General features: G+C 65.9%; 194 protein-coding genes, 2 tRNA genes and 3 pseudogenes (2 of these 199 only partly in view). 108 read left to right on the forward strand and 91 right to left on the reverse strand.

Annotated elements, in window-relative coordinates:
* The 7 genes from ABQY64_RS02200 to ABQY64_RS02230 all read left to right on the forward strand — a co-directional run.
* Nucleotides 1-1,718: the 3' portion of a 1,4-alpha-glucan branching enzyme gene (locus tag ABQY64_RS02200; RefSeq protein WP_115510283.1), read on the forward strand. It extends 514 nt beyond the left edge of the window; 1,718 of the gene's 2,232 nt are visible here — the last part of the coding sequence; the start codon falls outside the window, past its left edge; the stop codon is at nt 1,716-1,718.
* 2 nt (nt 1,719-1,720) lie between these two features.
* A complete protein-coding gene (gene treZ / locus ABQY64_RS02205; RefSeq protein ID WP_115510284.1) occupies nt 1,721-3,478 on the forward strand; it encodes a malto-oligosyltrehalose trehalohydrolase in 1,758 nt (585 codons plus the stop codon).
* Nucleotides 3,475-5,424 carry a 4-alpha-glucanotransferase gene (locus ABQY64_RS02210; protein WP_349779806.1) on the forward strand — a complete coding sequence of 650 codons (1,950 nt, stop codon included), beginning with the start codon at nt 3,475-3,477 and terminating at the stop codon, nt 5,422-5,424. The genes treZ and ABQY64_RS02210 overlap by 4 nt, the downstream gene beginning before the upstream one ends.
* The gene (gene treY / locus ABQY64_RS02215) at nt 5,421-8,024 is read left to right on the forward strand and encodes a malto-oligosyltrehalose synthase (RefSeq protein WP_349779805.1); all 2,604 of its coding nucleotides are present in this window, start codon (nt 5,421-5,423) and stop codon (nt 8,022-8,024) included. The genes ABQY64_RS02210 and treY overlap by 4 nt, the downstream gene beginning before the upstream one ends.
* Nucleotides 8,025-8,037: 13 nt before the next feature.
* Nucleotides 8,038-8,211: a DUF2934 domain-containing protein gene (locus tag ABQY64_RS02220; protein WP_005993048.1), complete on the forward strand. Its 174-nt coding sequence runs from the start codon at nt 8,038-8,040 to the stop codon at nt 8,209-8,211.
* 124 nt (nt 8,212-8,335) lie between these two features.
* Nucleotides 8,336-10,498 (forward strand): glycogen debranching protein GlgX, encoded by a 2,163-nt coding sequence (gene glgX, locus ABQY64_RS02225; protein ID WP_054592630.1) that lies wholly within the window; start codon nt 8,336-8,338, stop codon nt 10,496-10,498.
* Nucleotides 10,499-10,514: 16 nt separating this feature from the next.
* On the forward strand, nt 10,515-11,147 hold the full coding sequence (locus ABQY64_RS02230) for an NAD(P)H-binding protein (RefSeq protein WP_039531437.1): 633 nt from the start codon (nt 10,515-10,517) through the stop codon (nt 11,145-11,147).
* Nucleotides 11,148-11,320: 173 nt separating this feature from the next.
* On the opposite strand, the gene ABQY64_RS02235 is transcribed toward ABQY64_RS02230, so the two are convergent.
* A complete protein-coding gene (locus ABQY64_RS02235; protein ID WP_039531434.1) occupies nt 11,321-12,097 on the reverse strand; it encodes an SDR family NAD(P)-dependent oxidoreductase in 777 nt (258 codons plus the stop codon).
* Nucleotides 12,098-12,573: 476 nt separating this feature from the next.
* Between ABQY64_RS02235 and ABQY64_RS02240 the strand changes: the two genes are divergently transcribed.
* The 3 genes from ABQY64_RS02240 (at nt 12,574) to ABQY64_RS02250 (ending at nt 15,548) form a co-directional block, all read left to right on the forward strand.
* Entirely contained in the window at nt 12,574-13,983 is a 1,410-nt protein-coding gene (locus ABQY64_RS02240; protein WP_039517162.1) for an FAD/NAD(P)-binding protein, read from the forward strand.
* Between the two features lie 554 nt (nt 13,984-14,537).
* The gene (locus tag ABQY64_RS02245) at nt 14,538-14,969 is read left to right on the forward strand and encodes a VirK family protein (RefSeq protein ID WP_349779804.1); all 432 of its coding nucleotides are present in this window, start codon (nt 14,538-14,540) and stop codon (nt 14,967-14,969) included.
* 141 nt (nt 14,970-15,110) lie between these two features.
* A complete protein-coding gene (locus tag ABQY64_RS02250; protein WP_349779803.1) occupies nt 15,111-15,548 on the forward strand; it encodes a VirK family protein in 438 nt (145 codons plus the stop codon).
* A 312-nt stretch (nt 15,549-15,860) separates the two neighbouring features.
* Here ABQY64_RS02250 and ABQY64_RS02255 read toward each other — a convergent pair whose 3' ends face one another.
* Nucleotides 15,861-17,336, reverse strand: a complete 1,476-nt coding sequence (locus tag ABQY64_RS02255) for a TolC family protein (RefSeq protein WP_349779802.1) — start codon at nt 17,334-17,336, stop codon at nt 15,861-15,863.
* An 88-nt stretch (nt 17,337-17,424) separates the two neighbouring features.
* Between ABQY64_RS02255 and ABQY64_RS02260 the strand changes: the two genes are divergently transcribed.
* The 3 genes from ABQY64_RS02260 (at nt 17,425) to ABQY64_RS02270 (ending at nt 22,351) form a co-directional block, all read left to right on the forward strand.
* A complete protein-coding gene (locus ABQY64_RS02260) occupies nt 17,425-18,042 on the forward strand; it encodes a TetR/AcrR family transcriptional regulator (RefSeq protein WP_039517156.1) in 618 nt (205 codons plus the stop codon).
* Between the two features lie 77 nt (nt 18,043-18,119).
* Nucleotides 18,120-19,265: an efflux RND transporter periplasmic adaptor subunit gene (locus tag ABQY64_RS02265; protein WP_349779801.1), complete on the forward strand. Its 1,146-nt coding sequence runs from the start codon at nt 18,120-18,122 to the stop codon at nt 19,263-19,265.
* Nucleotides 19,262-22,351 carry an efflux RND transporter permease subunit gene (locus ABQY64_RS02270; RefSeq protein WP_349779800.1) on the forward strand — a complete coding sequence of 1,030 codons (3,090 nt, stop codon included), beginning with the start codon at nt 19,262-19,264 and terminating at the stop codon, nt 22,349-22,351. Before ABQY64_RS02265 ends, ABQY64_RS02270 begins: the two co-directional genes overlap by 4 nt.
* A gap of 195 nt (nt 22,352-22,546) precedes the next feature.
* Here ABQY64_RS02270 and ABQY64_RS02275 read toward each other — a convergent pair whose 3' ends face one another.
* Nucleotides 22,547-23,302 carry an SDR family oxidoreductase gene (locus ABQY64_RS02275; RefSeq protein WP_245229722.1) on the reverse strand — a complete coding sequence of 252 codons (756 nt, stop codon included), beginning with the start codon at nt 23,300-23,302 and terminating at the stop codon, nt 22,547-22,549.
* 129 nt (nt 23,303-23,431) lie between these two features.
* On the opposite strand from ABQY64_RS02275, the gene ABQY64_RS02280 reads away from it, so the two are divergent.
* Entirely contained in the window at nt 23,432-23,836 is a 405-nt protein-coding gene (locus tag ABQY64_RS02280; RefSeq protein WP_102254980.1) for a helix-turn-helix domain-containing protein, read from the forward strand.
* A 359-nt stretch (nt 23,837-24,195) separates the two neighbouring features.
* Entirely contained in the window at nt 24,196-24,528 is a 333-nt protein-coding gene (locus ABQY64_RS02285; protein ID WP_016901652.1) for a DUF6172 family protein, read from the forward strand.
* Nucleotides 24,529-24,587: 59 nt separating this feature from the next.
* On the opposite strand, the gene ABQY64_RS02290 is transcribed toward ABQY64_RS02285, so the two are convergent.
* From ABQY64_RS02290 to ABQY64_RS02320, 7 genes are all read right to left on the reverse strand, one after another.
* Nucleotides 24,588-25,880: a DEAD/DEAH box helicase gene (locus tag ABQY64_RS02290; RefSeq protein WP_349779799.1), complete on the reverse strand. Its 1,293-nt coding sequence runs from the start codon at nt 25,878-25,880 to the stop codon at nt 24,588-24,590.
* A gap of 97 nt (nt 25,881-25,977) precedes the next feature.
* The gene (locus tag ABQY64_RS02295) at nt 25,978-26,592 is read right to left on the reverse strand and encodes an SMI1/KNR4 family protein (protein ID WP_349779798.1); all 615 of its coding nucleotides are present in this window, start codon (nt 26,590-26,592) and stop codon (nt 25,978-25,980) included.
* 249 nt (nt 26,593-26,841) lie between these two features.
* Entirely contained in the window at nt 26,842-28,290 is a 1,449-nt protein-coding gene (locus ABQY64_RS02300) for a dihydrolipoamide acetyltransferase family protein (protein WP_349779797.1), read from the reverse strand.
* Nucleotides 28,287-28,670, reverse strand: a complete 384-nt coding sequence (locus ABQY64_RS02305; RefSeq protein ID WP_016901649.1) for an SH3 domain-containing protein — start codon at nt 28,668-28,670, stop codon at nt 28,287-28,289. The genes ABQY64_RS02300 and ABQY64_RS02305 overlap by 4 nt, the downstream gene beginning before the upstream one ends.
* A 1-nt stretch (nt 28,671) precedes the next feature.
* Nucleotides 28,672-29,745, reverse strand: a complete 1,074-nt coding sequence (locus tag ABQY64_RS02310) for an alpha-ketoacid dehydrogenase subunit beta (protein WP_039515775.1) — start codon at nt 29,743-29,745, stop codon at nt 28,672-28,674.
* Nucleotides 29,738-30,826 (reverse strand): pyruvate dehydrogenase (acetyl-transferring) E1 component subunit alpha, encoded by a 1,089-nt coding sequence (gene pdhA / locus ABQY64_RS02315; RefSeq protein WP_349779796.1) that lies wholly within the window; start codon nt 30,824-30,826, stop codon nt 29,738-29,740. The genes ABQY64_RS02310 and pdhA overlap by 8 nt, the downstream gene beginning before the upstream one ends.
* 177 nt (nt 30,827-31,003) lie before the next feature.
* Entirely contained in the window at nt 31,004-34,585 is a 3,582-nt protein-coding gene (locus ABQY64_RS02320) for a lamin tail domain-containing protein (RefSeq protein ID WP_349779795.1), read from the reverse strand.
* A gap of 392 nt (nt 34,586-34,977) precedes the next feature.
* Here ABQY64_RS02320 and ABQY64_RS02325 point away from each other — a divergent pair, with 392 nt between their 5' ends.
* The 3 genes from ABQY64_RS02325 to ABQY64_RS02335 all read left to right on the forward strand — a co-directional run bounded on the left by ABQY64_RS02325 (nt 34,978) and on the right by ABQY64_RS02335 (nt 38,155).
* The gene (locus ABQY64_RS02325) at nt 34,978-35,880 is read left to right on the forward strand and encodes a tryptophan 2,3-dioxygenase (protein ID WP_039531404.1); all 903 of its coding nucleotides are present in this window, start codon (nt 34,978-34,980) and stop codon (nt 35,878-35,880) included.
* A gap of 155 nt (nt 35,881-36,035) precedes the next feature.
* A complete protein-coding gene (locus ABQY64_RS02330) occupies nt 36,036-37,553 on the forward strand; it encodes a peptide MFS transporter (RefSeq protein WP_039517133.1) in 1,518 nt (505 codons plus the stop codon).
* A gap of 11 nt (nt 37,554-37,564) precedes the next feature.
* Nucleotides 37,565-38,155 (forward strand): thioredoxin family protein, encoded by a 591-nt coding sequence (locus tag ABQY64_RS02335; RefSeq protein ID WP_016901644.1) that lies wholly within the window; start codon nt 37,565-37,567, stop codon nt 38,153-38,155.
* A 52-nt stretch (nt 38,156-38,207) separates the two neighbouring features.
* Here the strand turns inward: ABQY64_RS02335 and ABQY64_RS02340 are convergent, their stop codons facing one another.
* Nucleotides 38,208-38,696, reverse strand: coding sequence for a MarR family winged helix-turn-helix transcriptional regulator (locus ABQY64_RS02340; protein ID WP_349779794.1), 489 nt, complete (start codon nt 38,694-38,696; stop codon nt 38,208-38,210).
* A gap of 122 nt (nt 38,697-38,818) precedes the next feature.
* On the opposite strand from ABQY64_RS02340, the gene hppD reads away from it, so the two are divergent.
* Entirely contained in the window at nt 38,819-39,934 is a 1,116-nt protein-coding gene (gene hppD / locus ABQY64_RS02345; protein ID WP_349779793.1) for a 4-hydroxyphenylpyruvate dioxygenase, read from the forward strand.
* Nucleotides 39,935-40,301: 367 nt separating this feature from the next.
* Entirely contained in the window at nt 40,302-41,615 is a 1,314-nt protein-coding gene (hmgA, locus tag ABQY64_RS02350; protein WP_349779792.1) for a homogentisate 1,2-dioxygenase, read from the forward strand.
* A gap of 84 nt (nt 41,616-41,699) precedes the next feature.
* Here the strand turns inward: hmgA and ABQY64_RS02355 are convergent.
* Together ABQY64_RS02355 and ABQY64_RS02360 are read right to left on the reverse strand one after the other, a co-directional pair.
* Nucleotides 41,700-41,969 (reverse strand): annotated as a pseudogene (locus tag ABQY64_RS02355) (hypothetical protein); the annotation flags it as partial.
* A gap of 74 nt (nt 41,970-42,043) precedes the next feature.
* Nucleotides 42,044-42,248, reverse strand: a pseudogene (locus tag ABQY64_RS02360) (hypothetical protein); the annotation flags it as partial.
* A 166-nt stretch (nt 42,249-42,414) separates the two neighbouring features.
* Here ABQY64_RS02360 and ABQY64_RS02365 point away from each other — a divergent pair.
* Nucleotides 42,415-43,032 (forward strand): lectin, encoded by a 618-nt coding sequence (locus ABQY64_RS02365; RefSeq protein ID WP_245105473.1) that lies wholly within the window; start codon nt 42,415-42,417, stop codon nt 43,030-43,032.
* 155 nt (nt 43,033-43,187) lie between these two features.
* On the opposite strand, the gene ABQY64_RS02370 is transcribed toward ABQY64_RS02365, so the two are convergent.
* The 6 genes from ABQY64_RS02370 to ABQY64_RS02395 are packed head-to-tail and all read right to left on the reverse strand — an operon-like array spanning nt 43,188 to nt 49,137.
* Nucleotides 43,188-43,613 carry a Na+/H+ antiporter subunit G gene (locus tag ABQY64_RS02370; protein ID WP_016901328.1) on the reverse strand — a complete coding sequence of 142 codons (426 nt, stop codon included), beginning with the start codon at nt 43,611-43,613 and terminating at the stop codon, nt 43,188-43,190.
* Nucleotides 43,610-43,894 carry a K+/H+ antiporter subunit F gene (locus ABQY64_RS02375; protein WP_016901330.1) on the reverse strand — a complete coding sequence of 95 codons (285 nt, stop codon included), beginning with the start codon at nt 43,892-43,894 and terminating at the stop codon, nt 43,610-43,612. Before ABQY64_RS02375 ends, ABQY64_RS02370 begins: the two co-directional genes overlap by 4 nt.
* Nucleotides 43,891-44,397, reverse strand: a complete 507-nt coding sequence (locus tag ABQY64_RS02380) for a Na+/H+ antiporter subunit E (RefSeq protein WP_016901331.1) — start codon at nt 44,395-44,397, stop codon at nt 43,891-43,893. The genes ABQY64_RS02375 and ABQY64_RS02380 overlap by 4 nt, the downstream gene beginning before the upstream one ends.
* Nucleotides 44,394-45,938 (reverse strand): monovalent cation/H+ antiporter subunit D, encoded by a 1,545-nt coding sequence (locus ABQY64_RS02385; RefSeq protein WP_102255521.1) that lies wholly within the window; start codon nt 45,936-45,938, stop codon nt 44,394-44,396. Before ABQY64_RS02385 ends, ABQY64_RS02380 begins: the two co-directional genes overlap by 4 nt.
* Nucleotides 45,935-46,309, reverse strand: coding sequence for a Na+/H+ antiporter subunit C (locus tag ABQY64_RS02390; RefSeq protein WP_349779790.1), 375 nt, complete (start codon nt 46,307-46,309; stop codon nt 45,935-45,937). The genes ABQY64_RS02385 and ABQY64_RS02390 overlap by 4 nt, the downstream gene beginning before the upstream one ends.
* Entirely contained in the window at nt 46,309-49,137 is a 2,829-nt protein-coding gene (locus ABQY64_RS02395) for a monovalent cation/H+ antiporter subunit A (protein ID WP_039531378.1), read from the reverse strand. The genes ABQY64_RS02390 and ABQY64_RS02395 overlap by 1 nt, the downstream gene beginning before the upstream one ends.
* A gap of 167 nt (nt 49,138-49,304) precedes the next feature.
* Between ABQY64_RS02395 and ABQY64_RS02400 the strand changes: the two genes are divergently transcribed.
* Nucleotides 49,305-50,207: an NAD-dependent epimerase/dehydratase family protein gene (locus ABQY64_RS02400; RefSeq protein ID WP_349779789.1), complete on the forward strand. Its 903-nt coding sequence runs from the start codon at nt 49,305-49,307 to the stop codon at nt 50,205-50,207.
* Between the two features lie 147 nt (nt 50,208-50,354).
* On the opposite strand, the gene ABQY64_RS02405 is transcribed toward ABQY64_RS02400, so the two are convergent.
* The 7 genes from ABQY64_RS02405 to ABQY64_RS02435 form a co-directional block, all read right to left on the reverse strand.
* Nucleotides 50,355-50,840 (reverse strand): DUF962 domain-containing protein, encoded by a 486-nt coding sequence (locus tag ABQY64_RS02405; protein WP_104554502.1) that lies wholly within the window; start codon nt 50,838-50,840, stop codon nt 50,355-50,357.
* Nucleotides 50,841-50,939: 99 nt separating this feature from the next.
* Nucleotides 50,940-52,535, reverse strand: coding sequence for a M4 family metallopeptidase (locus ABQY64_RS02410; RefSeq protein ID WP_349779788.1), 1,596 nt, complete (start codon nt 52,533-52,535; stop codon nt 50,940-50,942).
* Between the two features lie 427 nt (nt 52,536-52,962).
* Nucleotides 52,963-54,687, reverse strand: coding sequence for a peptidoglycan-binding protein (locus ABQY64_RS02415; protein ID WP_349779787.1), 1,725 nt, complete (start codon nt 54,685-54,687; stop codon nt 52,963-52,965).
* Nucleotides 54,688-54,796: 109 nt separating this feature from the next.
* Nucleotides 54,797-55,192, reverse strand: coding sequence for a hypothetical protein (locus tag ABQY64_RS02420; RefSeq protein ID WP_016901348.1), 396 nt, complete (start codon nt 55,190-55,192; stop codon nt 54,797-54,799).
* 250 nt (nt 55,193-55,442) lie between these two features.
* Nucleotides 55,443-55,949, reverse strand: a complete 507-nt coding sequence (locus ABQY64_RS02425; RefSeq protein ID WP_104596187.1) for a hypothetical protein — start codon at nt 55,947-55,949, stop codon at nt 55,443-55,445.
* Between the two features lie 290 nt (nt 55,950-56,239).
* Complete coding sequence (locus tag ABQY64_RS02430) at nt 56,240-56,932, reverse strand: hypothetical protein (protein WP_349779786.1); 693 nt, start codon at nt 56,930-56,932, stop codon at nt 56,240-56,242.
* Nucleotides 56,933-57,050: 118 nt separating this feature from the next.
* The gene (locus ABQY64_RS02435) at nt 57,051-57,977 is read right to left on the reverse strand and encodes a phosphoribosylaminoimidazolesuccinocarboxamide synthase (protein ID WP_046345459.1); all 927 of its coding nucleotides are present in this window, start codon (nt 57,975-57,977) and stop codon (nt 57,051-57,053) included.
* A 207-nt stretch (nt 57,978-58,184) separates the two neighbouring features.
* Here ABQY64_RS02435 and ABQY64_RS02440 point away from each other — a divergent pair, with 207 nt between their 5' ends.
* Nucleotides 58,185-58,514, forward strand: a complete 330-nt coding sequence (locus ABQY64_RS02440) for a DnaJ family molecular chaperone (protein WP_016901358.1) — start codon at nt 58,185-58,187, stop codon at nt 58,512-58,514.
* A 126-nt stretch (nt 58,515-58,640) separates the two neighbouring features.
* On the opposite strand, the gene ABQY64_RS02445 is transcribed toward ABQY64_RS02440, so the two are convergent.
* Nucleotides 58,641-59,480: an outer membrane beta-barrel protein gene (locus tag ABQY64_RS02445; protein WP_349779785.1), complete on the reverse strand. Its 840-nt coding sequence runs from the start codon at nt 59,478-59,480 to the stop codon at nt 58,641-58,643.
* A 123-nt stretch (nt 59,481-59,603) separates the two neighbouring features.
* Between ABQY64_RS02445 and rpe the strand changes: the two genes are divergently transcribed.
* The 6 genes from rpe (at nt 59,604) to ABQY64_RS02475 (ending at nt 65,548) form a co-directional block, all read left to right on the forward strand.
* Nucleotides 59,604-60,275: a ribulose-phosphate 3-epimerase gene (gene rpe / locus ABQY64_RS02450; RefSeq protein WP_349779784.1), complete on the forward strand. Its 672-nt coding sequence runs from the start codon at nt 59,604-59,606 to the stop codon at nt 60,273-60,275.
* The gene (locus ABQY64_RS02455; protein ID WP_349779783.1) at nt 60,272-60,763 is read left to right on the forward strand and encodes a GNAT family N-acetyltransferase; all 492 of its coding nucleotides are present in this window, start codon (nt 60,272-60,274) and stop codon (nt 60,761-60,763) included. Before rpe ends, ABQY64_RS02455 begins: the two co-directional genes overlap by 4 nt.
* Nucleotides 60,764-60,996: 233 nt before the next feature.
* Nucleotides 60,997-61,926: a lipid kinase YegS gene (gene yegS, locus ABQY64_RS02460; RefSeq protein WP_065050377.1), complete on the forward strand. Its 930-nt coding sequence runs from the start codon at nt 60,997-60,999 to the stop codon at nt 61,924-61,926.
* 257 nt (nt 61,927-62,183) lie between these two features.
* Nucleotides 62,184-63,659, forward strand: coding sequence for an anthranilate synthase component I (gene trpE / locus ABQY64_RS02465; protein WP_167704897.1), 1,476 nt, complete (start codon nt 62,184-62,186; stop codon nt 63,657-63,659).
* Nucleotides 63,659-64,726, forward strand: coding sequence for a low specificity L-threonine aldolase (locus ABQY64_RS02470; RefSeq protein ID WP_167704896.1), 1,068 nt, complete (start codon nt 63,659-63,661; stop codon nt 64,724-64,726). Before trpE ends, ABQY64_RS02470 begins: the two co-directional genes overlap by 1 nt.
* A gap of 27 nt (nt 64,727-64,753) precedes the next feature.
* Nucleotides 64,754-65,548 (forward strand): SIMPL domain-containing protein, encoded by a 795-nt coding sequence (locus ABQY64_RS02475; protein WP_167704895.1) that lies wholly within the window; start codon nt 64,754-64,756, stop codon nt 65,546-65,548.
* 132 nt (nt 65,549-65,680) lie between these two features.
* Here the strand turns inward: ABQY64_RS02475 and ABQY64_RS02480 are convergent, their stop codons facing one another.
* From ABQY64_RS02480 to ABQY64_RS02490, 3 genes are all read right to left on the reverse strand, one after another.
* Entirely contained in the window at nt 65,681-66,589 is a 909-nt protein-coding gene (locus ABQY64_RS02480; protein WP_349779782.1) for a LysR family transcriptional regulator, read from the reverse strand.
* 205 nt (nt 66,590-66,794) lie between these two features.
* The gene (locus ABQY64_RS02485; RefSeq protein WP_349779781.1) at nt 66,795-67,679 is read right to left on the reverse strand and encodes a LysR family transcriptional regulator; all 885 of its coding nucleotides are present in this window, start codon (nt 67,677-67,679) and stop codon (nt 66,795-66,797) included.
* 144 nt (nt 67,680-67,823) lie between these two features.
* Nucleotides 67,824-68,138, reverse strand: a complete 315-nt coding sequence (locus ABQY64_RS02490) for a hypothetical protein (protein WP_349779780.1) — start codon at nt 68,136-68,138, stop codon at nt 67,824-67,826.
* On the opposite strand from ABQY64_RS02490, the gene ABQY64_RS02495 reads away from it, so the two are divergent.
* From ABQY64_RS02495 to ABQY64_RS02505, 3 genes are all read left to right on the forward strand, one after another.
* A complete protein-coding gene (locus tag ABQY64_RS02495; protein WP_104596133.1) occupies nt 68,125-68,694 on the forward strand; it encodes a flavodoxin family protein in 570 nt (189 codons plus the stop codon). The genes ABQY64_RS02490 and ABQY64_RS02495 overlap by 14 nt on opposite strands.
* A gap of 31 nt (nt 68,695-68,725) precedes the next feature.
* Nucleotides 68,726-69,025, forward strand: a complete 300-nt coding sequence (locus ABQY64_RS02500; protein WP_349779779.1) for a superoxide dismutase — start codon at nt 68,726-68,728, stop codon at nt 69,023-69,025.
* Nucleotides 69,026-69,174: 149 nt separating this feature from the next.
* A complete protein-coding gene (locus ABQY64_RS02505; protein WP_349779778.1) occupies nt 69,175-69,333 on the forward strand; it encodes a hypothetical protein in 159 nt (52 codons plus the stop codon).
* A 173-nt stretch (nt 69,334-69,506) separates the two neighbouring features.
* Here the strand turns inward: ABQY64_RS02505 and ABQY64_RS02510 are convergent, their stop codons facing one another.
* Both ABQY64_RS02510 and ABQY64_RS02515 read right to left on the reverse strand, forming a co-directional pair.
* Nucleotides 69,507-70,247 (reverse strand): SDR family oxidoreductase, encoded by a 741-nt coding sequence (locus ABQY64_RS02510; RefSeq protein ID WP_349779777.1) that lies wholly within the window; start codon nt 70,245-70,247, stop codon nt 69,507-69,509.
* 380 nt (nt 70,248-70,627) lie between these two features.
* A complete protein-coding gene (locus ABQY64_RS02515; RefSeq protein WP_039518295.1) occupies nt 70,628-71,515 on the reverse strand; it encodes a LysR family transcriptional regulator in 888 nt (295 codons plus the stop codon).
* A 170-nt stretch (nt 71,516-71,685) separates the two neighbouring features.
* Here ABQY64_RS02515 and ABQY64_RS02520 point away from each other — a divergent pair, with 170 nt between their 5' ends.
* From ABQY64_RS02520 to ABQY64_RS02535, 4 genes and pseudogenes are all read left to right on the forward strand, one after another.
* Complete coding sequence (locus ABQY64_RS02520; RefSeq protein WP_349779776.1) at nt 71,686-72,597, forward strand: NADP-dependent oxidoreductase; 912 nt, start codon at nt 71,686-71,688, stop codon at nt 72,595-72,597.
* A 107-nt stretch (nt 72,598-72,704) separates the two neighbouring features.
* Nucleotides 72,705-72,890, forward strand: a pseudogene (locus ABQY64_RS02525) (glutathione S-transferase); the annotation flags it as partial.
* Between the two features lie 287 nt (nt 72,891-73,177).
* Nucleotides 73,178-75,391, forward strand: a complete 2,214-nt coding sequence (gene paoC, locus ABQY64_RS02530; protein ID WP_349779775.1) for an aldehyde oxidoreductase molybdenum-binding subunit PaoC — start codon at nt 73,178-73,180, stop codon at nt 75,389-75,391.
* Nucleotides 75,392-75,764: 373 nt separating this feature from the next.
* Nucleotides 75,765-78,572 (forward strand): HrpF/NolX family T3SS translocon protein, encoded by a 2,808-nt coding sequence (locus tag ABQY64_RS02535; protein ID WP_349779774.1) that lies wholly within the window; start codon nt 75,765-75,767, stop codon nt 78,570-78,572.
* 778 nt (nt 78,573-79,350) lie between these two features.
* Here the strand turns inward: ABQY64_RS02535 and ABQY64_RS02540 are convergent.
* On the reverse strand, nt 79,351-79,806 hold the full coding sequence (locus ABQY64_RS02540) for a hypothetical protein (RefSeq protein ID WP_349779773.1): 456 nt from the start codon (nt 79,804-79,806) through the stop codon (nt 79,351-79,353).
* A gap of 985 nt (nt 79,807-80,791) precedes the next feature.
* On the opposite strand from ABQY64_RS02540, the gene hap3 reads away from it, so the two are divergent.
* The gene (gene hap3 / locus ABQY64_RS02545) at nt 80,792-81,238 is read left to right on the forward strand and encodes an Hpa3 family type III secretion system protein (RefSeq protein WP_349779772.1); all 447 of its coding nucleotides are present in this window, start codon (nt 80,792-80,794) and stop codon (nt 81,236-81,238) included.
* Entirely contained in the window at nt 81,235-83,253 is a 2,019-nt protein-coding gene (gene xopF1 / locus ABQY64_RS02550) for a type III secretion system effector XopF1 (RefSeq protein WP_349779771.1), read from the forward strand. Before hap3 ends, xopF1 begins: the two co-directional genes overlap by 4 nt.
* A gap of 421 nt (nt 83,254-83,674) precedes the next feature.
* Here xopF1 and ABQY64_RS02555 read toward each other — a convergent pair whose 3' ends face one another.
* The 12 genes from ABQY64_RS02555 to sctU form a co-directional block, all read right to left on the reverse strand.
* Nucleotides 83,675-84,790, reverse strand: a complete 1,116-nt coding sequence (locus ABQY64_RS02555) for a pectate lyase (RefSeq protein ID WP_349779770.1) — start codon at nt 84,788-84,790, stop codon at nt 83,675-83,677.
* A 170-nt stretch (nt 84,791-84,960) separates the two neighbouring features.
* A complete protein-coding gene (locus ABQY64_RS02560) occupies nt 84,961-85,443 on the reverse strand; it encodes a CesT family type III secretion system chaperone (RefSeq protein ID WP_349779769.1) in 483 nt (160 codons plus the stop codon).
* Between the two features lie 56 nt (nt 85,444-85,499).
* Nucleotides 85,500-85,781: an HrpE family protein gene (gene hrpE, locus ABQY64_RS02565; protein ID WP_080715814.1), complete on the reverse strand. Its 282-nt coding sequence runs from the start codon at nt 85,779-85,781 to the stop codon at nt 85,500-85,502.
* A gap of 83 nt (nt 85,782-85,864) precedes the next feature.
* Entirely contained in the window at nt 85,865-86,107 is a 243-nt protein-coding gene (gene hrpD6 / locus ABQY64_RS02570; RefSeq protein WP_016901411.1) for an HrpD6 family protein, read from the reverse strand.
* A gap of 10 nt (nt 86,108-86,117) precedes the next feature.
* Nucleotides 86,118-87,065 carry an HrpD5 family protein gene (gene hrpD5 / locus ABQY64_RS02575; RefSeq protein WP_349779818.1) on the reverse strand — a complete coding sequence of 316 codons (948 nt, stop codon included), beginning with the start codon at nt 87,063-87,065 and terminating at the stop codon, nt 86,118-86,120.
* Complete coding sequence (locus tag ABQY64_RS02580; RefSeq protein WP_349779768.1) at nt 87,062-87,877, reverse strand: 4-hydroxyphenylacetate catabolism regulator HpaA; 816 nt, start codon at nt 87,875-87,877, stop codon at nt 87,062-87,064. Before ABQY64_RS02580 ends, hrpD5 begins: the two co-directional genes overlap by 4 nt.
* Nucleotides 87,874-88,134 (reverse strand): type III secretion system export apparatus subunit SctS, encoded by a 261-nt coding sequence (sctS, locus tag ABQY64_RS02585; RefSeq protein WP_016901415.1) that lies wholly within the window; start codon nt 88,132-88,134, stop codon nt 87,874-87,876. Before sctS ends, ABQY64_RS02580 begins: the two co-directional genes overlap by 4 nt.
* 4 nt (nt 88,135-88,138) lie before the next feature.
* A complete protein-coding gene (sctR, locus tag ABQY64_RS02590; RefSeq protein ID WP_349779767.1) occupies nt 88,139-88,783 on the reverse strand; it encodes a type III secretion system export apparatus subunit SctR in 645 nt (214 codons plus the stop codon).
* On the reverse strand, nt 88,770-89,723 hold the full coding sequence (gene sctQ / locus ABQY64_RS02595; protein ID WP_349779817.1) for a type III secretion system cytoplasmic ring protein SctQ: 954 nt from the start codon (nt 89,721-89,723) through the stop codon (nt 88,770-88,772). The genes sctR and sctQ overlap by 14 nt, the downstream gene beginning before the upstream one ends.
* 90 nt (nt 89,724-89,813) lie before the next feature.
* Nucleotides 89,814-90,449, reverse strand: coding sequence for a type III secretion system protein SctP (gene sctP, locus ABQY64_RS02600; RefSeq protein ID WP_349779766.1), 636 nt, complete (start codon nt 90,447-90,449; stop codon nt 89,814-89,816).
* Nucleotides 90,449-92,371, reverse strand: coding sequence for an FHIPEP family type III secretion protein (locus ABQY64_RS02605; RefSeq protein WP_211921900.1), 1,923 nt, complete (start codon nt 92,369-92,371; stop codon nt 90,449-90,451). The genes sctP and ABQY64_RS02605 overlap by 1 nt, the downstream gene beginning before the upstream one ends.
* Nucleotides 92,372-92,379: 8 nt before the next feature.
* Nucleotides 92,380-93,453, reverse strand: coding sequence for a type III secretion system export apparatus subunit SctU (sctU, locus tag ABQY64_RS02610; protein ID WP_104561173.1), 1,074 nt, complete (start codon nt 93,451-93,453; stop codon nt 92,380-92,382).
* A 212-nt stretch (nt 93,454-93,665) separates the two neighbouring features.
* Between sctU and ABQY64_RS02615 the strand changes: the two genes are divergently transcribed.
* The 9 genes from ABQY64_RS02615 to sctC all read left to right on the forward strand — a co-directional run bounded on the left by ABQY64_RS02615 (nt 93,666) and on the right by sctC (nt 101,299).
* Nucleotides 93,666-94,121 (forward strand): HrpB1 family type III secretion system apparatus protein, encoded by a 456-nt coding sequence (locus tag ABQY64_RS02615; protein ID WP_104623508.1) that lies wholly within the window; start codon nt 93,666-93,668, stop codon nt 94,119-94,121.
* A 31-nt stretch (nt 94,122-94,152) separates the two neighbouring features.
* Nucleotides 94,153-94,545 carry a type III secretion protein HrpB2 gene (locus tag ABQY64_RS02620; protein WP_047127965.1) on the forward strand — a complete coding sequence of 131 codons (393 nt, stop codon included), beginning with the start codon at nt 94,153-94,155 and terminating at the stop codon, nt 94,543-94,545.
* A gap of 1 nt (nt 94,546) precedes the next feature.
* Entirely contained in the window at nt 94,547-95,311 is a 765-nt protein-coding gene (gene sctJ, locus ABQY64_RS02625; RefSeq protein ID WP_104596156.1) for a type III secretion system inner membrane ring lipoprotein SctJ, read from the forward strand.
* A gap of 24 nt (nt 95,312-95,335) precedes the next feature.
* Nucleotides 95,336-95,965, forward strand: coding sequence for a type III secretion protein HrpB4 (locus ABQY64_RS02630; RefSeq protein WP_349779816.1), 630 nt, complete (start codon nt 95,336-95,338; stop codon nt 95,963-95,965).
* Nucleotides 95,950-96,651, forward strand: coding sequence for a type III secretion system stator protein SctL (gene sctL, locus ABQY64_RS02635; protein ID WP_349779765.1), 702 nt, complete (start codon nt 95,950-95,952; stop codon nt 96,649-96,651). Before ABQY64_RS02630 ends, sctL begins: the two co-directional genes overlap by 16 nt.
* Nucleotides 96,641-97,969: a type III secretion system ATPase SctN gene (sctN, locus tag ABQY64_RS02640; RefSeq protein ID WP_104596160.1), complete on the forward strand. Its 1,329-nt coding sequence runs from the start codon at nt 96,641-96,643 to the stop codon at nt 97,967-97,969. Before sctL ends, sctN begins: the two co-directional genes overlap by 11 nt.
* Nucleotides 97,962-98,471 (forward strand): type III secretion protein HrpB7, encoded by a 510-nt coding sequence (locus ABQY64_RS02645; protein WP_104596162.1) that lies wholly within the window; start codon nt 97,962-97,964, stop codon nt 98,469-98,471. Before sctN ends, ABQY64_RS02645 begins: the two co-directional genes overlap by 8 nt.
* Nucleotides 98,468-99,298 carry a type III secretion system export apparatus subunit SctT gene (gene sctT / locus ABQY64_RS02650; protein WP_349779764.1) on the forward strand — a complete coding sequence of 277 codons (831 nt, stop codon included), beginning with the start codon at nt 98,468-98,470 and terminating at the stop codon, nt 99,296-99,298. The genes ABQY64_RS02645 and sctT overlap by 4 nt, the downstream gene beginning before the upstream one ends.
* A gap of 174 nt (nt 99,299-99,472) precedes the next feature.
* Nucleotides 99,473-101,299 carry a type III secretion system outer membrane ring subunit SctC gene (gene sctC, locus ABQY64_RS02655; protein WP_104596164.1) on the forward strand — a complete coding sequence of 609 codons (1,827 nt, stop codon included), beginning with the start codon at nt 99,473-99,475 and terminating at the stop codon, nt 101,297-101,299.
* 76 nt (nt 101,300-101,375) lie between these two features.
* Here the strand turns inward: sctC and xopA are convergent, their stop codons facing one another.
* Nucleotides 101,376-101,771 (reverse strand): XopA/Hpa1 family type III secretion system protein, encoded by a 396-nt coding sequence (xopA, locus tag ABQY64_RS02660; RefSeq protein WP_039517013.1) that lies wholly within the window; start codon nt 101,769-101,771, stop codon nt 101,376-101,378.
* Between the two features lie 374 nt (nt 101,772-102,145).
* On the opposite strand from xopA, the gene ABQY64_RS02665 reads away from it, so the two are divergent.
* Entirely contained in the window at nt 102,146-102,718 is a 573-nt protein-coding gene (locus tag ABQY64_RS02665; protein WP_258078038.1) for a lytic transglycosylase domain-containing protein, read from the forward strand.
* Nucleotides 102,719-102,843: 125 nt separating this feature from the next.
* Here ABQY64_RS02665 and ABQY64_RS02670 read toward each other — a convergent pair whose 3' ends face one another.
* Entirely contained in the window at nt 102,844-104,409 is a 1,566-nt protein-coding gene (locus tag ABQY64_RS02670; RefSeq protein ID WP_349779815.1) for a hypothetical protein, read from the reverse strand.
* Nucleotides 104,410-105,239: 830 nt separating this feature from the next.
* Nucleotides 105,240-106,064, reverse strand: a complete 825-nt coding sequence (locus ABQY64_RS02675) for a DUF1460 domain-containing protein (RefSeq protein ID WP_349779763.1) — start codon at nt 106,062-106,064, stop codon at nt 105,240-105,242.
* Between the two features lie 347 nt (nt 106,065-106,411).
* Between ABQY64_RS02675 and ABQY64_RS02680 the strand changes: the two genes are divergently transcribed.
* Nucleotides 106,412-108,697 carry a glycoside hydrolase family 3 N-terminal domain-containing protein gene (locus tag ABQY64_RS02680; RefSeq protein ID WP_349779762.1) on the forward strand — a complete coding sequence of 762 codons (2,286 nt, stop codon included), beginning with the start codon at nt 106,412-106,414 and terminating at the stop codon, nt 108,695-108,697.
* A gap of 178 nt (nt 108,698-108,875) precedes the next feature.
* On the opposite strand, the gene ABQY64_RS02685 is transcribed toward ABQY64_RS02680, so the two are convergent.
* The 3 genes from ABQY64_RS02685 to ABQY64_RS02695 all read right to left on the reverse strand — a co-directional run bounded on the left by ABQY64_RS02685 (nt 108,876) and on the right by ABQY64_RS02695 (nt 112,830).
* On the reverse strand, nt 108,876-111,143 hold the full coding sequence (locus ABQY64_RS02685; protein WP_349779761.1) for a methyl-accepting chemotaxis protein: 2,268 nt from the start codon (nt 111,141-111,143) through the stop codon (nt 108,876-108,878).
* Between the two features lie 300 nt (nt 111,144-111,443).
* Nucleotides 111,444-112,190: an NADPH-dependent F420 reductase gene (locus ABQY64_RS02690; RefSeq protein WP_047127973.1), complete on the reverse strand. Its 747-nt coding sequence runs from the start codon at nt 112,188-112,190 to the stop codon at nt 111,444-111,446.
* Nucleotides 112,191-112,245: 55 nt separating this feature from the next.
* Nucleotides 112,246-112,830, reverse strand: a complete 585-nt coding sequence (locus ABQY64_RS02695; protein ID WP_102583262.1) for a TetR/AcrR family transcriptional regulator — start codon at nt 112,828-112,830, stop codon at nt 112,246-112,248.
* A 192-nt stretch (nt 112,831-113,022) separates the two neighbouring features.
* Between ABQY64_RS02695 and ABQY64_RS02700 the strand changes: the two genes are divergently transcribed.
* Nucleotides 113,023-114,351, forward strand: coding sequence for an NtaA/DmoA family FMN-dependent monooxygenase (locus ABQY64_RS02700; RefSeq protein WP_349779760.1), 1,329 nt, complete (start codon nt 113,023-113,025; stop codon nt 114,349-114,351).
* 35 nt (nt 114,352-114,386) lie between these two features.
* Complete coding sequence (locus ABQY64_RS02705; RefSeq protein ID WP_349779759.1) at nt 114,387-115,127, forward strand: NAD(P)-binding domain-containing protein; 741 nt, start codon at nt 114,387-114,389, stop codon at nt 115,125-115,127.
* 264 nt (nt 115,128-115,391) lie between these two features.
* Here the strand turns inward: ABQY64_RS02705 and ABQY64_RS02710 are convergent, their stop codons facing one another.
* The gene (locus tag ABQY64_RS02710; protein ID WP_184631471.1) at nt 115,392-116,141 is read right to left on the reverse strand and encodes an SDR family oxidoreductase; all 750 of its coding nucleotides are present in this window, start codon (nt 116,139-116,141) and stop codon (nt 115,392-115,394) included.
* A gap of 112 nt (nt 116,142-116,253) precedes the next feature.
* On the opposite strand from ABQY64_RS02710, the gene ABQY64_RS02715 reads away from it, so the two are divergent.
* Entirely contained in the window at nt 116,254-116,832 is a 579-nt protein-coding gene (locus tag ABQY64_RS02715) for a TetR/AcrR family transcriptional regulator (RefSeq protein ID WP_039522468.1), read from the forward strand.
* A gap of 52 nt (nt 116,833-116,884) precedes the next feature.
* Here the strand turns inward: ABQY64_RS02715 and ABQY64_RS02720 are convergent, their stop codons facing one another.
* Nucleotides 116,885-117,802 carry a LysR family transcriptional regulator gene (locus ABQY64_RS02720; protein WP_349779758.1) on the reverse strand — a complete coding sequence of 306 codons (918 nt, stop codon included), beginning with the start codon at nt 117,800-117,802 and terminating at the stop codon, nt 116,885-116,887.
* A gap of 154 nt (nt 117,803-117,956) precedes the next feature.
* On the opposite strand from ABQY64_RS02720, the gene dctA reads away from it, so the two are divergent.
* The gene (gene dctA / locus ABQY64_RS02725) at nt 117,957-119,273 is read left to right on the forward strand and encodes a C4-dicarboxylate transporter DctA (RefSeq protein ID WP_349779757.1); all 1,317 of its coding nucleotides are present in this window, start codon (nt 117,957-117,959) and stop codon (nt 119,271-119,273) included.
* Between the two features lie 28 nt (nt 119,274-119,301).
* On the forward strand, nt 119,302-120,465 hold the full coding sequence (locus ABQY64_RS02730) for a mandelate racemase/muconate lactonizing enzyme family protein (protein WP_184631475.1): 1,164 nt from the start codon (nt 119,302-119,304) through the stop codon (nt 120,463-120,465).
* Between the two features lie 96 nt (nt 120,466-120,561).
* Here ABQY64_RS02730 and ABQY64_RS02735 read toward each other — a convergent pair whose 3' ends face one another.
* Nucleotides 120,562-122,142 (reverse strand): thioredoxin family protein, encoded by a 1,581-nt coding sequence (locus ABQY64_RS02735; RefSeq protein ID WP_349779756.1) that lies wholly within the window; start codon nt 122,140-122,142, stop codon nt 120,562-120,564.
* Between the two features lie 454 nt (nt 122,143-122,596).
* Here ABQY64_RS02735 and ABQY64_RS02740 point away from each other — a divergent pair, with 454 nt between their 5' ends.
* From ABQY64_RS02740 to ABQY64_RS02760, 5 genes are all read left to right on the forward strand, one after another.
* Nucleotides 122,597-123,175 (forward strand): aminodeoxychorismate/anthranilate synthase component II, encoded by a 579-nt coding sequence (locus ABQY64_RS02740; RefSeq protein WP_039518635.1) that lies wholly within the window; start codon nt 122,597-122,599, stop codon nt 123,173-123,175.
* 175 nt (nt 123,176-123,350) lie between these two features.
* Entirely contained in the window at nt 123,351-123,983 is a 633-nt protein-coding gene (locus ABQY64_RS02745; RefSeq protein WP_349779755.1) for a flavin reductase family protein, read from the forward strand.
* Between the two features lie 116 nt (nt 123,984-124,099).
* Complete coding sequence (gene trpD / locus ABQY64_RS02750; RefSeq protein WP_047127982.1) at nt 124,100-125,137, forward strand: anthranilate phosphoribosyltransferase; 1,038 nt, start codon at nt 124,100-124,102, stop codon at nt 125,135-125,137.
* Nucleotides 125,138-125,191: 54 nt separating this feature from the next.
* Complete coding sequence (gene trpC, locus ABQY64_RS02755; protein WP_026064303.1) at nt 125,192-126,064, forward strand: indole-3-glycerol phosphate synthase TrpC; 873 nt, start codon at nt 125,192-125,194, stop codon at nt 126,062-126,064.
* Entirely contained in the window at nt 126,057-126,773 is a 717-nt protein-coding gene (locus ABQY64_RS02760; RefSeq protein WP_349779754.1) for a haloacid dehalogenase-like hydrolase, read from the forward strand. Before trpC ends, ABQY64_RS02760 begins: the two co-directional genes overlap by 8 nt.
* A gap of 288 nt (nt 126,774-127,061) precedes the next feature.
* On the opposite strand, the gene crp is transcribed toward ABQY64_RS02760, so the two are convergent.
* On the reverse strand, nt 127,062-127,754 hold the full coding sequence (gene crp, locus ABQY64_RS02765) for a cAMP-activated global transcriptional regulator CRP (RefSeq protein WP_024938194.1): 693 nt from the start codon (nt 127,752-127,754) through the stop codon (nt 127,062-127,064).
* 137 nt (nt 127,755-127,891) lie between these two features.
* On the opposite strand from crp, the gene speD reads away from it, so the two are divergent.
* Nucleotides 127,892-128,686, forward strand: coding sequence for an adenosylmethionine decarboxylase (gene speD, locus ABQY64_RS02770; RefSeq protein ID WP_005990692.1), 795 nt, complete (start codon nt 127,892-127,894; stop codon nt 128,684-128,686).
* A 164-nt stretch (nt 128,687-128,850) separates the two neighbouring features.
* Nucleotides 128,851-129,165, forward strand: a complete 315-nt coding sequence (locus ABQY64_RS02775; protein ID WP_003483069.1) for a multidrug efflux SMR transporter — start codon at nt 128,851-128,853, stop codon at nt 129,163-129,165.
* Nucleotides 129,166-129,527: 362 nt separating this feature from the next.
* Here ABQY64_RS02775 and coq7 read toward each other — a convergent pair whose 3' ends face one another.
* Complete coding sequence (coq7, locus tag ABQY64_RS02780; protein WP_349779753.1) at nt 129,528-130,181, reverse strand: 2-polyprenyl-3-methyl-6-methoxy-1,4-benzoquinone monooxygenase; 654 nt, start codon at nt 130,179-130,181, stop codon at nt 129,528-129,530.
* Nucleotides 130,182-130,362: 181 nt separating this feature from the next.
* Between coq7 and rplM the strand changes: the two genes are divergently transcribed.
* Nucleotides 130,363-130,791 carry a 50S ribosomal protein L13 gene (gene rplM, locus ABQY64_RS02785; protein ID WP_016902424.1) on the forward strand — a complete coding sequence of 143 codons (429 nt, stop codon included), beginning with the start codon at nt 130,363-130,365 and terminating at the stop codon, nt 130,789-130,791.
* A 2-nt stretch (nt 130,792-130,793) separates the two neighbouring features.
* Complete coding sequence (gene rpsI, locus ABQY64_RS02790; RefSeq protein ID WP_016902423.1) at nt 130,794-131,186, forward strand: 30S ribosomal protein S9; 393 nt, start codon at nt 130,794-130,796, stop codon at nt 131,184-131,186.
* 460 nt (nt 131,187-131,646) lie between these two features.
* Here the strand turns inward: rpsI and ABQY64_RS02795 are convergent.
* A tRNA-Gln gene (locus ABQY64_RS02795) sits at nt 131,647-131,720 on the reverse strand.
* A 52-nt stretch (nt 131,721-131,772) separates the two neighbouring features.
* Nucleotides 131,773-131,849 (reverse strand) — tRNA-Met (locus ABQY64_RS02800).
* Nucleotides 131,850-131,967: 118 nt separating this feature from the next.
* On the opposite strand from ABQY64_RS02800, the gene ABQY64_RS02805 reads away from it, so the two are divergent.
* The 3 genes from ABQY64_RS02805 (at nt 131,968) to bfr (ending at nt 133,697) form a co-directional block, all read left to right on the forward strand.
* Entirely contained in the window at nt 131,968-132,585 is a 618-nt protein-coding gene (locus ABQY64_RS02805; RefSeq protein WP_024938192.1) for an RNA pyrophosphohydrolase, read from the forward strand.
* Nucleotides 132,586-132,665: 80 nt separating this feature from the next.
* Complete coding sequence (locus ABQY64_RS02810) at nt 132,666-132,875, forward strand: bacterioferritin-associated ferredoxin (protein ID WP_024938191.1); 210 nt, start codon at nt 132,666-132,668, stop codon at nt 132,873-132,875.
* A 351-nt stretch (nt 132,876-133,226) separates the two neighbouring features.
* Nucleotides 133,227-133,697: a bacterioferritin gene (bfr, locus tag ABQY64_RS02815; RefSeq protein WP_005990707.1), complete on the forward strand. Its 471-nt coding sequence runs from the start codon at nt 133,227-133,229 to the stop codon at nt 133,695-133,697.
* A 340-nt stretch (nt 133,698-134,037) separates the two neighbouring features.
* On the opposite strand, the gene ABQY64_RS02820 is transcribed toward bfr, so the two are convergent.
* From ABQY64_RS02820 to ABQY64_RS02830, 3 genes are read right to left on the reverse strand one after another with little or no spacing between them, the layout of a single operon-like run.
* Complete coding sequence (locus ABQY64_RS02820; protein ID WP_349779814.1) at nt 134,038-136,305, reverse strand: ATP-binding protein; 2,268 nt, start codon at nt 136,303-136,305, stop codon at nt 134,038-134,040.
* Nucleotides 136,306-136,344: 39 nt separating this feature from the next.
* The gene (locus ABQY64_RS02825; RefSeq protein ID WP_349779752.1) at nt 136,345-138,303 is read right to left on the reverse strand and encodes an EAL domain-containing protein; all 1,959 of its coding nucleotides are present in this window, start codon (nt 138,301-138,303) and stop codon (nt 136,345-136,347) included.
* 38 nt (nt 138,304-138,341) lie between these two features.
* Nucleotides 138,342-138,968 carry a DUF4126 domain-containing protein gene (locus ABQY64_RS02830; protein WP_349779751.1) on the reverse strand — a complete coding sequence of 209 codons (627 nt, stop codon included), beginning with the start codon at nt 138,966-138,968 and terminating at the stop codon, nt 138,342-138,344.
* A gap of 143 nt (nt 138,969-139,111) precedes the next feature.
* Here ABQY64_RS02830 and ABQY64_RS02835 point away from each other — a divergent pair, with 143 nt between their 5' ends.
* From ABQY64_RS02835 to ABQY64_RS02860, 6 genes are all read left to right on the forward strand, one after another.
* A complete protein-coding gene (locus ABQY64_RS02835) occupies nt 139,112-139,849 on the forward strand; it encodes a DUF6776 family protein (protein WP_349779750.1) in 738 nt (245 codons plus the stop codon).
* A gap of 3 nt (nt 139,850-139,852) precedes the next feature.
* A complete protein-coding gene (locus tag ABQY64_RS02840; protein WP_349779749.1) occupies nt 139,853-140,302 on the forward strand; it encodes a polymer-forming cytoskeletal protein in 450 nt (149 codons plus the stop codon).
* Nucleotides 140,303-140,384: 82 nt separating this feature from the next.
* Nucleotides 140,385-140,771 (forward strand): iron-sulfur cluster insertion protein ErpA, encoded by a 387-nt coding sequence (gene erpA / locus ABQY64_RS02845; RefSeq protein WP_349779748.1) that lies wholly within the window; start codon nt 140,385-140,387, stop codon nt 140,769-140,771.
* 636 nt (nt 140,772-141,407) lie between these two features.
* Nucleotides 141,408-142,670 carry a lipase family protein gene (locus ABQY64_RS02850; RefSeq protein ID WP_349779747.1) on the forward strand — a complete coding sequence of 421 codons (1,263 nt, stop codon included), beginning with the start codon at nt 141,408-141,410 and terminating at the stop codon, nt 142,668-142,670.
* Nucleotides 142,671-142,985: 315 nt separating this feature from the next.
* The gene (gene nudC, locus ABQY64_RS02855; RefSeq protein ID WP_104625913.1) at nt 142,986-143,876 is read left to right on the forward strand and encodes an NAD(+) diphosphatase; all 891 of its coding nucleotides are present in this window, start codon (nt 142,986-142,988) and stop codon (nt 143,874-143,876) included.
* Nucleotides 143,877-143,955: 79 nt separating this feature from the next.
* A complete protein-coding gene (locus ABQY64_RS02860) occupies nt 143,956-144,849 on the forward strand; it encodes a hypothetical protein (protein WP_349779746.1) in 894 nt (297 codons plus the stop codon).
* Between the two features lie 41 nt (nt 144,850-144,890).
* Here ABQY64_RS02860 and ABQY64_RS02865 read toward each other — a convergent pair whose 3' ends face one another.
* The 4 genes from ABQY64_RS02865 to ABQY64_RS02880 all read right to left on the reverse strand — a co-directional run bounded on the left by ABQY64_RS02865 (nt 144,891) and on the right by ABQY64_RS02880 (nt 148,778).
* The gene (locus ABQY64_RS02865) at nt 144,891-145,301 is read right to left on the reverse strand and encodes a DUF2752 domain-containing protein (RefSeq protein WP_104561485.1); all 411 of its coding nucleotides are present in this window, start codon (nt 145,299-145,301) and stop codon (nt 144,891-144,893) included.
* The gene (locus ABQY64_RS02870) at nt 145,301-145,645 is read right to left on the reverse strand and encodes a CD225/dispanin family protein (RefSeq protein WP_016902410.1); all 345 of its coding nucleotides are present in this window, start codon (nt 145,643-145,645) and stop codon (nt 145,301-145,303) included. Before ABQY64_RS02870 ends, ABQY64_RS02865 begins: the two co-directional genes overlap by 1 nt.
* Before the next feature lie 240 nt (nt 145,646-145,885).
* Nucleotides 145,886-147,808 carry an MFS transporter gene (locus ABQY64_RS02875; RefSeq protein ID WP_166767814.1) on the reverse strand — a complete coding sequence of 641 codons (1,923 nt, stop codon included), beginning with the start codon at nt 147,806-147,808 and terminating at the stop codon, nt 145,886-145,888.
* Between the two features lie 67 nt (nt 147,809-147,875).
* On the reverse strand, nt 147,876-148,778 hold the full coding sequence (locus ABQY64_RS02880) for a LysR family transcriptional regulator (RefSeq protein ID WP_047127989.1): 903 nt from the start codon (nt 148,776-148,778) through the stop codon (nt 147,876-147,878).
* 97 nt (nt 148,779-148,875) lie between these two features.
* Between ABQY64_RS02880 and ABQY64_RS02885 the strand changes: the two genes are divergently transcribed.
* Nucleotides 148,876-150,066, forward strand: a complete 1,191-nt coding sequence (locus ABQY64_RS02885; RefSeq protein WP_053045991.1) for an MFS transporter — start codon at nt 148,876-148,878, stop codon at nt 150,064-150,066.
* Nucleotides 150,067-150,197: 131 nt separating this feature from the next.
* Here ABQY64_RS02885 and yccS read toward each other — a convergent pair whose 3' ends face one another.
* From yccS to ABQY64_RS02905, 4 genes are all read right to left on the reverse strand, one after another.
* Nucleotides 150,198-152,411 carry a YccS family putative transporter gene (yccS, locus tag ABQY64_RS02890; RefSeq protein ID WP_349779745.1) on the reverse strand — a complete coding sequence of 738 codons (2,214 nt, stop codon included), beginning with the start codon at nt 152,409-152,411 and terminating at the stop codon, nt 150,198-150,200.
* A 116-nt stretch (nt 152,412-152,527) separates the two neighbouring features.
* The gene (gene purD, locus ABQY64_RS02895; protein ID WP_167704864.1) at nt 152,528-153,823 is read right to left on the reverse strand and encodes a phosphoribosylamine--glycine ligase; all 1,296 of its coding nucleotides are present in this window, start codon (nt 153,821-153,823) and stop codon (nt 152,528-152,530) included.
* Nucleotides 153,824-153,943: 120 nt separating this feature from the next.
* Nucleotides 153,944-155,527 (reverse strand): bifunctional phosphoribosylaminoimidazolecarboxamide formyltransferase/IMP cyclohydrolase, encoded by a 1,584-nt coding sequence (gene purH, locus ABQY64_RS02900; RefSeq protein ID WP_016904525.1) that lies wholly within the window; start codon nt 155,525-155,527, stop codon nt 153,944-153,946.
* Nucleotides 155,517-155,960 carry a hypothetical protein gene (locus tag ABQY64_RS02905; RefSeq protein ID WP_374151335.1) on the reverse strand — a complete coding sequence of 148 codons (444 nt, stop codon included), beginning with the start codon at nt 155,958-155,960 and terminating at the stop codon, nt 155,517-155,519. The genes purH and ABQY64_RS02905 overlap by 11 nt, the downstream gene beginning before the upstream one ends.
* Before the next feature lie 279 nt (nt 155,961-156,239).
* On the opposite strand from ABQY64_RS02905, the gene ABQY64_RS02910 reads away from it, so the two are divergent.
* Both ABQY64_RS02910 and ABQY64_RS02915 read left to right on the forward strand, forming a co-directional pair.
* Nucleotides 156,240-156,554 carry a hypothetical protein gene (locus ABQY64_RS02910; RefSeq protein WP_349779744.1) on the forward strand — a complete coding sequence of 105 codons (315 nt, stop codon included), beginning with the start codon at nt 156,240-156,242 and terminating at the stop codon, nt 156,552-156,554.
* Between the two features lie 321 nt (nt 156,555-156,875).
* On the forward strand, nt 156,876-160,997 hold the full coding sequence (locus tag ABQY64_RS02915; RefSeq protein WP_374151355.1) for a beta strand repeat-containing protein: 4,122 nt from the start codon (nt 156,876-156,878) through the stop codon (nt 160,995-160,997).
* 324 nt (nt 160,998-161,321) lie between these two features.
* On the opposite strand, the gene fis is transcribed toward ABQY64_RS02915, so the two are convergent.
* From fis to ABQY64_RS02930, 3 genes are all read right to left on the reverse strand, one after another.
* Entirely contained in the window at nt 161,322-161,594 is a 273-nt protein-coding gene (fis, locus tag ABQY64_RS02920) for a DNA-binding transcriptional regulator Fis (RefSeq protein ID WP_002804983.1), read from the reverse strand.
* Between the two features lie 116 nt (nt 161,595-161,710).
* Entirely contained in the window at nt 161,711-162,826 is a 1,116-nt protein-coding gene (locus ABQY64_RS02925; protein ID WP_349779742.1) for a DUF3426 domain-containing protein, read from the reverse strand.
* Nucleotides 162,827-163,195: 369 nt separating this feature from the next.
* The gene (locus tag ABQY64_RS02930) at nt 163,196-163,573 is read right to left on the reverse strand and encodes a helix-turn-helix domain-containing protein (protein ID WP_016903361.1); all 378 of its coding nucleotides are present in this window, start codon (nt 163,571-163,573) and stop codon (nt 163,196-163,198) included.
* Between the two features lie 147 nt (nt 163,574-163,720).
* Between ABQY64_RS02930 and ABQY64_RS02935 the strand changes: the two genes are divergently transcribed.
* Nucleotides 163,721-164,224: a hypothetical protein gene (locus tag ABQY64_RS02935; RefSeq protein ID WP_047126175.1), complete on the forward strand. Its 504-nt coding sequence runs from the start codon at nt 163,721-163,723 to the stop codon at nt 164,222-164,224.
* A 12-nt stretch (nt 164,225-164,236) separates the two neighbouring features.
* Here ABQY64_RS02935 and prmA read toward each other — a convergent pair whose 3' ends face one another.
* Nucleotides 164,237-165,157: a 50S ribosomal protein L11 methyltransferase gene (gene prmA, locus ABQY64_RS02940; RefSeq protein ID WP_039509979.1), complete on the reverse strand. Its 921-nt coding sequence runs from the start codon at nt 165,155-165,157 to the stop codon at nt 164,237-164,239.
* Nucleotides 165,158-165,524: 367 nt separating this feature from the next.
* Between prmA and ABQY64_RS02945 the strand changes: the two genes are divergently transcribed.
* Both ABQY64_RS02945 and ABQY64_RS02950 read left to right on the forward strand, forming a co-directional pair.
* Nucleotides 165,525-166,451, forward strand: coding sequence for a hypothetical protein (locus ABQY64_RS02945; protein ID WP_349779741.1), 927 nt, complete (start codon nt 165,525-165,527; stop codon nt 166,449-166,451).
* Nucleotides 166,448-166,813, forward strand: coding sequence for a hypothetical protein (locus tag ABQY64_RS02950; protein WP_349779740.1), 366 nt, complete (start codon nt 166,448-166,450; stop codon nt 166,811-166,813). Before ABQY64_RS02945 ends, ABQY64_RS02950 begins: the two co-directional genes overlap by 4 nt.
* A 187-nt stretch (nt 166,814-167,000) precedes the next feature.
* Here ABQY64_RS02950 and accC read toward each other — a convergent pair whose 3' ends face one another.
* From accC to aroQ, 4 genes are all read right to left on the reverse strand, one after another.
* Complete coding sequence (gene accC, locus ABQY64_RS02955) at nt 167,001-168,368, reverse strand: acetyl-CoA carboxylase biotin carboxylase subunit (RefSeq protein ID WP_016903366.1); 1,368 nt, start codon at nt 168,366-168,368, stop codon at nt 167,001-167,003.
* Nucleotides 168,358-168,735, reverse strand: coding sequence for a four helix bundle protein (locus tag ABQY64_RS02960; RefSeq protein WP_374151336.1), 378 nt, complete (start codon nt 168,733-168,735; stop codon nt 168,358-168,360). Before ABQY64_RS02960 ends, accC begins: the two co-directional genes overlap by 11 nt.
* A 77-nt stretch (nt 168,736-168,812) precedes the next feature.
* The gene (gene accB, locus ABQY64_RS02965) at nt 168,813-169,298 is read right to left on the reverse strand and encodes an acetyl-CoA carboxylase biotin carboxyl carrier protein (protein WP_016903367.1); all 486 of its coding nucleotides are present in this window, start codon (nt 169,296-169,298) and stop codon (nt 168,813-168,815) included.
* Nucleotides 169,299-169,395: 97 nt separating this feature from the next.
* A complete protein-coding gene (gene aroQ, locus ABQY64_RS02970; protein WP_024940552.1) occupies nt 169,396-169,842 on the reverse strand; it encodes a type II 3-dehydroquinate dehydratase in 447 nt (148 codons plus the stop codon).
* A 689-nt stretch (nt 169,843-170,531) separates the two neighbouring features.
* Between aroQ and ABQY64_RS02975 the strand changes: the two genes are divergently transcribed.
* Nucleotides 170,532-170,801, forward strand: a complete 270-nt coding sequence (locus tag ABQY64_RS02975; RefSeq protein ID WP_225880030.1) for a hypothetical protein — start codon at nt 170,532-170,534, stop codon at nt 170,799-170,801.
* A gap of 283 nt (nt 170,802-171,084) precedes the next feature.
* On the opposite strand, the gene ABQY64_RS02980 is transcribed toward ABQY64_RS02975, so the two are convergent.
* The 3 genes from ABQY64_RS02980 to ABQY64_RS02990 all read right to left on the reverse strand — a co-directional run bounded on the left by ABQY64_RS02980 (nt 171,085) and on the right by ABQY64_RS02990 (nt 175,789).
* Nucleotides 171,085-173,409 (reverse strand): protein-disulfide reductase DsbD, encoded by a 2,325-nt coding sequence (locus ABQY64_RS02980; RefSeq protein WP_349779738.1) that lies wholly within the window; start codon nt 173,407-173,409, stop codon nt 171,085-171,087.
* A gap of 5 nt (nt 173,410-173,414) precedes the next feature.
* A complete protein-coding gene (cutA, locus tag ABQY64_RS02985; protein ID WP_024940554.1) occupies nt 173,415-173,747 on the reverse strand; it encodes a divalent-cation tolerance protein CutA in 333 nt (110 codons plus the stop codon).
* A gap of 230 nt (nt 173,748-173,977) precedes the next feature.
* Nucleotides 173,978-175,789 (reverse strand): endonuclease, encoded by a 1,812-nt coding sequence (locus tag ABQY64_RS02990; protein WP_349779737.1) that lies wholly within the window; start codon nt 175,787-175,789, stop codon nt 173,978-173,980.
* Between the two features lie 431 nt (nt 175,790-176,220).
* Between ABQY64_RS02990 and ABQY64_RS02995 the strand changes: the two genes are divergently transcribed.
* The 5 genes from ABQY64_RS02995 (at nt 176,221) to ABQY64_RS03015 (ending at nt 183,346) form a co-directional block, all read left to right on the forward strand.
* The gene (locus ABQY64_RS02995) at nt 176,221-176,508 is read left to right on the forward strand and encodes a co-chaperone GroES (RefSeq protein ID WP_003483210.1); all 288 of its coding nucleotides are present in this window, start codon (nt 176,221-176,223) and stop codon (nt 176,506-176,508) included.
* Nucleotides 176,509-176,644: 136 nt separating this feature from the next.
* Nucleotides 176,645-178,285: a chaperonin GroEL gene (groL, locus tag ABQY64_RS03000; protein WP_011035771.1), complete on the forward strand. Its 1,641-nt coding sequence runs from the start codon at nt 176,645-176,647 to the stop codon at nt 178,283-178,285.
* A 634-nt stretch (nt 178,286-178,919) separates the two neighbouring features.
* Nucleotides 178,920-181,811 carry a TonB-dependent receptor domain-containing protein gene (locus tag ABQY64_RS03005; RefSeq protein ID WP_349779736.1) on the forward strand — a complete coding sequence of 964 codons (2,892 nt, stop codon included), beginning with the start codon at nt 178,920-178,922 and terminating at the stop codon, nt 181,809-181,811.
* Nucleotides 181,812-182,035: 224 nt separating this feature from the next.
* Complete coding sequence (locus ABQY64_RS03010; protein ID WP_126750501.1) at nt 182,036-182,245, forward strand: hypothetical protein; 210 nt, start codon at nt 182,036-182,038, stop codon at nt 182,243-182,245.
* Between the two features lie 27 nt (nt 182,246-182,272).
* Nucleotides 182,273-183,346 (forward strand): 3-deoxy-7-phosphoheptulonate synthase, encoded by a 1,074-nt coding sequence (locus ABQY64_RS03015; protein WP_046345560.1) that lies wholly within the window; start codon nt 182,273-182,275, stop codon nt 183,344-183,346.
* A gap of 437 nt (nt 183,347-183,783) precedes the next feature.
* On the opposite strand, the gene ABQY64_RS03020 is transcribed toward ABQY64_RS03015, so the two are convergent.
* Complete coding sequence (locus ABQY64_RS03020) at nt 183,784-185,298, reverse strand: acetyl-CoA hydrolase/transferase family protein (protein ID WP_039523179.1); 1,515 nt, start codon at nt 185,296-185,298, stop codon at nt 183,784-183,786.
* A gap of 388 nt (nt 185,299-185,686) precedes the next feature.
* Between ABQY64_RS03020 and ABQY64_RS03025 the strand changes: the two genes are divergently transcribed.
* The 9 genes from ABQY64_RS03025 (at nt 185,687) to glnE (ending at nt 201,257) form a co-directional block, all read left to right on the forward strand.
* Nucleotides 185,687-187,864 carry a hypothetical protein gene (locus ABQY64_RS03025; RefSeq protein ID WP_349779735.1) on the forward strand — a complete coding sequence of 726 codons (2,178 nt, stop codon included), beginning with the start codon at nt 185,687-185,689 and terminating at the stop codon, nt 187,862-187,864.
* Nucleotides 187,865-188,068: 204 nt separating this feature from the next.
* Nucleotides 188,069-190,483: a hypothetical protein gene (locus tag ABQY64_RS03030; protein WP_349779734.1), complete on the forward strand. Its 2,415-nt coding sequence runs from the start codon at nt 188,069-188,071 to the stop codon at nt 190,481-190,483.
* Between the two features lie 419 nt (nt 190,484-190,902).
* Nucleotides 190,903-191,412, forward strand: a complete 510-nt coding sequence (locus ABQY64_RS03035; RefSeq protein WP_016902856.1) for a sigma-70 family RNA polymerase sigma factor — start codon at nt 190,903-190,905, stop codon at nt 191,410-191,412.
* A 9-nt stretch (nt 191,413-191,421) separates the two neighbouring features.
* The gene (locus ABQY64_RS03040; RefSeq protein WP_104570996.1) at nt 191,422-192,471 is read left to right on the forward strand and encodes a FecR domain-containing protein; all 1,050 of its coding nucleotides are present in this window, start codon (nt 191,422-191,424) and stop codon (nt 192,469-192,471) included.
* Nucleotides 192,472-192,589: 118 nt separating this feature from the next.
* Nucleotides 192,590-195,121 carry a TonB-dependent siderophore receptor gene (locus tag ABQY64_RS03045; protein WP_349779733.1) on the forward strand — a complete coding sequence of 844 codons (2,532 nt, stop codon included), beginning with the start codon at nt 192,590-192,592 and terminating at the stop codon, nt 195,119-195,121.
* A gap of 64 nt (nt 195,122-195,185) precedes the next feature.
* The gene (locus ABQY64_RS03050) at nt 195,186-196,784 is read left to right on the forward strand and encodes a PepSY-associated TM helix domain-containing protein (protein WP_349779732.1); all 1,599 of its coding nucleotides are present in this window, start codon (nt 195,186-195,188) and stop codon (nt 196,782-196,784) included.
* Nucleotides 196,781-197,104 (forward strand): hypothetical protein, encoded by a 324-nt coding sequence (locus tag ABQY64_RS03055; protein ID WP_039523191.1) that lies wholly within the window; start codon nt 196,781-196,783, stop codon nt 197,102-197,104. The genes ABQY64_RS03050 and ABQY64_RS03055 overlap by 4 nt, the downstream gene beginning before the upstream one ends.
* Nucleotides 197,092-197,442, forward strand: coding sequence for a DUF3325 domain-containing protein (locus tag ABQY64_RS03060; protein ID WP_039523193.1), 351 nt, complete (start codon nt 197,092-197,094; stop codon nt 197,440-197,442). Before ABQY64_RS03055 ends, ABQY64_RS03060 begins: the two co-directional genes overlap by 13 nt.
* Before the next feature lie 983 nt (nt 197,443-198,425).
* Nucleotides 198,426-201,257, forward strand: coding sequence for a bifunctional [glutamate--ammonia ligase]-adenylyl-L-tyrosine phosphorylase/[glutamate--ammonia-ligase] adenylyltransferase (gene glnE, locus ABQY64_RS03065; RefSeq protein ID WP_349779731.1), 2,832 nt, complete (start codon nt 198,426-198,428; stop codon nt 201,255-201,257).
* Nucleotides 201,258-201,388: 131 nt separating this feature from the next.
* On the opposite strand, the gene ABQY64_RS03070 is transcribed toward glnE, so the two are convergent.
* The 4 genes from ABQY64_RS03070 to ABQY64_RS03085 form a co-directional block, all read right to left on the reverse strand.
* On the reverse strand, nt 201,389-201,946 hold the full coding sequence (locus ABQY64_RS03070; RefSeq protein ID WP_039510249.1) for a VUT family protein: 558 nt from the start codon (nt 201,944-201,946) through the stop codon (nt 201,389-201,391).
* Between the two features lie 503 nt (nt 201,947-202,449).
* Nucleotides 202,450-202,953 (reverse strand): hypothetical protein, encoded by a 504-nt coding sequence (locus ABQY64_RS03075; RefSeq protein WP_349779730.1) that lies wholly within the window; start codon nt 202,951-202,953, stop codon nt 202,450-202,452.
* Nucleotides 202,950-203,813, reverse strand: a complete 864-nt coding sequence (locus ABQY64_RS03080) for a DUF2145 domain-containing protein (protein WP_349779729.1) — start codon at nt 203,811-203,813, stop codon at nt 202,950-202,952. The genes ABQY64_RS03075 and ABQY64_RS03080 overlap by 4 nt, the downstream gene beginning before the upstream one ends.
* A 49-nt stretch (nt 203,814-203,862) precedes the next feature.
* A complete protein-coding gene (locus tag ABQY64_RS03085) occupies nt 203,863-204,810 on the reverse strand; it encodes an ELM1/GtrOC1 family putative glycosyltransferase (RefSeq protein WP_349779728.1) in 948 nt (315 codons plus the stop codon).
* A 136-nt stretch (nt 204,811-204,946) separates the two neighbouring features.
* Here ABQY64_RS03085 and ABQY64_RS03090 point away from each other — a divergent pair, with 136 nt between their 5' ends.
* Together ABQY64_RS03090 and ABQY64_RS03095 are read left to right on the forward strand one after the other, a co-directional pair.
* On the forward strand, nt 204,947-205,537 hold the full coding sequence (locus ABQY64_RS03090; protein ID WP_039523198.1) for a malonic semialdehyde reductase: 591 nt from the start codon (nt 204,947-204,949) through the stop codon (nt 205,535-205,537).
* Nucleotides 205,538-205,768: 231 nt separating this feature from the next.
* Nucleotides 205,769-206,500 carry a YceI family protein gene (locus ABQY64_RS03095; protein ID WP_016902868.1) on the forward strand — a complete coding sequence of 244 codons (732 nt, stop codon included), beginning with the start codon at nt 205,769-205,771 and terminating at the stop codon, nt 206,498-206,500.
* A gap of 169 nt (nt 206,501-206,669) precedes the next feature.
* On the opposite strand, the gene ABQY64_RS03100 is transcribed toward ABQY64_RS03095, so the two are convergent.
* On the reverse strand, nt 206,670-207,458 hold the full coding sequence (locus ABQY64_RS03100; RefSeq protein ID WP_024937873.1) for a siderophore-interacting protein: 789 nt from the start codon (nt 207,456-207,458) through the stop codon (nt 206,670-206,672).
* 353 nt (nt 207,459-207,811) lie between these two features.
* The gene (locus ABQY64_RS03105; RefSeq protein ID WP_349779813.1) at nt 207,812-208,354 is read right to left on the reverse strand and encodes a PadR family transcriptional regulator; all 543 of its coding nucleotides are present in this window, start codon (nt 208,352-208,354) and stop codon (nt 207,812-207,814) included.
* 193 nt (nt 208,355-208,547) lie between these two features.
* On the opposite strand from ABQY64_RS03105, the gene mdcA reads away from it, so the two are divergent.
* The 9 genes from mdcA to ABQY64_RS03150 all read left to right on the forward strand — a co-directional run bounded on the left by mdcA (nt 208,548) and on the right by ABQY64_RS03150 (nt 217,517).
* On the forward strand, nt 208,548-210,194 hold the full coding sequence (gene mdcA, locus ABQY64_RS03110) for a malonate decarboxylase subunit alpha (RefSeq protein WP_024937871.1): 1,647 nt from the start codon (nt 208,548-208,550) through the stop codon (nt 210,192-210,194).
* A gap of 9 nt (nt 210,195-210,203) precedes the next feature.
* Entirely contained in the window at nt 210,204-210,521 is a 318-nt protein-coding gene (gene mdcC, locus ABQY64_RS03115; RefSeq protein ID WP_016902872.1) for a malonate decarboxylase acyl carrier protein, read from the forward strand.
* 241 nt (nt 210,522-210,762) lie between these two features.
* A complete protein-coding gene (locus ABQY64_RS03120; protein ID WP_349779812.1) occupies nt 210,763-211,665 on the forward strand; it encodes a biotin-independent malonate decarboxylase subunit beta in 903 nt (300 codons plus the stop codon).
* Nucleotides 211,656-212,360 carry a biotin-independent malonate decarboxylase subunit gamma gene (mdcE, locus tag ABQY64_RS03125; RefSeq protein WP_039523205.1) on the forward strand — a complete coding sequence of 235 codons (705 nt, stop codon included), beginning with the start codon at nt 211,656-211,658 and terminating at the stop codon, nt 212,358-212,360. The genes ABQY64_RS03120 and mdcE overlap by 10 nt, the downstream gene beginning before the upstream one ends.
* A gap of 2 nt (nt 212,361-212,362) precedes the next feature.
* Nucleotides 212,363-213,004 carry a malonate decarboxylase holo-[acyl-carrier-protein] synthase gene (gene mdcG, locus ABQY64_RS03130; protein ID WP_349779727.1) on the forward strand — a complete coding sequence of 214 codons (642 nt, stop codon included), beginning with the start codon at nt 212,363-212,365 and terminating at the stop codon, nt 213,002-213,004.
* Between the two features lie 362 nt (nt 213,005-213,366).
* Entirely contained in the window at nt 213,367-214,179 is an 813-nt protein-coding gene (gene mdcB / locus ABQY64_RS03135) for a triphosphoribosyl-dephospho-CoA synthase MdcB (protein WP_349779811.1), read from the forward strand.
* Between the two features lie 178 nt (nt 214,180-214,357).
* A complete protein-coding gene (gene mdcH / locus ABQY64_RS03140; protein WP_349779726.1) occupies nt 214,358-215,278 on the forward strand; it encodes a malonate decarboxylase subunit epsilon in 921 nt (306 codons plus the stop codon).
* Between the two features lie 84 nt (nt 215,279-215,362).
* Entirely contained in the window at nt 215,363-216,718 is a 1,356-nt protein-coding gene (locus ABQY64_RS03145) for an SLC13 family permease (protein ID WP_039523211.1), read from the forward strand.
* A gap of 79 nt (nt 216,719-216,797) precedes the next feature.
* Nucleotides 216,798-217,517, forward strand: a complete 720-nt coding sequence (locus tag ABQY64_RS03150; protein ID WP_104601133.1) for a GntR family transcriptional regulator — start codon at nt 216,798-216,800, stop codon at nt 217,515-217,517.
* 157 nt (nt 217,518-217,674) lie between these two features.
* Here ABQY64_RS03150 and ABQY64_RS03155 read toward each other — a convergent pair whose 3' ends face one another.
* From ABQY64_RS03155 to ABQY64_RS03170, 4 genes are all read right to left on the reverse strand, one after another.
* Entirely contained in the window at nt 217,675-218,298 is a 624-nt protein-coding gene (locus ABQY64_RS03155; protein ID WP_104601132.1) for an HAD hydrolase-like protein, read from the reverse strand.
* Nucleotides 218,299-218,539: 241 nt separating this feature from the next.
* Entirely contained in the window at nt 218,540-218,959 is a 420-nt protein-coding gene (locus tag ABQY64_RS03160) for an STAS domain-containing protein (protein WP_005923815.1), read from the reverse strand.
* Nucleotides 218,956-219,387, reverse strand: coding sequence for an ATP-binding protein (locus ABQY64_RS03165; protein ID WP_005923812.1), 432 nt, complete (start codon nt 219,385-219,387; stop codon nt 218,956-218,958). Before ABQY64_RS03165 ends, ABQY64_RS03160 begins: the two co-directional genes overlap by 4 nt.
* On the reverse strand, nt 219,387-221,336 hold the full coding sequence (locus ABQY64_RS03170; RefSeq protein ID WP_202397483.1) for a SpoIIE family protein phosphatase: 1,950 nt from the start codon (nt 221,334-221,336) through the stop codon (nt 219,387-219,389). The genes ABQY64_RS03165 and ABQY64_RS03170 overlap by 1 nt, the downstream gene beginning before the upstream one ends.
* Before the next feature lie 297 nt (nt 221,337-221,633).
* Here ABQY64_RS03170 and ABQY64_RS03175 point away from each other — a divergent pair, with 297 nt between their 5' ends.
* The 4 genes from ABQY64_RS03175 to aceE all read left to right on the forward strand — a co-directional run.
* Nucleotides 221,634-222,233, forward strand: coding sequence for a hypothetical protein (locus ABQY64_RS03175; protein WP_065048411.1), 600 nt, complete (start codon nt 221,634-221,636; stop codon nt 222,231-222,233).
* Nucleotides 222,230-223,552, forward strand: a complete 1,323-nt coding sequence (locus ABQY64_RS03180; RefSeq protein WP_349779725.1) for an XVIPCD domain-containing protein — start codon at nt 222,230-222,232, stop codon at nt 223,550-223,552. The genes ABQY64_RS03175 and ABQY64_RS03180 overlap by 4 nt, the downstream gene beginning before the upstream one ends.
* A 962-nt stretch (nt 223,553-224,514) precedes the next feature.
* A complete protein-coding gene (locus tag ABQY64_RS03185; RefSeq protein ID WP_104571011.1) occupies nt 224,515-225,516 on the forward strand; it encodes an arabinogalactan endo-1,4-beta-galactosidase in 1,002 nt (333 codons plus the stop codon).
* Nucleotides 225,517-225,921: 405 nt separating this feature from the next.
* Nucleotides 225,922-227,871 carry the 5' portion of a pyruvate dehydrogenase (acetyl-transferring), homodimeric type gene (gene aceE, locus ABQY64_RS03190; protein ID WP_039523227.1) on the forward strand. Its footprint extends 738 nt past the window's final position, so only the first 1,950 of its 2,688 coding nucleotides appear in the window; the start codon lies at nt 225,922-225,924; its stop codon lies beyond the right edge, outside the window.

Consider the following 227,871-nt stretch of genomic DNA (forward strand, 5'->3'; position numbering starts at 1 on the left):
TCAATGGCTGGGACGTGCGCCGGCACCCGATGCGCCCGCGCATCGGCGGGTTCTGGGAGCTGTTCCTGCCGCGTGTGGAAGCCGGCACGCGTTACAAGTACGCCGTCACCGCTGCCGATGGCCGCGTGCTGCTCAAGGCTGACCCGGTGGCGCGCCAGAGCGAATTGCCGCCAGCCACCGCCTCGGTTGTGCCAGGCGCGGCAGCGTTTGCCTGGACCGACGCCGCCTGGATGGCGGCGCGCGATGCCAGTGCCGCGCCGGCGCCGCTGTCGATCTATGAGGTGCATGCCGCGTCCTGGCGGCGCGATGGGCACAACCAGCCGCTGGACTGGCCAGGGCTGGCCGCACAACTGATCCCCTATGTGCAGCAGCTCGGCTTTACTCATATCGAGTTGCTGCCGATCACCGAGCATCCGTTCGGCGGCTCTTGGGGCTATCAACCGCTGGGGCTGTATGCACCGACCGCGCGCCACGGCAGCCCGGATGGTTTTGCCCAGTTCGTCGATGCCTGTCATCGCGCCGGCATCGGCGTGATCCTGGACTGGGTCAGCGCACACTTTCCCGATGATGCACACGGCCTGGCGCAGTTCGACGGCGCCGCGGTGTACGAGCATGCCGACCCGCGCGAAGGCATGCATCGCGACTGGAACACGCTGATCTACAACTACGGCCGGCCCGAAGTGACCGCCTACCTGCTCGGCAGCGCGCTGGAGTGGATCGACCACTACCACCTCGACGGCCTGCGCGTGGATGCAGTGGCCTCGATGCTGTATCGCGACTATGGCCGTGCCGAAGGCGAGTGGGTGCCCAACGCGCATGGCGGCCGCGAGAATCTGGAAGCGGTCGCCTTCCTGCGCCAGCTCAACAGCGAGATCGCCACGCGCTTTCCCGGTGTGCTGAGCATCGCCGAAGAGTCCACCGCCTGGCCGGGCGTGACCGCGCCGATCAGCGAGGGCGGACTGGGCTTCACCCACAAATGGAACATGGGCTGGATGCACGACACGCTGAGCTATATGCAGCGCGATCCGGCCGAGCGCGCGCAGCACCACAGCCAGCTCACCTTCGGCCTGGTGTACGCGTTCTCCGAGCGTTTCGTGCTGCCGATCTCGCACGACGAAGTGGTGCATGGCACTGGTGGCCTGCTCGGCCAAATGCCCGGCGATGACTGGCGGCGCTTTGCCAACCTGCGCGCCTACCTGGCGCTGATGTGGGCGCATCCGGGCGACAAGCTGCTGTTCATGGGCGCCGAATTCGGCCAGTGGAACGACTGGAATCACGATCAATCGCTGGACTGGCATCTGCTCGACGGCGCGCCGCATCGCGGCGTGCAGCAACTGGTCGGCGATCTCAACGCCACCTTGCGTCGCGTGCCGGCGTTGTACCGCGGCACGCATCGTGCCGACGGTTTCGACTGGAGCGTGGCCGACGATGCGCGCAATAGCGTACTGGCGTTCATCCGCCACGATCCCGATGGCGGCGCACCCTTGCTGGCGGTGAGCAACCTCACCCCGCAACCGCACCACGACTATCGCGTTGGCGTGCCGCGTGCCGGCGGCTGGCGCGAAATCCTCAACACCGACAGTGCCCATTACGGTGGCAGCAACCTCGGCAATAGCGGTCGCCTGGCGACCGAGCCGATGGGCATGCACGGGCACGCACAACGCCTGCGCCTGACCCTACCGCCGCTGGCCACGATCTATCTGCAAGCGGAGAAATAAGAATGAACGAGCGCAACGACACCACGCCGGCATGGGGTGCATGGCCAGCGGGTGAGGGACAGGTGCGCTTCGCGCTCTGGGCACCGGACGCCAAAAGCGTGGAAGTGGTCTTCGACGACGGCGCACGCGTCGCGTTGCAGGCCGCGCAGGATGGCTTCTTCAGCGCGGTGATCGAATGCGCGGCGGATGCGCGCTATCGCTACAGCGTCGATGGCGGCGAACCGGTGCCGGATCCGGCCTCGCGCTGGCAGCCCGAGGGCGTGCACGGCCCCAGCGCCGTGCAGCACAGCGATGGCTACGCCTGGCAGAACACCCAGTGGCAGGGACGGCCGTGGGACGAGGCGGTGATCTACGAACTGCATGTCGGCACCTGCGGCGGCTATGCCGGTGTGCAGGCGCAACTGCCGCAGCTGGCGGCGATGGGCATCACCGCGATCGAGCTGATGCCGCTGAGCGCATTTCCGGGCGCGCACAACTGGGGCTATGACGGCGTGCTGCCGTACGCGCCGGTGGAAGCCTATGGCACGCCGGACCAATTGAAGGCGCTGATCGACGCCGCGCACGGACACGGCCTGATGGTGTTGCTGGACGTGGTCTACAACCACTTCGGCCCGGACGGCAATTATCTGCACAGCTATGCCGCCCCGTTCTTCAACGAGGACAAGCCCACCCCGTGGGGCGCGGCGATCGATTTCCGCAAGCCGCAGGTGCAGCGTTACTTTCTCGACAATGCGCTGATGTGGCTGCACGAATACGGCTTCGACGGCCTGCGCCTGGATGCGGTGCATGCGATCACCCCGAACGCCTTCCTGGATACCTTGCGGCAGACCGTGCAGGCCAGCCTGCCGGCCGGCCGCCACGTGCATCTGGTGCTGGAAAACGAGGCCAACCAGGCGTCGCAGCTGCAACGCGGCTACACCGCGCAGTGGGACGACGATTTCCACAACGCCCTGCACGTGCTGCTGACCGGCGAAGAGGAAGGCTATTACGCCGCCTTCGCCGACAAGCCCACCGAACACCTCGCGCGCGTGCTCGGCGAAGGTTTCGCCTACCAGGGCGAGCCGGACCCGCGCGGGCATGTGCGCGGCGAGCCCAGCGGGGCGCTGCCGCCGCACAAGTTCGTGGTCTTTGCGCAGAATCACGACCAGATCGGCAACCGTGCGCGCGGCGAGCGGCTGAGCGTGCTGGTATCGCCGCAACGCCTGCGTGCTGCGCTGGCACTGACCACGCTGACGCCGATGATTCCGTTGTTCTTCATGGGCGAGCCGTGGGGCGCCACGCAGCCGTTCCTGTTCTTCACCGACTTCGGCCCGCCGCTGGACGATGCGGTGCGCGAAGGGCGCCGTCGCGAATTCGCGCATTTCGCCGCATTCGCCGACGAAGCGCAGCGCGCCACCATTCCCGATCCGAACAGCCACGACACCTTCGCCGCCTCGCGCTCGCCGATCGAAGACGCCGCGCAGGGCGAAGGCGTGCAGTGGACAGCCTGGTTCAAGGCGCTGCTGGGCGTGCGTCGCCAGTGGCTGGTACCGGGGCTTGCACAGGCGCGCGCGGTGGGCGCCAGCGTGCTGGCCGACGGTGCAGTGACCGCCAGCTGGGAGCTGCCCGACGGGCTGTGGCATATCGCCTTCAACGTCGGCGCCTCGGCGGTGCCGATGCCGCCGCTGCGCGGCCGCGTGGCGCATGTCGAAAACGTCGCTGCCGACGCGCAGCAGTTGCCGGTCGATGGCTTCATCGCCTGGCACGAGGCGCGCGCATGAGTACCCGTGATCTGAGCAGAAGCGATTTGCATGCGCTGGTCGGCGCGGCCGGGGTGATGGTGGACTGGGTGGATGCAAGCGACCAACCACGCCAGGTGTCCGACCAATCGCTGCATGCGGTGCTCACCGCGCTGGAACTGCCTGCCGGCACCGCTGCGCAGCGCGCAGACAGCCTGCGTCGCTGCAAGGCGCACGCCACCGAGCCGGCGCCGCTGCTGACCGTGCAGGTGGCCGGGTTGCTGCCGGTGTCGGTCGCCGCCAATGCCAGCGGCCGTTGGCTGGACGACAGCGGCGCCAGCGAGCCGGCGCATGCCGATGCGCAGGGGCAGGTGCGTGCGCCGCAGCGTTTCGGCTACTGGACGCTGCAGATCGGCAGCCTGACCCAGCAGGTCGCGGTCGCCCCGCAACGCTGCTTCAGCGTGGCCGATGCCTGCGGCCTGCCGGCGCCGCGTGCCTGGGGCATGGCGCTGCAGGTGTATTCGGCACGCAGCATCGACGACGCCGGCATCGGCGACGCATCCGGCACGGTGGAATGGGTGCGGCATGCCGCACTGGCCGGTGCCGATGCCCTGGCCCTGAGCCCGGTGCATGCCGCGCGCCCGGTCACCGGCGGCTACAGCCCGTATTCGCCCAGCGACCGGCGTTTTCTCGATCCCCTGCATGCCGCACCGGTGCGCATATTGGGCGAGCTCGCACTGGAGGCGATCAACGAGGTGCCCGGCCTGCGCGAGCGCTTCGATACGCTGCACCACAGCGCTTTGATCGACTGGCCGGCCTCGGCGCAGGCCAAGTGGCAGCTGCTGCGCCATCTCTACACCCGCGTGCCCGCCGATCACCCCGATCTGGCTGCCTTCCGTAGCGAGGGCGGTGAGGCGCTGGAGGGCTTTGCACGGTTTGCCGCGCAGGATTTCGGCGACGGCGATCCGCAGCTGCACGTGTTCACGCAATGGCTGGCGGCGCGCAGCTGGTCCGATGCGCAACGCGAAGCGCACGAGCGCGGCATGAAGATCGGTTTGATCGCCGATCTGGCCGTGGGCTTCGATCCCAATGGCGCCGAAGCCGCAGCGGCCGCCGCCACCGTGCTGCGCGGCCTGGTGCTGGGCGCGCCGCCGGACGCCTTCAATGCCGACGGCCAGCACTGGGGCATCGGTGCGTATTCGCCCACCGCATTGCGGCGTAGCGGCTATGCGCCGTATATCGCGCTGCTGCGCGCAGTGCTGCGCGACCGTGGCGGCATCCGCATCGACCATATCCTGGGGTTGATGCGGCTGTGGGTGGTGCCGGAAGGCGCCAGCTCCAACGAAGGCGCGTATCTGGCCTATCCGCTGCACGATCTGCTCAACCTGCTCGCGCTGGAATCGTGGCGGCACCGGGCGATCGTGATCGGCGAAGACCTCGGCGTGGTGCCGCCGGGCATCCGCGAGGAACTGTCACGGCGCGGGGTGATGGGCATCGATGTGCTGATGTTCACCCGCGACGACGATGGCGCCTTCGTCTCGCCGGCGCTGTGGCGGCCGGATGCGGTGGCCACCACCACCACGCACGATCTGCCCACCCTGACCGGCTGGCGCGAAGGCCGCGATATCGACTGGCGACGCAAGCTGGAGCTGATCCAGCCCGCGCAGGCCAGCGATGACGCCACCGCGCGCAGCAAGGATCTGGCACGCCTGGATGCGGCGGTCGAACATGCCGGCCTCAGCGCGGCAGACGACCCGCTGCTGGGCGCGCTGCGCTTCACCGCCACCAGCGTGTCGCCCCTGGCCTTGCTGCCGGTGGAGGACGCGCTGGCGCTGCAAGAACAACCCAATCTGCCGGGCACCGTCGAGGTCCATCCCAACTGGCGTCGACGCCTGCCCGATCCCTTGCCGCATGCGCACCTGAGTACGGCGCTGCAGGGCTTTGCCGAGGCGCGTCGCGTCGCGGCTGTTTCGGAACCGCATCCATGATCGAACTTCGCGCCACCGCCCGCCTGCAGCTGCATGTCGGCTTCACCCTGCACGATGCGCTCGCGCAGGTGCCGTATTACGCCGGCCTCGGCATCAGCCATCTGTACCTGTCGCCGATCGGCACTGCGGTGCCGGGCTCGACCCACGGCTACGACAATATCGACCCGACCGTGGTCAATCCCGAACTCGGCGGCGAAGACGCGCTGATCGCCCTGTCGCAGGCCGCGCGCGAGCACGGCATGGGCCTGATCGCCGACATCGTGCCCAACCACATGGCCACGCATGCGGACAACGCATGGTGGTGGGATGTGCTGCGCAACGGCCGCAGCGCCAAGCATGCCGACTGGTTCGACATCGACTGGCGCGCGCCCGGGCGCGACGGCAAGTTGTGGCTGGCGGTGCTGGACCGCCCGTATGCCACCGCACTGGCCGAAGGCCTGATCACGCTGGTGGTCGAGGACGACGGCAGCGCCGCACTGGCGCATTACGACCAGCGTTACCCGATCCGCCCGCAGACGCTGGAAGTGCCGGAAAGGGCCGCCCGCGCGCAATGGCTGCGCGACTACAACGACGGCGCCAAGCGCGGCGATGGCCGTCTGCACAAGCTGATCGAGCGCCAGCCGTACCGCCTGAACTGGTGGCGCGTGGGTAACGACATGCTCAACTACCGTCGTTTCTTCGATATCACCTCGTTGGTGGCACTGCGCGTGGAGCTGCCGGCGGTGTTCGACGCGGTGCATGCGCTGCCGCTGCGGCTGGTGGCCGAAGGCCATCTGGATGGCTTGCGCATCGACCATGTGGACGGGCTCACCGACCCCACCGGCTATGTGCGCAAGCTGCGCAGCCGGCTGGATGCGGCCGGCCGCACGCGTGGCCTCAAGCCGGGCACGCTGGGGTTGTATCTGGAAAAGATCCTGGCGCCCGGCGAAGCCTTGCCGGCCGACTGGCCCTGCGATGGCACCACCGGCTACGACTTCATGGACCAGGTCGGCGGCGTGCTGCATGACCCGGCCGGCTTCAAGCCATTGGCGCGTGCCTGGCAAAAGGTGAGCGGGCGCAGTGGCGACTTCGCACAGGAAGAGCGCAGCGCACGCGACGAGATCCTGCGCGGCCCGTTGCAGACCGAATTCAATCGCGCCGTCGGTGCGTTGTCGGCACTGGCGCGACTGGACCCGCCCACGCGCGAGTTCAGCCCGCAGATGCTGGCGCGCGGCCTGTGCGTGTTGCTGCGCTGGTTCCCGGTGTACCGCACCTACGCCGGTGCCAAGGGCGTGACCGGCAGCGAAGCCGAGCGCCTGCGCGCCACCGCCGCGCGTGCGCGCGAGGGCATGCCGGAGTCGATCGTTGCGGCCGTCGACGCGATCGAGCGCTGGCTGCTCGACGATGCCGGCGCCGATCGCGCGCAGGTCGCCTTGCGGCGCATCCTGCGTCGTCGCGTGGAGCAGTTGTCCGCACCGCTCAATGCCAAGTCGGTGGAAGACACCGCGTTCTACCGGCATGGCGTGCTGCTGTCGCGCAACGAGGTCGGCAGCCATCCGACCCACTTCGCCAACGACGCGACCGAGTTCCACGCGCAGAATCTCGAACGCGCCAGGCATTTCCCGCGTGCGTTGCTGGCCACCGCCACGCACGACCACAAGCGCGGCGAAGACCTGCGCATGCGGCTGGCGGTGCTTTCCGAGCAACCGCGCTGGTGGATCGAGCAGAGCAGCCAGTTCGATGCCCTGACCGAGACGCTGGACTCGCCGGCCTTGGCCGGTGGCGACCAGCAGATGCTCTGGCAGACCCTGGTGGCCGCCTGGCCGATCGGACTGGGCGCCGACCAGACCGAGCCACTGGCCGAGTACGCCGAGCGCATTGCGCAGTGGCTGCTCAAGGCGGTGCGCGAAGCCAAGCTGCACACCAGCTGGACCGATGGCTCGCCGGCCTACGAACAGGCCGTGCAGGCCACCGTGGAGCAGGTGCTGTGCAGCCGCGCCGGGTTGCCGCTGCGGCGGGCGCTGCTGCGCGCCAGCAACCACATCGCCGCCGCCGGTGCGCGCAACGCGCTGGTGCAGACCACGTTGCGTCTGACCGTGCCGGGCGTGCCCGACCTGTACCAGGGCACCGAAGGCTGGGATCTGTCGTTGGTGGACCCGGACAACCGCCGCCCGGTCGACTACGCGCAGCGCCAGCAGTGGCTGCAGCAGGCGCGCGACTGGAACACGCTGCTGCGCAGCTGGCGCGATGGCGCAGTCAAGGCACGTCTCACCGCACTGCTGTTGCAGCTGCGTGCCGACCATCCGTCGCTGTTTGCGAAGGGCGATTATCAGCCCTTGACCGTGGCGGTCAGCGGCGATGCGCAGGTGCTGGCGTTCCGCCGCCAGTACCGCGGCCAGTCGCTGGTGGTGGCAGTCACGCGGCTGGGTGCCGGCAACCAGGGCGATGGCGATCTGCCGCTGCTGGTGCCGCCGGCCAACTGGGGTCAGGCGTCGTTGGCATTGCCGCACGCCACGTATCGTAATGTGCTCGATGGCAGCACGCTGCAGCCGCAAGGCGGCCGCGTGGCGATATCCACGCTGTTTGCACGTGCGCCAGTGGCAGTGTTGTTGACCCCCTAAGAGAACGTAAGCAATGAACGACACGGAACGGCAAGCGCGGCTTCGCCAGTTGGCACAGGAGATCTGGGAGGCCGAAGGCCGCCCGGACGGCCACGCAGATCGGCATTGGGCCATGGCCGAGCGGCTGGTGGATGCCGAAGAGCGCGCCGCCGAACAGGCCGGCCCGCCGGTGACTGCACGCCAGTAACGGTGCCTCTGTCACCTTGCATGGTTCACCCTGCAGGCTGTGCCGTGCCAGGGTGAGCGTGCCCGGGCACACAGGCACCCGCATTCGCTCAGCGTTTTGAGTTCACCGTTCTCAGGAGTTACCGATGGCCACCCGCAAGTTCACTCAGCGCTCGCGCATTCGCGAAGGCCGTCCCAATCCGCTCGGCGCCACCTGGGATGGCCTGGGGGTCAACTTCGCGCTGTACTCGCGCAACGCCACCCGGGTGGAACTGTGCCTGTTCGACGAGCGTGGCCGCGAGCAGGAGCGCCTGGCGCTGCCCGAATACACCGACGAGGTCTGGCACGGCTATCTGCCCGACGCACGCCCCGGCCAGCTGTACGGCTACCGCGTGCACGGACCTTATGCGCCCGAGGCCGGGCACCGCTTCAACCACAATAAGCTGTTGCTGGACCCGTATGCCAAGCAGATCGTCGGCGAGCTCAAATGGGCGCCGCATCTGTTCGGCTATACCATCGGGCACCGCGACAAGGATCTGAGCTTCGACCGTCGCGACAGCGCCGCGTTCATGCCCAAATCCGCGGTGATCGACCCGGCTTTCACCTGGGGCCAGGACCGCCCGCCGCAGACGCCGTGGAACCGCACGGTGATCTACGAAGCGCACGTGCGCGGGCTGAGCATGCTGCATCCGGCAGTGCCGCCGGAAAACCGCGGCACCTTCTCGGCCCTCAAGACCGACGAGCTGATCGACCACATCAGCTCGCTCGGCGTCACCGCGGTGGAACTGCTCCCGGTCCACGCCTTCGTCGACGACCAGTACCTGCTGGAAAAAGGTCTGCGCAATTACTGGGGCTACAACACGCTGGGGTTCTTCGCACCGCAGGCGCGCTACATGTCCACGCGCACCGTGGCCGAGTTCAAGCAGATGGTGGCGCGCCTGCATCACGCCGGGCTGGAAGTGCTGCTGGACGTGGTCTACAACCACACCGCCGAAGGCAACGAGCTGGGGCCGACGCTGTCGTTCAAGGGCATCGACAATGCCAGCTACTACCGCCTGGCCGACGATCGCCGCTTCTACATCAACGACACCGGCACCGGCAACACCTTCGACCTGACCAACGTCGGCGCGTTGCGCATGGTGATGGACTCGCTGCGCTACTGGGTGCAGGAAATGCACGTCGATGGCTTCCGCTTCGACCTGGCCAGCATCCTCGGCCGCGAGCGCTATGGCTTCGATCCGTCGGGCAGCTTTCTCGATGCGGTGCGCCAGGATCCGGTACTGAGCCAGACCAAGCTGATCGCCGAGCCGTGGGATATCGGCCCGGGCGGTTACCAGGTCGGCAACTTCCCGCCGGGCTGGGTGGAATGGAACGACAAGTTCCGCGACAACGTGCGCGCGTTCTGGCGTGGCGACGGTGGTCAGCTAGCCGAACTGGCCACGCGCCTGACCGGCTCGGCCGATCTGTTCAACCATAGTGGCCGCCGCCCCACCGCGTCGGTCAACTTCGTCACCGCGCATGACGGCTTCACCCTGCGCGATCTGGTCAGCTACGAAGGCAAGCACAACTTTGCCAACGGCGAAGAGGGCAGGGACGGCAGCGACCACAATATCTCGGCCAATTACGGTGTCGAAGGCGACACCAACGACCCGGGCATCAAGCAGCTGCGCCGCCAACAGATGCGCAACCTGCTGGCCACGTTGTTGCTGTCGCAGGGCACGCCGATGCTGCTGGCCGGTGACGAGTTCGGCCACAGCCAGAACGGCAACAACAACGCGTATTGCCAGGACAACGAACTGACCTGGATCGACTGGACTGCTGCCACCAAGGCCGCCGCCGCCGATCAGGCTGCGTTCGTGCGTCGCCTGATCCGCATCCGCCAGCGTTACCCGCTGCTGCATCGCGCCCGCTTCTTCGACGGCAAGTTCGACGAAGCGCTGGGCCTGAAGGATCTCACCTGGCTGGCACCGGACGGTCACGAGATGGACGAAGCCGGCTGGCACGACCCGGAAGCACGCGCGCTGATGCTGCGCCTGGATGGCCGCTCGCCGACCACCGGTTTGCGCGAGATCGCCGCCAACGTGACCTTGCTGATGCTGATCAATGCCGCCTCCACCAGCGTGTCGTTCACGCTGCCGGCGATGCACGACGAACATTGGCGCGTACTGGTCGACACCGCACGCCATGGCGGCCGCGTGGTGGCCGGCGGCAGCGAATGGAAGGCGCCGGCGCACTCGCTGACCTTGCTGGCAGTGGAGCGCGATCGTATCGCCAGCAGCGCACGTATCGTCTCCGAGGGCGCACGCTGATGGCAGGGGCGGTTTGATGGATGTGCTGCTGGCAGGGGCCACCGGGCTGGTCGGTGGACATGTTTTGCAACAACTGCTGGCCGATGCGCGCTGTACCGGCGTAGTGGCGATCACGCGCCGGCCGCTGTCGCAGATCCATCCCAAACTGCGCAACCAGGTCATCGATTTCGAGCGCCTGGAGCACTGGACCGCACCGCGCATGGAAGCGGCCATCTGCGCCCTGGGCAGCACGATGAAACAGGCCGGCTCGCGCGAGGCGTTCTATCGCATCGACCACGACTATCCGATGGCGCTGGCACGCGCCGCCTGCGCGCAGGGCACCTCGGTGTTCGTGCTGAATTCGGCGGCCGGTGCCGATGCGCAGTCGCGCATCTTCTACAACCGCGTCAAGGGCGAACTGGAACGCGACCTGCGCGCGGTCGGCTTCCCCTCGCTCACCTTCGTGCGCCCGGGCCTGATCGGCGGCGAACGCGAGCAGCGGCGTACCGGCGAACACATCGGCAGCCTCGTGCTGGGTGCGCTCGGCCCGCTGCTACCACGCCGCTTCCGCATCAATCCAGCCGAACGCATCGCCGCCGCCATGGTGAGTGCCGCGCTAGCGCCGGCGCGTGGGGAGCACAGCGTCGAGGCTGCGGAGTTGGTTGGCTAACGCTGCCTCGTCGCCTCGTCGCGAGGCAGCCGGACAGCGGCAAGAAGCCGCCGTATCGTAGGAGCGTGCCTGCGCGCGACGAGGCATTACCGGTAAAGCCTCGTCGCGCGCGGGCACGCTCCTACAGGTTCGCGCACAGCGGATTGGCATCTCCGCCAGCACAAGTACCGTGCTCACACCCCCAACGACTGCCCGCCATCCACCGCCAGTACCTGCCCGGTGATCCAGCGCGCCTGTGGCGATGCAAGGAACAACGCCGCATCGGCGATATGCTGCACGTGACCGAATCCCCCGAACGGGATGCTGTCGCGGATGCGTGCATACAGCTCCGGTTCTTCATCGCGACGCCGCGCCCATAGCCCGTCGGGGAATTCGATCGAGCCCGGTGCGATCGCGTTGACGCGGATGCGCTCGCGGGCGAGTTCGGCGGCCAGCGTGGTGGTGTAGTAATTCAGCGCCGCTTTGGCGGTGGAGTAGGCGATCGCACGCGGCGTGGGACGTTGCGCATTGATCGAGCTGATATTGAGGATCACTGCCGCATCGCTGTTGCGCAGGTACGGCAGCGCGGCGCGATTGCAGCGTACTGCGGCCATCAGATCCACGTCCAGGCCGGCCTGCCAGCTTGCATCGTCGTTGCCATGCCCGTAGCCGGAGGCGTTGTTGATCACCACGTCCAGCCCATCCAGCGCCTGCGCTGCGGCCTCCACATACGCCTCGATTTGCGCAGCATCCGACAGGTCGCAGGCGAAGGTATGTACCGGCGTGCCATACGGCGCCAAGGCGTGTGCGGCCTGTGCCAGGCCATCGGCATTGCGTGCGCATAGCGAGACCTGCGCGCCGTTGCGGACGAACGCTTCGGCAATCGCCAGGCCGATGCCACGGCTGCCGCCGGCGATCAGCACGCGTTGATTGCGCGGCGAGATTTGCGTGGGTGCTGTGGAAATGGACATGGCGGACACTCGATCGGAAACCGACATTATCGAGCAGCCCGGTCATGACGCGGTGCTCGGTGCCGTTGCAGTGTTGAACACATCATCGCAATGTCTGCTCTCCGTTCTACTACTTCCACCGCTCCTGCCAACGACGTGCCGGCCACCGCGTAGCGGGCTGGCGATCTATTGCGCTCATCCCCAAGCGCGCGGTCCCCACGCCCCGAGCGATTGCTCGCTACGTTTTGTCAGCCACCCCAAATCGCGGTGCGCAGCGCTGCGCTGCGAGCCAGGTTGGGGGCCATGCACCGGCACCTGGCTGCGGTCGCGTGCGCTGTCATCTTTGTGCAATGCCGTCCGCACGCCGCTTGCAACGCAAGCCTCATCACCAAGCATGATCAGCTCATGCGTTTTCGATTGCTCGCCGCTAACCATTTGTTTACACGTTTGCGCCGCGCTGCGGGCACAACGTGCGGGTCATTCAGTGGGAGTTGCACATGGAAACCCATATCACCGTCATCGGTGCCGGCTTCTGCGGCACCGCGCTGGTCCGTGCACTGGCGCAGACGGCCGATGCGCAGGTGCGCATCACCCTGGTCGGCGTGACCGAGACCTTCGGCAGCGGCATCGCCTATGGTGCCGCCCGGCCGGAGCACCTGCTCAACGTACGCGCCAAGGACCTGGGCATTGACGCGCAGGCGCCAGGCGCATTCGCCGATACCCTGCATCTGGGCGACAGCGGGCGACTGGAATTCCTGCCGCGCCTTGCCTATGGCGATTATCTGCGCAGCGAGCTGGATACCGCGGTCAGTGGCGCGCAGGCGTCGATCGTGCGGCTGTCGCAGGAAGCGGTGGCAGTGGAGCGTGCGCGCAAGGGCTTTCGCGTGTTCCTGGCCAATGGCGATGCCTTCCACAGCGATCGGGTGGTGCTGGCGGTGGGCGCACTGCAGCCGCAGGCGTTGGCCGGGATCGGCCCGCGCCTGAGCGTGCATCCGCGCTACATCGGCTGGCCGTGGCAGGGCGATGCCCTGGCGCGCTTGTCGCCGGACGACGATGTGCTGATCGTCGGCACCGGGCTGACCATGGTGGACGTGGCATTGACCCTGCACACGCGCGGGCATCGCGGCCGCCTGCTGGCGATTTCGCGACGCGGCCTGGCGCCGCAGGCGCATCTGCGCCAGCCAGGCGCGGCGCTGGAGTTGCCGCCGCATCTGCAGCGCGCACTCAAGGACGCCGACCTGCGTGGCCTGCTGCGCGGTGTGCGTCAGCTCAGTGCGGTGGTCGACGACTGGCGACGCGTGGTGGATGCCTTGCGCCCGCACCTGCAACCGCTGTGGCAGCGGCTGGAGTTGCCGCAGCGTGCGCGTTTCCTGCGCCATCTGCGCCCGTATTGGGAGGTGGCGCGGCACCGGGTTGCGCCGGGCGCAGCGGAACAGCTGGCGCAATTGCAGCAATCGGGGCAACTGCAGATCGTCGCAGCGCGCCTGCTGCGTGCGCGTTGGGTGCCCGACGGCGTGGAGGCGGTGATTCGCCCGCGGGGATCGGCCGACGCGCAGACCGATCATTACGATGCGGTGATCCGCGCCACCGGGTTGGATACTGATATCGACCGCACCAGCGATCCGCTGATCGCCGGCATGCGCGAAGCGGGCCTGTTGCGTGCCGACCCGCTGGGCCTGGGCGTGGACACCGATGCACAACTGCGCGTGCGCGATGGCGCCGGGCAGATCGTGCCGGGGCTGTATTGCGTGGGCCCGCTGCTGCGCGGGCGCTATTGGGAAATCACCGCGGTGCCGGAGTTGCGCGTGGCCACGCGCGCCCTGGCAGAGCGTCTGTTGCTGGGCGCGATGCCGGCGTTACAGCCGGAGCCGGAGCCGGTACCGCGCGAGGTCAATGCGCGTTTGTAGTGGGTGGATTTGTGTTGCAGCTTCTTGATGGTTGTATCAAGTTGAAGCTTTGACGAGTGCGGGTTTGAGCCTTCTCTCATCGAGAGAGTGCCTCATCACCCCGCATCTTGAACCCTTCTCCCATCGGGAGAAGGTGACGCGCCAGCGCCGGATGAGGGTACGTGCGCAGCCCCGTGGGGTTGGGTGATGCCTCTTTGAAAAAGTTGCTTCCGGTCGACGCGTGCCAGTTGCAGCATCTTTGGGTGCGTGCATCAGACGCTTGAGTAATGCTCATCTGCCGTCTGCCGTCTGCCGTCTGCCGTCTGCCGTCTGCCGTCTGCCGACATTCCTTCGGATTTTTTCTGGCGATAGAAGTGCCCGATCACGCAACAAACAGCCTCTGCGCGCGCAGGCATAGACCGCACGGCGCAATCTCGCGCGGACTTCGCCAAACAGCGCAATCATGCCGCGTGATGCGTAGCGCAGTGCGCCGCTGCAGACAGGACTGGGTCATGTTGACGGCCCTGGGCTGATTACAGTCCAGGTCGCTTCCTTTCCCCATCCTGGAGTTCGCCATGCCCCGTCTTACTCCCGCTGCCTTGCTCGCCACGCTGTGCGCCTGCGCGCTGCCCGCCTGGGCCAGTGAATCGCTCAATACCCGTGCGGAAGTGCTCGCAGCCCTGGAATCCGGTTACGACGTCAGCCTGACCACCGATCTGGGCCGCTGCACACCCGAAGAAGGCACGCCGGTCACGCAGACCCGTGGCGGCCGCCATATCGATGCGTACCGCATCACCGAGGACGGCACGGCCGCGTTCTCCGGTTCGCACTTCACCGTGGCCAACGACGGCAAGCCGATCCAGCAGTTCATGCGCTACCAGCTGCGCCCGGATGGCAGCGTGCGTTTCACCACCTACATGTACGACCTGCCGGGTCTGCAGCAACGCGGGCCGGTGCTGGCGTATCAATGCACGATCAATCAAGGCATCCGCTTCCACGCCGATTGAGCGCGTTGCACCGAGATGACTGCGGTCTGCAGTAGCGCCACCGCGCGCACTGCAGCCTGCAGCCTGCAGCCGTCGTAACCGCTCCAACACCCGCGCGTCCTGCAACACACTTGACCGCCACTCACTCTCGAGGAAACCCGCATGCCGTCACATCCAGGTTTGTCACTCGTTGCCGCCGCGCTGTGCATCGTGGCGGTGCCCGCGTTCGCCACTGAATCGTTACGTAGCCAGGCCAGCTTGATCGCTGCGCTGGAGGCGGGACGCGCGGTGGCGGTGTCGGTGGATCTGTCGCGCTGCACGGCGGAGGCGGGCACCGCATCCAGCCAGAGCCGCGGCGGTGTGCGCATCGATGCGTACCGGTTGACCGCCGATGGCACGTTGGCGTTTTCCGATACCCAGTTCATTGCTGCCAGCAGCGACGGCAAGCCATTCCAGCAGTTCCAGCGCTATCAGGTGGGCGCGGACAATCGCGTGCGACTCACCACCTACATGTACGACCTGCCAAGCCTGCAGCAACGCGGGCCGTTGCTGGCGTATCAGTGCGCGATCGACCAAGGCATTCGCTTCCACGCGCATTGAAGCGCCGCTGCGTTGCGCGATGCCACCGCGCAGCGCGTGCAGACTGTTTCGCTGCGTCGCTTACCTGCGGCTGGCATCGCGTCAATGACGCGACAGCAGCAACATCGATGCGGTCTGGCCGGGTGCGTACGTTCGCGGCATGCAAGGCGACGCGCAGTCGTCATCCGCATCTACATCGTGCAACGCACATGGGGTTGTCACCGGGCAGATGCATAGGGTCGGCCTAGACCTCGGTGGGCAATGAGCGCCCACCGATGCGATGCAATCGCCGCAGCGGGCGATTGCCCGGTCGCAATCCTGTCCGTGTTGACGTCAGCGCGGTGACTGCTGCTGCAGCGCAACCGCGTCGGCGGCGCTGGATTGCCAGCCGCCACCCAGTGCCCTGAAAGTGGCCACTGCACTGCGCGCGGCATCCGTGCGCGCCTGCACCTGCGCATCGGATGCGCGCAGCAACTGCTCGTCGGCATTCAACACTTCGATCAGGCTGACCACGCCCTTTTCGTAGGCCAGCGCCGACGCGGTGCGCGCCTTGCCCAGTGCGTCCACGCCTTGCGCGAGCACGCTGGCTTGTTGCTCGCGTTTGACCAGTGCGGTGAATGCATTTTCGACGTCCTCGGTGGCGCGCAGGACCGCCAGGCGATACGCCGCCAGCTGCTCGGCTTCCTGGCCCTTGGCCTGGGCGATCTGCGCATTGATGCGGCCGAAGTCGAACAGCCGCCAGCGCAGGCCCAGCACGCCGGCCGACTGGCTGGCATCGCCGGTGAACAGGTTGGCGCCGGAGATCGCGGTGGCGCTGCCGAGCAGTCCGCTGAGCGAGAATTTGGGGTAATACTCGGCCATCGCCACGCCGATGCGTGCGTTCGACGCTGCCAGCCTGCGTTCGGCCGCGATCAGATCGGGGCGGCGGCGCAGCAGGTCGCCGGGCGTGCCCGTCTCGGCGATCCGTGGCGCAAGCGGAATCGGTTTGGTGGCGGCCAGTTCCGCGCGGTGCGTGCCAGGCGGCACACCCAGCATCACGTCCAGGGCGTTCATCGCCGCAACCAGGCCGCTTTCGATGCCGGGCACCGAGGCCTGCGCCTGTGCCAGCGCGCCTTGCGCCTGGTGCAGTTGCAACTCCGGCGCGAGCCCCCTGCCGTGCAGCAGCGTCACCATCGACAGCAGGCCCTGCTGGGTGGCGACCTGGCGCTGCGCCACCTCCAGCCGTGCCTGCAGGCCGCGGATGCTGATGTAGATATCGGCGGTCTGCGCCGCCACCGACAGGCGGGCGGCGCCGGCGCCGGCTTCGCTGGCCTGGTAGTCGGCCAGTGCGGCCTGGCGTCCGCGACGCAGGCCGCCGAACAGATCCAGCTCCCAGCTCGCGCCCAGGTTGGCTTCGTAGGTGCTGGCATAGCGGTCGAAGTTGGGCGTGCTGTTGAGCACCTGGCCGAGCGGCGTTTCCAGCGACTGGTAGGCGCGGGTCGCGTTGCCGCTGATGTTGCCTGAAGGCAGCAGCGCGGCAGTGGCGGCGGTCAGGCCGGCGCGGGCCTGGGTGACGCGCGCGGTGGCCTGGGCCAGGTCCAGGTTCTGCGCCAGTGCCTGGGTGACGTAGCGGCTCAGGTCCGCGTCGTCGAAGCCGGTCCACCAGGTCGAAAGCTCGGCCGGTCGCGCTGCCGGGCGCACTTCGACCGCCGCCTGGCCCGCGTAACGGTCTGGCAGGGGCGCTGCGGGGCGGGTGTAGGTCGGACCGACTGCGCAGCCCGTGGCAAGGCTGGCAACGACAAGCACGGCAACAGGACGGAACGGGGACATGGCAGACCGGGCAGGCAGGAGTGAGCTGTGACTATAATACGAAATGGTCACTTTTGTATGTGGGGCGTCGGGGCGCTAAGCTGGCGGCATGAGCAAGACATCCAGCTATCCGGTTTCGGGTCGCGGCCCGGCCGACCATGACGTGCGCGATCAGATCGTGATCGCGGCCACCGAGCATTTCAGCCGCTACGGCTACGAGAAGACCGCCGTCTCGGACCTGGCCAAGGCGATCGGGTTCTCCAAGGCCTATATCTACAAGTTCTTCGAATCCAAGCAGGCCATCGGCGAGATGATCTGCAGCAACTGCCTGCGCGAAATCGAGACCGAGGTGCGTGCCGCAGTCGACGAGGCGGAGCAGCCGCCGGAGAAATTACGCAGGCTTTTCAAGGTGATGATCGAGGCGAGCCTTCGGCTGTTCTTCCAGGATCGCAAGCTGTACGAGATCGCCACCTCGGCGGCCACCGAGCGCTGGCAATCGGTCCGCGCCTATGAAGTGCGCATCCAGACACTGCTGCAGGATGTGCTGCAGCAAGGCCGGCAAAGTGGCGATTTCGAGCGCAAGACGCCATTGGACGAGGCCACGCAGGCGATTTACATGGTGCTGCGCCCTTACATGAACCCGCTGCTGCTGCAGCACAGCCTGGAGCAGGCCGACGAGGTGCCGGTGCTGTTGTCGAGCCTGGTACTCCGCAGTCTATCGCCCTAAATTCGTTTGTGACTATTGACTGATTTAGTCACAAGTCTCAGGATGCGAGCCTTCATCAGCTCGCTCCTGGATTTGCCATGCTTCGGCGCCTCGTTACCTCTGCCGCTTTCTGTGTGCTGCCGCTGGCATTGATCGCCTGCGGCAAGGCGCCCCCCTCCGACCCGCGTACCGCGGCTCCGCTGGTGCGGGTGGCCATCGTCGAAGACGCCGGTGCAGCGGCGCGCAGCTTCTCCGGCACGGTCGCGGCCCGGGTGCAGAGCGATCTGGGGTTCCGGGTCGCCGGCAAGGTGCAAGAGCGCTTGGTCGATGCCGGCCAGCGCGTGAAGCGTGGCCAGCCGCTGCTGCGGATCGACCCGGTCGACCTCAAGCTCGCCGCGCGGGCGCAGCAGGACGCGGTGGCGGCCGCGCAGGCACGCGCCCAGCAGGCGGGTGAGGATGAAGCGCGCTACCGCGATCTGCGCGGCACCGGCGCGATTTCCGCCTCGGCCTACGACCAGATCAAGGCCGCCGCCGACGCCGCCAGGGCGCAGCTGAGCGCCGCCCAGGCGCAGGCCGAAGTGGCCCGCAACGCCAACCGCTATTCCGACCTGCTGGCCGACGCCGATGGCGTGGTGATGGAGACGCTGGTCGAACCGGGCCAGGTCGTCGCAGCCGGGCAGCCGGTTGTGCGGCTGGCGCATGCCGGCCGCCGCGAGGCGGTGATCCAGTTGCCGGAAACCTTGCGCCCGCAGGTCGGCTCGGTGGCGCAGGCCACCTTGTTCGGCAATGCCGCTGTCACCGTGCCGGCGACCTTGCGCCAGCTGTCCGAAAGCGCCGACCGGCTGACCCGCACCTTCGAGGCACGTTACGTGCTCGATGGCGCACTGGGCGATGCGCCGCTGGGCACCACCGTCAGCCTGCGCATCGCCGATGGCACGGCCGCCGGCACGCAGGCCGGGCTGCAGGTGCCGCTGGCCGCGTTGTTCGATGCCGGCAAGGGGCCGGGCGTGTGGGTGATTGCCGGCAATCCGGCCAAGGTGCGCTGGCGGCCGGTGACGGTGCTGGGCCTGGACGACGACCACGCCACGGTTGCCGGCAAGCTGGCGCGCGGTGAGCGCATCGTGGCGCTGGGCGCGCACCTGTTGCGCGACGGCGAGCAGGTGCGGGTGGTCAACACGATTGCGCCTGCCGCCGGCGCCACGACCGGCGCCAAGGCCGCGGCCGCGGCAGGAGCGCAGCCGTGAGCGAAGGCCGGTTCAATCTTTCCGCGCTGGCGGTGCGCGAGCGCTCGATCACGCTGTTTCTGATCGTCCTGATTTCGCTGGCCGGCCTGGTCGCCTTCCTCAAGCTTGGCCGTGCCGAAGACCCGGCCTTCACCGTCAAGGTCATGACCATCGTGACCGCCTGGCCCGGCGCCACGCCGCAGGAAATGCAGGACCAGGTCGCCGAGAAACTCGAAAAGCGCCTGCAGGAACTGCGCTGGTACGACCGCAGCGAAACCTATACGCGTCCCGGCCTGGCGTTCACGACCTTGACCTTGCTGGACAGCACGCCACCCAGCCAGGTGCAGGAGCAGTTCTATCAGGCGCGCAAGAAGGTGGGCGACGAAGTCGGCAACCTGCCGGCCGGTGTGATCGGGCCGATGGTCAACGACGAATATGCCGACGTCACCTTCGCGCTGTTCGCGCTCAAGGCCAAGGGCGAGCCGCAACGTTTGCTTGCGCGCGATGCGGAAAGCCTGCGCCAGCGCATGTTGCACGTGCCGGGCGTCAAGAAGGTCAACATCATCGGCGAACAGCCCGAGCGCATCTTTGTCGAGTTTTCGCACGAGCGCCTGGCCACGCTGGGCGTCGGTCCGCAGGAGGTGTTTGCCGCGCTCAATGCGCAGAACGCCTTGAATGCGGCAGGTTCGGTGGAGACGCGCGGGCCGCAGGTGTTCATTCGCCTGGACGGCGCGCTCGACAGCCTGCAGAAGATCCGCGACACCCCGCTGGTGGTACAGGGCCGCACCCTGAAACTGTCGGATATCGCCACGGTCAAACGTGGCTACGAAGATCCGTCCACCTTCATGATCCGCAGTGGCGGCGAGCCGGCGTTGCTGCTGGGCATCATCATGCGCGATGGCTGGAACGGGCTGGATCTGGGCAAATCGCTGGACAGCGAAGTGAGCGCAATCAATGCCGAGCTGCCGCTGGGCATGACCTTGAGCAAGGTAACCGACCAGGCGGTCAACATCGACGCGTCGGTCGGCGAGTTCATGACCAAGTTCTTCGTCGCGCTGCTGGTGGTGATGCTGGTGTGCTTCGTCAGCATGGGCTGGCGCGTGGGTATCGTGGTGGCGGCCGCGGTGCCGCTGACGCTGGCGGCGGTGTTCGTGGTGATGCTGGCCACCGGCAAGAACTTCGACCGCATCACGCTGGGGTCGTTGATCCTGGCGCTGGGATTGCTGGTGGACGACGCCATCATCGCGATCGAGATGATGGTGGTGAAGATGGAGGAAGGCTACAGCCGCGTCGCCGCATCGGCCTATGCGTGGAGCCATACCGCCGCGCCGATGCTGTCCGGCACGCTGGTGACCGCGGTCGGCTTCATGCCGAACGGCTTTGCCGCCTCCACCGCCGGCGAATACACCAGCAATATGTTCTGGATCGTGGGGATCGCGCTGATTGTGTCGTGGGTGGTGGCAGTGGTGTTCACGCCCTACCTGGGCGTCAAGATGCTGCCGGATCTGAAGAAGATCGAAGGCGGCCACGCCGCGATGTACGACACGCCGCGCTACAACCGCTTCCGCAATGCGCTGGCACGCGTCATCGCGGGCAAGTGGTTGGTGGCCGGCTCGGTGGTGGGCCTTTTCGTGCTTGCGATCCTGGGCATGGGCATCGTCAAGAAGCAGTTCTTCCCGATCTCCGATCGCCCTGAAGTGCTGGTCGAAGTGCAACTGCCGTATGGCAGCTCGATCACCCAGACCAGCGCGGCCACGGCCAAGCTGGAAGCCTGGCTGGCCAAACAGGACGAAGCGAAGATTGTCACCGCGTATATCGGCCAGGGCGCGCCGCGCTTCTTCCTGGCGATGGGCCCGGAGTTGCCGGATCCGTCGTTCGCCAAGATCGTGGTGCGCACTGACAACCAGCACGAGCGCGACGCACTGAAGCTGCGCATGCGCAAGGCCGTTGCCGAAGGCCTGGCCCCCGAAGCGCGCGTGCGCGTGACCCAACTCACCTTCGGCCCGTACTCGCAGTTTCCGGTGGCCTACCGGGTCAGCGGTGCCGACCCGCAGGTGGTGCGTGGCATCGCCGCGCAGGTCAGGCAGGTCATGCAGGACAGCCCGATGCTGCGCACCGTCAACACCGACTGGGGCACGCGCACGCCCACGCTGCATTTCACCCTGGACCAGGACCGCCTGCAGGCGGTAGGGCTGACCTCGGCCGCGGTGGCGCAGCAACTGCAATTCCTGCTCAGCGGCGTGCCGGTCACGCTGGTGCGCGAGGATATCCGCAGCGTGCAGGTGATGGCGCGTTCGGCCGGCGACACGCGCTTCGATCCGGCACGCATTGCCGACTTCACCCTGGCCGGTGCCAATGGCCAGCGCGTGCCGTTGTCGCAGGTGGGCAAGGTGGATGTGCGGATGGAAGAGCCGATCATGCGCCGTCGCGATCGGGTGCCGACGATCACCGTGGGCGGCGATGTCGACGAGCAGCTGCAGCCGCCGGATGTCTCGGCGGCGATCACCAGGCAGCTGCAGCCGATCATCGACACATTGCCCAGCGGTTACCAGATCAAGGAGGCCGGTTCGATCGAGGAATCCGGCAAGGCAACCACCGCGATGCTGCCGCTGTTCCCGATCATGCTGGCGGCCACCTTGCTGATCATCATCCTGCAGGTGCGTTCGATCTCGGCGATGGTGATGGTGTTTCTGACCAGCCCACTCGGCCTGATCGGCGTGGTGCCGACCCTGATCCTGTTCCAGCAACCCTTCGGCATCAATGCGCTGGTGGGCCTGATCGCGTTGTCGGGCATTTTGATGCGCAACACGCTGATCCTGATCGGGCAGATCCATCACAACGAGGCCGAAGGGCTGGACCCGTTCCATGCGCTGGTGGAAGCCACCGTGCAGCGTGCGCGCCCGGTGATCCTGACCGCGCTGGCGGCGATCCTGGCGTTCATCCCGCTCACGCATTCGGTGTTCTGGGGCACGCTGGCCTACACGCTGATCGGCGGCACCCTGGCCGGCACGATCCTGACGCTGGTGTTCCTGCCGGCGATGTATTCGATCTGGTTCAAGATCCGGCCCGATTCCGGCAGTACCCGGGCAGAGACGCAGCACGCCTGATGCCGCTGGGCCAGGGCGGCCAAGTCGCGGTTGTCGAACGCGTCGGCGCGCGGTCGCTCACCAGCGTGGGCCGCCGCCGCGGCCTGCGAGGAACTGACAGCCGGCCGGCAGGCCGGCGTGCGGGAACCGTGGCGCCGTATAGGGCACAGACGACAGCGCGCCCGTGCCCTGCGGTTTGCCCAGTGAGGCGGTAACTCAGACCTGGTCGGTCGGAAGCACGAAGACTTCGGCGATGTTGACGTTGGACGGTGCCTGCGCTGCGAACAGGATGGTGTCGGCAATATCCATCGGATCCAGCATGCGAACCGTGCCGGCATAACCGGCCATCATGGCCTGATATTCCGCGCTGGTGGTCTGTGCCGGAAGCTCGGTTGCGACGATGCCCGGTTGAATGCTGGTGACGCGGATGTTGTGCTTCTTGCCGACTTCCATCCGCAGGCCTTCGGTGAACGCGGTCACTGCAAACTTGCTTGCCGAGTACACCGCAAATCCCTGGCCAAACACCTTGCGCCCGGCGATCGAGGAAGTATTGAAGACGTGGCCGGAATGTTGCTTGATCATCTGCGGCAGCACCGCTGCGGCCACGTTGAGCACGCCTTTGACGTTGACATCGATCATCTGTTCCCATTCGTCGGTATGGAAGTCATCGATGCCGGACAGCGGCATGATGCCGGCGTTGTTGACCAGCACATCGATTGCGCCATAAGCGGCGATCAGTGCTGCGACGCCGGCAGCGACCGAGTGCTTGTTGGCGACATCCATTTCCAGCACCACGGCCTGGCCGCCCGCCTGTTCAATGTCTGACTTCAATGCCTGCAGCCGGTCGATGCGACGTGCGGCAATGCCCACCTTCATTCCTGCCGCTGCGAGTTTCTTTGCCGTTGCGCTACCGATGCCGCTGGAGGCGCCGGTGATCAGGGCCACTTTGCCGTGGAGCTCATTCGTTGACATGGACATTCTCTCGTTGGTTGTCGATGCGGGACTGGACGCGGGCAGTGCCCGTCCAAGCGGTTTTCAGCACCAGCGAGATGATATCCATCATATACTTAGTTTCAATTACGCACCTTGAGGTAACTAGATATGGCAGAGGAAACCGCCACCCCGTGCAGCCTCACGCGGGTTGCCGATATCCGGACGGTGCTGGAGCCGATCGCCAACAAGTGGTCGATCATGATCATGACCGTGCTGTGCAACGGGCCCACGCGGTTCAACAACATCAAGCGGCAGCTGGACGGCGTGACCCACAAGTCGCTGACCGAAGCGCTGCGGCGGCTCGAGCGCATCGGCCTGATCAGCAGGGAAGTGATCTCCTCCTCGCCGGTGGCGGTGCAATATCGACGCACCGCGCTGGGCGAGACGCTGGAAGCGCCACTGCTCGCGCTGCTGCACTGGTGCCAGGATCACGCCGATGAGGTGATTGCGGCCGAACGGCAGGGGGACGAGAGCAGTCACGCTGCCGCATCGGCAACCGCCTTGAAGGGATGAGCACTGCGGCACGCCCGCGCGTGTCCGGTGCGCCAACGTGTCGATGATGGAACGCCACGCTGCGATCTTGCTGCCGGGCAGCCAGCGCGGCAGCAGCCAGGTAGCAGCCCGAGGTTGCGATACGCCGTCGTCGTGCATGACGCGGTGGCCTGCCCGCCTGTGCCGGCCTGCATCGATGCTCCGCCCGTCGCGCCGTAGCGGCGGCGTGCATCCATGCTGGCGGCGCGCGCGCGTGGCCTTCTCCACGCCGATGCAGGCAAACGCTTGCGCCCATGCCGCCGGCCACCGGATCCCCGGCGATTCACCCAGAACGGCCGTGTGGCCTCACAATAGGCGGCCAGCTCCCAACCGATGTCGCCATGCGCAAGACCTACCAGCTCAACCTCGAAGGCAAGAACCGCGACCGTCTGCTGGAATCCAGCAAGCACGATATCCGCAAGTACATCCGCCGCGAGCGTCGCAAGGACTTGCCGGAAGGGGCGGATTATTGGGACTTCGACATGCGCTTCGGGGTGGACGAGGCCAGTGCTGCGCCGCTGCCGCCGGCCGAGCTGATCCGCTCGATCAATGCGCTCACCAGCGAAGGTGGCGAGCAGTTCTTCGTGGAAATCCTGCGCAAGCCCGGCAAACGGACTGCGCGTGCCGATGGCGACAGCGCCCCGGGCGGCGAGCTGGATTTCGAGCAGGACTGAGTCTTCGCATGGCGTCCGCCTCGGCGTGACGCCAGCGCGTCAGATGTCACGCAGCGCCTTCAGTCGGGCTTGCCTGCCTGTGTCGCCGCTGCCGCGCGTTGCTTGTCCTTCTTGCTCGGCCGCCTGCCCTTGATGCCGCCGTTGTCGTCCGCAGCGCGCGTGCCGTTGTTCGGCATCTGTGTTGCAGGCGCCGCTGTCGCCGGGCTCGGCTCGAACCCGGCGACCACGCTGGTCGGTACGCGCAGGCCCTGGCGTTTTTCGATCAAACGCCATTGCGGCTGGCTCTCTACCGTGATGAAGCTGATCGCAAGACCGCTGGCGCCGGCGCGTGCGGTGCGGCCGATGCGGTGGGTGTAATCCACCGTCGAGCGCGGCAGGTCGTAATTGATCACGGCCGGCAGCGCATCGATATCGATGCCGCGTCCGGCCAGGTCGGTGGCTACCAGCACCTGCAGCTCGCGCTGTTTGAAGGCATGCAACGCACGCTCGCGGCGACCCTGGCTCAGTTCGCCGTGCAGCGGCTGCGCACTGATGCCGGTCTTGCCGAGTTTTTCGACGACTTTTTCGGCGGTGTGCCGGCTGGCGACGAACACCAGCACATGCGACCAACCATGCTCCTGCAGCAGGTGGCGCAGCAGTTGCGTGCGCTGGCCGGCATCGACGGCGATCGCGCGTTGTTCGATCGCAGGCGCAGCCTCCGGGATGGCGGCAACGGTGATGCGTAGCGGGTCGCGCAGGCGACGCTTGGCCAGCGAGGCGATGCCGGGTGGAAACGTGGCCGAAAACAGCACGCTCTGGCGCTGCGTCGGCAGCAAGGCCAGAATGCGATCAAGCTCGGCACCGAAGCCCAGCTCGAGCAGACGGTCGGCTTCGTCCAGCACGAGTGTGGCGACCTCGCTCAGGCGCAGCGCGTTGTGGTCGACCAGATCCAGCAGCCGCCCGGGCGTGGCGACCACGATATCGGCACCCCCGCGCAGGGCGAGCAGCTGCGGATTGATCGAACTGCCGCCGGTGGCCGCCACGATCTTGAGCCGCCGCGGCAGATGCGCGGCCAGTTGGCGCAGGGTGTCTTCGACCTGCGCAGCGAGTTCGCGCGTGGGCACCAGCACCAGCGCACCGAGTACGCGCGGTGCGGTGTCGGGCGCCAGGCAACGTTGCTGCAGCAGCGGCAGCGCATAGGCCAGCGTCTTGCCCGAGCCGGTCTGCGCCATCGCGATCAGATCGCGCCCCTGCAGCATCGGTGCAATGGCCTGCTGCTGGATCGGCGTGGGCGTGTGGTGACCGGCGCGAGTCAGCGCTGCGGTAAAGGCAGGCAGCAGCTGTGGCGATAGGTCGAGCTGGTCGAACGACATCGTGAAATCTCCGGGCACATGCGTCATTGTGGGCGATTGAAGCAATGACTGCGACGCAGCGGTGAGGTAACGACACCGATGGTTTTTCGCGGTGCCGTCAGTACCGCCATTTGCGCACCGTCTGTCTTCCCAGTCTTTCTTCCAGCAGCGCCTGCGCTGCCGCATCATCGTCGTGAATCTCGCCCAGGCAGAGCAGCATCAGCGCATCCAGATAGACGGCGACCGAATCGAACAGGCGCGTCAGCATCGCGCCATCGTCGTGGTCGAAGTAATACACCGCACCGTTGTCGCGATGGAAGCACCACAGATTGCCATTGCCCAGGTAGTCGCCGAACACGATCAGCGACGGGATCAAAGCTTGTTCTTCGGCGCTCGCCTCGATCTCGTCGATGCTCGGATAGGCCTGCTGCAGGGGTTCGATGCTGGGTGCGGTGTCGCCCTGCGTGCACAGCGTTTCGGCCAGTTCCAGGCAGCCGACTTCGCCGTGATAGCGGGCAAGCAGCGGCGGCAGCGCGCAGCCAAGGCGCGCCTGACACGCGAGTACGGCCTGCAGGCTGGCGGGTTGCGCAGCGTCATCGCCGAGAAGTGCGGCATACGCGTTGCAGACCTGTCGGTACCACTGCAGGCGTGCATCGTCATCGACAAGGTCCGGCCATGCCAGCGGCGGGCAGTCCGCTGGACGCCAGTCAGCGTCGGTCGCGGGTGTGTTCATGGGGCCTCCATGATGGCATTGCCGATCGGCGATGCCCGCGCGGGAAGTCCATCTCCCTGAGTGACAAATGTCCGCATCGCAACGCCTGGTGTCCGGCGCTCAAGTTTAGCGTGGAGTGCGTTGACTGACTCTGCCATGGCGCGGAAGGCGTCGTGGAGCACTGACACGCGTCCGGCCAATGCTGTCGTAGCACTGCCGCCCAGCACGGCGCGGCAGGCGATGGCGCAAGGCCGGTGTGGCGGCGTCAGTTCACACGGCCAGCGCCAGATCGTCCAGCAGTGCGCGCAGGAAGCGCGCGGCTTCGCCGCCGGTGGCGGCGCGGTGGTCAAAGGTCAGCGACAGCGGCATCACCTTGTGGGTTTCCACCCCGCCCATCACCGGGGTGAGCTGGTAGCGCGCGCGGCCGGCGGCGACGATGGCCACGCATGGCGGCACTACCACCGGGGTGGCATAGCGGCCGGCGAACATGCCGAAATTAGACAGCGAGATGGTGTAGCCGCTGAGTTCGGAGGCGGCGATGCTGCGGTTTTCCACCTGCTGGCGCAGCCGGTTGACGCCCTCGCGAATGCCGTGCGCGTCCAGCATGTCGGCATTGCGTAGTGCGGGCACGAACAGGCCTTCTTCGGTATCCACCGCAATGCCGATATCCACCTGGGTGTGCAGGGTGCGGCTGAGTGCCTCGCCGTCGAACCAGGCATTGAGCGCCGGCACCGCCTGGCAGGCCCGCACGATGCCGCGTACCAGCCGCACGGTGACATCGTTGCCGGGCTGCCAGGCGTGGATGTCGGCATCGTCGTTGAGCGTGGTCGGCACCACCTTGCTGTGCGCATCGGCCATGACCCGCGCCATGTTGCGGCGCACGCCCTTGAGCTGCTCCGGCTGGCCTTTGGCGATCACGCTGGGTGATTGCGTGCGCATGGGTTTGCCGCTGGCAGACAGCGCTGCACGTTGTTGCGCATCGCTCGCTGCAGTGTTTGCGGCCTGCGTGTTCGCAGCGGCATGTTGCGCGGCTGCATTCGCGTTGTTGCCATTGATCGGCGTCACCGAGGCACTCGCACGCGGCGCAGACAGCGGCGCGCTGCCGGCCGCGGCGGCCTGCTTCACATCCGCCATCGTCACCGTGCCATCCGGGCCGCTCGCGCGGATCTGGGCCAGGTCCACGCGCAGCTTGCGCGCCAGCGCGCGCACGGCCGGCATTGCGCGTACGCCGCCCACGGCGATTGCCTGTTCGCTCTGCACCGCGTTGGAGCTCTGCATCGCACCGACCACGGTACCGGCGTCGTCACGCTCGCTCCCGCCACTGGAATCGGCATCGGCAATCTCGCCGCCGTTGTCGGAGGCGACCACGCGCGCGGTCGGGCCGGCCGCGCTGTCGCCGGTGCTGGGCGTGTGCGTGGGTGCGGGGCCGTGCGAGTGGCCGGTGTCCTGACCATCGGCGCGCTGCGGCTGCGAGGCGTCCAGCGCGAACTGCGCCAGCATCGCACCGGTGACGATGATGTCGCCGGCGGCACCGGCAAGCTTGGTCACGGTGCCGGAAAACGGCGAGGGCACCTCGACCACCGCCTTGGCGGTCTCCATCGAGACCAGCGGGTCGTCCAGGCGCACGCTGTCGCCCTCCTTGACGAACCATTCGACGATGGTGGCGTCGGGCAGGCCTTCGCCCAGGTCGGGCAGGTGGAAATTCTTGGCTTCGCTCATGGCAGGTTCTCTTGCGCCGCAGGCAGCGGCGGCGTGGTGTCGTCGAGGAGTTCGAGGTCGGCGGCCGGCAGCCAGCCCTGCATGCCATCGGCACGCTCGGACCACCACCAACCGCCATGTTCGTAATGCAGCAGCACGTCCTCGCCCTGGTGGGCATCGAGTTCGCGTGCGTCGTAGTCGCGCAGGGCTTCGGCCTGGCCGTCGCCCAGCGGGCGCAGCCAGGCCACCGGGGCCCAGCCGGCATGGCCGTCGCCGGTGTTGACCCAGGCGAAGGCCGGCCATTCCTCATCGCGCACGCCGATGGTCACCTGCTGGCCAGCACGGAAGCGGATCGGGTTGGCGTACGCGGCGCGGTAATCGCAGAGCAGACGGGCGCGCATGTCAGCCGGCGGCCACCGCGCGACGGGCGGCGGTGACGATGCGCTCCACGCTCGGCAGGTACTTCATTTCCAGCCGGAACAGCGGGATATGCGTGTCGTAGCCAGTGACGCGTTCGACCGGTGCGAGCAGGTCGTACATCGATTTTTCCGCCAGCTGTGCGGCGATCTCCGCACCGAAGCCGGCGGTGCGCGGGGCTTCCTGCACGATCACGCAGCGGCCGGTCTTGGCCACCGATTCGGCGATGGTGTCGAAGTCCAGCGGGCGCAGCGTGGCCACGTCGATGACCTCGGCGCTGATGCCTTCGCCGGCGAGCTTGTCGGCCGCTTCCAGCGCTTCCTTGACCTGCGCACCCCAGGTGACCAGGGTGACGTCGGTGCCGTCGCGCAGCACGAAGCACACGTCCAGCGGCAGCGCTTCGCCGTCGTTGGCGACCACTTCCTTGTACTGGCGGTAGATGCGCTTGGGCTCCATGTAGATCACTGGATCCGGGTCGCGGATCGCGGCCAGCAACAGGCCATAGGCGCGCTGCGGCGAGGACGGCAACACCACGCGCAGGCCGGGCACGTTGGTGAAGATGGCCTCGTTGGCTTCGCTGTGATGTTCCGGCGCGCGGATGCCGCCGCCCCACGGCACGCGCAGCACCATCGGGCAATGCAGGCGGCCGCGGGTGCGGTTGCGCAGGCGTGCGGCATGGCAGATCAGGTGATCGACCATGGGATACACGAAGCCGTCGAACTGCGCTTCGGCCACCGGTTTCATGCCCTGCGCGGCCAGGCCGACGCTCAGGCCGGCGATGGTGGTTTCATCCAGCGGCGTGTCCAGCACCCGCTCGCTGCCGAAGCGCTGCTGCAGGCCGGCGGTGGCGCGGAACACGCCGCCGTTGACGCCGACATCCTCGCCCAGCACCAGCACCGCGGGGTCGTGTTCCAGCTCCCAGGCCAGCGCCTGGGTGATGGCTTCGATCAGGGTGATGGGCGAACTCATGGCGATCTCTCCGCGCGTGGCTGCGGCGTTGTAAGGGGCGCTGGCCTGCTGCTGTGTCGCAGCCAGGTGTGACTGGTTGAGCTCATCCATGACGGGCCTCCTGCGCCATCACCTCGGCGCGCTGGGCCAGCAACTCGGCCGGCGGGTCGCCGTAGAGGTAATCGAACATCGCTTCCACCGGCTGTACCGGCGTGTTGAGGTAGGCGTTGACCTCTTCATCCACGCGCGCGCCGCATTCGGCCTTCCAGGCGGTTTCCTGCGCCTCGTCCCACAGACCCTGCGCGGTGAGATAACGGCGCAGGCGCAGCAGCGGCTCGCGCGCCCAGCCCTGCTTGACCTCTTCTTCGCCGCGGTAGCGCCGCGCATCGTCGGCGGTGGTGTGATCGGACAGACGGTAGGTCAGGAACTCGATCACCGTGCCGCCGTCGCCGGCCAGGGCACGCGCACGCGCCTGGCGCATCGCCTCGAGCACTGCGATCAGGTCGTTGCCGTCAACCTGCAGGCACTGCAGGCCGCCGGCCAGGCCCTTCTGCGCCAGCGTCTGCGCGCCGGTCTGCGCCGAGCGCGGCACCGAGATCGCCCAGCCGTTGTTGATCACGCACAGGATCAGCGGCAGCTTGTAGGCACCGGCCGAATTGAGCGCGGCGTAGAAGTCGGTCTTGGAGCTGCCGCCATCGCCGCAGCAGGCCACAGCGACCTGCGGCTTGCCCTGCAGCTTGAACGACAGCGCCGAACCGGCCGCGTGCAGGCACTGGGTGGAGATCGGCACGCAGATCGGGAAGTCGATCGCCGCATCGGCATCGCGCGGATAGTCGCTGCCGCGTTCGTCGCCGCCCCAGTACAGCAGCACGTCGCGCGGGCGCACGCCGCGTTCGAACATGGTGCCGTACTCGCGATAGCTGGGCGCGAACACATCGCCGCTGCGCATCGATGCGCCGATGCCCACGTGGGTGGCTTCGTGGCCGAGGCAGGCCGCATAGGTGCCCAACTTGCCGGTGCGCTGCAGCGCGACCGACTTGCTGTCGAAGGTACGCACGAACAGCATGCGCTTGAACAGCGCGAGCAACTGTTGCGGGTTGGCGGCGTCGGCCGGCAGGTCGTCGCGGACGATCTGGCCGTCCGCATCCATGTATTGCAGGTATTCGATCTCGAACTGCGCGGCTACGCTCATTGCGGCGACACCTTCACCAAGAAGTTTCAAATGATATGAGTTGCGATGTTAAGGACCACGCAGCAAAAAGCTGTCCTGCACCGCAGCACACAATGATGCTGGCTTGCACAAAAAAAAGGGCGCGGACCAAGCCGCGCCCTTTGTCGCAGTACAGAACTGCGACGTGTTGCACTGCGATCAGCGGCGGCTGGTGCCTCCACCGATCGGGGTGACGATCAGCGCCGTGTTGTCGGCCGGGTTGGCATCGGGCGAGGTCGAGCTGGCGCTGGCCTGCACCCGCACCGCGCGTTCGGCCGGGATCGGCTTTGCCGCGACGGTCAGCTGGAACACGGCCTGCGCGCCCGGCTGCACTGCGGCGGCGGTGCTGCAGACAAACACTGCGTTGCGCAACGACTGCAGTTGCTTGGCACAACGCCAGCCGCTGGGCGGCACCAGCAGCGACAGCGCCGACACCGTGTTGCCTTCGATCCGCACGCTGGCACCGGTGGCCGCTGCGTTGCCGCGGTTGTCCAGCAACACCCGGTAGGTGGCGTTGAAGGCGGTGGTCGGAAGCGTGGCAGGGCCTTCCAGGCGCACTGCCAGATCGCTGCGCAGCGCTGGCTGCACACTCACTGCGGCGGTGTCGGTGTTGTTGTCCGGCTGCGGGTCGGGCGTTTGCGAGGCGACCGAGGCGGCCAGGGTCAGCGTGCGTCCTGCCAGTTCCGCGCCAGCGTCGACCTGCACGGCAAAGCGCTGTGCGTTACCGGATGCCAGCGAGGCGATGGTGCAGGTGACCACCGTCTGGGTCGCGGTTTCCGGCGCTTGGCAACTCCAGCCCGGTGCCGCGGTGACCCGCGGGCTGACCGCGGCATCGAAGGCCAGTGCCACCGCGGCAAACGCCGCGCTGTCGGGCCCACGGTTGTCCACATCCACACTGAAGTCGATGCGCTCGCCTTCGGTGACCTGTGCGCGTGCCGCAGTGACCGTTGCGCCCAGGTCGGCACGCAACGCGGGCGCCATGCGCAACAGCACCACGGTGGGGTCGTGGTCGGACAAGCGCGTGGGCGTATTGGCATCGTTGCGCGCAGTGCCGGGGAAGTCGGCATTGATACGTGCGTGGCCCACCGACAGCGAGGCGATGCCGGGTGCGCGCATCAGCGCCTCGTTGGCCAGGATGTGATCCAGCGACTGCACGTTGCCGTCGAACGCGTACGAGTAGCTCTGATCGGGCGTGTTGAACCAGGTCAGATCGGTGTAGTCCGGGTTGACCAGGTCCGCGCCATCGCCATTCACCACGGTCTGCGCATCCGGCGCCGGCCTGCCGGTGACGGTGCCCATCGCATCCACATAGCCGTCGTTGAACTCGAAGGCGTTGAAGTCGCCCATCACCAGCACCTGCTCGGCCGGGTCGAGCTGCTGGCGCGTCTGCAGCAGGCGCGCCAGGTACTCGGCCTGGGCCTGGCGTTTGGCGCGGATGCGGGTGCCGGCCGTATCGTCGGTCTCGGCGCCGTTGAGCGAGCGCTGATGCACCACGATGGCGGTCAGCGGCAGCACGCGGCCATCGGCCTGATGCACCCTGGCGGTAAGCACCAGCGGCGGGCGATCGTTGAGCAGGCTTACGCCACCGCCCGGTTCGGTCCAGGTGGTGGTCTTGCCTTCCTGGGCGATGGACACCACTTCCACGCGCGGCACGCTGGCCGACACCGTACCGGTCTTGACCAGGAAGCCGACGTCGATACCGCCGACGTCATTGCCTTCCTGCAGGTAGGCCACGTACTGCGGATTGGGCTGGCCGGAGGCGATGGCATCGGCGTTGATGCGCGCAGCCAGGGTCTGCAGCACGCTGATGTTTTCCACCTCCACCGTGCCCAGGATGTCGGGCGTGTGCAGGTAGTTGCGGATCGCCAGCGAGGCCTTGTTGAGGCGGGCCTGGAACGCGGCCGGAGTGAGCACCGGTTCGCCGATCGCCGGGTCGTTCTGGTCGTCGAAGAAGCGCTCCATGTTGTAGGTCGCCACGGCCACGTCGTCGGCCTGCGGTACCGGTGCCGGGCGTGGTTGGTCGGCACCGTTGCAGTTCACCTGCGGAGTGCGTTCCGGATACAGCGTGTAGCGGCGGAAGCTGTAATCCAGCGGGCCGGTGACATCCAGCACGACGCAGCCGGAGGCCAGATCCAGCCGTTCGGCGCCCACGCCGGCACTGCCGACGGCGATCACTTCCGGGTTGGTGTTCCAACGCGGCACGCCGGCAGGCGAGCCGGCCGGCAGCGGGTCGGGCAACTGCACGCCGGGCTCGCGAAAGGCGCGCGGCAGGCCGGTGACCACCGCATGGAACACGCCATTGCTGGTGGCGCTGGCGTTGGTCTCGTTGACGCTGCCTCCGGTGGGCGCATTGACGGTGAGGCTGGCGGCGGTGACGCGCATGCCTTCCAGCGCTTCGAGCTGATCAAAGGCGCCGTTCGGGTTGGGGAAGTTCGCGCTCAACGCCACCGGCATCGGCAACGGGTTGCCGGTGGAATCCAGCAGCACGGTCAGGCTGCCGCCGATCTCGGTCAGCGGCGGCTGGGTCGGGTCGGCGGTGGGCACGTACTCGAGCACCGTGCCCTGCACGCGCACCCGGTTGCCGATGGCGGCGGTGTCCGGCGGTGCGCTGCCGGTGTAGACGTAGACGCCTTCGGAGGTGGCCGGATCGCCATCGGTTTCGGCATCCGGTGCCTGCAGGAAGAAGCCGGCGCTGCGACGGGCAGTGACGATGCCCGAGGTGGCGACCACCTGGCCTTCCAGCGGCGAGCGTGCGCCCTTGCCCTGGATGGCGTGGATCGGCAGCAGGCTGAAGTCGTCGTTGAGGATGGTGCCGGTGGCGCTCAGCGTGGCCGGCAACGCGCCGGTGAGGCCGCTGATCTGCAGCGCGAAGGTTTCGTCGGGTTCGGGCGTGGTGTCGCCCAGCACCTCCACGGTGATGCTGGCGCTGCGCTCGCCGGCGGCGATGCGGACGCTGGAGGCGGGCAGGGCGACATAGTCGCTGCCGGCCGTGGCCGTGCCATCGGCGGTGGCGGCGGTGAAGCTCACCCCGCCTGCGCCGGCCGGCTGGCTCAGGCTCAGCGTGAACACGAAACTGCGGCTGCCGCTGTTGCCTTCGGCCTGGCTGACGTCGGCCAGCGTGGCGATCGGCTGGCCGCCGCCGCTGCACAGCCGTGCGGGGCTGGCGGCGTTGCGCGGGGCCGGCGCGCCGGTGGCGAAATCGGCCGCGTTGTTGTCGGTGTCGGTGCAGCCATCGCCGCCGCGCAGCACTGCCAGCGTATTGCTGGGCGCCGGCGTGGGCGCATTGCCTTCGGCGCAGCTGGCGGTGCTGCCATAGCCGACCAGATCGGCATTGCCGGTGGGGCAGGCGCCGCTCAACGCGGAGGCGCTGTTGCTCAGCGCCACCTTGCCGGCGCCGCCGCCCATGGCGATGGTGCCGGTGGCATCGGGCGTAGGCAGTGCGACGCTGCCGCCGCTGCCATCGGCCTGCTTGACCAGGTAGTAGCCGCCGGCCGGAATGCTGCCTGCCAACGGCGTGACCTGCCAGCTGCTGCCTGCGGCCGAGGCATATTGCACCGACCAGCCGTCCAGGCTGACCGTGGTGCTGCCGATGTTGTGCAGCTCGACGAAGTCGCTGCGGAAGGTGGCACCGCTGTTGCCGCCACCGCCGTAGACCTGGCTGATGACGACCTGGGCATTGGCGTGGCCGGCAACCGCCAGCGCACAGAGAAGTAAGGCTGCACGACGCTGCAACACATGCATGAGATGAGAGTCCCCTGATCCATGAGACGTGAAGCGCTCCCCTGGTCCGGCCACGTCCCTGGCCGGCAGCGCCGTTCGATTCTGCATGAATTTGCAGACCTTGGTTGACGATACGGTGACACCGGCGCAGCGGCTGCGACCGCGCGGTCGAAAGCGACAGGATTTTCAGGTGTGAAGTACCGGTCGCGTACGCCACGGCATTGCCAGGCTGCCAAGTAAGCAGGCCACCCCGGCAAACCGGACGCTTCTACGGCAGCGCGCTGCCGCGACATGCATCAAGGCCGCGCGCTGCAACTCCTGCCTCCCGAATCCCGAATCCCGATTCCCGATTCCCCCAATCCCCAATCCCCGCCACTGAGCTACCCTGACCGGCCCGATCCACCTGCACTGCCATGCCCGTCGACAAGAACCTGCGTGACCTGGAACCCGGCATCCACACCGATCTGGAGGGGCGGCTGACCTACGGCGGCTATCTGCGGCTGGACCAGTTGCTGTCGGCGCAGCAGCCCCTGTCCGAGCCGGCGCACCATGACGAGATGTTGTTCATCATCCAGCACCAGACCTCCGAGCTGTGGCTGAAGCTGCTGGCGCACGAGCTGCGCGCGGCGATGGTGCACCTGCAGAACGACCAGGTCTGGCAGTGCCGCAAGGTGCTGGCGCGCAGCAAGCAGGTACTGCGCCAGCTCACCGAACAGTGGTCCGTGCTGGAGACGCTCACCCCAAGCGAATACATGGGATTCCGCGATGTGCTGGGCCCCTCGTCCGGCTTCCAGTCGCTGCAATACCGCTATATCGAGTTCCTGCTCGGCAACAAGAACCCGCAGATGCTGCAGGTGTTCGCGTACGACCCACAGGGGCAGGCGCGGCTGCGCGAGGTGCTGGAAGCGCCCAGCCTGTACGAGGAGTTCCTGCGCTACCTGGCGCGCTTCGGGCATGCGATTCCGCCGCAATACCAGGCCCGCGACTGGACCTGCGCGCATGTGGCCGACGACAGCCTGCGCCCGGTGTTCGAGCGCATCTACGAAAACACCGACCGCTACTGGCGCGAGTATTCGCTGTGCGAGGACCTGGTGGATGTGGAAACCCAGTTCCAGCTCTGGCGCTTCCGCCATATGCGCACGGTGATGCGGGTGATCGGCTTCAAGCGCGGCACCGGTGGGTCCAGCGGCGTGGGCTTTCTGCAGCAGGCGCTGGCGCTGACGTTCTTCCCGGAGCTGTTCGACGTGCGCACCTCGGTGGGCGTGGAAGGTCGTGAGCCGGTGGGTGGTGGCCGCGGCGACCCTGAAAAGGGCTGAGCGGGTCGCTACGGGCGTCATCCCTGCAGAGCGGCCGCCATCAGGCTGGCGAGTCCTGCGAATTTGACGCGTACATGACGTCTAAGTGATCCTCGCGCGTCTCCCGGGGTACGCTCCGGGCACCCAGCCATTACTGAATACGCAAGGGACATTCCATGAGCGTTGACGCTACCGCGCCGACTTCCGCCGCCACTCCGCCGCCGCCGGCACCGCCCGAGTTCCCCACGTTGCTCGGTCATCCCCGGCCGCTGTGGATGCTGTTCATGACCGAATTCTGGGAACGCTTCGCGTTCTACGGCATTCGTTGGGCGCTGGTGCTGTACATCGTGGCGCAGTTCTTCAACGGCGATGCCACCGGCCAGGCGCCGGCCGGACGCACCTATGGCGCCTATCTGGCGCTGGTGTATGCGGCAGCGATCTTCGGCGGCTACGTGGCCGACCGCGTGCTCGGCTACCAACGCTCGATCCTGGTCGGTGCGGCCGTGATGGCCACCGGCCTGTTCCTGATCGCCATTCCCGACCACACCATGTTCGAGATCGGCCTGGCCACCGTGGTGGTGGGCAACGGACTGTTCAAACCAAACATTTCCACCATGGTCGGCAAGCTGTATTCGGTGGCCGATCCGCGCCGCGACAGCGGCTTCACCATCTTCTACATGGGCATCAACCTCGGCGCGATGATCTCGCCGGTGCTGACCCAGCTGCTGGCCGAAAAGGTGTTCGGCACCCAGGCCATGCCGTCCTACAAGATGGTGTTCATGGCCTCCGGCGCGGGCATGCTGATCAGCCTGGTGTGGTTCTGGATCGGCCGCGCGCAGCTCAAGGGCATCGGTGCACCGGCGCCGAACGCGCAAGGCATCGGCCGCGTGCTGATGGTACTGGTCGGCTGCGTGCTGGCGATCCCGGTGGTGTACTTCCTGCTCGCTGTCGGTGCGGACGTGCTGCAGATCGTGCTGACGGTGCTGTTCGTCGGCCTGTCGGTGATGCTGCTGGTCGAAGGCATCCGCGAAGGCAAGGTGCAGCGCGACAAGGTGATCGCAATGCTGATCATCTTCGCCTTCAACGTGCTGTTCTGGATGTTCTTCGAACAGGCCGGCAGCTCGTTCACCTTCCTGGCCGACAACATCGTCGACCGCGGTTTCGGCGACTGGACCTTCCCCACGGCCTGGTTCCAGTCGGTGAACTCGATTGCCATCATCACGCTGGCGCCGATCATCGCCTGGATCTGGGTCAAGGCCGGCCGCTTCAACCCGTCGATTCCGCGCAAGTTCGGCCTGGGCCTGCTGTTCAACGGCCTGGCGTTCCTGCTGCTGATGTTTGCACTGTCGAGCCTGGTCAACGATGCTGGCAAGGTACCGTTCTGGACCTTGTTCATGGTGTACGTGATCCAGTCGGTGGGCGAGCTGTGTCTGTCGCCGATCGGCCTGTCGATGGTGACCAAGCTGGCACCGGTGCGCCTGGTTGGTTTCGGAATGGGCGGCTGGTTTTTGTCCACCGGCATCGGCAACAACCTGTCGGGCATTTTCGCCGGGCATGTCAGCGGAAGCGAAGGGATGAGCGTGTCCTCGGCCCTGAGCGGGTATACCTTCGGATTTTGGGCGCTCTTGGGCGCTGGCGCGGTGTTGTTCCTGATCGCGCCGTTGATCAACAAACTGATGCATGGTGTGAAGTGAGGAGAACAGCAATGCCGATCAAACCCACTGTCTGTGGCCTGCTGCTGGCAGGTCTGTTGAGCGCCTGCGGGCAGCCCACCGAGCAACAGGAGGCGCCACGGCCGCTGGATACCTCGATGCAGAAGCCGCCCAGCGCCGATCCCAGCCAGCCGGTGTCCTCGGGCAATACGCCCACCGCGGCGGACATCGCCGCGGCGGCGGCGCTCAATGCGCAGTACGACCCCTCGCGCGATCCGGCCGCCGATCTGGAGACCGCCAAGGTGGAGGCCAAGCGCGGCGGCAAGCGCATCGTGCTCAATGTCGGCAATGCGGCCTGCGAGCCATGCAAGGCGCTGGACGAACTGATGGGCGGCGATGCAGAGCTGCGCAGCTTCCGCGATGCGCACTTCGTGGTGGTCAAGGTCAATCGCGATGCGGCCAACGAGAATGCCGCGTTCCTGTCGCAGTTCGCCCAGCTCAACGACTATCCGTCGCTGCTGGTGCTGGACAACGACGGCAAGCTGCTGACCACCCAGACCGGCCCGGATCTGCGCAAGGGCGAGGGCTTCGACCGCCGGAAGCTGTTCGACTTCCTCAAGCAGTGGGCGCCGCCGCAGGCCTGATCCGTCGTTGCCGTGGCATGCAAAAACCCCCGCACTGCGGGGGTTTTTTTTATCAGTCCTTGCCGGCCATGCGCGGCAGCCCGTCCTTGGCCAGCCGGTCGATCAGCTTTTCCAGGATCTGCTGCTCCTCGGCACTGAACACCGACATCAGCCGCTGTTCCATCTCGTTGACCAGCGGGGCGACGGTCTCGTAGACCTGGCGGCCGGCCGGCGACAGTGCCAGCATCGAGCGGCGGCGGTCGTCGCCGTGGGTTTCGCGGCGGATGAAGCCGCGCTCCAGCAGGCGCGCCACGGCGCGGCTGACTGCAACTTTATCCATCGCGGTGCGGTCGGAGACCTCGCTGGCCGAGGAACCCGGATACAGCGCCAGGATGGTGATCACCCGCCACTCGGGAATGGCCATGCCGTAACGATCGCCGTAGACCTTGGCGATATTGCTGCTGATGCGGTTGGACAGCACGCTCAGGCGATACGGCAGGAACTGCTCGAGGTTGAGCAGCACAGGATGCGGCGGCGGGGCGGGGGCGTCGAGATCGCTCATGTTGCACTGTGTCTTGATTTTGGTTTCATTTGCAACTACAAACGGTGGGTGGCCTGCGCATTCTCGCGGGTCTTCTGCCACCCCGCATAGCCCTGCGGACGGCCTAGCGTGGAGAAACGACGATGAGCGCACAACCGAGCAGTACCGCAACCCGCCCGAACCTGGGCATGCAGGTCACCACCTTCGACAATCCGATGGGGATCGACGGGTTCGAATTCGTCGAATTCGCCGCGCCCGCCGAGCAGGCAGCGCAGTTACACGACTACTTCCGCAAGATGGGCTTCAGCGCGGTGCTGCGTCACCGCAGCCGTGCCATTACCGTCTATCGCCAGGGCGGGGTCAACTTCCTGCTCAACGAAGAGCCCGATTCGTTCGCCGCCGATTTCGCCGCCGCGCACGGCCCGAGCGCCTGCGGCTTTGCGATCCGCTTCCGCACCCCGGCCGAGACGGTGCTGCAGACCGTGCTGGGCAACGGCGGCGAAGCGGTGCAGGACAAGGCCGACACCCGCGCCGTGCCGGCCCCGGTGGTCAAGGGCATCGGCGACTGCATGCTGTATCTGGTCGACCGCTACGGCGAGGTGGGCAGCATCTACGACGCCGACTACGAGCCGATCGAAGGCGCCGACCAGCACCCGGCCGGCTTCGGGTTGACCTTCATCGACCACCTGACCCACAACCTGTACTTCGGCAACATGCAGCGTTGGTCGGACTATTACGAGCGCCTGTTCAACTTCCGCGAGATCCGCTATTTCGACATCAAGGGCGCCAAGACCGGCCTGGTGTCCAAGGCGATGACCGCCCCGGACGGCATCGTGCGCATTCCGCTCAACGAATCCTCCGACCCCAAGAGCCAGATCAACGAGTATCTGGACGCCTACCACGGCGAAGGCATCCAGCACATCGCCTGCTTCACCGACGACATCTACAGCTCGGTGGAAAAGATGCGCGAGGCCGGCGTGACATTCCTGGATACGCCCGACACCTATTTCGACGTGGTGGACCTGCGCATCCCCGACCACGGCGAGGATGTCGAACGCCTGCGCCGCAACAAGATCCTCATCGATGCCGACGTGGACACCAAGCAGCGCAAGCTGCTGCAGATCTTTACCCAGAACTGCATCGGCCCGATCTTCTTCGAGATCATCCAGCGCAAGGGCAACGAGGGTTTCGGCGAAGGCAATTTCCAGGCGCTGTTCGAGAGCATTGAGCGCGACCAGATGAAGCGTGGGGTGCTTTGAGGGCGGGGGATTGGGGATTCGCTGTTCGGGATTCGGGATTTGTGGTTGGTGCGGTTAACTGTGTCGGTGCGGGTTTGAGTGGTGCAAAGTGTTGTGGTGCCCAGCTTGGCTGCCCGTAACGTCGGATGTAGTTCCGGTACGGATCCAACGAAGCGAGCGGCAAGTGGTCGCAATCAAGCACGCTCAGGCAAGGTGTTTTTCCGACAACACAAAGCAACGAAGGCGCACGTCGTTAAAGCCCCTCTTCCCGCGGGAGAGGGGCTTAATCCGCCAGGCTTAGCTCTTCTACGGTAGGAAAGCGGCCTGATTCAATTCAATCCCAACCTTCTGCATCCGGGAAGGGAGGGCCAAGATCCGGACGCATGCCATGCATAACAACCAGCACTACATGACCGGTTTCGGCAACGCGTTTGCGACCGAGGCGGTGGCCGGTACCTTGCCGATGGGGCAGAACTCGCCGCAGCGTGTGGCGCACGGGTTGTATGCCGAACAGTTGTCCGGCACCGCGTTCACCGCGCCACGCAGCGAGAACCGGCGCAGCTGGCTGTACCGCATCCGCCCGGCGGCCGTGCATGGCAGTTTCTCCCTGGTCGAACAGTCGCAGCTCCACAACGATTTCGGGCGCGGCCCGGTGCCGCCGGATCAACTGCGCTGGAGCCCATTGCCGCTGCCGTCCACGCCAACCGATTTCGTCGACGGTCTGTACACCATGGCCGGCAACGGCGGGCCGGAGGCGATGTCCGGTGTCGCCGTGCATCTGTATGCGGCCAACGCATCGATGCACGATCGCTTCTTTTACGATGCCGATGGCGAGCTGTTGCTGGTGCCGCAACTGGGCCGCCTGCGCATCCACAGCGAGCTCGGTGTGCTGGAGCTGGAGCCGCAGCAGATCGGGGTGATACCGCGCGGTGTGCGTTTCCGCGTCGAGCTGCCCGATGGCGAGGCGCGCGGCTATGTCTGCGAAAACTTCGGCGCAGTGCTGCGGCTGCCCGACCTGGGGCCGATCGGCTCCAACGGGCTGGCCAATGCGCGCGACTTCGAAACGCCGCATGCGGCCTACGAACAGCGCGAAGGTGCGTTCGAGCTGGTGGCCAAATTCCAGGGCCATCTGTGGCGTGCGGACATCGGCCACTCGCCGCTGGACGTGGTGGCCTGGCATGGCAACTACGCGCCGTATCGCTACGATCTGCGCCGCTTCAACACCATCGGCTCGATCAGCTTCGATCATCCGGATCCGAGCATCTTCACCGTGCTGACCTCGCCCAGCGACACGCATGGCACGGCGAACATGGATTTTGCGATCTTCCCGCCGCGCTGGCTGGTGGCGCAGCATACCTTCCGCCCGCCGTGGTTCCATCGCAATGTGGCCAGCGAGTTCATGGGGTTGGTGCACGGCGTCTACGATGCCAAGGCCGACGGCTTCGCGCCGGGTGGTGCCTCGCTGCACAACTGCATGAGCGGGCATGGCCCGGATGCGGCGACCTTCGACAAGGCCTCGCATGCGGACCTGACGCGCCCGGATGTGATCGCCGACACCATGGCCTTCATGTTCGAAACGCGTGCGGTGCTGCGTCCCACCCAGCAGGCCTTGCAGGCCGCGCACCGGCAGGGCGACTACCAGCAGTGCTGGTCCGGATTGCGCGCGGCGTTTCAGGCGCCCGGCTCAGAGGGTGCGCAGTAACTCAGCCAGTTGGGCGAACGTGCTGATCAGGCACTACGGCAGCCAGGGGTCGCAGGTGTCGGATCGAGGGTTCCAGTTGTCCGCTCAAGCAGCCTGCAGCGCATCCGGCAGCAGCTCGCCGATCCGGGCACGTACGCGCTCGGCGTAGCTTGCCGAGGTGATCTGCGGCAAGGCGCGCAGCGCGTCGGCAATGGCGGCGCCGATGGCGTCCTCGGCGCGTGCGGCCTGCAGTTGCCGATGCAGCGCGGCGGCCACCGGGTCACGTTGCAGCTGCAGGATATCGAGCAGGTATAGCCGCGCGTTGGTGGCCGCGCGACGGCGCTGGCGCTGCAAGTCTTCTTCGCTCGGTGGTGCCGCTGGCTGCGGCACGTGGGTGCCGGGCACGCCTGCCGGCGAGGAGGCAGACGCCGTGTCAGTGCGTGTCGCACTCCCTGCCTGCGTACCGGACTCCAGATAACCCATCGCGCAGAGCGCATGCACCAATGCGGCGCCGTCCCCGCCCAGCAGCACGGCCAGCGTTGCCAGATCGCGCTGGCCGTCGGCCAGGATCAGCGCGCGTCGCTGCAGCAAGGTGAGTGGACTGCGGTGCGATTGCAGCGCGGTGAGGGCGAGCTCGGTCTTGCGTGGGGTCATGGCGGCGGTCCTGCGAGGCGGCCAGCTTGCCCGCCGCCAATGAAGCGCCGATGACATCGGCACGAGGCAACGCCAGCGCGTTCTGCACATCGTCGGCGATGTGGGCTGTGTAGGCTGTGGCGGACCCGTAAGGAATGCATGCATGACCACCAGATTGCTCGGTTTGATGGGCGCATTGCTGTTGCTGACCGGCTGCAACCGTGCCGAGGACGCCACCACGGCCGCGGCCGATGCGGCACCAGCACCGGTGGCAGCCGCCAACGATCAGCCAGCCGGCGATGTTCCGCCAGCTACTGCGCCGGCCGGCACGTTTCCGCCGCAACTGCGCCAGCAGCCGGCTGCGCTCGCGCGCCTGGATGGGTACGGCGATCTGCGCCTGGGCATGGATGCAGCGCAGGCGCGCGCTGCCTGGGGCGGCGACCTGCGCGGCGAACCGGCGACCGACGGCGGCTGCTATCTGCTACGGCCGCAGTGGGCCGAGGATGCACGCCGCTTCGGTTTCATGTTCGAAGGCGATCGCCTTGTGCGTTATCAAACCAACGAACCCAAGGAGCTCGCCCCGGGCGGCGGCAAGGTCGGCATGACGCTGGCGCAGCTGCGCGCGCTGTATCCGGCAGGTCTGACCGAACAGCCGCACAAATACGTCCCCGGCGCGTTCACCCTGCGCATGGCCGATGCGGCCACCCGGTCCGCGTTGGTGTTCGAGACCGATGCCGACGGCAAGGTCAGCAGCTGGCGGGTCGGGCAGCCGCCGCAAGTGGATTATGTGGAAGGCTGCGGCTGAGCTGTCACGGCTGGCGCTGCGCTGCATCGGCGGCATCCGGCAGCGCAGCTTGCGCGCTCATATCCGCTTGGCAGCGTGCGTGGTGTAGAACAGCATGCGCGTAGAACAACATGTCGAGACCATCCGGGCAGCGGGTCTCGAAGCAGCTGCAAAACTCAGTGCGAATCCTTGTCCTGCTCGGCGTGCTGCTCGGCGGTTTCCGCGTTTTCGCCCACATCGCCTTGCGTCTGCGGCGTGGGCAGGCCTTCCTTCTTCATCTCGCCGTGGTTGGGCACTTCCGGGCGGTTTTCCATCATCAGCGACAGCGCGGCCTTGGCCATCAGATGGGCACTGATCGGTGCGGTGATGAACAGGAACACGGTGATCAGCAATTCGCGCGGTTGCGGGTCCACACCCAGGAACAGGTGATAGCCGACCGATGCCAGCAGCACGCAGCCCACCCCCAGTGTGCTGGCCTTGGTCGGCGCATGCAGGCGCTTGAAAAAGTCCGACAGCTTCACCAGGCCGAACGCGCCGATCAGGATGAAGAAGGTGCCGACCAGCAACAGCGCGCTGAGCAGATATTCGGTCAGTGCGATCATTCGACGATGTCCCGACGCAACACGAACTTGCTCAGCACCACGGTGCTGCCGAAGCCCAGCATGGCGATCACCAGCGCGGCCTCGAAGTAGATCGGCGAATCCAGGTACATGCCCAGCAGCATCAGCTCGGCGATGGCGGTGATGGACAGGGTATCCAGCGCCAGGATGCGATCGGGCACGCTCGGGCCGCGCAGCAGGCGCCACAGCGCCATCAGCATGGCCAGGCCCACCGCGTGCATGCAGATGACGATGGTCGATTCGATGAACATGTGGCCGGTCATGGAAAGATCTCCATCAGGGGCTTCTCGTAGCGGGTCTTGATCTCGGCGATCAAGGCGTCCGGATCGTCCAGGTGCAGCACGTGCACCAGCAGATACTTGCGGTCGTCCGAGAGCGCTGCCGACACCGTGCCGGGAGTGAGCGTGATCATGCTGGTCAGCGCGGCGATGCCGTGGATGTTGGCAATATCCAGCGGCACCCAGATGAAACCGGGGTGGATGCGCGACTCCGGGCCGAGCACCTGGCCGGCGACCTTGATGTTGGAGCGCACGATGTCGCCGGCGGCCACCAGCAACATACGCGGCACCGAACGCAGCGAGCCGATGCGGGCGAACTCGCGGTCCAGGCGCGCCGCAAAGATCGGCACCACCCAGCCCAGCAACAAGCCCAGCACCCATTGCTGCGGCCCGAAGCTGTCGCTGAGCAACAGCCAGAAAATGAAGACCGTCACGCTCAGCGACGGCGAGGGCAGCAGCCGGCTGCGCAGCGGCATACGCGTGCTCATGGCTGCCTCCGTTGCGGCGTGGTGGCGCGGACCTGCTCGACGTAGGCGCCGGGATCGCGCAGCTGCACGCCGGCCGCGTCTGTGTAGCGCATTAACGGGCCGGCACCGGCCGTCATCGCCACCAGCCCGCTCAGCAACAGCAGCGTCGCGGCGGTCTCCACCGGGCGCATGCGCGCACGCCGTTGCGGCTGCAGCTCAGGGACATCCTGCACCGCTTCGGGCACGCGCCAGAACAGGCGCACGCCGGCACGCGTCAGGCCGATCACCACCAGCAGGCTGCTGCCCAGGATGGCGAACCACACCGGCCCGACCAGGCCCTCGGGCACGTGCTGCAGCAACGCGGCCTTGGCCAGGAAGCCGGACAACGGCGGCAGCCCGGCGACCGCGACCGCGGCGACCATGAACATCGCGCCGGGGATCCCGCGCCGCGGCAGCGGCGCGACCACTTCCTTGCGGTCGCTGGCGCTACCGCGGCGACGCCGGATCAGGTCCGACACCATGAACAACGCCGCGGCCACGAAGCTGCTATGCGGCAGGTAGTACAGGCCCGCACCCAACGCGCCGGCATCGTCCAGCGAGAAGGCAATGAACAACGTCGCCGCCGAGAACACCACCAGATACGACACCATCACCCGTAGCCGCGATGCGGCCATCACCCCGAACGCGGCCATCAGCAGCGTGGCGATGCCCAGCCACAGCAATGCGTGGCGGCCGAAGCCCTGCAGCGCGCCGGCACCGGCGCCGAACCACAGCGCCGACACCCGCAGCGTCGCGTACAGCCCGACCTTGGTCATGATCGCAAACAACGCCGCCACCGCCGCCGGCGCGCGCGAATAGGTCTCCGGCAGCCACAGGTACAGCGGCAGCAACGCGGCCTTGCTGCAGAACACCAGCAGCAACAGGCCCAGGCTGGCCTTGGCCAGCGGCAGGTCCTGCGCCGGCAACGCGGCGATGCGTTGCGACAGCTCGGCCATGTTCAAGGTGCCGAACACGCCGAACAGCAGGCCCAGCGCGATCAGGAACAGGGTCGACGCGCACACGTTGAACACCACGTAATGCAGGCCCACACGCATCTGCAGCCCGCGCCCGCCGCTGAGCAGCAGGCCGTAGGAGGCGATCAGCATCACTTCGAAGAACACGAACAAGTTGAAGATGTCGCCGGTCAGGAACGCACCGTTCAAGCCCATCAACTGGAACTGGAACAGCGCATGGAAATGCGGCGCGCGCCGGTCCCAGCCGGCGCAGGCATGCAGCAGGCAGGCCGCGCCCAGGATCAGGGTGGTCAACAGCATCCACGCCGAGAGGCGGTCGCCCATCAGCACGATGCCGATGCGCGCCGGCCAGTCGCCGAGCAGGTACACCAGCACCTGGCCTTCGGCGGCGCGCACGAACAAGGCGATGACCGATGCGGCCAGCAAGGCCATGCTTGCCCATGCCACCGTGCGCTGCACGCGCGGCCCATAGCGTCGGTGTTCGACGAACAGCGACGCCGACGCGCCCAGCATCGGGATCAGGATCGGCAGGATCAGCAGATGGTTCATCGCCGGGCCTCGCGCGTATCCACGCCGGTGGTGGCGTCTTCATGCGCATCCACGTGATCGCTGCCGTTGTCGCTGCGGCTGCGGATCGCCAGCACCAGGCTCACCGCAGTCATCGCGAAGGCGATCACGATCGCGGTCAGCACCAGCGCCTGCGGCAACGGGTCGGTGTAGTGCATCAGGTCGGCGGATACGCCCTCGCGCAGCACCGGCGCCTGGCCGCTGCGCAGCCGCCCACCGGCGAAGATCAGCAGGTTGGTCGCGTACGACAGGAAGGTCATCCCCAGGATCACGTCGAAGCTGCGTGCGCGCAGCAACAGGTAGATCGCCAATGCGGTGAGGACGCCGATCGCGCTTGCCACTGCCAGTTCCATCAATGCTGCTCCGCGGTGCGTGTCGAACGTTGGGTGGGATCGATCTCGCCGCGCTGCGAGCTGCGCGTGCGCGAGGGTTTGATCGTGCCCATCATCGACAGCATCAGCATCGCCGCACCGAACACCACCAGATACACGCCGACATCGAAGCCCAGCGCGCTGGCCAGTTCCAGATCGCCCAGCAGCGGCAACGGAATCTCCAGATGCCCGCTGCTCAGGAACGGCATGCCGAACACCAGCGCACCGGCACCGCTGACCAGCGCGCACAGCAGGCCGATGCCGATCAGGCGGATGTAGTCGAAGCCGAAGCGCGATTCCACCGACGCGGTGCCCTGGATCACGTACTGCATCAGCAACGGCACCGCCAGCACCAGCCCGGCGATGAAGCCGCCACCGGGCGCGTTATGGCCGCGCAGGAACAGGAACAAGGACACCGTCAGCGTCAGCGGGAACATGATCTGCGCCAGATCGGCCGGCACCGGCAACTTGATCGGCGGCCCGGGCATGCTGCGCTCCGGCGCCATCCGCGAGCGCCGCAGCAGCGCGTGCACCACCAGCCCGGCGATCGCGAACACGGTGATCTCGCCGAAGGTATCGAAGCCGCGGAAATCCACCAGGATCACGTTGACCACGTTGCGCCCGTAGGCTTCCGGCAGCGCACGCTGCAGCAGCTCGCCGGCAACCGTGTGGCTGGGCTGGGTCATCAAGGTATAGGCCAATGCGGCAAGCCCGGCACCACCGACGACGGCGATGCCGGCATCGCGGAGCTTGCGCAGGCGCGCGGGCTCGGGCAGCGAGCGCTCGGGCAGGTAATTCATCGCTAGCAGCATCAGCACCAGCGTGACCATCTCCACCAGCAACTGGGTCAACGCAAGATCCGGTGCCGACAGGAACACGAAGGTCATGCTGACCGCCAGGCCGGTGCCACCCAGCACCAGCACCGCGAGCAGGCGCTGCTTGTACAGGAACAGGCTGCCCAGGGCGCAGGCGATCATCAGCAGCCAGATCGTCCAGCCCAGCAGCGGCAGCGGGGTGGGCGCCGGCCAGGCCGGCAATGCGCCGCCCTGCAGGAACGGCACCAGCGCCACCACGACAGCGCTCAGCACCAGCAGCATCAGCATGCGTTGCAGGTTGCCGTTGGTGACCGCATCGGTCATGCGCACGGTACCGGCGAACAGCGCGCGCAGGTTCCAGTTGAACAGCGCCTTGCCGGGCGAGCGGTTCTGGATCGCGTACATGTCCAGCGTGCGGCGCAGCGCCATGTACAACAGGGTGCCGCCCACCATGCCGGCGATGCTCATCGCCAGCGGCCAGTTCCAGCCATGCCACAGCGCCAGGCTGTAGTCGGGCAGGCGCTCGCCCAGGATGGCGCTGGCACCGGCGCGCAGCACCGGCGCGATGGTCCAGGCCGGCACGATGCCCACGGCCACGCAGATCAGCACCAGCACATCCACCGGAATCCGCATCCAGCGCGGCGGCTCGTGCGGGGTGGTGTCCAGATCGCGCGGGCCTTCGCCAAAGAAGGTGTCGTGCACGAAGCGCAGGCTGTAGGCCACGCCGAGCAGGCCGGCCAGCAGCGCGGCGATGCTGGCCAATACCCGCATCGTCTGCGGCGCATCGGTTTCCAGCGCCACGGCAAAGAACATTTCCTTGGACAAAAAGCCGTTGAGCAGCGGAACGCCGGCCATCGCCAGCGAGGCGGTGATCGCCAGCACGCTGGTGACCGGCATCAGGCGGCGCAGGTTGCCCAGCTTGCGCATGTCGCGCGTGCCGGTCTCGTGGTCGATGATGCCGGCGGCCATGAACAACGATGCCTTGAACACCGCGTGGTTGAGGATGTGGAACACGCCGGCCACCACCGCCATCGGCGTGGACAGGCCGAACAGCATGGTGATCAGGCCCAGATGCGAGATGGTCGAGTACGCCAGCACGCCCTTGAGATCGTGCTGGAAGATCGCGTGCCATGCGCCGAGCAACAGCGTGATCGCACCGATGCTGGTGACCGTGTAGAAGAACAGGTCGGTGCCGGCCAGGGCAGGATGCAGGCGCGCCAGCAGGAACACGCCGGCCTTCACCATCGTGGCCGAATGCAGGTACGCCGACACCGGCGTCGGCGCCGCCATCGCGTGCGGCAGCCAGAAGTGGAACGGGAACTGCGCACTCTTGGTGAAGATGCCCAGCAGCACCAGCCCCAATGCATAGGGATACAGCGGACTGGCGCGAATCAGATCGCCGGCCGCCAGCACCGCATCCAGCTGGAAACTGCCGACGATGCGGCCGATCATCAGGATGCCGCCGAGCAGGGCCAGGCCGCCACCGGCCGTCAGCACGAAGGCCATGCGCGCGCCTTCGCGCGCGTCCTTGCGGTGCGACCAGAAGCCGATCAACAGGAACGAACTGATGCTGGTGAGTTCCCAGAACACCATCAGCAACAGCAGGTTGCCCGACAGCACCATGCCGAGCATCGCGCCCATGAACAGCATGAGATAGGCGAAGAAGCGCGATGCGCTGTCGCGTGCACTCAGGTAGTAATGCGCATACATCACCACCAGCGCACCGATACCCAGCACCAGTAACGCGAACATCCACGCCAGGCCATCGAGCCGCAACGAGAACATCAGGCCGATCTGCGGCAACCATGCGTACTGGCTGCCGATCACCTCACCGCGCAACACGGCCGGTGTGAGCGTCGCCAGGATGACCAGCCCGCCCAACGGCGCGGCCGCAGCCAACCACGCAGTGATCGAACGGGAGGTGCGCCAGAGCAGCGCAGTGGCGGCCGCCATCACAAATGGCAGCGCAAGCAGGATTTCCAGCGAGAAAGGCATGCAGGGAACACAAGATTCGCGAGCAGGCCAGAGAGCTTAACAAACCGTTGACTGACGCCAGCGTCAACGCCGTAGCTGCGCGCCTGCGCAAATCGCCGCCGGATCGGCGTCGCGCCGCTGCCTGTCACTCGCTATGCTGGGATCCACCCAGACTGCATCCGAGCCCTGTGACCGCTGCCGATCCCGCTCCGTCCACTGCCGTTTCTGCGCCGCGCGCCCTGGTGTTCGGCGGCAGCGGTCAGATCGGCGAACGCCTGCTGACACGGCTGCTCGGCCGCGGCTGGCAGGTGACGGCCTGGTCGCGCCAGCCACGTGCCGCGCGCGCCGGGCTGATCTGGCGGCAGGGCGATCTGGCCATGCCGGCTGCCGCGGGCGAGGCATTCGAGGTGATCTTCAGCTGCGGTCCGCTGGACCATTTCGCGCGCTGGTATGCCGAAAATCCGGTGCGGGCGCCGCGCATCGTGGCGTTCGGTTCCACCAGCCTGGAGGTCAAGGAACACTCGATCGACGCGGCAGAGCGCGATGTCGCGCAGCGTCTGGCAAATGCCGAACAGGCGCTGTTTTCCGCAGCCCAGGCGCGTGGCGCCGCGGCGACGGTGCTGCGCCCGACGCTGGTCTATGGTGCCGGGCGCGACCGCACGCTCACCCAGATCGCCGGGCTGGCGCAGCGCACCGGCGCCTTCGTGCTGCCGGCCAACGCGACCGGGCTGCGCCAGCCGGTGCATGTGGACGATCTGGCCAGCGCGGCGCTGGCGGTGGTCACCCAGCCGGTGACGCAGCAGCGCAGCTATGCCGTCGGCGGCGGCGAAGTGCTGGCCTACACGCAGATGGTGGAGCGCGTGCTGGCAGCGCTGCCGCGACCGGCGCGGCTGTATCAGGTGCCGCCCGGCCTGTTCGGCCTAGCCCTGACCGCTGCGCAGCGGCTGGGGCGCCTGCGTGGCATCAATGCGGCCGCATTGCAGCGCATGCGCGATGACCTGGTGTTTGACCTGGAACCGGCGCGTCGCGACTTCGGTTATGCGCCGCGTGCCTTTCGTCCCCTGCCCGAAGAACTCGGCATCGGCGAGTGAGGCTCGTCTGGGCGTGCGTGCTGCCAGGCCTGGATGGCGCGCAGACTGCCTGAAGTGCGATCCGCCTGAGCGTAGCCACCGCAGCGCGACGCCGCTTTCAAATCATGATCAAGCCAACGACGGCTGCGTTCTTGCAGTCACTCGCGCTCAGTACCGCCAACCCAACTGACGATAGAGCTTGGCCAGTACCCAGATCGGCCCGATCAGCAGATAGGTCAGGTCGGTCAGAAAGCTCGGCTTGCGGCCTTCGATCCGGTGGCCGACGAACTGCGCGACCCAGGCCAGCACGAACACCGTCAGCGCCGTGGTGAACAGCCCGGTGAGTCCGAGTCTGCCTTCGAGCAACCGGCACAGGCAGCCGAAGAAAAAGAAGATCCCCAGCATGCCCAACCCAAGCGGACGCGATAGGCGGTTGTAGTACGACCAGGCCGCGAACATCGACAACGCCGCCCACACGCCGCTGCTGAACCAGGTGCCGCCGACCGGGATGCACCACAGCAGGGCCACTACCGACCACAGGATCGCCGGCACCGCCAGCACGTGGATCTGCTGATTGGTGGTGTTGCGGTGATCGTCGGCGTAGCTGGCGAAATAGCGGTCGATCGGTCGCGCGGTCTTGGTGCGTTCGGTCATGTTCCCTCCCAGGAATGACCCAAGCATACGCGCGCGGATGGCACTGTGGCAGCCGTGCTCCCTGCCACGCACAAGGCGCGTGGCAGGGGCCGGCGTGCATCAGTTGACCGACACGGCGCTCCACGCCGCGGCAACCGCGCGGTACTGCGTGGAGCTGCTGCCGTACAGATCGGTGGCCGCGCTCAACGTGGCCCTGCGTGCGGCCGCGTAGTTGGTCGAGGAGGTCATGTAGACGGTCAACGCGCGGTACCAGATGCGGCTGGCCGCCGCCCGGCCGATCGCCGTCAATACCGTATTGCCGTTGCAGACCAGCCCGGCCGGCGTCACGTTCCAGCTGGTTCCCGACCCGAAGCCGCTCGGTACCACCGCGCCTTCGGCCAGCAGATAGTAGAAATGGTTGGCCACGCCCGAGCTGTAATGCACGTTGAGCGAGCCCAGGCTGCTGCTGTAGCAATCGGGCGAATCGCCATCCAGGCTGGGCTTGAACATGTAGCGCAAGGCCAGCGTCCCGCTGCTGTTGCCCGGGATGATCTTCTCGCCGATCAGGTAATTGCCCGGCTGCGCGCTGTTGTTGGCAGAGTACTCCACCATCGCGCCCATGATGTCGGACGTGGCTTCGTTCAGGCCGCCCGACTCGCCCGAATACACCAGGCGCGCGGTGCGGCTGGTCACGCCATGGGTCATCTCGTGGCCGGCCACATCCACCGACACCAGCGGCGTGAACGTGCTGCCGTCGCCATCGCCGAAGGTCATGCAGAAGCAGCTGTCCTGCCAGAACGCGTTGTTGTAGCGACTACCGTAATGCACGCGGCTGCGCGCACCGACACCGTCGTTGGCGATGCCGCTGCGCGCATGGGTAGTGCGGAAATAATCCCAGGTCAACGCCACGCCGTAATGCGCATCCACCGCTGCGGTCACCGTATCGCTGTTGGCGCCGCTGCCCCAGGCGTTGTCGGCATCGGTGACCAGCGTGCCGTTGCCGGAGGTGCTGTTGCGCATGTTGTAGGTGGCGCCGCTGCCGCGGCTCAGATCGGTCAACTCGTAACCGCTGCTGCAACGTGTCGTCGCCAGTGCCACGTTGCCTGCATACAGCGAACGCCCGGTGCCGGCCGCACTGGTGCCACCTGCGCAGGCGGTGTGCACCGTGTCCCAGGATTCGAGAATGCGTTGATTGACTGCATCGACGATGTAATGCATTTCGGTCGGCGTCTGATCCGGCTTGATGCCGCTATAGATCACTTCATAAACCAGCCGCGGTGCGCCCTGGCGCGCATACAAGGCCAGACTTGCGTGCGGCGCGGCATCGGGTGCCAGATCGAACTGCGTACCGGCCGCGCGTATTGCCGTGTCCGCATCGATGCCTGGCACGATGCTTGGCCGCACGCTGGTGTCCATGCTCTGGCTCAACTGACGCATCACTCCGCGCCGCGAATGCACCACTACATCGCCGCCGATCACCGGCAGGCCCTGATACGTGCGATCAAAGCGCACATGCTCGCTGCCGTCGGCATCGACAATGCTGTCGCGCGCGACAAACGCATCGGCCGTTGCACGATTGGCCAGCGCCGCAGCGTGATTGCCCAACAAGGATTGCGCGCGCGACACCGCAGCATCTGCGGAAAGATCCGCAGCAGTGGCGACAGCAGACAACGATAGCGCGCAGCAGATCGCCGCGCCCAGGACATGAACTTGCATGACGACTCTCTCCCCGAAAACGTGCAATGCAAAGATCGGCGGCGATACGCATCGCGGCCGATCGCGACTGGCAACAGGTGCCGGCAGATAAACTTGCACAGTCCATGACGGCACAGTAGTAAAAGTTACAGCTGTGTTGCGTTCTGTGCGCCGCGCCACTTTGCGGTGTGGAGGGCATCGCAGAGCAGCAGGAGTGTCGCTGCGTGTGCAACATCGCCAGCGCGGCAGGCATGTCGTTTTGTCGCAATCTGGAAGGTGCACCAACCTCCAGCGACGCACAATCCGCTGGCAGCGACAGGCAATCCGCGCAGGCGTGTGCAGTCAGGCGCGGCCGCAGCGACGCTCTCGGCGCTACTGTCGAAACTAGACAGGCACAAAAAAACCGGCCAGACATCTGGCCGGTTTTTCTTGTTGCGGCGTTGAACCGTCAGCGGCCGCCGATCGCGGCCCGCTGCTGCTCATCCTGCGCCCGCTGCTGCGAAGCCTGACCAGCCAGCAATTGCGCACTGGTCTGCTCCAGCGTGGGAGCTGGCTGGTTCAGATCCACCGCCGCACGGAAGCCCGGCGTGGTGCCCATGACAAATGCCTTGCCATCCTGCACGGTGACGTTCTGCAGCTTGTCTGCGGAATCGATACCGTTCTGCTTGGCCTGCAGGGTGACGTGGGCCGCGGTCTCGTTGGAGATCATGCTAGGCAGCTTGCTGCGGATCGCGTTGTGCAAGGCATGGTCCGGATGCGAGGCATCGTCGAGCGACGGACCCTTGGGCGCAGCAACCGGCGTCTGCGCTGCCTGCGCCTGGGCCGGTTGTGCGGACAACGCGGCCTGCGTGTTGCGCCCCACCACGCCATCGGGCTGCAGCCCGTGCTGCTTCTGGAACGCAATCACCGCCTCACGCGTGTTGTCGCCAAAGCGGCCATCCTCGGTAAGCCGGTTGCCCTGCGCATCGCGCACGCCGAGACGGTTGAGGTCCTGCTGCAGCTTGCCGACATCGCCACCTTGCTCGCCATGCCGCAGCGTGCCGTTGCCAGCCGCTGCCGCCGGCTGGGAATGGCGCGTGCCGGACTCCTGCTGGTGGCCCTGATTCCAGAATGTCTCCGGACTGGTCAGCTTGCCGTTGGCATCGCGCAGCTGGTAATGCACATGCTGCGCGTACTGGTTGTTACCGCTCGGGCCGCGTCCACCCATCGTGCCGATGGCATCGCCGGCGGACAGCGTCTGGCCTTCCTTCACCTTGAGTGCGTCCAGGTGCAGGATCTCGTGCGAGTTGCCCTGTGCATCGCGAATCTTGACGGTGCCGTAATTGCCGCCCGCGAAGGTGACGGTTCCGGCGACCGGCGAATGCACCGTCGGGTGCTGCATGTTGCGGCCTGTCTGGCCACCCTGGTAGTTGAAGTCGGTACCGCCGTGCGGCCCGTGGCTGCCGCGGTGTTCGCCATAATGACCGGTGATATGCGGATCGGCACTGCCTTGACCGGGCAGCATGCGTTCCATCGTTTGCTGGAAATTGCTGCGAGCACCATGGCTGGGCTCGGCCGGGTGCACCGCTGGTGCCGGCCGGTCCACGGCATTGCCCTGCGTCTGGGCGAGACGCTGTTCGACAAACTGGGTGTAGTTGTCCAGATGAGGGGCAATCTCGCGCCGCGACAGAGCAAGGCCGCCATAATCCTTGCTGGGACCATCGTGGTGATATTTGTAGATGTAGTCCTCGCCCTCACCGCGGCTGCGCGCAAGGTCGCGGTTATCGATGAAATGTTGCACCAAGGCCTGCGACTGCGTATGCACGTCGAAGCGGTTGGACGCGTTGACGCCGTAATGCGCGCCGGTGCGGTCGATGAACTGACCCAGGCCCGAGGCAGACGTTGTGCCCGCAGCAGCATCAGGATTGAAGCCTGATTCAACTCGGGCGATGGCAAGGACGTAAGCGGTCTCGCGCGATGAAAGCCCGGCATCCCGCGAGGCATCGATAAGACTATCGATTACCCGTGATTGGGTTTGTGGACTGGCATCGCCCCAGCGACGCGATTCGCCATGCAATCGGCCATCTCCGCTGTCGATGGGCTCGCGGTAATGGCTCCAGGCTTTGATCCGGTCACTGCTGTATGCAGCGCCGCGTGGTTGAAGCATTTCGGTATAAATCGTGGTGTCGGTCATATCGTGCGTTCCTTTCTATGAGACAGATTCTTCCTTGTAACGGGTGCTGCTCCATGTACTGCGTACTGCGTTGGCCGTGCACCGCCATCGGTGCACGGGCATCCTTTGCTCAGGGCTGGAAAGGCACCAGTTCCGGGTGCTTCAGTCCCAGCTCTTCGAGCTTGTGTTCGTACTCATCGTTATTCGGGCTCTGCTGGCCGTCCTGTGTATGCAGCGGTGGTGTCGCGTGATTCAGCAACTGACCCTTGATGTCATACAGAAAGAACCATTCGCAAAATTCGCAGCCGTAAGGAAGCTCACCGTACTGGACGACGAAATACGTGCTTCCTTTTGCGTCTTCCGCGCAACCCAGGCCCACTGCGGTGTAGTCCGCCATCTCTGGAGGTGCTGCCACTTCCTGGCGTTGGCCATCACGCTCCATTTCCAGGTGAGTTTTGGTGGAGCCGCCGCTCTCGGATGGCAACGCGCTCAGGTGCAGGCGCACGCCGGAGCATTCCTTGATCATGTCGTTCCGTCCTTGTGTATCTGCTTCTGTCGAAGCCGGGGATGGGGTAGTGGCAGGTGGCGTACTGGGCGCGCTGGTGGTGGGGGCAGCTGCGGGCCCTGGCTTGTCACCGCATGCGGCAAGCACCAGGCTCAGGCCAAGCGCAGGTAGGACGGAGATGAAGCGTCGCATCAGGTCGCCTCTTTGACGGTTTGAGTTGTAGGTGAGGATAGCCAAGCAGGCAGAACCTGCTTCCAGCGCCCACCGACGTTTACAAAGACTGGTCGTCCACCTTGACCAGCATCCAGCAAGGGCGCTGGGCGAAGTGGTAGACCTGCTGATCACCGGTGTCCGGTGTGCGGACCAGTACCTGGCGGCCATCGGCCTCTTCGGAAATCGTGACCTCGCGGCCGCCGTTGCGGGCTGCCTCCAGGTTGGGAATGACAGGCCATTCGACCTTGGCCAGCGGAACCGTGCGGGTGACCGGGGCGGGCTCGGGCTGTGCGTCCGGGTCGAGCTGGATCATCGTCAGCGGATCGGCGGTGGCCTTTTCCTGTACTGCAATGTCTGCACTGAAGCTTTTCAGAAACGTAGAGAAGTCGGCGCTGGGGCAGGTTGTCGCCTGCGCAGGCGTTGCTGGAGCAGTGGCGGGTGCCGAGGCTGCAGGTGCTGCATTGGCAGCAGGCGTCGCTGCGCCGGCGGGCTCTGCTTGCGGCTTGCAGGCGACCAGCGCCAGGCTCAGTGCGAAAGCGTGCAGGGACGTTCGAAAAAGGGCCAAGGGATCCTCCTGATCATTGCGGGGCAACTGGAACGCGGGCGGGATGGTATACGCACGCTGCTTGCCAATGTGTGAAGGCTCGCGGAGTCGTGGGTTGCGCAAACTGGCCGGCATGCGGCAGGCAATACCTTCGCAGTACAAGCAGCCTGACGGTGGCCGCGGTCCTCGGGTGAGTCCACCGCCGTTGATTGCTGTCAGCAAAGCGCAGGTTATCTCGATCAAGCCTGCGCAAAGATCATGATGATTTGATTATGGTTTGGCCGGGGATTTATCCGGTATGGCGTGGCTGACTATATCCCGTTTGAAAATACATCGAGTGCATCCGCGCCCACCCACCCCTGTGCGCAGTCGCCGACATACTGGCCCGGTGCGGCGGCATGGCAGCTCTCGCCAGTGGTGGTCTTCGAGCGTTGGATCGGCCTGTCGCCATATGTCCCGCATGCCGGGTTGTTCTTGCAGTGGGCGACGCTGTCTGCAGGAATCGCAATGACGTAGTAATACAGAGGATTCTGTCCGGCGCGGCCGATCGCTTGAATGCAGACGAGCTGGCCCTGCGCCAGCCTGGCTCTGGCGACCGTACGACTGCCAGTGGTCGGCACCGCATCAAGTGCATCCACCCCGTTTGCCTGCGCCACGCCGGCAAACAAGCCCGTATCGCCACATGCAGGCGAGAGCTCGACGTCGTAGAAATCGCCGGCATCGACATTTCCGGCCGTGCAGCCTTTTGCCATATTCGCATCGGCACACTGCACGCCGCTTGCCTGTAACAACGTCGCGAGCCGGTCATTGACGGCAGCGCCAGCAGAAGCAGGTGCGCGCGTTGCTGCAGACGCCGATGCCGATGCCGATGCCGTCGATGTGACTGGCGGCGCGACAGGAGCTGCTGATTCGCCGGCGCTGCACGCGCTTACTGCAAGCAGCCCGGGCAGCAGTGCGTTGCGTAACGCCGGCAATCTGCGGAACGAACAATAAGAGAGTGCCATTGCGACTTCCTTGGGCAACAGACCGCGTCAGGTGCGTCCTTCAGCGCTCAATAAAGAGCGCTGCCCGCCATTGCTGCTTTAGTACGGCATCACAGCCCCGGGAGCGGGGCCTTGGAGATCAATCGACCGAAATACCCGCCAACCGCTGCAATGCTTCGGCATATTTTGCGCGCGTGCGTTCGATCACTTCTGCCGGCAGGCTGGGGCCGGGTGCGGTCTTGCCCCAGTCCAGGGTTTCCAGATAATCGCGCACGAACTGCTTGTCGTAGCTGGGCGGGCTGGTGCCGAGTTCGTACTGGTCGGCCGGCCAGTAACGCGACGAGTCCGGGGTCAGCATCTCGTCCATGATGTACAGGCGGCCATCGGCATCGGTGCCGAATTCGAACTTGGTGTCGGCCAGCAGAATGCCGCGCTCGGCGGCAAAATCGGCGGCGAAACGGTAGATGCGCAAGGTGGCATCGCGGACGCGTTCGGCAAGCTCGGCGCCGACGGTCATGACCATCGCGTCGAAGTCGATGTTTTCGTCATGGTCGCCGACCGCGGCCTTGGTCGACGGGGTAAAGATCGGCTCGGGCAGTTTCTCGGCCTGGCGCAGGCCATCGGGGAGTTCGATGCCGCTGATTTTGCCGGTGCGCTGGTAATCCTTCCAGCCGCTGCCGATCAGGTAGCCGCGTGCGATCGCTTCCACCGGCACCGGCTTGAGCTTGCGCGTGACCACGGCGCGCTTGGCATACAGCGCCGGGTCCACGCCTTCGGGCAAGACCTGCTCCACGGTGATGTCGACCAGATGGTTGGGCATCAGGTGTTCGGTCTTGTGGAACCAGAAGTTGGAGACCTGGCACAGCATCTCGCCCTTGCCGGGGATCGGGTCGGGCAGCACCACGTCGAACGCGGACAGGCGGTCGGTCGCCACCATCAACAGATAATCGCCCGGGGGCGCATCGGCGGGCAGGCGCTCGCGGGGAATGTCGAAGACATCGCGGACCTTGCCACGGTGACGCAACGGCAGGCCGGGCAGATCGGATTGCAACAGCGTGGTCGACACAGGCACTCCTAAGGACGTCGCAATGACGCTGTCCCCGGGACCCGGCGGGCCCGCGGGTGGGCAGCGGGCCGCGTAGTGTACGGCGCTTCGGCGCGCGCCGCTGGATTTATTGGAGCCGCCCCGGCGGCCGGCGTGCATGCCGCGTCAGCCAGGCCGGGCGGGCGTTCGGGTAAGATCGCCAGCCCGCCTTCCCGCCCCCGATTGCCCATGTCCTGGTACGGAAAACTGCTCGGCGCACTGGCCGGCGCCCTGCTGTTCCGCGGCGCGCCGGTACTCGGGCTGATGATCGGCCTGGCGATCGGGCATGCGGTGGATGCCGGCTGGTTCAAGCGCCGCGCCGACAACCCGTACGAAGCGCTGGGACTGGAGCCGGACGCCACCACCGCCGAGATCGACCTGGCCTACCGCCGGCTGATGTCGCGCTACCACCCCGACAAGGTGGCCAACGCCGAGCCGGAAGCACGCCGCCAGGCGGAGAAGAAGGCCAGCCAGATCAATGCGGCCTACGATCGGATCCAGCGCCTGCGCAAACGCTGATCAGCACCCGCGTTCCGGTATTGGTGCCAGGCGGGACAGCGGCCCGCACCCAAGTGGGCATTGGCGCCACCAATAAAAACGCCCGACCCGTGACAGGTCAGGCGCGGTCACTTGGACGTCAAGCACTCAGAAGCGATAGGTCGCCGTCAGGCGCACCGCATTCGACGAAAAGTCGGTATCGGTGCGGCGCAGATCGGTACCGGCCGGGTTGACGCGCAGGAACGGGTTGGTGGCCGGCGCGGTGCCCGGGCCGACCCGCACGCGGGTGTCTTCGTCCTGCAGGCGGGTGAACAGGTATTCCACACCGACCGAGGCGTTGTCGCTCAAACGGCGCTGCAGGCCCAGGCCGGCCTGGTAGCCGTCGGCGCTGTCGCCGCCGCTGCTGGTGAAGCTGTTGGCGGTGTTGCTGCTGGAGAAGCTGTGGTCGAACTCGCCACGTGCCACGCCGGCGGTGAAATAGGCCAGAAAGTCGCCCTGCGCGCCAAAGGCATAACCGATCCGGCCGCGCAGTGCGGCGGTGCGGTTGAGCTGGCGGGTGAAGGTGTAGAACGCCGGGGTGGTGCTGAAGGCGCTGACGCTGTCGCGCAGGTCGTTACGGGTGTACTCGGCGACCACGCCGTAGACCCAGTTGCCGGCCTGCCAGTCGTAACCCAGCCGCGCACCGTATTCGGCGCCACCCTTGTCCTTGCTGCAGCCGCTGGCCGGGGTGCGCCCGGCCGCCGCGCCGCCGCAGAACCCGGGCGAGAAGGCATCGGCGCCGGTCGGGGTGCTGACCTGGTCGCCGTCGCGGCCGTCCAGGTTGGTGTCGAAGCCAAAGCGGCCGCCGGAAACGCCACTGACGTCGGCGCCGCCGACATTGGCGCCAATCGAGAAACCTGACCAGTCGGCCGGGCCGGTCTGGGCCCAGGCGGACGGGGCGAGGGCCATCAAAACGAGCGCAGCGGAGGCGAGCGGGGTGGTCTTCATGCGGTGTCCTTGGCGAAAGGGCGCGGTGCGCCGGTTCAGCTGCATACGCAAGCTGGACCGCTGCGGATGCACTGGCTTTGCGCGCCTGCGACAATGTGTTTTCCGTTCCTTGACGAGCTGCCCATGCAACCGACGGCGATTGCCCCGTCCATCCTGTCCGCCGATTTCGCCCGTCTGGGCGAGGAAGTGAACAACGTCCTGAAGGCCGGCGCCGACTGGGTGCACTTCGACGTGATGGACAACCACTACGTGCCCAACCTCACCATCGGCCCGATGGTGTGCCAGGCGCTGCGCAAGCACGGCATCACCGCGCCGATCGACGTGCACCTGATGGTCGAGCCGGTGGACCGCATCGTGCCGGACTTCGCCGAGGCCGGCGCCACCACCATCAGCTTCCATCCCGAAGCCAGCCGCCATGTGCACCGCACGATCCAGCTGATCAAGTCGCACGGCTGCCAGGCCGGCCTGGTGCTCAACCCGGCCACCCCGGTGGACATTCTGGACTGGGTGCTGCCGGAGCTGGATCTGGTGCTGGTGATGTCGGTCAATCCCGGCTTCGGCGGGCAGGCGTTCATTCCCTCGGCGCTGGACAAGCTGCGCGCCATCCGCAACAGGATCGACGCGCTGGGCAAGCCGATCCGGCTGGAGATCGATGGCGGGGTCAAGGCCGACAACATCGGCGCGATCGCTGCCGCCGGTGCCGACACCTTCGTCGCCGGCTCGGCGATCTTCAACGCGCCCGACTATGCGCAGGTGATCGCGCAGATGCGCGCGGCGGTGGATGCGGTGCGATGAGCGCGCCTGTGCTGCAGATCCGCGCCGCCACGCCTGACGATGTGGCGCTGCTGCATGAGCTGATCACCGCACTGGCGGTGTACGAACGCGAGCCCGATGCGGTCAAGGCCAGCCCGCAGGACCTGCGCGCCAGCCTGTTCGGCGAGGGCGCCACTGCGCATGCGCTGATCTGCGAGCAGGCCGGCCAGGCGCTGGGATTTGCGGTGTATTTCTTCAATTACTCGACCTGGCTCGGCCGCAACGGCCTGTATCTGGAGGACCTGTTCGTGCGTCCGCAGGCGCGCGGGCAGGGCGCCGGCCTGGCCCTGCTGCGGCACCTGGCCCGGTTGGCCGTGCAGCGTGGCTGCGGGCGTTTCGAATGGTCGGTGCTGGACTGGAACCAGCCGGCCATCGACTTCTATCAGGCGGCCGGTGCGCGCCCGATGGACGGCTGGACCGTCTACCGGCTCGACGGCGAGCGCCTGGCCGCGTTCGCCGCCGGCGCCTGAGCGCGGCCTGCGCGCCGCCGCGGCACGCAAAGAGAAGGCCGCTCCCCTGGGAGCGGCCTTCGAGAAAAATTGGAGGCTGATCCTGCCTCCGCCCGTCGTCCCTGCTATGGCCTTCCACTCTCCGGGTTCTCGGTGACATGCCGATGACAGCCCGGCGACATTGCGTATTCACGATGCGCGCAGCGGGCCACTGCTAGCCTGCGTCCACCACCCCCACAGCATTGGCAGCGTGCATGGCCGCGTCCCACTGGCGTCTGATCCTCAACGGCAAGTCCACCGACAATCTGGACCTGCGTGAGGCGGTGGGAACGCTGCGCAAGCGTGGCATCCAGCTCGAGGTGCGGGTCACCTGGGAAGACGGCGATGCCGAGCGCTATGTCGGCGAAGCGGTTGCCGACGGCGCCCACACCGTGATCGCGGCTGGCGGTGACGGCACCTTGAGCGAAGTGGCCGCCGCGCTGGCGCATCACACCGCCGATGCCGCCACGCTGCCATCGCTGGGCCTGGTGCCGCTGGGCACCGCCAACGACTTCGCCACCGCCGCCAACCTGCCGATCGAACCGCTCGCTGCGTTGACGCTGATCGCCGAGCGCCCCGCCGAGCCGATCGACCTGCTGCGTATCGACGCCGAACACGGCCCGCACTGGTGCGCCAACGTCGCCAGCGGCGGGTTCGGCACCCAGGTCACCGTCGAAACCGACGAAGGCCTGAAGAAGATGCTCGGTGGCCTGGCGTATCTGATCACCGGCATGTCGCGGCTGGGCCGCATCGACCCGATCAGCGCCCGCTTCAGCGGCCCGGATTTCAGCTGGGAAGGCGAGTTCATCGCGCTTGGCCTGGGCAACGGGCGCCAGGCCGGCGGCGGCCAGGCGCTGTGCCCGGAGGCCCTGATCGACGATGGCCTGCTCGACGTCACCATCGTGCCCGCGCTCAACGGCGAAGTGGCCGCCACCCTCGGCACCCTGGTCACCGGCGGCAAACAGGCCGCGCTGGAACGTGTGGCCGTGCGTGCGCGGCTGCCGTGGCTGGAGATCGTCGCCCATCAGCCGCTGACCTTGAACCTGGATGGCGAGCCGGAGACCTCGCTGCATTTCCGCATCGAATGTGTGCCGGCGCGGTTGCGGATGCATTTGCCGGTGGAGTGCCCGTTGCGGAGCGCTTGAGGGTGGGGAATCGGGAATCGGGATTGGGGAATCGGTAGAGCGGGGGCTGGTTGTTCGGCGCCAGGCTGGCCTGGTTCTGCTTCGCAATTTGTGCGGCTTTAGTCTCGCGCCTGCTGCCCTGGCGCGGCAGTTGCGCTACAGTAGCGACGTGTCCCGCTTGACGACTCCACGCTCCTTCTCTTCCGCTCGCCGCTGGTGGCGATGGTGGCCCGTTGCCGTCGTCCGCCCCGCCACAGAGTCCCGGAAGGAAAGTCGTCTTGATCACTGCAGAGCAGTTCCAGCGCCAGGCCGCTGAAGGTCACACCCGTATCCCCGTCGTCCGCGAAGTGCTGTCCGACCTGGACACGCCGCTGTCGGTCTATCTGAAGCTCGCCGACGGCCCCTACACCTATCTGTTCGAGTCGGTCGAAGGTGGCGAACGCTTCGGGCGCTATTCCATCATCGGCTTGCCGGCGCGGCGCGTGTACAGCTTCCGCGGGCATACGCTGGAAATCAGCGAGCACGGCGAAGTGCTGGAAACCCGCGAGGTCGCCGACCCGCTGGCCGAAGTGGACGCCTTGCGCGCCGAGCATTCGGTGCCGCAGCTCGACGGCCTGCCCGGCTTCACCGGCGGCCTGGTCGGCTGGTTCGGCTTCGAGTGCATCCAGTACATCGAACCGCGCCTGGGCAGCGGCGACAAACCCGATGAGCTGGGCACGCCGGACATCCTGCTGATGCTGTCCGAAGAGCTGGCAGTGTTCGACAACCTCAAGGATCGGCTGTACCTGATCGTGCACGCCGACCCGCGCCAGCCGCAGGCCTATGTGCGCGCCAACCGGCGCCTGGACGAACTGGCGCACCGGTTGCGTCAGGGCGGTGCCGGGTATCCGCAGGCGCAGATTTCCGATGCGATCGACGAGTCGGACTTCCACTCCTCGTTTACCCGCGAGGAATATCACGCAGTGGTGCGCAAGGCGCAGGAATACGTGCGCGCCGGCGACATCTTCCAGGTGGTGCCGTCGCAGCGCCTGCGCGTGCCGTTCCGTGCGCGTCCGGTGGATGTGTATCGCGCGCTGCGCGCGCTCAATCCCTCGCCGTACATGTATTTTCTCGATGTGGGCGGCACGCAGGTGGTCGGCTCCTCGCCGGAAATCCTGGCGCGCCTGCGCGATGGCGTGGTCACCGTGCGGCCGATCGCCGGCACCCGCCCGCGTGGTGCCACGCCCGAGCTGGACAAGGCGCTGGAAGTCGAACTGCTGGCCGACCCGAAAGAGCGCGCCGAGCACGTGATGCTGATCGATCTCGGTCGTAACGATGTCGGCCGCGTGGCCGAACCGGGCACGGTCAAGGTCGGCGAGCAGTTCGTGATCGAACGCTATAGCCACGTGATGCACATCGTCAGCGAGGTCACCGGCACACTCAAGGCCGGCCTGAATTACAGCGACGTGCTGCGTGCAACCTTCCCGGCCGGCACCGTCAGCGGCGCGCCGAAGATCCGCGCGCTGGAGATCATCCGTGAGCTGGAGCCGGTCAAGCGCAACGTGTATTCCGGGGCAGTCGGTTACATCGGCTGGCACGGCGATGCCGACACCGCCATCGCGATCCGCACGGCGGTGATCCAGGATGGGTATCTGTACGTGCAGGCCGGCGGCGGCGTGGTCTACGACTCCGACCCTGATCTGGAATGGCAGGAGACCATGAACAAGGGCCGCGCGCTGTTCCGTGCGGTTGCGCAGGCGGCCAAGGGGCTGTGATGGACGGGCAGGGCCACGCTGCGCGCATCAGCTTCCGCAACGATTACAGCGAGGGCGCGCATCCACGCCTGCTGCAGGCCTTGGCGCAGGCCAGTGCCGAGCAGAACGCCGGCTACGGCACCGATCGGCATACCGCGCGTGCGCTTGCGCTGATCCGCAGCGCAGTGGCGCAGGCGCAGGCCGACGTGCATCTGCTGGTCGGCGGTACCCAGACCAACCTGACCGCGATCGCGGCGTTCCTGCGCCCGCATCAGGCGGTGATCGCGGTGGAAGCGGGGCACATCGCCACGCACGAAACCGGCGCCATCGAAGCGACCGGCCATAAGGTGCTGACCGTGCCCGCGTTGCACGACAAGCTGACGCCGGCGCTGATCCAGCCATTGCTGGATGTGCACGGCAACGAGCACATGGTGCAACCGCGCCTGGTCTACATCTCCAACAGCACCGAGAGTGGCACCATCTACAGCCGTGCCGAGCTTGAGGCGCTGTCGCGTTTCTGCCGCGCCCACGATCTGCTGCTGTATCTGGATGGCGCACGCCTGGGCGCCGCACTGACCGCCGAGGGCAACGATCTGGATCTGCCCACGATCGCCGCGTTGGCCGATGCGTTCTACATCGGCGGCACCAAGAACGGTGCCTTGCTTGGCGAAGCGCTGGTCATCGTCACTCCTGCCTTGCAGGCCGACTTCCGCTACCTGATCAAGCAACGCGGCGCACTGCTGGCCAAGGGCATGTTGCTGGGATCGCAGTTTGCCACTCTGTTCGAAGATGGCCTGTTCTTCGAGCTGGCCACGCACGCCAATGCGATGGCGCAGCGCCTGCGCGCGGGATTGTTGGCCGCTGGCGCGCAGTTCACCAGCGACTCGCCGACCAACCAGCAGTTCATCGCCGTCAGCGCGCAGCAGGCCGTGCAGCTGGCGCAAGGCTACGACTTCGAGCGCTGGGAAGTGCGCGCCGACGGCAGTCAGGTGATCCGCTTCGTGACCTCGTGGGCGACCACGGCCGCGTCGGTCGACCGGCTCTGCGTGGACTTCGCAGCGCTCAGTCATTCGGCCATGCATTCATAACCATCTATCTCATCAAGGAAGAACCCGATGAAGCGAGTTGCCCTCTGGATTTTCGCAAGCCTGTTGATGCTGCCGCTCGCCGCGACAGCGCAGGTCAACAGCCTGCCGTCACAGCCGCATTTGCTGGTGAAGGGCCAGGCTTACCGCACGGTTGACCCGGACCGTTTCATCGTTGATCTCAAGGTCAGCAACACCGATCTGCAGCCTGACCTGGCGCGCAAATTCGTCGAGGAACGCGCCCGATCGGTGTTGGACGGCCTGCGACGCAACCACGTGCTGATGGATTCGCTCTATGCCTCGTCGCTGTCGATCTCTCCGCAGTCGCGCTACGAAAATGGCAAGTCGGTGTTCCAGGGGACCCGCGTGGAGCGCAAGATCCGCGGCACCTTCTCGTCCCTGAAGGACGTGCGCGCCTTTCTGGGCGGCCTGGAGGCCAACGAGAATGTCCAGGTGTTGTCGATGCAGAGTGCATACGCCGATGCGGCCAAGTTGCGCGCCGAACTCAAACGCGAAGCCGCAATGCAATCGCGGGAATCCGCCCAAGGGCTGGCCAGTGCCTACGGCGTGCGGCTGACCGGGATCTACAGCATCTCCGATGTGGCGCCCAGCTTTGCCTATGGCGTCGAAGCCGGCACCTGGTCTGCGCCTGCAGCGCCAACGCCCAGCTCCGTGGTTTCGCCGCCCTCGCCACCGGCACCCCCACCGCCGCCGCCGCCGCCACCTGGTGCAGATGGCAAGGTGCAAGGCCTCGGCGAAAGCCTGCTGACCGGCACGATCACCTACACCGAAAACATCTATGCGGTCTTCCTGATCGCGCAATGAGTCGCTGCCGTGCGGATCGTCAGCGCGCAGGGCGTCTATGGCATGGGGGAGCGTCTGCCCACCAATGCACGCGAACCGTAGGTCGCGCACGCCGGGAGCAGTCACGTTCGGGCTGGTGACAGCAGATGGTTTTTAGCTGCCGAGCGGACCGAGTTCGCGGACCAGATCGAGCAATAGGCGCAAGCCAGTAGGCAGTTGCCGTCGGCTCGAGTAGTAAAGATGAAAGCCGGGGCCGGGGCTGGCCCAGTCCTCCAGCACGAGCCGGGCGGTGCCCGCGGCAAGCAACGGAGCCAGCACTGGCTCGGGCGCATAGACCAATCCTGCTCCGCCGGTGAGGAGGATCAGGGCCAGCCTGGTGTCGTCAATCGTCATGGTTCCGGGCACGTCGACAGTCAGGAGTTCGCTGTCTTTTTCGAGCTCCCAGCGATAGATGCGGTCATTGCCCAGCCGGATGCGCACGCACCGATGATGGTGAAGGTCGAGCGGATGCTGCGGTATGCCATGGCGTGCGAGGTAGGTGGGCGCCCCGGCGACCACCCATCGAATGTCCGGCGATAGCCGCTGGGCAATCATGTCTTCCGGGACGGTTCCACCGTAGCGAATCCCCGCATCAAAGCCTCCCTCGACGATGTCGATCATCCGATTGGTCGAAACAATATCCACTTCCACCTTGGGATAGCGTTCCGCAAAGATCGGCAGCACCGGGCCGAGCAGGAGCGGCACTGCATCATTGATGACATTGAGCCGGATACGGCCGGCGGGCGAGTTCCTGTGCTGGTTCAGCAGCTCAATGGCCTCGCCGATGGCTCCAAACGGCCCAGATATCGCCTGTAGCAGCTGTTCGCCGACCGCTGTCAGCGTGACGCTGCGGCTGGTGCGATGAAGCAGCCTCACTGCCAGACGCGTTTCCAGGCCCTTGATGGCGTGGCTCAGTGCTGAAGAACTCACCCCAAGCTCTGTGGCAGCACGGCTAAAGCTCAGATGCCGCGCAATCGTCAGGAAATAGACAAAGTCGGCCAGGTCTGCGCGATTAAGATTCATCTGTCTTCATCGGAAGTGTGCTGTGTAGTGCTGAAGATGATTCGGGCGCCAGATTCACCGCTGCTTGTGTGACTGAGTCTCATCAAACAAGAGCCCAGCTCGCGGCTGTTCTTTGATCGCAACCGCGTACATGGCCCAGACGCCAGGTTCGACTTTCATGGTTCGACTTTCATGGGCGCGCGCTTCTCTGCGGTCGCGCTACGGTTCATTCCTCTTTCCACTTCTCAAGCTCCACGGCGAGCAGGTCGATTGCCAGGCGCGATCGCAGCGGCAAATACTGCATGGATGGCCACACCGCGCTGCATTCCATGACCGTGCTTGGCCGATCTCCCCAGATTTCTACAAGTTCCCCACGTTGCATCCGTTCCCGAACCAGCCAGTAGGGGAGCCACGCCAGCCCCATGCCTTCTGTTGCTGCGGCTGCAATCACCTCCAGGTCGTTGAGGCGCATGCGTGAGCTGACCGCAACGTCGACGAGCTGCCCCTGGGCATTTGGAAGACGCCAGACAAGGCCATGACCATTACGCCAGTACGGAAGCAACGCATGGTCTGCCAGATCCTCAAGCGTGCGCGGCTCCCCATGTGCCGCCAGGTAGTCCTGAGAGACACACAGAACCTTGCGTTGACTTAGCAGGCGGCGAGAGCGCAACGACGAGCCGTTTGCTACCACTCCATTACGCACCGCCAGATCGAAGCCCTCTGCAATGAGATCCACACTGCGATCACTCAGGTGCAGTTCGAGTTCGAGCTTGGGATGCTGCCGTGCATACGAGCGCAATATAGGCGCCACGCAATGCCGGCCGAACAGGACGGGCAGGGTAACGCGGAGCTTGCCGGCCACTTCCCGTTGGCCGTTCTCGAGCATGACTTCTCCAACCCGCAATTCTTCTATCGCGCGAAGGCAGCGCTCGTAATACTGCTGACCGTCTTCGGTCAGGCATTGTGATCTGGTGGTTCGCTGAAAGAGCTGAACGCCGAGCCGGTCCTCCAAACGCGCTATCGCCTTTCCCACTGCTGAGCGCGTGAGTGAGAGCCGCTGGCCTGCCTTGGCGAAGCCTCCGGCCTCAACGACCTCGACGAACAGCTGCACACCATCAAACCTGTTTCGCACGTGATGGTCCTTGTGTTCGCAGCTTTCGAAGCAAGCTGGGTGAGGTAGGAATGATAACCATGGCAGGCCCTGGCCACTCCGTACGGGCTATGGGAAAAAAAGCGTGTCTCACTGCATCGTTCTTCATTGGGTCGCTTGGTGACTTGGCGATTGGCTCACTTCAGGAGTGCATTGTTCTCCGGCCCACGTCGTCGCTGCTTCGCAGAAACTTCGATGGATCTTACGCGAGGTCTCAGCCGTTGCCATTGTAGAAAATGGGGATGCATGCCCTGGAAAAATGGCCACCAATGCCAGCTTGGCTTCTACTTTATAGTCTTGCAGGTACGTCTCGAATGCAGCGGCGGCAGATGCGTAACGCGTACTTGACTCGTTCATTTGCGTTCGAAGAAGCATTACCGCATCCACATAATTGACAGGCAGGAAGATGCTGATTTCCATCGTGTACGACAGCGGTTTTGGCCATACCACCCGGGTTGCCGAGGCCGTGGCAAGCGGCGCCGGGCAGGTCGACGATGTCGATGTCCGGTTGATTGCAGTGGCTGATGAGATGATCGACTGGATAGCGCTTGAAGCAAGTGATGCGATCATTTTTGGATCGCCTACCTACAACGGAATGATCAGCGCGAGGTTGAAGAAGTTCTTTGAAGACTCGACCAAGGCGGCATGGACGGGCATGAAGTGGCGCGACAAGGTCGCGGCAGGCTTCACCAACTCTGGTGCGCAGCACGGCGACAAGCTCAATTCGCTTGTCTCGATGGCGTTATTTGCCGCGCAGCACGGGATGATCTGGGTGGGCCTGGATCTGATGCCGGGCAACAGTAGCAGCAGTGGAGGAGTCGACGATCTCAATCGTCTCGGGAGTTGGCTGGGTGTGATGACGCAGTCGAACAACGACCAAGCTCCAGAGCTGGCTCCGCCTGCCAGTGATCTCAGAACCGCAGAGTACCTGGGTCGCCGTGTTGCTGAAACGACCCGCCGCTTTTGCAGCACTTGAATCGTCTTACACCCAACCAAGGACATTGACCATGAGATTGCTTTGCCTCGATATCCCGCAGCCGGGCGCAACCCTGGGAAAGTACCAGCCACATATGATGGAAGAGGTCCGGCATAGTTGGCAGCACTACAAGGACGGCGTCATCCGTGACATCTACTTCCGGCAGGATCGTCCCGGTGTCGTGATCATCGCTGAGGCAGATTCGGTGGCAGCTGCGAAATCTGCGCTTGCCGAGTTCCCTCTTGCCAAGGCCGGCCTGATTGATTGGGACGTGATCCCGTTCGGGCCTTTCGTCAATTGGGAAGTTCTCTTTGCGGCGGGCGGTCACTGACTGTTGCTGCGCTGTCATTGACAGGGACTCAGTCAAGAATCAAGGATGGCGAAGGGACGTCTCACGCGGTCAAGTCGACACGCTGCGTTTGTCATCAGCCATTCGATCCGTGGCGATAGTGGCGAGCCAACAGGCTCGCACTTGATCTGTTGGCAAGTACGCTGGCGAAACGCGGCGCGCTGCACCAGCCAGCAACCAATTGGCCTGAAAAGATCGTCATTGATGGTCGTCTTATCATTGGTCGGAATCCGGCCTCGGTACGCGCGGTCGGCGAGGTGGTGGTCAAGCAACTCAAGGCAAGCGATTGAGTGCCCTTCTGGTTGATGGTGCATGGAGCTTCAAGCGCATGGCGCGTGGCCTTGCATGTGCGAGGCCACGCGCTTGCTCAACGCAGATGGTCGAACGTTTCCAGATCACCGCCAATCTTTCAGCACAAGCGCCAACCTTCAACGGCGATCACGGAGTCAGTTGCAAGGTCGAACTATGCGCGGCTGTTCATGCGGTCGAACATTGCTTCTCCCAACTCGCGCGTCCTTGCGGAGATACCGACCAGAACCTCGTCCTTGCCCGCTTCAAGCTGCCCGAATGCCTGATCGACGAACTCTTCTGCGCTGACCATCATGTTGTTGGAGACACCACCACTGCGCTTGTTGCCACCCAAACCGGTATCGACGATAGGGGGCGCGATCTCGATCACACGGACCCTGGTTTCCCGCAACTGATGCCGCAGGCTGAGCGTAAACGAGTGGATTGCAGCCTTGGTGGCGCAGTAAACCGGGACATCGGCCATCGGCGAAAACGCCAGGCCGGAGCTGACATTGATGATGTAGGCGTTGGGCTGCCGTTGCAGCAAAGGCAGCAGACGGCTTATCAGATAGATTGGCGCAGTGAAGTTGATAGCCACCTCTTGCTCGAGGGTGTCCATCCCGGGGTCTGCCGTAAAGTCGCGATGCACCTGGATGCCCGCATTGTTGACGATGGCGTTGAGGGTGGGATGCTCATCCTGCAGCCACTGTGTGAGCGCGTCGCGGCTGGTTGGATCTGCCACATCGCAGATGCGCGTGATCACGCCAGGGACTTCAGCTTTTGCCTGCGCAAGAGAGGATGCAGTGCGACCGCAGATGATGACCTGGTTCCCGTCGGCGGCAAAGCGCCTTGCCAGGGCAAGACCGATTCCCGTCGCGCCGCCAGTGATGAGGATGGTGTTGTGTGTGAGCTTCATCGTCTTGGATCCTTCGCAAAAAAATGTAGAAGGTATGTCGACGATGAACCAGGCATCAGCGGCCACACCTTCGCTACCGGCATGCCGGGGCTGAGGTGTCGCGGATACCCTGAAGCGGGAGGAGTTGCCATTCACTTGAACGGCGACCGGGCTACCATCCGGTCAGCACTCTTTCGACAGCCGCTTTCTACCATGGCGCTTCTTTCGCTACAACTGCTCTTCTCTTGCGGCATTCAACAACCCAGGGGTGAAGGGATGCGTTGCATGAGGGCGACTGCTTCGGTCCACTTGAGTGGCAGCTGCAGTTTGCGTATCAACGAGCACGTATTCCAGAACGTCTATTCGACCTCTGAGCGCGGATGCGTCGACACCGGAAGCCGTTAAAGCGTGTCTTTGGAAAAATGTCCGCACAGAAACTCGACGAACGCGGTCACCTTGGGGCTTACAAGGCGACGTGAGGCATGCAACACCCAGCCTTCGAGCAGCGGTGCCTGCACGACGCCCCATTCGGCGACCCTGCCGCTGGCGATGTCTTCAGCCACGGCGGAGCGCGGCACCACGGCTGCACCGGCACCAGCCAGCACCGCGTTTCTGATCAGGAGTGGCGTCGAGTACCAGAGCACCGGCTTGGGGAGATAGGTGCACAGGTGCCCGTCTTTATCGACGACCTTCCACGCGGGAATGACCTTGCGGCCAATGCGTGTGATGACCTGGAGTTCTATACCGGAAGCAGCCGCTTCGCCGGCTTGAGGGCGGCTCAGGTCCGGCGGAGCGACAAGCACCAATTGGTCATTGAGAAAACGCCGGCCAACCAGCTTGTCGTCCGTCGGTGGGTTGAAGCGGATCACGATGTCGTAACCGTCTTCCACCAGGTCGACCAGGCGGTCTTCCGCAGTCACCTCCAGCTGTACATCCGGATGTGCGCGCAGGAAGGCTGCGCCGATGCGCCCCATGGCGATATGCGAAAACAGCAGCGGCGCGCTGATGCGTAGCACACCGCGTGGCCGACCGATGCCTGATTTCAACTCTTCAACCACCTGGGCGATTTCGCCGAAGGGGTCGGATGTTCTTGCGTGTAGAACTTCGCCTTCCGGCGTAAGCCGTAGCTTGTGGCCGCCCCGCTCAACCAAGCGTACGCCAAGGCTCTCTTCAAGCGAACGTACTCGACGAGACAAGGTGGCCTTGGGTTGCCCACTGGCACGGCTTGCGCTTCCGAAGCCCCCGTGGATCACGACAAGGTTGAAGTCTGCGAGGGCTGCGATATCCAAGGGATGTTCCATTTGCAAGACATCATGTCCAGGTATTCGGGACTATGCGCTGGGTTTGGGCGGGCAAACAATGGCGGCGTCGACAGGATCCCGGGTTTCACCGGTGCACTCAGCTCACGGTGCCCTTCGGGTTGTCACTTCATTCACTCACGTCTTCAAGGAATGCTCGCATGAAAGCAGTACGTTTCCACGCCTATGGTGGCTCCGAGGTCCTCAAGATCGAAGAGATCGATAAGCCGGTGCCGGGTCCGGGTCAGGTGCGCATCCGGGTCAGGGCGGCAGCAGTCAATCCGATCGACTGGAAACTGCGTGCCGGATACATGCATGCAATGATGCCGCTTGCGTTTCCCACAGGAAGCGGGTGCGAGGCCTCGGGCGTGATCGATGCGGTTGGCGACGGCGTCCCGGCCGAACTGCTGGGCAGGAGTGTGTTTGGCAAAGGCAACGCTACGATGGCGGAATACGCCATCCTGGATGAGTGGGCTGCCAAGCCTGACGCACTGACATTCGAGGAAGCGGCTGGCCTCGCGGTCGCCGCCGAAACGGCTGCACGCATCATCGATCAAGTGGGAGTCAAGCCCGGGGAGACGTTATTGGTCAGCGGTGCTGCCGGCGGCGTGGGTTCTGCCGCACTCCAGCTCGCGCGCGTTGCCGGTATCCGTACCATCGGCACGGCGAGCGAGCCAAAGCATGACTATCTACGTTCGTTGGGAGCGATCCCGACCACCTACGGCCCGGGTCTTTCGCAACGTGTTGCCGAGCTCGCACCAGCAGGGGTACATGCCGCGCTCGATGTGGTCGATTCTGGAATGATTCCGGAGTTGGTGGCGATCACCGGTAGCCCGTCGAAGGTGGTGTCGATCTCCGATCTCACTGCACCGCAGTACGGGGTGAAGACCTCCTTTGAGCCGTTGGACAAGGACAGCGCGACCAAGGTGCTGGAGCAGGTTGCGGCGCTGTGCGTCGCGGGAGCTTTTACATTGCCGGTCGCGCAGACCTTCCAGCTGCAGGATCTTGCAGCGGCGCATGACCTGAGTGCCCAGGGTCATGTCACCGGACGGCTCGTTGTGACCTTCGGCTGAGCTTGAGCCTTGCAGCAGCGCAGCAACGCGCTGCATGTTTCGGCCGTGTGCAGGCCAGGCCTTGATCCCGTAGCGATGCAGGCCTGGCCAGCTGCCGCCGGAAGTAGTGGTTCGAGGTCTACGGCGACCTGAAGCCCGATTACGCCGCATTTCCGCATCTGCGGCGCTGGCAGGGCGCCATTGCCGCACGCCCGGCAGTGCAACGTGCTTATGCGCTCAAGGAGCAGGTCAACCCGAATGCCGGAAAGCCGCTCAGTGACGAGGAGCGCCAACACATGTTCGGCAGACGCTGAGGAATGCTTCCGCAGGCTCCGGATAATTTGGCAGCGTTCTACGATGGTTGTCTGCGGTCCTGCCCCTGATGCCCAGACGCGATAAGTGATTGCTGAGAAATTCTCATAAGCGCATCCCGGCCTGGCCAGCGTCGGTGCTCCTGGGGTTTGGTACAACAGCTGGCCATGTGCTCGTGTGCGCAGCCCCAGCCCGTTGGCAACCCAGCCATCTGTTGGGCAGGAAACGACAGCACGCGATCGCACTGCCCGATACGCAGCTCTCGACTGCTGCGCTGGAGATACGCTCAATGAAGTTCGACACGCCGGCAGGCCTCACTCCCATCGACCAACTCACCGTCGTCGGCAAGCCCGTGGACCGTATCGAAGGTCCGCTCAAGGTGACGGGCAACGCGCCTTACGCCTACGAGTGGCACGACAACCTGCAGGAGCTGGCGTATGGCTACATCGTCGGCGCTGCAATCGCCAAGGGGCGCATTGCGCACATCGACACCACCGCTGCTGCGAAAGCTGCCGGCGTGCTGCATGTGCTCACCTACAAGAATACCCAGGCTCTGGGCACCGGCGAGTTCTACGTGCAACGTTTCCTGGCCGCGCCCGAGGTCGAGCATTATCACCAGCCCGTTGCGGTGGTGGTGGCCGACACCTTCGAGCAAGCGCGTGCGGCCGCTGCGCTGGTGCGCGTGGACTATGTGCGTGAGACCGGCCGCTACGATCTGGCGCAACAGCTGGATAGCGCGCCGATCGCACAGCAGGCGCCATTTGGCGGTCCACCGCAAACCGCGGTAGGCGACTTCGACGCGGCCTTCGCGGCCGCGCCGGTCAAGGTCGATGCCCGCTACACCACGCCGGACCAGGCGCACGCGATGATGGAGCCACATGCCAGCATCGCCAGCTGGCAGGGCGATCAGCTCACCTGCCGCACCTCGATCCAGCAGATGAACTGGGGCCGGCGCGATCTGGGCAAGATCCTCGGCATTCCCAAACACCACATTCGTTTGCTCTCGCCGTATATCGGCGGCGGCTTAGGGGGCAAGGGCACGGTCCAGTCGGATCTGGTCATGGCCGCACTCGCTGCCAAGGCGGTCGGCAGGCCGGTCAAGGTGGCGCTGCAACGCCCGCTGATGTTCAACAGCACCATCCATCGGCCGGCGACGATCCAGCGGATCCGGCTGGGCGCCACACGCGATGGGCGGCTCACCGCCATTGGCCACGAAAGCTGGTCCGGCAACCTGCCCGGCGGGCGTACCGAGCCTACGACGCTTTCGACCCGCGTGCTGTACGCAGGTGCGAACAGGATGACCCAGGTGCGTCTTGCCGTACTCGACCTTGCCGAAGGCAATGCGATGCGCGCGCCCGGCGAGGCACCCGGCTTGATGGCGCTGGAAATCGCCATGGACGAGCTGGCAGAACGGCTCGCCCTGGATCCGGTTGCGCTGCGCATCCTCAATGACACCCAGGTGGATCCGGAGAACCCGGGCAAGCCGTTTTCCACGCGCGCGTTCGTCGACTGCCTGCAGGTGGGTGCCGAACGTTTCGGTTGGAGCCAACGGCTGGCGCGGCCGGCAAGCGTGCGCGAAGGGCAGTGGCTGATCGGCATGGGCATGGCCGCTGCGGTGCGCGGCGCGCCGATTTCCAAGGCGGGTGCGCGTGCGCGGCTGGATCGCACCGGCACGGTGACCATCGAGACCGACATGACCGACATCGGTACGGGCAGCTACACCATCGTGGCGCAGACCGCCGCGGAGATGCTGGGCGTGCCACTGCATCAGGTCGTCGTCCGCCTGGGCGATTCCAGCTTTCCGGAGACGCCAGGGTCGGGCGGTCAGCAGGGCGCGGCCTCGGTCACCGCGGGCGTGTATGCAGCGTGCGTCGCCTTGCGTCAGGCGATCGCCCAGCGGCTTGGCATGCCGGTGGACGCGGCGCAGTTTGCCGATGGCATGGTGACCGCCGGCACGCGCCGCGTGCCCTTGCGCCAGGCGGCAGCGCAGCACGACATCGTGGTCGAGGATGCGATGGAGTTCGCTGGCCTGAAGGAGCGCTACGCCCAGCAGACCTTCGGCGCGCATTTTGCGCAAGTGGCCGTCAACGGCTACACCGGCGAGATCCGCGTGCGGCGGCTGTTGGCGGTGTGTGCAGCCGGCCGCATTCTCAACCCGAAGACTGCCAGAAGCCAGATCATCGGCGGCATGGTGATGGGCGTCGGTGCCGCGCTGATGGAAGAGATGGCAGTGGATCGCCGCCTGGGCTTTTTCGTCAATCACGATCTGGCCGGCTATGAAGTCCCCGTGCATGCCGACATTCCGCATCTGGAGGCGCATTTCATCGACGAGGTCGACCCCACCATGTCGCCGCTCAAGGCCAAGGGCGTCGGCGAATTGGGGTTGACGGGTGTGGCACCGGCCATCGCCAATGCCATCTACAACGCCACCGGCATCCGTGTGCGCGAGTACCCGATCACGCTGGAAAAACTGCTGGCACAGCTCCCGCTTCCATCGGAATGAACGGAGTTGCGGCCGGGCATCAGCCGGCTTCAACGGGCAGGTGACACTGTCCTGATGGAGAACGCGGTCGACATGTATGCCCGGCTTCGAGGCCTGGCATTCGCTCCGGGCAGGATGACCCGCATTCGCTCGAGCTGATCACGCCATGCGCGCTCCGGTCGCGTTAATGCACCGCCCCGAGCTGATGTCGGGTGAGGGTGTTGTCCATGCACGTTTCCTGCGCTTTTTTCGCCAAAATAGTTCATCGGTGCGTGCGTCGCGTAGCAGGAGTGGCACCATTTGTGCTCGCCGCATGAGACATGCCCGTGTGACCGTATGAGCATGTACTCATATGCAGCTGCTCTGTCACTGCTATGTCACTGCGAGGCCGCACATGTCGCTCAACACGCTTTCGACCGGGAGTGCCGCCGGTCTGTTTCTACCTCTGACGGATGACGGGTCGTCGTCGGAGGCGCCCGGATCCGATTCGGCCATGAACGACTCCGATCTGTTGCTGGCGATGGACAACCTGTTTTTGCAGCAGATTTATAATCTGATTGCCGCCACCTACGGCAACACGCCAATCAGTGAGCCAGGCAGCGACGTTCCGGGGTTGGGCACGCCTTCAGCGGACGACGTGCAAGCCGGCCAGCCGATCGACAAACGCACGTCCTGGCCGAGCCCATCGACCCCGTTCGATGCCAAGGACATCAAGGGATCCAGGCTACCGCCTGCGGTGGATGGCTCATCGGTGACATGGGACGGCGGCACGCTCACCGCATCGGAGCTTCAGATTGTTTCCACACTCAATCAGCACAAGGACAAGATGCCGCTTGAGTTCGCAAAACTTGACGGCACGATCAACGACCCGTCCACGCCCGCCGATCTGAAGAGCGCGCTGCAAGGCTTGCAGAAAGACCCGCGCCTGTTCTTCGCGATCGGCTCGCAGGGCGACGGCAAATGCGGTGGCAAGATCAAGGCCGATGACCTGTGGGATTTCGCAGACCACCACCAACAGGTCACCGACCTGGGCGGCAAGAATGCCGAGTTCAATCCCAAAAACGTCAAGGGGGCCACACCGCCGCCTGCCGCAGAAGGTTCAACGGTGACCTGGGATGGCGGCACGCTCACGCAGCAGCAACTCGACATCGTCTCCACGCTCAATCAGCATCGCGACATGATGCCGATCGAGTTCGCCAAGCTCGACGAAAAGATCAACGACCCAGCCACGCCGCCGGACATGAAACAAGCGCTGCAAGGCCTGCAGCAGGATCCTGGCCTGTTCTTCGCACTGGCATCCCAGGGCCACGGCAAGCACCACCATGATGACCAGGGCAAGTGCAACGGCACGCTCATCGCCGCCAACCTCTACGACTTTGCCGACCGTCACCCGCAGGTGACCGCGTTGGGTGGCAAGAACGCGACCTACAATCCTGAAAAGATGAAAGGGCGCGACCTGCCGCCGCCGGTAGATGGCTCTTCGGTCACATGGGATGGCGGGACGCTCACCCAGAACGAGCTGGAGATCGTCACCACGCTCGATCGCCACAAGGACAAGCTGCCGGTTGCATGGGCTGATCTGGATGCGAAGATCAACGATCCGGCGACGCTGCCGGATTTGAAGCAGGCATTGACGGAACTGCAGAAGGATCCGCGGCTGTTCTTCGCCATCGGCTCGCAGGGCGATGGCAAGTGCGGTGGCAAGATCAAGGCCGGTGATCTGAGCAAATTCTCGGCCGGCCACGCGCAGGTTGCGGAATACGCCAACAAGCAAGCCAAGGGCTACACGCAGAACTATGTGGCCTCGGACAGCCCGGACAAGACCCAGCCAACGGTCATGACCGAAAGCGACGCGATGCGCGAGTTCTATCGCTATTCGGACTATCTGCCGAAGGATCTGAACCAGGATGCCTTCAAGCACCTGGTCGAAGGCGACAGCAAGACCCAGAAGTGCCCGCCGCAGGTCATCGCCGCAGCGCAGTATTTTCGTGAGCATCCCGGCCAGTGGAAGGCGCTGGCGGGAGACGCGGGTTCGATGAGTACGCCGGATTTTCTGCAGAAATCCGCATCGCAGATGCACCTGACCGCACCGGAATTGAAAACGCTGGACACCATCCACAGCCACCAGGATGCGTTCTTCGGCGATGGCAAGGAGGTGACCCGCGACAAGCTCGACACGATCGCCAAGGACGACAAAGCCGACCCTGCCGTCCGCGATGCCGCCAAACAGCTATTGGGCGACCCGCTGCTGTTCGGCTTGTTGAATAATTCGATCACAGGCTACAAGAAGCCCCACAGCTTCTTCGGCGGTGGCCATGTCGTCGACTCGGGCAAGATCAGCAACAAGGATTTCCAGCAGTTCTACGATCACATGACGGCGGCCAACAAGACCGTCGATAAATCACCCACGCACACGGCCACGTCGCCCGAACAGAAGAAGGCTGTCGCGGACATGTTGATGGGCAAGGCCGATCAACCCGAGATCAAGCAGAAGAAAAAAGACATCGGCACTATCGGCAAGGGCTTACATGAGTTCCTCAAGTGGGACAGCAAGATCATGGACTGGGCTTCGGTCGGCCTGAGTGCGTTGAACGGCATCCCGATCATTGGCGAGATTGCCGATGTTGGAGCGCTGGCATTGGAGAGCGAAGCACAGGCCGCCCAGGTGATCGACACCGCGCTGCAAGGTGGCAACATGAAACTGGCGTGGGAACTCGCAGGCATCAACATGGCCGGGGCGGTGGTGGGTGCCGCCGGTGGACCCTCGGCCAGACTCGCAGCCAAGGGAGTCGCTAAGGGGGTCGCCGAGGGCGCAGCCAAAGGGGTGACCAAGGGCGCAGGCGAGGGGGCGGCCAAGGGTGCAACCGAGGGCGCGGCCAAGGGCGCAGGCGAGGGCGTAGTCAAAGGAGAAGGCAAGGGCGCAACCAAGGGGCAAGAGCGCATTAACGGGTTTAAAGGATATTTGGTAGGCAACGACATTAATCGATCGACCGACATGCTCAAGGCGCCTGTGTTGGCGGGCCTGCATTATGAAGAGGTGCGATTGGATAAAGAGAAGAAAGAAGGCGAAATCCACCAGAAGCTGGAGGACACGGGCGGAATACCGCTGGGGAAACAGATTATCCCGAAGGAAGTTGCGGACAACTTCGAGGCAGACATGAAGGAAAACCTCAGGAATCTACGGGGCGGTCGGCGTAGGTAATGATCGCTCCTGATCAGCATCTTATTGCGTGAACGGAAGGGCGATCAGCATGATCGCCCAATTCGTCAGTAGGCCGTTCAACTCAATTCGCAGGTGCATGTGTGTTGGGAACCAAAGATGTACCAGCTCCAGTCAAGTAGATACTTCGTTTTGTATTAGCAGGCCTGGTCACCGCGAGCCACTGAATTAGCAATATCTGGGTCTTGCCTATACGATGCGTTTCGCGGCCTGATATGCCACGCGCCGAACGTAGGAAGATCAGCACGGCCGTACGCATTTTCGCTAACACAGAATTACACTGGCGATGGTTGGCATCTGTCTGAGCTCGCGCCGACGTGCTTTAGCAGCCCTTGATTTCCGTCGCGAAGTCGCAGCTGTGTCAGCCTCTGAATCGGTTGCGATTCGTGCTGTACTCTAAGCAAGAGCCTATGTGGCGATGTTGCTATGTCGGCCGTCGTCTAGACGGTCGCTAGGGATATCAGATATTTGTCCGTTCCAGGAGCTGGTGCAGCCGGCCGTGGTGGGAAAAATAAATTTTAGAACGCAGCGAAATATCAGGAAGCATCAGGCCGGGCTTGTGGCGTGCTTAAGCTGTATTTATAGTTAAACTCATAAATACACCGCCCATACGGGCGGTGTATGAAAGATGATATTTATCTATCTTTGGCGCAAATAAATTGACTAAAAATTCGGGGTTTCAGCTTTAGAGGCCATCACTGGCTTCTCAAACTATAGGTTTAGAAATGCGGCGGAGATTGCTCGGCCGGCATTCGTGAATTCAACACGCTGCCTTCCCTCCTTGCAGCATGTCATTCACCCATTGTTGGTCTAGGGGTGAGACAAATCCTCGATTGTCGATTTTTATCGACTTCCCCTGTCCTTGCCATTTCGCCATCTTGGCAAGAAATTGATCGGGATAATCGCTGCCCCGACACGCGATATTGGTCCAGGGATCACAAATATAAATACTTGGTTCCCATTGTGTCATGTCTGCCGGCAGGCCGCCGAAATCTGCACCGATGACTGCAGCAGAATGGTCAGCCTTGAAGTCAATCGTGCGTGCCACAAATCCTTCATCTTCCAGATAAAGTTTTGCCAATGACGCGAGCTCCCCACAGTTATGTGCTCTTCCTTCCATTGCGACACTGATGAAGTTGGTATCGCTGTCGTATAGCGCTTGCCCCCTCATTCTTAAAATCTCTTTCTGCGCATTTTCTACGCGATGTGTCTCCACGTCGCCACGTCCACTCCTGGTCTTGTTCGATGATTTGAAGTTTGAACTTCGAAGGTAGAATTCATCCCTCACTCGATGCAGGACTTTGGTTACTGCCATCTGCTCGCGTGAAAGAGGAATCCGCGGCCCCCGGAGCGACGAAACCCTAGACGCACCGCGGTTCAAGGCCGCCAGCTCGCCTAAGTGCCCGTCCAACTGATTTGAAGAGGCTATTGCCGTTGCGTTAACCGGCGAGCGGGGAGATGCGCCCTGTGCGTCGGACTGGGCGTAGTTATTCGAAACATAGTCTTGTTTAGAGCAGCAGATACCCACGGATCATAACCTATTTGATTAACGGGGGTGTTTAGTATGACGGGTGCTTGCCCAGCTCGGTGGGAGATAGCGAAAAATTCATCTTGTGTGCGAACGCGGGGAGTCTGGGAGGTATCCGAGAAAGCTGCAGTGAACGCGTTCTCTGAACTTATTGGTTAATCATAAATATAGCTTGGAATATTTAATAAGGATCACATAGTAAATTAACTATATTGATTAAAGTTACTTATGGTGCTTGGTGCGAAGATTGAACAGGCAAGTAGTCAAGGCGATCGCACGACGCCCTGGATGCCGGAGAAGCAATGCATTGCCTACTCATCAATGTCCGGGTTTGAGCAATTTCCCGGGATGAATATTCCCCCGCGTGTGCGGTAGTTGCGCGTCTGGCGAAACAGTCAAGATGTCGCGCTTGCTCAAAAAACGCTTGCCCACGCCTGCGCGGAGTATTCGCGTCGTCGCGTTCCCCACGGTCTTTCAAACGATTCATCTGTCGTTCCCGCACACATAGGCTGCGTATGACACAGGTCTCGGTTGCGCGACTTCCACCAGACCAACTTCGTGTGCGGCGCGAGTGATTCGCAGCGTCTTGCCCGGCTTTGCATGGCCAGCCAGACACTGCGCTCTACCGAAATGGTGGATTGGCCACTCATCGCATTTTCCCGGAGAGTTTCAGATGACGTTGGAATCAGGAAATCACCACGCAGCGAACACCGCGTTCTTCTTAAGCATTGGCGCCTGTCTCGGGTTACCTGGCGAGCTTGCGCGACGACTCGGCGGAGGCGAAACCATCCTTGGGCCTGCGGGCATGCTATGCCGTGTCCACACGCAGATGCAGCAGGGCGAAGTGACGGCGTTTCCGGAAGTGATCCTGCCGTTGGCCGCACGCGAGCTCGGCGGCGATGAGGTGGTGACGCTGCTGGCGCTGCAGGAACAATTGCTGACCGAATACGGCTGGCGGCTCACGCTCTCGGACCTTGGCCTGCTATGTGTCTGCCCGCTGTTGCTCGAGCGCACGCCCGATGCCGTGGCCACCGCGCTGGAGCGCGGGCAAGTGGTTGCCCGTGTGGTGCTGGATGCGCTGGTGACGCAGGCCGGCAGCGCGGCCGAGGTGGCCTCATGAAACTCACCAGCAATATCGGGACCGCTTCCAGCAGCCGCGCAACATCTTCTGCGCCCGCACACCCAACGCAGGCCGAGGACACCGTGACCCCGCCACAGACGCGCTCGCCTCCCGGGCTGCTCGCAGGCCTGTCTTCGGGGCCGGTGCTGCGCGGTCGTCGCGCACCGTTATCACGTCGCGTCACCGCCGGCACGACGCAGGCCGAATCCTCGCATGGCGCATCCCATCGCTCGGAGTCCTCGCAGTCGTCGTATTCTTCCGAGCTGACGGATGCATCGTTTCACACTGCGCAGGCCAGCCCCACGTCCTCGGTTGTCGATGAGCCGCAGTCACCTGCCGCTGCAACGACCCATGCGCAGCGCAGTGAATCGGCAGCGGCTGAGTTGAAGGCGCAGCTACGTGCACGCCTGGTTGACCTGCCATTTGCCGCCCCCTCGGAGGAGCAGGAGGCACTGCAGGCCGCATATCTGGAATGGGCGGACGCGCGCGTGCAGGAACGCATCGCGGCGTTCGGGCCGGACGCCGGATACCAGATCGCCGGCGACATGAAGACAGCAGGTGCAAAGGCAGCCTGGCCGATCGCTTACGAATGTCTCAGGGCCTTCATCATCGGCTCGATGCGCACCCCGTTCGGTCTCGCCGCAGGCGCAGCCTACGACGGCGCGCGTGCACCCGGATCCGAGACGCTGAGTACGACGACGCTGTCCGGCGCGGTGGCGGGCCTGATGTCCTATACCAGCGATACGTTGCTGATCCCGGCAATGGACCGGCGCGCGCGCGTTGCCAACCTGCCGCGGTTCCAGGCCATCGACCCCAAGATCCTGGTGCCCGATCCGCCACCGGCCCTGTTGGAGATCACTGCCGAGGGCAAGCGTTTCACACGCCCGGGCGAGGGCGACGCACCCACGCTTGCGGAGCTCAAGGCGCAGACCTACGACCTTCGCCAGGGCATCACCCAGTGGCAATCGACCCTGGACGACAAGTCCCTGGACACCTTGTTGCTCAAGCCGACGATCAACGCGGGATTCAACGCGGCGCGGCGAACCTCCGACGACCCGGGCACGCGCACGCCGGCCGGCCAGCTGGGCTTGAGCGCGCTCGCCATTGGCGGGGCAGGGGTCGTGCAGAAGGCGATGCTCGAAACCGGCAAGGCGGTGGCGCGTACCGGCCAGATGAGTGTCCCCGACCTGCTTGGCGGACAGCAGCGGCTGAATCTGTTTGCGTTGGCACTGCCGGACAAGACGCGTCGGCCTGCGCAATGGTCCGACGCTGTGCGGTTCCCCCCCCACTATCTGCTGGAGACCGGGAAGGAAGGCCTGGCGTTGGCCAGGCAGGCCTTGAGCACCACCAACGCGGTCACCACTGCGCTACGCGACGTGCTGGGCCGTCACATGCTCAGCAACGTGCTGGCCAACTTCGCCTCGCTCGGGGCCGGCCGCCTGATCGCTGCGCCCTTGCGTGGCGGCAACGCAAACGGCAGCGTTGCAGGCGAAGCCGCCAACTCCACCGCCACGGTCGTGCAACAGGCGGTGCAGACCTTGTTCAACGATACGGTCTGGAATGCGCTTAAGGCCAAGAACGGTGCCAACACCACCCAGGCGACGCGGCTGGATCAGCAGCGTGCCGTCAGCGCGGCCAGCCATCAACGCACCATCGCCCGTACGCTTCAGTCATTGGCCGAGCCGATCAACGAGGCGATCGCGATGTTTGCGCCGACACAGGCGCAGATTGCGCGCGCCCTGGAGGAGGGGCAGCCGCTTGCACCTGCACCGGGGCCGCAGGCGGTCAGATTGCATGATGCGCTGGAGAAACTGCGCACGGAGATCGACACGCAGTCCGTCTCGATTGCGACCATCGACACCGTGCGCGATGAGCTGCACGCCGGTCAGGCGGCGATGTTCAGCGGCGTACCGCGCAACAACCTGACCGAGACCCTGGACACCGGGTTGGCGACGCTCAGGCATGCATTGCACGAGAGCGAGGCACTTCGCCAGTGGGAAAATGGCCGGCCGTGAGTGGTCGACGCTGCAGTTGATCCAAACGCACGGCATGCCGCAACGACAGGCGTCACCACGGTGACGCCTGTCGCTTGTTGTCGGTCCTGCTGTGCGCCATGCGCTCACCGGAACTGGCAATGTGGTTGCATCGCCGTGCATTCCAGGTGGCCAGCACCGTTGGCGTTTGCGGATTCGGCTGGCACGGTCGGCCATATGGGCCTGCAGTTGTACCCCGTTGCCATTGACCAGACAGAGCGCGCATCAGAATCCCCCATGTCCTGCTCGCGTGCGTAAACCGGCGCGCCAGGCGCAGGGCGCCAAAAGCCGACGCGTAGGGATGCAGTGATTTCGACACCACCCAACGCCGATGCCCGGCAGATGCGGCAACGCCATGCATCTGCCGGGCAGGATCGACGCGTAGCGCCGCAGCAGGCTGCGATCAGCCGCTGTAGGCCTTGTAGCCGATGCGTGTCGCCCCGATGGCCTGGGACGCGTCGGGGGCAATCACCTCATTGGGCGCATCGGTCTTCAGGTTTGCCAGCTTCACCGTCGCGCCGGGCGCGTCGGTACGGAACACCGCTTCCTTGACCTGATTGAACTCGCAATTCTCGACCTGAAGATTGGTGTCGATATCGGTATGCCCACCGTTGGTGCGGAAGACCTTGCTGGCACCCTCGACGGTGTCGCCCGACATCACCACGTCGGCAGCGCCGTTGTCCTGCACGACCTTGTCTGCGGCGTCCTTGAACGTGCAATTGATGATCTCGACCTTCGGCCGGCCGCTGACCTCCGGGCTGCAGCCGGCAATCCCCGCATCATGCTCGCGGTTGCCCTGGCCATCGATGGTGACCGCATCCTCGCTGACATCCTCGTTGACGCAATTGACCATCTTGCCGCTGCCCATGAAATGCACGCCGTCGCCGCCGCCGGTCATGTTGACGTTGCAGAGGCTGCCGCCGTCCTCGACCACGAACAGCGGTTGCTGATGCTCGTCCTGGTTGCCTTTGCCCAGGCAAGGGCCGCCGACGTACAGCTGGTTCTTGCCGTCGAACACCTCGCCCTTGTGCACCACGATGGGCTTGTTCTGGACGCCGGGCGGCGCGGTGACGACCTTGCCGGGAGGAAGGGGCGCCTGTGTACCGTTGGGGCCGGGCGTGATCGGCTGACCGCTGCCGGGCGGGGTTGCCGGTTGACCTGGGCTGGTGGGCGATGCGCCGTTGCCGGCTGCTGTTCCGCTGGTGCTTCCGCTGCCTTTGTTGTTGCTGCCACTGCCACTGCCGCCGCTGCCATCGCCAGTCCCGCTGCCGTGCTGCCCGCCGGCGTTGGTGGAGCCGGGCGGGTTCGAGGGCGGCAGCGAGGGTGTCGAAGTGGGATTGGTCGGCGGCGGGCCGTCACTGGATGGCTGATCCTGTGGATGCAGCATGTCGCTGAGCATGCGTTGCATGCAGTAGGCCAGCATGCTCATGATCACCGCGGTGAGGGCCTGCTGCTGCGATAGGGAAAACGAGGACGGCTGTAAGCTCGCAGTGGTGTGTGAGGGGATGGCGAGGTTCATTGGCGAGTGTCCTTGCGAGAGATGAAGGGCGGAAGAAATCCTGCGAGAGGGATAACGGCGCGATAGCGTGGCGGTGACACGGCGCAGCGGATGCGCAAGGCTCCGACAGCGTGCTGCCGGGTCGTGCCTATCTCGCGGCAAGCATCAGCCTGCAGGCAAGGTCGAGCACCTCACGCGCGTAGCCACAGATAGTTTCCCGTTGCGATTCCTTCGAACATGTCGTCGTGTGCAATGAAGATGTTGTTGTTCCAGTAGCGGCCATGCTCGGCGTAATGGGCGAGCAGATCGCAGATCCAGGCACCGTCGACGTCGTCGTCCAGCGGAACGCGGACGACCAGCACGATCACGCCGGCATCGTTCAATCCGAGTTGCGCCTGGTCCTGCGCATATACCGACAGGTTTGCTTCCAGTAGCAGCCGGAAGACCGTCAAGGTCCGTCCCGCAGGAGCAAGGCCGTAGGAGATGCGTAGATACAGCGCTTCTTCTTCCGGCGCTTGCTGTGCGTCATCATCGGTCTGGGCTGCAGGCATGTGCAGATAGACTTCAAACCCGTCTACCCAGAGCACGCGGCTGCTGAGCACCGCCTGCACATCCGGCAGGTCCAGTGCTTCGCACATCTGCTGAACGATCGCTTCGAATCGGGCGCTGCTCATCCGTCATGCAACCTGACGCAGGGCCGCATACCGGCCCCGCGTCATGTCAAAAGCCGTTACTGACCGACCAGGCTTTTTGCATTGTCGCCGGCCTTGCCGATGAACTTGTTGAGCGCCACGTTGAAGTCGAGATCGTTCTTGAGCATGGTGATCTTGTTGTTCATGCGCTTTTGATCCTCGTCCGAGGCGGTGAGGTCGCCGAGCAGCGAGTCAATCTGCCCGCTCGCCCCATGCGTTGCCGCGGCACCGGACATTCCATTTGAAACGCCTCCGGTAAAGCTGTCCACGCCCTGGCCGAAGCGCGAGTGCAATGAACTCATTTCGGGAAGTAAAGCCATACGAAGACTCCTTAGCAGTTAATTAAAGCGGGGGCGCCTGCCGGCGCGTTTTATCTGGTCGAGGCGACCAGGGAAATCGATGGTCAAGGCATGCCGGCAACATGCGCGACGATGTCGCGCGCGGCGTTGATGCCGTCGTGCAAGACAGTGAAATCGTTGCGCGCGGCCTGATCGCTCGCTGCAGACCAGTGCACACGGATCTGTTGCGCCGTCGTATGCAGCGCTGCCTCGACGTTGCGCAGTCGCTCGCCGGAGACATCCAGCGCCTTGGTCTGCAAGATCTTGCTCATATCCTGGGTGACTGTGTCTGTCATGGCATCGAACATGGTGTGGTTCTCATGGCGCCGCTTGCTGCGGCAGGGAAGTCAGGTGCTTGGTGCCGTCCGGTGTCTCCACGTAATGCAGTCCTTCAACCAACAGGGCGGCATCGTAGTTGGAAGGCGGTTTTACCGACGGGTCCTGCTGGGTGATGTCCACATGCAGCTTGCGGATCTCCGGGCCCAGATCGCTGCGTAGATCGGCAATCCGCCGGATTGCACGTTCTGCGTTGTCGCTGCTGCCGGCGATGGAAAACACGCCTTGACCGTCGTAGCGAACGTTCAGATCGCGGTCTGCCAGGGTGTCGCGCAGGGTGGCCAGCACCTCATCCACCACCACCACATCGACCGTGACGGCATGTTGATACCGATGCAGTTGTGCACGCAGGCGCGCCGCATCCGCGCTGCTCGCCACCAGGCCCTCGACCCGCACGCGCGGGCCGACCTGCTCCACGCGCGCTTCGCGCAAGCCAAGCCGTTTCAGCACGGACCGGACCTGGTTGAGCTGGTTGTCCTGGCTGCGCGCCGGAGCAGCATCGGAGAGAAACGCCGGCAGCAGGGAGGGCAGCAGCGCCGCGGCGGCCAGCGCTAGCATGGCGCCCACCACTGCGCGCATCGCAGTACGCCTGGACCTGGGTGGCGGAGGTGTTGCCGGCGTTGCGGCGGGAGACAGCAACCGCTCCAGCAGTGCCACATCGTCCGGCCAATCGGCCGCGGCCTCACCGATGCAGAGCACCAACGGACCAAACCGCATTGGATGCAGCGCAACAAACGGTGTCGTTGGCAACGCGTCGCTGCGATAACGAACTTGACCATCTGCATCCACCTCGATGATGAGCGGGCAATCAGGCCAGTCTTCGATCCGGATCTCGGCCTGGGGATCGGCGCCCAACGTATAGCTGCCTGGCTGCAAATCTAATCGCGCGCCGGCGTGTATTCCCGTCAGTATGCGAAGTTGCATGGTCATGCACGAATCCCCTGAGCGGCCCCGTCTTGGTGTTCCATCAGTAGCGTGTTCAAACGCGTGACGCCACGCGCACAATCAGCGGGTCTGCGCGGTTTTCCCGCGCTGATCAGCATCAATGGCAGCAGCAGGTTGTAGCTGCGTAGTGCTGGTGTGGGCTCCGGTTGCGCGTGCACCATCTCCACCAGGCGTTTGCGCAAGGTGTCCATGCTTTCGGCAAAGCTGCCCGTCTGGCCGGATTGCAGGTGCTCGCGCATCAACATCCAGACCATGGTGGTCAGCGATGCGGCAACCGGATGGGCAATGCCGATGTCACGCAACTCCACGAACGCAGCGGTGAGGGCGTGCCGTCTGAGCGTCTGGTCACCGGCGCGCGTTGCCGCATAGCGATCGATGACTGCCTGGACACCCGCACGCACATCCTCGTCCCGGTGGACCGGCGAGGCGCTTGGCCACGTCTCTGCCTGCGGATCGCCGGCGTGTGCGCGAGCGCCGGCGCCATGCTGATCGTCCTGGCCTTGCCCCTGTTCCTGCGGCTGAGCGATTGCGATGCTGACCCGGCCGCGCAGCGCCGAGACACGTGCTGCCTCGGCGTCTTCCAGCTCGGTGGCGTCGAGCTCGTCGTCCATGCCATCCAGCGACCGCATGCCGCGTCGCCGCCTGCGCGGCGGAGCGGGGCGCAGACGCGGTCCATGATGTGGCGTGTCCGCCAGCGGCTGTGCGCCAGCGCCAGGCGCATCGGCATGGTGGTGCGATGCGCCGGGCGCGCTCGGCAGCGACGGCGGCAGGGCACCTGGCGAAATGCGCCGGATCATGGAAACGCCGCCTGCATCAGCGCCTGGCCGAACTGCATGATCGCCGAGGCGCCCCACGGCGCGGTGATCGCAATGGCCGCCACCACCACCACCAGCTTGAGCGCGAACGAAATCGAGGCATCCTGCAGCGACATCACTGCCTGGATGAAGGCGATCAACAAGCCAGCCAGCGCGGCAACGCCGACCACCGGCAAGGACACCTTGAGACACAGCAACAAGGCTTCGGAGGTGAATCGCACCAGATCGTCATGGTCCATGGCGTCACCGATAACTCAAGACCAGGCCGTGGATCAGCATGGACCAGCCATCCAGCGCCACGAACAACAGCAGCTTGAACGGAATGGCCACGTTGGTCGGGGTCACCTGCGACAGACCCATTGCCATCAACGCATTGGCCACCACCAGATCGATCACGATGAACACCAGATACAGCAGGAATCCGATACGGAACGCCTCGGTCAGCTCGCTGAGCGTGAATGCCGGTGCCAAGACCAGAAGATCGTCCGGCTTGAGCGTGTCGGCCTTGTCCTTGGGCCAGATCTGCTGCGCCGAACGAATGAAGAAGGCTTTCTCGCGCTCGCGCGTGTGCTTGAGCAGGAACTGCCGGAACGGTTCGCGGCAGGCGTCGAGCAGCACCACCACGCGGCTGTTGTCGGCACCGGGGCTGTAGTTCTGCGCGGCCTTGAATGCCTCCATGCCCACCGGCGCCATCACAAAGCACGACACCAGCAACGCGACGCCGTTGAGGACCATGTTCGGCGGCACCTGCTGTACACCGATGGCATTGCGCAGCAAGCCGAGCACCACCACGATCTTGGTGTAGGAGGTCACCACCATCGCTGCGAAGGGCAGCAAGCCCAGCATGACGACCACCAGCAGCAGCGAGCCGACATCAGGCATCTGCATGCGCAGTCTCCGACATGCTGAGGATCTGCACGCCGAGATGTTCGCCTACCGCCAGCAGCCGGCCGATGCCGATGGTCTGGCCGTAGACGACCAGACGGATGTCGGCCTGATCCACCGGCACCGACAGTTCGAGGATCTGGCCGGGCTGCAGGCCCGACAGCACCGACACAGACAGTGCAAGTTGGTCCACTTCCAGGTGGACAGGCAGTTCCAGTGCCGCCACATCGGTGTTGGCCGATGTGGCATCGAGCTCGGGAATATCGTGCTGCATGGCGGGAGCGGTCTCCAGAATCATCTGTTGCAGGTTCAGGGCCACCGGAGCGCGCAACACCGCGCCTCCAGAGATGCCCCAGAGCAGCTCGCCGTTGCGCACGGGAGCCGGGGCGAGTGCGTGCAGCAGCACATCGCCCGGGCGCAGCGCTTGCAGCAGCGTCGCCGTTGCGGTGCGCTGGCCGATGCGCAGGCGCGTGCTCAGCCGCAGTGCGCCCAGCCAGGCCGGCAGCGGCGATGGCGTCGCCAGCGCAGCGACAGCCGTTTGCAGCGCGGCAAGCAGCAGCGGGCTGGCGGTCTCTGCGATCGCGTCGATGCCGCCCAGGGTGATGCCGATCTCCGGGCGATCGGCTGCGTCCGCACAGCGCTCGAACGCGACAACCTCGGCAGTGCCCAGCCCGAGCGCTGCGAAGGCGTGCAGGAAATCGTTCAACAGCACGCCGGCGATCGCCGCACGCAGGGCGTCGTCGGCTTCGTTCAACAGCGGCGCCAGGTCGTCGCGTGCGGCGATCCGCAACTCCAGGCTGCCGCTATCGAACTGCAACTGCAGGCGCGCCGCCTCCGCCGCCCGGATGCCACGACGTTGCGCGGTGAAGCCACACCGCTGCACGGCACGCGCATCGCAGAGCACCCTGCCGAGCTGCGCGCGTGCGGCGGGCACGTGGGTCAGCGCTTGCGACAGGTCGCGTGTCGGTGACGTCGGGCTCGGCTCGGTTGACAAAGCGGGGTCCCTGGTTATGGCTGTCTTGCTGCGTGTGCGCTAGACGACCTCGATGCTGATCTGAAGCGCGCCGCTGAGCGCGGCCTTCAACGCGGTATCCAGACGCTTTCTTCCATTGCAAAGTACCTCGCGCGTCTGGGGCGAGCCGCTGTCGAAGCGAAGCGATAGCTGGTCTGGCGAAAGCCGCAACAACAGCGTGGTCTGCGGCAGGATGTCGTGGTTGATCTCCAGCCATGCCTCCCAGATTCCTGCGCCGCGCACCGGCGTGGCATTGCAGAACTCGGCCACTCGTAGCGCGATATGGTGGATGGCCATCTGCGCGCGTTGGGTGCGGATCCACTCGGCGGCGATCTGCCGACCCAGCGCGTCGCTGTTCTCGCCTCGGGCGATCTGTCCACGATGACCGTCATCCAGGCAGGCTGGCGCGCTTTGCAGCCGCGCAGCGTCGTGACCGTCGCGGACAGCATCCGCCGCTTCGGGCAGCGGCGCAGTGTCGTCGCCATCCTCCGGCGACACCATGCCCGGCAATCCGGGCAGCACGCTGCCCAGGCGCCGGCGAAGTTGCATGAAGCTGACACGCTGCGTCGCACGCCCCGGTATGGGCGCTGCGGGCGGCTGCAGCGGTTTACCGGTGACAGGCAGGATGCGCACGTGGCGAACCGGTGGCTTGCGCATCAAGCCACCACTCTGCCGATCGGCTGCAGCTGCACCTCTGCACCCAGTTCCTGGAACGAATACACCTCCAGCCAGTTCAGGCGCGCCTCGATCATCCGGCGGACATAACGCCGCACGTCCATCGATGCGACCACTGCCAGTGGATGCCGCGCCTGATCTTCGACGATGCGTTCCACCTGCTCGACCAGCTGGTTGGCCTGCTCCGGTGGCAGCGCCAGGAAATTGCCTGCCGGCGTGGCGCGAATCGACTGCCGGATCAACTGTTCCACCGCGTGGTCGAGCATCACCGCAGGCAGCTGCCCGGTACCTGCGGTGGCCGTGTGCGCCAGATAGCGGCCGAGATCGCAGCGCACATACTCGGTCAGCATCAGCAGGTCCTTTTCCTTCGGTCCCCACACCACCAGGCTCTCCAGGATGCTCTTGATGTTGCGCACCGGGATGCGTTCTTCCAGCAGCCGGCGCAAGACATCGGCAATGCGCTGCGCGGGCATGGCCTTGTTGACCTCTGCCACCAGCCCGGGATAGTCCGCACTGACTTGTTCCAGCATCCACTGCGTTTCCTGGATGCCGACGAATAGATGCGCGCGTGCACGCAGCGGCGCGATGGCCTGTTGGGCCAGCGCTTTCTGCAGGTCCGCGGTATCGCTCAACGTGTCGCGGGTTTCGGGGACGTCGTGAATCAGCACTTCGTACTGCAGGTCCTGCAGGGAGTCGCTCTGCCAGATCGCGATCCCGGGAAACGGGAGGCCCAGCAGTTCCACCAGCTGCCGGCGCTCGCTCTCGATCGCCTGGTCCAGCAGCGCCGGGTCGAGCTGCGCAGCCAGTTGCGGCGACAGCCGCATCGACAGGGGCGAGGCGAAATCCGGCGCGCTCTTGCGGATGTGCGGCGCATCACCCTTTGCCCCCTTGCGGCTGGTCGATGGCAGCGTGTGCTGATCGCTGCCGCTGACATCGCGTTGCTTGCGCCAGATCGTATAACCGCCTGCGCCCACGGCCGCCGCCAGCAGCACGAACAGCACCGCAGGAAATCCCGGAACGAACGCAAAGCAGGCGAGCAGCACGCTCGCCGCCAGCAGGGCGCGCGCATTGCCGGTGAGCTGGCGGCCGATCTCGAGCCCGAGCGAGCTGATCCTGGCCTCGTTTTCGTTGGCCACGCGGGTGATCATGACGCCGGCCGCCACCGAGATCAGCAGCGAGGCGATCTGCGACACCATCGCATCGCCGACCGACAGGATCGCAAAACGGTTGGCCGCCTCGCCTGCGCTCATGCCGTGGTAGGTCACGCCCACCACGATGCCGGCCAGGATATTTACCATGGTGATCACCAAGCCGGCGATGGCGTCGCCCTTGACGAATTTCATGGCGCCATCCATGCCGCCGTGCAGTTGACTCTCGATGGCCAGCCGCGCGCGTTTGCTGCGTGCTTCGTCCGCGCTCAGGTTGCCGCCGCGCAGGTCGGCATCGATGCTCATCTGCTTGCCGGGCATCGCATCCAGGGTGAAGCGCGCACCCACTTCGGCAACGCGCTCGGAGCCCTTGGCGATCACGATGAACTGCACCGTGGTGATGATCAGGAACACCACCAGGCCCACCACCAGGTTGCCGCCGACCACCAGCTCGCCGAAGCTCTCGATGATATGGCCGGCCTCGGCATGCAGCAGGATCGATTTTGTCGATGCGATGTTCAACGACAGCCGTAGCAGCGTGGTGAACAGCAGCAACGAGGGAAACGACGACAGTGAGATCGAGTCGGGCACATACATCGTGACCATCAGCAGCACCACGCTGAGGGTGATGTTGATGCCCAGCAGCGTGTCGATCAGCGGGGTGGGCAGTGGCAGGATCATCAGGCCGATGACCGCCACCACCAGGGCGGCGATCGCCACTTCACCGGTGTATGCGAAATACCGTGTCAGGCGCATGCGATCTCCTAGCAGGGCAGCGGACCGCTGCCGTCATCGTTGTCGCGGCCCAGCGCATCGACCCAGCGCAGCACCACCGCCACCGTTTCGAACAGCGCTTCAGGCACCGCCTCGCCCAGTTCGACCTGATGCAGCGCACGCGCCAAGGGCGGGTTCGCCACGATCGGAATGCCCTGGTTGTGCGCATAGGCACGCAGTTCCAGCGCACCGTCGTCCACGCCCTTGGCAACCACTTGCGGCAGACCGAAGCCGTCTGGTTCGTAGGCGAGCGCGACGGCGTAATGGGTCGGGTTGACCACCATCACCTTGGCCTTGGCGACGCGCTCGCGTGGATCGCCGAAGACCAGTTCCTTGGCGAATTCCTTGCGCTTTCCCTTCAGTTCCGGGTCGCCTTCGCTGTCCTTGTGTTCGCGCTTCTGCTCGTCCTTGCTCATGCGTTTGTCGCGAATGAACAGCCAATGCTGCACGCTCCAGTCGGCCGCGCCCACCAGCACGAACACCAGTACCGCCAGCGCGCACAGAATGCCCAACGCACGCCAGCCGATCTGGGCGATGTCGGGCGTTGGCTGGTAGGCCAGCCCGATGATCGTCGGCATCAGTGCGCGCAGGCCGTACCACAGCACCACGCCGATCACCGCGGCCTTGATGCCCAGCTTCAGCAGGTTGATGAGACTACGCAACGAAAAGAGTTTCTTGACGCCGTTCACGGGGTTGAGCGAATCGAACTTGGGCGTGACCGGTTTGAGCGAGGCATTGAGCCCGGTCTGCAGGAAGCTGCCGATCAATCCGGCGGCCAGGCACGCGACCACGAAGGGCAGCGTCAGCATCAATCCCTGGATGCCGATGCGACCGAGCGCACGATTCAAGGCGGTGGCATCGCGCGTATTGGCGCTGAAATCGAGACCGATCGACAGCAAGGCGTGCAGGTGTTCGACAAAATAGCTGCCTGCCAGTTTCATCACCAACAACGCGGCCAGCAGCACGGCGGCGGCAGTGACATCCGGGCTGACCGGGATTTCTCCATCCCTGCGCGCATCCTGTAGTTTTTTTTCGGTCGGCTTCTCGGTCTTCTCATCCGACATGGCGATCTCCGGCCGCTGTTGCTGCGCGCCGATTCTGGTCGAGCCATCGCCAGGCGATCCGCTTCCAGGGCGAACGTGTGCATGGGTGGACGAAGCACGCTGTGTTTGTTCGCGATGGTATTCCGATGTTCGCTTCTGAAAAGTCTTGGTTGGCGCCGACGCGTACGTTACGCACGCATGCTGTCCACAGCCATTGAATGACGAGGTGCGGTATGGAAAACATCGAATGTCCCGGTGCGGTCGTGAGTGGGCTGATTGAACTGATCACGGTCGGGCTGACCCACGAAAAACTCGAAGAAGCCGCAGCGGTGCTGGCCGCCGTGCGGGTGCTGCGGCCGGAGCTGAAGGCGCTGGATACCTTCGACGCCTGGATTGCGATCAAGCGCGGCAGTTATCTGGAGGGCGCGCGCCTGCTGCGTGAGCTGGAGGCCGATGCAGGCTCCAAGCCGTTGTGCAAGGCCTTGTACGCGTGTTGCCTGTTTGCGGTGGGCGACCCGTCGTGGCATGGCATTGCAGACGGCCTGATCGAAGAAGACGCCGATGCCGACGCCGTTGGCCTGGTCAAGGCACTGTCAGGCCGCTACACGCCGGCACCCGCACAGCTGGAAGCGGCGGCAGAATCCGCCGCGCCGATGGAAGTTCCCAACGCCCAGTATCTGCGCGCCTGACCCGGACCTCACCCAGCCTGCGGAACACGTCATGACGCTCATTCCTCCTGTTGCACCGATCACTGCCGGTACCGGCCTGTCCGCGTCAGCGGTGTCGCCGATGGCGACGCCGAACCAGGCGCTGGTCAATCGCTTCCAGGCACTGATGCAGTCCTCCAGCCCGCTGCCACCTGCCATGCAGCGTGTGGGAGAGCCGAGCATGGTGAGCCGCATGGTCGACGTGCAGAACGATGGCGTGCGGACCATGACCGAGCATATCGACGCCTTCAGCATGCAGGCGCCGACCATGGGCCTGCAGGAAATGGCCTCGCAGCAAATGAAGTTGATGCACGAGCTGACGATGGTCGGCTTCAACCTCAATGTCAGCGTTGGCGTGGCACAGTCGGGCAAGAACGCCGTGCAGACACTGTTCAAGAACCAATAGCATGCGAACGCTCAGATATCTGGTGGTGTTGCTGCTGGCACTGCTGCTGTCTGGCTGCGACCAGCAGCTCTATTCCGGGCTGACCGAGAACGATGCCAACGACATGCTCGCCGTGCTGCTGACGGCCGGTGTGGATGCAGACAAGGTCACCCCCGACGACGGCAAGACCTGGGCGGTCAACGCGCCGCACGATCAGGTGTCGTACGCGTTGCAGGTGCTGCGCGCGCATGGCATGCCGCACGAGCGGCACGCCAATCTTGGCGAGATGTTCAAGAAGGACGGCCTGATTTCCACACCCACTGAAGAACGCGTGCGCTTCATCTACGGCGTGTCGCAGCAGCTGTCGCAGACCTTGTCGAATATCGATGGCGTGATCGCGGCCGATGTGGAGATCGTGCTTCCCAACAACGACCCGCTGTCCACTTTGGTCAAGCCCTCCAGCGCCGCGGTGTTCATCAAGTTTCGCGTCGGTAGCGATCTGACCAGCCTGGTGCCCAGCATCAAGACGCTGGTGATGCACAGCGTGGAAGGACTGACCTACGAGAACGTCAGCGTCACGCTGGTGCCCGGTGGTGCGGAAAGCGACGCGCAGTTTTCCGCATCGCCACCGCCACGTGCCTGGGCGTGGCCATGGCTGGCCGGCTGCGTGCTGGCGTTGTGCGTGGCGCTCGCTGCGGCAGCGCTGTACTGGTGGCCGAACGCCAATGCACGCCGCTGGGGCGGCTGGCAGCGCCTGCGCGAGTTGTCCAGAAAACATGCTGGGTGAGGCCGGCGGATGGATAAGTCACGCATCGACCAGGCACGCATCGACAACGCGGCACTGTGGCTTCAACGCGGGACGGCGGCGGTATCCGCGCTGGCGCAATCGCTGGATGCAGACCGGGTGGCCCACTGGCTGGGCCCGGTCGCTGCGTCGGGCTGGGAAGGTGCGCCTGCGCAGCGTCGTGTGCGAGTGGTCCAGGCCTGGACAGGGTGGTCGAGCATGCCGCCCTGTGCGCTGGATCCGCTGGCCAGCCGGCTGGTCATGCTGGCGCCCGAGCTGCTCGCCAAGGTGTTGATGAGCCGCGCGTTGTTCTCGCGTGCATTGGCGCTGCGCCGCTGCATCGAGCGCGAGCGCCTGAGCTGGTTCGAGCAGCGGGTGGGGCAGGCAGTGCTCGACCATGTGCGCCATCGCGCGGTCACCGGCATGACAGCGCCGCTGTTGCCGCGCGATGCCGACCCGGCGGCATGGGTCGGCGATGGCTGGCGTCGCCTGGCGGCCGATGGCGCCTGGCCCGACCCCTGCGTCGCCAAGGTGATCGCGCTGTCCTTGCCGTTGGGCGCTGCCCGTGTGGCGCCTGTCGCTGCAGATGGCGCCAGCGATGCCTTCCTGCAGGCGCTTCCCACCTTGCTGCCGGAGTTGCCATGCGTCTGTGGCTGAGGTCCACGCAGGAGGCGGTGGGCCTGGACGGCGACCTCATTCCCCGCGAGGCGTTGGCCTGTGTGCTGGAACTGGATGCCGCGGCTGTACAGGTGCACGCGCGGTGCGCGCAGACGCTGGCAGACGCCCAGGCGCGTGCGCAGGCGCTGATCGACGATGCGCAGCAGCAGGCCGCGGCGATCCTCAACGATGCCCGGGACAAGGCCGAGCGCAGCGCACGGTTGGGCTATGCCGCCGGGCTGCGCCGCCAGCTCGACGCATGGAACGAGCGCGGCGTACGCCATGCCTTCGCGGCCGAGGATGCCGCGCAGCGCGCCCGCGAGCGTCTGGCCGGGATCGTCGCGCATGCCTGCGCTCAGGTCCTGCATGGGCACGATCCCGCTGCGCTGTACGCGCGCGCCGCACAGGCGCTGGACGGTGCGTTGGACGAGGCCAAGGGCCTGCGAGTGAGCGTGCATCCGGATGCGCTGGAAGACGCGCGGCGCGCCTTCGATGCGGCCGCGGCGGCCGCCGGCTGGGCCATGCCGGTGGAACTGTGCGGCGACGCGCAGCTGGCGCTGGGCGCCTGCGTGTGCGAATGGGATACCGGCGTGTTCGAGGCCGATCTGCGCGATCAGCTGCGCAGCCTGCAGCGGGTCATCCGCCGCGTCCTGGCCGCGCCGCAGGCGGTGCAAGATGACGGTTGAGATGCCGCTGCTGGAGGCAACGCTCGAGCGCGAACTGGCTGCGCTGGCCTTCGGTCGCCGCTACGGCAAGGTGGTCGAAGTGATCGGCACCATGCTCAAGGTCGCCGGGGTGCAGGTCAGCCTGGGTGAGGTGTGCGAGTTGCGCCAGCGCGATGGCAGGCTGTTGCAGCGCGCCGAGGTGGTGGGCTTCAGCCGCAATCTCGCCCTGCTGGCGCCGTTCGGCGAGCTGGTCGGCTTGTCGCGCGAGACGCGTGTGATCGGGTCGGGGCGCCCCTTGGCGGTGCCGGTCGGGTCGGCGCTGCTAGGCCGCGTGCTCGATGGCCTGGGCGAGCCGGCCGATGGCCAGGGGCCGGTCGCCGGCGACGGCTGGGTGCAGATCCAGGCGCAGGCGCCGGACCCGATGCGCCGGCGCCTGATCGAACAACCGATGCCGACCGGCGTGCGCATCGTCGATGGCCTGATGACGCTTGGCGAAGGCCAGCGCATGGGCATCTTCGCCGCCGCCGGCGTCGGCAAGAGCACCTTGATGGGCATGTTCGCGCGCGGAACGCAGTGCGACGTCAACGTGATCGTGCTGATCGGCGAGCGCGGGCGCGAAGTGCGTGAGTTCATCGAGATGATTCTTGGCCAGGATGGCCTGGCGCGCAGCGTGGTGGTGTGCGCCACCTCCGACCGCTCCTCCATCGAGCGCGCCAAGGCGGCCTATGTCGGCACCGCCATCGCCGAATATTTTCGCGATCAGGGCCTGCGCGTGCTGCTGATGATGGACTCGCTGACGCGCTTTGCCCGCGCGCAACGCGAGATCGGCCTGGCCGCCGGCGAGCCGCCCACCCGACGCGGCTTCCCGCCGTCGGTGTTTGCCGAGTTGCCGCGCCTGCTCGAACGTGCCGGCATGGGCGAGACCGGCTCGATCACCGCCTTCTACACCGTGCTGGCCGAGGACGACACCGGCAGCGATCCGATCGCCGAGGAAGTGCGCGGCATCCTGGATGGGCATCTGATTCTGTCGCGCGAGATCGCCGCCAGGAACCAGTACCCGGCCATCGATGTGCTGGGAAGCCTGAGCCGGGTGATGAGCCAGATCGTGTCTGTCGAGCAACGCCGGTACGCCGGCCAGCTGCGGCGTCTGCTGGCCAAGTACAACGAGGTGGAGACCTTGCTGCAGGTCGGCGAATACCGCCAGGGCAGCGATGCGGTCGCCGACGAGGCAATCGCCAGGATCGACGCCATTCGCGACTTCCTCAGCCAGCCCACCGACCAGCTCAGCGACTACGACACCACCCTGGAGCAGCTTGCCGGCGTGATCGACGATGCGTGAGCGTGCCAGCACCTGGGCGACATTGCAGCAGCTGAAGACGCGCCGTCACGCGCGGATGCAGGACCGTCTGGGCGACTGCAGGCGTGCGCTGGCGCAGTGCGAGCGCGAACGCGTCAGTTGCAGTCAGGAGGCCAGCGCCTGCACTGCGCGTCTGGCCGCGTTCGATGACACGCTGGCCGACAAGGCCGGCGCGGGTGAGCCGATCGGCATCGAGGCGATCCTGCAGCACCAGCGCTTCCGCGCCGTGCTGGAAGAGCGCTGCCGCGCCGCAGAGCAGGCATTGGTCGCAGCGACGCAGGCGGTGCAGAGCGCACGCGACGAGACCGCATCAGTGCAACAGGCACTGAGCAAACTGCAGGCGCAGGCGGATGCGTATGCGCAGAAAGCCGCCCACGCGCAGCGTGCCTGGCAGGCACAACGCGACGTGGCCGAAGAGGAAGACGCGATCGAGGCTCTGGTCGGGCTGCGCCTGCATCGTGCCGCGCGCGGAGTGCGGCAATGAGCGACACCGCCACCGCGCTACTGGCGCTGTCGTCCCAGGGCGTGTCGCTGCTGACCTTGCTGGCGTTGTGCGGGGTGCGCGTGTTCGTGATGTTCTTCGTGCTGCCGGCCACGGCACAGGACAGTCTTCCGGGGATGGCGCGCAACGGCGTGATCTATGTGCTCAGTTCCTTCATCGCCTACGGACAGCCGGCCGATGCGCTGGCCAGGATCGAAGCAGCCGGCCTGGTCGGGCTGGTGTTCAAGGAAGCCTTCATTGGCCTGATGATCGGGTTTGCCGCATCCACGGTGTTCTGGATTGCCGAGAGCGTGGGCCTGCTGATCGACGATGTGTCCGGCTACAACAACGTGCAGATGACCAACCCGCTGAGCGGTGAGCAGAGCACGCCGGTCTCCACGGTGTTGATGCAGCTGGCGATCGTGTCCTTCTACGCGCTGGGCGGCATGCTGATGCTGCTCGGTACGCTGTTCGAATCGTTTCGTTGGTGGCCGTTGAGTCAGCTCACGCCGGACATGGGGGCGGTCGCCGAATCCTTCGTCATCCAGCAGACCGACGGCATGATGGCCGCAATCGTTAAGCTGGCCGCACCGCTGATGTTGGTGCTGGTGCTGGTGGATCTGGCCATCGGCTTTGTGGCCCGCGCTGCCGACAAGCTGGAGCCTTCCAATCTGAGCCAGCCGATCCGTGGGGTCCTGGCGCTGCTGCTGCTCGCGTTCCTGACCAGCGTGTTCATTGCGCAATCCGGTGACGCACTTAGCTTCATCCACTTCCAGCAGCAGTTGCACGATGCCGCCAACATCCGCGGCAAAGGAGGCGCAGCGAATTGATCATTGTTGAGACATCGCCTGCGGTGCGCTGCCTACACTGACCGCATCAGCCCCGGATTTGCTGTGTGACGCCGTGTCTGCAGCCGCCTGCATCCGGCACGCAATCCCGGACGACGCCTGCCTGCCAGGTGCCGCCCCATCGACTTCTTTCACTTGCCTCGCAGAGGGAACGCCATGGCATACGCCTGTCCTCCAGTTCACCGCCATCGACGTGCGCCATTGGCCGCCGCGTTGCTATTGAGCCTGCTGCCGCTGCTGCCGTCGCATGCCACTGCCGCGCAGGTGCCGTGGCATTCGCGCAGCTTCAAATACGTTGCCGACCACAAGGATCTCAAGGAGGTGCTGCGCGACCTGTCCGCCAGCCAATCCATCACCACCTGGATTTCACCGGAAGTGACCGGCACGCTCAGTGGCAAGTTCGAGGCCAGCCCGCAGAAATTCCTCGACGATCTGTCTGCGACGTTCGGCTTCGTCTGGTATTACGACGGTGCCGTGCTCAGGATCTGGGGCGCCAACGAAACCAAGAATGCAACCTTGAATCTGGGCACTGCATCGACCAGTGCGCTGCGGGATGCGCTTGCACGCATGCGGCTGGACGATCCGCGCTTTCCGGTCCGTTACGACGAGGCGGCGCACGTGGCGGTGGTGTCCGGCCCGCCGGGTTATGTGGATACCGTCGCTGCGATCGCCAGACAAGTCGAGCAGGGCGCGCGCCAACGCGATGCCACCGAAGTGCAGGTGTTTCAACTGCATTACGCGCAGGCCGCCGATCACAGCACCCGCATCGGTGGGCAGGACGTTCAGGTGCCGGGCATGGCCAGCCTGTTGCGCAGCATGTACGGCGTGCATGGCGCGCCCACGGCGGCGCTGCCCGGGCCGGGTGCCAATTTCGGGCGGGTGCAACCGATTGGCGGCGGTTCGTCCAATACCTTCGGCAACAACGGTCAGGCCCAGAATGGCGGCGGCAGCAACGGTGGCAACGGCATTCTCGGCCTGCCTGCATCGTGGTTCGGCGGTGGCTCGCCGTCCGATCGGGTGCCGGTCAGCCCGCCGTTGCCGGGTACGGGCGCCAACGCGCCGGCCAGTGTGTGGCCGGAGATGAGCCAGGCCAGACGCGACGCGCCACTGGCGGTGGATGCAGGCAGCGGCGGCGAGCCGGCATCGGACGCGCCGGTGATCGAAGCCGACCCGCGCACCAATGCCATCCTCATCCGCGACCGCCCGGAGCGCATGGCCGCCTATGGCAGCTTGATCCAGCAGCTCGACAACCGCCCCAAGCTGCTGCAGATCGATGCCACCATCATCGAGATCCGCGACGGCGCCATGCAGGATCTGGGCGTGGACTGGCGGTTCCACAGCCGGCGTGTGGATGTGCAGACCGGCGACGGCCGTGGCGGCCAGCTTGGCTACGACGGCAGCTTGAGCGGTGCGGCGGCGGCAGGGGCAAGCGCTCCGTTGGGCGGCACCTTGACGGCAGTTCTGGGAGACGCCGGGCGTTACCTGATGACGCGTGTGTCGGCGCTCGAGCAGACCAACAAGGCCAAGATCGTGTCCACCCCGCAAGTGGCGACGCTGGACAATGTGGAAGCGGTGATGGACCACAAGCAGCAGGCCTTCGTGCGTGTCAGCGGTTATGCATCCGCGGACCTCTACAACCTGTCCGCCGGTGTGTCGCTACGCGTATTGCCGAGTGTGGTGCCGGGCTCGCCCGACGGGCAGATGCGCCTGGATGTGCGTATCGAAGACGGGCAGTTGGGCGCCAATACCGTCGATGGCATTCCCGTCATCACTTCCAGCGAGATCACCACCCAGGCATTCGTCAACGAAGGCCAGAGCCTGCTGATCGCCGGCTATGCCCAGGATACCGATCAGACCGATCTGAACAAGGTGCCCGGGCTGTCCAGGATTCCACTGGTGGGTAACCTGTTCAAGCATCGCCAGCAGGGTGGGTCGCGGCTGCAGCGCTTGTTCCTGCTGACCCCGCATATCGTCTCGCCCTGAGCAGGGCATCGCGGCAGTCGATGGTGCTGCAACGTGCAGGCTGCCGCATGGCCCGGCAGCCTGCACGCAGTGCCGATCAGGCCTGGCCGGTGATGCTCGACAGGTTGGCGTTGAAACCGCCACCCAGGCTGTTGCCGCCCAGGCTGCTGTTGACCGAACCGCCACCGCCCACGCCGGCGCCGCCCTGGTTCTGCATCAGCTGCATCACGATCTGCATCAACATCTGGGTCAACGGACTCAGGCCGTCCTGCTGACCGTTCTGCGGCTGGTCGTTGCCGCATTCCTGATTGGCATCGCTGCCCTGGCTCTGCTGAAGCATCATCATGATGAACATGGCGAGCAACTGATCCAGCTGTTGCTCGGAGCCAGCCGAAGACGAGCGCTGACCGGAGTCCTGAGTTTGCTGGGGCCCGATGCCCATCGTCTGCACGTTGCTGCTGAAGTTGGAAAAGTTTCCGATAGATGAGTCCATGGTGATTCCCGTCTCATGTGGTTGACTGGGTACATCGCGGTTGCCGGAAAGCTGTCACGGCAAGGTCGCAACGGGGACGCTGCATTGCCCCGTCCGCAAGGTAGAAGAGGTGCCGGTGATGCATCGGCAAGGACGCGAAAGCGCGCTTTTACTTGCGAACGTCGCGGCGGAAAAATATCCGGAATACGCTGGAAAACAGCTGCATTGCAACGATGCGTGGGGTGATTTCGTTTCGGTCATAGACGTTTCGTGCAGCAAGTGCATGCGTGTGCACAGCACCGTTATGGTGTTGCGATCGAGCGGGGGTTGGATCAGCCGGGGATGCCTGTCCACTCCGCGACGTTGCTGGAATCAACGACGATCAGGTGACAGACATGACAGAGACAGATACGCCGACCACGTGTCCGTCCATGCACGGCACGGGCGCTGGCCGTCCACAGCAGTGGGCCACGCTCTCCAAAGGCCTGCCCGTGGGCGAACACTGCTACGCGCTCCGGCCCAGGCAGGCAGCCGCTTCGCGGCGCCGGGTGTTGATTGCGGCGGCGTTGCTGTGCGCCGCGCCACTCGCACGCGCAGACTGCTTCGAAGAAGCCGCCGGCTATCAACACGTCAATCCATGGGTGCTGCGTGCCATCGCATGGCAGGAATCACGCGGCCGTGCCGACGCCATCCATCGCAACAACAACGGCACGGTCGACTACGGAAAGATGCAGATCAACTCGATCCACCTACGCCGTCTTTCCAGCTACGGCATCTCCAGGGACGCGTTGATGCAGCCGTGCGTCAGCGTGTATGTCGCCGCCTGGCGGCTGCGCGAGATGACCAATAAATACGGAAATACCTGGGCCGCCGTCGGTGCCTATCATTCCGAAACGCCCGCCGAGCGTGACAAGTATGCGCATGCCATCCACGCGATCCTGAGCAAGCGCGGCGTGGTTGCCGAGTAAGGCTGCTGCACGCAGCGATGGCGCATTGCGTTGCTTGCCTGCCCACACTGCGTGCCCAGAGGTAGTGCCGTGGGAGTACACACCGCGCCCGCCGGATGGCGAGCGCGGTGGTTTGATCGCTGTGCTTACCCGGCCTGCGAGCGAGCCGCCTCGGCTGCGCGAACGGCCCCATCGGCCTGCCAGGTGGCGCCGATGGTCTTGTACTGCATGCCGGCGGCCACGCCGGACACCGTGTTGGAGAGCAGGCCGCTGCGTGCGGGCGACAGCCCGACCCAGGCGCCAATCATGTTGATGGCGGTACCAAGCGCGATATTGGAATTGATGGCGGCCGTGCGGGCGACCGAATGATCCATGACCCTCTCGTAATCCTCGCGCTTGCCCTTCCACTCCGGTTCCCAGATCTGCTTGGTCCCGGCCTGGTCGGCTTCGTGCTGGGTGACGTTGATCCAGTCCGCCGTTTCCAGGCCGACATTCAAGGCCGCCGTCATCGCCGATTGACGCAGGATGACGCTGGTTGCCTCGCCCTTGGTGAAAGGCGAGCTCAGGCCGGCCCAGCGCTGCCGGGCCGCTGCAAAGTCCGGCGATGCCAGCTCGTTCGATGCCAGGTTGGCCAGCACGTTGGCCATGCCGTAGAACCTGCCGGCGCTGGTGATGTGCGGATCGCTGATGCCGCCATTGGAGCGGGCCGGGTCTTGCATTCCCACCATCTTGAAAGTGGCCTGGATGGTGTCGCGGGCTGCGGCATAGGCGGCGATCTTCAGGTCGCTGGCCAGCAGCCTGGCAGCCAGCTCCGGTTGGCCAGATGCCTTGCCGGCCGCACCCACGGCGATGTTGCTCAGGATGCCGCCGAGCGCGAGCCGGGTGACCAGATTCGAATAATGCTGCTGTTCTTCTCTCCTGCTTCCCTGTTCTTGGACGGACAATGCATCCCACTGTTCGAGACTGAGATTGTGGAAGCCCCGCGCAGCCGCGTCCGGATTGCGGTTCTCGCGGTTGCGTCGCAGCGTATGCAGCGCCATCTGTAGCGTGCCGGAGACGGCCTGCATGGCGACCACCGCTTCGGGCGGAAGCTGGCGGAGCGCGGCAAACAATCCTTCGCCCAGCAACTCACGTGCGAACGTGGTCGGTCCCACCGAACTGGCCTGGTGCACCAGATGACCCAGCGCAGCACCCAGGTATTGTCCGTCGAAACTGGTCGGGACTATGCCGTGCGCTGCCGCCGCCACCGCGCTGGCAGTCGGCCCGAACACGGCGCTTGCGCCACGCACTGCACCGGTCCTGATCGATGCAGCCAGTGCACCCAAGCGCTCGCTGCGTGTCGGCGTGGTAGTGGCAGCAGGTGTGGGCACCGGCGGATCCGGTGGTGCAGCGTGTTCGTGGTCAATGGACGACGTCTCTGCTGCTGACAGGAAGTCCACGGCGTCGAAGAAGCGCTCGCTGGTGCTGTTGTCGGCATGCAGCAGCGGGCTCTCACCGCCGTGCTGGCTTATGTCGGCAGCGCTGCCGGATCCTGTGCCGCGCTCCGGGTTGCTGCGCCGTCCGGACGGTCTGGGAGCCAGGCGCGACAATGCAGGGTTCGCCGCAGGCGTCGGCGCCGCGGTGTGCTGTTGTGGCGGCGCTATGTCGATCACGACGTCTGTATCGGTCGGTCGTGGTGGCTGGGAAGCACTGGCTGAAGGGATCTTCATCACGGCATGTCCTCGCTGTGGGGGGAAGGGCGGCGTGCTGCCGCCCGGGCTTGCGCGGCTGCTGACGTGAGGCATCGATGGCTGGCACCTCATTCGATGGGCGCATGGCGGTGCCGGCCTCGATTGCAGCGCACAGCTCGCTGTTGGCAGGGCAACGCGCGCGACAGCACGGTCGACGTGCGCCACGCAGACACGGTCTGGCGCAGCTGCCGCCATCAACGGTTCGGAGAATTGCAGTGCGGACTTCCCAGCGTGCAATCGAAGTGCTCAGGCGTGCCTGGCATTCCCGGCCACCTTGTGTGGCATGCGTCATCGTCGTAAGTGACTCGAAAATGACATCAAGCTGCAGACCCGGGACGGTTCACCTGCGAAAGGATCATTCCGCAACGGAAAAGGGCAGTTCTCCTGCGGATGAAATGTGTCTGCTGTCGCGCGTGTCTTCGCCTAGCCGGCCACCCCGTCGGTGCTCGCAGCGACGATCCCTGTCGAGATGCAGCGTGGTTCGATTGAGGAGCCCGCGCAAGCAGCGAGTTCGGGATGCGGCCATGCTGCTGGCCGCCTGAGTGCCAATCGATGCACAGGAGAAAACCAGGTCACGCGGGCAGGCTTGTTTCTTCGGGAGATGCGGGATGAAGAAGCACGCGGCATTGTGGCCGGCGGACGCGCGCGCCCTTCCAGGCATCGGCCCCGCGCGGCCCAGCGAAGATCACTCGGCTGCAGGCCGCTGAAGTCGCGTCATGCAAGCACGCCAGCTGTTGCTTCCGTGCGGGCGTCGCATCCATTGCAGTCGACGCGCCCAGGTGAGCGGCCGACAATGAAGGCAGAGGTGACGTTTACTCCTTGGCTCTATAAACGATGATTCCCGGTGTTCTCGCCACGTATTCCATGAATGGCGAGTCGACGACCTTTTCGTTTTCCTTGCGTGAGGAGGCGTTGCGTAACACCGGGCCTGTGTCGGTCATGATGAAGAATCCGACGTGCGTGACATCCAGCCCGGCCAGATGGGTATAGATGCCGATGAAATCCCCGGTACGCAGCTTGCGGATGACGCTGCCGTCGATGTGCTCGGTGGGGATATAGGTGACAGCCCGGTCGACGACCGGCAAGCCGGGCAGATAGTTGCTGCCGTCTGCTTTCAAGTTGAGCTGCTTCATCACGGTTACAGTGTCGGTGCTGATCCGTGTGGTGATATCGGTGGCAAGCTCGTAAGGCCGGTTCGCCCAGTCGGTAAAAAAGTGCTTGCGGTGCGTAAAGCTGACGACACCGTCGACATAGCGGGTAAAGACAAGGTTGTTGACGAAGTCCTGCTGTGAGTGCGACTTCCGGGCTGCTTCGACATAGTCCAGATAGGTGAAGCAGTCCAAGCCGGTAAAGTCCACGATCAATTTCTCTGGCACCGTGGCCGAACCCTGCAGCACGTTTGCGCGATAAGGCGTTTCCAAAAACTGCGCAGAGACCAGGTCGATCATGTGCCCGGAGCTCAGGCCGCGATGCCGTGAGGTCTCCTCCAGCACGGCGTTCAACTTGTTTGCTGTGTAGGCATCCATCTGCACGCGTGCTGGCGATGCTTCTGGCGCGCTTTCAGCCCGGGCGCAGCATCCGGTTGCACAGGTGATGGCGAGCAGTGTGACAAGGAGCCATCGCGCTTCGCTGGACATGTCCGTCTCCAAACACAGGGCAGGCGAGATGAGATTGCCGCTCGTGTAGTGTCACCCATGTTGCTGTAGCGCCAAACACCGGGCTTCGCGTCTGTCTCCATGGGTGCGTATGTGACGTAGGCCGCCTGGAAGCCGGCTAGGCAGCGGGGACACGAAAAAATATTTCAGAGCCCGCGACGAAATGATGGATGCGCGTGGACGTAACACGCCGGTGGCAATGCCATGGGGCTGCGCATCCACTGACGCCATCGGTTGGTCCCGAAGCGGGCATCGCGAATGCGAACCGGTATGTGTGTGCGGGCTTGCCCATCCAGTAGCGTTGACCGCCGCCGCCAAGCACCCTTCCTATGCCTGCATGCACTACTAGACGCCAGCTGCTGCGTAGCGCCGGAACACTGGCGCTGCTCGCGCGCATTCCCGCTGGCTGGGCATTGCCGACCGGTGCGGCGCGGCCGCCTGGCTTCATCGATGCATTGATCGCGCGCATGACCGTGGAGGAAAAAGCGGGCCAGCTCAGCCTGTTCAGTTCGGCGCAACAGGATGGCAAGGCGATCGTCGCCAATCCGCTGACCCGCACTGCCGACGGGAGCGCTCAACTGGCGGCCGCCCGAGCCGGGCGGCTGACCGGAGTGTTCAACGGGTCCAACGTGCGCTGGCATCAGCAACTGCAGCAGGCAGCGCTGCAAAGCCGGTTGCGGATTCCGCTGTTGTTTGCCGCCGATGTGATCCATGGCTATACCACCGTGTTCCCGGTGCCGTTGGCCGAAGCGGCCAGCTTCGAGCCGACGCTGGCACAGCGCACCGCGCGTGCCGCGGCGATGGAGGCCAGTGCTGTGGGTCTCGACTGGACCTTCGCGCCCATGGTGGATATCGCCCGCGATGCACGCTGGGGGCGTGGCGTGGAAGGCGCCGGCGAAGACGTGCTGCTGGCCCGGCTGTTTGCGCAGGCACGGGTGCGCGGCTTTCAGGGCGATGCGGGGCTGGCCCATCCCGAGGCGATGGCCGCCTGCCCCAAACACTTTGCCGCCTATGGTGCGCCCGAGGGCGGGCTGGATTACAACCGCGTGGACGTGTCCGAACGGACGCTGCGCGAGGTGTATTTCCCGCCGTTCCAGGCGGCGTTTGCCGCAGGCGCGGTCACGACCATGGCCGCCTTCAACGAACTGTCGGGCATTCCCGCCACTGCCAATGCGTGGCTGCTGGATACGATATTGCGCCGGGAATGGGGCTATCCCGGCCTGGTCGTGTCCGACTTCCAGGCCGACCAGGAACTGATCGCGCACGGCGTTGCGGCCACTGGCCGTGACGCGGCAAGACTGGCGTTTTTGGCCGGGGTGGATATCAGCATGGAAAGCGGCCTGTATCTACAGCACCTGCCGGCCTTGGTTGCCGCAGGCGACGTGCCGATGGCACGGCTGGATGCGTCGGTAAGACGCGTCCTGGCGTTCAAGGCGGCGCTGGGGCTGTTCGACGACCCGTTCCGGCGCATCCGGCCCGCACGGGCGCAGTCATTGCAGCGCAACACCGACACCTTGGCACTGGCCCGCGAAGCCGCATGCAAATCGGTGGTATTGCTGAAGAACGATGGCGAGCTGCTGCCATTGCGCCGCAGCGGCCAGCGCATTGCCTTGATCGGGCCCATGGCGCGCGACTGGATCAATCATGCCGGGCCATGGAGCCTGTTCGATGAGGAGGACACGCGCAATACGCTGGCCACCGCGCTGGCGAATGCGCTGCAGGATCTGCAGGCACTACAGGTGGTGGACGGCTGCGACTTCGAACAAGCATTGCCGGGCGGTGTGCAGGCCGCGGTAGCTGCCGCCAGGTGTGCCGATGTCGCGCTGCTGGCGATTGGCGAACCACTGGGCTACTCGGGCGAAGCGCAATCGCGCAGCGAGATCTGCATCCCCGAAGCGCAGCGACAGTTGCTAGCGGCAGTCGTCGCCACCGGTACGCCTGTCGCGGTCCTGCTCAGCACCGGTCGCGCGCTTGCGCTGGAAGGGCCGGTGCTTGAATGCGCGGCGATCCTGGTGACGTGGTTCCTGGGCTCGGCGGCCGGCGTTGCATTGGCCGACATCCTGTTGGGTGCGCAGGCACCGTCCGGCCGTTTGCCGGTGAGTTTTCCCCATGCGGTCGGGCAGGTGCCCTACACCTATGCCCACCCGCCAACCGGCCGTCCCAATCCCCGGCCGGACGAGCTGGAGCCGTATACCACGCATTACCGGACGGCGCCCAACACGGCACTGTTTCCGTTTGGCCATGGACTCACCTATGGGCGCATCGACTATGCCGAACTGAGCTTGAGCGATGCACGCCTGCCAGCCAATGGCAGCGTGCGCATCAGCGTACGCATCTACAACCGCGGCACGCGCGATGCGGACGAAGTGGTGCAACTGTATGTGCGCGACCGCAGCGCCAGCGTGACCCGGCCGGTGCGGGAGCTGAAGGGTTTCCGCAAGCTCGCGGTGCCGGCTGGCGGCAGCGCGCTGGTGGAGTTCGTGTTGCGGCGTGCGGACCTGTTGTTCATCGGTCAGGCATTGCAACCGACCGTGGAGCCGGGTGTGTTCGATGTATGGGTGGCGCCATCGGCTGAAGCTGCAGGACTGACGGCAAGCTTCGAATTGGTGGAGTGAGGTGACGTGTGGTGATGCTGGTCGATATTCATGACCTTGAGCATCACCTGCGCCCGAAGTCCGATGACCGTTGTTCCCGAGCAGTCGGTGCGACCGACCACGCGGATCCCATGCTGCGCAGTGATGTGCAAGAGCAGAACGCGGGTGGGCCCGGAAATCCGGGCCCACCACGGTTCGGTCAGAACTCCTGCCAGCCTGCGCCGTCTGTTGCGCCGGCGACTGACTCGAGTTTGCGTGGTGCCCGGTGCGGAACAAGCTTTGCAGGTGTCTTCAGGGGCGCTGCCGTTTTCCTGCTTGCGGACTTGGCAATGGCTGACGTAACAGCAGCTGCGCCGACCGCAAGAGCTTTCTGTCCGTCGATCTTGAAGACCGCCACCGCCTCGGTCAGCTGCGTGGCCTGCTCCTCCATCGCACGGGCTGCAGCGGTCGCTTCCTCGACCAGGGCCGCGTTCTGCTGCGTCGTTTCGTCCATCTGCGTGACCGTGATGTTGACCTGCTCGATGCCTGCCGACTGTTCCTGCGACGCTGCGGAGATCTCACCCATGATGTCGGTCACCCGCTGCACGCTGGAGACGATCTCGGCCATCGTGGTGCCCGCCGTGTGCACCAGCGCAGAGCCTTCGGTGACGCGTTCGACCGAGTCGTCGATCAGGGTCTTGATCTCCTTGGCCGCGGCGGTGGACCGCTGGGCCAGCGTGCGCACTTCCGAGGCAACCACGGCAAATCCGCGGCCCTGTTCGCCGGCACGTGCCGCTTCCACAGCCGCGTTCAAGGCCAGGATGTTGGTCTGGAACGAGATGCCGTCGATGACCGAGATGATGTCGGCAATCTTCTTGGACGAGGCTTCAATACCGGCCATGGTGCCCACGACCTTGCTCACGATCTCGCCGCCCTGGGACGCCACGCCTGCCGCGCCAATCGCCAGTTGGTTGGCTTGACGTGCGTGTTCGGCGTTCTGGCGCACGGTGGAGGTCAGCTCTTCCATCGAGGCGGCGGTTTCTTCCAGGTTGGCCGCCTGTTGTTCGGTGCGCTGCGACAAGTCCTGGTTGCCGGCGGCAATCTCGCTGGCCGCCGAGTTGATCGACACTGCCGACTGCTGGATGCGGCCGACGATCTCCGCAAGCTGCGCGGCGGTGGTGTTGGCGTCATCGCGCATCTGCGCGAACACACCCCTGAACTCGCCGGTCATGCGTGCGGTCAGGTCGCCTGCGGCGATGGACTGCAGCAGCGAAGACAGCGATTGCAGGTTGCTGTCCGCGGTGGCCATGAGCAGGTTCAAGCTCTCCACCATGACGCGGAAATCGTACTGGAAACGCTCGGCATCGCCGCGCGCGGTGAAGTCACCGTCCGCGGCAGCCTGCGCCAGCTGCTTGATCTCGATGTTCATCGCGGACAGGTTCGCCTTGACCTCGTCCATGGTCTGGGTCAGCACGGCCTTCTCACCGGGCAGGCGCTCCATGCTCTCGCTCAGGTCGCCGATGGCATAGCGGCCCATGATCCGTGCAAGGTTGGACTGCACGGCCAGGTGGGAGGCCACCAGCGCATTGGTGTCCTCGGCCATGCGGCCGTAGTCGCCCGGGAAGGCCTGGGCATCCATGCGGAAGCTGGTCTGGCCTTCGTCGTGGCGCTTGGCCATGTCGCCCTGTGCAGTCAAAAGAGCCTGCAGCTGTGTCTGCATGCCCTGCATGGCGCGCAGCAAGCGGCCGGTTTCGTCCCTGGCCTGTGTCTGCACGTTGTTGCCGAGCTGACCCTTGGCGATCGCCTCGGCTGCGTTGGTGGCGCGTGCCAGCGGCTGGGTCAGGCTGCGGGTGATGAGCCAGGCCAGCAGGCTGCTGACCAGCACGACCGCGGCACCGCCAAGGATGAGCAGGAGCTTGCCGCGATCCATCGACCGGACTGCTTCTGCGTAGGCCTGTCTGCTCTGTCCTTCCTGCCGGGTGACGAGCTCGCGGATCTTGTCCTGCCAGGCGAGCGTGGCAGGCCGCGCCTGTTCGCTGAGGATGTCCTGGGCCTGCGCGTTCTCGTTCTTGGCGGCCAGTGCCATGACTTCGTCGTTGAACTTCACGGAAGTCGCCCGACGCTCGTCCATCTCGTTACGGATCTTCCGCCCTTCCTCCGAGCTGGACAGCGTATCCAGCCTGGTGCGCAGCTCCTGGTAGCGCTGACGCTGGGCGTTGATGGTGTTGAGCGCTTCGGTGTTGAGCTCCTCGCTTGTCGCCATGGCATACGTGCCCAGTGCGATCAGCAGCGATGAGTTGGCATCCAGCATGCCGTTGCCGATCTGGATCTTGGCGGTGCGGTCGAGAACGATGAAGTCCAACTGCGCGCGTGCGTTCGCCATCGTGCTCAGGCCGGTGGCCACCAGCAGGCCTGAGAGAAGAATCAGGATTCCGAATGCAACGGCCAGGCGGTGGCCGACGTTGAAGCGTTGAAGAAAGGCGATCATGGACGTCCCAGGAGAGATCAGTGGAGGCATCGATGCCCACGCTGTTAGCGAGCCTGGCACCGGTTCCCCAATAACGGCGTCCTTGTCCAAAACTGGAATGTCTGTCACTAAATTATCATCGCACCCTTCAGAAAACGGCCGAGCTGTCGGGGTGCTCCTGACGCATGTCAGGACGGGCGGCTGCACGCCTGGCACAAACCGCTGTTCGCCGTGCCGCCGTCTTGCCATCCTCATGCTCGGCAACACCTGCCTGCGTTTCAAAACGCGCCGACTGCATGGCGATGTTGCCGACCTGCCTGGCTACATGTAGATGGCTCTGCTGATCCGGGCGCCGAAGCCTGCATCGGGATTGGTTGCGGAGTCGCCCAACCTTTCCTGCATGACCGCCACGGCAAGGTCGCGACGTTTCGCCAGTCGGCTGCGGTCGGCGCTGGCGAGTGCATCGCCCATCTCGCTCCTGGTCAGATCGGTGCAATACGCAGGCGCTCCTGGCTGCTGGCGCCAGGAATCGGCCAGGTGGCCCGAATAAAACGCGTCGAAGCCGGTGTCGTTCACCAATGCCATCGCGACCTCGCGATCAGTGTCGCGATCAGCCGCCACGGGGATGGCGATACGGCCGGGCGCAGTGGCCGGCTGGCCTTTCTCGGCAAGCGAACCAGACCCGATCGCATTCCATGCCTTGGCGATCGGGCGGCCCAATTGCTCAGCCACCCACAGGCTCTCGACCTGGCCCGCTTCAATGGCGTCAATCTTGCTGTCACGCGCGGGGTAGTAGTTGGACGTGTCGATCAGTACGACATCACTTGAAACCTGCGCCAGCAGCGGCTTGAACTCCGGAATCCTGTTCAACGGGATCGACAGGATGATGGCATCGACATCGACCACACACTCTTGCGCAGTCACTGCGCGAGCGCCCGCGGACAGCAGTTGCAGGTCAATCGTCTCTGGCCCACGCGAGTTGGCAACCTTGACCTCATGGCCGAGCGAACTCAGCTTTTTCACCAACGTCTTGCCGATATGGCCAGTGCCGATAATGCCTAGCTTCATGATGCATTCTTCTGTGTGGAGAGCGGGGTGGTTTGCGGGGCGAGGAAGGTGCCTTTCACGCAGGAACCGCCCAGCCTGAGCGCAGCACGTCCTGCAGCGCCTGGCGGGCGTCGCTGTCCGCGTCACCGCTGGCAGCTCCTGCCCATGCGATCGCAAGCGCGGCAAGAAAGATGTCGCGGCCAGTCAACGATGCCCGCGCCTGACCGGAGCGTTGTGCAGCCTGCAGAAACACGCCTGAGGCCTCGACCACGGATTGGCAGGTCGGCATCAACACCGAACTTGGCTGGGACCATGCGGCCCGTAGCGGCTCCGGAAGACCTTCGTAGGCATTCATCCAGTTTCCCAACGCCTCGATCCATCGTTGCAGCGCACGCCCCGGGTCGTGCTCTTCTGCCCTGATGGCCATGCGTGCTTGCTCGAGGTTGGCGTAATGCGTTTCCAGTAGCGCTGCCAGCAGAGCGTCGCGGCTGGGAAAGTGCCGATACAAGGTCCCCGGGCCAACGCCTGCGCGCTTGGCAATGCTGTCCATCGACACATCGATGCCTTCCTCGGCAAAGGCGTTGCCGGCGACCTCAAGAATATGGGTCCTGTTGCGTTGGGCATCGGCGCGGGGAGGGCGTGGCTGAACGTCGGAAGACATAGGTCGGTTAGCCTGGTTCTTGATATCCGGAGTGTATCTCCATATATTTCTCGGCACAAACGGAGTGTGTCTCCCTTTTTCGGGACGCTCTGAACCGGAAGGTTTTGAGACTGCAGGCGGCGATCGACTGTCGTCGTCTCCGCCGGTTGTCACCGCCAGACGCACGCACTACAGCCGCAGATCGAGGAACGCATGAGCCACCCCAAGACGATGATCATTGGCCTGCATCTGGGCAATGGCTACGGCTCCCAGCCGGGAGCCTGGCGCATGCCGTGGGTGGATCCGACCAACTACACCAGCTTCGATGCCCGCGTGCGTCAGGCGCAGGCCGCCGAGCGTGGGAAATTCCAGTTCATTTTCCTGCCTGACGGTCCGACCGCGGTCGCCGATATCGACAACGAAGCGCCTCACTTCAACCTGGACGTGATGATGACCCTGGCTGCCGTTGCGCGCGGCACCGAGCGTATCGGTCTGGTGGCCACCGGCTCCACGACGTTCAACGAGCCGTTCAATCTGGCGCGGCAGTTCAAGGCGCTGGACATCATGAGTCACGGGCGTGCCGGCTGGAATGCGGTGACCTCCAGTGGCGAGGATGTCGCCGCAAACTACGGGCGAAAAATTCCCTCCAGCGCGGATCGTTACGCACTTGCGCACGAGTTCGTGCAACTGGTGCAGGCGTTGTGGGGCAGTTGGGGGAAGGATGCCTGGCTGCACGACCAGGCCTCTGGCCGGTTTGCCGACGCCAGGCAAATTGCGCCGATCAACCTGCAGGGCAGGTTCGTCGGCTCCCGCGGACCGCTGTATATCCCACCCTCCGAGCAGGGCCAGCCGGTGATCTTCCATGCCGGCGGCAGTCCCAATGCGTTGGAGCTGGCCGGACGCTACGCCAGTGCTGTGATCGGTGCGTGTTTCAGCATTGAAGATGCGCGCGCGCAACGCACCGCCTTCCGCAACGCCGCCAAGCAGGCCGGCCGCGACCCGGACGAGATCAAGTTCATTCCCGGGCTGATGACGACAATCGCGCAGGATCGCCGTGCGGCACTGGATCGCCGGATCGCACTGACCGCGCAGACGTTTCCTCAGCGGCTGGGTTACCTGCAACAGATGCTCGGGCTACGTCTGGATGCCACTGCACTCGAGCGGCCTCTGTCGCCCGCGCAACTGGCTGCGGCACGCCGGTCGCCGCAGGATCCTCGCTCGACAAAGGCGCTGCAGATCGCGCGGGAGGGCTGGAGCCTGCGCGACATCCTGGCCCATGGCGTCATCGACTATCACCCGGTGATTGTGGGCCCGGCGGTCGAGGCGGCCGACCACATGCAGGCCTGGTTCGAGGCAGGTGCGGCCGATGGTTTCTGGATCTCACCGGATATCAATGACGACGGCATCGATGCCTTTGTCGATGGAGTCGTGCCGATCCTGCAGCAACGCGGTCTGTTCCATCGCGATTACCAGGGCACCACGCTTCGCGACCACCTGGGCGCACCTGCCCAATACGGGCGCGATCCACGCATCACTGCGTGAGCCGCAGCACGTCACACACATCGGAAGGAGCACACATGAACATCGGCATCATTGGCGCAGGCAACATCGGTGGCACCCTGGCACGCAAATTCGTTGCAGCCGGGTATGTCGTCAAACTGGCTGGTTCAAAAGGCCCCGACAGCATTCGCGAATTGGCAGAAACGATCGGCGCCGAGCCTGTCGCCGCTGAAGAGGCGGTCAAGGACGTCGAGGTGATCGTGCTGTCCATCCCGTTCGCCAGGATCCCCGAGGTTGCGGAGCTGTTCTCTACCGTGCCCGCAGAGGTGGTGGTGATCGATACCTCGAACTACTACCCGCAGCTCGGCACCAGGATCCCGGAAGTCGACGGCGGCAAGCTGGAAAGTGTCTGGTCGAGCGAGCAGCTTGGTCGGCCCATCATCAAGGCATTCAACGCCGTGCTCGCCAGGACACTGGCTGAGCGCGGCAAGCCCGCAGGCACGCAGAACCGGATCGCCATCCCGGTGGCAGGCGACAGTCCGGCCGGCAAGGCGATCGCGCAGCAACTGCTCGACGCTGCCGGGTTCGACTCGGTCGACGCGGGAAATCTTGCAGATTCATGGCGGCAGCAGCCAGGCACGCCTGCGTATTGCACCGAACTTCCGACCGCTGAGCTGGCGTCAGCGCTCAAGGCCGCAGTGAAGGGTGATGCACCGGGTCATCGCGATGCATTGATGGCCGAGTTTTTTGGGGCCGACGCATCGCCAAGTCACGAGACGATCGTTGCGCGCAATCGGGCGGTGACCGCGCCGCGCTGAGATCCGTTTCCAGGGGATCGGAAGAACCTTCGCGAGGAGCGGGGCCTTCCCGAATGGATCCAGCCAGGTGCACATGGCACCGGTATGGTCTGCGCGCTGCAAAGGTGTCGAAGGCGATCACCTGGAAGCACTGGATGCGCGCGGCGAACATGCCTGCGCATCTCGCGGTAGCAGCCTTGCAGTCATTCACGCGCCCACCGGTGAATGACCGGCGTCAGCACGGCGGTGGCGCCGTGCTGACGAGTTGGATGTTCTGCGCCAGCCCTAGAACTTGACGGTAGAAAGCATTCCCAGCATCTCGTCGTAGCTGCCATTGGCCGCCGCATCGCGAAGAAACCTGGCGCGTTCCACGACAATCTCCTTCGGGGTGTTTTCTGCATGCAGTAGCGCCAGTGCTTCGTCGAGGAATTCGTCCAGGGGCATGGCATGTTCGTCGTTGCCTTGGCCGTACAGTTTGGTGCGAACGCCCGGAGGCACCAGCTCGATGACCTGCACGGTGCTGTCGGCCAGCTGCACACGCAAGGCTTCGGTGAACGAGTGCACCGCGGCCTTGCTGGCGCTGTAGGTCATTGCAGCCGGGAACGGCACAAAGCCCAGCGCGGAACTGACGTTGATGATGACGCTGTCGTTGTTGCCGGCAAGTTGCGGCAAGAATGCATAGGTCATGCGGATGGTGCCGAGCAGGTTGATGGCAATCGCCTCTTCGGCAGCCTGCAAGGACTCTGGCTTGAAGACGTTCTCGCTCGGCATGATGCCGGCATTGTTGATCACCACATTCAAGGCGGGGTAGCGCTCGGCCGCCACGCGGCTGGCCTGGACGATGGAGTCCGCGTCCGCAACGTCGATTTCGATTGCCTCGATGCCTGGATGCTCGGCAGTGATCTGATCCAGCAGCGCTTTCTTTCGCCCTGACACGATGACCATGTTGCCAGCCTGCTGGAGCCGCAGCGCCAGTCCGAGGCCGATGCCAGAGGTCGAGCCGGTAATGAGGATGGTGTTGCCGCTGTTCTTCATGGATGTTTCCTGGGTACGGAAGGGGTAGAATCCAAACGGACAACAGTCCGCTTGCCCTGAAACGTTGGCGGACAACTGTCCGTTTGTCAATAATTTCAGTGAGGAGCAGGGTGTGGAAAAGCCAACGCGGTCCGATGCACTGCAAAACCGCGAGCGCATCCTGTCCGTGGCGCTTGCGGAGCTGGTGCGCTCGGCCGATGTGCCACTGAGCGCAATCGCCAAGAAGGCGGGCGTCGGGCAAGGGACCTTCTACCGCCACTTCCCGACGCGGGAGGCCTTGGTGGTAGAGGTCTATCGCCATGAAATGCTGCAGGTCACCGGATTCGCCGAGCAGTTGCTGAAGACGCGTCCGCCGGAGCAGGCGCTACGCGAGTGGATGAACCGTCTGGCCGAATACGCCATTACCAAGGCGGGCCTGGCGGATGCGCTTCGGGTTGTCGCCAACGCGAAGGAGTGCGCAGGCAACGCAGGCTATGCCCCCGTGATCGCTGCCGCCCAATTGCTGCTGGATGCCAACGAGAAGGCCGGAACGATTCGTCCAGGGATCACCACGGACAAGTTTTTCCTGGCGATCGCAGGGATCTGGCAGATCGACGCCACCGAGAACTGGCAGCCACGCCTGGCCTGGCTCATGGAGACGGTGATGGAAGGATTGTGCGCGGGAGCGCCAGGACGGCCCGCAGGCGGATAGTGGCGGCAAGCGCCCGGATTCCAAGCGCGCAGCAGCGCGCATGCCGCACCCCCTAGGTCTCCAGCTTGCCTTGCTTGAGCTTTTCCCACATGTCTTCGGCTTGCCGGGGTAAGCCGCCGGTGTGACGTATCAGGCAGATCTCCATGCCGATATCCCAGTGCGTGTCGCCGGGCGCTGCATGGACCAGCAGCCCTTTGGCGAGGTCCTCTTCCACCAGTGTGCGCGGCAGCCACGCGATCCCGGCACCAGAGCGGCACATGGCCAGCAAGGTCGCTGCAAGATCGGAAGTGAGCGCAGGTGTCAGGCGCGGCTCCACATCCTTGAACGCTGGATGCCCGGCGATGATGCGGCCCAGGCCGGAATCTGCACTGTAGGACAGCAAGGGCATTGCATCGGTTGAGGCAAGCGACCAACGCGGGCTGCCGTCGCCGTTTTCCTTCGCTGCACTGAAGGGCTGGAGCACATCGTTGCCGACCACAACCCGCTCGAACTGTTCCGGGTCCAGCCCAAGACGCATCCGCGGATGATGATGGCAGAGCAGGAATTGCGCTGCCCCTTGCAGCATCAATTTTTCGCACGCCCTGAGCGTGTCGGAGACCAGCTGAAACGCACCGATACCGGTGTTTGATTCGATGCGCCTGACAAATGCCGGAAAGAACGTGAAAGAAAGAACATGGGTGGCGAGGAACGCCAACGCAGGCCGGTGTCGCCCGGCCACTTCCAGTGTTTCCTGCCGCGCAGCGTAAATACCCGAGACCAACCCGGATGCTTTGCGAACGAACGCTTCGCCGGCCGGCGTCATCAGCACTTCCTTGCGCGAGCGCGTGAACAGCGGCGTGCCCAACCATTCTTCGAGGGCATGAATGCGCCGACTGAAGGCCGGCTGGGTGACAAAGCGACGTTGTGCGGCGCGCGAGAAATTCAGGGTCTCAGCCAACGCCAAGCAGTCTTCGAGCCATGTCAGTTCCATGATGCCGATTGTGCATCAAGCGCATAAAAAAGGCATTGGCAGCGTTTGGGCGCTGGCACTTACGCTCCGACTCGAGCTTGCAACGCCTCCACAGGCAGGTTGTCCAGCAAGCGGCAATTCCGGTGGGTTCGCATGTCGACGGGAGCGGGCGATCATGCAGAAACAAAGTGGCATAAGACAGGTGCTTGGCCAACTCTACGTGCAGGTCCTGATCGCCATCGTCATTGGCGGTCTGGTGGGCTACGTGTGGCCGCATCTGGGTGTGGTCTTGCAGCCTGTTGCGGAGGGTTTCATCAAGCTCATCAAGATGCTTCTGGCACCGATCATCTTTGGAACGGTCGTGGTCGGGATCGCCAAGATGGGAAGCGTCAGAGAGGTCGGAAAAACCGGCATCAAGGCGCTGATTTATTTCGAGGTCGTGTCGACACTCGCGCTGGCGATTGGTCTTGTCGTGGTGAACATCATCCGCCCCGGCGAGGGCATGAACATCGATGCCGGTTCGATCGACAGTAGTGCGATCGGACAGTATGTCGATCGCGCAAAAGACGATGCTGGCATGATCGATTTTGTGCTGAACATCATTCCCACCACGCTGGTGGACGCCTTCGCCAAAGGCAGCATGCTGCAAGTCATCCTGGTATCGGTGTTGTTTGCAGTGGGGCTATTGCAGCTGGGCGAGCGTGGCAAGCCCCTGGTCGATCTCATCGATAACGGGCTGCAGGCACTGTTCAAGATGATCAACATGGTGATGCGACTCGCGCCACTGGGCGCCGGTGCGGGCATCGCTTTCACGATCGGCAAGTATGGCCTCGCCACCCTGTGGTCGCTGGGGCACTTGATGCTGGCCGTCTACGTGACGTCGGCACTGTTCGTGTTTGTGGTGCTGGGAGCGATCGCACGGTGGACGGGCTTTCCACTTTTGCACCTTCTCCGGTTCATCAAGGACGAAATACTTGTCACGTTCGGAACCTGTTCGACCGAAGCCGTGCTGCCGCGCATGATGATGAAGCTCGAACTGGCCGGCGTGCGCAAATCGACGGTTGGCCTGGTTCTGCCCACCGGATACACCTTCAATGCGGACGGCACCTGTATCTACCTGACCATGGCAGCCATCTTTGTGGCGCAAGCGACCAATACGCCGCTGCCGGTCTATCAACAGATTGTCTTGCTTGGGGTGTTGTTGCTGACCTCGAAAGGATCGGCTGGTGTTGCTGGCGCGGGTTTCGTTGCGTTGGCTGCAACGCTTTCCACCATCGACACGGTGCCTGTTGCAGGGCTGGTGCTTCTGCTGGGCGTCGATCGCTTCATGAACGAGGCCAGGGCGGTGGTCAACCTGATCGGCAACAGTGTCGCCACGCTTGCCATTGCCAAGTGGGATGGCGCGCTGGATCTGTCCAAGACCCGGGAAATCATGCGTCGTCAACAAGCGGGCGAGCCCATGCCTGTCGCAGCCGCTTCAACCGATCCATAACTCACATCAACCTGCGGGAGACCATCCAATGCGTATCATCGATGTCGTTGAAATCACCAAGCCGATCTCCTCGCCGATCCGTAACGCCTACATCGATTTTTCGAAGATGACCGCCAGTCTGGTGGCGGTGGTCACCGATCAGGTGCGCGACGGCCGTCGGGTCGTCGGCTACGGATTCAACTCCAATGGGCGCTATGGACAAGGCGGACTGATACGCGAGCGCTTTCGCGATCGCATCCTGGAGGCAGACAGTGCATCGCTGTGCAACGACGCCGGCGACAATCTGGATCCGTCCAGGATCTGGAAGGCGATGATGTCCAACGAAAAGCCGGGTGGTCACGGCGAGCGCTCCGTCGCAGTGGGGACGCTGGATATGGCGATCTGGGATGCGACCGCCAAGATCGCCGGCATGCCGCTGTTCCGCTATCTGGCGCAGATGAAAGGCCGGCAAGCCAATCCGCGCGTCTTCGTCTATGCAGCCGGTGGCTATTATTACCCGGGCAAGGACAACAGTGCCTTGCGCAAGGAGATGCGCGGCTATCTGGACCGTGGCTACAACGTGGTCAAGATGAAGATCGGTGGCGCGTCCATCGAGGAGGATCGCGGCCGGATCGAGTCGGTGCTTGAAGAAATCGGCAGCCAGGCCCGCTTGGCGGTGGATGCGAATGGACGCTTCGACCTGGAGACTGGCATCGCCTACGCCAAGATGCTGCGCGACTATCCGCTGTTCTGGTATGAGGAAGTCGGTGATCCGCTCGACTACGCGCTGCAAGCCGCCCTGAGCGAATTCTATCCGGGGCCGATGGCAACCGGCGAAAACCTGTTCTCGCACCAGGATGCACGCAACCTGCTGCGCTACGGCGGCATGCGCCCGGACCGCGATTACCTGCAGTTCGATTGCGCGCTGTCGTACGGCCTGGTCGAGTATCTGCGCACGCTGGAGGTGCTGGAGCAGTTCGGCTGGTCGCCCGCACGTTGCATCCCGCACGGTGGTCATCAGATGTCGCTCAACATTGCCGCAGGCCTGGGTCTGGGCGGCAATGAGAGTTACCCGGACCTGTTCCAGCCATATGGCGGGTTTCCGGATGGCGTCAAGGTCCAGGATGGACACATCGTGATGCCGGAATTGCCGGGTATCGGCTTCGAGGGCAAGTCCGACCTGATCAAGGTCATGCGTGAGCTGGCCGAATAGGACGGGATGGCATTGGCTGCGTTTCTGATGGGCGAACCACCTGCGCGGGGCGTGCCTGTGCCGACCTTCGCAGGCGCATCAGGACTATGCCCCGCCTCACCCCAGCCAGTCGGCGCAGGCGGCTGGCTTGTTCCCGTCGGCGCAACGTGTCTGCGCCTTCTGGCGCAGGCGGGTCAGGACTGCGCTGCCTGTCGGGCTCTGCTTGCTCCAGGTCTTCAGTGATGCGCCGACTTCCTCGAAGTGCTGGCGATTGTCTTTGAGATAGCCATCGGATTGCCGCGCCAGATCGCCGATCACTCGGCTTGCAAGCGTCTCGATACCTGTACCGTCCTCCGGGCTGAGCCGGACCAGCGCATCCAAATAGGTCATGCCCCGCTCAACCACGGTCCCCTGGCTACCATTCGAATCGTAGGCCTGCTTGAACCATGACAGCGCAGCCTTGGTGTCACCGCGCTGTTCGGCCAGGATACCCAGGTAGGGCATGTAGTAGGACGGTGTCTTGCTACGCGTCAACTCGGCCTGCATCAATTGCGCAGATCCCTTGTTATCGCCCACCAGCGCCAACAAGCCGGCAGCACTTGTAATCGTGGACTGACGCTCTTCATCGGTCTTGGCTTCCGTCACCGCCCACTGCACGCGCTGGTGCACGGTCTTGACCACGTCTGCAGGCAGCGGAGGTTGCGGCTTATTCATTTCCGCTCTGGTCGGCTGTCCCTGTGCCAGGCGAGCAAGGTCGATCTCGGCATACCCGGTCCGCAAACGATCAACGATGGGCAAGGTGGGATCGGCATAGGCCTGCGCCAACGCCTGATTGAACTCCCTGGACAATGCGGCACGTTTGCCCGGATCGTCGGTCGCAGAAGCAACCAGCGTGGCAGCACCACGCACCAGCACATCAAGATTGTTGCGCACCTCTGACGGGTTGGAAAACACGGTTTGCAGCAACGTGTACGTCGCCGGGCTTGCGACGGGCTTCTGCCTGGTGACAGCTACTGCCAGCAGCTGGAAGCGACGCTGCAAGGCCGGCTGTGGTGCCGCCTTCGCCAGTGCAGTCAGGGTGGCGGGCGCAGCCTTTGCATCGACCAGTTGGTCGTCCTGCAACCAGCTGTAATTGCCGAGAAGAGTCCACTCGTCCGGCTTTAGCGTTTGTGGAGCGTTGAGCGCCCGATCCAGGATCTGCTTTGTACTCGCGGTGGATTGAGCTGCAACGCGCAGGCTATCGACAAGCTGGGCGGTACTGCTGTCGCCCACCAGCCGGGTGATTTCGCTGCGATCCGGGCGTAGCAGGATGACCGTGGGATACCCCCTGACGCCGAAGCGTTCGGCCCAGGTCTGGGCTTCTTGCAGGTCTGCGTCCAGATGCACTGCCACGAATTGCCGCGTCTGCGCGATGAACCCCGGGTCCTTGAACGTGGTGGCCTTGAGCCGGTTGCACGGTGGGCACCAGATGGCGCCCCAGTACAACAGGAGTGGTTTGCCGGTGTTCCTGGCCTCTTCCAGGGCTTTCTCCACATTTCCCTCATGCCAGTTTATCGCGGGCGCCGCTGCAGGCCGCGTTGCTGCCGCGGGCGGCGCCGATGCCGCCGACGGCGTTGATCTGTCGCAGGCCGTCAGCGCTGCCAGCAACGCGGAAAGAGCGATGAGCGTGGGGGACGACGAACGAAACGACAGAGCCATGGGAAGCCTTTGCGTGATGGAGGTCAGCTGAGCGCGGTTGTCTGGAAACACCTCCACGCATGCCAATTTCTCGAAGCATCACGTCTTTCAAGTTTGCCCGGAGCGGAGGATGCGAACTGCCGTCACGCCGAACGCATCGTTAGGGACGCATGGCGGCGAGCATTGGATCCAGGCTGGAGACAGCCGGCGTTCCGCGCGTGAGGTGCAAGTTGTATAGCTGGTCCGGACCTGTCGGAGCACTGTGGTCCGGGCAGGGACAGCGTGGATCGCGCATCTGCATGGCTGATCGCGTTGATCGGACACAGGAGCGCTGAGCGAGCCCGTGCGAAGATATGCTTCGGTGTTGCTCGCTCCCCGGCCGCTTGGGTATCCAGGCGGGTTGAAAGGGATCAGGGTTGGTATCGGCGAGTTGTTTCGGGCTGTTGCCCATTAAAAACAAAGAGATAGGCCTGAAATGTTACTGATGCTCGACAACTACGACAGCTTCACCTACAACCTCGTGCAGTACCTGCAGGCGCTGGGCGCCGAGGTCACGGTGGTGCGCAACGACGCGATGAGCGTGGATCAGATCGCCGCGCTCAGGCCCGAGCGCATCGTGATCTCGCCCGGCCCGTGCACCCCGAACGAGGCCGGTATCTCGCTGCAGCTGATCGAGCAACTGGGCCAGACCACGCCGATCCTGGGCGTGTGCCTGGGGCATCAAAGCATCGGGCAGGTCTATGGCGGCGATGTGATCCGCGCCGAGAACATCATGCATGGCAAGACCTCGCCGATCCGCCATCAGGGCAAGGGCGTGTTCGCCGGCCTGCCGGACAGCTACGAGGCCACCCGCTACCACTCGCTGGTGGTGGACAAGACCACCTTGCCCGACGCGCTGGAAGTCACCGCCTGGACCGAGAATCCGGATGGCTCGATCGAAGAGATCATGGGCCTGCGCCATCGCCAGTTTCCGGTCGAAGGCGTGCAGTTCCATCCCGAGTCGATCCTGACCCAGCACGGTCAGGCCTTGCTGAAAAACTTCCTGCAGCGTTGATCGAAATGCGCAGCGCGCACGTCGCAAGGGCCGTCGCAACCTTCGTCAGTCTCGATGCAGTCTTCGGCGCCATCAATGCACCGGCGACCCATGCGCGTAATGCCTGCAATGACCTACGCGATAGCATGCGGCCGGTTTCCCGCCTCGCTTCGTTCACACCTGCATCCGGATCACGATGAGCACCGCCAGCGACAGCTTCCACTTCTACGAACCAGGCCAGGGCCACGGGCTGCGGCACGATCCGTTCAACGCCATCGTCGGTCCGCGGCCGATCGGCTGGATCGGCTCGCGCAGCGCCGAGGGCATCGCCAATCTGGCCCCTTACAGCTTCTTCAATGCGTTCAACTACGTGCCGCCGATCGTCGGTTTCGCCAGCATCGGCCGCAAGGACAGCCTGCGCAATATCGAAGCCACCGGCGAGTTCAGCTGGAACCTGGCCACGCGCCCGTTGGCCGAGGCGATGAACGCCAGTGCGGCGATGGTGCCGGCGGAGGTCGACGAGTTCGTGCTGGCCGAGTTGCAGATGGCGCCGTCGCGGCTGATCGGTGCCCCGCGCGTGGCGGCCAGTCCGGTCAGTTTCGAATGCCGGCTCAGCCAGCTGTTGCCGCTGCAGAGCGCAGCCGGGCAGGCCATCGAAACCTGGCTGGTCCTGGGAGAAGTGGTCGGCGTGCATCTGGCGCACGCGGCATTGCAGGACGGCATCTACGATCCCGCAGCCGTGCAGACGATTCTGCGCGCCGGCGGTGCCGCCGACTATTTCGAAGTGCAGGCGCAGGCGCGCTTCCGCATGCGGCGCCCGGGCCAGTGAGCGCTGCGCGCCGCGTCGCTGCAGGGCATTGCCGCCATGCGCCACTGCAGCGCCAGGATTGATCGATCCACCTCGCTGTCGCCTATCTTTCCCACGTTTTGCCACGGTCCTCGTCCATGCCCATCACCCCGCAAGAAGCCCTGCAACGCACCATCGAACACCGCGAAATCTTCCACGACGAAATGGTCGAGTTGATGCGCCAGATCATGCGTGGCGAGGTCTCGGACATGATGGTCGCCGCCATCCTCACCGGGCTGCGGGTCAAGAAGGAAACCATCGGCGAGATCGCCGGCGCAGCCACGGTGATGCGCGAGTTCTCGCGTCGCGTGGACGTGGACGATCGCCGGCATATGGTCGACATCGTCGGCACCGGCGGCGATGGCTCGCATACCTTCAACATCTCCACCTGCGCCATGTTCGTGGCCGCTGCCGGTGGTGCCAAGGTCGCCAAGCACGGCAACCGCAGCGTCTCATCCAAGTCCGGCAGTGCCGACGCGCTGGAGGCCCTGGGCGCGGCGATCGAGCTGCAGCCCGAGCAGGTTGCCGCCTCGCTGGCGCAGACCGGTATCGGCTTCATGTATGCGCCGGTGCATCATCCGGCCATGAAGGTGGTGGCGCCGGTGCGCCGCGAAATGGGCGTGCGCACCATCTTCAACATCCTCGGCCCGCTGACCAACCCGGCCGCCTCGCCGAACATCCTGATGGGCGTGTTCCATCCGGACCTGGTCGGCATCCAGGCGCGCGTGCTGCAGGAACTCGGCGCCGAGCGCGCGCTGGTGGTGTGGGGCCGCGATGGCATGGACGAGCTCTCGCTCGGTGCCGGCACCCTGGTCGGCGAGCTGCGCGATGGCCAGGTGCGCGAATACGAAGTGCATCCGGAGGATTTCGGCATCGCCATGTCGGCCAGCCGTAATCTCAAGGTGGCCGATGCCGCGCAGTCGCGCACGATGCTGCTGCAGGTGCTGGACAATGTGCCCGGCCCGGCGCTGGACATCGTTGCGCTCAATGCCGGGGCGGCGCTGTACGTGGCAGGCGTGTCCGACAGCATCGCCGACGGCGTCGTGCGTGCGCGTGCAGTCCTGGCCGATGGCTCGGCGCGTGCAAAGCTGGACGCCTATGTCGCCTTCACCCGGCAGATTGCCCCGCAGGCCTGACCCTTCCCACCGCACCGGCAGGCATGGCCTCGGCATCCTCACAATCCCGCTGGCATGCTGCGCGCTGGCGCGTGGCGGTCAGTTGCGGCCGTCTTGACCGATAATGCCCGCCCGCCAGGACCCGATACGATGAGCGACATCCTCAACACCATCCTCGCCCGCAAGGCCGAAGAAATCGCCGAGCGCAGTGCGCGCGTGCCGCTGGCCGAGCTGATCGCGCGCAGCGCCGACCTGCCGCTCACGCGCGGTTTCGCTGCTGCCATGCAGGCCAGCATCGCCGCCGGCGAACCGGCGGTGATCGCCGAAGTGAAGAAGGCCAGCCCGTCCAAGGGCGTGATCCGGCCCGACTTCCACCCGGCCGACATCGCGGTCAGCTATGAATTCGGCGGCGCTAGCTGCCTGTCGGTGCTGACCGATGTGGATTTCTTCCAGGGTGCCGATGCCTATCTGCGCCAGGCGCGCGAGGCCTGCACGCTGCCGGTGCTGCGCAAGGACTTCACCGTCGACCCCTATCAGGTCTACGAAGCGCGCGTGCTCGGCGCCGATTGCATCCTGCTGATCGTCTCGGCACTGGACGATGGGCAACTGGCCGAGCTGTCCGGCCTGGCCATGCAGCTGGGCCTGGACGTGTTGGTGGAAGTGCACGACATCGACGAGCTCGAGCGCGCGGTGCAGGTGCCGGTGCCGCTGGTGGGCATCAACAACCGCAATCTGCGCACCTTCGAAGTGACGCTGCAGACCACGCTGGACATGCGCGCCGCCGTGCCGCGCGACCGCATCCTGGTCACCGAAAGCGGCATCGTCACTCCGGCCGATGTGCAGTTGATGCGCAGCCACGGCGTGAACGCGTTTCTGGTCGGCGAGACCTTCATGCGCGCGCCCGAACCCGGCGAGTCGCTGCGTCAGCTATTCTTCGCGCATGACTGAGGCGTATCCCGTACCGCGCGACGACGCACCGCTGGTGGTCTTCGATTTCGACCACACGCTGTATGACGGCGACTCCGGCAGCCATCTGTTCGCCTGGCTGATCAAGCGCAACCCCTTGCGTCTGCTGGTGGCGCTGCTGGCCTCGCCGATCCTCGGCCCGATGGTGGCGATGCTGCCGACCCGTCGCCGCGGCGTGTCCGGGTATGTGTGGATCGCCACCTTCGGCCTGCACCGCACGCGCGAGTTCAACCGTTTCATCGATGCGTACGTGCTCAAGCATGAGGCGCAGATCCGGCAGCGCCTGTTGCCGCACGCCTTGAAGGTGTTCACCGGCCACCGCGCTGCCGGCGACCGCGTGGTGGTGGCCACCGGCGCGCCGCCGGAACTGGCGCGCGCAATTCTCGGCTTTGTCGCCCATCAGGATGTGCCGGTGATCGGCAGCCTGGTCGGCCCACGCCTGGGCGCGGTCACCGCGCGACGTCACTGCCACAACGAAGAGAAGATGCGCATGCTGCGCGAACGCGGCTATGCCGACATTGCCATTGCCTATTCGGACAGCACCGCGGATCTGCCGCTGTTGAAGGCCGCGCGCGCGCCGGTGGTGGTCAATCCGAAGGCCAATCGCGAAGCGCTGTTCCGGCAGGTGCTGCCGGCCGGCACGCCGATCCTCAACTGGGGATGTCGCGATCGCGGTGGCAAGGCGCTGTAGCGCCTGGCGCCGGTAGCGGCGCGCAGCCTGGCGGGCACGGCAGGTATTCGAACTCGGCAGCTACCGCGCAGACGCACGGCTTGCTTCGCGCGCATCCGGTGGCTGCTCACCAAGATTTACCGGTCACGCCAAGCCCGCCGAAGCAGCAGGGAAGGGTAATCAGCTAGTAATGCACAGCAAGCAGCACGCGGCGGCGCAGCGCGCCCGACTGCATCAGTCCGCATACCGTGCGACATGCGGTTCAAGCTGCGGCTGGTGCAGTGCTGCACCAGCCGCGACCACAACCGCTTAGCGGGTGCCGTAGAGCACGACGGTCTTGCCGCGTGCATGCAGCAGGCCGTCGGCCTGCAGCTTCTTGAGCACGCGCCCGGCCATTTCGCGCGAACAACCCACCAGCCGTGCCAGTTCCTGCCGCGATACACGCAGCTGGGTGCCCTGCGGGTGACTCATCGCTTCAGGCTCCTTGGACAGGTCGTGCAGGGTGCGCACGATGCGGTCGGTTACGTCCAGGAACGCCAGGCGGCTGGCTTTCCTTGTGGTATCGAGCAACCGCTTGGACAGCTGAACGCCAATCGCGTACAGGATGCGGGGCGCATCCGGTGACAGGCTGGTCTGGAACAGCTGCTGCAGCCGCTCGTAGCTGATCTCGGCCAGCTCGCACTGGGTGCGGGTGCGCAAGATCACCTCGCGGGTATCGGATTCGATGAACAACCCCATCTCGCCGACGAACTCGCCGCTACCGAAGTAGCCCAGCACCAACTCACGATCGTCATCTTCCTCGGCAATGATGCTCACCGAGCCACTGATCACGTAGTAGAGGGTGCCAGCCGGGTCTCCTGGCCGGAACACATCGGTCCGGGTCGGATAGCGCCTGCGATGGCTGTGCGCCAGGAAACGCTCGATCGTGCCCGCGTCCAGCGCCAGAGAAGGGGTAGCGTTACGTACCGTCGTAGTCACAACCGTCGTGTTTCCTGGGCTCATGGTAGTTCCGCGTGTAATTCCTGAAGCTTAACGGCATGAGTCATGCAAGGTAAACCATTCTTAACATCGGCATTTCGTTGCTGGGATCTTTGGCTCATAATTGTTTCCTTTCCCGCCTTCCATAAGGACAGACCGACGTGGTCAAGCCGTTGCCTCGCCTGAGGCTACAGGGGTTCAACAACCTCACCAAGGCGTTGAGCTTCAACATCTACGACGTCTGTTACGCGCGTACCGAAGAGGAGCGTCAGCGCTACATCGAATATATCGATGAGCAGTACGACGCCGATCGTCTGACGCAGATCCTGACCGATGTTGCTGAGATCATTGGCGCCAACATCCTCAATATCGCACGTCAGGACTACGATCCGCAGGGCGCATCGGTCACGATCCTGATCTCGGAAGAGCCCGTCATCGACAAGAAGCAGGCTGGTAAGGAGCTGATCTCCGATGCCGTGGTTGCTCATATGGACAAAAGTCATATCACTGTCCATACATACCCCGAGACGCATCCGCAGGAAGGCATCGCCACGTTCCGCGCCGATATCGACGTCGCCACCTGCGGCGTGATCTCGCCGTTGAAGGCGCTGAACTACCTGATCGAGAGCCTGGAGTCGGACATCGTGATCATGGACTACCGCGTCCGTGGCTTCACCCGCGATGTGAAGGGCAAGAAGCACTACATCGACCACAAGATCAACTCGATCCAGCACTTCCTCGCCAAGAACGTCAAGTCACGCTACGAGATGTTCGATGTCAACGTCTATCAGGAAAACATCTTCCACACCAAGATGCACCTGAAGGACTTCGACCTGGACCAGTACCTGTTCGAGGAGCGCGCCAAGAACCTCTCGTTCAAGGAGCGCATGAAGATCGAAACGCTGCTCAAGCGCGAGATCGAAGAACTGTTCCACGGGCGCAACCTGAGCGAGTAAGCGCAGCGAGCGAGCTGTTGCGCGACCTGCTTGCAGGCGCGCCAAAGAACCAAGGCGGGACGGCCCGCCACGCGATGACCTCGCGTTCCACAGCCGACGGCGGCCCAGTGTGCAAACACTGGGTCGCTTTTTTTTTGTGCGTTTTTCAAGTGAGGAGTGATGCGATGCCCTGGATCTATCTGCTGCTGGCCGGCCTGTTCGAAATCGGTTTTGCCATGGGCCTGAAGTACAGCGACGGCTTCACCCGCCTGTGGCCGACCGTGCTGACGATCGGTCTGGCGGGCATCAGCCTGTGGTTCCTGACCCAGGCACTGAAGACCATTCCGGTCGGCACCGGTTACGCGATCTGGACCGGGATCGGCGCGCTGGGCGTGACCATCGCCGGCATCGCGCTGTTCGGCGACAGCGCGTCATGGTCGCGTCTGGCCTGCATCGGCCTGATCGTGGCCGGGGTGATCGGGCTGAAGCTGGTGGGGTAGTCGTGGTCAGCCCTGCGTGGTCAGCCCCACTGCGTGGGCCTGCCCCCCAATATTTGCTATGCAAACCTTGGGCCCCACGCGTAGTCAGTCCCACTGCGTGGGCCTGCCTCCCAAGATTTGCTGTGCAAACCTTGGGCCCCACTTCGTATCAGCCTATCCCCCGCCTTCGGCGCGCCCCCTTAACAGAAGGGGGCTCTGCTCCAGTGGGGTGTTGGGAGGTGTGGGCTTGGTTTGCTGGGCGCCGCCAGCTGCCAGCTGCCAGCTGCCAGCTGCCAGCCGCCAATCCCCAATCCCCAATCCCCAATCCCCAATCCCCAATCCCCAATCCCCAATCCCCAATCCCCAATCCCCAATCCCGCCGGCTACAGCCGGTACGCCACCGCCTTCATCAGCTTGGAGGCCAGCGCCATGGCGCTGGGGATCGGGGGCGGGAGGATGCGCGCGCCGGCTTGTTCGGCCTGGTCGGCGTGGCGGGCTTCGTCGATCTTCATCACGCGCAGGATCGCGCGGCTGCGCTGGTCGGCCTCCGGGAGGGTTTCCAGATGTTCGTCCAGATGGGCCTCGACCTGGCGCTCGGTCTCGACCACGAAGCCCAGGCTCCAGTCGTCGCCGCGCAATCCGGCCAGGGCGCCGAGCGCGTAGCTGCCGGCGTACCAGAGCGGGTTGAACAGGCTGGGGCGGCTGTCCAGCTCGTGCAGGCGGTCGGCGCACCAGGCCAGATGGTCGGTTTCTTCCTGCGCCGCCTCCAGCAGATGGTGCTGGGTGTGGGCATCGCGGGCGACCGCGGCCTGGCCGAAATACAGGCCTTGCGCGCAGACTTCGCCGACGTGGTTGATCCGCATCAAGCCGGCGGCGTGGCGACGCTGGTCCGGTTCCAGTGCGACGTCGGGGGTGTCGGCGGCCGGGTTGGGCCGCTCAGCGGGCGGATTGCCGAATACCGTGTCCAGCGCGCGTTGGGCTTCGACCAGCAGCCGGTCGAGCGGGCTATGCAGTCGGAAAGAGGAGATCTGGGTCATGCGTCGATTCTGGCCCCGGACCGAGCCGCTGCCAACCGCCAGCAATCCGGCCGGCCGGCGACTTGCGTGGCCTTGTATCGTCCCGTACAATCCCGCCTCTTCTGTTTCGCCTTCACAACGCGTGGCAAAGTTCCAGCGGTCATTGCCGCTGCAATCCGCCCGACCACTCAAGAGTTTTCTCATGACTACGTTCACCGCCAAGTCCGAGACCGTCCAGCGCGACTGGTATCTCGTTGACGCCGCCGGCAAGACGCTCGGCCGTCTGTCCACCGAACTGGCCCGCCGTCTGCGCGGCAAGCACAAGCCGGTTTATACCCCGCACGTCGATACCGGCGATTACCTCGTGGTGATCAATGCCGAAAAGATCGTGGTCACGGGCAACAAGCTGAAAGACAAGAAGTATCACCGCTTCACCGGCTACATCGGTAACCTCAAGACCGAGAGCCTGGAGCAGGCGCTGGAGCGCCACCCGGAGCGCGTGATCGAAATCGCCGTCAAGGGCATGCTGCCGAAGGGCCCCCTGGGCCGCACCATGTACCGCAAGCTCAAGGTCTATTCGGGTGCCGAGCATCCGCACGCCGCCCAGCAGCCGCAAGTTCTGGATATCTAATCATGGCTATCACGCAAAACTACGGCACTGGCCGCCGCAAGTCCTCCACCGCTCGCGTGTTCCTGCGCAAGGGTACCGGCAACATCACCGTCAACGACCGTCCGCTGGACGAGTTCTTTGGCCGTGAGACTGCGCGCATGATCGTGCGTCAGCCGCTGGAACTCACCAAGAACACCGAAAGCTTCGACATCCTGGTCACCGCCTCCGGCGGCGGCACCACCGGTCAGGCCGGTGCGATCCGTCTGGGTATCGCCCGTGCACTGGTCGAGTACGACGAAACCCTGAAGTCCGAGCTGCGCAAGGCCGGCTTCATGACCCGTGACGCTCGCGAAGTCGAGCGTAAGAAGGTCGGTCTGCACAAGGCCCGTCGCGCGACCCAGTTCTCCAAGCGCTGATCCATCGCGTTTGTTGCGTCCCGGTTCGCCGGGGCGCCTGCTTCAGAAGCCCGGCCATGCCGGGCTTTTGTCGTTTTGCGGTCTGTGCAGTGGGCGCATGCAATCGGCAGCCTGCAATCGGCAGCCTGCGATGTGCTGTGTTGCGAGGCAGTTTTCTTTGGCCGGGCCTGGCGGCTTCCGTAAATGGTGGATGGCCATCTCGTAGCAAGAGCCCGCGGTGGCGGCGCCTGCGCGCGGCGGCGGGGGTGACGTCTGCGAGTGGCCAGTTCTGCGGTGGCACTTCTGCTGGGCGCCTGGCTGACTCAGCATCCCTTCCGGACGAGGATGGGGTGGGCGTCGCCTGCGGGCGATCGCTGCTCGACCTCGGGGTGGCTTGTGTGCGCGCTCCATCCCCGCTGTGCTGGGCAGAAGTAATCAGGCAACAAAAAAGGCCCGATCGTCAGATCGGACCTTTCGTGTTTGGCTGCCCCGGATGGATTCGAACCACCGATGCCTGAGTCAGAGTCAGGTGCCTTACCGCTTGGCGACGGGGCAATAAAACGTGTTGGGCCAAGATTATTGCATGCCTGTGTGCGCATGAACACCTTGGTGGCTATGGGTGGACTCGAACCACCGACCCCAGCATTATGAGTGCTGTGCTCTAACCGGCTGAGCTACATAGCCTAGGGAGCCGGCAATTCTTACCAAGCGCTCGCGTGTTGTCAAGCATTTCGTTTTCAGCTTGTGAGCCGGCCGTCGCCGTGGCAGAGTCGGTGACAGTAGATTTTCAGGAGTCCGCATCGTGATCGATCCGGACGGTTTCCGGCCAAACGTCGGCATCGTGCTGATGCGAGAGGATGGTCAGGTGTTCTGGGCACGACGTGTGCGCAGGGACGGCTGGCAGTTCCCGCAAGGTGGCATGAATACCGATGAGACACCCGTAGAAGCCATGTACCGCGAGTTGCGCGAAGAAACCGGGTTGTTGCCCGAGCATGTCGAATTGCTCGGTGCCACCCCTGGGTGGCTGCGCTATCGCCTGCCGAGCCGGGCAGTACGGCGCAACGAGCGTCAGGTCTGCATCGGCCAGAAGCAGGTGTGGTTCCTGCTGCAGTTCACCGGCCACGAATCCCATCTCAAGCTCGACCATACCGACACGCCGGAGTTCGATCACTGGCGCTGGGTGGATTTCTGGTACCCGGTCGAGCATGTGGTGATGTTCAAGCGCGGGGTCTATGCGCGCGCGCTGCGTCATCTGGCTCCGCTGGCGCAGACCATCGCGGGCTCGGCGGCGGTCGGGGTGATGCCCGAGCGCGCGCTGGAGGCGTGGTTGCCGGGCAGCAGCGCGGCCGGGCACGACAGCCCACGCAAGCGTCCACGCAAGCGGGGCGGGCCTCGTGCGGTGCGGATTAATAATGATTAACGTTTGGAATTGACACCTATTCTCGTTTGCGGTGCAATCGGTCTCGGTCCTCTCCGGATCGCCAGCACCCGACCGATACCGTGTACGTTTGCATCTGTAATGGGGTCACCGACCACCAGATCCGCGAAGCGGCCGAGAATGGCTGCGCCAGCCTGGCCGAGCTGACCATGCGCACCGGCTGTGGTTCGAACTGTGGGTCGTGCCTGGAAATGGCGGGCGACGTGCTGAGCCAGGCCCATGCGAGCCGCGCACTGCCGCTGCCCATGCTGGGGCTTGCCAGCGCTGCCTGAGCGCCTTCCAGCGTGCTCGCGCGCTGTCGATAACATATTGCCGCAGACCGGGTTGCCGGGTTGCTGGCTCCCACTGCCGTTTTCCCCTCGCGCCACTAAGGCGCAATCGATGGGTCGCCTTCCTGGCTGCCGGTCACGCGGTCGGTCCGGGATCGACTGCAGTCATGGTCGATCGGCAATCTGCAACGATCATTCGGCGAATGATCGATGGGAGCTCCGCTCCTGCGACAGGCCGGATGACGGCCCACCCGGGATCGGGTAGGCGTCGCGCAACTGATCACGATTCGCGTTCCTTCATGCGCCGCGGCAACGCGCTACAGTGCGGCCGGCTCACTGTCTCGGAGACATCGCATGAAGGGCGATACCAAGGTCATCGAGTACCTCAACAAGGTTCTCTACAACGAACTCACTGCGATCAACCAGTACTTTCTGCACGCCAAGATGCTGAAGAACTGGGGCCTGAAAGAACTGGCCGAGCATGAGTACAAGGAATCCATCGACGAGATGAAGCATGCGGACAAGCTGTCCGACCGCATCCTGTTTCTCGAGGGACTTCCGAATTTCCAGGCGCTGGGCAAGCTGCGCATCGGCGAGAACCCCACCGAGATGTTCCGCTGCGATCTTGCGCTGGAGCGCGAGGCGGTTGCGGTGCTGCGCGAGGCCGTGGCCTATGCGGAAACCGTCAACGATTACGTGAGCCGCCAGCTGCTGGTGGACATCCTGGAGTCGGAAGAAGAGCACATCGACTGGCTGGAAACGCAGCTGGATCTGGTGGCGCGCATCGGCGAGCCGAATTACCTGCTGACCAAGCTGGACGACTGAGGTCGCTCAGCGCGGTGCTGGTCGGCGTTGTGTCGGGATCAGCGCAATATGGTGAGTCGGTAAGCGCTTGCACTGCTGGGGAGCATGCAGGCGCTGCGGGCGCTGCGGGCGCTGCATGGGTGTCGCGCTGTCGCTGTGATTGGCCGCATGCGGCTTCGCGCGCTACCTAAGCCGCGCCGCGGCCCGCGTTTGCGACGCGGGCGCTCCAGGGCACGCACGCCAGTGGCGCGCAAACCCTGCCTTCTCGCCCCGGCGCGAGCGAGGCGAGATTTTTCTTCGCAGGATGTCTTCGACTGTGTCGCCTGGCCGGTTGTTGTCGTCGGCTGCAAGCTTGCGCGGTTCAGCCGGCGGTGCGGGTCTTGGCCTGCAGGCGGGCGACCTGGCCGAGCAGCGCCAGGCGGGCGCGTGCGTATTCGGCGATGACCAGCGCCACCATCACCGAGGGGCGTTCGATGGTGCCGGTGCGCGCGGCCAGTTCGATCCGGCGCGCGGCATTGGCCAGCGCCTGGGCGCCGACGTTGGCGCTGGAGGATTTGAGCGTATGTGCCAGATCGCGCAGCTGCATGCTGTCGCGGTTGGTGGCTGCGGTTTCCAGGCGCTCGATGATGCCCGGCGCGTCTTCCAGGAACAGCTGCAGGATGGTGATGGTGTCCGCGCCCGCCACCTCGTACAGCTCCTCGATCACGCTGTTGTCCAGGATCGGCAGGGCGCGCGCCTGCGCGGCGCTGCTGGCGCTTTCGGGATCGCCTGCTGCCTGGCTGCCGGTGGCCGGGCCAGGCAGCAATGGTTGGCGCGGCAGCCAGCGTTGCAGGCAGGCGTCGAGCTGCTCGCGGGCGACCGGTTTGGACAGATAGTCGTCCATGCCGGCGGCCAGGCAGCGTTCGCGATCGCCGGCCATGGCGTTGGCGGTCATCGCCACGATCGGGATCGGGCGGCCGCCGCTCTCGGTTTCCATCGCGCGCCAGCGGCGGGTGGCGGCATAGCCGTCCAGCACCGGCATCTGGCAATCCATGAAGACCATGTCGTAGCGAGTGGACTCCATGCTGCTCAACGCGGCTTCGCCATCGGTGGCGGTATCGGCGTCGAAGCCAAGCACGGCCAGCAGCTTCTGCGCGACCAGCAGGTTCACCGGGTTGTCTTCCACCAGCAGGATGCGCACGTCGCGCGCGTTGGCCAGCGCCGGCGCCATCGGCTCGGGAATCATCGCCGCGGCCAGCGTGGCCGCGTGGGCCGGCCTTGGCTCGGGCGGCAACACCAGCGAGCGCAGGGTCTCGTCCGGGCTCTGGCGCGGCACCAGGGTGGCATTGTCCTGCAGCTCGGACGGCACCGGCTCGTCGCCGTACAGCCAGATCAGGCGCGCGCCGCTGAGGTCGTCCGGGCGCGCAAGTGCGCGATGCACGGCGCGCGCGCTGTAGCGCAGCGTGTCGTGGTCGGCGATGACGCAGCGGAAGCCTTCGCTGTCACTGTGGCGACGCACCCGCTCCAGCGCTTCCTGGGTGGTTTCCATCAGCACGTGCGATACGCCCCAGCTGTCCAGCAGGCGCTTGAGGCGCTGCGACAGGCGGGTGTCGGAACTGATCACCATCACCCGCGCGGCGTCGGCACCGGTGTTGTGCTGCAGGTCGCCGATGACCTTGAGCAGCGGGATTTCGAACCAGAACGTAGCGCCGCGCCCGGGCTCGGACTCCACGCCGATACGGCCGCCCATCAGGTCGATGATGCGCTTGCAGATCGCCAGCCCCAGGCCGGTGCCGCCGTACAGGCGGGTGGTGGAGGCGTCGGCCTGGGCGAATGAGCGGAACAGGCGTGCCTGCTGATCCGGGGCGATGCCGATGCCGGTGTCGCGCACCTGGAAGCGCAGCAGATGCTGGGCGCGGGTTTCGCCCAGGCGACGCAGCTGGATGTCGACGCTGCCGCGCTCGGTGAACTTGATCGCATTGCCGATCAGGTTGCCCAGCACCTGGCGCAGGCGGATCGGGTCGCCGCGCACCAGCAGGCGCACCGACGGTTCGATATCCAGCCCCAGGCGCAGCTGCTTGCCTTCGGCGGTGCGCTGCAATAGCTGCACGACGCCGTCGAGCAGCTCGCGCAGGTTGAAGGTGGTGATCTCCAGTTCGAGCTTGTTGGCTTCGAGTTTGGAGTAGTCAAGGATGTCGTCGACGATGCGCAGCAGCTGCAGCGAGCTGCCGGTGGCGGTCTGCAGCATGTCGCGCTGGTCCAGGCTGAGCTGGCCGCTGGAGATCAGTTCCAGCATCGGAATGATGCCGTTGAGCGGGGTGCGGATTTCGTGGCTCATGGTGGCCAGGAATTCGCCCTTGGCCAGCGTGGCGGCCTCGGCGGCCTGCTTGGCGCGCAACAGTTCCTGTTCGAGCTCGCCGTGACGCTGCAGCTCCTGCTGCAGGCGTTCACGGGCAACGTCGGCTTCTTCCAGGCGTTGCGACAGGGCGCGTTGCGCGCGCGCGCTGCGGTAGCCGGAAACTGCGGCGCATAGACCGAATACCACCGCCAGTGCTGCAGAGAGTGCCGTCACCGCGCGCCACGGCCCGTCGATGGCCGACCACTGCAGGCCCGCACCCAGCGCAGCGACCAGCGCGGTCAGCGCGGCCAGGCTGCTCCAGGCGCGGAGGCCTCCTGCCCGCGCTGTCACTCAGAGCACCGCGTTCGTGAAGTCGAAGTCCAGTTCCTTGCCGACCGTCTGCACCAGGTTGCCCTGGATGAAATCCACGCCGCTCATCCACATCGCCGCAGCCGCCTGCGGATCTTCGATGCGTTGGCCGATGATCAGCAAGCCGCGCTGATGGGCGATATTGATCACGCTGCGCAGTTCGTCGCGGACTGCCGCGTTGCCGTGGGCATCGGCGAAGCGGTTGGCCATGCGCACGAAGCTCAGCGGCAACTGGTCCAGCAGCGCGTTGGCCTCGTCGCCGGGCTCGAACTGGCTCAGGCAGAACTGCACGCCGGCCGGCATCAATTTGGCGCAGAACTGCTGCACGGTGACCGCGTGGATCAGGGCATCGTCCAGGCGCAGGTCGACGATCAACGATTGCCCGGCCACACCGCGCTCGACCAGCGCCTTGAGCAGCCAGTCGGCAAAGGCATCGCGCGCCAGCGTGCGCGGCGACTGCGACACGAACAGCCGCAGCGGCGGGTGGGCGTGCTGGTACAGATGCAGCAGGCCGAGCGCGTGGTCCATGACCTGCTGGTCGAGATCGGCGATGCGTCCGGCCGCTTCGGCGGCGGGAATCACCTGGCCGGCCGACAGCAGCGTGCCGTCGGCCTGGCGCAGCCGCAGCAGCACCTGGTATTGCGCGGTGTCGCCGCCGGCCACCGCCACGATCGGTTGATAGGCCAGTTCGAGCTGGCCTTCGACCAGGCGCAGTTGCTCCTGTTGTTCGGCCTGGCTGGGGGCCAGATAGGCCTGCACGCCGTCGCTGCGCAGGCGTGCCTGCAGCGCGGTGCGCTCGACCGCTTCCAGCGCGCTGCCGGTGTCGTCGAAGCCCAGGCCCAGCGGTGCCACGCCGATGGCGCAGCGCACGTGCACCGATTCCTCCTCGCGCACCGGGAAGGCATGCGCCGCCAGCCGTTGGCGGATCTCCAGCGCATGCTGTTCCAGGCTGGATTCGGGCATGTCCACGCCCAGCAGCAGGAAGCTGTTGTCGTTCAAACGCGCCAGTGGATACGGGTGCGCGGCGCTGGCCAGGCGATGCCCGGCCTGGGTCATCAGGCGCTCGTAGGCGGCATAGCCGTAGCGCTCCCGCAGGCCGAGCGCGCTGGCGATTTCGATGAAGAACAGGCCGCCGGCCTGCTTGCGCGCCAGCGCATCGGCCAGCAGTTCCATCACATGGCCGCGCGTCGGCAGGCCGGTTTCCGGATTGCTGCGCACGCTGACCGGTTCGCCGGCCTGCTGCAGCGCCTGTTGGCGGGCGCGGCGGATGCGGTTGGACACCGCGGCGATCAGATGGCGTGGGCGGATCGGCTTGGTCAGAAAATCGTCGGCGCCGCTGTCGAGCACTTCGAACTGACGTTCCGGATCCGGGTCGCCGGTCAAGAAGACGATCGGCAGCAATTGCTGGCCCGGCTGCTGGCGGATCAGGGTGGTCAGGCGGATGCCGTCCAGCTCGGGCATGTGCAGATCCATCAGGATCAGATCCGGGTGGTAGTCCTGGATCGCCTGCGGCACGCTGGCGGCGGTCATTTCCACCTGCGCATGCATGCCGGCGCCGTGCAGCACGCTTTGCGCAAACAGCGCCTGCGAGCGGTCGTCCTCGACGATCAGCACGCGGTACGGCGCGTCGGCGGCGACGTTGTCATCGCCCTCGCGCGGGGTTGAGGCAGTCGTTGGCGTCGGCGCTGCGGCCGTCGCGTGCGCGCTGCTGCCTTGAGCAGCGGACTGCGCTGGCGCCATCGGCACAATCATTGCGGGTGCGGCAGTGAGCGCAGGCGCCGGAATGATGGCCGCGCTCACCGGCTCGGCAACGGTGGACGCCGCCGCGGCCTCGTCGGCCCAGCGGCGCCAATAGTCGGCGGGCGGCGTCTCGGCGCGCAGTGGACGATTGCGCGTGGCGGTGTCGTCACGGGTGAAAGGAACCGGATCTCGGGCGGCCATCGATACTCCCTGCAGTCGCGATGATTATGCGATGAACTTCACGATAGCGGGGAGCGACGTGCAGCCGGCGTGGTGGTGGAACGCATCGGCGCGACCAGCCGGCGCATGCCCCGCCACAGCAGTCGCCAGACCCACCCCACAACCAGCGTGGCCAGCACGCTGGAGCCCACCGCAACACTGAGTGCCAGCCACGGGTGCGCCAGTGCCAGCGCCAGCGCGGTGGTGGTGATGGTGTCTTCGGCCAGCGAGGCGACCCAGTTGCTGGCCGGTTCCGGCGAGGTGTTGAGCAAGGCGCGGGTGCCGGCCTTGAGGGTATGGCTGGTCAGCGCCACGCCGGCGCCGGCGGCCAGCACGCCCGTGCTCAGATCACCGTCCGGCGACAGCGTGGCCGCGGCCAGAAAGGCGCCGGCCGGCACACGTGCCAGCGTCTGCAGCAGATCCCAGCCCGAATCCACGCCGGGAATCTTGTCGGCGAAGAATTCGGCCACCGCCAGTGCACCGGAGGTGCCCAGCACCCACCACGACTGTGCCGGGTGCAGGGCGGGTGGCAGCTCGATCCAGCCGAGCAGGCCGGCCAGGCCGACACCGAACACGGTGAGATAGACACGGATGCCGGCCAGCCAGGCCAGCAGGATGCCGATCACGAACAGATGGGCTTCGCTCATGGCGTTGTCGATCTCTGCAAACAATTGCAGAACTATCGCAGAACTTTGGGATAACCGCCGGTCCAGCGCCAGCACGACGGTCAGTGGCGCTCTGGCACACTACGCCGCCCATGACTGCGCCGGCCCGTCCGGACCCGATGCCCATGCGACCAGCCGCACGCGTTCAGATCGTCCAATGTGACTCCGGCGGTGGCCGTTCCCGCGGCCGCTGGTTATGGCTGGTGATCGCACTGGTGTGGCTGGCGTCGCTGGGCGTGACGTGGTGGATGGCCAGCCGCACTGCCGCGCCGCGTCTGGTCGAGGCCGAGGCGGCGCTGCAGCAGGCGCAGCGCAACCAGGCCCAGCAGCGTCGGCAGATCGCGCAGTTGCAGCAGCGCCAGGTCAACCTGGCGATGTCCGACAAGATCAGCCGCGCCGCCAATACCGAGGTGCAGGCCTCGCTGGCCGAGCGCGACGAGCAGATCGCCGCACTGCGCGCGGATGTGGCGTTTTACGAGCGCCTGGTGGGCTCCACCGCGCAGCGCAAGGGGCTGAACGCGCACTCGGTGCAATTCACCGCCGAGGCCGGCGGCACCTGGAATTACAGCGTGGTGCTGACCCAGAACCTCAACCGCGGCGCGATCAGCCAGGGCCAGCTGCGCTTTGCGGTGGAAGGCGTGCGTGCCGGCAAGCTGGTCACGGTGAGCTGGAACGAGTTGCACCAGAAGCCGGATGCGGCCGGGCAGCCGTACTCGTTCCGCTATTTCCAGCAATTGGACGGCAGCGTGATCCTGCCGAAGGATTTCACTCCGCAACGTGTCAAAATCTCCCTGAGCGGCGATGGGGCGCCGGTCAATCAGACATTCGACTGGAAAGTCGCCGGGAATGGCGCGGGGGAGTAGCTGATGTTCGGAAACAAATCCAACCGTGGTGCGCAGACCGTGGTCGACACCTTGATCGGGCCGCAGGTGGTCATCCGCGGCGACCTGATGTTCAGCGGCGGGCTGTATGTGGAAGGTCGCATCCTGGGCAAGGTGATTGCCGAAGACGGCGCCAGAGCCACCTTGACGGTGGCCGAGCAGGGCAGCATCGAGGGCGAGGTGCGCGCGCCGGTGGTAATCATCAATGGCCAGCTGACCGGCGACGTGCATGCCGCCGAGCGGGTCGAACTGGCCGCCAACGCGCGGGTGCAGGGCAATGTGCATTACCAGGTGGTGGAGATGAGCGCCGGCGCGCAGCTCACCGGCCGCCTGATCCATGCCGCCACCGCTGGCGCGACCGCCGCGTTGCCGGCGCCGGAGGCCGGCCGCGTCGAGCCGGTCAAGGCCTTGCAGGCCGAGACTGCCGACGCTTGAGGGTGTGGCCTGCAGCTGAAGCGGGCCCCAGATTTGGCAAGCAGCGCTTGAAGTGGGGCCGCCTGGCCCCCATGCTGACGCCATGAGCACGCTCGTTTCGCTTCCCACCGCCGCCCCGGCCCCGGACTATCATTCCATCGACCGGCCGTTGAACTTTTCCGTGGCCGCCGCCAGCAAGGTGCGCGAGCTGATCCAGGAAGAAGGCAACGCCGAGCTGGCGTTGCGTGTCTACATCCAGGGTGGCGGCTGTTCCGGCTTCCAGTACGGCTTCGAGTTCGACGAGAACCGCGCCGAGGACGACCTGGCCGTGGCCACCGACGGGGTGACGCTGCTGGTGGACCCGCTGAGCCTGCAGTACCTGATGGGCGCCGAAGTGGACTACACCGAAAGCCTGACCGGGGCGCAGTTCGTGATCCGCAATCCGAACGCCAAGACCACCTGTGGGTGCGGGAGCAGCTTCAGCGTCTGAATCGACGCGGTTGCTGGCGCCTGGTTGTTTGTGTGTGATGTTGCGGTCGAGTCGCGGGCAATCTGCTGCCTGCGACGTTCTCAGGTCTGACATGGTGCGGTGATAGTGGCAGTCGCGTGAGTGTGTCGATACGGCCTCACGCTGTGCGTCGCTCGCACGCGCTGTATGACTCTTGGTGCGACGCGTGTTGCGGGTCAACGACACCGCAGCCGGGCGGATTTTCAAACGCCGATCCATGTGATCCATGCACTGCGCAGATGCACTGGCGAAGCGCCACGCGCTATCGATGTACATGTCCAACGCGCTGTGAACATTCGCCTGCTGCGGGGTTCGCCATGCGCGCGCAAGCTTCGTGCGCGCGAGCTGGGCCGCGTGCGGCGATGGTGATACTGCACGCATGCCCAGCGCTGGTGCCAGCACATGCCGATTTGGATTCATGCATCGCGTTTTGCCTTGCGTGACGCGCGCGGGCGGTCGCCACTGCGTTGACCGAGCGTACCGCGCGCCGCGCCGATTCCACCCCATGGCGCAGTCACCACGCCGCCCAGCCCGCGTACGTTGATCGCACAACGGATCTTGATCCTTCGACACGCCAGTCCCCTGCCCATTGCAGTCATCCACGAGAGACGCCTCACCATGTTGCAGATCAGATCCCGATCGACGCTGGGCCTGCTGGCCATGCTTGGTATCGCCAGCGCAGTGCTTGCATCCAGCGCGCAGGCATCGCCCGCACGCGGCAGCTTGCTCAGCAGCAATTTCCTGACCAGCTACACCCGTGATGCGATTGCCGCATTGCTCACCTCCGAGCCGCAGGCCGAACAGCCCAGATGCAATGTGCGCGTGGCCGAGTTCACCTATGCCACCGTCGGTGTCGATGGCGAACCGGCCACTGCGTCGGGCGTGGTGCTGATTCCAGGTGGCGAGCGTTGCAGCGGGCCGTATCCGTTGCTGGGCTGGGGGCGGTCGACAGCGACGATCCGCAATGAGGAACAGGCCAAGGACATCCGTGACGCCAAGGGCGACGACCCGCTGGTCACACGGCTGGCCAGCCAGGGCTATGTGGTGGTCAGCAGCGATTATCTGGGGCTCGGTCAATCCAGCTATGGCTTCCATCCATACCTGCATAGCGCGACCGAGGCCAGTGCGACGATCGATGCCCTGCGCGCGGCACGCAGCGTGCTGCAGCGCTTGAAGACGCCGTTGTCCGGCAAGGTCATGCTGTCGGGTTATTCGCAAGGCGGCCATGCCGCACTGGCAACCCAGCGGGAAATCGAAGCGCATCTGTCCAGCGAGTTTCATCTGGTTGCCAGCGCGCCGATCTCCGGGCCCTACGCGCTGGAGCAGACCTTCGTGGACAGCTGGAGCGGGAGCAACGCGGTCGGCGAAAGCAGCTTCGGCATCATCCTGGGCAGCTACGCGATCGTCGCGATGCAGCACACGTATCGCAATATCTATCTGGCGGCCGGGCAGGTGTTTCAGGATCCGTGGGCGGCCCGGGTCGAGGCGCTGTTCCCCGGCAAGCTGGGCCTGACCGATCTGGTTCTGGGCGATACGCTGCCCGGGATCGATCAGCTCAAGGCGTACTTCCAGCCCGGGTTCTATCGCGACTTTGCCAGCAACCCCGGCAATCCGTTCCGCAAGGACCTGGCACGCAACGACCTGCTGGACTGGGCGCCGCAGACGCCGACGCTGCTATGCGGTTCGTCCAACGACGCCACCATCCCGCTGAAGAATGCGGTGACCGCGATTGCCGCTTTCAAACGTCGCGGCAGCACCCAGGCAGCGTTGGTCGACATCGGCAGTGGCGACCCCAACGACAACTCGGCGTTCGTGCATCTGACCACCAACGAACCGTGCATCGTCGCCGTGCGGCATCAGCTGCTGGACAAGCAGCGCTGAGGCCGGGATGGCGTGTCGCTGACAGCGCTGGATGATCAGCGCGTCCGGCATCGGCGCTGGACGCCTCACCCTGCGATGGAGCCTTGTCGCTGTCACAGGCGACAAGGCTGAAGATACCGGGATTCGGACCTGGATGGCTGCGACACCATGTCGATCGCACGTGGCCTGCTCTGCGATGTAGCGCGCAATGTGACGCGCTCATGACCGCCCGGCGGGCGCCGGGCCATGTCGACGTCTGAACGCGCGCCGCCGGCCGGGCCTGCATCGATGGTGCGCTGCTTGCGGGCGATGCCGATTATCGGCAGGCTTGCGCCGATGTCAGAGTCTTCTTTTTCAACCTCCGGTTTTGCCTTCACCCATGCGCCGCTGGATCGTGGCGATTTGTTGCGCGACGATCCCGCGGCGCTGGCGCGTCTGTGGCCGCAGGGCCGCGTGCTGCTGCTCGATGCCAAGGGCACTGCGCTGGCCGATGCGGATGGCCAGCCGCTGCTGATGGACGGTGCCGCGCTTGGCGACGGGCCGGACGGGGCGATCTTTCTTGGGCTGCGTGATGACGTCGGCTGGTTCTGCCTGCCATCCGATGTGCTCGGTGTGGAAGCGCCGCAGCGCATCGACCTGCGCCAGGCCGCCGCCGACTGGCCGGCAGACATATCCACTGCTTTTGCCTATGCGCGCGCGATGCTGCACTGGCAGTCGCGCACGCGCTTCTGCGGCGTCTGCGGCGGGGCGATCGCGTTCCGCCGGGCCGGCTTCATCGCCCATTGCACGCAATGTCAGACCGAGCATTACCCACGCGTGGACCCGGCGATCATCGTGGCGGTCAGCGATGGCGCGCGCTTGCTGCTGGGGCGGCAGGCAAGCTGGGCGCCGGGGCGTTACTCGGTGATTGCCGGCTTTGTCGAACCCGGCGAGTCGCTGGAGCAGACCGTGGCGCGCGAGGTGTTCGAGGAAACCCGCGTGCAGGTGCAGGACTGCCGCTACCTGGGCGCGCAACCGTGGCCGTTCCCGGGTGCGCTGATGCTGGGCTTCACCGCACGCGCGGCGGCAAGCGAGGTGCCGCAGGTCACCGGTGAACTGGAAGACGCGCGCTGGGTCAGCCATGCCGAGGTCACCGCGGCATTGGCCGGCGAAGGCGAGATCGGGCTGCCGCCCCGCATTTCCATCGCGCGGGCGCTGATCGAGCATTGGCATCGCGCGCATGGCTGAGCCGGGGCGAGCGCTGCAGCGCAGGCGGATCGGGTGCGCCTGCATCGGCTCAGCTAGACTCGGCTGAGGAGGCCCACCCATGTTCACCACCCTGGTTGCTGTCGTCGTCACACTTGCGTTGGGCCACCTGGCGCCTGCCCAGGTAGCGCGGCTGCGGCGTTTCGAATGGTTCGGCCAGTGGCTGCGCCGGCTGGACAGCCATGCCGCCGGGCGCGGTGCGTGGCAGGGGCGCTATGGCGTGGTGCTGGCGCTGCTGCCGGCCTTGCTGGTGGTCGTGCTGCTGCAATGGCTGCTGGACGATGTCTGGCGCGGGTTCTGGGCCTTGCTGTTCGGCGTGGCGGTGCTGGCCTGGACCTGGGGGCCGCGCGATCTGGACCGCGATGTGGAAGCGGTGATCGACGCCGACGAACCGGGCGCGCGCCGCGATGCGATCGCACAGCTGCAGGCCGCCGGCGGCAGCGTGCACGAGGATGCGCCGTCGCTGGTGGAAGCGGTGGTGGTCAATGGATTGCGGCGCTGGTTCGCGGTGCTGTGGTGGTTTTTGCTGCTGGGGCCGTTCGGCGCGGTGCTGTATCGGCTGACGGCGCTGGCGGTGGAAGGCCCGCTCTCGGTGCTGCTGCCGCCGCGCAACCTGGCCGGCGCGCGCTGGTTGCTGGCCGCGCTGGAATGGCCGGTGGCGCAGTTGATCACCGTGTCGATGGCGCTGGTAGGCAATTTCGACACGGTGTTCCGTGCCTGGCGGCAGGCGCATGGCAACCGCTGGTCGCTGGAGCCGCATTTTCTCGGTGCGGTGGCGCGTGCCAGCGTCAGTGCCGAACTGCGCGAGGAAGCGCACGACTACACCGATTCGGGGCTGGTACCGGTGTGGCGCCGCCTGCCGGAAGTGCGCGATGCGATGAGCCTGGTGTGGCGCGTGCTGCTGCTGTGGATGGTGGTGCTGGCGTTGCTGGTGATCGCCGGCTGGGTGCGGTAGGCGCGCAGCCTGATTTCGATCGCGCGGCTGTTCGCGACCTGCTAACCCGGTGCCAGCAAGGTAAACGGGTACCAAGGCAAATTCCTGGCAACCCAATACGTCGGCAACGCCCATAACCAGAACTTCGGCTCGGACATGACGGTCACCACCGGTGCAAACCAGCGCGCGCGCCAGCCGGCTTTCCAGGCGATCAGGCCGGGCAGGGTGAACAGGCCGAGCACGGCGGCCGGGTTCATGGCGAAGGCGCCGGGCAGATCGAAGTGCACCAGCGCATACAACGCGCGGGTCATGCCGCAACCGGGGCAGTAGCAGCCGGTCACGGCACGGAACACGCAGGGCGGGAACGGGCTGTTGCTCGCGTTCGGATCGAAGCGATACAGCAGCGACACACCGAAGGCGGCCACGCTGGTGGCCGCCCCGAGTCCAAGCCAGTGGCGTGGACGCAGTTCCATTACTGCATGTGCTGCAACTGCTGCATGTAGTCCATGTAGCCCTGCATGCCGCCGGTGGCGACCATGCCGATGTTGATCAGCAGGCCGATGACGGCCAGCACGCTGGTCACGATGCACCAGGTCTTGGCGGTATTGGAGGCGCGACGTGCGCCGTCGATGTCGCCCTGGTTGAGCAGGCCGTTGACCTTGCTGGAGAACACGATCGCCACGATGCCGGTGATCAGGGCCGGGCAGCACAGGCAGAAGCCGAGTACGGTGGAGACGATCGCCCAGATCAGGTGATTGGGAATCGGGCCCGGTGCGGCGCTGGGCGAGGGATGGATCGGCGGTGGGATGGCACTCATGGTGAAGCTCCTTGGGTGGTAAACAACAGCGAGATGTTGCAGCGCGTGGGGAAGGCAGCGATGGGCCGCGCAGGCAGCGTCCACCGATCACGGCGAACGCGTCTGACACGGTGATGTGGCGTACGACGACTTCCCCCGGTCCTTCTTGTCGCGCCCGCTAGGCGAGCGCGGCGGCAATGCGTGCAATGGCGCACAGGCTACTCGCGGCACGCGGCGGACGCAAAGCCCGCGCGGCCGCAGTCACGGCTGATCCTGGCGCAGTGTACGGACCTGCTGTTCGAGCAGCGCGGCGGTCGCCGCGTCGCCGGGAACCGCTGGGCCGGCGGCCACTTCGATATGCGCGCGCACCCGGCGCGGCACGCGCATGCGGCCCAGGCGGGTGTCGCGGCGGCTCCACATGCTCGACCACATGCCACGCAGCGCCATCGGAATCACCGGCACCTGGCGGCGTTGCAGGATCTTTTCCACGCCCGACTTGAACGGTGCGATCTCGCCATCCCGGGTCAATGCGCCTTCGGGGAAGATGCACACCAGCTCGCCGTCGGCCAGCGCCGCATCGATACGGTCGAAGGCCTGCTGCATCAGCGCGGGGTCTTCGCGTGCGCCGGCGATCGGGATCGCCTTGGCAGTGCGGAAGATCCAGCGCATCACCGGGATGCGGAAGATCTTGTAGTACATGACAAAGCGCACCGGGCGCGGAATCACCGCCGACAGGATCAGCGCGTCCATGTAGCTGACGTGGTTGCAGACCAGCAACGCGGCGCCTTCGTCGGGCACGTGGCGGTCGATGTCGCGCGTGCGCAGCCGGTACAGCACGCTCACCAGCACCCAGCTGAGAAAGCGCATCAGGAACTCGGGCACCAGGGTGAAGATCCACAGCGCCACCAGCGTATTGGCCAGCGCCAGGGCCAGGAACACCTGCGGAATGCTCAGGCCCGGCAGCGGGATGCGCAGGCCGAACAGCACCAGCTGCGGCAGCTGCAGCGCGATGCCGATGATGGCGGCGGTGACGATGAACAACGAATTCTGGATGTTGAGCCCGGCGATCACGCGCGAGAGTTCGGCCTTGGGCGTGCGGCTCTGGATCAGCGCAAACAACGGCACCACGAACAAGCCGGTGAACAGGCCGATGCCGACCAGATCCACGATCAGGCGCACGCTGCCGGGCTGCTGCACGAACTGGCCGATCGACAGATCGCTGACGGGCGCAACACCGGGACGCGCGAAGTACAGGTCCAGCAGAAATGCGCTGATGCCGAACGCGCCCAGCGGCACCAAGCCGATTTCCACGGTGCGCCCGGACAGCCGCTCGCACAGCAGCGAGCCGACACCGGTGCCGATCGAAAACAGCGCCAGCGCGAACACGTACAGATCCTGCTGCCCGCCAAGATTGACCTGCGCGTAGGTGGGCAACTGCGCGGTCAGCACGGTGCCGACGAACCAGAACCACGACACCCCGAGCACGGCGTTGCGCACCGCCGGCGTACGCCGGGTCAGGCGCATGATGGCGCGCGATTCGGGGATGGGGTTCCAGTTGATCTTCAACTCGGGCGCGCCGGCATCGACCTTGGGCACCAGCCGCGCGACCAGGTTGCCGGTGACGGCAATCGCGATCACCGCGGTGGCCGCGGCGATCGGCCCGTGGCTACCGGCGATCTGGAAGATCAGCCCGCCGAAGATCATGCCGCACAGGATCGAGATCGAGGTGCCCATCTCGACCAGGCCGTTGCCGCCGGTGAGTTCCTCCGGTTTCAGCACCGAGGGCAGGATCGAATATTTCACCGGCCCGAACAGCGTGGACTGCAGGCCGGTGCAGAACAGCGCAACCAGCAGGATCACCATGTTCTCGGTGATAAACCCCACCGCCGCCAGCGACATGATCGCGATCTCCATCGTGGTGGTGATCACGATGAGTTTCTGCTTCTCCAGCTTCTCGGCGATCTGCCCGGCCAGCGCGGAGAACAGGAAGTACGGCAGGATGAACAGTGCCGGCGCCAGATTGGTGTACAGCGTGCGCTGCGCCGCATCGATGCCCAGGTAGAACAACAGGCCGATGATGGCCTGCCGATAGACGTTGTCGTTGAACGCGCCCAACGCCTGCACGGCGAAGAACGGCAAGAAGCGGCGCTGCCTGAGCAGGGCGAACTGACTGTGACCGGACATGCAGTTTCCTTTGCGAACGCGCGCAGCCTAGCAGGCTTCCACGGCGCGCTGGTGCATGCAGACGCGCTCAGCGCGGTGCGCGGGCCGATGGCGCACGTCGCGCGGCCTGGGCGCGTAGCAGCGCCATGAAGGCCCGTGCGGCCGGGGTGGGATCGGGCCGCCACACCGCATAGGTCAGAAAGCCGAAGCGCTCCTTCAGCGCGACCGTCACCACCCCGCGCATGGCCGTGGCCATGGTCTGCGGCACGATGCCCACGCCCAGGTCGGCGGCGACCAGTTCGCGCATCAGATCGGCATGGGTGACCTCGTATTGCTGGCGCTGCCGCAGGCCGGCCTGCGCGAAGGCCGCATCGACGATGCCGCGCACACCGGCGCCGGCGATCAGCCCGGCCATCGGTTCGTCGTCCAGCTCGGCCAGCGCCACCCGCTTGCGCGTGGCGAAACGATGGCTGGGCGCCACGATCAAGGCCAGGGCTTCCTCGTGCAGCAGCAGCCGCTGTTCCGGCACCGCGACCTGCGGGCCGACGCCGACCAGGGCCAGATCCAGCCGGCCTTCGCCCAGGTCGTGCAGCAGGGCCTCGCTCATGGCGGTGCGCAGGTGCACGTCCACCCGCGCATGCGCGCTGCGAAACGCGCGCAGCAGCGTCGGCAGCTGCACGGTGGTGAGCGAGGAGATCTGCCCCAGCGTGAGCCGGCCGCGCACCGTGCCCAGGGCCTGGGCCATTTCCTCGTGCAGGCGCTCGGCCGCGCGCAGGGTGGCGCGGGCGTTGTGCAGAAACACCTCGCCGGCTGCGGTGGGCCGCACCTGGCGGGTGCCGCGCTCGAACAGGCGCGCACCGAGGGATTCCTCGATCTTGGCGACCTGGTGGCTGAGCGCCGATTGCACGGTGTTGCACCGGCGTGCGGCGGCGGTAAAGCCGCCTTCCTCGGCCACGGCCACGGCGAACTCCAGTTGGCGCAGGGTCAGCATGCGATCTCCAAACGCGATGGACACGGTGAAAACAATACATTGGAAAGATGCCGCGTCGCTGCCCACACTGCGCCCATTCCTACAGCAGGCACCTGCCATGACCGTCGAACCGATTGCCCACCCGCCATTGCCGCGCCGACTGGTGCTGCTGATGGCCGCCGCCACCGGGCTGGCGGTGGCAAGCAACTACTACGCCCAGCCCTTGCTGGAGACGCTGGCGCAGGCGTTCGGGATCCAGGTGCGCAGTGCCGGGGCGGTGGTGACCGCCGCGCAGCTGGCCTACGCGGCGGGGCTGCTGTTGCTGGTGCCGCTTGGCGACCGGCTGGAGCGGCGCGGGCTGATCGTCGGCCTGTTCGTGCTCAGTGCGCTGGGCATGCTGGTGAGCGCCGCCTCGCACAGCTTCGGCATGTTGCTGGCCGGCACGATCGTCACCGGTGCCAGCTCGGTGGCGGCGCAGATCCTGGTGCCGTTTGCCGCGACCCTCGCCGCCCCGCACGAGCGCGGGCGGGTGATCGGCACGGTGATGAGCGGCCTGTTGCTGGGCATCCTGCTGGCGCGCACCGCGGCCGGGGTGCTGGCCGGCGTTGGCGGCTGGCATACGGTGTACTGGATTGCCTCCGGCCTGTTGCTGGTCACCGCCTGGCTGCTGTGGCGCGGGCTGCCGCGGCACCCGGGCAATGCGCAGCTGTCGTATCCGCAACTGGTGGGTTCGGTGCTGACGCTGCTGCGCGACGATGCGGTGCTGCGCTCGCGTGCGGTGCTGGGCGGGCTGATCTTCGCCGGCTTCAGCATGTTCTGGACCACGCTGGCGTTCCTGTTGTCCGGGCCTGCGTATGGCTATGGCACGGCGGTGATCGGGCTGTTCGGCCTGATCGGTGCGGCCGGCGCGCTGGCGGCCAACCGTTCCGGTCACTGGTCCGACCACGGCCATGGCGACCGCGTCAGCTGGGGCGGGCTGGTGATGCTGCTGCTGTCGTGGGGGCTGCTGGCGTTTGCGCCGCAGTCGATCGCGCTGCTGATCGTCGGCGTGCTGCTGCTGGATATCGCGGTGCAGGGCGTGCACATCGCCAACCAGAGCGTGATCTACCAGCGCAATCCGAACGCGCGCAATCGCATCACCTCGGCCTATATCACCTGCTACTTCATCGGCGGTGCGGTGGGTTCCACGCTGGGCACGGCGGCGTATGCGCAGGCCGGCTGGAACGGTGTGGTGATCGGTGGGGCGGTGCTGGCGGTGGCGGCACTGGGCTGGGTGGGACTGAGCGTGGCGCGCAAGCACTGGAAGTAGGCGCGGTTGCCGGAACGGCACCGCGACCACCGGATCAAGTAGCCCGCGCGCGCATCGCGGTGCGTCGGCATCGCCGCTCACATCGATGCGGCAGTGGCTGTGCGGCGCGTATGCGCACCGCCGACGACGCATTAGGCCTTGCTGGTCGCCAGGCGCGGTGCGCCCTCTGCCGGCGCGGTGGTGACCGCCACGGCAGCGGCACGCAGTTTGGGCAGCAGCCGCAGGGTCAGTGCCAACTGGTCGCGCACCAGGCGCTGCTTGGGCGGCAGTTGCACGGCATGCTGCTCCAGCGCTTCGGCGGTGGCGATTTCCTGGCTTTCGTCGTGCGCCGGCAGCGGCTGGCGTTCGCGCAAGGCGGTGGCGATTTCGCCCAGCGCGCGCTGCAGGTAGTCGCCGGCCTGCGCAATGGCGGGATCGTGTTCGCCATCGAGCGCGGCGCGGTGCGCGCCGAGCGCAGACAGATAGCCGAGCAAGGTGTTGGACAGCGCCAGGAAGCGGAAGCCTGCATCCAGGTTGCGCCGATAGCGGCCAGGTTCGCGCAGCATGTTGGACAGCGCCACCGACAACGCGGCATCGGCGTTGTGCATGTCGCGGCGCGCGATGCGGTAGGGCAGGTCGTCGCGCATGCCGCTGGCGTATTGCTCCAGCACCTGGGCCAGATAGCGCGCGCAGCTGGCCAGCACCGTGGCCATCACCTGGTTGAGGCGGCGGCCCTGCCAGTCCGGCAGGATCAGGAACGAGGCGGCCGCAGCGATTGCGCAGCCGATCAGCGTGTCGATCAGGCGTGGCCAGATCAGCACGAAACCATCGCCAAGCAGGTTGAAGCAGAACAGCGCCATCACGGTGATGCCGGCGGTGGCCAGCATGTAGCGATCGGTGCGGGTGATGAAGAAGACCAGTGCGGCGGCCAGCGCCAGCAGCAACTGCACTTCGATGCCGGGGAACAGCTGCATCAGTGCCCAGGTGGCGACCAGGCCGATCAGGGTGCCGGCGATGCGCTGCACCAGCCGCAGGCGGGTGGCGCCGTAATTGGGCCGGCACACGAAGGCGGTGGTGAGCAGGATCCAGTAGCCGTTGTCGGCATGGATGGACTGCATGATGGCGTAGCCGACCACCAGCGCGATGGCCATGCGCAGGCCGTGGCGGAACAGCACCGAGCCGGGCGTGAGTTGCTGCATCAGACGCGCGGCCATTTCGCGCAGGGTGTGCGGCGAGGAGTCGCGCAGGCGGGTGTCGAGGTTGTCGCTGGTGGAGTCGGATTGCGCCGCTTCCGACAGCTTGCGTTCGATGCTCTGCAGGTTGGTCACCAGTAATTCCAGCGCGCCGAGCAGACGCGCCAGTGCGGGGTCGGCCCGCGCGTGCAGATAGTCCAGCGATTGCCGCAGGTCTTCGGTGGCCAGGCGGCTGTTGTCGCCGTAATCGAACGGATGGCGCAGGCGGATCGCCTCGCCCAACGCGGCGCAGGCCTTGCCCTGCAGCGCGAGCAGGCGCTGGCAGCGGTACAGCACGTCGCTGTGGAAGAACGCGTCGGTCAGCGCTTCGTAGGGATAGTGCGAGGAGCTGGCGCGCTCGTGGAATTCCTGCGCCATGTAGTACAGGCGGAAATACAGGCCCGATTGCACGCCTGGGCGCCCCGAGCGGCCGAAGCGGCTCATGATCGCGGTCTTGGCGGCGTTGAGCGCGCCGACCACCTTGGCGTTCTGCTCGGCCAGCGCCAGCCGACGCGCGTGCAGGTCGCTCTGCCGCACCGGTTCGAACAGGTCGGCCTTGAGCTTGAGATAACGGCCCAGCTCGAAGAACAGCCGCGACAGCCGCTCGCGTACCGGGCGATTGGCGAACAGCAGGGTCCACAGGATCGACAGCACGCCGTACCAGGTGGCGCCGATCAGCAGCAGCATCGCGCCATGCCAGGCGATCGACGGATCGTGGCTGCCGTGCTGGTCCATGCCGATCATGGCGTAGATCGACAAGGCCACGGTGGCCTGCGCGATCGAGGCGTAGCGCTCGCCCAGCGCGCCGAGCAGGGTCAACGAGAAGGTCGCCACCGCCATGCCGGTCACGAACGCCAGCGGATACGGAAACAGCAGCACCACCGACGCGGCGGCGGCGGCGAAACACAGCAGCGACAGCAGCACCGACTTGATGCGGCCCAGCCAGTTGTCGTCGGTCTCGGCGATGGCGCTGGCGATCGCGCCCAGGAACAGCGCCGGCACCGCGGTGAGCTGCTGCCAGTGCCAGCACACGCCCATTGCCACCGCCAGCGCGATGAACACACGCAGCCCATAGCTGGCCTTTTCATGGGCCCACAGGCGGCTCAGGCGGGTTTCGAAGGAAGTGGTGGCCACAGTCTCTGCAAGGCAAGGTGCCCGGGCATTATTGCCGCAGGCACGCGCCATCGGGGTGGAGGGCGGCTAGTTCTTTGTCAGTAGCCGCGTTGTCGCAAGTGCCTGGGGCAGGCCGCTCAGGCCTGTGCACCCTGCTCGCGGGCGATCGCACGCCAGCCGATGTCGTTGCGCTGGAAGGCGCTGGCCCAGTGGATCGGCTGCAGACCGGCATAGGCATTGCGCTGCGCTTCCAGCACGCTATCGCCCAGCGCGGCAACGCACAGCACGCGGCCACCGGCACTGACCACCTCGCCATTTGCATTCAATGCAGTGCCGGCATGGAAAACCTTGGCGCTGGCCGGCACCGCGTCCAGCCCGCTGATGACCTCGCCGGTGATCGGGGCTTCGGGATACGGCCTGGCGGCGATGACCACGCCCAGCGATGGACGCGGGTCCCACTGCGCCTGCGCGGTGTCGAGCTTGCCATCGATAGCGGCGTCGAGCAGATCCACCAGGTCCGACTGCAGGCGCAGCATCACCGGCTGGGTCTCCGGGTCGCCGAAGCGCACGTTGAACTCGATCACCTTGGGTGCGCCGTGCGCATCGATCATCAGCCCGGCGTACAGGAAACCGGTGAACGGCACGCCGTCGGCGATCATGCCTTGCACGGTCGGCTCGACCACCTCGCGCATCACCCGCGCGTGCACCTCGGGTGTGACCACCGGAGCCGGCGAGTACGCGCCCATGCCGCCGGTATTGGGGCCGGTGTCGCCATCGCCGACACGCTTGTGGTCCTGGCTGGTGGCCATCGGCAAGGCGTGAGTGCCGTCGACCATCGAAATGAAGCTGGCTTCCTCGCCATCGAGGAATTCCTCGATCACCACGCGCGCGCCGGCATCGCCGAAGGCGTTGCCCGAGAGCATGTCGCGCACCGCGTCTTCGGCCTCGCTCAGCGTCATCGCCACGATCACGCCCTTGCCGGCGGCCAGGCCGTCGGCCTTGACCACGATCGGTGCGCCTTTCTCACGCACGTAGGCCAGCGCGGCGTCCACCTCGGTGTGCACCGCGTAATACGCGGTGGGGATGCCATGGCGCGCCAGAAAATCCTTGGCGAAGGCCTTGCTGCCTTCCAGCTGCGCGGCCTTGGCGGTGGGCCCGAAGATGCGCAGGCCCAGCGCGTGGAAACGGTCGACCACGCCCAGCACCAGCGGCACTTCCGGGCCGACCACCGTGAGCGCCACAGCTTCGCGCTGCGCCAGCGCCAGCAGGCCATCCAGGTCGTCGACCTTGATCGCGACATTGCGGCACTTGGCTTCGGTCGCAGTGCCGGCATTGCCGGGTGCCACCAGCACCTCGCTCACGCGCGCAGACTGCGCGATCTTCCAGGCCAGGGCATGTTCACGGCCGCCGGAGCCGATGACGAGGATTTTCATGTAAGTGCCGAGATTGGGGAGTCGTGATTGGGGATTGGTTGAAGCAAGGCAGAGACCGGAAACAGGAGAGACCAGAGCGACGTTGCCACTCCCGAATCCCCAATCCCGAATCCCGGCACGTCAGTGCCTGAAATGCCGTACGCCGGTGAACACCATCGCGATGCCGTGTTCGTCGGCGGCGGCGATCACTTCGCCATCGCGCATCGAGCCGCCCGGCTGGATCACCGCCTTGATGCCGGCCGCAGCGGCGGCATCGATGCCGTCGCGGAACGGGAAGAACGCATCCGATGCCATCACCGAGCCGGCCACCGTGAGCTTGGCTTCCTCGGCCTTGAGCGCGGCGATCTTGGCGCTGACCACGCGGCTCATCTGCCCGGCGCCCACGCCGATGGTGCGGTGGTCCTTGGCGTAGACAATCGCGTTGGACTTGACGTACTTGGCCACGCGCCAGGCGAACAGCAGATCGCCCAGTTCGGCCTCGCTGGGCGCGCGCTGGGTGACCACGCTCAACTCGCCCAGCGACATGCCGCGGTTGTCGGACGACTGCATCAGCAGGCCCGAGCCGATCCGCTTGGTGTCGTAGTTGTTGAGGCCGTTGCCGTGCGGGATCTTGAGCACGCGCACGTTGGCTTTCTTGGTGGCGTAGTCGAGCGCGCCCGGCTCGTAGTCCGGCGCGATCAGCACCTCGACGAACTGGCGATCCAGGATGGCTTTGGCCGTCGCCGCATCGAGGGTCTTGTTGAAGGCCAGGATGCCGCCGAAGGCGCTGGTCGGGTCGGTCGCATAGGCCAGCTCGTAGGCATCGCCGCAGGCTGCGCCCACCGCCACACCGCAGGGGTTGGCGTGCTTGACGATCACGCAGGCCGGCGCATCGAACTGGCGCACGCATTCCCACGCCGCGTCGGCATCGGCCAGGTTGTTGTAGCTCAGTTCCTTGCCCTGCAATTGCTGGAAGGTGGCCAGCGTGCCTGGCACCGGGTACAGGTCGCGGTAGAACGCGCCGGCCTGGTGCGGGTTCTCGCCGTAGCGCAGGTCCATCACCTTGACGAAGTTGGAATTGATCTGCGCCGGGAACGGGCTGCGCGTGGGCACGTTTTCGGTGCTGTCGGCCACCGCCGACAGATAGTTGCTGATCGCCGCGTCGTACTGCGCCACGCGGTTGAACGCGGCCACCGACAGCGCAAAGCGCCTGGCCGCCGACAGCTGGCCGTCGTTGGCGTCGAGTTCTGCCAGCAGCTCGGCGTACTGCGCCGGGTCGGTGGCCACCGCCACGCGGGCGAAGTTCTTCGCCGCCGAGCGCAGCATCGCCGGGCCGCCGATATCGATGTTTTCCACCGCATCGGCCAGCGTGCAGTCGGCCTTGGCGGTCACCGATTCGAACGGATACAGGTTCAGCACCAGCAGGTCGATCGGCACGATGCCGTGTTCGGCCATCACCGCTTCGTCGATGCCGGCGCGGCCGAGCAGGCCGCCGTGCACCAGCGGGTGCAGGGTCTTGACGCGGCCGTCCATCATCTCCGGGAAACCGGTCAGCTCGGCGACGTCGGTGACCGGCAGGCCCGCCTCGCGGATCGCCTTGGCGGTGCCGCCGGTGGACAGCAGCGCGACGTTGCGCGCTGCCAGCGCGCGGGCCAGATCGATCAGGCCGGTCTTGTCGGAAACGGAGAGCAGGGCCCGGCGCACGGGCAGGAGATCAGAGGCCATCGGTGGGGGATATCAAAGCGGGGCAGCCCATATTGTAGGCCGCGCCGGCGCTTGAATGGACCCGTGCGCCCGCAATGGCGTCGATCCATGCGCCGAAAAGGCGCTGCCAGGCGCTGCTGCGGCCGATGGCGGGCGCGCTGTCGCGCGGCGGCATCAGCGCCACCGGCTCGCTCACGCCAGCGGTGGCGTTGCTGGTGGCCGCCGTGGCATTGGCTGTGGCCGGGCATGTACGTGTGACCCACCTCGGCCCAAGACTTGCAGCGGCGCCGAGCACCGGGATGGCGACGATGCCGCGGTGCGGGCAGAGGGTGCCAGCGCTTTGATCGTGATGTGATGCGTCGCAACGCTCGATGCGTTCGATGCTGCGGCGGCGATTGCATCTGCAGGCCGCCAGTCGCAAAAGTTGCTGATGCCTGCACGTGTTACTGCGCACGTTGCCTGACTGCAGTTATCGCTTCGGGCAATCCTCCGCAGGATGAAACTGCCAACGGTGCAGCGTCTGAACGCGACGATGGATCACTTGCAAGCAATAACGCAGTTCTCATTTAAAGCCCCGCACGGCATTGCTACGGTGCGTGGCTGCATGCCTGCGCGTGGCGATGGCATTCCATTGTCAGTCCGGAAATCTTTCGCGACGGGAGTTGATGGCTGCGCAGAACTCTTTTTGGTTCCGGTCGTGCACTGACGAACACAATCCGGAGCCGGTCGCAGATTGATCAAAAAGACCTGTTTTCGGGCGCGCAACGCATGCCTGTTCTTCGGTCATGCGCACCTGTCTTCTGCTACGGCGACAGTTGCCAGCGACGGGCTGACCGACGATCTGTGCTCGCTGATCGATTCACTCAACCGGTTCACCAGCAACGACGCTTTCGGCGAGGCGTCCCGTCGCTACTTGCTGCAACGGCTGTCGCGCAGGAGCCAGCCTTGCCATCACTCCTCGCTGCGTCTTGCCGTCACGGCCGTCCATGACCCTGCGATTCAAGCAAGACACCGCAGCGCGCGTGCGCCTTGTGGCGTTCGTCGATGACCAACCGTCGCAGTGCCGGTACTGCCCTTGCCAATGGGCCGATCCGTCTCGCCCTCACGGCGGGAAGATCCGCACCCGTTCGTCGGCCAGGGCATGCATGCCGGTTTGCGCAGCTGCTCGGAACATTCCTATGAGATCACCCTTATGAATCGCGAAAAAGTCCTGGCATTACGCACCTGCACCAACAACATGTCCGATCACTGCGGGCTGATCTGGCCGCAGTCGGGCAGTGTCGAATGCCGGCATTGGCAGCCCACCATCAAGCAGGAAAACGGCCTGACCGGCCTGTTGTGGGGACAGGGGACCAATGCGCATCTGAACATGCATGCCGATGCGCACTGGGTGGTCTGCATGGTCGATACCGCCGACATCATCTGGCTGGGCGAGGAGGGCATGATCAAGTTTCCCCGGGCCGAGGTGGTCTACGCCGGCAGCCGTGCCGGTGCCATGCAGTGCATTGCCGCGGGCATTGCGCAGCACGCGCCGCCCCAGCCGGAGCCGCCGGCAACGCCGGTCGTTACCGCGGATTTCATTCCCAAGGCAGCGCAGGCGCAATTCACCGCACCGCTCGTCGAAAGCGCTGCGCATTCCACCGCGCCAATGCCGGTCGCGACCCACGGCATCGATCCACAAACCGCACAGGCTACAGCTGCGATCCTGCGCACACGCGAAATCGCCACCTACGGCAGCACGCTCACCGGCGCCGATCAGAGCCAGCTGATCGCAGGCTATGGAAGTACCGAAACCGCAGGTAACGGCAGCGAGTTGATCGCCGGCTATGGCAGCACCGGCGTGGCCGGATCCGACAGCACCATCGTCGCCGGCTACGGCAGTTCCCAGACCGCAGGCGGGGGCAGCACACTGACGGCCGGCTATGGCAGCACCCAGACCGCGCGCCATGGCAGCGATCTGACTGCAGGCTACGGCAGCACGGAAACCGCGGGTGCAGACAGTTCGTTGATCGCCGGCTATGGCAGCACGCAAACTTCCGGCGGTGACAGCTCGTTGACTGCCGGTTACGGCAGCACCCAGACCGCACAGAACGGCAGCGACCTCACCGCAGGCTACGGCAGCACCAGCACCGCGGGCACCGACAGCTCGTTGATTGCCGGCTATGGCAGCACCCAGACTTCGGGCGGGGAAAGCTCGCTGACCGCCGGCTATGGCAGCACGCAGACCGCGCAGGACGGCAGTGACCTCACCGCCGGCTACGGCAGCACCGGCACCGCAGGTGCAGACAGCTCCCTGATTGCCGGTTATGGCAGCACGCAGACCTCGGGCAACGACAGCTCGCTGACGGCGGGCTACGGCAGCACGCAAACTGCCCGCACCGGCAGCGACCTCACCGCGGGTTACGGCAGTACCTCCACCGCCGGTGCGGACAGCACGCTGATCGCCGGCTATGGCAGTACTCAGACCTCCGGCGGCGACAGCTCGCTCACGGCCGGCTACGGCAGCACGCAGACCGCGCGCAAAGGCAGTGATCTGACCGCCGGCTACGGCAGCACCGCAACCGCCGGTGCGGACAGCACGCTGATCGCCGGTTATGGCAGCACCCAGACCTCCGGTGGCGAGAGCTCGCTCACTGCCGGCTACGGCAGTACGCAGACTGCACGCAAAGGCAGCGACCTGACCGCCGGCTATGGCAGCACCTCGACGGCCGGTGGCGACAGCACCTTGATTGCGGGGTACGGCAGCACGCAAACCTCTGGCGGTGACAGTTCACTGACCGCCGGCTACGGCAGTACGCAGACCGCGCGCAGCCGCAGCGACCTGACCACCGGTTACGGCAGTACCTCCACCGCCGGCGCAGACAGCACGCTGATCGCCGGCTATGGCAGCACGCAGACGTCCGGTGGTGATAGCTCGCTGACCGCCGGTTACGGCAGCACGCAAACGGCGCGCAAAGGCAGCGACCTGACCACCGGTTACGGCAGTACCTCCACCGCCGGCGCCGACAGCACGCTGGTCGCCGGCTATGGCAGCACGCAGACGTCCGGTGGTGATAGTTCGCTCACTGCCGGTTACGGCAGCACGCAAACGGCGCGCAGCGGCAGCGACCTGACCACCGGCTACGGTAGTACCTCCACCGCTGGCGCCGATAGCACGCTGATCGCCGGTTACGGCAGCACGCAAACCTCTGGCGGTGACAGTTCACTGACCGCCGGCTACGGCAGCACGCAAACCGCACGCAAGGGCAGCGACCTGACCACCGGCTACGGCAGTACCTCCACGGCCGGTGGCGACAGCACCTTGATTGCAGGGTACGGCAGCACGCAAACCTCTGGCGGTGACAGCTCACTCACCGCTGGCTACGGCAGTACGCAGACCGCGCGCAGCGGTAGCGACCTGACCACCGGCTACGGCAGTACCTCCACCGCTGGCGCCGACAGCACCTTGATTGCAGGGTACGGCAGCACGCAAACCTCTGGCGGTGACAGTTCGCTCACCGCCGGCTATGGCAGCACGCAGACCGCGCGCAAGGGCAGCGACCTCACCACCGGTTACGGCAGCACGTCGACAGCTGGTGCCGACAGCACGCTGATTGCCGGTTATGGCAGTACGCAAACCTCCGGTGGCGACAGTTCCCTGACGGCGGGATACGGCAGCACGCAGACCGCGCGCAAAGGCAGCGATCTGACCGCCGGCTACGGCAGCACCTCCACCGCCGGTTCGGACAGTTCATTGATCGCCGGGTACGGCAGCACGCAGACGGCTGGCTTCAAAAGCATCCTGACCACCGGCTATGGCAGCACCCAGACCGCGCAAGAGGGCAGCATGCTCACTGCCGGCTATGGCAGTTCTTCCACCGCGGGCTCGGACAGCTCGCTGATCGCCGGCTATGGCAGCACCCAGACCGCCGGCTTCAAGAGCATCCTCACCGCCGGCTACGGCAGCACGCAAACCGCGCAGGAGCGCAGTACGCTCACTACCGGTTACGGCAGCACCTCGACGGCAGGGCATGACAGTACGCTGATTGCCGGCTACGGCAGTACGCAGACGGCCGGTTACAAGAGCATTCTCACCACCGGCTATGGCAGTACCCAGACCGCGCAGGAAGGCAGTTCGCTGATCGCCGGCTACGGCAGTTCCTCCATGGCCGGCCCGGACAGCTCGCTGATCGCAGGGTATGGCAGTACCCAGACCGCCGGTTACGACAGCACCCTGACTGCCGGTTACGGCAGTACCCAGACCGCGCAGAGCAGCAGTTGGTTGATCACCGGTTACGGCAGTACCTCCACCGCCAGCTTCCAGAGCTCGTTGATTGCCGGCTATGGCAGCACGCAGACGGCCGGTTACGAAAGCACGCTGACTGCCGGCTACGGCAGCACCCAGACCGCGCAGGAAATCAGCTGGCTCACCACCGGTTACGGCAGTACGCAAACCGCCGGCCATGGCAGCATCCTGACTGCCGGTTACGGCAGCAATTCCACCGCCGGCTACGAAAGTACCCTGATTTCCGGCTATGGCAGCACGCAGACCGCCGGTTACGAAAGCACCCTGACGGCCGGCTACGGCAGCACGCTAACCGCGCTGGAAAACAGCTCGCTCACCGCCGGCTACGGCAGTACCGAAATCGCCGGGTTTTCCAGCACCCTGATCGCCGGTTACGGCAGCAGCCAGACCGCCGGTGGCGACAGCACGCTGACTGCCGGCTATGGCAGCACCCTGACCGCGCAGGACAACAGCTCGTTGACCGCAGGCTACGGCAGCACCGAAATCGCCGGGCAGGACAGTTCGCTGATTGCCGGTTATGGCAGCAGCTTGACCAGCGGCGTGCGCAGCTATCTGACCGCCGGCTACGGCAGCAACCAGATCGCCAGCTATGGCAGCTCGCTGATCGCAGGACACGAAAGTACCCAGATTGCCGGTCACCGCAGCATGCTGATTGCCGGCAAGCTGAGTTCGCAGACGGCCGGTTCGCGCAGCACGTTGATCGCCGGCATGGGTAGCGTGCAGACCGCGGGCGACCGCAGCAAGCTGATCGCCGGCGCCGACAGCACCCAGATCGCTGGCGATCGCAGCAAGTTGCTGGCCGGCAGCAACAGCTTCCTCACCGCCGGGGACCGCAGCAGGCTCACCGCCGGCGATGACTGCACGCTGATGGCGGGCGACCGCAGCAAGTTGACCGCCGGAAAGAACAGCATCCTGACGGCGGGCGCCAACAGCAGATTGATCGGCAGCCTGGGCTCCACCCTGACCGGTGGCGAGGACTCGGTGCTGATCTTCCGCTGCTGGGACGGCAAGCGCTACACCAACATCATCGCCAAGACCGGGGAAGAGGGCGTCGAGGCCGACACCGCCTATCAGATCGACGACGACACGAACGTGGTGGAGAAGTTCGACGATCCGTTCGACACGCTCGCCACCATCGTGCCGGACCATGGCAGCGGCCCGGCCCCGGCAGCGGATCATGCAGCGGTGACGCAATTGCCGAGCTAAGCAGGCAACTCGCCCAGGCAATCGGCATCGCCGATTGAGCACTGCAGCCAACCGCCGGATCCCCGGCGGTTGGCCCGATCAGATGAAGAGCGCGCGCGAGACAGGGCACGCTGGGCGCGACGGAAGTCCTGCGCCGAGGCGTGGGATCAAGAGCGAACACTTTGGGCAGCTCGACCCGACATCAACACGCTGCGCATTCCACAACACGCAACGAGATCGTCCATGGGCCGCGTCATCACCAAGCGTGCCAGCGCAGCGCACTGCCAGCCCGCAGTACACCCCAACGCTCTAACGATTCCCCAATCCCGATTCCCGATTCCCGCCCTACGTCAACCCATACTCTTTCAGCTTCTTGCGCAGCGTGGCGCGGTGAATGCCCAGCATCGCCGCCGCGCGGCTCTGGTTGCCTTCGCAGTGGTTGAGCACTTCCACGAACAACGGGATCTCCATCTCGCGCAGCACGATTTCGTACACGTCGTCGGCGTCGCTGCCGTCCAGGTCGCGCAGGTAACGGCGGACGGACTGGGCCACGTGTTCGCGCAGCGGCGACTTCGGGGCGCCACGACTGGTGTCAGGACGAGAGGGGGCTGCGTTCAAAGGAGGTTTCCCAGTGTCACGAAGCCGGGACGCGTGGCCGGCGAGGGGGAGTGAGTCTAGCGCGTGACCTCCCCGCTCGCCACGCCCGTGTGGCCGTGGGCGCAGGTCGGGTCCGCTCAGCGGAAGTCGAAACTGAAGGCCGCCGTGCTCGCGGCCGGTTCGCGCACGCGAAACGCCACCTGCACCGCCTGGCCCGGCGCGAGCGTGTCCTGCGCCGCCGGCGGCTGGCCCAGATACTCCTGCGGCGCCAGCACACGCGTGCCGATCACCCGCCCGTCGGCGTCGGACAGCGACAGCTGCAGCCACGGCCAGGCCTGCGCCCAGCGTGCCTCGTTGCGGAAGCTGGCCTGGATCTGCAGCACGCCCGGCACTCCGGGCAGCGGGCGCACCTCGCGATTGAGCAAGGTCAGTGCGCCTGGCTCGCGCCAGGCCGGCAGGGTGCAGCGCGCCACCGTGCAGGCGGCGCTGACCAGCGGGCGCCAGCGCGCATCGGCGGCCAGCTGCGCACGGTCGGCAATGACGATCTGCAAGGCCAGCAGGCCGACCAGCCCGACCAGCAACGCCCACTGGCGGCCGCTGGCGCGCAGCCGTGGCCGGCCCAGCCCGCGCCGTGCGAATGCAGGCGCGGCCTGGGCCGGCCACGGCTGGAACTGGGCGGGCGCTGCTGCGTCGGCAGCGCCCGCGTCGTTGCCGCCTGGCTCGGCGTCCGTGTCCGGAGCGCTGCCGGGTGCTGGCGGGGCGGCCAGGTCGGAAGCGGGGGCGGACGCGTTGCCGTGCTCACGCTGCCGGGCTGTGCCTGGCACGCCGGCGGCTGCTACGTCGCGCGGCTGTGCAGTGGTCGGCTGTGCAGGGGCAGTGCCGGCGAGCGCGCTGCGGCCGGCCGCTGTGTCTTCGGCAGGATCGCCGGGTAGCTGGCGCGTGGTCGCCGTGGTCCACGCCAGCCGGTTCGGCTCGGCGGTGTCTACCGCGGTCTGGCCGGCATCGCCAGGCGGCGGCAGGATGTCCACCGGCACGGAGTCGCTGTGCGGCGCAGTCGCCGGTGGCGCAGATGGTGGCGGGACGATCGGCGCCGCCGGGGCGGCCACCGGCTCGGCCAATGGTGCCGGCACCGGCGGCGCGTGCAGCGGCGCGTCGGCCGCGCGCACCACCGGGGTCGGGATCAGCGACGGGGCAGCCGGCGTCGCACGCAGGAACGTGGCCAGGGGGCGGCGCGGTGGCGGAGTCTCGGACATCGGCAGGCGTGCAGCGGGAAGAGCCCTATTCAACCACGCGCACGCCAATGGGCGAACCCGGGCGCGTCATGCGTGCGGCACGCAGCCGCAAGCGCAGATGCCGCTTCCATCGACTGCAGGGTACGCATCCCGTTGGTTGGCCAACCGTCGCGCCGCTGTGACCACCCTGCCGCAGCTCGAACCGGCCGCAGCCCTAAGCCACATTCCAGCAAAGGCAGCATTCCAACCAATAAGCAAACGCAACGACCGGCGCCACGTCATCCAAATCCGACTGAGCCAGCTACCACTCCGAGCTTGCCTTACAAACGAAGCCCCAAGCAGCCTGCCCCCGATTCCCGATTCCCGATTCCCGATTCCCGATTCCCCAACTCAACGCCGACGCCGCGTCTTGCTCTCGGCCAGCAACAGATCGAGCAGGCCGCTGCGCTGGCGCGGCGCCAGCGTGTCGAAGCGGTTCAGCAGCACGCGTTGCTGCTCGTCCAGATGGCGATACTGCGCGGGTTCTTCGGCGATCGTCGGCACCGGTGGGCCGAAGGTGCGCTCGCCGCGACCGGTGGCCAGGTATTCGAACGCCATGCCGCTGCGCCTGGCCAGGCCGATCAGGTTGTCCACCGAGGGCGCGGTGCCTTCGGCCATCTCCCATTGCGCCACCGCGCTACGGGTCACGCCCAGCTCGCCGGCCAGGCCTTCCTGGGTCAGCTTGGTCAGGGCGCGGGCTTCGCGGACGCGTTCGTACAACTTGCTCACACGGCACCGTGAGTGGGGAACGGGCCGGGAGATATAGCCCTAGCAGCAATCAGGGATAGTTCGTATACCTTTCATATGCCGATATGTTTGCGATACTGTCCGGGCGTCAATGATGACGGGATCACAGCGAACTCAAGGAGGACATCCATGGTCGAGCCAGCCGCTCCCAAATCCGCCCGTTCCACCACGTCGGCAACGCCGCCCGCCGCGCCACCACCAGCCGCATGGCCGGCACATTCGCCGCTTGATCCGGCGATCACCCGCTTTCGGGGCGCGCCGTGTTACCAGGTCTGGCAGCGCCAGGACGCGTGGACCGCGGTGGCCGACGGCACGCAGTGGTCGGCCGGGCTGGCGCCGCGGTGGTGGGCGCTGCGCCAGCGGCACTGGCGGCTGCTGGCGTTCAGTGTGGGTTTGCTGGCGCTGGCCGGCGGCCTGGCCAGCCTGGGCCCGCGGACGTGGTCGCTGCCGGCCTGGGTGGCGTTGCTGCTGGCCGAGCTGGGCCTGCGCGTGCAGCTGGCCCGGCAGGCCGGGCCGTGGCGCAACGCGGCGCTGCGGCGTGCCGGCTGGCAGGCGGTGACCCGCCTGCGCGCCATCAGCGTGGCCGATGCGGTGACCACCGCGCAGATCCGCGCCGGCCGGCCACACCGCTGACCCGACGCGGCGTCAGTGGCGGCGCACGCCGTCGATGCGCATCCAGTCTTCGTCGCGTTCGCAACGCAGTTGCTCGAACCAGGGCGCGTAGCGCTGCAGCAGCTCCTCTTCCTGACCATGCAGGATGCCCGACAGCGCAATCCGCCCGCCCGGTGCCACGCGTGCGGACAAGGTGTCGGCCAGCGCATCCAGCGCCGAGGCCAGGATGTTGGCGACCACCACCGGATAGGTCTGCACCGGCTCGTCCTGCGGCAGGTACACCGCCAGTTGCGCCTGCAAGGCATTGCGCTCGGCATTGTCGGCAGTGGCCAGCAGCGCCTGCGGGTCGTTGTCCACGCCCACCGCGCTGGCGGCGCCCAGCTTCAGCGCGGCGACGGCGAGAATGCCCGAGCCGCAGCCGAAATCCAGCACGCTGCGGCCCTGCAGCTCGCCGCTGCCGGCCAGGCTGTCCAGCCAGCGCAGGCACAGCGCGGTGGTCTGGTGCGTGCCCGAGCCGAACGCCAGGCCCGGATCCAGACGGATCACCGCGGCGTCGGGCGCCTGTGCGGCCTCGGGCAGCGCGTGATTCCACGGCACGATGAAGGTGCGCGCGCCGAACTGCATCGGCTTGAACTGATCCATCCAGGCGCGTTCCCAGTCGCTGTCGTCGACCGTGCGGAACGCCACCTGGCTCCAGTCCAGGCCGGGATCGAACGCTTCCAGCGCGGCGAGCAGCACCAGCGCATCGCTGTCGCCGTCGAACAGCGCGTTCAGCACCATGGTGTTCCATAGCGGCGTTTCGCCGACGCCGGGCTCGAGAATGGCGCGCTCGTTGCTGGTGTCGGCATTGGCGTCGAGCAGCGTCACCGCCAGCGCGCCGATGTCGTCCAGCGCATTCTGGTAACGGGGCTGGGTAGCGTCGGAGCAGGGCAGGGTCAGTTCAAGAAACGGCATCGTGGCGGTCGGGCAATTCGAAAGCGTGCATCGTAGACCATTCATGCCGGCGGACTCCTGCGCGGCGGGGGCCGGATAGGCGGACCCATCGCGTGCGCGATACGGCGGATGCCGTCGCCTGATCGGTGCAATCCGCACATGCGGCGCGGTGGCGCCGGCCGCTGCCGGCGCAGCACGCGGGCGCGCCGGCAACCAGACGCCCGCTGCGCGCCACCCACGCCACACCCGCGCAGATCACCGTCCTCATGCAATGCACCGTCCGCCGTTCGCATCGGCAGCGTCCGCTTGCGCGCCAGCGTGCGCGGATGCGGGTGCTAGACTCCGCGCCGTCGCTGCGGGGCTTTCCGCAGCAGGGTCGCCGCTGTCCATGCCGCTTGCTCGTGCCCGCCATCTCTGGCTGTTGCTGGCTCCCGTCGCGCTCGCGGCGGCGGCCTGGTGGCATGTGCGCGCGCAACCGGGCGATTCGCTCACCGCCGCGCTGCCGGCGGTTGCAAGCAATGCCCGTGCCGGCGCGCCGGCAGCGGTGGCGCACGCACCCGCCGAACGCGGCACTGCCCTGCAGCTGCCGTACCGCGATGCGGTGGACGCGCAGCCGGACCTGTACCGCTATGCGCAGCAATTGCAGCAGCAGGTGCGCGCCGGCGATGCGCAGGCGGGGTGGCGCCTGAGCCGCGTCTACGATTACTGCGCGCCGTATGCGTCCAGCCCGGCCGGTTACGCCGCCGACAGCGCCTGGATCGCCGCGCAACACACGCCCGGCGTGGTGGCGATGCATGCGGCGCGCACGCGCGTGGCGCAACGCTGCGCCGGCTTTGCGCCCAGCGACGGCCTGGGCCCGCGGCTGGTGGCGCAGCAACGGCAGGCGGCCGCGCGTGCGGGCAACCTGGCCGCCGAGGCGGCGTTGCTGGCGCTGGGCGAGCCGCTGCAGCGCTCGCCCAGCTACAAGCGCGCGCTGGTGCAACGTGTGCTGGCCTCGCGCGACCCGGAGGCCTACCTGGCGCTGGCGCCGGCGATGGGCGCGCGCGCCAGTGGCGATGACAGCCTCGACGGCTATGTGGCCGGCGATCAGTTCGCCGAGCTGGCCTGGCAGGTGGCTGCATGCCGGCTGGGGCTGGATTGCAGCGCAGACAGCACCCTGGTCACCAGTTATTGCGCCAACGCGGGCATCTGCTCGCGCAACAGCGCACAGGATTTCGTGTCGTTCGTATTCGATGCCGCGGTGCCGCGGCAGGGAGCAGACAGAGTGGATGAGATGGTCGATAGCTTGGTCTCCGAGCCGGGAGCACAGTCATGAATTACCGTCGCCTGGCGCATGGCGCCAAGTTCTGGTTCTGGGTCGCATTGTTCGTGGCGTATTCGGCCGCGGCCGTGGGCATCGTGATGATCGACACCGCCGATCACCGCTACCAGCCGCTGTCGGTCAAGTCGACCACGGTCGCCGCCAACGAACAGCAGCGACGGCATGGCGCCAGCCAGGTGGCCGCGGTGTACCGCGCCAGCAGCGCGATGCCGTTTTCGACATTGCCGGCCGGCTCCACCTTCCAGGTGGTGTGGCCGGATGGCTCCACCGAAACCATGACCGTGGTCGACCCGGCCTCCTCCAGCGGCATCGTGCCGGTGCCGGGCAGCCAGCAGCCGGCACCGCGGATCCGGTAGCACCCAGGATCTCGTAGGAGCGCACCTGGGCGCGACGAGGTTCCACCGATAAAGCGCGGTCGCGCCCGGGTGCGCTCCTACGCATAGGTCGGCTGGCCTGCGTGAGGCACTGCCGCCGCAATGCCCGGGCAACAACGCAACAAGCCCGGTTTCCCGGGCTTGTTGCGCGGTGCACTGGCCGGTGCGATCAGACCAGCGCGATCGACTTGTTCTTGCGCTCGGCCAGGCGCTTTTCCAGATAGTGGATGTTCTGCCCACCGGCCTGGAAGCCCTTGTCGCGCATGATGCGCTGCTGCAGCGGGATGTTGGTCTTGATGCCGTCCACCACCATCTCGCTCAGCGCCACGCGCATGCGCGCGATCGCGGTCTCGCGATCGGGGCCATGCACGATCAGCTTGCCGATCATCGAGTCGTAGTTCGGCGGCACCTTGTAGCCGGCGTAAATGTGCGTATCCACACGCACGCCCGGGCCGCCGGGCGGATGGAACGCGGTGATCAGGCCCGGATTGGGCATGAAGGTTTCCGGGTCCTCGGCATTGATGCGGCACTCGATCGCATGCCCGCGCAGCACGATGTCGCTCTGCTTGATGGTCAGCTTGCGACCGGCGGCGATGCGCAACTGCTCGCAGACCAGGTCGATGCCGGTGATGCGCTCGGTGACCGGATGCTCCACCTGGATGCGCGTGTTCATTTCGATGAAGTAGAAACGCCCGTCTTCGAACAGGAACTCGAAGGTACCCGCGCCGCGATAGCCGATGCGGATGCAGGCATCCACGCAGACCTTGCCGATCTCGTTGCGCAGTTCTTCGGTGATGCCCGGGGCCGGCGCTTCTTCCACCACCTTCTGGTGGCGGCGCTGCATCGAGCAATCGCGTTCGCCCAGATGGATCGCGCCGCCCTGGCCGTCGGCCAGCACCTGGATTTCCACGTGGCGCGGATTTTCCAGGAACTTCTCCATGTAGACCTGATCGTTGCTGAAGGCGGCCTTGGCTTCGGACTTGGTGGTTTCGATGGCGGCCTTCAACGCGGCCTCCGAATGCACCACGCGCATGCCACGCCCGCCGCCGCCGCCGGCGGCCTTGATGATCACCGGGTAGCCGATCTCGCGCGCCACCTTGGTGTTGGCGACGATGTCGTCGCCCAGCGGGCCGCCCGAACCGGGCACGCACGGCACGCCGGCGGCCTTCATCGCGCGGATCGCCTCCACCTTGTCGCCCATCAGGCGGATGGTGTCGGCCTTGGGGCCGATGAAGATGAAGCCGGATTCTTCCACGCGCTCGGCAAAGTCGGCGTTTTCCGACAGGAAGCCGTAGCCGGGATGGATGGCCTGCGCATCGGTCACCTCGGCCGCGGCGATCAATGCCGGGATGTTGAGGTAACTGTCGCTGGACGCGGCCGGGCCGATACACACCGACTCGTCGGCCATGGCCACGTGCTTGAGGTTGCGGTCGACCGTGGAATGCACCGCGACCGTGCGGATGCCGAGCGTGTGGCACGCGCGCAGGATGCGCAGCGCGATTTCACCTCGGTTGGCGATGACGACTTTATCTAGCATGGGATTGGGGATTCGAGAGTGGGGATTCGTAGAGGGCGCCGGGCTCGCGCAGATGGCGCGATTCGTCCAGCGTGCGGATCAATGCGTTTAGCCTGGCAAACGTGCGATTCAAAAGATCCAGGGTTGCCGTGTCGGGCGAACCGAACTGCAGCCGTGCGGCAATCTGCAGTTGCGTATCCAGTTCCGCCAGCGAACCCCGCGCCATCGACAGATAACGCAGGTACTCGGCAGTGGAACGCCGCGCGGCGCCTTCGGCGATGTTGGAAGGCACGCTGATCGCAGCGCGCCGCATCTGTGCCGTCAGTCCGAAACGTTCGGAATCAGGAAAGTCGTGGCTCAGGCAGTAGATCGCTTCGACAAGCGACATCGCATCGCGCCAGACCATCAGGCGCTCATGCGGTCGCTCTTGCGAATCCCGAATCACGACTCTCCCATCCCTGCCGCTCAGCCAATCACAAACAACGGCTGATCGAATTCCACTGGCTGGCCGGTTTCGCCGAGGATGGCCACGATGGTGCCGGAGACGTCGGCTTCGATCGGGTTGAACATCTTCATCGCCTCGATGATCGCCAGCGTTTCGCCGGCCTTGACCTGCTGGCCGACGGTGACGAAGGCCGGCTTGTCCGGCGAGGGCGAGGTGTAGAAGGTGCCGACCATCGGCGCGCGCAGCACGTGGCCTTCCGGCAGGGCGGCAGCCTGCTTGGCGCCGCCGGTGGAGGCCTCGGTGGGCGACTGCATCGGCATGCTGGGGGCGGCCGGGGCCTGCGCGGGCGGGGCAGGTGCGTACTGCTGCACCGGCGCGCTCATCACGGTCGTGCCCTTGGGCACGCGCGCCAGACGCACGCTTTCTTCGCCTTCCTTGATCTCGATTTCGGCGAGATTGGATTCTTCGAGCAGGTCGATCAGTTTCTTGATTTTGCGGAGATCCATACGGGCCTCATAAGGTGAATCGGTGGAGGTTGCCGGCGGCTGCCGGCGGAAGGGGGTCAGGCCGTCGGCGCGGACGCCGGCGTGAGTAAGCGGGATGTCATGCGTCGCGTTCCAGCCGCGCAATCACCGCTTCCAGCGCCAGCCGGTAGCTGTCGGCGCCAAAGCCGCAGATCACGCCATCGGCCTTGTCGCTGAGATAGCTGTGGTGACGGAACGGCTCGCGCGCATGCGGGTTGGACAGATGGATTTCCACGAACGGCAGCCCCACGCCCAGCAGCGCATCGCGCAGCGCCACCGAGGTATGGGTGAAGGCGGCCGGGTTGATCAGGATGTAGGCGGTGCCGTCCTCGCGCGCGGCGTGGATGCGCTCCACCAGCACGTGCTCGGCATTGGACTGCAGGCAGGCCAGCGTATGCCCGGCGGCCTGCGCACGGTCCACCAGGGCCGCATCGATCTGCGCCAGCGTGGTGCGCCCGTAGACATCCGGCTCGCGAGTGCCGAGCAGGTTGAGGTTGGGGCCGTGCAACAGCAGCAGGTGGGCCATGACATCCGGGAGAGCGGAAAGGCCGGAAGTCTGCGCGATGTCGCCGATGCTGTCCAGATAGGCGAAGTTAGGTCTGTTTTAAACGCCTGATTGAAAATCTAGCTTCGCAGGCATTTAAGTGACACAGGTCGCCGTACGAAAACAGTGGTGTCTCGTCTGCGGCAGGAGTTGCCAGTGAGGGGGAGGGACTGGCTTGATGCACGCGACTTGCAGCCTGATGCCCTGCAATCTGGCACAAGCGACCACATCAGCGGTCCTGTCGAGGTATTCGCCCTGGCAGGCCGTCTGGCTCAGGATGACACGCCTGGCAGTACACCCGCTTCACCGAACGCAGCTGCTTGCCACCGATGCGTTGCCGGTCGTGATGACCTCGGGGATGCGCCTGCTACGCATGGTCATGGCGAGCAGACGTTCCGGGAAAAAGCCAGTTCAGTCGTTGGCTACGGCATTGTGTCTGGGTAGATCGGCTGCATGTTGTCTCGACAATGCTGCACGGCTGCAGCGACAGGAGCCACTTGCCCGTGGAAAAAACGAATGCATCAGCTGGCGCCGCGACAACGCGGCCATGGCGTTTTCTGGCGATCGGCCGCTGATGACGTCGGATAAGAAGCAGGCGCCTGGACCGAGTCCAGGATTGGACGCGGACGTGGCCACGCAAACGGCTGCGGGAGCATGGCGGACTTCGGATCATGGTGGAGACAGCTGAGATGCGATCCATTCGCCGCATGTTGACGACTCCGTTCGCACGGAAATGGGGTGCGCTCATTGCAGCGAGCACCCTGATCCTGTTGGTGTCCAATCCCGAGCTGGTGTCCGCCGTGCTGTTGATCAACATGGTCGGCATCGATGTGCTGGTGTTGTTCGCCGTCATCCAGCTGCGTCAACACTGGTCGATGCTCGATGCCTTCGTCATCGCACCATGCCGTTTAAAAATCAGGCAGCTGTTCAAGCCGAAGTGACGGCCGAGGTGTCTGCTGAAGAGTGTGTGCTTTCGCCGGCTCATTTCGGTTGATCGCCTGCGTGCCCATCCTGACCGCTCTGCATCGGACAATGCGCATCAGTGCCGACCCGGCCCATGCAGCCCACTTGAGCGTCCCGTCGCTCCTGCAATGGATAGGCCACGCCCGTCCCTGCGCCGAGCAACCCCGATCGACGGCTTTGCACACATTGCCTCATGCGGCACACGCGCACGATCGACACACCAAAGACAAAACGCCGCGCTTGCACGCGCGGCGCTTCACTTCACCGAGCCGCGCGCAGCAACGCATCCTCGGTGATGGCGCTGGTCAGTACGGTCGGCAGCACCGCCGGCGGTGCGCCGGGGCCGTAGACCACGTACAGCGGCACGCCGACGGCCTGGTGCTGGTCGAGGAAGGCGCTGATCCTGGGGTCGACGTTGGTCCAGTCGCCTTTCATGTAGACCGCGTCGACGCGGCGTAGCGCGTCGCGGAAGTCGGCGCTGCTCAGCACGTTCTTCTCGTTGGCCTTGCAGGTCACGCACCAGTCGGCGGTCATGTTGACGAACACCACGCGGTTGTCGGCGCGCAGGCGGTCCAGCAACTGCGGCGAGAACGCCACCACGCCCTCGGCGGCAGTGGCGGCCGGTAGGCGCAGGCGGGTGACCCCGACCACCGGCACGATCGCCAGCACCAGCATCACCGCGGCCAGGCCCATACCGATGCGATGGCTCTTCCAGCGGCTGCGCTCGAAGCAGAACAGGCCCAGCGCCAGCAGGGTGGCGCCGACCAGCATCAGCGCCAGCGCGTCCACGCCGCGCTGCTTGCCCAGCACCCATAGCAGCCAGATCGCAGTGAGATACATCGGGAACGCCAGCACCTGCTTGAGCGTTTCCATCCACGCGCCGGGCGTGGGCAGGCGCCGCGCCAGCGAGGGAATGAAGCCGATCAGCAGGAACGGCAGCGCCAGGCCCAGGCCCAGCGCCAGGAACACCAGCATCGCCAGCGGCGCCGGGGCGGTGAAGGCATACGCCAGTGCGGTGCCCATGAACGGGGCGATGCAGGGGCTGGCCACCACGCAGGCCAGCACGCCGGTGAAGAAATCACCCAGCGGGCCATTGCGCGCTGCCAGCGACTGGCCGATGCCGCCCAGATTGCTGCCCAGCGTGAACACGCCCGACAGGCTCAGCCCCACCGCGAACATCAGATAGGCCAGCGCCGCCACGAACCACGGCTGCTGCAGCTGGAAGCCCCAGCCGGCCGCCTGCCCGGCCGCGCGCAGGCCGATCACCAGCGCGCCGATCGCCGCAAACGACACCAGCACGCCCAGCGAATACCAGATCGCATGGCTGCGCGCGTGGCTGCGGCTCTCGCCGCTGTGGGCCAGGCCCAGCACCTTCAGCGACAGGATCGGCAACACGCAGGGCATCAGGTTCAACACCAGCCCGCCAAGCAGGGCCAGCACCAGCATCGCCAGCAAGCCCTTGTCGGTGTGCGGCGGCTGGGTGCGCTGCGGATTGTCGGCCGAGGCATCCGCGGCCGGCGCTGCAGTCGCCGCGGGCGTCGGTGCCGGCGCCGGTTCTGCAGGCAGCTGCCCGGCCGGCAGCGGCGAGATCATCAGCGGCGCCGCCTGCGCCTGGTTTTGCGGTGACACCGTGCCGGCGGGCAACTCCAGCGCCACCCGGCGGGTCATCGGCGGGTAGCAGATGCCGTCGGTCTGGCAGCCCTGGAAGGTCGCCACCAGGGTCGCCTTGACCGGTTCGGCGTGCTCGCGCAGCAGCGGCAAGGTGACTTCGGCCTGGTCGAAATACACCACCACGTCGCCGAAGTGCTCATCGCGGTGCGCCTTGCCCTGCGGCCAGCGCGGCAGCCCGGGACGCACGCCGCCGGCGCCTTCCAGCGCCAGCGAGGTGCGGTCGCGGTAGATGTAGTAGCCGGGCGCGGGGGTGAAGCGCAGCAGCAGGCTGTTGCCGTCGCCGACGATGGCTTCGAAGGTGAAGGCCTGCTCGGCCGGCAGCGGCAGTGCGTCCACGCCGGTGGCCTGGCCGGTGCTGCCGAACAGCCGCGGGCCTGCCGGTGCGCGCGGCACCAGTGCGCCCAGGTTTTCGCGCGGGGTGGCGGGCGTCGCGGCGGGAGCCGAGGCATCGGGCAGGCGCACGCGCAGCTCGCGGCGTTGCGGCGGGTAGCACACGCCGGCGTCGGCGCAGCCCTGGTATTGCACCTGCAGCACGGCGGTCTGCAACCCGGCATCGGCCTTGCCGGCCAGTCTTGCCTGCAGCTGCTTGCGGTAGGTCTGCACCTGGCCAAAGAACTCGTCGTGCTTGCTCTCGCCTTCCGGCAGCGCCAGCTCGCCGGCGGCAAAGCCTTGCCCGGATTTGACGCTGATGCGGTGGCGATACAGGTAATAGCCCGGCGCGATCTTCCAGCGCAGCGCGATGCTGTCGCGGCTGTCGGCAGTGGCGCTCAGGGTGAAGGCCTGATCCACCGGCAGCAGGTCGGCCTCGGTGACCGCGGCCTGCGCGGGCAGGGGCGCCACCAGCGCCAGCGGCGCGGCGAGCAACGGTACGGCCAGCAATGCGCAGCGGGCGATCCAGCGGGACAGAGACTTCATGGACGTCAGGATTCCTTGCGGGTTTCGGCCCGGACCCAATCGAGATACGCCGGCAGCCCGGCGCTGGCTTGGACCGCGATCGCCTCCGGCAGTTCATACGGATGCAGTGCCTGCAGCCGCGCGATGGCGTCCGGCAGGCGGTCTTCCCAGGTCTTGATCAACAGCTGCACTTCCTGGCTGCGCTCGATCGCCCCGTTCCAGCGGTACAGCGACTGCACGCCGGGCAACTGGGTGACGCAGGCGGCCAGGCGCTCGTCCAGCAGCACGCGCGCAATGCGCTCGGCGCTGTCGGCATCCGGGCAGGTGCTGAACAACAGATGGAGGGAAGAGGCGCTCATGTGACCGCGCAGTGTAATGCCCTGTCTGCGGGGGATCGACCGCAGATTCCGGAACAGGGCATTAAGTTCGCTGGAGCCTGGCGGCTGGGCGGCGATGCCTGCGCCTTGGTGGCCGACCATGCGAGAGTGCGATGGCGCTGCACCGGAGTAAGCGGGCGTAGTGCGGGGATGTGGATTGCCGCTGCAGGCCGTCTCCCGGCCCGGCGCCTGGGGCGCCGGGCCGGGCCGGATCAATTGGCCAGCTGGCAGCTGGCCGGCTTGGCCGAGGTGAACAGGCTCGAGGTCGCCCATTCGGGGTGATCCACGAACGGGTTGCGGTTGCCCTGGAAGCTGAAGATCACCTGGTTGCGCGCCCGCTCGGCGTCGTCCGGCGGGTCGGCCTGGTGCCAGGCCAGCAGCGTGGACAACAGGCCCATGTAGGCCGGCGAAGCCGAGGTCTGCACGATCTTGCTGCGGTCGTCGGTGAGTTCCAGGTCCGGCTCGGACTGCCCGGTGGCCGCGTCGGTGCCGCCTTCATAGCGGATCGCCATGTACATCACCGCACGCGCCATGTCGCCCTTGCGCTTGCCCCACACCTCGAAGGTGCCCCCGTTGCCATCCGGGGTGCGTACCCAGTTGGAATTGCCAGGATAGCGCCCGCTGCCGCCGCCACTGCCGTCGTTGACCTCGGTGACCCGCTCGCCGCAGCTGCTGGTGCAGGCCGCATAGGGCTTGTTGCCGCGGTCGGCGTTGAAGGCGGTGTCGGTCAGATACAGCATGTGGGTATCGGTATAGGGCGCATACGGCAGCCCCTTGTCGCCGCTGGCGCTACCGAAGCCCAGCGAGTTGGGCCAGGTGTGCTCGCGGTTGTAGGTCAGCCCGCTCCCGGTGCCGGCACGGTCGCTGCCCTTGGCGTAGCTGCGGTTGCGGTAGGCGTCCAGGATCCGGCCGCTGTTGTTGGGATCCTCATCGGCCATTTCCAGGATGGTCCAGGTGCTGGTGCCCGAGCCGCTGTACGGATAGACCGTGTGGCCCTTGATCACCGTATGTAGCGAACAGCGCAGCTGGCTGGCATTGGCGGTGTTGACCCGCGAGTAGTAACCGGTGCCGCCGCCGCTGGCGGTGGCCACGGTGAAGGCGATCGACTGGTTGGCGGCCGGGCTCAGCCCGCTGGCATCGCGGATGGCGCTGGCGGTGATCGCCAGGGTGCAACGCTCGCCGCCGACCAAGGCGGTGTTGGTGGACAGGCTGAAGCGGGTGCCGCTGGTCGGGTAGCTCAGCGCCACCGTGCCGGAGCTGGCGCAGCTCAGTGCGAAGGCGCCGCTGCTCAGCGTCACCGCCTCGCTGAAGCTCACGCTCAGGTCGCCGGCGGCCGGAAAGCCGGTCGCGCCCTGGGTCGGGGTGGTGCTGGTGATCGTCGGTGCGGCGCCGGTCTCGCCGCCACCGCCGCTGCCGTTGAAGCTCTGGCCGCGGTTGCACGCGCCAAAGGTCTGCGCCGACGAGCCGGCCCAGCTGAAGTTGGCCGCGCTGCTGCCGGTGCCGGTCAGTTGCAGCGAACTGCCGACCGCGCTGCTGTTGCTCTCGCTGACCGGCAGGTTCTGGCTGGTGATGCCGGCGGCGGGCCCGCCGCTGCCGGTGATGGCGCCTTCGTAACTGAGGAACTGCACCAGCTGCCCATTGGGGTCGACCAGCGCCACGCCGTCGTTGGGCCCGTTCTGCACGCCGTTGCTGGCGTAGCCCACCGTGGCCACGCGCACCTGGCTGCCGCAGCTGACCAGGCTGCCGGCCGGCACCGCCGTATTGGCGTAGACCGTGGCCGCGCCCGGCGTGCTGCCGTTGTACAGATAGATACGGTAGTCGCTCAGCGATTCGCCGGCGGTGGCCACCACTTCCACCCCTTCGCCGCTGTCGCCGGAGGCGCCTGCGTCGTCGTAATGCAGTTCGTTGATGAACACCGCCGCGTGGGCGGTGGGGACGGCCAGCGCGAGCGCACAGGCCAGGGGAAGCGTGCAGCTGGGGGACCAGCGCAAGGGGAAAGCACGGGCGGGGGACGGCAACCTCATCGACAGCTCCTTGTGATCGGGGAATGCGTGGCCGACTGTAAAACGTGTGCATGACAATCGATGGAACCTGGTTCCATTTTTAGAGCGGCTGCTCCCGCGACTGCTCGGTGCGCACTGTCCGGCGTGACAGTGGCTCGGTAGCCGGTCTCAGGCGCAGCCGGCGATTGCGCAGCCCGGTTCCCACCCGGCTGTCGGTCGCCAGCGGGGCAATGCGCGCCAGGTCGTGTCGGCCGCGTCATGGCCCTGGGACAGAACTGCCCGGCGAAAATTTTTTGCCCCCAGCCCTTGAAAGCTGGCCACACAGCACAATCTCTGGCCCGCACCCGCTCTGTCGGGTTTTTTCCGCGCGCTGTGCTGGCAGTCGTCACATACGAGTGCTAACATCGCCGATAATTTCCAGACCAATCAATCACTTAAGAGGGTCTTTCTCTATGAGCATCAAGCCGCTTCACGACCGCGTTGTAGTCAAGCCGATCGAAGCCGACGAAGTTTCCGCCGGCGGCATCGTGATCCCGGACTCCGCCAAGGAAAAGTCCACCAAGGGTGAAGTCGTCGCCATCGGCGCCGGCAAGCCCCTGGACAACGGCAGCCTGCGCGCGCCGGTGGTCAAGGTCGGCGACAAGGTCATCTACGGCCAGTACGCCGGCAGCAGCTACAAGTCCGAAGGCGTCGAGTACAAGGTGCTGCGCGAAGACGACATCCTGGCCGTCATCGGCTGATAGCCGTTGCCGGCGGGATTCGGGAGTGGGGATTCGGGATTGGCCACTGCGCTTGGCGCAGCTGATCCCGCATCTCCCCCGAACCCCGCTTTAGCCAATCCCCAATCCCTAATCTCAAATTCCGGAGTTACAACAAATGGCTGCTAAAGACATTCGTTTCGGTGAAGACGCACGTACCCGTATGGTTCGTGGCGTCAACGTGCTTGCCAATGCCGTCAAGGCCACCCTGGGCCCGAAGGGCCGCAACGTCGTGCTCGAGAAGAGCTTCGGCGCGCCGACCATCACCAAGGACGGCGTGTCCGTCGCCAAGGAAATCGAACTGGCTGACAAGTTCGAGAACATGGGCGCGCAGATGGTCAAGGAAGTCGCTTCCAAGACCAACGACAATGCAGGCGACGGCACCACCACCGCCACCGTGCTGGCCCAGGCCCTGATCCGCGAAGGCGCCAAGGCCGTGGCCGCCGGCATGAACCCGATGGACCTCAAGCGCGGTATCGACCAGGCCGTCAAGGCCGCCGTCATCGAGCTGAAGAACATCTCCAAGCCCACCACCGACGACAAGGCGATTGCCCAGGTCGGCACCATCTCGGCCAACTCGGACGAGTCGATCGGCAACATCATTGCCGAAGCGATGCAGAAGGTCGGCAAGGAAGGCGTGATCACCGTTGAAGAAGGCTCGGGCCTGGAAAACGAGCTGGACGTGGTCGAGGGCATGCAGTTCGATCGCGGCTACCTCTCCCCGTACTTCATCAACAACCAGCAGAGCCAGTCGGCCGACCTGGACGACCCGTTCATCCTGCTGCACGACAAGAAGATCTCCAACGTGCGCGACCTGCTGCCCGTGCTGGAAGGCGTGGCCAAGGCCGGCAAGCCGTTGCTGATCGTCGCTGAAGAAGTCGAAGGCGAAGCGCTGGCCACCCTGGTGGTCAACACCATCCGTGGCATCGTCAAGGTCGTGGCCGTCAAGGCACCGGGCTTCGGCGACCGTCGCAAGGCGATGCTGGAAGACATGGCCGTGCTGACCGGCGGCACCGTGATCTCCGAGGAAGTGGGTCTGGCGCTGGAGAAGGCCACGATCAAGGACCTGGGCCGCGCGAAGAAGGTGCAGGTCTCCAAGGAGAACACCACCATCATCGACGGCGCCGGCGACTCGGCCACGATCGAAGCCCGCGTTGGCCAGATCAAGACCCAGATCGAAGACACCTCGTCCGATTACGACCGCGAGAAGCTGCAGGAGCGCGTGGCCAAGCTGGCCGGTGGCGTTGCAGTGATCAAGGTCGGCGCGTCGACCGAAATCGAAATGAAGGAAAAGAAGGCCCGCGTCGAAGACGCCCTGCACGCCACCCGTGCAGCCGTCGAAGAAGGCGTGGTCCCGGGCGGCGGTGTGGCCCTGGTGCGTGCGCTGGTGGCCGTCGGTAACCTGACCGGTGCCAACGAAGACCAGACCCACGGCATCCAGATCGCCCTGCGCGCGATGGAAGCCCCGCTGCGCGAGATCGTGGCCAATGCCGGCGAAGAGCCGTCCGTGATCCTGAACAAGGTCAAGGAAGGCACCGGCAACTACGGCTACAACGCGGCCAACGGCGAGTTCGGCGACATGGTCGAGTTCGGCATCCTGGATCCGACCAAGGTCACCCGCTCGGCGCTGCAGAACGCAGCCTCGATCGCCGGCCTGATGATCACCACCGAAGCCATGGTGGCCGATGCACCGAAGAAGGACGAGCCGGCGATGCCGGCCGGCGGTGGCATGGGCGGCATGGGCGGCATGGATTTCTGATCCACGCCACTCGGCTGTTGCAGCAAAAAAGGACCCCGCCGAAAGGCGGGGTTTTTTGTGGGCGATGAGATGGATGCCGCAAGAGGCGATCGCCGATTGGGCGTGCGTGGTCCACGCAAACCCCATGACCCCGTAGGAGCGCACCTGGGCGCGAAAGGGCTTTACCGGGAATGCCCCAGTCGCGCCCGGGTGCGCTCCTACGCATCGATCGCCTGACGCAATCATCGGCCCGCGCAATCGGCCCGCGCCCCAACCGTGTCGAACTCGGCGCTTGCATGACCACGCAGGCCCATGACCCCGTAGAAGCGCCCCAGAGCGCGAAGGGGCTTCACCGGGAATGCCCCAATCGCGCCCGGGTGCGCTCCTACGCGGCGCCGATGCCATTGGCTCGCGCAATCGGTTCGCGGCCCCAACCGTGTCGACGCCTGCGTCGTCGTGTGGATTGTGGACCCCATCACACTTGCATGACAGTGTGTTGACATCGATGTCAGCGCCATCCTAGCGTCGCTGGGCAGGCGCTTGCGCCGAACGGTCGGGGGGCCATCGGACAGGGGGCGGCGATGCGGTGCATCGCTCGCAGGCGTCGTTGCAGTGGAACGCCACGCCGGCCATGCCGGCCTCTCCCGGGGATCTTATGAACTGCCGCAGTCATCGCCTTGCCTTGTCGATTTCCTTGTCCCTCGCCCTGACCGCCGCCATCGCACCGTCGGCGGCTGCCCAGCAGGCCGAGCCGGAGCAACCGCGCACCACCTCCACCCTGGACGCGGTCAGCGTCACCGGCTCGCGCATCAAGCGCGCGCAGGTCGAAGGCGCGCAACCGGTGGTCACCATCTCTGCGCAGCAGATCCAGCAGGAGGGCTTTGCCACCGTCTACGACGTGCTCAACAGCATGAACCAGCAGGGCTCGGTGGAGGCCGATACGCAGTGGGGCTCGCATACGCCCAACGCCTCGCCGATCAACCTGCGCGACCTCGGGCCGGGCCGCACCCTGCTGCTGGTCAACGGCCACCGCGTGGCCGACTACCCACTGCCGTACGGCGGCGAGAGCAACTTTTCCAACTACAGCAACATCCCGTCCGCGGCGGTGGAGCGCATCGACATCCTGACCGGCGGCGCCTCGGCGATTTACGGCTCGGACGCGGTGGCCGGCGTGGTCAACGTGATCCTCAAGCGCGATTACCAGGGCGACCAGGTGCGGCTGCGCGGCGGCACTGCCACCGAAGGCGGCCGCGACAGCTTCGACGTGTCCTGGGCCGGCGGGCGCACCGGCGAGAACTGGAGCCTGACCTACGCGCTGCAGGCCACCCGGCGCGATCCGTTGAGCGGGCGCGATCGCCCCGAGATGGACGATTCCGACGACATGGCCTATTCCAACTGGACCGGGCAGAACCGCCGCTACGGCTTCAACCCGTTCACCGGCCTGAGCCTGGTCGATGCCAACACCAACGAACGCCTCGCACCGCCCGCCGGCACCTGCGCGCGCTTCGGCGGCGAGTTCATCGACGGGCAGCGGCTGAGCTACAACCAGAACACCGGGGCGGTCACCAACGCCGGCGACTACTGCGGCGTGGCGCGCGATTACGGCGACTGGGGGCTGGTCACCGGCAGCGAGGACTACTCGGCGTATCTCTACGGCACCTGGAAGTTCGGCGAGCACACCGAAGCCTGGGCCACGCTGTCGGCCAACCGCAGCATCGGCCGTTGGACCTACGACCCGCCGTACGTGTATCTGGGTCCGTTCCAGGACGCCGACACCGGCCGCTCGCTGTATGCGATCCGGCAGCTCACCCGGCGCGAGGCCGGTGGTTGGGACCGGCTGGCCAACTACAACAAGGAGCAGTCCTGGGACCTGAGCGCCGGCTTGCGTGGCGTGTGGGCCGACCGCTTCGACTGGGAGCTGAGCGTGGGCCGCTCGCGCTACACAGTGGACGAATACGTACGCACCGTGGACACCGCCCGCGCCACCGATTATTTCTTCGGCAGCCCCACCGGCACCGCCGCCGACGGCACGCCGATCTATGCGATCAACCAGGCGCGCCTGTATGCGCCGCTGTCCTCGAGCGAGTACGACGACCTGGTCGCCAAATCGCATAACTCAGCGTATTCGTGGGTGAACCAAGCCAGCTTCAGCCTGAGCGGCGATCTGGTGCAGGGCTGGGCCGGGCCGATCCGCTTCGCCACCGTGGCCGAAGTCGCCAAGCAGGGCTACCAGCTGTCGCCCGACCCCTGCGCCAACGAGTGCTATCCGGTCGATGTGGTGGACAGTGGCGGCGGCGAGCGCATGCGCAGTTCGGCCGGGCTGGAATTCCAGATTCCGCTGCTGTCGACGCTGAGCGCCAATGTCGCCGGCCGCTACGATCGCTACGGCAGTTACCGTTCTTCGGCGGCGATTCCGACCGATGTCGGCACCCAAAGCGACACCACCTGGAGCGCGGGTCTGGAATGGCGCCCGGTCGAGAGCCTGTTGTTGCGCAGCACGCTGGCCACCAGCTTCCGCGCGCCGGACATGCATTACGTGCTCGGCGAACCCAGCTCCACCAACCAGACCGTGATCGACCAGTACCGCTGCATCGCCACCGGCGCGTATCTCACCGGCGGCTGCAACGACGAGAACAGCAACATCTACTACACCGTGGACGTGAACCGTCGCGGCACGCCGGATCTGCGCTCGGAAACCGGCCGCTCGTTCACTGGCGGGGTGGTGTGGGACATCGTGCAGGGCCTGTCGCTGAGCGTGGATTACTACCGCATCGAGCTGGAGGAAATGATCAAGGATCTGGACCGCGACGAGATCCTGTCGGCCGAAGCCGGCTGCCGCACCGGCACCACCATCAGCGGCGGCGCCTGGAACAATCCCGGCGGCGCCGGCTACTGCGACACCATCACCTCGCGCGTGCTGCGCAACGCCGACGGCACCATCGCCAGCATCGAGCGTGGCCCGATCAACCTGGCGCAGATGGAAACCTCGGGCATCGATGCCTCGCTGAAATACCGGCTTGCCACCGCGGGTTGGGGCAACTTCCAGTTGTCGCTGGACTACAACAACCTGCTGGCCTATCGCGAGCAGATCTACCGCACCGACAGCGATGAAAACCGCCGCGACGAACGCGTGCGCAGCCGTGTGCGGGGCAGCGTGCATTGGGACAACGGCGGCGCCTGGGACTGGACGGTGTACTTCCGCCGGCTCGGCTCCATGCGCGCGGTCAACTGGGGCACCTGCGAGCGCTTCGACGACGGCTACCAACCCAGTGCCTCGGACGCATGCGTGGTCACCGACACCGCCAACGTGCATCTGGGCGAGAGCAGCAAGCGCTACTTCGGCCGCGTCGGCCCGGCGATCTACTGGAACCTCAGCACCGGCTACAGGATCACCGACCACGCCAAGGTCAACTTCTACGTCAACAACGTGTTCAACGAAGTGGGCTACGAGAACAAGGAGCGCTTCTACGGTTACGGCTTCTACAACACCACCTTGTTCAACCCGATCGGCCGCGAAGTGGCGGCGGAATATGTGTTTACGTTCTGATTGAAGGTGCTGGCCGCATCGCACGTCACGGCATAGCGCCGTGCCGTGCGATGCATCGTCGATGCCACCTGCGCAGGCAAGCCGTGCTCGATCCCGGCCTGCCAACGCGCGCGTGGTAATGCCGCGTATCGGTTCGCGCAGCTTGTCGTGTGCCGCGGTGGTCGGCGCGACACATGCGGCTTGCAGGCACCCTGCGGGAGCACCGCTGCAACGTTCCGTTGCCGATGAAACAGTGGCAACGGCCAAACGTGCGTGGTATCAATGCACTCAATGAACGCACCCCGCAGCCAGTTTTACTTTTGGTACTACGGTTTTCCGATGCCGCTGGCGGAGGACGGATTGCGCTCACCCTGAAGAAATCTTCAGCAGCATTCCCGAAAAGCCGCCAGCGCACACTGGCGGCTTTTTTGTTGCCGCCGCGCCTGGCTCCCTGATGCAACACCGCCCACCGAGACACTGTTATGCCGCCTGTGACCGATGACCTGCGTATCCGCAAGATCGAAGCCCTTGCCCCGCCCTCGCAGCTGCTGTCGCTGCTGCCCTGCGACGAGCGCGCCTCCGAAACCGTGACCAATTCGCGTGCCGCGCTGCACGAGATCCTGCATGGCCGTGACGACCGCCTGGCGGTGGTGATCGGGCCCTGCTCGATCCACGATCCGGTCGCGGCGATGGACTACGCGCACCGCCTGCGCCCGCTGCGCGAGCAGTTCGGCGACGCGCTGGAGATCGTGATGCGGGTGTACTTCGAAAAGCCACGCACCACCATCGGCTGGAAGGGCCTGATCAACGATCCGGATCTGGATGGCAGCTTCCAGATCAACAAGGGCCTGCGGGTGGCGCGCGGTCTGCTGCGCGACATCAACAACCTCGGCCTGCCGGCCGGTGTGGAATTCCTCGACATCATCTCGCCGCAGTACATCGCCGACCTGGTGGCCTGGGGCGCGATCGGCGCGCGCACCACCGAAAGCCAGGTGCATCGCGAAATGGCCTCGGGCCTGTCGTGCCCGGTGGGCTTCAAGAACGGCACCGGCGGCGACGTCAAGATTGCGGTGGACGCGGTGGGTGCGGCCTCGCACCCGCATCATTTCCTGGCCGTGACCAAGGACGGCCACACCGCGGTGGCCGCGACCGCAGGCAACCCGGATTGCCACGTGATCCTGCGCGGCGGCAAGCAGCCCAACTTCGACGCGGCCAATGTGGAAGCGGCCAGCCAAGTGCTCAACACGTCCGGCTTGCCGGCGCGCCTGATGATCGACGCCAGCCACGCCAACAGCGGCAAGAACCCCGAGAACCAGCCCAAGGTCATCGACGACATCGCCACGCAGCTGGAAGGCGGCGAGACCCGCATCGTCGGCGTCATGGTGGAGAGCCACCTGGTCGGCGGACGCCAGGAGCTGGTGCCGGGTTGCGCACTGACCTACGGCCAGAGCATCACCGACGGCTGCCTGGGGTGGGACGCCTCGGTGCAGGTGCTCGAGCGCCTAGCGACGGCCGTACGCGCACGTCGCGCAAGGCGGGTTGCCGAAGCTGCGTGATCGGCGAGGCGGTGGGGTGAGAACACGAGGCTTCGCGCGTAACCTCATCCAGCGCTGCGCGCCACCTTCTCTCGCCGGGAGAAGGGAGAAGCCCCTCTCGAGCAGCCTGGCAATGAACACAAGCGCGCGCGTGCTGATGGCCGCTCCAGAACGAGAACGCCGGGCCGGCGCAGGGAGCCGGCCCGACGGATTGGACACCACCCAGTGGTGACCCGTCGCGCCCAGCGGCAGGAGGGGGAGAGAGCCGTCCTGCCGCCGAATGCGAGCGGGCAGGAACGTTATCCGCCACATCCGTGACATCGCGATGTCGCAGCATGTCGATGCCAGCAATGAAGTTCGCGAAGCGTTAAACACCGGCATGACGGCCGTGCTCCGATCTCTCCAGCAACACCGTCACGCTGCGCTACAACCGCCGATTCCCGATTCCCGATTCCCGCTCACCCCAACATATCCCCCGTCTCCAACCAGCGCTGATGCCACGACAGCGCCTCGGTCAGCAGATGCGGGGTGTGCTTGCCATAGCTGTCGCGATTGGCGCGCGCCACATAATCTTCCAGCGCATCGCGGTAGCGCGGGTGTACGCAGTGATCGAGCAACTGGCGTGCGCGTTGCTTGGGTGTGAGGCCGCGTAGATCGGCCAGGCCTTGTTCGGTGACGATCACCGAGACATCGTGTTCGGTGTGATCGACATGGCTGACCATCGGCACGATCGACGAGATGCTGCCGGCCTTGGCGATGCTGGGGCTCAGGAAGATCGACAGGAAGCCGTTGCGGGCAAAGTCGCCGGAACCACCGATGCCGTTCATGATGCGGCTGCCCATCACGTGGGTGGAATTGACGTTGCCGTACAGGTCGGCCTCGATCATGCCGTTCATGCCGATGCAGCCGAGCCGGCGCACCAGCTCCGGATGATTGGAAATCTCCTGCGTGCGCATGATGATGCGCTGCCGGTAGAAATCGATATTGCGCTTGAACTCCTCGTTGCCCTCCGGGCTGAGCGCAAAACCGGTGCACGAGGCGTAGCGCAGCACGCCATCGCGCAGCAGCGCGAGCATGCCGTCCTGGATCACTTCGGTGAACGCTTCCAGGTCGCGGAAGCCGCTGCGTGCAAGCCCCGCCAGCACCGCATTGGGAATATTGCCCACGCCCGATTGCAGCGGCAGCAGGCTGGCCGGCAGCCGGCCCTTGTCCACTTCATGGCGCAGGAACGCGATCAGGTGCTCGGCGATGCGTTCGCTGCTGTCGTCGGCGGCAGCGAACGGGCTGTTGCGGTCCGGGCCATGCGTACGCACCACTGCCACGATCTTGTCCGGATCGCAGCGCAGGCTAGGCTCGCCGATGCGGTCGTCGCCGTGGATCAACGGGATCGGCTTGCGCTGCGGCGGCAGCGCAGTGCCGTAGTACACGTCGTGCATGCCATCCAGGCCGGCCGGCTGCCAGTCGTTGACTTCGATGATCACCTTGCTGGCCAGGTCCAGCCAGGTCTTGTTGTTGCCGATCGAGGTGGACGGCACCAGGCTGCCGTCGGCGCGGATCGCCGAGACTTCCACCACGGCAGTGTCGATCTGCCCGTAGAAGCCGAACCACACGTGCTGGGCGACGTGGCTGAGATGGATGTCGATATAGTCCAGCGTGCCGGCGTTGATGCGTTGGCGCGCGTCCGGGTCGGACTGGAACGGCATGCGCATGGCGATGCCGTCGGCCTTGGCCAGCGCGCCGTCCAGTTCCGGCGCGGTGGATGCGCCGGTCATCAGCTTGATCTGGAATGGCTGGCCCTGCAGATGCGCCGCTTCGATGCGCTGTGCCAACGCCATCGGCACCGCCTTGGGGTAACCGGAGCCGGTGAAGCCGCTCATCGCCACGGTCTCGCCGGGCTGGATCAATGCGGCAGCGGCCTCGGCAGAAACCAGGCGCTCGCGCAGCGGCGCGTACAGGATGCGTTCGTCGGACATGGGTGGCACAGCGGGACAGGGGACTGCCATTATCGCCGCTGCATGCGTCGGCCGCGCTGCGACCATGGTGCAATGCACCGGTGCAGATGGCCTCAACTGCGTGCGAAGCGGACTGTTGCGTGGCAGGTCGGTTGGGGCAATACATTGACGCCTCACCCGCCTTCGTTTCTGCGTATGGAGCCTGGCGTTGGCGTTGCCGCTGGCAGGCCTGCGGTTGCCTGGTGAGCGCCTGCCGGCAAGCCCTGTGCACTGCTGCGCTGTGGCACTAATCGTCAGCGCATCCCCAGCTCCCGCGCAGCGGATGCGGTGACGCGCCAGCGGCTATGTTCACGCCTCGCCGCCAGCGCAACCGGGATAGTGGCGGCAGACTCGACTTCTGCCTGCGCCCATGTCCTCTCTTCGCGACCGCTTCCAGCGCTGGCCCCGGCCATGGCGTATCGCAGTGGTCGTGCTGGTGGCGCTGTATGCGCTGTATCTGCTGGCCGGCAACCTGTTTCTCAACACGCCGTTGTTCGATGCGGTCACCAATCGGCAGCCGCATAAATTCACCATGCAGACCGGCCCGGCACTGACCGTGTTTCCGGGGCAGGTGATGGCCTGGAACGTGCGCATGCGCGGGCAGGCCAACCGCACCGTGTACGTGTTTCACGCCGACCGCGCCAATGCGCGCGTGGCCTTGCTGCCGCTGTTGCGGCGCGAGGTGCGCCTGCCCTGGCTGCATGCCACCGGCCTGGAAGCGGAAGTGGAAACCTCCGACACGCCGATTCCACCACCGCCGCGCGGCGATCAGGGCTGGACGCTGCGTTTCGATGCGATCACCAGCAGCAGCATCCGCAGTGCGCGCCTGGGCAAGCTGCTGATCGCCGGGCAGGGCCACGGCAGCGTCGGCTTCCTCAAGCAGCTCAAGGGCGGCCCGTCGGAGCTGTTTCCCTCCGAAGCGGGTTTTCGCGATGCGGTGGTCAGCTATGACGGGGTGCAGGTGTTCAATGGCGCGCAGCTGGATGCGCAATTCCAGTTTCCGCGCCACTACCGCGACCAGGCGCCGGGCCTGCGCAAGCTCGGCATCACCCACGCGCGCCTGCAGCTGAAGGCGGCGACCGTGGCGTTGAAGATCGACACCGGCGCGCCGCACGTGGACATCCGCAGCGGGCCGTCCGCGGCGCGGGTGGAGGCCGACATCACGCTGGATCGCGGCACCCTGCAGGAGGGCAGCCATGCGGTCTGGCGTCTGCCGTTGATGGCCGGCGTCGGCGCGACCGACCGCGGCATGCTGGCGCTGCAGCTGGACGTGGCGCGCGACATCCGTGTGCAGGCACGCCTGCCGCGCGACGAGAAGACGGGCAGCGAACTGCAGGCCGATCTGCGCATCGCCGGGCGCAGCATTCCCTTGCAGGATCCTGCGCAGGTGCTGCCGCGCCTGTCCGGGCAGGTGCGTGGGCGCTGGCAGTTCGAATCGCTGAACTGGATTGCCGAGCTGTTCGTGCGCAAGCCCTGGTTCCAGCTCGCAGGCGGCGGCCTGGTCGAGGCCGATCTGCGCTTGGCGCAGGGGCGGCTCGCCAGCGGCAGCAGCCTGGAGATTCCGCGTGTGGAGGCGGTGGCGCAGGTGTTCGATACGCGGCTGGCCGGTATCGCCAAAGCGCATGGACGCATCGACGATGCCGCCACGCCGCAGGCGCATCTGGAGGTGAGCATCCCCACCTTCAAGGCCGCACCGCGCGATGCGCCCAGGCAGATCCTGCTGGACGGCCGCGATCTGCAGTTGGCCATGCATGGCGATGCCGAACTGGCGCGCCTGCGCGACACGCTCAAGGCGCAGCTGCGTTTCAGCGATGCGCGCGTTCCCGATCTCACCGTCTACAACCGGTACCTGCCGGGCAAGAACGTGCGCCTGCTCGGCGGCAGCGGCAGCCTGACCGGCGATGTGGCGCTCAATGCCGCTGGCGATGTGGGCAGCGGTCACGCCAACCTGCGCGGGCAGGGCGCGCATTTGGCGCTGGCCGGCGTGCAGATGCGTGGCGATGCCGAATTGCAGGCGCAGCTGCAGCGTGCCGATTTCAAGAACAAGTTCTTTGACCTCAGCGGCACGCGCATACGCCTGCGCAATATGCGTGTGGGCAACGACAGCAGCGATGCCAACTGGTGGGGGCAGATGCAGGTGGGTGCCGGCACCATCCAGGCCAGCGCACCGTTCCAGGTGGATGCCGATGCGGCGATCCGCATGCGCGATGTCGCGCCGCTGCTGTCGGTGTTTGCGCAACGTGCCGATTATCCGCGCTGGGTACTGGGCTTGCTGGATTCGGGCGAGCTCGACGCCACCGGCAGGGTGCGTTGGCGCAAGCAGCAGTTGCTGATCGACGACCTGCATGCGGAGAATGCGCGGCTGTCGCTGCGTGCAAGGCTGGCCTTGAACGATGAGCAGCGGCGCGGCGATCTATATCTGCGCTGGGGCGTGCTGGGCGCCGGGATCGAACTCGATGGCAAGCAGCGCCAGTGGCATCTGGCCGGCGCGCGCGAGTGGTACGACGCGCAGCCGGGGTTGTTGCCGGCGGTATCGAAGGCGAAGTAAGCGGTTCGGGGTCTGAGGCTTGCGTAAAGCGGCCAGCTTTGCCGTCTTCGACGAGGCGTGCGCGCACTGCCTGGCGTGTAGGACATCCACTGCACACCGGGCAGCCTGCCGTTGCCCAGCCGCAATCGCCGCTGCGCACCGCGCTCACGGTTTCCTTGGCACACTGCGCCACGCCGCGTGCGCGGTCTTCAGGAGCCTGCCGTCATGACGATGCCTGTTCGCGCCCGCTGGCAAACCTTGCCCCGCCTGGTGCGTTGGCCGTTGCTGGCGTTATTGGTGGTGTACGCAAGCTATCTGCTGCTCGGCAACCTGTTGCTCAACACGCCACTCGGGCCGGCCGCGCTCAATCGCAAGCCGGACAGGTTCACCATGCACTGGGGCCCGGCAGTGACCTGGTGGCCGGGCCGGCTGACGCTGTGGAAGGTGGAGTTGCAAGGCCGCTCCACACGCACCCGCTGGAACGTCAGCGCGCAGCGCATGAGCGGGCAGGTGCAGCTGTTGCCGTTGCTGCATCGGCAGTTGCTGGTGCCGGAGCTGCATGCGCACGGGGTGCGCGGCGGCATGCAGGCGGCTGTACCCACAGCCGTTACCGTGGCGACGCCAGCACCGGCGACAGCGCCGAACACGCAGGTGGCTGCCGCGCCAGCGGCTGACGCAGCCGGTACGCCGCCGCCAACGACCGCGCAGGACAAGCCACCCGCACGCACCCCAGACGTCGCGGCGAGCACGCAGCCGCCCGCACGGACGACCGGCGCAGCCGCCCGCGTGCCGCCATCCTCTGGGGTCGCCAATGCCGCTGGCGCACCCGCAGGTCCCGCATCGACCGCTCCGGCCTGGACCCTGCAGTTCGACCGCATCGTCGCCGATCAAGTGCAGGCAGTGACGCTGCGTCAGCTGCGGATCGAAGGCGATGGTCAGCTGCAGCTCGGCCTGTTCAAGCAGTTGCGTGGCGGGCCGATGGAAGTGTTTCCCTCGCAGGCGAGCTTCGACAACGCACGCATGCGCTGGGGTGACAGCGAAGTGCTGCGCAACGGCCAGCTGCGCATCGAAGCCAGCATCGCGCGGCATGCGCCGGAGCAGGCACGTGGGCTGGCCATGCTGCAGCTTGCCGATGCGCAGGTGAGCGTGCATGGCGACACTGCGGCACTGGATGTCGTACGCAATGCGCAGGGGCGCCACACGCTCGCCACACGCGCCGGCACCGGGCGTGCGGATGGGCAGTTGCGCTGGATACGTGGCGCCTTGCAGCCCGGCAGCCAGCTGCAATGGCGCGCACCCCTGCACGACAGCACGCGCACGCCGGCCGCCCTGCTGGGCGAGCTTGCAGCGCAACTGCAGGTGGATCAGGACATGCGCCTGCAGGTGAGCATGCCCGAGCCGGCCGATGCCGGGCTGACCCTGGATGCGGATCTGCGCGTGCAAGGCCGGCAGCTGCCGCTGCAATCGATGCGCAGCCTGCTGCCGCGTACCTCCGGGCATGCGCGCCTGCACTGGCAACTGTCCTCGCTGAGCTGGATTCCGGCGCTGTTCCCGGACGTGGACTGGCTGACGCTGGACGGCGACGGGCTGGTGGATGCGGATCTGCGCATCGATCGCGGCCAGCTCGGTGCCGGCAGTCGCCTGCAGGTGCCGCACGTGCGTGCGCATGTCGGCGTGATGGGGCATGCGATCGATGGGCAGGCCAGCGCCGACCTGCGGGTGAGCGCCGATGCGAACGGGCAGCTGCTGCCGGCACTTGCCTTGCAGATGCAGCAGTTCTCCATTGCGCACACCGATGCGCCCACGCGTCCATTCGTGCAGGGCAGGGATCTGCGTCTGGATCTGCAGACGCGCGCCGATGCACGCAATCTGGCCACGCTGCGTGACGCCACGCGCGCGCATCTGGTGTTCGCCAATGCGCGCGTGCCGGATCTGCGTGCCTACAACCGCTATCTGCCGCAGCAGCAACTGCGTTTCGATGGCGGCAATGGTGTGCTCAGTGGCGATCTGCAGATCGAACCCGGTGGGCGTATCGGTAAGGGCGGCCTGCGTATCGGTGCACGTGCGGCGCGGCTGCAGTTTGCCGGCCTGGCACTGCGTGGCGATGTGGATGCGGATCTGCGCTTGCAGCGCGGCGATCTGCGTGCGGAAAACTTTCGCCTCGACGCCAGCACCATCCAGCTGCGCAATATCGGATTCACCGGGCCGGATGGTCAGCGCCGCGATGGCTGGTGGGCGCGCATCGTGCTGGAAGACACCCGCATGCAATGGCACCAGCCGGTCGGCGTGGATGGACGCGTGCGCATCCAGGTGCGCGATCTGGCGTTCCTGATGGCGCTGTACGCGCGCGACCGTTCGATTCCGAACTGGATGCTGCGGCTGGTGGATGCAGGCCAGGCGCAGGTGACCGGGCGCGTGCATTGGCAGGGCGACACCGTCATCGTCGATCGCTTGCAGGCGCGCAACCAACGCTTCCAGGTGGATGCGCGCCTGCGTTTGCAGGGCAGCCAACGCAGCGGCAGTCTGCTCGCGCGCTGGGGCATGTTGAGCGCGGCGGTGGGGTTGCGCGGCCAGACCCCGGAATGGCATCTGCTGCGTGCACCGGAGTGGTACCAGGCCCAGCCCGATCTGCTGCGCTGAGGTCGTCGCGCGCCAGTGCGGTGTGAAGGAAAAAGCGCCAGTTCTGTACTGCCTGGTGTTGTTTTGCAGTGCAGCGTGCAAGTGGCGTTCGGGGCGCGCACTATGATCCTGCATCCCGACGTGGGGGAGGGAGCAAAGCCCGCTGGCAGTTCGCTGCAAGCGGGCTTTTTTATTGCCTGAAGCTTGGCCAGTCAAGCCACTTGGCCTCCGCTCAGCGCGCGAAACGCCTAGTTGTTGAAGGCTTGCCCAGGCTACTGCCGGGTCGCTTTGAGCATCAACCGCCTACATGTTTTCGATCCGCGTGATGGGGGGGCCAGCGGCCGCGCCTGCATATATGGCCGGCTTCCGCTAGAATGAGATCAATTCTCATTTATCGCCGGGCGCCTTGCCGCCTGGGTCCAGCCGTCCAGGAGGTCATCGTGTCGGTCACGCAAGGCGCGCTTCATCAGCAGGTGGAGCGCCTGTACACCGACCACCACGGCTGGCTGCAGGGCTGGCTGCGGCGCAAGCTGGGCGATGCGTTCGTGGCTGCCGACCTGGCGCAGGACACCTTCATCAGCGTGATCAGCGCGGGCGCCGCCGACGAGATCCGCGAGCCGCGCCCATTCCTGGCCACCATCGCGCGCCGGCTGATGGCGCACCGGCAGCGGCGCAAGTTGCTGGAAACCAGCTACCTGGAACTGCTGGCTGCGCTGCCGGAGGAATTGGCGCCGTCGCCGGAGCTGCAACTGCTGGCGCTGGAAGCGGTGCAGCAGGTGGACCAGGCGCTGGATGGCCTGCCGCCCAAGGTGAAGGAAGCCTTTTTGCTGGCGCATCTGCAGGAGCTGAGCTACGCGCAGATCGCGCAGCGGCTGGGCGTGTCCAGCAGCTCGGTCAAGCAATACCTCACGCGTGCCAACCGGCATTGCCTGTTCGCCCTGTCGGCGTGAGCTGCACGGATGGCTGATGCCGCCTCACCTCGTGCGCGCACCGCTGCCGGCCAGCGCGCGCCGCTGGCCGGCGGGCAACCGATCAGCGCCGAGGTCGCCGACCAGGCCGCGCAATGGCTGACGCTGCTGATGTCCGGCACCGCGAGCGAGGCGCAGCTGCAGCGATGGCAACAGTGGCGCGATGCGCATCCGGACCACGCGCGGGCGTGGGCGCATATCGAGGCGGTGACCGGGCGGCTGAAGACGCTGACCCCGCAGGCGGCCTATCGCAGCCTGTCGCCGTATGCGGGTAGCAACGGCCAGGCATCATCTGGCCGGCGCAAGGCGCTGAATCTGCTGCTGTGGGGCGGGGTGGCCGGGGCCACCGGCGTGCTGGCCTCGCGCACCGAACGCTGGCAGCGCGCCACCGCCGATTACGCCACCGCGACCGGCCAGCGCCGCGAGGTGCAGTTGCAGGACGGCAGCCGCATCACCCTCAACACGCGCAGCGCCATCGACGTGCGGTTCGACGCGCAGCAGCGGCTGCTGCAGTTGCTGGCCGGTGAGATCATGGTGACCACCGCGCACGCGCTGGGCGCGGGTCACGATGCGCGGCCGCTGCTGGTGCGCACCGCGCAGGGCGATATCCATGCATTGGGCACGCGCTTTTGCGTGCGCCAGGACGAACACGACACCCGGCTGAGCGTGCTGGAAAGCGCGGTGGAGGTGCGGCCACATGCGGCCGCTCAGGCCGTCGGGCGCGTGCAGGCAGGGGAGCAGTGTCGGTTTACCGCCGACGCGCTCGGCGCCATCGCGCCGGTCGATGCACAGGCCGCGGCCTGGGTACGCGGGCAGCTGGTCGCCGACGAGTGGCGCCTGGATGCCTTCATCGCCGAACTTGACCGTTATCGCGCCGGGCTGCTGCGCTGCGACCCGCAGGTGGGCGGCCTGCGCGTCTCCGGCGTGTTTCCGCTGGACGACACCGACCGCATCCTGGCAATGCTGCCCAGCGTGCTGCCGGTGCGGGTGAGCCGGCGCAGCCGTTACTGGGTGACGGTGCAGGCGGCCGGGCAGGGCTGAGGCGCCGCCAGCCGGCACGTCGCCAAAAAAAGTTTGCATCCGGGCTGCCCGATCGCCGCAGTTGTGGCACCTCCCCAATGACGGTGTCAGTGCGACACCAAACCTTTGTGGGAACAGCATGTCGATCACTGCCCGCCGCCGCGGCCAACTTTCCTCTTCGTCGTTGCAGCGCAACGCCCTGGTGCAGGCCGTGCAGCGGCCGCTCGGCGCCGCCGTGGCGGTTGCGCTCTGCAGCCTGGGCGTGTGTGCGGGCATGCCCGATGCCATCGCCCAGACCGCGCCTGCCGCGCAGGATGCACGCCAGGCCTACCGCATCCCCGCCGGCCCACTGGCGCCGGCGCTGCGTGAACTGGCCGGTTCGGCCAACCTGTTGCTGAGCTTCACCGCCGCGCAGACCGACGGCAAGACCACCGCCGGGCTGGATGGCAGCTACACCGCACCGGCCGCCCTGGCTGCGCTGCTGGCGGGCAGCGGCTTGCAGGCCGTGCCGTTGCAGACCGGCGGCTACGTGCTGCGCGCCGCGCCGCAGCTGAGTACGAGCAATAGCGAAGTGGACGCGTGGCTGCTGCCCACCATCAAAGTGACCGCGCAGGCCAACCGCAGTGCGACCACCAGCGGCACCGGCAGCTATACCGCGCGCGCGGTCAGCATCGGCCGCGGCGAGCAGGCGCTCAAGGACATCCCGCAGTCGATCAGCGTGGTCACCCGTCAGTTGATGGACGAGCAGAACATCACCTCGGTCTACGACGCGCTGGCCAGCACCACCGGCATCACCATCGTGCAGAGCCCGCAGGGCGGCAAGTACATCTATTCGCGCGGGTTCGACATCACCACCGTGCAGTACGACGGCGTGCCGCTAAATCGCGGCATGTATGGCCGGGCAAGCAACTACAGCGCCAACATGGGCATCTACGATCGCGCCGAAGTGCTGCGCGGTGCGGCCGGCCTGCTGCAGGGCGCAGGCAATCCCGGTGGCGCGGTGAACCTGGTGCGCAAGCGCCCGCTGGATGTGCCGGGCGTCAGCGTGATGGTGCAGGGCGGCAGCTGGGATCGCTACGGCGCGCTGATCGATGGCAGCGCCAACCTCAGCGCCGATGGCGCATTGCGCGCGCGCGGGGTGATCGATTACCAGGAGCAGCGCTCGTTCGTCGATGGGGTCACGCGCCGCACGCCCACCTATTACGGCACGCTCGACTACACGTTTTCGCCGCAGACCCAGCTCAGCCTGGGCGTGAGCTACGAACAGGTGGAAGGCCGGCCGTTCTTCGGCGGTCTGCCCAGTTTCAGCGATGGCCGCGATATCGGTCTGCCGCGTCAGACCAATCTGGGTGCGGCATGGAACCGGCAGTCCTCGTCCAATCGCGGGTTGTATCTGGACCTGGACCATCGCTTCAATGCCGACTGGGTGTTCAAGCTCAGTGCGGTGCAGGTGCGCGAGCTGCACAATCTGAAATATGCCAGCTCCAGCCGCGCGATCAATCCGGCCAACGGCACCGGCGCGCTGCTGGCCGCGCGCACTATTTCCGATGCGCACGCTTTCGGCTTCGACGCCAATGTGATCGGGCAGTTCAATGCACTGGGGCGCAGGCACGAGTTGGTGATCGGCAGCAACTTCGCCGAAACCACCGTGGATACGGTCTACGGCAACAAGAACAACTTCCAGACCTTCAACGTGTTCAATCTGCAGCGCAATGTGCGGGCGATCAGCGATGCGGAAATCTTCGCCAATGCACGCGAGGCCCGGCATGGCACTTCGCGCGAATTCGGCTTGTACGGCGCACTGCGCTGGCAGCTGACTGATCCGTTGAGGGCCATCGTCGGCACCCGGGTGAGCTGGCACGACACCCTGTGGAACACCACCACCACCGGGCTGTCGCCGTCGCAATCGATCGAGCACACCCGCGAGACAGGGCAGGTCACGCCGTATGCCGGCCTGTTGTACGCCTTGAGCCCGACCTGGTCGGCCTACGCCAGTTATGCGGACATCTTCCAGCCGCAGAACGCGCAGACCGAAGCCGGCGAGATGCTCAAGCCGATGACCGGTGCCAACTACGAGCTGGGCGTCAAAGGTGAGTGGCTGGACGGGCGCATCAATAGCGCGTTTGCGCTGTTCCAGATCGATCAGAAGAACCGCGCCCAGGCCGACCTGACCACCAGCCCCACCTGCCGCAACAACGATTTCTGCTACATCGACAGCGGCAAGGTGCGCAGCCGCGGGTTCGATGCCGAAGTCAGCGGCGAGGTGTTGCGCGACTGGAACGTGTTTGCCGGTTACACCTTCAACCGCACCACCTACCTGCAGGATGTCAGCAGCCAGGGCCAGACTTTCAACAGCTACACGCCCAGGCACCTGCTGCGGGTATGGACCACCTACCGTCTGCCGGGTGTGCTGCAGGACGTCACCGTTGGTGGCGGTGTCAGCGCGCAGAGCGCGGCGTATCGGCAGATCGGCACTGCCACCGCGCCGATCCAGGGGCGTGCGGTCTGGAATGCATTGGCGCGGTACCAGGTCAACCGGCAATGGTCGTTGGCGGTCAATCTCAACAACGTGTTCGACAAGCACTACTACAACACCTTGTCGAGCTTCGTTAACGGGCGCTATTACGGCGAACCGCGCAACGTGATGGTGACCCTGCGCGGCGCGCTGTGATGCGGGCACCAGCGCTGCGGTGGCGCATGGCGCGTGCCGGATGAAAGAAGGCTTTCGCCAAAGCATGGCCTGGCTGCACACCTGGTGCGGCCTGAGCTGTGGCTGGTTGCTGTGCGCGATCTTCCTGACCGGAACGCTCAGTGTGTTTCGCGATCCGATCACCAGCTGGATGCAGGGCACACCGGCCTTGCCGAGTGCCAGTACGCAGACGGTCCTGCCGGAAGCAGCACTGGTGCCGCGTGCACTGGCGCAGCTGCATCAGCTTGCGCCACAGGCGCGCCTGTGGCGGATCACCTTGCCCGCGCATCCGGGTGAGGCGCTCACGCTGTTCTGGCGGACACCGGAGGGCCAGGATCAGGCAGCGCTGGACCCCGGGAGCGGCGAGTTGCTGCCGTCTCCGTGGGGCCGGCAGACCGAAGGTGGCCGGCATTTCATGAGCTTCCACTACACCTTGCATGGCGGCATTCCCGGCTATTGGCTGGTGGGCTGGGTGTCGCTGTGCGGGCTGATCGCGCTGGTATCCGGGGTGATCGTGCACAAGCGGATCTTTCTGGATTTCTTCACCTTCCGCCCGGGCAAGGGCCAGCGCTCGTGGCTGGACGCGCACAACGCCACGGCGGTGCTGACGCTTCCCTTCCTGCTGATGATCGTCTACACCGGCCTGGCGTATTTCTACACCAGCTACATGCCCGCGCCATTGCACGCACTGTATGGCAGCGACGAGGACGCCTACACGCGTTACGCCGATGACCTGTCGCCGGCAGTGCCTACGACCAGCGCAGACGAAGCAGCAGTCAACCGCGTGCCCGCCTATCTGCCGGAGTTGGTGCAGCGAGCAGACTCGCTCAACGCTGCGCCCGCGCAAACGCTGGTGATCGAGCGGCCCGATCAACCCGGCAGCAAGCTGCGGGTGATCGCGCGCGTGGCCGCGACCGGCAGCTCGCGGCGCCTGCTCAACCCAGCCAACAGCGTGGTATTCGACGCGAACAGCGGCGCGCTGCTGGAGCAGCACGCGGATGCCGCACGCACGGACCCGCACGCGCAGGATGTGGAAGAGGTCATCAAGACCCTGCACGTGGCCGGGTTCGGCGGCTGGACCAGCAAGTGGCTGTATTTCATCTGCGGCCTGGCCGGCACCTTGATGATGGCCACCGGCACCTTGCTGTTTTCGATCAAGCGGCGTCGGCGTAGCGAGCAGGAGTTCGGCGCGGCCACCGCCGGCATCTATCGGGTAGTGGAAGCGCTCAATGTCGCCGCGCTTGCGGGAACCGCCTTGGCGAGCATTGCGTATTTCTACGCCAACCGCCTGGTGCCGGCTGCGCAGGCCGAGCGCAGCCAGATCGAAATCCACGCATTCCTGTGGGTATGGACAGCCACGCTGCTGCATGCACTGCTGCGCCCGCCCGCGCGTGCATGGGTGGAGCAACTGGCGATGACCGCGCTGCTGTGTGTCGGCTTGCCACTGCTCAATGCGGTCACCACCGGGCAGCATCTGGGCGTGTACCTGGCTGCGGGTGACCTGCAGCGCGCCGGGGTCGAGCTGGTCTCGCTCGTCTTCGGCTTTGCATTTGCTTACGCGACATATCGGGCCCATCGCAGCGCAGTGCGACCGGTGCCGACACGCGCCAGGCGCGGCGCCACTGCCGCGATGGATGTGTTGTGAAGTCTGCTTCGAGCACCGCGTCGGTGACGCGCTACCGCTGGTCGGTTGCCGGTCGCGTGCTCGCTGCCAGCGTCGGCGGCTATGCGCTGACCTCCACCGGCTGCAGCGTGCTGGCGCAGCTGCTGTCGCGATTTGTCGGCGTGTCGCCTGCGGTCTCGGTGCTGAGCATGACCTTGCTGAGTTTCGCCATCTACACCGTCGTCGTGCTCTGGATGTTTCGTGCGCGCAGTGCATCGCGCATGTGGGGCTGGCTGGGCGTGGGCATCACCGCGCTGAGTGGTGCGAGCTGGTTGCTGGGACATCCGCCATGGATGGGCTGACCACCGCGCTGCTGGGCACCGCGCTCTGCCACGCCGCACTGATGGCCCTGGCCGTGGCGATGCATCGCCATTACGAGCAGCTCACCGGCCGCCGCACTGCGCCGATCATGCAGCGATGGTTGCTGCGTGCGATGGCTGTCTGTCTGTTGATCGCCGCGCTGGTACTGTGCGTGCTCGCTTGGGGCGGAACGGTGGGCACCTTGTTGTGGCTGGGGTTTGTCAGCGTGGCCGCGCTCTGGGTGGCGTTGGGCCTGGCGTACGCGCCGCGCTGGAGTGCGTGGCTGGCAGTGCTGCTGGGCTGCGTCGCATGCGGGGTGGTGGGTTGGCACGTGCTGTAGTTTGCTGTTGTTTGAAGGCCACACATACCGGCCAGCTTGACTGGCCCTTGCCCGCCCACCGTCGCGGGACCTTACGCGGCATGGATGCCGCGTAAGAGCCTACACGGACGTACTTGCGGCGTGTCCTGCGAGAGTGGGCGGGCAAGGGCCCTGCAGCCAGGCTGCAGATCCGCCGCTCTACAACTGATCCATCTGCACTTCCCAAGCCCCAGTACACAAGGCACAAGGCAGTCGAGACCGGGAACGGTGGGCTTGTTCAGTCGCGATCGGATGCTTGAATCAAAAGCTCGGTGAGTCGAGTGCGCGGCGTCCTCACCGCTTGCGGGACACGCCGTGAACCCATCCCTGGGGGCTCGGTGGCGGCATCCATGCCGCCACACGGTCCCGCAACCGGCGAGGCCACCGCACCAGACAGTTGATCGGCTGCTTTCCTGAAAGCGTGTGACTCGGACTGCGTCGCAGACGTGGCATTTTCAGGTTGCGTGTTGGAGGCTTGCCTGACGCTCGGCCTGCGATGGAGAAATGATGAAAGTTGGGCGAACGCCGAGTGATCCAACCAGCGCACGTCGTGCACCGCATGCACCGCTTGCAACCATGCACACCGACAGGTCCTTGCCCGCCTACCGTCGCGGGACCTTACGCGGCATGGATGCCGCGTAAGAGCCTACATGGACGTACTTGCGGCGTGTCCTGCGATGGTGGGCGGGCAAGGGCCCTGCACCAAGTCACAGATCAACCGCTCCGCAACTGATCTATCCACACTGTTGTCCCCTTCAGACACAACGCCCAAAAAATCGAGACGTCGAACAAGCCGCCAAGGAGCCCGCAACCAGTGAGGACATCACGCCCGCCGACATGACCGCATGTTGATGGGACCACACGCAGTGCGGCGGTGAACCCAGTGGTTGTGTTGCTGCCCCTAGACACCGGTGGATCGCCCGCAGGCACGTGCCGCCATCGCGCAGGGATGCCAGAATCGGCGCATGCCGCTGCCTACCTCATCCGTGTCTCCTGCGCTCACCGCCCTGATCGAGCGGGCTGTGGCGCGTGTCCGTCATGCCGTGCCGGCCGACCAGCCCTGGCCGGGCGATGACTTCGATCGGCGGCTTGAACAGGTCGCGCTTGCCAGCGAGTTTGCGCTCGATACCTTGGCGCGTCAGCCGGCCTTGCTGCAGCACCTGGCGCAGCCGGATCCACCGCCGTTGCCACTACCGGTGCTCGACCCCGCACAGCCCCAGGCCTGGCCGGCGCAGTTGCGGCGCTACCGCAGTGCCGAATCTACGCGCCTGGTCTGGCGCGACGTGCTCGATCTGGACAGCGTCGATGCCACCCTGGCCGGCGCAACCCGCCTGGCCGAAACCTGCCTGCAATGTGGGCTGCAGGCATTGGAGCAGCAATTCCGCGACCGCCACGGCCAGGTGATTGCCGAAGACGGCAGCGTGCAGCGGCTGGTGGTGTTCGGGCTGGGCAAGCTCGGTGGTGGCGAGCTGAATTTTTCCTCCGATGTGGATCTGGTCTATGCGTATCCGCAGGGCGGCCAGTCCGATGGTGCCCGCCCGTTGGCAGCGGAGGAATATTTTGCGCGGCTTGGCCAGCAGTTGGCCAAGCTGCTCGACGAAACCACCGCCGATGGATTCAGCCATCGCGTGGATCTGCGTCTGCGCCCGTTCGGCACGGCCGGGCGGGTGGCCTTGTCGTTCACCGGCATGGATCAGTACTTCCAGCGCGAAGGGCGCGACTGGGAGCGCTATGCCTGGCTCAAGGCGCGCGCGGTGGCCGGCGATATCGATGCCGGCGAAGCCTGGCTCGAGACGCTGCGCCCCTTCGTCTACCGGCGCTATCTGGACTTCACCGCACTGGACGGCCTGCGCGAGATGAAGGCGGCGATCACTGCCGAAGTCGCCCGCCACGATCGTCTGGACGACATCAAGCGCGGGCCAGGCGGCATTCGCGAGATCGAGTTCCTGGCGCAATCGCTGCAGCTGATTCGCGGTGGGCGCGAACCGAGCCTGCGCGAGCGTCGCCTGCTGCCTGCCCTGCAGGCGCTGGTGGAGGCCGGCCAGATCGATGCGGACAACGGGCATGCATTGACCGAGGCGTATCGCTTCTTGCGCCGGCTGGAAAATCGTCTGCAGATGTTGCGCGATGCACAGACCCACGCCTTGCCGCAGGCCCCGCTGGATCGCGAACGCATCGCGCTGGGCCTGGGTTATGCGGATTGGCCGGCCCTGCTGCAGGCACTCACTCCGCAACGCGCGCGCGTTGCCGCCGAATTTGCCGAGCTGCTGGCACCGCGCGTGCGCGCCACCGCCCCCGATGCGCTTGCCGACTACTGGCGCGCACTGCCGGAAGGCGATGCCGCGCCGCTGGCCGGCATCGGATTGCACGATCCAGCCGGCGCGCATCAGGTGCTGGCCGATTTTGCGCAGTCCTCCGGCGTGCGTGCGCTCTCCGATACCGCAAGCGCGCGGCTGGACCGCGTCATGCCGGCGCTGCTGCATGCGGCCACCCGCGCCAGCCAGCCGGATGCCGCCGTGCGCCGCATGCTCGGCCTGCTGCAATCCACCTTGCGCCGCACCAGCTACCTGGCCTTGCTGGACGAACAACCCAGCGCGCTCGCACGCCTGGTCGATGTGCTCTCGCGCAGCGCCTTGCTGGCCGAGCGCCTGGCTGCGCATCCGCTGTTGCTGGACGAATTGCTCGACACCCGCATCAGCGGTCCGTTGCCCGACCGCGATGCGTTGCACGCTGCGTGCCTGGACACCTTGCAGATCGAGGACACCGAAGCGGCGCTGCGCGAACTCAACGAGCGCCGGCTCGCCTTGAGCTTCCGCATTGCGCTGGCCACGCTCGATGGCCGCCAGCAGGCCGTGGACAGCACCCAGCAACTGGCCTGGCTGGCCGAAGCGGTGGTGCAGACGGTGCTGCAGCTGGCGCGCCGCGAACTGATCGCCGCGCACGGGCAGGTGCCGGGCGGGGCATTCGCCATCATCGGCTACGGCAGCCTGGGCGGCCTGGAGCTGGGCTTCGGCTCGGACCTGGATCTGGTGTTTCTCTACGACCATCCACGCGAGGTGGAAGCCTCCGATGGCAAGCGAGCGTTGGAAGCCGGGCGCTGGTTTGCGCGGCTGGCGCAGAAGGTGATGACACTGCTGGCCGCCGAAACCGGCGCCGGCCGTCTCTACGAGATCGACGTGCGGCTGCGCCCGGATGGTGGCAAGGGCGCATTGGTGTCATCGTTGGCCAGCTACCGCGACTACCAGCGCGAGCGCGCCTGGACCTGGGAGCATCAGGCGCTGGTGCGTGCACGTGCGGTGGCCGGCGATGCGGTACTGTGCGCGGCCTTCGCGCAGGTGCGTGCCGACACGCTGACACGCGTGCGCGACACCGCCGTGCTGCACGAGGACGTGCGCAAGATGCGCGCGCGCATGCGCAGCGAACTGGATCGCAGCGATGCGGGGCGGCTGGATCTCAAGCAGGGCGCCGGCGGCCTGGTCGATCTGGAATTCGTCCTGCAGGCCGGCGTGCTCGGCCAGGCTGCACAGCACCCTGAGTTGCTGCTGGCCTGCGCCACGCCCGCCTTGATCGATGCATTGGTGCAGGCGCAGTGGCTGCCGGCCGAGCGTGCCGCACCGCTGCACCAGGCGCATGCCACCTTGGTGGAAGCGGGCCTGAGTTGCACCCTGGATCGCCGGCCGCGGCTGATCCCACCAACGCCTGCCATCGAGCAGGCACGGCACAGCATCTTCACTACTGCGCACGCGCAAGGGCTGGAGTTTCCGCTCGGCAATGACGTGGCAACGCTACCGCCTTGAGTGGCCGGTAGCTGGCGTTGCAAGGTGAGACAAGTGCAGCGCGCAGGGTCGGCAGAAACGCGGGTGCGTTGCAGTGGCATCCCTCCACCGCGCCTGGTGTTGGCCTGATTGCCGGTACGCAGGCGAGCCGGTCAGCCCTGCGGGCGCGGCGCACTGCGCCACAGCAGTGCGCGGAACGGGCCGAGCAGGAACACGCCCATGCCCAGCTTCACCGCCAGGTCGCCGGCCGCCCAGCTGATCCATGGCAGTCCAGCGCCGGCAAAGGCGATGCTCCAGAAGATCGTCGTATCCAGCGTGGCGCTGCAGGTGGTGGCCACGATCGGTGCACGCCACCAGTTGCCACTGCGCAGCCGGTCGAACACGCTGATATCCAGCAACTGCGCAGCGATGAAGGCGGTGCACGAGGCCGCCGCGATGCGCGGGGTGGCCAGCCAGAGCGACAACACCACCGCCAGCGCAAAGCCGCACCAGGCGACCTTGCGTGCCGCGCGCGGGCCGAAGCGCCGATTGATCAGGTTGCTCACCAGAAACGCCAACGGATACGAGAACGCGCCCCAGGTCAGCCAATCGTTGATCGGGTACTGCACCAGGATGTTGGACAACAGCACCACCGCACCCATAGCCAGGACCGCCCACGCCAATGCGCGCGCAGTGAGTGGAGTGAACGGCGTCGGCGCGGTGCTGGACATGACGGTGCGGTAGTGACAGAACAGCGCGGATTATCCGCGTGTTGGCGTATGTGGGCCAGTGCACCAACGCGTATGCACGACACGGCCGCGAGCTGCTGGTTCAACCAGCGTGCCGGTCAACGCATGGCCGCCAGCATTGGTGAGTGACGCGGTGCGGATCGCTCGTGCTCGCGTAACCGCGCGATGCGTGAGCGCCGCGCTGCCGTTCGAGCGCATGCCGGCGGGTCATCAGGCAATTTGCGTGTACAGCGTTGCCGATTACGGCGCGATCAGCGCGCTGGCAATTACCTGCGTGCGTACATGCGTGCCAGGCATCGGCGCGCCAGGGCTCTGCAACTGCACGTGGCCGTACGCGTCGTTGAGGATCAACAAACCATCGCGCAGGCAGTTCGGCAGACAGTGGAAGATGCCTCTGCGCGCACGGCACGTGGCACCGTATCCGCAAACGGTGCGTCAGTGACGCGCCATCCTGGTCGACAGCGTCTGCAAGCGGCTCCCCTGCATCACCAGGTGGTGCTGCTGTTCTGCGCGGCAGATTCCGCGGTCGGCACGAATGCCAGCGCCTGGCCTCGTGGCGATTGCACCGTCCAGCCCGCACCGGCCGGGCTCGGCTGGAAGGTCACCGTCTCGCCAACGCGAAAGCCCGCAGTCGGGTCGTCCTGGCGGGCCGGCCAGCGCAGCAGCGCGGTGTTCTCGGCGTTCGCCGGATCCTGCAACTGCACCTGGCAGCCGCCGTCAGTCTTTTTTTCCACCGACTTCACCCGCATCGGCGGCAACGGCCCGGCCGAGGCCTTGTGCGATGCGTCGCTCAAGGCTTCCGAGCCTGCGATCGCACTATGGCCCAGCGCCAACGACACGAAATACGGCGCGGAGATCACCAGGATCGCCGACATCGCCGAGGCATCGCCACGGGTGATCGTGGTCAGGCCCGCATGGGCCTGCATCGGCTGGCCAAACGAGATGGCCAGCAGCAGCCCAAGGCCGGCAGATCGAAGAGGGATGTTCATGGAGATGCTCCGTGCGTGGCAACGCTGTGTGGAATGGACTGGTCCTGCTGCAGCATCTGTTGCTGCTGCAGGAAATCGAACACCGACTCGACCGTGATCACCGAATAATTGCCGGAGATGCGCTCGCTGGCGGGATGGTCGGTCACTGCGGCATTGGCGACGAAGAAACGGGCGCCGATGCGCTTGCTCAGATCCAGATGCAGGCGGGTAGGTTGGTAGCCATTGCGCTTGAGCCAGGCTTGCGCGCTGCGTCGATCGCTCACCGGTGCAGCTGTCGCATCTGCTGCATTGGTCGCCGCCAATGCCGCCGCCAGTACTTCGAGCACCCACTGGTTGGAATTCTGATAATCGGTGGAGAACGGGTAGGCGATCATGCTGTAGCGCGCCTCGTGCAGCGCATGTGCCAGCGTGGCCGGATCCTGCAGCAACGTGCGCAGTTGCTGCTGCAGCGCCGGTGCCGGCACGCCGACGCGCAGATCGGCAGTGAGGGCACTTTCGCCGATGAAGTTGCTCAGACCTTCGTGATACAGCGCGGAGTTGTCCGACTTGCAGTGATTGAGCAGGTGCTTCACCCGCCAGGTGCCGTCGTCCTCGCGCAGCGCGAAGGCCAGATGGCTGTGTTTCAAGCCATAGCGGCTCAGATCCTGGCCGCCGCGTGCCAGCAGCACGACCTGCGCACCGTCCACTGCATCCAGCGCCTGTTGGGTGGACCTGGCCATGTCGAACATCGCCGCCAGCGTGGCGGGCGTTGGATAGTGCGGAGTGCACACCGGCGCGGCGAAGGCGGGGAGTGCGCAGGTCAGGGAGACGAGCAACAGCGCCGTTGCAGGCCAACCGCGCCGTTTGTGTGCAAGTTGCATGGGAGTGCAGCGTCCTTGTGTCTGCCCGGTGGCATCGGCGGCGGCACCATCATACGTGCAGGCGCGCACGCACCAGTGCGGCGATGCGCTGGGTTTCGCGCAATGGGTGAAGCTGCGGCGGCGCTGCGAAAACATCGCCGGCATCGCACAGACGGCCACGCGCCTGCAGTGCCCGCACATACGTCGCCACCCGGCCTTGCGCCTGTTCGGCAAACGCCGCTGCCACCGGGACCCGCGTGGCGCAGGCTTCGGAGAGCAGGTTGACCGAGTCGGCACTGGCCACGATCGCATCGGCCCAGCCCAGCAGGCCGGCGTACGGGTTGGGCCCGTCGCGCTCGTCGCACCACAGCAGGCCTGGCAGGCCTGCATGCAGCTTGCGCAGCGTTGCGATCGCCTCGGGCGGCGTACGCCGTGAGGTGGTGACCAGCAGGCTGCCGCCGGCCGCGAGTACCTGCGCGCGCAGGTGCGTGCACAGTACCGCAAGCGTTTCGGTGGTCCAGGGCAGCTGCGCGGTGGGGCCGCCGATCAACAGCGCCACGCGTGGGCCGGGCAGCGCACCGAGCGCGGCGAAGGCGGCGCGCCCGGCGGCCAGCCAGGCATCGTCCACCGGGTGCAGGCTGCCGAGCAGGGTGAGCACGTTGGCGCCACGCAGCGCATCGTGCTCGGGCACGACCAGCAGATCCCAGTGGCGCGGGTCCAGGCGCGGATCCAGCAGTTGCACCACCCGGCTGCCGCGCGTGCGCAGCAGCCGGGTGGCCAGCGCGGCCTGGCGCCCGCAGCCGATCGCCAGCGCCGGCGGCTGCTGCAATTGCCGGGCAAAGCCGGATCCAAACGCCGCCTGCGCGCCCGGCAACAGGCGCGGTGCGGCCCAACGCCACGGCGCGCGGGCCTGCAGATGCAGCGCCGTGACCGGTGCGGAGTGCAGCGCCTGCGCCAAGGCCTCGGCCTGGCGTGCATTGCCGGCGCGGCCGTCGCTGACCGCCCAGGTCAGCGCCATCGTTTCAGATCCGACATAGATTTGTTTCAGATTGAGCGTGTGTTGCCGCAATCGCGTCACTCTACACTGCGGGTCTTCACGCTGGCGCCGGTGCTGCACCCTACTGTCGCCCATTCCCTTGCTTCCCGGAGTCTCCATGTCCGACTTGCTCGACGCTGCCGCGCTGGATCAGCTGTTTCGCACCGCCCGCACGCAAAACGCCTTTCTCGACAAGCCGGTGAGCGAGGCGCAGCTGCGCGAGCTCTACGATCTGCTGAAGTGGGGCCCGACCGCCGCCAACGGGTCGCCGGCGCGTTTCGTGTTCGTGACCACGCCGGAGGGCAAGCAGAAGCTCAAGCCGGCACTGTCCGAGGCCAATGCCACCAAGACGCTGGCCGCGCCGGTCACGGTGATCATCGGCTCGGACGAGGAGTTCCACGAAAAGTTGCCGTACCTGTTCCCGCATGCCGACGCCAAGAGCTGGTTCGAAGGCTCGCGCGAGATGCGCGTGTCCGGCGCGTTCCGTAACAGCTCGCTGCAGGGCGCCTACCTGATCCTGGCTGCACGTGCGCTGGGTCTGGATGCCGGCCCGATGTCCGGCTTCGACAATGACAAGGTGGATGCGGCGTTCTTTGCCGGCACGCCGATCAAGTCCAACTTCCTGGTCAATCTGGGCTATGGCGATCCGGCCGGGCTGTTCCCGCGGCTGCCGCGGCTCAGCTTCGACGAAGCCGCACGCATCGAGTAACAGCGGCGGGCACCGCAGCTGCGCGCACCGTCACGCGCACGCAGCCGGGCCCTCCGGCACGCAGCCAGCCACGTACACTCCGGCTTCGGGGCGCGCCACCCGCACCACCTGACGACCGCGCCTTGTGCAATCCGCCCCGGGCGCCCGTTTCGATTTTCCTGCAGTCCTCGTCCGTCTGCGTCTGTTCCATCCGCATTGATCCAATGCGGTCCCTCATCTCAAGGAGTTTCAATGAAGACCACCCACAAACTGTTGCTGCCGCTCGCCCTGACCCTGGCCATCGCCGCCTGCTCCAAGCCGGCCGATAACGCCGCCGCGCCGGCTGCCGACACCCCGGCCGCCACCGCACCGGCCGATGCCGCTGCCACCACCCCGGCCCCGGCTGCTGCGCCGGCCGCCTCGACCGCCCCGGCCGTGGAAGTGGCCTCCGGCACCTACACGCTGGATCCGAGCCACACCGACGTGATCGCGCAGTGGAGCCACTTCGGCTTCTCCAACCCGAGCGCGCATTTCGGCAATGTCGACGGCACCCTGGTGTACGACGCGGCCGACGTGACCAAGTCCACCGTGCAGGTCACCCTGCCGCTGTCGGGCCTGAACAGCTTCACCGCCAAGTTCGACGAGCACCTGAAGAGCGGTGACTTCTTCGACGCGGCCAAGTTCCCGACCGCCACCTTCAAGAGCACCAAGGTCGAAGCGGCCGGCCCCAACAAGCTGACCGTCACCGGCGATCTGACCATCAAGGATCAGACCAAGCCGGTCGTGCTGGACGTCACCCTCAACGGTGCCGGCGAGCACCCGATGAAGAAGGTGCCGGCAGCCGGTTTCGACGCCACCACCACCATCAAGCGCACCGACTTCGGCGTGGGCCAGTACGCCCCGAACGTCAGCGACGAAGTGAAGATCCGCATCACCACCGAAGCCCTGCAGGCCAAGGCCGGTGACGCTGCTGCTGCCAAGTAAGGCGCAGCGCAGTCGATGCATCGGTGCGAGCGATCGCACCGATGTGCGGAACGCAAAAGCCCGCCAATCGGCGGGCTTTTGCTTGAGCGTAACCGCCCGGCTTTTTTAGGAGCGGCCCAGGCCGCGACAGCTCCACCCTCCGCCCCGCCACGATGCGCACGCCAACGCCTCACTCCGCAGCAGGGTTCGCCTTCCAGTAGCCCTTCGCGCGCACCGAGTCCTTGTCCACGCCCATGTGCTCTTCGAGAAACTTGCGCATCGCACGCGCGCGCATGGATTCGGTACCGATCCAGTAGAACGTGTCGCCGTCGTGCGGCTCGTAATCGCGCAGGCTGTCTTCCAGCAACGTGCTGCTGGCGGCATCGAAGCCGTTGCGTTCCAGCCAGTACACGTCCACCTCGGCGGCGCTGAGCAGTTCCTGGCGCTCGGCCGCATCGGCAATTTCGATAAAGACCTCTGCATGCATGTCGGCGGGCATGGCCTCCAGCCAGCGGCCGATCGCGGGCAGCGCGGTTTCATCGCCAATCAGTACATAGTGGTCGTAGTCGTCGGCAACCAGGAACGAGCCGCGCGGGCCGCCAATCTTCAGCGTGTCGCCGGGCTGTGCCTGCGCCGCCCAACTGGAGGCCACGCCGTCGCCGTGCAGCACGAAGTCGATGCTCAGCTCGCCGCTTTGCGGATCGAATGCGCGCGGGGTGTAATCGCGGCCGGGCGAGGGCAGCGCGCCTTCGGCATAGCGCGGGCCGTCCGGCGTCATCGTCGGCAGCACGAAGGCGCCATCGGCATTGGGGAAGAACAGCTTGACGTGATCGTCCGGTGCCTCGCTCTGAAAGCCGGCAAGCTCGCTGCCGCCAAACACAATGCGGCGCATCTGCGGCGTCAGCGATTCGCAGCGCACCACCTGCACGGAGCGCAGGCGCGGATCGCGGCGGAGTTGGGTGTGGGTATGGATGGCCATGTAGTGCGATTCCTGGATGTGGCGCGCAGGTGCGCGGCGGGGGAGTGATTGCAAACGGTGATGCGACGATCTAGCCGACTGGCAAAAAAAGCGGTTGTTGCTCACCCTTCTCCCATCGGAAGAAGGTGCCCCGCAGGGGCGGATGTCGGTACGGGCGAAGCCGCGTGCATCTGCCAACCAAGCAAGGTCGATGTCTTGCAGCGATACGCTGATCAAATCGCAGAACAGCGCAGGGACAGCAATGCATGCATGCCACTGACGCCGCGCAACGCAAACACCGCGATGACGCGTCACTGCCGCAAGTCGCATTCAAACCGGTATCGGTTGGCTTCGGATCACGGCGATAGACGTACTCAGCCGTCGTCGCGCTCCATGCCGTCAGCGGCGGCGTTGAGTAGCGCGGCAATGCGTGTGGCTTCTGCATCCGTCCATTGCCCGTGCCGCGCAAACAGGCCGTGCTTGATGCGGTGGATGGCTTCGCGAATCGGCGCCGGGGTCTGTGCCTTGATCAGCTCGCGCGCGCGACGGTGGGTGCGGGCCAGCGCCGCATCCAGTGCGTCGCGGTGCTGCGCCGCATACGTACGGCCGGAGGCGGTGACCTGGTAGCGCTTGCGTCCTTCGTCCAGCGCGGTCTGCACCCAGCCATCGGCTTCAAGCTGCGCCAGCGCCGGATAGATGGCGCCCGCACTGGGCGTGTACAGGCCTTTGAACAGCGCAGTGATCTGCCGCATCAACTCGTAGCCATGGCGTGGCTGTTGCTCGATCAGCGCCAGCAGCAGCAAGCGCAGGTCGCCATGCTCCAGCGGCCGTGCGCGCCCGGCGCCGCCGCGACGCGTCGCACTGGGCGCTGCGGATGGATCGAGCTCGCTCGGCAAGTCGTCGTGGCGGGAGCGCATCGTCATTCGATATATCGAAGTATGGGGAAAAGATATATCGAAGTGTGCTGGCCCGCAAGCGTCTGCCTGTCGCCCGGCTGACCGGCCTGGACATCCCTGCCGCCCATGCTGCAACGCGGCTAGACACCGCTGGCTTCCATAATTACGATGTAATTACTTCGACATTACGGGCCCGGCCCGGTGAGGCAGACGCATGAGTCGACAGTGGGACACCCAGGCCGAAAGCCGGCGCCAGCGCCTGCAGCGCGCCGCAGCCCTGGCGCCGCAGGGGCGCGTGGTGGCCGCCGACGATGTGGTGGCGCTGCTGGAGGCGGTAATCGAACCCGGCGACCGCGTCTGCCTGGAAGGCAACAACCAGAAGCAGGCCGACTTCCTGGCGCGCTGCCTCACCGAGGTGGACCCGGCGCGCGTGCACGACCTGCACATGGTGCAATCGGTGTTGTCACTGCCCGCGCATCTGGACGTGTTCGAGCGCGGCATCGCCAAGCGGTTGGACTTCTCGTTCTCCGGCCCGCAGGCCGCGCGCCTGGCCGGGCTGGTCGGCGAGGGCCGCATCGAGATCGGTGCCATCCACACCTACCTGGAATTGTTCGGCCGCTATTTCATCGACCTGACCCCGCGCATCGCGCTGGTCACCGCGCAGGCCGCCGACCGCCACGGCAATCTCTACACCGGCCCGAACACCGAAGACACCCCGGTGATCGTGGAGGCCACCGCGTTCAAGGGCGGCATCGTGATTGCGCAGGTCAACGAGATCGTCGACACGCTGCCGCGCGTGGACATCCCGGCCGACTGGGTGGACTTCGTCACCCAGGCGCCCAGGCCCAACTACATCGAACCGCTGTTCACCCGCGACCCGGCGCAGATCTCCGAGATCCAGGTGCTGATGGCGATGATGGCGATCAAGGGCATCTACGCCGAGTACGGCGTGGACCGGCTCAACCACGGCATCGGCTTCGACACTGCCGCGATCGAATTGCTGCTGCCCACCTATGCCGAATCGCTGGGGCTGAAGGGCAAGATCTGCCGGCACTGGGCGCTCAATCCGCATCCGGCGCTGATCCCGGCGATCGAATCGGGCTTCGTGCACTCGGTGCATTCGTTCGGTTCGGAACTGGGCATGGAGGCCTATATCGCCGCGCGCCCGGACATCTTCTTTACCGGCGCCGACGGCAGCATGCGCTCCAATCGGGCGTTGTCGCAGACAGCTGGTTTGTATGCCTGCGACATGTTCATCGGCTCCACCCTGCAGATCGATCTGCAGGGCAACAGCTCCACCGCCACGCGCGACCGCATCGCCGGTTTCGGCGGCGCGCCCAACATGGGCTCGGATGCGCGCGGCCGCCGGCACGCCAGCGACGCCTGGCTCAAGGCCGGGCGCGAGGCGGCGCGCCCCGGCGAGATGCCGCGCGGACGCAAGCTGGTGGTGCAGATGGTGGAAACCTTCCGCGAGCACATGGCGCCGGCCTTCGTCGACAGGCTCGATGCCTGGGAGCTGGCCGAGCGCGCCAACATGCCGCTGCCGCCGGTGATGATCTACGGCGACGACGTCAGCCACGTGCTGACCGAAGAAGGCATCGCCAACCTGTTGCTGTGCCGCAGCGCCGAAGAGCGCGAACAGGCCATCCGTGGCGTGTCCGGTTACACCGCCGTCGGCCTGGGCCGCGACAAACGCGCGGTGGAGAACCTGCGCGATCGCGGCGTCATCAAGCGGCCGGAAGACTTAGGGATTCGTCCACGCGATGCCACGCGCGACCTGCTCGCCGCGCGCACGGTCAAGGACCTGGTGCGCTGGTCCGGTGGGTTGTACGACCCGCCGAAACGTTTTCGCAACTGGTAGGGGCACAGCATGGAAACCCTGCGGTATCGCTTCGATGGCCAGCATGGCGCACGCGCCGGGCTGGACCATGCGCTGGTCGGCGTGGTCGCCTCCGGCAACCTGGAAGTGCTGGTCGAGCGCGTGCCGCTGGACGGCGCGATGGAGATCGAGATCCTCACCGCCGCACGCGGGTTCGGCACCATCTGGCAGGCGGTGCTGGACGATTTCGCCGCGCGCCATCCGCTGCGCGATGTGCGCATCAGCATCAACGATGTCGGCGCCACGCCGGCGGTGGTGAGCCTGCGCCTGGAGCAGGCGCTGGACGTCCTGCAGGGAGCCGCCGCATGAGCCACCCCTCTCACCCCGTAGGAGCGCACCCGGGCGCGACGGGCTTTCCCGGTAACGCTTCAGTCGCGCCCAGGTGCGCTCCTACGAGCGTCGTTGGGAGCACCACTGTCGATAGTGCCGACCGCAGCAATTCCGTAGGAGCGCACCAGGGCGCGACGGGCTTTCCCGGTAACGCCGCAGTCGCGCCCGGGTGCGCTCCTACGCGTGTTGTTGGGAGATACGTATGAGCACCACCATTCCCATGGCCGAGCGCAGCTATTACGAGGCCGATGCGCGCGAGCGCATCGATGGCGTGCTGGATGCCGGCAGCTTCCGCGAATTCGTCGGTCCGCGCCGTCGCCTGATCAGCCCGCATCTGGCCCAGCTGGACACGCCCGGCGCCTTCGATGACGGCATCGTCGTCGGTGAAGGCACGCTGCGTGGGCGCAATGTGCTGATTGCCGCGCAGCAAGGCGCCTTCATGGGCGGCGGCGTCGGCGAGGTGCACGGCGCCAAGCTCACCGGCCTGCTCGAACGCGCCACCGCTACGCAACCGGCGGCGGTGCTGTTACTGCTCGACACCGGTGGCGTACGGCTGCATGAAGCCAACGCCGGCCTGATCGCCATCTCCGAAATCATGCGCGCCACCTTGAACACGCGTGCCGCCGGCGTACCGGTGCTGGCCTTGATCGGCAGCGGCAACGGCGCCTTCGGCGGCATGGGCATCGTGGCGCGCTGCTGCAGCGCGGTGATCATGTCCGAAGAAGGCCGCCTGTCGCTGTCCGGGCCGGACGTGATCGAAACCGTGCGCGGTGTGGAGGAGTTCGACGCGCGCGACCGTGCCCTGGTGTGGCGTATCACCGGCGGCAAGCACCGCTATCTGCTGGGCGAGGCGCAGACGCTGGTGGCCGACCGCATCGCCGCATTCGCCGATGCCGCCGTGCAGGCACTGGACACGCTGACCGAGCCGGAAGGCGAGGCCGCATTGCAGGCGCTGGAACTTGCACAGCAGCAGTTGGCCACGCGCATCGCCGCCTACGGCGATTGCCGCGACGGCCTGGAAATTTGGCAGCGGCAGGGCATTGTCGATGCGCAGCGCCTGCCGCTGCTGGACACCGACGCCTTCCTCGCCGCCACTGCCGACCGGAGCACGCCATGGAACTGAGCCAACTGCTGGATCAGCTGTTTCCGCTCGGCCACGCCATCGCCCGCAACGACGATGTGCTCACCGGCAGTGCCACCACGGCCGCGGGCGAGGTCACCGTGATCGGCACCGCCAACAAGCTGGAAGTCGGGGTGGACCACGCGCTGGCACTGGCGGCGACCGTATTGGCGAGCACGCGCGCGCATCCCCAGCGGCCGATCGTGATGCTGGCCGATACTGCCGGGCAACGGCTGGCGCGCCGCGACGAACTACTCGGCATCAATGGCTATTTCGCGCATCTGGCACGCACGCTGGATCTGGCGCGCAAGCGTGGCGCGCGGCTGGTCACGCTGGTGTATGGCGAATCGGTCAGCGGTGGCTTTCTGTCGTTCGGTCTGATGGCCGACCATATCCACGCATTGCCGGATGCGCAGATCCGCGTGATGGATCTGCGCGCGATGGCGCGCGTGACCAAGCAATCGGTGGATACCCTGCAGGCGCTGAGCAAGAGCTCGCCGGTGTTCGCGCCTGGCGTGGAGAACTACGTGCGCATGGGCGCGGTGGAGTCGCTCTGGGACGGCGATCTGGCGCAGGCGCTGCTTGATGCCCTGGCCGCGCCCAGCGATGGCGACCAACGCCGGGCACGTGGCGCGCAGCGTGGCGGGCGCACCCTGGCGCGCGATGTCGCTGCCGCCGTGGCCGCGGGCGAGGGCTGAGCATGCCCGGCCGCCACGCACTGGTGTGGCTGCATCCCGGCGCGCGCTGGCAAGCGCTGACGCCGGGTGCGCAGCCACGGCTGCAGCAGTGGTTTGCTGCAGGTCTGCCGGCAGTGGTGGCGCGTGGCGATGGCAGCGAGGCACCCGGCAGCCTGCGGCTGGGCGTGCCATTGCCGCCAGACGAAGGCAAGCAGCGCCTGGCATTGAGCGCCGGCCTGGACGAGGTTGCGCGCAGCACCGCGCCATTGGCGCTGGATGCCGTGATCGCAGCCGCACCCGCCGCGATGCAGCCTGCATTGCAGGCCTTGCTGACCCAGTGCAATGCCAACGCCCTGCAGCCGCGCGTCTTCGGCAGCTTCGCATGGCAGGCCCTGACCGGGCTTGCGTATGTGCACGCGCAATCGGATCTGGACCTGCTGTGGTCCATCGCCACACCCGAGCAGGCGCAGGCCGTGGTGACAGTGCTGCAGCGCTGGGAACAGCGCCACGGGCTGCGCGCAGACGGCGAACTGCTGCTGCCCGACGACACCGCGGTGAACTGGCGCGAATACGCCGGCAGCGCGCAACAGGTCTTGGTGAAGTCCACCAACAGCTGCCGCTTGCTGCCGCGCAGCGCGCTGTTTGCGGTGTGGAGCGCGGCATGAGCACGCTGGTCGAACGCACTGCCGATGCCAGGCGTTCCGTGACGCCTTGCAACGCGGTGGAGCGGCAGCGGCCAGTGACGAATTCGAAAGAGGCGGACATCGCGCCACCCCTGGTTGGCGCGGACAGCCAATCGACGCACCAGGTGCGTGCCGATCGCCAATCGACGCTCGCACCGACACCGGCAGCGGCGCCGGCAGCACCGCACGACGTACCACCGCAGCCGCTACTGCGCCTTGCCCCCGCAGACGATGGTTCGAACCGCGTGCATGCGCCATCGCGCACTGCATGCACGCATGGCGAGCTGCTAGACAGTGCAGCCCGGCAACACGCATCGCATCCCGAAGCCGGCACTGCCAGCGCGCTGGCGCATCGGCTGGGGCGGCTGGCGGTCGCCGCCCTGCATGCAGAACTTGGCTGCGCGCCCAAACCCGGCCTGGTCACGCCGTTCGACCGCGGCAGCCATGCCGATATGGACGCGTCGACATTTCTGCGCAGCCTGTTCGCCCTGCGCGGCTATTTCGTCGCGATTGCACAGGCCGGTATCGACAACGCGCCGTTCGAGCAATTGCGCCAGCTCGGCATCGCGGCCGAAGCGGCGATGCTGCGCGCCACCGGCGGCATCAACACCCACCGCGGTGCGATCTTCAGCCTGGGCCTGCTCACTGCGCAGGCGGCGCGCTTGCGTGCCGTGCATGGGCATGCCCCTACCGGCGAAGCAGTCTGCAGCGCGGTGCAGGTCTGGCGCGATGCATTGCGGGCCGCGCCGCTGGATCCACACAGCAATGGCCAGCGCGTGCGCGCGGCGTCCCGGATCAGTGGCGTGCGCGAACAGGCCGCGGCCGGGTATCCATTGTTGCGCGAGATCGCACTGCCATCTCTACGCAGTGCATTGCGCAGCGGCGCCACGCGCGAGGCCGCGCTGGCACAGACCTTGATGCACCTGGTTGCCGAGGTCGACGATCTCAACCTTCTGCATCGCGGCGGGCAAGACGGGCTGGCTTACGCAAAGGCGCAGGCGCATGCGTTTCTGGACGATGGCGGCATCTCGCACCCGCAGTGGCGCGCATGCCTGCACGCCATCGGCATGCAATTTGTCGCGCGTCGCCTGAGCCCGGGCGGCAGCGCCGATCTGCTGGCCTGTGCCTGGTTCCTGCACTGTCAGGAGACGGCATGAGCCTGTGTCGAGCACTGGCAACTGCGAAGGCAACGTCCATGCAGGCGTGTGGCGGCGCGGCCCTTTGCACTGTTTCAGTGAACGGCGTGCTTGTCCTGGTCAGGGAACAAAATGCCCGCAGCGCGAATCAGGGCGACACAAGCACAGCGCGCGCCGCCGCCTGCAAGCAGGCCATCCAATGAGCCTGGCCGTGCTCTGTCCCGGCCAGGGTGGGCAGCACGCCGCGATGTTCGCGCGGGTTGCCGATGCGCCTGTCGCGGCCGAGGTAATCGCTGCCGCGAGCACGGTGCTTGGCGCCTCGGCGCAAACGCTGGCGGCAGACAACTCCCGCTACATCAATGCCACCGCACAGCCGCTGGTCTGCGCCGGCACACTGGCGCACTGGCAGGTGCTGCGTGCGCAGCTGCCCACGCCGGTGTTGGTGCTGGGCTACAGCGTCGGCGAGCTGGCCGCGCATGCGGTTGCCGGCAGCATGGAGATCGCCACCTGCTTGCAATTGGCTGCCACCCGCGCGCGCCTGATGGATGCGGCCAGCCCGGACCATGCCGGCTTGATGGCGGTACTCGGCCTGCCGCTGCGCACGCTCGAGGCGCTGTGCCAGACGCATGGCGCGGCCATCGCCATCGTCAATGGCGACGACCACGCCGTGCTCGGTGGCCCGCAGGCGGCGCTGCAGGCACTGGGCGATGCAGTGCAGGCGCAGGGCGCACGTGTCACGCCGTTGCCGGTGAGCGTGCCGGCGCATACGCCGTGGCTGCGGGCGGCTGCCGACGCCTTTGCCGTCGAATTGAACAACGCGGCCGTGCAGGCGCCCAGGCTGCGTGTGCTGGCCGGCATCGATGCGCGTGCCGTCACCACGCAGGCCCTGGTGGTGGACACGCTGGCCGCACAGATCGCGCAGACCGTGCGCTGGTCCGAGGTGCTGGTGCAGGCCGCCGAGCGCGGCGCGCGGGTGTTTCTCGAACTGGGGCCAGGCAGCGCACTGGCGCGCATGGCGCGCGAGCGCGTGCCGGGCTGCGAAGCGCGATCGGTCGACGAATTTCAGAGTACCCACGGGGTGGTCGAGTGGGTCAACGCCGCATGCGAGCGCGCGGCATGACGGTCGAGGTGGTGCACACGGCGTAACCCTTGGGTGGCGGGTGGCCATCCGTGCTGTACGCGTATCAGGTGTCTGGGAGGGCGCATGACCCCGCAAATTGCAACGATTCTTGGCTTGGTGATCATGTTCATCGTCGCCACCGCATTACCCATCAACATGGGCGCGGTGGCCTTCGCGCTGGCCTTCATCATCGGTGGCGTGTGGGTGGGGCTGGACGGCAAGGAGGTGCTGGCCGGCTTTCCGGGCGACCTGTTTCTGACCCTGGTCGGCATCACCTATCTGTTCGCCATCGCGCAGAAGAACGGCACCATCGATCTGCTGGTGCACTGGGCGGTGCGCGCGGTGCGCGGGCGCATCGTCGCCATTCCCTGGGTGATGTTCGTCATCACCGGCCTGCTCACCGCCTTCGGTGCGCTCGGGCCGGCGGCGGTGGCCATCATCGGCCCGGTGGCGCTGCGCTTTGCCAAGCAGTACCGCATCAATCCATTGATGATGGGCCTGCTGGTGATCCATGGCGCGCAGGGCGGCGGCTTTTCGCCGATCAGCGTGTATGGCGGCATCACCAACAAGGTGGTGGAAAAGGCCGGGCTGGACGTCACCGAAATGGCGGTGTTCCTCACCAGCCTGGGCTTCAACCTGATGATGGCGATCATCTGCTTCTGCGCCTTCGGCGGGCTCAAGCTGATGCGCCGGCAGGAGGTGTCGCTGGCCGATGCGCAGTATGTGGCGGTGGCCGACGACCAGGCCTCCAAGCGCCCGTTCGCGATCGAAGGGCATGGTTCGCTGGTGGCTGCCGGTGGCGGCACCTTGTCGACCAATCCGCTGGCGCTGGAGGCGGTCGCCATCACGCGCGATCGGGTGATCACGTTGGTCGGCCTGCTCGGTCTGGGCGTCGCCGCGCTGGTCTACAACCTCAACGTTGGCTTGGTCTCGATCACCGTGGCGGTGGCGCTGGCGCTGATCTCGCCCAGCGCGCAGAAGGGCGCGGTGGACGGCATCAGCTGGTCAACGGTGTTGTTGATCAGCGGCGTGGTCACCTATGTGGCGGTGCTTGAAAAGGCCGGCGCGGTGGACTACATCGGCACCGGCGTGTCGCATATCGGCATGCCGCTGCTGGGGGCGCTGCTGGTCTGCTATGTCGGTGGCATCGTCTCCGCATTCGCCTCGTCGGCGGCGGTGCTGGGCGCCACTATTCCGCTGGCGGTACCGTTCCTGATGCAGGGCCAGCTCGGTGCGGCCGGGGTGATCTGCGCGCTGGCGGTGTCGTCCACCATTGTCGATGTCAGCCCGTTCTCCACCAACGGTGCGTTGGTGGTGGCCTCGGCCGCCAAGGAAGAACGCGACGCGCTGTTCCGCCGATTCCTGGTCTACAGCGGGCTGGTGGTGTTGCTGGGGCCGCTGGTGGCCTGGCTGCTGTTCGTGGTGCCGGGCTGGCTGTGATCCGGCCCGTGTCCGGCAGGGTGTCGGGGCGCCCCGGTAGAATGGGCGCCCCCACGCCAGCATCGACGACCCGCCTGCCATGACCCTCGCCCCTGATTCGCGCAACGCCAAGAAGCGCGTACCGCTGTACGAGGAAGTGGCCGAGCGCCTGCGCCAGAAGATCTACGACTACGCGCTGCCGCCGGGCGAATGGATCGACGAGCCGGCGCTGGCCGAGGAACTCGGCATCAGCCGCACCCCGCTGCGCGAGAGCCTCAAGCTGCTCGCCGCCGAAGGCCTGGTGCAGCTCGACGCCGGCCGCGGTAGCCGGGTCACGCGGCTGACGCTGGAAGACCTCAATCAGTTGTTCCCGGTGATGGCGATGCTGGAAGGCCGCTGCGCGCACGATGCGGTCAAGCGTATCGACGCAGCCGGCGTGCAGCGCCTGGAAGAGCTGCACGCGGCGATGGAAGCCGCCGCCACCGCTGGCGACCTGGCCGAGTACTACCGCAACAATTATCTGATCCACGAGACCGTGCAGCAGTACGCGGGCAATCCGTGGTTGATCCGCGTCACCCACGATCTGCACCGCATCCTCAAGATGCACCGCGGCCGGCAGCTGTTGACGCCCGGGCGCATGGCGCAGTCGCTGTCCGAGCACCGCGAGCTGATGGCGTGCGTGCGCCGCGGCGACGCCGAAGGCGCAGAGCGCACGATGCACGGGCATCTGCTGAGCCAGGGCCAGGCCTTGGCAGCGTATGTGGCAGCGGGCGGCATGTTGAACGTGCCGGCACCATTACCGAGGGTGGGTGGGGTCTAGCAGTCGGCGCTGTCCGGGCGCATCACCCCGCGCACCGAGATCGCACATCCCGTCTCCCATCGGGAGAAGGTGCCCGAAGGGCGGATGAGGGTACGTGCGCACGCAGCACCGGGACGCTGCTCGCTCTTGCGAATCCCCAATCCCCAATCCCCGCCGCCTATTCCCCGCCCAACGCAAGCAAGTCATCCACGCGTTCGATCACCCGCGTCTCAGCCAAGCCGGCAAACACGTCCGGATGCGCATAGCCCCACGCAACTGCAGCAAACGATAAGCCCACCGCTTGCGCCGCCTCCCAGTCGGCGACCTGATCGCCCACGTACACCGCCTGCGCTGCGGTGTATCCAGTGCTGCGCAACACGCGACGCAAGGCGCGCTGTTTGCCAAGCAGATGCGCACCGCCGTCGATCACTGCGAACTTCGCGCTCAGCTCCTCGCCCAGCGCGCGCTGCACATTCTCCACCGAGTTGGACGACACCAGGGCCAGGCAGGTGCCGCGGGCGTGCAGGGTCTGCAGCACCTCGGCAATGCCGTCGAACAAGGCCATCGGCGGGGCAGCACGCATCAGGCGGATGAAGTCGGCGGCCACCAGCGGGATACGCCAGCTGCTCAGGCCCGATTGCTTGAGCAGTTGGCGGGTGCTCAGGCGGCGTGCGGCGTCCACTTCATGCGCTTGCGCGGCGCGGAAGCCGTGCCGCTGGGCCAGTACGCGCTGCGTGCTCAGAAAGAAACCGAACGAGTCGGCCAGGGTGCCGTCGAAATCGAAGATGATCAGCTTGGGCATCGCAACGCGGGGATCAGGGCGTCATAGCCTAACCATTGCTGCACACGCGCCGTACGCAGACACGCCACCAATGTGCGCACAGGCGAGGTGACACCGCAAAGCGATCGGCACAACCGCTGCACGCATCGCCAGGCAGGCGCGCGTCCGATGCCGGGGATCGGCATGTACCACGCGTATCCTTCTGCCAAGCGCGCCGTCCGCATCCAGCCGGCGCCTGTTTGCGGTGCGGCGCTGGCGGCGCTCAGGCCTCGGCGAAATGCGGCACGATCGGCGTATCGCCTTGCGCATGCTGTTCGATGACCTTGCGCTGCATCGCCGCCAGGTAGGCATCCAGTTCTTCGGTGGAGGCGAAGACATCGCTCAGCGGCACTGCCTTGACCATATCGAAGACCTTGCGGATCTGCGGCTGCGGGTTGGTCACCAGCACCTTGCCCTGGCGCGTGGCCAGGGCCTTGCGCGCCTTGAAGATGCAGCGGATGCCGGCGCTGGAGATGTATTCCAGCGCGGTCAGGTCCAGCACCAGCGTGGTGATCAGGGTGCCCAGCAGCGGCGACAGCGCCGCGTCCAGATCCTGGTAGGTGTGGGTGTCCAGGCGCCCGGTCAGGATGACGCGTTGACGGGTGTCCTGCGGCGGGTCGATCTGAATGGCGAGCGTGGTCATGACAGTGCCTCGGGGACGGGGGCGTACGGGTGGAGCAGGGTGACGCGCACCACGTTGTATGCACCATCGCGGCGGTAGTCGATGTGATCGGCGAACTGATGCACCAGGAACAGCCCCAGCCCACCGATCGCGCGCTCGTCGAGCTCGGCACTCAGGTCCGGCATCGCGGCGGTGGTGGGGTCGAACGCGCTGCCGGGGTCGTGCATCTCCAGCACCAGCGCCTGCGGGTCCAGCTGCAGTTGCAGGCGCAGCGGCTGCTCGGCGCACTGGCCGTGGGTGAGCGCATTGCAGCCGAGCTCTTCCACGATCAGCCGCACCTGGCCGATGCGCTCGGCGTGCAGGCCTTCCAGCGTGAGCGAGTGTTCCAGCGCGTCGTTGGCGCCGGCCAGCTGGGCCAGCGAGGGCGCGATGGCCAGGTCGAGCTTCATCAGGTCGTTGCCTTTCCGGGTGCGTCCCGGCCAGCGTCTGCGACCCGCCCAGCATGCTCCTGGCGCAGCCGGATCGCCAGCAGGGTGATGTCGTCGTATGGGTCGGCCTGGCCGGTGAAGTGGGCGATGTTGGCGATCACCGCCTTGCACTGCGCCGCCGCGCTGCGGCGTGGCCGCAAGGCGCCGAGCAGGCGCTCCAGCCCGTAGCTGGCGCCCTGCTCGTCCATCGCCTCGGTCACCCCGTCGGTATAGCCCAGCAGCGTCTGCCCGGCGCTCATGCGGCCCTGCAGCACCGGGTAGGCCACCTGCGGCTCGATCCCCAGCGGCGCGCCGGTGTCCAGCGGCAACGGCCGCGCGCTGCCGTCGATGTCGATCAGCACCGGCGGCTCGTGGCCGGCACTGGCCAGCCAGTAGTCGCCGCTCACCACGTTGATCACCCCGCACAGCACCGTGGCGAACATGCAGGTGTCGTTGTTTTCGGCCAGCCGCGTGGAGGCGGCGATCAGGATGCTGTCCGGGCGCGTATGCCGGCGCGCGGCGATTTCCAGCACGCTCACCGCGCGCGCCATGAACAGGGCGGCCGGCACGCCCTTGTCGGACACATCGCCCACCACAAACCACAGCAGCCCCGGCTCGGTCTCGACGAAGTGGTAGAAGTCGCCGCCTACCGCCTTGGCCGGCTCCAGCCAGGCGCAGGTTTCCAGATGCGAACTGGCACGGTCGAAGGTGCGCCCGGAGGGCAGCATCGCCTGCTGGATCTCGCGCGCAATCTGCAGCTCGCTGTGCATGCGCTCGCGCGCGGCGGTCATCTCGCCGATCTGCGCGATGTGGTCGCGGATTGCATCGCGCGCGCTGTCGAACGCACGCGCCATCACGCCCACCTCGTCGCGGCGTTCGATGTGCTGCAGCGGGTATGCGAATTCGCCACGGCGAAAGTGCTCGGCGGTATCGGTCAATTCCTCGATCGGGCGCGTCAGCTTGCGCGTGATCCGCCCCATCAGCCACCACCACACCACCGCGCCCAGCAACGCCGCCAGCGCCACCCACGCGGCCAGCCAGTTCAGGCCCGCCAGCACATAGCCTTCCGAGGCGGACAGCACGAAGGTCCAGCCGCTGCGCCCCACCGCCGCGCTATGGGTCAAAAAGCGCTCGCCATCCGGCGCGGTGTGCGCAAACGAGATCGGCTGGCCCGCCGCCACCGCGCGCTGCAACGGCAGCAGGTCGGGCCGCGAATGCGCCACGTAACGCTCCAGCGTGTAACGCAGGTTGAGCGCCGGGTCGGGGCTGAACACCAGCATGCCTTCGGGCGACAGCAGCATCGGCTGGATGCCGATGTCGCGCGGCAGCTGGTCGATGATCTCGCGCAGGTGCTGCAGCGGCAGGTCCACGCTGACCATGCCCACCGGCGCGGCATCCACCGCATCGCCCGGCCGGCGCAACGGCAGGTTGTAGCTGGTGTACAGCGCGTTGCCGCCATTGGCGTTGAGGTACGGCTCCGACCACCACGCGCGTCCTTCGCGCTGGGTGCGCAGATACCACGGCATCGCGCGGTAGTCGTAGCCCAGGTCCTGCACCGATTTCTCCAGCACGCGCGTGCCGTCGCGATGCACGTACCAGACAAACCCGGTGTCGCGCGCCTTCTGCGTGCGCGGCTCGATGATCAACCGCGCCGCCCCGATATCCGGGTCGCCACTGAGCGTGGCCAGCAGCAGCGCGCGTAGGTTGAACGGCTGCAGCCCCACCGCGCTGCTGCTGGCCGCCAGCGTGCGGCCGCTCACCTGCACCGAGTCCAGCATCGCCGCCAGGCTGCGTGCGGTCTGCTCGGTCAGGCCATCCACCTCGGTGCGCGCCGCCTCCACCAGCTCGGCGCGTGCGCCCAGGTAGAACACCGTGCCCAGCAACGCCAGCAACACCACCAGCACCGCGGTGGCGGCCAGCAACACGCGCATGCGCAGGCTGTGCCGCCAGTGCACCCGCGGGGTGACGGCCACGCTGTCGGCTGGCGATGTGGGACCCGTGGCGATGGCGCGCTTCCGTGGCGGCGGATGGCCCCGATCATGGCAGTTTTGCGGCCGCCGGCAACCGGCTCACGGCCGCCTCATCCTCAGCTGCCGTAAATTGACCCCAGCGGGTCAAGCAAACTAGATTGACTCCCCCTATCGCCATGGAGGCCGGCCTTGCGCCAGATTCTGACCCCGAGCCTGCTGGCCCTTTTTCTTACGGCCTGTAACGCCCCGGAGACCAGCATGACCCAGACCCAATCCCCCGCAACCGAGGCCGCCGCAGTAGCCGACGTCGAGGCCGGTGGCCGCGGCCTTGCCAAGTTGAATCCCAACCCGCGCAAGGCCTACGAGGTCACGCTGACGCTGGACAAGGCGCCCGGCGCCTTCGGCCTGGTGCAGGGCGCGGCGCAGTACGACGTCAGCAACGAAGCCGAATGCGGCAAGATCCAGCCCGAAACCGGCACCGCCGGGCGCATCACCAGCCAGGAAGACTTCGCACTCAAGAAGATCTCCGACACCGAGTACCGCGGCACCGTCTACCTGGACCTGATGCAGGACGAGGACTATTACGGTCGCGGCGTCTGCCACTGGGAATTCAGCGGTGCCAGCGTGCTGCTGAAGGCCACCGGTGCAGAGGAAGAGACCCGCTTCCTGTCGTTTATCGAAGGCAAGACGGTGACTGCGCAGCAGCCACAGACGAAGTACTACTGGAAGGAAGGGTATCCGCGCTCGGAGTCCAAGAGCTTTCCGGACACCGGTGAGCTGAGCCCGGACAAGTTCAAGCCGGAGATCCGCGACAATCTCTTCACCATCACATTGGCTGCCAAGGAAGTTGCGCCATGACCGTCCCATCGCAGCACTACGCCGACTTGTCCGAGGATACGTATAAGAATCACGCGGTTGGACGGCGTGCGCCGGGTCATGAGGAATTGGTTCCGGTCGGAAACGAGAAGTACGCCATCCTGGAGCATGTCGACAACAAGGCTACCGGCTATCAGGGCACGATCTATCGCCGTGAAAGCACTGGTGAGATCGTTGTCGCGCATCGCGGCACCGAGGGCAAGATCGATGACATCCTGACCGATGCATCAATGGTGCGCAGCCGTCACAACCCGCAAGCCGACGATGCGCTGGCGCTGACCAAGCATGCACTTGACTACGCAAAGGACTACGGCAACCGGACCGGGCATCAACCGGAAGTGACGATGACGGGTCATTCGCTCGGTGGTGCGCTCGCGCAGATCTCCGCACATCACTACGACCTCAAGGGCGAGACCTTCAATTCGTATGGTGCGGCCAGCCTGTCCTATCGGATCCCGGAAGGCGGTAACAACATGGTGAACCATGTGATGGCATCCGACCCGGTGAGTGCAGCGTCGCCGCATTTCGGCCAGGTGCGCATCTACGCAAGGCCGGATGAGATTAGTACGCTCGGTCACGCCGGTTACAGCAATAGCAGAGCGAACTTTCTGATTCCGGATTCTCCGGTTCTCGCTGCAGGAACCTCGTTAGGCGCGCACAAACTCGACAATTTCTTGAAGGAAGGTTCCGTCCTCAGCGATCCAGGTGCGCGCACGCTTGCGGAAACGAACAAGCGCATGATCAACGAGTACCGCACCGATCTGGATCAGATCCGCGCCGGCATCACCGTCATCAGCCGCAGCGGTCGTGGCCTCGGCCAGGACGCCATCGACGCCATCCGCGGCCCGCTCGCTCCGGGCGAGCCTGCCAGGCGCGATGCACGCGAGCACGGTAACGAGCACACCTCGCTGCGTATCGATCAGCCGGGGCATGTGGGCAACGCCTTGTTCCAGGACGCGCAGCGTGGCGTGCACGCACAGGACGCACGTGCAGGGCGCGCGCCCGACCAGCAGAGCGCCCAGTTGTCCGGCTCGCTCGCCTCGGAAATGCACGCCGCCGGTGGCCAGCGCATCGACGCAGTGATGATGAGCCCCGATGCCGCACGCACCTTCGCCGTGCAGGGCCGCGTGGATGACCCCGCGCAGCTGCGTGTCAGCGTGGAGACCATGACCGCGATGAACACCCCGCTGGAGCAGAGCAGCCAGCGCGTGGCCGACAATGCCGCACGCCAGTCGCTGGCGCTGGAGCAGCAGCAAACCCAGACCCAGCAGCAACAGCAGGGCGCACGCGCGCTGGGCTGAGTGCGCTCATGCATGCATGGGCGCGAAGCGGCCGACAAAACGGCTGCGCAGCCGTCAGGTGGGCGCAGCCGTTGTCCGGAATCGGCGTGGACCAATCGTTCACTGCAGTGCCGGGCGCGCCAGCCGCACCATCTGACGGCCGCTCCCTACGCGCTGGGAGTCGCGCTTGATGCGGTGACTGCGTCCGACCCGCAGGGCTGACGCGGCGACGCTTCGATCCGCTAACTGCCGCCATCGCGTGGTGTACAGAAAAACGTCGGCTTGCCCGGCGTTTTTCGTTTCGGTCGCTGCCCATCCATGGACGCGAGCGTGTCGAGTACGCCGAGCGGTCAGGGCAGCTGGAAGCCGGGCGGTCTTCACCCGTCGGGCTGCTGCGGTCGAGCTGGAATCGCAGCTTGCCGCGTAGCGCCGGTGACGGTGATCGAGCCGGGGTGGTCGTTCCAGAATCAGCTGTCAGCCACAGCCACAACCACAGTCACAGTCACAGTCACAGCGCGCGGTGAGCGGTGAGCGGCGTACGTACGGCGAGGATGTGCGCTTCCAGCAACGCGCCCCGGTGCCGGGAAGTCGGCAGCACGTCGCCGCACCGCATCGCATCGAGCCCAGGTCTGCTTGTGCTGCCATAACAGTCGACCACGCCTGTCACCTCAGCGACCGATCGCCAATCGCAGACCCGCTGCGCACTACCGCGCCGGTTTTCTGTTGCATCCGCACAACAATGCGCTGGCGAAAATATCGCCAGTTCGCTGGCGCAAGGCGTTTGCCGCCGCGAGATATGCCGCAACCACGCAGCAGCTATAGCGAGCGCGACCGCATTGCGCCGCCGTGCTGCAATCGCCACCGTTTCGCGGCGTGTCTGGCCGCTGCGGGCAGCGCCGCATCACCACAGGCACGCGGCGAGTTCAGGGGGATCAGGCAGGGCGCCATGTGGCGCGACATCCATCGATCAAGGGAGAGGGTTCATGCACGTTTTTCGCAAGGGGTACCACCGTTTGCTGCTGGTGCTGTTGCTGGGTGGCCTCAGCGCGGGCGCCGGTGCGCAGGGCATCGCCAAGGGCGCCGATGTCAGCTGGCTCAACCAGCAGGCCGCGGCCAACCCGCCGCAGGTGTTTCGCGATGCGGCCGGCAACACCACCGACTTCATCAAGCTGTTCAAGGATGTGGGCGGCAACGCCATCCGCCTACGCGTGTGGGTCAACCCGTCCGGCGGCTGGAACGATGGCCGCGACACCCTGGACAAGGCCAAGCGCGCCGCCGCGCAGGGCATGCGCATCATGATCGACTTCCACTACAGCGACAGCTGGGCCGACCCCGGCAAGCAGACCAAGCCAGCCGCCTGGGCGGGCCACTCCGTCGCCCAGCTCAATACCGATGTCTACAGCCACACCCAGGGCATCCTCAAATACCTCAAGGACAACGGCATCACCGTCAGCTGGGTGCAGGTGGGCAACGAGATCAACAGCGGCATGTTGTGGAACGAGGGCAAGACGCCCAACTTCGCCACGCTGGGCCAGTTCATCAATAGCGGCTACAACGCCACCAAGGCGGTGTACCCCAACGCCAAGGTCATCGTGCACCTGGCCAACGGCTACGACAACGCCAACTTCCGCTGGTTCTTCGACAACCTGCGCTCGGCCGGCGGCAAGTGGGACGTCATCGGCATGTCGCATTACCCGCCGGTCGGCAGCTGGCAGGACTACAACAGCCGCCTGGACACCAACATGCGCGACATGATCTCCCGCTACGGCAGCGACGTGATCGTGGCCGAGGTCGGCATGGACTGGCAGCAGGCCGCCACCACCCGCGCCATGCTCACCAACCTGCTCAACCGCAGCAGCGCCATCGGATCGCGCGTGCTCGGCATCTTCTACTGGGAGCCCAACGCCTACCCCGGCTGGCAGGGCTACACCATGGGCGCGGTCAACAACAACGGCCAGCTGACCGAAGCGCTACAAGCGTTCTGACCCCCCACCGTAGGAGCGCACCCGGGCGCGACGGGCTTCACCGGTAACGCCCCTCGCGCCCAGGTGCACTCCTACAGGGCGCCAGGCGCATCCCCCAGGCGTAGGAGCGCACCCGGGCGCGACCGGGCTTTGCCGGTAACGCCTCTCGCGCCCTGGTGCGCTCCTACGGGGTATGCGTGTCGGTCCATTCCGGCCGGTGGCCCTTATCCTTTGGTCGTATACCGGCAGCGCCCGCTGCAGCGGATCGTCGTCCCAGCCGGCATCGGTACCCCACCCACGCACAACACCGTCCCATTCCATACGCACCCGTAGCGAGGAATGGCAACAGGTGCGTGCGGTACACTTGGGGGTTCACGAATTCACGATGTCGACACACCCGCGGGGTGTGTCCCCCCGGGAGCGCTAATGAACTGGTTGAACGAAGTGCTGCACAACGATCCGAACCCGCTTGAGACGCAGGAGTGGCTCGAATCGATCAAGGCCGTCATCGACGTCGAAGGCCCGGAGCGCGCCCATCAGCTGCTGGAAGGCATGGTCGAACAGACCCGCCGCGCCGGCGCTTACCTGCCGTTCTCGCCCACCACCGAGTACGTCAACACCATTGCACCGGCCAACGAGGCCAAGAACCCCGGCGACTCCGCGCTGGAGTGGAAGATCCGCTCGATCATCCGCTGGAACGCCATGGCCACCGTCGTGCGGGCCAACCGCAAGCCGGGCGACCTGGGCGGCCACATCGCCTCGTTCGCCTCCAGCGCCACGCTGTACGACGTGGGTTTCAACCACTTCTGGCGCGCGCCCAGCGACCAGCACCCGGGCGACCTGCTGTTCATCCAGGGCCATAGCGCCCCGGGCGTCTACGCCCGCGCCTTCCTGGAAGGCCGTATCAGCGAAGCCCAGCTGGACAACTTCCGCATGGAAGTGGACGGCCAGGGCATCTCCTCCTACCCGCACCCGTGGCTGATGCCCGAGTTCTGGCAGACCCCCACCGTGTCGATGGGCCTGGGCCCGCTGGCCGCCATCTACCAGGCGCAGTTCATGCGCTACCTGGAAAACCGCGGCCTGATCGAGAAGTCCGACCGCAAGGTGTGGTGCTTCATCGGCGACGGCGAGAGCGACGAGCCGGAAACCCTCGGCGCCATCGCGCTGGCCGGCCGCGAAGGCCTGGACAACCTGATCTTCGTGGTCAACTGCAACCTGCAGCGCCTGGACGGCCCGGTGCGCGGCAACGGCAAGATCATCCAGGAACTGGAAGGCGTGTTCCGTGGCGGCGGCTGGAACGTCATCAAGCTGCTCTGGGGCGGCTACTGGGACGCGCTGCTGGCCAAGGACACCGACGGTGTGCTGCGCAAGCTGATGATGGAAACCGTCGACGGCGAATACCAGAACTGCAAGGCCTTCGGTGGCGCCTACACGCGCGCCAATTTCTTCGGCAAGTACCCGGAGACTGCGGCCATGGTCGCCGGTCTGTCCGACGACGACATCTGGCGCCTGAACCGTGGCGGCCACGACCCGCACAAGGTGTACGCCGCCTACCACCAGGCCGTGAACACCACCGGCATGCCCACCGTGATCCTGGCCAAGACGGTCAAGGGCTACGGCATGGGTTCGGCCGGTGAGGCGCTCAACCCCACCCACCAGACCAAGAAGCTGGACGATGCGGCGGTCAAGCACTTCCGCGACCGCTTCAACATCCCGGTGACCGACGCCCAGCTGGAAGACGGCCAGGTGCCGTTCTACCACCCCGGCGAAGATTCCCCGGAAGTGCAGTACCTCAAGGAACGCCGCAACGTGCTGGGCGGCTTCCTGCCCTCGCGCCGTCCCAAGGCCAGCAAGTCGTTCGTGGCGCCCACGCTCGACAAGTTCGAGCGCCTGCTCAAGGACAGCGGCGAGCGCAGCTATTCCACCACCATGTCCTTCGTGCAGAGCCTCAACATCGCCCTGCGCGACAAGGAGCTGGGCCCGCGCATCGTGCCGATCGTGGCCGATGAGGCGCGCACCTTCGGTATGGAAGGCATGTTCCGCCAGATCGGCATCTATGCCCCGTTCGGCCAGAAGTACAAGCCGGTCGATGCCGACCAGCTGATGTACTACCGCGAAGACCAGACCGGCCAGGTGCTGCAGCAGGGCATCAGCGAGCCGGGCGCCATCGCCTCGTGGATGGCCGCCGGCACCAGCTACTCGGTGTCCGACGTGCCGATGCTGCCGTTCTACATCTACTACTCCATGTTCGGCTTCCAGCGCGTGGGCGACATCGCCTGGCAGGCAGCGGACATGCGCACGCGTGGCTTCCTGCTCGGCGGCACCGCCGGCCGCACCACGCTCAATGGCGAAGGCCTGCAGCACGAAGACGGCTTC

It is taken from the genome of Xanthomonas sp. WHRI 7065, from assembly GCF_040203115.2.
Lineage (GTDB): Bacteria > Pseudomonadota > Gammaproteobacteria > Xanthomonadales > Xanthomonadaceae > Xanthomonas > Xanthomonas arboricola.

What these genes read in the sequence shown, in the direction of transcription:
- treZ (WP_115510284.1), top strand. Translation starts at nt 1,721, where the DNA reads ATGAACGAGCGCAACGACACCACGCCGGCATGGGGTGCATGGCCAGCG.
- ABQY64_RS02210 (WP_349779806.1), top strand. Translation starts at nt 3,475, where the DNA reads ATGAGTACCCGTGATCTGAGCAGAAGCGATTTGCATGCGCTGGTCGGC.
- treY (WP_349779805.1), top strand. Translation starts at nt 5,421, where the DNA reads ATGATCGAACTTCGCGCCACCGCCCGCCTGCAGCTGCATGTCGGCTTC.
- ABQY64_RS02220 (WP_005993048.1), top strand. Translation starts at nt 8,038, where the DNA reads ATGAACGACACGGAACGGCAAGCGCGGCTTCGCCAGTTGGCACAGGAG.
- glgX (WP_054592630.1), top strand. Translation starts at nt 8,336, where the DNA reads ATGGCCACCCGCAAGTTCACTCAGCGCTCGCGCATTCGCGAAGGCCGT.
- ABQY64_RS02230 (WP_039531437.1), top strand. Translation starts at nt 10,515, where the DNA reads ATGGATGTGCTGCTGGCAGGGGCCACCGGGCTGGTCGGTGGACATGTT.
- ABQY64_RS02235 (WP_039531434.1), bottom strand. Translation starts at nt 12,097, where the DNA reads ATGTCCATTTCCACAGCACCCACGCAAATCTCGCCGCGCAATCAACGC.
- ABQY64_RS02240 (WP_039517162.1), top strand. Translation starts at nt 12,574, where the DNA reads ATGGAAACCCATATCACCGTCATCGGTGCCGGCTTCTGCGGCACCGCG.
- ABQY64_RS02245 (WP_349779804.1), top strand. Translation starts at nt 14,538, where the DNA reads ATGCCCCGTCTTACTCCCGCTGCCTTGCTCGCCACGCTGTGCGCCTGC.
- ABQY64_RS02250 (WP_349779803.1), top strand. Translation starts at nt 15,111, where the DNA reads ATGCCGTCACATCCAGGTTTGTCACTCGTTGCCGCCGCGCTGTGCATC.
- ABQY64_RS02255 (WP_349779802.1), bottom strand. Translation starts at nt 17,336, where the DNA reads ATGTCCCCGTTCCGTCCTGTTGCCGTGCTTGTCGTTGCCAGCCTTGCC.
- ABQY64_RS02260 (WP_039517156.1), top strand. Translation starts at nt 17,425, where the DNA reads ATGAGCAAGACATCCAGCTATCCGGTTTCGGGTCGCGGCCCGGCCGAC.
- ABQY64_RS02265 (WP_349779801.1), top strand. Translation starts at nt 18,120, where the DNA reads ATGCTTCGGCGCCTCGTTACCTCTGCCGCTTTCTGTGTGCTGCCGCTG.
- ABQY64_RS02275 (WP_245229722.1), bottom strand. Translation starts at nt 23,302, where the DNA reads ATGTCAACGAATGAGCTCCACGGCAAAGTGGCCCTGATCACCGGCGCC.
- ABQY64_RS02280 (WP_102254980.1), top strand. Translation starts at nt 23,432, where the DNA reads ATGGCAGAGGAAACCGCCACCCCGTGCAGCCTCACGCGGGTTGCCGAT.
- ABQY64_RS02285 (WP_016901652.1), top strand. Translation starts at nt 24,196, where the DNA reads ATGCGCAAGACCTACCAGCTCAACCTCGAAGGCAAGAACCGCGACCGT.
- ABQY64_RS02290 (WP_349779799.1), bottom strand. Translation starts at nt 25,880, where the DNA reads ATGTCGTTCGACCAGCTCGACCTATCGCCACAGCTGCTGCCTGCCTTT.
- ABQY64_RS02295 (WP_349779798.1), bottom strand. Translation starts at nt 26,592, where the DNA reads ATGAACACACCCGCGACCGACGCTGACTGGCGTCCAGCGGACTGCCCG.
- ABQY64_RS02300 (WP_349779797.1), bottom strand. Translation starts at nt 28,290, where the DNA reads ATGAGCGAAGCCAAGAATTTCCACCTGCCCGACCTGGGCGAAGGCCTG.
- ABQY64_RS02305 (WP_016901649.1), bottom strand. Translation starts at nt 28,670, where the DNA reads ATGCGCGCCCGTCTGCTCTGCGATTACCGCGCCGCGTACGCCAACCCG.
- ABQY64_RS02310 (WP_039515775.1), bottom strand. Translation starts at nt 29,745, where the DNA reads ATGGATGAGCTCAACCAGTCACACCTGGCTGCGACACAGCAGCAGGCC.
- pdhA (WP_349779796.1), bottom strand. Translation starts at nt 30,826, where the DNA reads ATGAGCGTAGCCGCGCAGTTCGAGATCGAATACCTGCAATACATGGAT.
- ABQY64_RS02320 (WP_349779795.1), bottom strand. Translation starts at nt 34,585, where the DNA reads ATGCATGTGTTGCAGCGTCGTGCAGCCTTACTTCTCTGTGCGCTGGCG.
- ABQY64_RS02325 (WP_039531404.1), top strand. Translation starts at nt 34,978, where the DNA reads ATGCCCGTCGACAAGAACCTGCGTGACCTGGAACCCGGCATCCACACC.
- ABQY64_RS02330 (WP_039517133.1), top strand. Translation starts at nt 36,036, where the DNA reads ATGAGCGTTGACGCTACCGCGCCGACTTCCGCCGCCACTCCGCCGCCG.
- ABQY64_RS02335 (WP_016901644.1), top strand. Translation starts at nt 37,565, where the DNA reads ATGCCGATCAAACCCACTGTCTGTGGCCTGCTGCTGGCAGGTCTGTTG.
- ABQY64_RS02340 (WP_349779794.1), bottom strand. Translation starts at nt 38,696, where the DNA reads ATGAGCGATCTCGACGCCCCCGCCCCGCCGCCGCATCCTGTGCTGCTC.
- hppD (WP_349779793.1), top strand. Translation starts at nt 38,819, where the DNA reads ATGAGCGCACAACCGAGCAGTACCGCAACCCGCCCGAACCTGGGCATG.
- hmgA (WP_349779792.1), top strand. Translation starts at nt 40,302, where the DNA reads ATGCATAACAACCAGCACTACATGACCGGTTTCGGCAACGCGTTTGCG.
- ABQY64_RS02365 (WP_245105473.1), top strand. Translation starts at nt 42,415, where the DNA reads ATGGGCGCATTGCTGTTGCTGACCGGCTGCAACCGTGCCGAGGACGCC.
- ABQY64_RS02370 (WP_016901328.1), bottom strand. Translation starts at nt 43,613, where the DNA reads ATGATCGCACTGACCGAATATCTGCTCAGCGCGCTGTTGCTGGTCGGC.
- ABQY64_RS02375 (WP_016901330.1), bottom strand. Translation starts at nt 43,894, where the DNA reads ATGACCGGCCACATGTTCATCGAATCGACCATCGTCATCTGCATGCAC.
- ABQY64_RS02380 (WP_016901331.1), bottom strand. Translation starts at nt 44,397, where the DNA reads ATGAGCACGCGTATGCCGCTGCGCAGCCGGCTGCTGCCCTCGCCGTCG.
- ABQY64_RS02385 (WP_102255521.1), bottom strand. Translation starts at nt 45,938, where the DNA reads ATGAACCATCTGCTGATCCTGCCGATCCTGATCCCGATGCTGGGCGCG.
- ABQY64_RS02390 (WP_349779790.1), bottom strand. Translation starts at nt 46,309, where the DNA reads ATGGAACTGGCAGTGGCAAGCGCGATCGGCGTCCTCACCGCATTGGCG.
- ABQY64_RS02395 (WP_039531378.1), bottom strand. Translation starts at nt 49,137, where the DNA reads ATGCCTTTCTCGCTGGAAATCCTGCTTGCGCTGCCATTTGTGATGGCG.
- ABQY64_RS02405 (WP_104554502.1), bottom strand. Translation starts at nt 50,840, where the DNA reads ATGACCGAACGCACCAAGACCGCGCGACCGATCGACCGCTATTTCGCC.
- ABQY64_RS02410 (WP_349779788.1), bottom strand. Translation starts at nt 52,535, where the DNA reads ATGCAAGTTCATGTCCTGGGCGCGGCGATCTGCTGCGCGCTATCGTTG.
- ABQY64_RS02415 (WP_349779787.1), bottom strand. Translation starts at nt 54,687, where the DNA reads ATGACCGACACCACGATTTATACCGAAATGCTTCAACCACGCGGCGCT.
- ABQY64_RS02420 (WP_016901348.1), bottom strand. Translation starts at nt 55,192, where the DNA reads ATGATCAAGGAATGCTCCGGCGTGCGCCTGCACCTGAGCGCGTTGCCA.
- ABQY64_RS02430 (WP_349779786.1), bottom strand. Translation starts at nt 56,932, where the DNA reads ATGGCACTCTCTTATTGTTCGTTCCGCAGATTGCCGGCGTTACGCAAC.
- ABQY64_RS02440 (WP_016901358.1), top strand. Translation starts at nt 58,185, where the DNA reads ATGTCCTGGTACGGAAAACTGCTCGGCGCACTGGCCGGCGCCCTGCTG.
- ABQY64_RS02445 (WP_349779785.1), bottom strand. Translation starts at nt 59,480, where the DNA reads ATGAAGACCACCCCGCTCGCCTCCGCTGCGCTCGTTTTGATGGCCCTC.
- rpe (WP_349779784.1), top strand. Translation starts at nt 59,604, where the DNA reads ATGCAACCGACGGCGATTGCCCCGTCCATCCTGTCCGCCGATTTCGCC.
- ABQY64_RS02455 (WP_349779783.1), top strand. Translation starts at nt 60,272, where the DNA reads ATGAGCGCGCCTGTGCTGCAGATCCGCGCCGCCACGCCTGACGATGTG.
- yegS (WP_065050377.1), top strand. Translation starts at nt 60,997, where the DNA reads ATGGCCGCGTCCCACTGGCGTCTGATCCTCAACGGCAAGTCCACCGAC.
- ABQY64_RS02470 (WP_167704896.1), top strand. Translation starts at nt 63,659, where the DNA reads ATGGACGGGCAGGGCCACGCTGCGCGCATCAGCTTCCGCAACGATTAC.
- ABQY64_RS02475 (WP_167704895.1), top strand. Translation starts at nt 64,754, where the DNA reads ATGAAGCGAGTTGCCCTCTGGATTTTCGCAAGCCTGTTGATGCTGCCG.
- ABQY64_RS02480 (WP_349779782.1), bottom strand. Translation starts at nt 66,589, where the DNA reads ATGAATCTTAATCGCGCAGACCTGGCCGACTTTGTCTATTTCCTGACG.
- ABQY64_RS02495 (WP_104596133.1), top strand. Translation starts at nt 68,125, where the DNA reads ATGCTGATTTCCATCGTGTACGACAGCGGTTTTGGCCATACCACCCGG.
- ABQY64_RS02490 (WP_349779780.1), bottom strand. Translation starts at nt 68,138, where the DNA reads ATGGAAATCAGCATCTTCCTGCCTGTCAATTATGTGGATGCGGTAATG.
- ABQY64_RS02500 (WP_349779779.1), top strand. Translation starts at nt 68,726, where the DNA reads ATGAGATTGCTTTGCCTCGATATCCCGCAGCCGGGCGCAACCCTGGGA.
- ABQY64_RS02510 (WP_349779777.1), bottom strand. Translation starts at nt 70,247, where the DNA reads ATGAAGCTCACACACAACACCATCCTCATCACTGGCGGCGCGACGGGA.
- ABQY64_RS02520 (WP_349779776.1), top strand. Translation starts at nt 71,686, where the DNA reads ATGAAAGCAGTACGTTTCCACGCCTATGGTGGCTCCGAGGTCCTCAAG.
- paoC (WP_349779775.1), top strand. Translation starts at nt 73,178, where the DNA reads ATGAAGTTCGACACGCCGGCAGGCCTCACTCCCATCGACCAACTCACC.
- ABQY64_RS02535 (WP_349779774.1), top strand. Translation starts at nt 75,765, where the DNA reads ATGTCGCTCAACACGCTTTCGACCGGGAGTGCCGCCGGTCTGTTTCTA.
- hap3 (WP_349779772.1), top strand. Translation starts at nt 80,792, where the DNA reads ATGACGTTGGAATCAGGAAATCACCACGCAGCGAACACCGCGTTCTTC.
- xopF1 (WP_349779771.1), top strand. Translation starts at nt 81,235, where the DNA reads ATGAAACTCACCAGCAATATCGGGACCGCTTCCAGCAGCCGCGCAACA.
- ABQY64_RS02555 (WP_349779770.1), bottom strand. Translation starts at nt 84,790, where the DNA reads ATGAACCTCGCCATCCCCTCACACACCACTGCGAGCTTACAGCCGTCC.
- ABQY64_RS02560 (WP_349779769.1), bottom strand. Translation starts at nt 85,443, where the DNA reads ATGAGCAGCGCCCGATTCGAAGCGATCGTTCAGCAGATGTGCGAAGCA.
- hrpE (WP_080715814.1), bottom strand. Translation starts at nt 85,781, where the DNA reads ATGGCTTTACTTCCCGAAATGAGTTCATTGCACTCGCGCTTCGGCCAG.
- hrpD6 (WP_016901411.1), bottom strand. Translation starts at nt 86,107, where the DNA reads ATGTTCGATGCCATGACAGACACAGTCACCCAGGATATGAGCAAGATC.
- hrpD5 (WP_349779818.1), bottom strand. Translation starts at nt 87,065, where the DNA reads ATGACCATGCAACTTCGCATACTGACGGGAATACACGCCGGCGCGCGA.
- ABQY64_RS02580 (WP_349779768.1), bottom strand. Translation starts at nt 87,877, where the DNA reads ATGATCCGGCGCATTTCGCCAGGTGCCCTGCCGCCGTCGCTGCCGAGC.
- sctS (WP_016901415.1), bottom strand. Translation starts at nt 88,134, where the DNA reads ATGGACCATGACGATCTGGTGCGATTCACCTCCGAAGCCTTGTTGCTG.
- sctR (WP_349779767.1), bottom strand. Translation starts at nt 88,783, where the DNA reads ATGCAGATGCCTGATGTCGGCTCGCTGCTGCTGGTGGTCGTCATGCTG.
- sctP (WP_349779766.1), bottom strand. Translation starts at nt 90,449, where the DNA reads ATGCGCAAGCCACCGGTTCGCCACGTGCGCATCCTGCCTGTCACCGGT.
- ABQY64_RS02605 (WP_211921900.1), bottom strand. Translation starts at nt 92,371, where the DNA reads ATGCGCCTGACACGGTATTTCGCATACACCGGTGAAGTGGCGATCGCC.
- sctU (WP_104561173.1), bottom strand. Translation starts at nt 93,453, where the DNA reads ATGTCGGATGAGAAGACCGAGAAGCCGACCGAAAAAAAACTACAGGAT.
- ABQY64_RS02615 (WP_104623508.1), top strand. Translation starts at nt 93,666, where the DNA reads ATGGAAAACATCGAATGTCCCGGTGCGGTCGTGAGTGGGCTGATTGAA.
- ABQY64_RS02620 (WP_047127965.1), top strand. Translation starts at nt 94,153, where the DNA reads ATGACGCTCATTCCTCCTGTTGCACCGATCACTGCCGGTACCGGCCTG.
- sctJ (WP_104596156.1), top strand. Translation starts at nt 94,547, where the DNA reads ATGCGAACGCTCAGATATCTGGTGGTGTTGCTGCTGGCACTGCTGCTG.
- sctL (WP_349779765.1), top strand. Translation starts at nt 95,950, where the DNA reads ATGCGTCTGTGGCTGAGGTCCACGCAGGAGGCGGTGGGCCTGGACGGC.
- sctN (WP_104596160.1), top strand. Translation starts at nt 96,641, where the DNA reads ATGACGGTTGAGATGCCGCTGCTGGAGGCAACGCTCGAGCGCGAACTG.
- ABQY64_RS02645 (WP_104596162.1), top strand. Translation starts at nt 97,962, where the DNA reads ATGCGTGAGCGTGCCAGCACCTGGGCGACATTGCAGCAGCTGAAGACG.
- sctT (WP_349779764.1), top strand. Translation starts at nt 98,468, where the DNA reads ATGAGCGACACCGCCACCGCGCTACTGGCGCTGTCGTCCCAGGGCGTG.
- sctC (WP_104596164.1), top strand. Translation starts at nt 99,473, where the DNA reads ATGGCATACGCCTGTCCTCCAGTTCACCGCCATCGACGTGCGCCATTG.
- xopA (WP_039517013.1), bottom strand. Translation starts at nt 101,771, where the DNA reads ATGGACTCATCTATCGGAAACTTTTCCAACTTCAGCAGCAACGTGCAG.
- ABQY64_RS02665 (WP_258078038.1), top strand. Translation starts at nt 102,146, where the DNA reads ATGACAGAGACAGATACGCCGACCACGTGTCCGTCCATGCACGGCACG.
- ABQY64_RS02675 (WP_349779763.1), bottom strand. Translation starts at nt 106,064, where the DNA reads ATGTCCAGCGAAGCGCGATGGCTCCTTGTCACACTGCTCGCCATCACC.
- ABQY64_RS02680 (WP_349779762.1), top strand. Translation starts at nt 106,412, where the DNA reads ATGCCTGCATGCACTACTAGACGCCAGCTGCTGCGTAGCGCCGGAACA.
- ABQY64_RS02685 (WP_349779761.1), bottom strand. Translation starts at nt 111,143, where the DNA reads ATGATCGCCTTTCTTCAACGCTTCAACGTCGGCCACCGCCTGGCCGTT.
- ABQY64_RS02690 (WP_047127973.1), bottom strand. Translation starts at nt 112,190, where the DNA reads ATGAAGCTAGGCATTATCGGCACTGGCCATATCGGCAAGACGTTGGTG.
- ABQY64_RS02695 (WP_102583262.1), bottom strand. Translation starts at nt 112,830, where the DNA reads ATGTCTTCCGACGTTCAGCCACGCCCTCCCCGCGCCGATGCCCAACGC.
- ABQY64_RS02700 (WP_349779760.1), top strand. Translation starts at nt 113,023, where the DNA reads ATGAGCCACCCCAAGACGATGATCATTGGCCTGCATCTGGGCAATGGC.
- ABQY64_RS02705 (WP_349779759.1), top strand. Translation starts at nt 114,387, where the DNA reads ATGAACATCGGCATCATTGGCGCAGGCAACATCGGTGGCACCCTGGCA.
- ABQY64_RS02710 (WP_184631471.1), bottom strand. Translation starts at nt 116,141, where the DNA reads ATGAAGAACAGCGGCAACACCATCCTCATTACCGGCTCGACCTCTGGC.
- ABQY64_RS02720 (WP_349779758.1), bottom strand. Translation starts at nt 117,802, where the DNA reads ATGGAACTGACATGGCTCGAAGACTGCTTGGCGTTGGCTGAGACCCTG.
- dctA (WP_349779757.1), top strand. Translation starts at nt 117,957, where the DNA reads ATGCAGAAACAAAGTGGCATAAGACAGGTGCTTGGCCAACTCTACGTG.
- ABQY64_RS02730 (WP_184631475.1), top strand. Translation starts at nt 119,302, where the DNA reads ATGCGTATCATCGATGTCGTTGAAATCACCAAGCCGATCTCCTCGCCG.
- ABQY64_RS02735 (WP_349779756.1), bottom strand. Translation starts at nt 122,142, where the DNA reads ATGGCTCTGTCGTTTCGTTCGTCGTCCCCCACGCTCATCGCTCTTTCC.
- ABQY64_RS02740 (WP_039518635.1), top strand. Translation starts at nt 122,597, where the DNA reads ATGTTACTGATGCTCGACAACTACGACAGCTTCACCTACAACCTCGTG.
- ABQY64_RS02745 (WP_349779755.1), top strand. Translation starts at nt 123,351, where the DNA reads ATGAGCACCGCCAGCGACAGCTTCCACTTCTACGAACCAGGCCAGGGC.
- trpD (WP_047127982.1), top strand. Translation starts at nt 124,100, where the DNA reads ATGCCCATCACCCCGCAAGAAGCCCTGCAACGCACCATCGAACACCGC.
- trpC (WP_026064303.1), top strand. Translation starts at nt 125,192, where the DNA reads ATGCTGCGCGCTGGCGCGTGGCGGTCAGTTGCGGCCGTCTTGACCGAT.
- ABQY64_RS02760 (WP_349779754.1), top strand. Translation starts at nt 126,057, where the DNA reads ATGACTGAGGCGTATCCCGTACCGCGCGACGACGCACCGCTGGTGGTC.
- crp (WP_024938194.1), bottom strand. Translation starts at nt 127,754, where the DNA reads ATGAGCCCAGGAAACACGACGGTTGTGACTACGACGGTACGTAACGCT.
- ABQY64_RS02775 (WP_003483069.1), top strand. Translation starts at nt 128,851, where the DNA reads ATGCCCTGGATCTATCTGCTGCTGGCCGGCCTGTTCGAAATCGGTTTT.
- coq7 (WP_349779753.1), bottom strand. Translation starts at nt 130,181, where the DNA reads ATGACCCAGATCTCCTCTTTCCGACTGCATAGCCCGCTCGACCGGCTG.
- rplM (WP_016902424.1), top strand. Translation starts at nt 130,363, where the DNA reads ATGACTACGTTCACCGCCAAGTCCGAGACCGTCCAGCGCGACTGGTAT.
- rpsI (WP_016902423.1), top strand. Translation starts at nt 130,794, where the DNA reads ATGGCTATCACGCAAAACTACGGCACTGGCCGCCGCAAGTCCTCCACC.
- bfr (WP_005990707.1), top strand. Translation starts at nt 133,227, where the DNA reads ATGAAGGGCGATACCAAGGTCATCGAGTACCTCAACAAGGTTCTCTAC.
- ABQY64_RS02825 (WP_349779752.1), bottom strand. Translation starts at nt 138,303, where the DNA reads ATGGCCGCCCGAGATCCGGTTCCTTTCACCCGTGACGACACCGCCACG.
- ABQY64_RS02830 (WP_349779751.1), bottom strand. Translation starts at nt 138,968, where the DNA reads ATGAGCGAAGCCCATCTGTTCGTGATCGGCATCCTGCTGGCCTGGCTG.
- ABQY64_RS02835 (WP_349779750.1), top strand. Translation starts at nt 139,112, where the DNA reads ATGCGACCAGCCGCACGCGTTCAGATCGTCCAATGTGACTCCGGCGGT.
- ABQY64_RS02840 (WP_349779749.1), top strand. Translation starts at nt 139,853, where the DNA reads ATGTTCGGAAACAAATCCAACCGTGGTGCGCAGACCGTGGTCGACACC.
- erpA (WP_349779748.1), top strand. Translation starts at nt 140,385, where the DNA reads ATGAGCACGCTCGTTTCGCTTCCCACCGCCGCCCCGGCCCCGGACTAT.
- ABQY64_RS02850 (WP_349779747.1), top strand. Translation starts at nt 141,408, where the DNA reads ATGTTGCAGATCAGATCCCGATCGACGCTGGGCCTGCTGGCCATGCTT.
- nudC (WP_104625913.1), top strand. Translation starts at nt 142,986, where the DNA reads ATGTCAGAGTCTTCTTTTTCAACCTCCGGTTTTGCCTTCACCCATGCG.
- ABQY64_RS02860 (WP_349779746.1), top strand. Translation starts at nt 143,956, where the DNA reads ATGTTCACCACCCTGGTTGCTGTCGTCGTCACACTTGCGTTGGGCCAC.
- ABQY64_RS02865 (WP_104561485.1), bottom strand. Translation starts at nt 145,301, where the DNA reads ATGGAACTGCGTCCACGCCACTGGCTTGGACTCGGGGCGGCCACCAGC.
- ABQY64_RS02870 (WP_016902410.1), bottom strand. Translation starts at nt 145,645, where the DNA reads ATGAGTGCCATCCCACCGCCGATCCATCCCTCGCCCAGCGCCGCACCG.
- ABQY64_RS02875 (WP_166767814.1), bottom strand. Translation starts at nt 147,808, where the DNA reads ATGTCCGGTCACAGTCAGTTCGCCCTGCTCAGGCAGCGCCGCTTCTTG.
- ABQY64_RS02880 (WP_047127989.1), bottom strand. Translation starts at nt 148,778, where the DNA reads ATGCTGACCCTGCGCCAACTGGAGTTCGCCGTGGCCGTGGCCGAGGAA.
- ABQY64_RS02885 (WP_053045991.1), top strand. Translation starts at nt 148,876, where the DNA reads ATGACCGTCGAACCGATTGCCCACCCGCCATTGCCGCGCCGACTGGTG.
- purD (WP_167704864.1), bottom strand. Translation starts at nt 153,823, where the DNA reads ATGAAAATCCTCGTCATCGGCTCCGGCGGCCGTGAACATGCCCTGGCC.
- purH (WP_016904525.1), bottom strand. Translation starts at nt 155,527, where the DNA reads ATGGCCTCTGATCTCCTGCCCGTGCGCCGGGCCCTGCTCTCCGTTTCC.
- ABQY64_RS02915 (WP_374151355.1), top strand. Translation starts at nt 156,876, where the DNA reads ATGCATGCCGATGCGCACTGGGTGGTCTGCATGGTCGATACCGCCGAC.
- ABQY64_RS02925 (WP_349779742.1), bottom strand. Translation starts at nt 162,826, where the DNA reads ATGTCCGAGACTCCGCCACCGCGCCGCCCCCTGGCCACGTTCCTGCGT.
- ABQY64_RS02935 (WP_047126175.1), top strand. Translation starts at nt 163,721, where the DNA reads ATGGTCGAGCCAGCCGCTCCCAAATCCGCCCGTTCCACCACGTCGGCA.
- prmA (WP_039509979.1), bottom strand. Translation starts at nt 165,157, where the DNA reads ATGCCGTTTCTTGAACTGACCCTGCCCTGCTCCGACGCTACCCAGCCC.
- ABQY64_RS02945 (WP_349779741.1), top strand. Translation starts at nt 165,525, where the DNA reads ATGCCGCTTGCTCGTGCCCGCCATCTCTGGCTGTTGCTGGCTCCCGTC.
- ABQY64_RS02950 (WP_349779740.1), top strand. Translation starts at nt 166,448, where the DNA reads ATGAATTACCGTCGCCTGGCGCATGGCGCCAAGTTCTGGTTCTGGGTC.
- accC (WP_016903366.1), bottom strand. Translation starts at nt 168,368, where the DNA reads ATGCTAGATAAAGTCGTCATCGCCAACCGAGGTGAAATCGCGCTGCGC.
- ABQY64_RS02960 (WP_374151336.1), bottom strand. Translation starts at nt 168,735, where the DNA reads ATGTCGCTTGTCGAAGCGATCTACTGCCTGAGCCACGACTTTCCTGAT.
- accB (WP_016903367.1), bottom strand. Translation starts at nt 169,298, where the DNA reads ATGGATCTCCGCAAAATCAAGAAACTGATCGACCTGCTCGAAGAATCC.
- aroQ (WP_024940552.1), bottom strand. Translation starts at nt 169,842, where the DNA reads ATGGCCCACCTGCTGCTGTTGCACGGCCCCAACCTCAACCTGCTCGGC.
- ABQY64_RS02975 (WP_225880030.1), top strand. Translation starts at nt 170,532, where the DNA reads ATGGTGGAGACAGCTGAGATGCGATCCATTCGCCGCATGTTGACGACT.
- ABQY64_RS02980 (WP_349779738.1), bottom strand. Translation starts at nt 173,409, where the DNA reads ATGAAGTCTCTGTCCCGCTGGATCGCCCGCTGCGCATTGCTGGCCGTA.
- cutA (WP_024940554.1), bottom strand. Translation starts at nt 173,747, where the DNA reads ATGAGCGCCTCTTCCCTCCATCTGTTGTTCAGCACCTGCCCGGATGCC.
- ABQY64_RS02990 (WP_349779737.1), bottom strand. Translation starts at nt 175,789, where the DNA reads ATGAGGTTGCCGTCCCCCGCCCGTGCTTTCCCCTTGCGCTGGTCCCCC.
- ABQY64_RS02995 (WP_003483210.1), top strand. Translation starts at nt 176,221, where the DNA reads ATGAGCATCAAGCCGCTTCACGACCGCGTTGTAGTCAAGCCGATCGAA.
- groL (WP_011035771.1), top strand. Translation starts at nt 176,645, where the DNA reads ATGGCTGCTAAAGACATTCGTTTCGGTGAAGACGCACGTACCCGTATG.
- ABQY64_RS03005 (WP_349779736.1), top strand. Translation starts at nt 178,920, where the DNA reads ATGAACTGCCGCAGTCATCGCCTTGCCTTGTCGATTTCCTTGTCCCTC.
- ABQY64_RS03010 (WP_126750501.1), top strand. Translation starts at nt 182,036, where the DNA reads ATGAAACAGTGGCAACGGCCAAACGTGCGTGGTATCAATGCACTCAAT.
- ABQY64_RS03015 (WP_046345560.1), top strand. Translation starts at nt 182,273, where the DNA reads ATGCCGCCTGTGACCGATGACCTGCGTATCCGCAAGATCGAAGCCCTT.
- ABQY64_RS03020 (WP_039523179.1), bottom strand. Translation starts at nt 185,298, where the DNA reads ATGTCCGACGAACGCATCCTGTACGCGCCGCTGCGCGAGCGCCTGGTT.
- ABQY64_RS03025 (WP_349779735.1), top strand. Translation starts at nt 185,687, where the DNA reads ATGTCCTCTCTTCGCGACCGCTTCCAGCGCTGGCCCCGGCCATGGCGT.
- ABQY64_RS03030 (WP_349779734.1), top strand. Translation starts at nt 188,069, where the DNA reads ATGACGATGCCTGTTCGCGCCCGCTGGCAAACCTTGCCCCGCCTGGTG.
- ABQY64_RS03040 (WP_104570996.1), top strand. Translation starts at nt 191,422, where the DNA reads ATGGCTGATGCCGCCTCACCTCGTGCGCGCACCGCTGCCGGCCAGCGC.
- ABQY64_RS03045 (WP_349779733.1), top strand. Translation starts at nt 192,590, where the DNA reads ATGTCGATCACTGCCCGCCGCCGCGGCCAACTTTCCTCTTCGTCGTTG.
- ABQY64_RS03050 (WP_349779732.1), top strand. Translation starts at nt 195,186, where the DNA reads ATGGCCTGGCTGCACACCTGGTGCGGCCTGAGCTGTGGCTGGTTGCTG.
- ABQY64_RS03060 (WP_039523193.1), top strand. Translation starts at nt 197,092, where the DNA reads ATGGATGGGCTGACCACCGCGCTGCTGGGCACCGCGCTCTGCCACGCC.
- glnE (WP_349779731.1), top strand. Translation starts at nt 198,426, where the DNA reads ATGCCGCTGCCTACCTCATCCGTGTCTCCTGCGCTCACCGCCCTGATC.
- ABQY64_RS03070 (WP_039510249.1), bottom strand. Translation starts at nt 201,946, where the DNA reads ATGTCCAGCACCGCGCCGACGCCGTTCACTCCACTCACTGCGCGCGCA.
- ABQY64_RS03075 (WP_349779730.1), bottom strand. Translation starts at nt 202,953, where the DNA reads ATGAACATCCCTCTTCGATCTGCCGGCCTTGGGCTGCTGCTGGCCATC.
- ABQY64_RS03080 (WP_349779729.1), bottom strand. Translation starts at nt 203,813, where the DNA reads ATGCAACTTGCACACAAACGGCGCGGTTGGCCTGCAACGGCGCTGTTG.
- ABQY64_RS03085 (WP_349779728.1), bottom strand. Translation starts at nt 204,810, where the DNA reads ATGGCGCTGACCTGGGCGGTCAGCGACGGCCGCGCCGGCAATGCACGC.
- ABQY64_RS03090 (WP_039523198.1), top strand. Translation starts at nt 204,947, where the DNA reads ATGTCCGACTTGCTCGACGCTGCCGCGCTGGATCAGCTGTTTCGCACC.
- ABQY64_RS03095 (WP_016902868.1), top strand. Translation starts at nt 205,769, where the DNA reads ATGAAGACCACCCACAAACTGTTGCTGCCGCTCGCCCTGACCCTGGCC.
- ABQY64_RS03100 (WP_024937873.1), bottom strand. Translation starts at nt 207,458, where the DNA reads ATGGCCATCCATACCCACACCCAACTCCGCCGCGATCCGCGCCTGCGC.
- ABQY64_RS03105 (WP_349779813.1), bottom strand. Translation starts at nt 208,354, where the DNA reads ATGCGCTCCCGCCACGACGACTTGCCGAGCGAGCTCGATCCATCCGCA.
- mdcA (WP_024937871.1), top strand. Translation starts at nt 208,548, where the DNA reads ATGAGTCGACAGTGGGACACCCAGGCCGAAAGCCGGCGCCAGCGCCTG.
- mdcC (WP_016902872.1), top strand. Translation starts at nt 210,204, where the DNA reads ATGGAAACCCTGCGGTATCGCTTCGATGGCCAGCATGGCGCACGCGCC.
- ABQY64_RS03120 (WP_349779812.1), top strand. Translation starts at nt 210,763, where the DNA reads ATGGCCGAGCGCAGCTATTACGAGGCCGATGCGCGCGAGCGCATCGAT.
- mdcE (WP_039523205.1), top strand. Translation starts at nt 211,656, where the DNA reads ATGGAACTGAGCCAACTGCTGGATCAGCTGTTTCCGCTCGGCCACGCC.
- mdcG (WP_349779727.1), top strand. Translation starts at nt 212,363, where the DNA reads ATGCCCGGCCGCCACGCACTGGTGTGGCTGCATCCCGGCGCGCGCTGG.
- mdcH (WP_349779726.1), top strand. Translation starts at nt 214,358, where the DNA reads ATGAGCCTGGCCGTGCTCTGTCCCGGCCAGGGTGGGCAGCACGCCGCG.
- ABQY64_RS03145 (WP_039523211.1), top strand. Translation starts at nt 215,363, where the DNA reads ATGACCCCGCAAATTGCAACGATTCTTGGCTTGGTGATCATGTTCATC.
- ABQY64_RS03150 (WP_104601133.1), top strand. Translation starts at nt 216,798, where the DNA reads ATGACCCTCGCCCCTGATTCGCGCAACGCCAAGAAGCGCGTACCGCTG.
- ABQY64_RS03155 (WP_104601132.1), bottom strand. Translation starts at nt 218,298, where the DNA reads ATGCCCAAGCTGATCATCTTCGATTTCGACGGCACCCTGGCCGACTCG.
- ABQY64_RS03160 (WP_005923815.1), bottom strand. Translation starts at nt 218,959, where the DNA reads ATGACCACGCTCGCCATTCAGATCGACCCGCCGCAGGACACCCGTCAA.
- ABQY64_RS03165 (WP_005923812.1), bottom strand. Translation starts at nt 219,387, where the DNA reads ATGAAGCTCGACCTGGCCATCGCGCCCTCGCTGGCCCAGCTGGCCGGC.
- ABQY64_RS03170 (WP_202397483.1), bottom strand. Translation starts at nt 221,336, where the DNA reads ATGCGCGTGTTGCTGGCCGCCACCGCGGTGCTGGTGGTGTTGCTGGCG.
- ABQY64_RS03175 (WP_065048411.1), top strand. Translation starts at nt 221,634, where the DNA reads ATGACCCAGACCCAATCCCCCGCAACCGAGGCCGCCGCAGTAGCCGAC.
- ABQY64_RS03180 (WP_349779725.1), top strand. Translation starts at nt 222,230, where the DNA reads ATGACCGTCCCATCGCAGCACTACGCCGACTTGTCCGAGGATACGTAT.
- ABQY64_RS03185 (WP_104571011.1), top strand. Translation starts at nt 224,515, where the DNA reads ATGCACGTTTTTCGCAAGGGGTACCACCGTTTGCTGCTGGTGCTGTTG.